The sequence below is a fragment of the Exiguobacterium sp. AB2 genome (assembly GCF_000696055.1).
GTDB classification, from domain to species: Bacteria; Bacillota; Bacilli; order Exiguobacteriales; family Exiguobacteriaceae; genus Exiguobacterium; species Exiguobacterium alkaliphilum.
The window spans coordinates 1-206,903 of sequence record NZ_JNAA01000109.1 but is presented as its reverse complement, the minus strand read 5'-3'; the positions used below and the strand labels follow the sequence as shown (position 1 = coordinate 206,903).

Here is a 206,903-nt window from a genome sequence, read left to right as displayed (position 1 = left end):
AAAATTGGGGACCGCTTTCGTTATGGCTTCAAGACGACTTTGACGCAATCGTCGAGATGATCGTTGAAAATCTTATACGCATCGGCCGCCTGATCGAGCGGCATCCGGTGGGTGATGATGTCGGTCGGGTCGAACTTGTTGTCGACAATCATCTGGAACAGCTCCGGCATATAGTGGATGACCGGCGCTTGACCTGTCTTAATGCTGACGTTCCGTGTGAAAAAGTCGCCGAGCGGGAATTGATTATAGTTCATTGCGTAAATTCCCGTCAGTTGGACTGTCCCGAATTTCCGGACCGCTTCTTTCGCGACTTTGATGGCGCTGAGCGTTCCGCCCTGGACCATCAGTTTCTGTTCGACTTTCTCGATTGGTGACATTTTGCCGTCGAATCCGACGCAGTCGATGACGACGTCGGCGCCGCCGTTTGTGATCTCGTAAATGTATTTACCTGTATCGATTGGGTTTTTCATGAGCACCGTCTCGACGTTGTTCGATAGTTTTGCCCGGTTTAACCGATAGAGCTCGGGGTCGACGGCGATGACGCGCTTCGCACCGCGGACCCAAGCGAGTTTTTGTGTCATGAGGCCGACCGGTCCGGAACCGAGGACGACGACGGTGTCGCCTGCTTTCATACCGGCGCTCTCGAGGCTCCACCAGGCGGTCGGGATGACGTCTGATAGGAAGAGGAGCGCCTCATCCTCGAGCTCACATGATTCTGGAATGACGAGCGGCATGAAGTTGCCGTACGGGACTTTCAAATACTCGGCCTGACCACCGGGATGGTTCCCGAACTGTTCAGTGAAGCCGAAGTAACCGCCCGCATCCGTGTGCGGCGCATGGTTCGAGTTGTCGCATTGGCTCTCCATCTCGTGCTCACAATAATAACAGTGTCCGCATGAGACGTTAAACGGCAAGACGACCCGGTCGCCTTTTTTCACTTTCGTCACGTCCGGCCCGACTTCTTCGACGATGCCCATCGGCTCGTGCCCGATGACGTAGCCGTGGCGGGTCGGCATGTTGCCTAAGTAGATGTGTAAGTCCGAGCCGCAAATCGCCGTCGAGGTGATTTTGACGATGATCTCTTCCCGGTTCTCGATCTCCGGGTCTTTCACGTCTTTCACTTCGATGTTCTTTGCACCTTGATACGTCACTGCGCGCATGCGTTCATTCCTCCTTTTTTCAAAAACAGGTAAGTCACAACAACTGTACTATACCCGTTTCGATCCGGGGCGAACCTGAAAATTGGAGGAATTAGGAAAAGGGACTCACTCGGGAGTCCCGGTCCCGGCCACGTTGATGACGACGATTTCCGGGGGGTTAAAGACGCGCGGCACACTGATGCTGTAGTTGAATCCACGCCCGATGACGTGATCGAACGTCTCGTGTTCATACAGGCCGCCGGCATATTTCGGGAAAAACCCTTGGTCGGGCGCGTACAGCCCGTTCATGAGGTAAGGGATCCGCACTTGTCCACCGTGGGCGTGACCTGACAAGACGAGGTCGAACGGGAGGGCGGCGTACGTCTCGACCCGCTCGGCCCGGTGCGACAACAAGACGCTGAACGCCTCGTCCGTTTCCGTGTCCTCGAGCGCGACGAGGGCGTCTTCTTCCCAAATCCCGTGCAAGTTTTCCACGTACGTCCGGAGCGGGTCTTCGAGTCCGCCGATGACGAGGTCGACCCCGTTGATTGTCAGCGCTTCGGCCTCGTTCTCAAGGACGATCACCCCGTGCGAGCGGAACACGTCTTTCACGTCGTGCCGGACATAATCGTCCGAGTCGTCAATCTCGTGGTTGCCGGTCACGAAGTACATCGGGGCAACCCCTTCGAGCCCTTTGATTAAGTCGAAGGCGGCGTTCGGTGAACGGTACCGGTCGAGCATGTCACCTGGCAAGGCGATGAGGTCAGGTTCCTGCTCTTTCACCTTTTCAACCAAGGCACTCTGTTCCTTCCCGTACGAGTAGCCATGCAAGTCGGACAAGAGGACGATACGGAGGGATTGGCCCGCCTCAAGTTTATCGGTCGACACGTCGTACGTTCGGACGACGAGCCCGTTATAGAGGGCGACGAGTAAAAACGTGACGATGGCGCCGAACGTGAGATAAGTCCGTATCTTCTTGAACATGCCGTCCCTCCTCGTGTCGTCGGTTCTTTCATTCTACTCGGACTGTCGTAAGGAAGCAAAGAATGTTGAGAAAACGAGTGATCATCGTTTCGTTACAAAAAAATCCCGCTCGGTGAGGAGCGGGAGAGGAATTATGCTGCTTTTGCAGTCAATTTGACGTCGACGTTGCCGCGTGTCGCTTTCGAATACGGACAAACCTCGTGTGCTGCTTCGACGAGACGCTCGGCCGTCGCTTGATCGACACCTTGAATCTCGACCTCGAGTTCGACGGAGATGAAGAAACCTTCGTCATCTTGGTTGAGCGTGACGTGGCCTGTGACGTTTGAGCCTTCCGTCTTGATACGCTCTTTACTAATGACGAGATTCAAGGCACTGCCGAAGCACGCCGCATACCCGGCTGCGAACAACTGCTCAGGGTTCGTCGCCTCGTCCGAATGTTTCGAACCCGGCATCGAGACGTTTAAGTCGATGATCCCGTCCGTTGACGTGACGCGTCCTTCGCGGCCGCCGATTGCTGTTGCAGAAGCTGTGAATAATGGTTTCATGATTCAATTCCTCCGTTTCATTTTTAACAATTGTATTGTGCACAATTTAATTATAAGGCAGTCAAATGAATGTGCAAATGATATGCTTGTCCTAAGACTACAGCCGGAGGACAACCAATGAAAAGTTCGCTAACATTAGAACATCAAATCTGTTTTCAGCTCTATACCGCCTCAAAAGAGCTGACACGTTTATATCGCCCAATTTTAGCACCGTTAAACCTAACGTACAGCCAGTACTTGGTCATGCTCGTCTTATGGGAAGAAGATGGAATCGATATGAAGCAGCTCGGAGAACGGCTCACGCTCGATTCGGGTACGCTGTCGCCGCTCGTCAAACGGTTGATGCAAATCGATTATGTCGAGAAGGTACGTGACCAAGACGACGAGCGCCGCGTCCTGTTGACGCTCACCGAGCCGGGTCGCGCACTGCGTGAGCAGGCCGAGGACGTTCCGCGTCAAGTGAGTGGTATGCTGAACATAGATGAAGCGACATATGTCGCCTATATGGAGATGCTCATCGACATCAAAGCGCGTTTGAACGCGTTCGGTGAGCAACAAGGGTAAGGGTATCGCGAAAGGAGTCGACATGATTCGCAAACTGATCATCATTTTGATAGCGATTGGCGGCTATGCCGCCTGGAAATATGAAGTACCGAACGTCTCGGCGCCGACGAGCGTCCAAGTAAAGTCGGACGTGGCCGAGGAAGTGAACGGGGCCGAAGAGGACACCGCGACGGTGACCGACGCCCCGCGCTTTGCGAGCCAATATGCCGGGAACGATTGGTACTTGCTCGAAAGAAACGGCGATCGGACGCTCGAATTGATCGATGCGGACGGCGCGAAGAAAGGGTTCTATCAATTCGAGACGGGGAGCACGTATGAAGGTCTGATTGTGGATGAGACGACGCGGCAAGACGTCGAGCAAATCGGTTTCGACGCCGTCCGTTCGTACGATAAAGGGATGCGCCGCTATTTGATTCCCGACGACCCGTCGTTTTCGGTGTATGCGATTAACGGCAATTACGTCACGTTCTTCTTCGATCAACACGACGACGATAAGCTGAAAGCCGTGCTTTCCGTCGACCGTCGCGTCGAAGAGGCGAGTGACGGGTATTACGGCGACATCTCAGCCGAAAGTACGGTCGGGAACGAGACGCTCATGCGGTTGCTCATGAATTGGGACCGCCAAAAGTTTAACCTGTCAGCGCTCGCCGACTTTGAGCCGCTCCTTCCCGTCGTTCGGGCACATAGCGAGAATATGGCGGAGAACAATTTCTTCAGCCATACGGACCCAGAAGGACGGGACCCGTTCGAGCGGATGAACGAGTACGGGCTCACATATTCGGTCGCCGGAGAGAACTTGGCGATGGGCCAGATGAGCGTCTTTCACGCCCACTGGGGGCTCATGAACTCGCTCGGTCACCGCGAGAATATCTTGAAGCCTGAGTTCACCCATGCGTCGGTCGGACTTGTGCATAACGACGACAATAGCCCGTTCTATACAATTAATTTCATCACGCCACGCTAAAAACAGGAAGGTCACCGTTCATTCGGCACACCTTCCTGTTTTTCTGGTTGAAGCGGTTTTAAAAACTTGTCCGTCAAGCCGAACGACATCATAATCCCGAATGAGACGAGAAACGTGAACGGCCAACGTGGCTCAACATAGACGGCCGTCAAGTAGGCGGACGTGGCGACGAGCGCGCCGAAGAACTGCAACGCGATGAAACGACGGACGTAGGTAGGCGAACTATGCTTTCGATAAACGATACTCGACACGACAAGGTCGATGAATAAAATCAATAGCACACCGAGATACAGGGTGAGCAGCGGGTTTGCCGTCCACGCCTCAGGCAACCAGCTCGGATTCGTCTCGGCATAGCCCACCGTCTGGTCCGCCTCTTGAAAGGTGAGTTCGAGGCCGAGAAACAAGACAGTAAGAAACGCAGTCGTGCGCACGACGTTCCGCTGCCGTGTATATGCATGAAACATGAATCCCATCCTCCTTTATGTATCGTACGAACGGAGGATGGGACAAGTTTCACTTAAATTAACTTTTTAATGGCGGATTCGATCTCGGCCGGCGTCGTCTGCGGGGAGAACCGTTCGATGACGTTTCCTTGGCGGTCGACGAGGAACTTCGTAAAGTTCCATTTGATTGCCTTCGAGCCGAGTAGTCCCGGTGCTTCCTTCGCTAAGTATTGGAAGAGTGGATGCGCGTCTTTCCCGTTGACGTCGACTTTGGCGAACATCGGGAACGACACACCATAGTTCAACTGACAAAACTCGTTAATCTCTTCGTTCGTCCCTGGGTCTTGATGGCCGAACTGATTGCACGGGAAGCCGAGCACGTGCAGCCCTTGGTCTTTATATTGCGCGTACAACGTCTCGAGGCCGTCGAGTTGCGGCGTGAAGCCGCACTTGCTCGCCGTGTTGACGATTAAGAGTACGTCTCCCTCATATTTCGATAATGGTTGGAGCTTACCGCTCATGTCTGTCGCTTCGTATTGATAGATCATTATGTTTCCCCCTTTGCCTCTAGTATAGCAAGCGCGTTTCCCATGTACGACTTTAAATCGGTTGTCCGCAATCAAATTGTCACGAAACGATGATGCCCTTGTTACAATGTAATGGGAGGAAACTCGTATAATGAAGCTCGCAGACAGAAAGGATCGATGTTATGTACATATTGAAAAATGAATTTATTTGGATCACTCTCATTCTCGTCGGCTTATTCTTCTCGAGCGCGACACCTTATTCGGAGCAGAGCATCGTTTCACCGCTCGAACGGTTCGAATGGGGATGGGCCGAGCCGATGCTCGGAAACGTGGATTTCGATTACGCGGGTGACCCGGTCTCACTCGAGTCGAAAGGAACGGTCGGCTTGATTGAATTTTTGATTCGAAAAGCCGCGCACTTCACGGTCTTCTTCGTCCTCGGCGCGCTTTTCGTCAAAGCCGTCTCGCGTACTCGTATTCATGCCGGGCTTACGCTCTTGTTCGCATGGGCGCTTGCGACCACGGTCGGCGTATATGACGAGTTCCATCAGAGCTTGACGCCGGAGCGGACGCCGCTCATCCAAGACGTCGTCTTAGACAGCTTCGGTGCGCTATGTGGGGTCGTGCTCCTCGGTGGCCTCTATTTAGTGAAACGGCGAAAGCGTAAGTCGCGATCAGGCTACATGATGACAAGGTAAAACAAAAATGTATAAGGTTGTTATGTGAAAAGCGCATCTAGAAGCGCTTTTCTTTTTTTATACGGAGAACTTGTGACAGAAAAATGAGCAAATCTGCCTATATACCCACGTTTTTTAAGCGATAAAACCTAAATCAGGTCAATGTAATGCGAATGAAATATAAGTGTAAAATAACTTCAGGTTTAGATTGCTATAATGAGTCTCAGAGCGAGAACGAAATCTCGTCAAAATTCGACAAATACACGAATCTATTATAGATAGAAATACACACGACTCAGCGGAGGGAAGCACATTGGTTAACTTGAAGAAACTTGCGGCAACCGTCACTCTAGGGACTCTTCTTATCAGCGGCACGACTCCTGGTTTTGCGGCGTCACTCACAGACAAGCAAAAGAAAGTCCAGCAGCAGCAACAACAGAATAGTTCTGAACAGTCAAAGGCGAACTCATCGATTCAATCGCGTGAGCGAGCGATCAGCAAAGAGCAGCAAGAGATCAACAAGTTAGACGCTCAACTCCAAGAGGTCATCAACGACGTGGCTCAAAAGAAAGCTGAGATTCGTGCGACACAAGAAAAGATTAAAGAGCTTGAGGCTCAAATCAAAAAGTACGAAGCGAAAATGAAAGCTCAAGAAGAACTCATGAAAGAGCGCATGGCGACGATGCAAATGAACGGCGGCACGTCGATCAACTGGGCGGAGTTCATCTTCGGTTCGAAAGACTTCGGCGACTTGATCACACGGATGATCACGGCCGGTACGATCCAAGAGAATGACCAGCAAATCTTCGAAGAGTATCAAGCGACGAAAGAGAAGCTCGCAGCAGCACAAGCCGAGCTCGAAACAGAGCGCGATACGCTCGTGAAACAAAAAGAACAACTTGAAGAGCGCAAAGCGGCACTCGATAAGAAAATGAAAGAGCGCGCAGCGAAAATCAAGAAGTTGAATGCAGAAAAAATCAAATTCGAGTCGAAATTGATGAGCTTGAAAGAGATGGAGTCGACATTCCAAGCGCAAGAAGCATCAATCAAGGCTGAAATCGAAGCGCAACGTCGTGCAGCTGAAGAAGCGAAGCGCAAAGCAGAAGCTGAAGCGGCAGCGGCGGCAGCAGCGAAGAAAAAACAAGCTTCGAACGCATCCTCTTCATCGAACGCGGCGGCAGCGACACCGGCAGCATCGGCACCGGCGAGCGGCGGCATGTTCCAACGTCCGTCTGGCGGCCGTCTCACACAAGGATGGGGACCAGCGAGCGGAGTGAACGGTTATACGTTCCATAACGGTATTGACTTGGCTGCACCAGTAGGCACGCCGATTCGTGCGGCACAAACGGGTACGGTCACGACTGCAGGATGGGGCGGAGCTTACGGGAACCACATCATCATCACACACGTCATTAACGGACAAGTGTGGACGACAGTATACGCTCACTTGAGCTCAGTGTCGGTCTCGGCCGGACAACGTGTCTCACAAGGCCAACATATCGGTGGCATGGGTAGCACAGGTAACTCGACAGGGTCACACCTTCACTTCGAGATCCACCGTGGCGGTTACTCGTACTCGTCTTCGAGCGCGGGCAACACGGTCAACCCAGCTTCATTCTTGTAATAACAGACAAAGTGATCGACGAACGCGTCGATCACTTTTTTGTTGCCCGGTAACTGATGAACGTCAACAAGGCGGCGCCGAGGACGCTCAACCAGAGCGTGTCCCAGTTCGGGTCGTCAAGGACGCTCATGCCGCCGACGATCATCATATAAGCGACGACCGAGCCGATGAGCATGGTCGCTACGACGAGACGGACCCGTTTCGGGATTTGATTCCACCAATGCCTCATAAAAAATCGCCTCCACCTATTAGTATAGGGGAGGCGGGGCGATTCATCTAGCGAGTCGGATCCAAGAAGATTCCATGATCGGTTCATAGCCGACTTCTTGATAGATCTTGTTCGATGTCGGATTCGTCAAATCGGTGTAGAGCGTACAAAAGCGTTTTGTCTTCAATAGCTCACGGCTGAGCTCGGCGACGATGGAGCGGGCGTAGCCGTTCCCACGCCGCTCGGGAACGGTGTAGACGAACGAGACGGTGACGCCATTCATTGTCGCACGCGACTTCTTCGCGCATGAGACAATCTTCCCATCCACTTCCCAGACGTAGGCGTCGCCATTGTCGACCATCGCCTGGACGACACGGCTCACCTTGTTCTTGCTAGAGCGGTCAAGCCCGTTCTCATGTGCAAAGGCGTTATACCATTGCTCAAGGAGCGGACGTTCGGCCGGGGTCGCTTGACGAATACGACCTTCTGCAAGCGCGACATCGTTCACGCGTTCAAGCCGATAGAAACCTTGCTCCATGAAAAACTCTGGCTCATTTCCAGTGAAGTGAGTCCATAGAGTATAAAAATTCATCGCCTGTGTTCTCTCTGATACGACATCTCTAAAGGTTAGCTCGCTCTCGAGTAAAGCCGGTATTAGAAAACTCATGACATCGTCGGCCGTCTGTTCATCAAACAATACATAATTGAGCGGATGGGGTGGGGTAACTTGCAATGCTGCAAGAAGACGGTCATTCGCTTCGATTGTAACTTGTGTGAAGTCATCATATTTGTCTTGCTTAATGTCGTCAAGTACACCGATCATCAGACTGTGCTCAGCTTCTCGCTTCATCAATTCCGGCAAGACGCGTTCTGAGAACGCACCGGGATCGTCACAAACCTTGAATTCCATTTCGTTTCCCCCTTTATATGTATGAAAAACGGGCAAACCGTGAGGCTTGCCCGTTGAGCACGTTATGCGATTTCTTCGCGTTCTTTTGCGTCATCCAAAATGTTGGTGTTGCGTTTGAAGTAATGAACGATTTTGGCGATGGCGCCGTCTCCCGTGACGTTTGTCGCCGTACCGAAGCTATCTTGTGCCAAGTAGAGGGCGATGACAAGACTGAGCATCGTTTCGCTGAATCCGAGCATCGAACCGAACAAACCGAGCGAGGCCATGACGGCTCCACCTGGTACGCCTGGTGCCGCGATCATCGTGACGCCGAGGGCGAGGATGAAAGGGAGCACGATGGCGAATGACAACGGCATGCCGTTCAAGTACATGAGGGCGACACCGACCGACGTGAGCGTGATTGTCGACCCTGACAAGTGGATGGTCGCACAGAGCGGCACCACGAAGTTGGCGACGCCTTCGTCCGTGTTGTTCGCTTTCGATTGACGAAGTGTGACCGGGATTGTCGCCGCTGACGACTGTGTCCCGATGGCTGTGAAGTAAGCCGGCATCATCGTCTTCAAGAGACGAAGCGGGTTCTCTTTGTTGAGAGCACCTGCGATCGAGTATTGAATCAAGAGAATCGTCAAGTGAAGAACGATAATCGTGACGAAGACGAGCGAGAACACCGAGAGAATCTCAGCGACTTGTCCGGCATACGTCATGTTCATGAAAATTCCGGCGATGTGAATCGGTAGTAGTGGAATGATGACTTTGCTGATGAGTAGCTCAATGATATCGCGGAAGTCCATGGCAAGGTCGAGTGAGCGCTTGCTTTCAATCGCGGCAATCCCGATTCCGATCACGAAAGCGAGGACGAGCGCGGTCATGACACCAAATACAGGTGGAATCTCGAACTCCATGAAGCTTTTCAAAAGAGCTTCTTCCGGGTTTTCTGCAGAGGCCGTGCTGCGTGACAAGATTTGCGGGAACAAGTTGCTCGTCGCAAAGTAAGCGAGCGTACCGGCGACGATTGTCGACAAGTAAGCGATGACGGCCGTCAAGCCGACAAGTTTGCCAGCACCTTTTCCGAGCTCCCCGATGCCCGGAATGATGAAGGCGAGAATGATTAGTGGGATGGCGAAGCCTAAGAACTGCCCGAAGACGGCGTTGAACGTGACGAACGTCCGGACAATCCAATTCTGGCTTTCTGGTACGAGGCTACCGATTAAAATACCAAACGCGATGGCGATGATGATGCGACCTAGAAGGCCAATTCGTAATTTCAAATAAATCATCCTTTCTAAATGTTTGAATTGTTGCTATTTTCGCACATTTCCCGCGCGGTTGCCACCCTAACTTTCATAATTGAGAGAAGATTGACGTTTAACAACTTTCGAATAGGGTAACATAAATTGTTGTCGTACAAAAGGGAGGGGCTTCTTCTTTTCCTAATATACAATCGATGTTATGATTAATTTTGAATAGACGAAAAGGAGGGGTGACACGTGCAGGTACAACGAACAACGATCCACATCGCGGGTCAAGACTATACGATTGTGAGCGAAGAGCCAGCTGATCATGTGAGGGAAGTGGGCTTTCTCGTCGATAGTAAAATCCGTGAGATTCGTGAACAGTCCCCTCATCTAGACGCTCGTCAGGCGGCCGTTCTCGCCGCCATTCAAATCGCGAGCGATCACGTCAAATCTAAACGAAATATGGGAGAATAAATCACTTTATGGTTACTCTACTTATACTGTTTTTCTTGTTTATCGGGATTGTCAACGGTTTCCGCCGTGGGGCGATTCTGCAGCTCGGTCATTGGGTCGCGCTCATCATCAGTTTCTTCGTCGCCAACGCCTATTACCGGGACTTGGCTGAAGCGTTCAAGCTATGGATTCCTTATCCGTCGCAACTTGACGGGACGCTCCCGGGCGGTGTGCTCGACTTGAACTCGCTCTCAGGGATCGAGATGACGTTCTACAACGTCTTCTGGTTCGTCGTCTTGTTCGTTATCACGAAGCTTGTCTTGCATCTGATCTTGTCGATGCTCGACTTTTTGACGGACTTGCCGATTTTGCGTCAATTGAAAGGGATTATCGGCGCGGTGCTCGGATTCCTCGAGTCGTACGTCATCACGTTCTTCATCCTTTGGGTGATCGCGTTCGTCCCGATGGCCGGTGTCCAAAACGCCGTCGACAACTCGTCGCTTGCGACGTTCATCATTCAAGATACACCGTATCTTTCGGAATGGTTCTCGAATAAGATGCTGTGACACGACAGGCCGGAATGCAAGCAAGCGCTTGTGTCTCGGCCTTTTCTGTATGGAGAAGGGGGAAAACTCATGAATAAAGTAGAAGCGATGATGCTGCTCGAAAAGATTGCGCAATACATGGAAATCAAGGGTGAGAATCCGTTCAAAATCAACGCCTTCCGAAAAGCCGCAACGGCATTAGAAAACTCAGAACTTGAACTCGACGAGATCGAGGATTTGACGACGATCCCAGGGATCGGCAAAGGCACGGCGGCCGTGCTCGAAGAATGGCGGGACACGGGCCGGAGCGAAGTACTCGAGTCGCTCCAAGCAGAGATTCCGTTCGGCTTGATGAAGCTGCTCAAGATTCAAGGGCTCGGCGGCAAGAAACTCGCGCAGCTCCGCGAGATCGGCGTCGTCGACTTGGAGTCGCTCATCCGCGTCTTAGAAGACGGGACGGCGTCCGAGCTGCCGCGCTTTGGTGCGAAGAGCGTCGAGAAGTTGCTCGCCGCGGCGAAGAACCTCGAGTCGCGCCCGGAGCGTCTGTCGTACGCGATGATGCGCCCAGTCGTCGAAGAAATCGAGACCGTGCTTGAAGCTGAGGCGCTCGTGCTCCGCCATTCGGTCGGCGGCAGCTTCCGCCGCGCCGAGGAGACGTGTAAGGACTTGGACTTCATCATCGCGACCGAGGAACCGGTCGCACTCCGGGACAAACTGCTCGAGCTCCCGTTCATCAATGAAGTCATCGCGGCCGGGGAGACGAAAGTGTCACTCGTCCTCGAACGTGAAGAGATGGTGTCGGTCGACTTCCGGATGGTCGAGCCGGGCGCATTCGCCGCGACGCTCCACCACTTCACTGGCTCGAAAGACCATAACGTCCGCATGCGCCAGCTCGCCAAAGCAAAAGGCGAGTCGATCTCCGAGTACGGCGTCGAGACGGCGGACGGCCTCTGGCAACCGGAGACGGAAGCGGAGCTGTTCGAGCGCTACGGTCTGCCGTTCATCCCGCCTGAGTTACGAGAAGGACATCCTGAATTTGAGCATGACCTCTCGAAACTCGTGACCCTCGACGACATCAAAGCCGACGCCCACATGCATACGGTCTGGTCGGACGGGAAGCTCACGGTCGACGAGCTCGTCGCGGCGATGAAGGCCCGCGGCTATGAATGGATCGCCATCACCGACCACGGTAAGTATATGACGTTCGTCAACGGCTTGACTGAGGAACGGCTCGAGGCGCAAGGGGAAGAGATTCTCGAAGCCGCGAAGAAGCACGACATGCACGTGCTGCGCGGCGTCGAGATGGATATCCGGCCAGACGGCACGCTCGACTACGAGCCGGAATTCTTAGCGACACTCGACTACGTCGTCGCCTCGATTCACTCGAAGATGGACCAATCGGTCGACGAGATTATGGCCCGGCTCGAGAACGCCTGTCGTTCGCCGTACGTCAACGTCATCGCCCATCCGACGGGTCGACTCATCGGACGTCGTGACGGGTATCCGATTGACGAGGAGCGCTTAATCGCCCTCGCGAAAGAGACGGGCACGGCGCTCGAATTGAACGCCAACCCGAACCGACTCGACTTGACGGCCTCAACGCTCAAGAAAGCGAAAGCGGCCGGCGTCAAGCTGATGATCAACACCGACACACACCACCCGGACATGATGGAAGATATGGCGCTCGGCGTCTTGCACGCCCGTAAAGCCTATCTCGAACCGTCCGATATTATCAACTGCCTCTCGTTTAAGGACGCCAAAGCGTTCTTCGACGCGAAGCGACAGAAAGGAACATGCTAGATGGATCACGCGTTACGCGTTTTAGAATATGAAAAACTGCGCCAACAGCTCGCCGCCCACGCCGCGAGCTCGCTCGGGAAAGACCGGGCGCTCTCGATGCAACCGGATTATTCGTACGACCGGGTGCTCGCGAATTTGAACGTCACGAAAGAGGCGACCGAGGTCGTCCGTCTTCGGGACCGACTTCCGCTCGGTGGACTGACCGATGTCCGCGCCGAAGTGAAACGGGCCGCCATCGGCTCGGTGCTCTCGACGAGTGAACTGCTCGCCGTCGCCGCCGTCATGTACAGCGGCCGCCAAGTGAAGAACTTCTTTGAAAAGCTCCACGAAGACAACGAAGACCTCCGTATCCCGCGTCTTGACGAGTATGCGGAGCGCTTGACGAAGCTGATTGAAGTCGAGCAGTCGATTCGCCACGCCATCGACGACCAAGGCACGGTCCAAGACTCGGCGAGCTCACAACTGCGCGGTCTCCGGACGCAGCTCCGTAGCTATGAAGGTAGCGTCCGTTCCCGCATCGACAACATTCTCCGCAACAACGCCAAGATGTTGTCGGACGCCATCGTCACGATTCGGAACGACCGTTACGTCGTCCCGGTCAAACAAGAGTACCGCCAAGCGTTCGGCGGGATCGTCCACGACCAGTCGGCTTCTGGTCAGACGCTCTTCATCGAGCCGCAGGCGATCGTCTCGATCAACAACGAGATTCAAGAAGTGCGCTTGAAAGAGCGCGCCGAGATCGACCGTATCTTGAGCGAGCTGTCGAACCTCGTCGGCGGTGTCGCCGATTCGGTCGTGACGAATCTCGACGTGCTCGCCACGCTCGACTTCGTGTTCGCGAAAGTCGCGTACGGCCATGAGTTGAAGGCGACCGAGCCGAAGCTGAACGACGCCCGGGAAATCAAGTTGAAACAGGCGCGTCATCCGTTCATCCCTCGCGACGAGGTCGTCCCGATCACGGTCGAGCTCGGTGAGGATTACACGTCGCTCGTCATCACCGGCCCGAACACCGGCGGGAAGACGGTCACGCTCAAGACGATCGGTCTGCTTCAGCTCATGGTACAGTCCGGTCTTTACGTGCCGGCCGAGTTCGGGACGGAGCTATCTGTCTTTGACGCCATCTATGCCGATATCGGGGACGAGCAGTCAATCGAACAGAGTCTCTCGACGTTCAGCTCACATATGACGAATATCGTCAGTATGCTCGACAAGATCGACTTCATGTCGCTCGTCTTGTTTGATGAGCTCGGTGCCGGGACCGACCCACAAGAAGGGGCCGCACTCGCCATCGCCATCCTCGACGAAGTGAAGCGGCGCGGGGCTCGCGTAGCTGCGACGACACACTACTCGGAACTGAAGGCGTACGCCTATAACCGGGAGGGCGTCATGAACGCCTCGATGGAGTTTGATATCGAGTCACTCAGCCCGACGTACCGTCTGTTGATCGGTGTACCGGGACGCTCGAACGCGTTCGAGATTAGCCGTCGCCTCGGGTTGTCAGAGGATGTCATCGACAAAGCACGGAGTCACGTCGGCACTGACGCCGAGTCAGTCGAATCGATGATCAACGAGCTCGAGTCGGCGAAACAACGCGCCGAGCAACTCGAACAAGAGTTGATCGTCAAGCGCCACGACCTTGCAGAAGAGCAGGCGGCGTTCGAGGCGAAGATGACGGAGTTCGAGAAAGAACGCGACACGATGTATAGCGAAGCCGAGGCGAAAGCCGACAAAGCGGTCGAGCAGGCGAAACGTCAAGCGAACGAAGTCATCGACCGCCTGAAGAAGCTGCGCGAGCAGGGCATCGTCAAAGAGCACGAGATTATCGCCGCGAAGAAAGAACTCGAATCGGCGAAACCGACGCTCCAAGAGAAAAAGATCCAAAAAGTGAAACAAAAAGCGCAACAGAAACGTACGTTCAGTAAAGGCGAAGAAGTGAAAGTGACGACGTTCAACCAAAAAGGCTATATCGTGAACCAGATCAACGACAACGAGTACAACGTCCAGGTCGGGATCATGAAAGTGAACGTCAAAGCGGACGACCTTCAGAAGATCGGACCGTCGAAAGAGCAGCCGCTCAAAGCGAAAGGCAGCTCGTTGAAGCGTCAGAGCACGACGAAGTCGGAGCTCGACTTGCGCGGGGTCCGCGTCGAGGAAGGACTCTCGCGCCTAGACAAATATATCGACGAGGCGCTCGTGTCGGGTTACGACAACGTCCGCATCATCCATGGGCTCGGTACGGGCGCGATGCGACAAGCGACGCAAGAGTTCTTGAAAGGACATCGCCACGTGAAGAGTCAGCGCCCGGGCGGCATGGGCGAAGGTGGACTCGGGGTCACGGTCGTCGAGTTGAAGTGAGGACGAGATGCTATTGGGTAACGTAACGTTTAACGTCATGCTCGAGTCGTTCGGTCTATATACGATCGCTGGGCTCATGATCGTCGTCGGGCTCGCCATCTTCGAGGTGACGACGCCGTACAGCAATTGGCGCGAGATTCAAAAAGGCAATATCGCCGTCGCACTCGCGACCGGCGGGAAAATCGTCGGGCTCGCCAACATCTTCCGCGTCGTCGAGAGCCATCACGACCAGACGATGGACGTGTTGGTCGGCGGGAGCTTCGGTTTCGTGCTCTTGTTGGTGACGTATTGGCTATTCGATTTTTTGACGCCGTCGCTCAAAGTGAACGAGGAGATCGGGAAAGGGAACATCGCCGTCGGTCTGATGGCGTTCCTGCTCTCGATTGGGGTCTCGCTCGTTGTCGGCGCGGCGTTGGTGAGGTGAAGACATGGTATACGAGAGATTGGCAAAGATTCTCTTTATCGGGGCCGGACTTTTTTTAGTGGCAGCGGTACTGTGGTTTATCTTTTATTGAGGGAAGGCGACGTTTTCAAACGTCGCTTTTTTTGAAAGGGGGAAACGGTTTGGCCATCGATTTGAAATTTTTGATGACGACCGAAGACTATGTACTTGAGACGGAAACATTTCAGATGAAAGGCGTCAACTATTATCCACTCGAGTGGACGTTCTTCGGGGCAAGTAACCCGACGATGCTCTTGACGTGGGACGCAGGACGGGACCGGATCCTCATCCGTTTCGAGCAATATGCGGTGTTTCTCGGGACAATCGAGGACCATAGCATGCACGAGGAAGGGCTACGCAATGCCTACCCGATTGTGAAGCTGAAGACGTCCCGATTCACACGGTTCGCAGCAGAGCATATGGGGACAGAACGTGTCAACACGGAGCGGGGGACGCTTGCGCATTACGTCATCCGCACGTTCGAGCAAGAATTTCATGTCTTGGCATACGAAGACCCGATCGTTGAAGACTTGGGGAAAGTCGGCGATACAGGTGTCGTTGTCGAAATCGTTGACGAGGCATGAGTTTATAGTGTGAAGCTTCGTACACTGAATCCATCCTCTCTGATAAATTTCACTTTTGCTATGTTAAAATTAGTAAAAGATAAAGAAAACAGAAGCTTTCAAAGCTACATTGAAAGTTGAAATGGATTGGGTGGGGGCGCTGTATGAGAACGCAATTTGAAGAATTAAAGATGTACGAGAGCTTTGACGAGTTGGCCAACGATGTTCTTGATCTTGCGCATGAAATTTTGCCCGAGCAAATGTTCTATCTGACGGCGTTTACGGATTCGCAACAGGTCATCTTGAAACTGTCTAATCAAAAATCATCGATTCAAATCACAGAAAATATGGTCGTGGATTTGAGCAATTCTGTCTGTGGTCGCATCGATTTCGAGAACAATCAACCGTTACGATATGAAGACGTCAAGCGAGACTGTGATGTGGAGGAAGTGGAGCGTCTACTCGACGATGTGAACATCCGCTCTTATTTAGGCATCCCGATTTCGCTGACGAACGGTGAAAAGTTCGGTACGCTGTGTGCCGTCAATGACGAGGCGAGTCTGTTAGACCCTAGGAGTATCACGTTGTTGCAACGAATCGTGAAACTGTTCTCGTACTATTTAGAATTAGAACGATTCGTATGGCGGGACATGCTGACGGAGCTTTACAATCGGCGCTATTTGACGAAGTACTTCGAAGACCGCTCGAACGAGCACGGGGCGCTGTTCTTCCTCGACTTGGACGGATTTAAAAACGTGAACGATACATACGGCCATGACGTAGGAGACGTTGTCTTACAGGAAGTTGCGTGTAGACTCGAAACGATTGTAAACGAACAAAAAGAGGCGTTCGCCGTACGGCTAGGTGGCGATGAGTTCGTGCTTCACTTTTCGCGTTCCGCGAGTCTTGATGAATGGGGACGCATCGCCAACCAAATCATCGAAACGCTAAGCACGTGGGAGACAGCGTATCACGTCTCGGCGAGCATCGGCATCGTCACGTATACACGAGACGAACAGACGAGATTAGACACGCTGTTGAAACAAGCAGACGATGCCTTGTACCGAGCGAAATCTTCAGGGAAACGAACGTTCAAATTATAGGGGAAATGAGTGGAATCGGGTAAAGGTGTTAAGAGGGCGTATGGAGCAAGGGGAAAGGGAGTGAAGATGATGAAATCGTACGAGATTGAGTTTCATTTGATCAACGAAGAGATTTTGACGTATACGGTCGAGGCGGAGAGCCGCTATGCGGCGCTCGAATCGATTTATCAATCGTTCCGACACGCGTCGGACGGGTTCGTCCAGTTCGATGAGGAAATGATTTTGTTCCTCGATCACGTGGCGTATGTGAAGGCGTTTGAGATTGTGGAGTGAGGAGGGGCTATCGTGAAGCATAATAAGCTAGTCCGTGACCGGGTGCCCGAAATCATACAAGCTTCAGGGAAGCAGGTCATCGTCAAACAGTTGAATCAAGCCGAGCACTTTGAGCAGGCACGTTTAAAGCTGTATGAAAAATTGAAAGAGTATGAGGACACGAACATCGATGAGGAGTGTCTCGAGGAGTTAGCGGATATTTTGGAGCTGGCCTATGAACTTGGCAGAATGCACGGGGCTTCATTTGATGAGATGAATGCGATTCGGGAAGAAAAGCGGGAGCGGAAAGGCGGATTTGAGAAAGGGTTGTTTTTGGAAGAGGTTTTGGAGTGAAAAGAGACAGCCTGCAAACTTTTGATGAGTTTGCAGGCTGTCTTTTAGTTAAATGGCAATTCTTTAATTAAATCTTCAGTGTGAAACTCTCGATTCTCATATTCATTCATCAAATCTAGATATGCATTTTGAGCAGTTTCAGGATCGGTCAAGAATACCTCCAGCTTTTTGTAAAGTATGTCCAGTCCACCAGCCGCATATTCTTCAATGATTTCAAAGTTATCAAGAGGAGTGTCTTCTGTGTCATCACTTGCATCATGTTCCACCGAGAAGCTTTCAAATGCGTCTTCTAAGTGCATAATTAATTTCATGAATTGTAAATCTTGTTCTGAAAATATTCCGAGCAAAATTTCTGGACCAGCTTTTATTTTCTTCCTACGCTCGTTACTGTAGCCAAACAATAATGCTGCCATAAATGTGTCTTTGTATGTCTCAAACAATTGAGCGTCTTCTCTTAACGCCGTATACATATGATCTTGTGTGCTATCACGACGAACTGATCGCTTTGCCATTACATTACCTCCGCAATTTCAGTATATTCTCCTGAAACTTCATTCGTGTGATTAAGAAGTTTGTAAGATCTACCTACCCGGTGATTAATCGCTTCGTCTACTTCGCCACGCCATTGCGATGTAGATACGATTACAACTACTTGATCCGATAATTTAGGAAGATTCGTAGCTACCCGAGAGCGATGATCTGCATCAAGTGCTCCAAACGGAGAATCCATGACTAGAGGAAAAATGTTTCCAAGATTTAAATCTTCATCTAAAGCATGACCCTTTTCCTTATCTTTATATTCCCGGGTTAAATCTACAATAGCTCCGATAAAAGCCAAACTTGTGATTTGGGATTCACCTTGAGACAACCCGATATTTCCTCCATTCACATCAGAAACAAGTAACTCGTAATTATCTGTCAACGAAATCGAGTAATCTTTTCTTAATAACTGCGAATAGGTTAACTTAATTTTCTCTTCTAATTCAGATTTAACTTGAGATTCTCTTAATTTTAATAGACCGACTAAAGTATCTTTTACTTTAGTCGCAGACTCTAGAGCAAGTTGAAGTCTAAGTTGTCGCTCTTCTGCCTTGGTCAATTTACTTACTTCTTTATTCAAGAGCTCTTCTTCTCTTGAAAGTTCATCAATGGAACGAAGTAAGTCTTCGATATTAGCCTCTGCTTTTACAATGGCGGTACGAACTGAAGATTCTTTCTCAATTAAATTTGTAGAGTTTTCGATATTGCGTGAGCTCGCCTTCATTCGCTCTTCAATTTCTCGTAAGTCTTCTTCAAGTAATTGAAGTGTGGCTCGCAATTCTTCGCGCTCGCTAATCAATCGTTTTATTTGTGAGTAAAAATGTGCTCTAGCAACTTCCCAACCACTTAACTGGAAATAAAGATGATCCATGTCGTTTTTCGATGTTGATAAATCCAACACTTCATTTTGTACTTTTTCTAACGTTGAAATAGAGGTTGATTCGAGTTCATGTCCACAAAGACATGTTCCGTTTGAGAGTAAAGATGGAATCAGCTCGGGATGAATCAACTTCTCAATCGTATCTCGCTGATCTGTGCGGGCGATTCGTTGGAATCTCTTGATTGGTAACTTCGAGAAAGCAAGATACCCGGAATTGGACAACTGATTTCTTAGTTCTTTTAGCTTTTCATCAAATGCATTCTTCGTTTCCGTAATGGATTCAACCAGATGGTCCCGAGTCGTTTGAAAAGCTCTAGTCTCCTCTCCGTTTCGAAGGGCATTTTCGATGCTTTTTAATTCGTTTTGAGCTGCTGACAGTTCTTGTTTTGTTTCAGCTAACTGATGTTTCTTTTTTACTTTGTCTTCTTCAAGTTGATTGATTCGCAAGTATTTATCGCTCAATTCACTTTTTACGTTTTTTGAAACTTCATCACGTAACTTCACGATAGTTTTACTTAGGTGGTCAATTGAATTATCAAAAAGTTCTAATCCCATCATTCGTTTAATTGAGTCTCGAATTTCAGAATAAGCTTCTTTCTTTCCTAAGTGGTCCATCCGCTCTCCATCGAAGAAAAAGAACGTATGGAGTTTGTATGGCAAAATTCGATTGATTTCATACGCGATGTCTCTAATTTTTGTTGATTGATTCGTAGCAATATTACGCTTAGAAAGCTCAACTTTTTGATTTACAGTCTTATTTTTTGGGAGATTGAGTATGTTTGTCTCGTCATCATATTTTGCATGTAGAAGACGACGAAGGTCATATTCGTAATCGTTGTGTTCGAATCTAATTCGAACTGATGTACTCAAATCTTCTTGCTGATTTGTGCTTTCATGAATAGCTTTGTTATTAAAAATAGACTCAGAGTTCGGTAATTTGAGTTCTCGGCCGTAAAACCCCCAAATTAATGCGGTCAATAGCGCCGTTTTCCCGCTACCGTTTTCTCCATGGATGACAGTAACATTTCTTCCTGATCCATGAGCAAATTCAATTTCATTTTGGCCATAATACTGACGAAAGTTTTCAATGACGATTTGCTTAAGAATCATGTCAAATGTACTCCTTTTTTATGAGTTTTGAGAATTCATCGGGCAGTTGGGCAGCAGTAAACGAACCCTCTTTATCTAAATAGTCTTTTTCTAATCGAATTATATTTTGAAGAATCTGTTGTTCAGTTTTTGATAACTCGCTCAATAATGCATATACGTCTTTTTCATTGGTTGATTGTTCCGGATTCATTATATTCACCTCACAATTTATTATAAGTCGACGAGATTAAATGCTTCTTTTATTGGGTTCAAAATACGAAGTGCTTGATAGTGGTTTTCAGAGATTGATGCAAATTCATTCACTCGTTTAAGTTCATTCATTAATAGTCGTCTTTCAATATTAAATTCTTTATCCGTGAGCAAGTCAATTTCTGACAAGGGGCGTGGAATAACGATATAGTCGTGGATGTAAGCATACTCTTTTCCCGGGTGTTTCCTTAATATTCTTCCGCGGCGTTGGATAAACTCTTTAGGATTAGTCGTACTCGCTAAAATGTAAGCGGTCTCAGCGGAGGGGACGTCTACCCCTTCATCTAAACAACGAATTGCGACGAGTGCCTGAATGTTATTATCTGAGAAATCCTTTAACAGTGTCTGCCGAAGTTCTTTCGTCTCAGTCGAAGTGAATGTTTTGGCTGTGATATTCAAATCATCATTTAAGAATTGAGCAATGTGATCGACATGTCGTTGGTCTTCCTTAGAGTGATCACCACAATACACGATGGTATGACTTAAATCATCTTGAGTGCTTAGTTGTTGCTTTAACAATACATCTTTCTCTTGCGCTGCATTGATTAGCCGTGCTCGTTTAATCAAAAGCATTTCCAACATTCCTGTATCATTCCCTGATGATTCAATTGATTTATCATCAGACAGGTTAATCAATTTTGAGATTTTATTTGTAAGCTCATGATAAATTTCAAGCTCTTCTTCAGTAAGTGACACTAGATGCGGGTAGTAATAGTACTTCGTCAAAAAGCCTTTTTTAATGGCCTCTTCCAAAGTAAACTTATATATTGAGCCCCCGAAATAATTTAATAACTGTTCCGTTCCGATTTCATCATGATGCCGGATTGGTGTAGCGCTAAGCGCTAAGCGATTTTTAAATTGTACGGGAAGCGCCTGCAAGGATTGCTTTGTTCCTAGATTGTGCGCCTCATCGGCGACAAGCATGCCTGCATCTGTAATTCGATTAAGTTGAGCCTGGAACTGAGCATTCTTGAATGTACTGTTGGTAGTGATGACGCACATGAAGTTTTTGATTTTAAAATTATATTGCGTAATTTTTCCCGAAAGAACGGCGCTCCACTGAGATTTTGAACCGTAACACAGAATCGGATCCATCCCAAATGCTTTAGCATCTTTAGCCCATTGGTCGACGAGATGCTGATAAGGACATAAAATAATAACAGCCAGACGACCGCTGTTCTCGAATCGTTTTGTGATAGCAGTGAGAGCCGTAAGGGTTTTTCCAGTGCCAGTGGCCATCTCCAATAAACCATGATAATTATTGGCTTGCCATTCTGAAATTGCTTCAAGTTGATAGTCCCGAGGTTTAAACCAGTCAGGTAAAGAAGGGAATTGAATGGTTGAATCCATATTACAGCTCCTTTATCATATATAGAAGTAGGTAAAACCTACCATATACCCTTATTATAGATATAATAAAGAATATAGTTAATAAAAAAGTTATTAAGGTTAATCGAAAGGAATGAAAGACATGGATTATTATTTCTCATTTCTAAAAACCATAAATCCAAAGGCGGAAGAATTGGGTCAGATTGTTCAAGATAAATACTATAGCGACCCTGAAAGTGCATTATTAAACTCTCGGAAAATGATTGAGGCTATTGTAGGTGAGTGGTTAGAAGTTTGCGGACTTCAGAATACATATAACTTAAATGACAACATAAAAGTGCTTTTGACCGAGGACATTATTGATCGGACGATTGCAACAGATCTTCATTACGTTCGAAAAAACGGAAATAATGCAGCACACGAATTATTTACAAAAGAAGCCCATGAAATCTTACCTAAAATTTGGTCAAGTCTTTATAACATTGTGGATTCTTATGTGCTGAGTTACGAAAACCCACCTGTAGTCCCTAAGTATGCCCCGCCAAAACCTCCTACTCCAAAGAATGATGGGGTGAGTCATGACGATATTCTTAAAATCGTAGAAGAACAGCTTAAGGCTAAGCTTCAGGCGCTAGAGGTCAATAATAAAGTAGAAGAACCTCCTGCAGTGACAATCGAAGAACAAAAAACAAATAGATTATACAATTTTGTTCCTCATATTGAGAATCGCAACGAGAGTTATCTTTACAGCCTCTTATCTAGATTAAACGAGTCATCGAAAGAGGCAGTTGAAAGTGCCGAACTTCCATTAAGCTCTCTAAAGCAATATCTACACGTTGAACGACCAATCGAGAAAAAATTAATTCAGCTTTTACAGCAACCTGAGCAAAAAAGATTAACGCTCTTAATTGGTAGTGTAGGCGATGGAAAGTCACATATCCTATCACACCTCCAGTCTGCTGAGCCTGAATTGATGAGCCGATATAAAAATAAAATTTGGAATGATGCGACGGAAAGTCTTTCCCCTCGTAAAACGGCGATGGAAACTTTATTTGAGAAGCTCATTCCATTTTCCGACCAACGTTTGACGGAAGGCTCGGATGAGTTTGTTTTGGCTATAAACCTAGGTGTATTACATAAGTTCTTATACGATTACGTGAATTCATTGAACAGTGACTATACATTTAACGAGTTAATCGCATACGTTGAACAATCAGGAATCTTTGAAAATGAAATTTCTCAAGCCCTAGAGCATGAGTGTTTTTCAATGGTTAGTTTCTCGGACTATCCAATGTATGAACTCACGAAGGGTGGAGTGGAGTCGAGCTTCTTAATGCAAATTTTATCGAAGATGTTCGATCAGAACGATGACAATCCATTTTATTTGGCATATGAGGAGGATATTAGGCAAGGAATTGACTCTATCGTCCATCGTAACTTTTTATTCATGAACAACTCGAATGCACGGCGCAACCTTGTCAATCTAATCGCCCGTTCTCTCTTAAAGGAAAAAGCGGTTTTATCGATGCGTCAATTTTTCAATTTGATCTATGAAGTGATGGTTCCAGGAAATTGGTCAAACATTAGTAAACAGAAAGTTGTGCTTGAAACGTTGCTTATCCATGGACTGCATCAAAAGATATTTACGAGTCAAAATGATTCCCCGATTTCCGTCATGTTAAGAAACGAGGATCCAATTGCTTATCGTTCTGAAGAAATAGATCAAATCATTCTTCAAATTAATCTTGAAGCTGACGTAAGTGGGTTCGTTTCTAGGTTCGATGAGTCGACTAGACAAACGTATCAACTTGATTTATTAGATCGAGAGCTCATCACCGAGCATACACAATCGTTGTTGCGATTACTTTATCTATCTAACCCTCGAGAGATGAACATTTCTCAAACAGCGATTGAGACGTTCTCAAAATATCTATATGCCTATTACACGGGACAAAGATATGAGCTCAAATCACTTTATGAGAAATTCGAAAATGCGCTCATGCTATGGTTCGGTTTCAAAAAAGACCAAAAAAAATATCTGTTTGACACAAGTGCAAAAGTTTCAAAACGTTATCGGATTGCAAAACCGGTCAGCTTCACGTTAGATCCAATCAGCATGGTGGCAAAAAATGAAGAACAAGTTGTTCAGTTCCGCAACTCATTATTCATTCAGTTTGCAGTAGGTGAAAACAAACAAAGAATCAAACTTGAAGTCGATTATAAAATGTTCGATTTGATTACGAGAATTGATCAAGGCTACCAACCATCCAAGATTGATTTTGACGATGCGATTCGATTCAGCGAATTTGCAAATGCCATCCGCACGTATAATTCAAACAATGAAGAAGTGTTGATTTATATCATTCAAACGGGAGAAACGTTTGTCTTAAAACAAGAAGCAGACCCGTTCAGTAGTGAAGAAAAAATTGTGTTCAGTAAATTGTAAGTTCTGAAAGTGGGTGTAAAATGATGAGATTATTACCAGAAAAAATATTTGATGAGAAACAAGTGATTGTTCTAGATAAAGATCGAAAAAAGATAGCAAAACGCCAAACCTCAAATTTTTATCAAGTTCTTCCTTTTACTACAGGGAAGAGTGATTCGATCAAAAATGCCCTCTCAGATTGGGAAAAGGAAGTCGGGGCTTTCTCTAGAAGACTTCTCAATCGAGATCTATCAGCCAAATCATTCAATACAGATCACCTTTTAGAAGGGGTATTGGATCGAGTCGAGAGTTTACCTGAACACGAAGATGAAATTCATACTTTTTTCAGTGATTTGCTTCTTCAAAGAGATGGCGGATTGAATGTTACTCATCCGAGCATGTTTATGTACATTCAAGGAAACCCTGCTACTAAGAAAAAGTTAGGTACTTTTTTAGCAGACTTGACGCACCATGCTTTGGAGGAAGTACAAATCGAAGAGATTAGACGAATTTTTATGTCTGAGCAAAATGAGACGTTGTTAGACAAAATGATTGTGAACTTACTGCCTAATCTTACTGAAAAGAAGTATAGCGTGGAGCATGCTCTTTATTCTTCGTTACCAATAAAATTATTGGGCGAAGATTTGATTTATTTAGCACAGCATCCTCAATACTTTTTGAAAGAAATCAACCATTTACTTAAGTACTACTTACACTATGTTGTTTCCCAGACAACAATTAAGATTAATAATTTTGAATCGTCTAATTGGCATCAACCATCAAAATTGTTTTATACCATTCATCACGAAACGACTGTTACCTCAAGACGTAAGACGATGAACTCAGGTATGGGACTTTTAAATAGTGCTAGTGAGAATATATTTGTACATGAGTTGACGATGGCACAATTGAGTTGTAATTCTCATAATCAATCATTAAAGCAAGATAAGTCTAAAATCATGACTTACGATGAAGTTTATAAGTATTTTGAATCCCTAGAAGAGGCGGACCAAATTCAATTTTTAAATGATATTGATTTGCAAAGTGAACGGATTCTCACATACGCTGGCTTTGAAAATCAAGTGAAACGTAGTGTGACATTTAACGAAGCGGTTAAACAATTGTTCAACACGATGAAAATTACGACTCCTAAAGAGGCACAGTCACGTTATGGCGATCACGTCAAGAACATCGCAAAGTCTCACTTTACGAAACGTCGAGGACGTCTAGGATACGTATTATCGTTGAACCAAGAAATGTTGATTCTGATGTGTGCCGTTAGTTGTAAAGAGGATCGAATCACATTTGTAGAGCTGCTGGAGCGTTTGAGTCAAAGAGGCATCAATTTTGATAACGAATCATCAACAGCACTCTTACAATTATTAGAAAAAATAAACGTCATCGATAAGAAGAGCGATAGTGGGGAGGCGCAATATGTCAAACCAATTTTATGAGTACGTCACTAAAAAATAAACGGTCATTTTTTAGTAAACACTCCGCAACCTGGAGACAAATATTACTTGCAGCTAGAAGAAGAAAGTCATGTTAAATATTTGAAAGACTATCTTGAACAAGAAGCAAGCGAACGAGTTAAAACGTTTGAGTATGAGCTCAATGGTGTTACTGAATACCGCACAATTGCAATTGATTACGGTACAAGTGAGTTGATTATTGCGACTCAAATCGAAGGCGTTCAACCCGATTTCTTCGTTAAGCTTCGCAACTTGGTCAGTGAACAAGAAGGGGAAGGCGTCAACCGCTCACTCCTTGTGATTTATCATGGACAGCTTGATAGTATTGATGGTGGTGGCGCCAACCTTCAAAAAGAAGGAATGCCCTTGAACCCACAAAAAATTCTAGAAGAACTGAAGAGTGAATTAAAACAGATGGCCGAACGTAAGGGCGCGTTAGTTGAAGTAATTGATTTTCATTTGAAAGAAATTGAAGAAGAATTCAGCTCGTTCAAAGGTGTCTCGTTCTTTGATTTTGAAGAAATCTTATCCCTCATGCAAAAATCAGAACTTTCAAAGTCTGATTTTCTAACTTTACGATTTTTCCATGATCAAGAGCTAGAATCGTTTGTGCAGACATCTTCCAAAAAAGAAATCCGAGAGAGACTGCGTGAAAACCGAGATTTATTTGAGTTTGTTCAAGATAGTCATTTCAACGAAACGACGGAGACGCAATTACCTAAAAAGTTCAATGAACAAGGTGTCAATAAACTCAAGCATGACCATTGGAATGAACTCACGTTGCAAGATGTCATCAAGCTGAAAGCTGAAAAAAACAATAAAGTGTTTGAAATTGATGAAATTACAATCGTCAATGAACATTCGTCCGTAGTTGTTTGGGACCGACCACACAAAACGACTAAGACTGGAAAACGTACGCGCTATGTGGCGATTTTCAATCCGTCTCAAGAGCAAGAAATCAAATTGCGAGCTAAGTATGTAATTGAAGGAAAAGGTGTACGCAAGAGTTTGGAAGAATCACAAGTCAAAATCGAGTATTGTAATCCTTTACTCGAAGTGACGCCAAGTGTGAAAACAAACAATCTATATGTGACGCTCACTTCTACGCAAACTCAGAGCGCTACACAGTGTACCGTGAAATATAAAGTCAAAAATGAAAATACACTGTATTCAGAGTTAAATATCATGGTGTTTCCATTCTCGAGCGAGGTCTTTAAAGACTACGCTGGAACTTATGAAGTAAAACGGGTTAAAGGGAACGATGCCGAATATTTGATTTTAGGGAACAAAGAAGGCGAGCTACGATTAGGCGACGGTTCACAAACGCCTGTGTATCAAGAGCGAGCACTGGTAAAAGTAGATGATGAACCGAACATCACGTATCATTTTGATCAAGATTTGTTTGAAGAAGATCAATTTTTGCAATTAAGCGTTGGAGAATCAACTCCAATTAATATCAAGCTGAGTGTTGATGCCTCTAAACCGCATCCAATCGCAAATATTAGATTGTATAAAGAGAAACGTGAGAAGCGTTCTTCGATTGTCCATGGCACGGATGGAAAACTAATTTTAAAGAACCAAATTTACTATCCACAAAATGAATATAAAGATTTTTTAGAGTATGAAATGGAATGGCTTGAGCAAAGTATGCAAACAGCTATATTGTCTTCAGGTGTAATCAGTCCTGTCAATTTGGAGTTTGGTGTTTTCTATGAGTTGAGAGAAGCGTACAATCTCTTCCTAAATCACTTTAAAATCAAAAAGACTGTCCCGATGTTAGCATTTTGGGATGATGAATATAAACGAGTTGCTTTGAATTATGTGGAAGCCTATGTAAAAGCGATTGAATCGATTCAAGAGGCTGATCGGTTATTTGAAGTCGGTCACTCGATTTTAAAATTAGGTGTGTTGTTTAACAAAAAAGAGGAAATCGTCTACTTCACTCCATTCCATCCGGTTAACGTTGCGTTTCAATTAGAGTTGAACACTCAACTTGGGGATGAAGAAGTGTCGGAAAGTGTGCTTAAACGTTTACGTGCTGATGCACTGGCCCCATACCTTTGGTTTGAAGGTAAAGCATATAAAGCAGAAGCTCAGTCGAATTTACCGGAATGGATGATTTATCGAGTAAAGGAAGAAGTTGTTGTAGCTGAGGCTGACCGCTTCCTGTCAGAAGTGGTCAAAGAAAAGTTAAATCAGTTTGTAGACCATTTCACCTCACTCTTTTATCAGACAAATCAAGTCGTTAGAGCTCCTTTATATTTAAATGTGATTGAGATAAAAAATGATGAGATGGTATTAAAAGGTGTTGTTGAATGGATTTTCCGTCAACTGAAAGATAGTTATGAAAAGAATAAAGATGAAGTGATTCCGGTTGAAGTAAAACTTTATTGTGATTCCGGTCGATACAGAAGTGCATTCGATCAATTTGCAGCTAAAGATTTCATGGAAGACGATTGGGAGCAGTTTGAGTATTTATACACGCTCATTCCCAAAAACTTTATTCTTTCTCCACAAGAAGTGGCAGAGAAGATTCAATCGTTCATCAATCACTATCATATTCAAAATGAGCAATTTAATGATTTTGATTATGCTCACATCAGTTTCTATAAGATGAGTGGTGAGGAGCAAGTCATTACCGATAAAATGGAGTACATTAAGAGCGGAAATGCAATGAGTGGTTTGTATTCGACGCTCGCACCGACAATTAAAGATGGACAATTTAGTATGGGGTTTGGACTTCGCGGTTATGAAATTGAAGACAACGATTTACTCTTGCGCTGTGCTAAGTCGTTTAATGAATTGAACGTTCATATGAAAGACAATGGTAGCAGTTCATTCGCACACGGTGTCACGGCATTGGCTAGTATTACTGATGCGAGAGATGGCTACAAGCTGCAGAACATCTATGAAAGTTCTCACTGGGTCACGCTAATTGAACCAACTGTTGACCTTGGATATTTTTCGTCTAAGCAAGGAAATCCAGATAATGAATTGATCATCATTCACTACAACGATCAATCATCTTCTTACCGGTACGATGCGATTACTGTTACGAAAAAAACAGCGCAATATCAAGCGGTCATTAAAGATTATTTGAACCATGAAAAACCTGATTTGAATACGGATGAGAGCATCAAAGAAATCATTCAAACATTCAACGTCATCAACGGTGAATGGCTGCTCTCGATGATTCAACAAGGACTCAGCAATGAAACGGCTCGAAATATTCATAAGAGTCGAGAAAAATTCAGTTTGTTGGCCGCTGTGAAATATTCGTTGGCTATGTTCACAACCGACGACATCACCTGGGTTCCAATCTCTCTAGAGGAAATTTTACGTGTGGCAAAAGCAATCGGGTTGAACCACGCGAGTTCACCGTTCACCGTTAAAGCGCTAGGGAAGTCAGGAAGCTACTCAGACGACTTACTCTTGATTGGTATTCAAGAGACGGAAGGCAAATTGAAAATGCATTTCTATCCGATTGAAGTGAAAATCGGTAGAAATTTGAGCAATGTACTAGATAAAGCACGAGAACAAGTTATAAAGACGAAAAAACTTTTCGATACTGAGTTGGGTGCAGGGGAGAGAGAGACTACATTCTCGCAGCAGTACTATCGGATGTTCTTTGCCCACTTATTCTTGGCGAATGCCAAGAAGTTGTTTGAAGGAAATCTATGGAGTGAAAAGAAAGATTATTATGATTTCGAGAGCAAACGTCTTCCGGTGATTGAAAAGCTGATGAAAGGCGATTATGAAATCTCTAACGAATTAGCTGATTACTTCAATAAAGGTGTAGTCGTGTCATTTAAAACGGAAGAGACCATTTCGTCAGTAGAGCGAGTTGAGGATGACATCCTGTTGCTCAATTTACCAGAACAATATGGAATCAGTGGTGGTTCATATTCGATTGAAGAGATTCGACAATCAATTATTCACGGGAAAAAGGACATCCCTAGAGAAGAAATGCTCGAAACATTTAAAATTAACAAAGTTTAAATTAGTAAGACCGGCTCATTTTAAATTGAGCCGGTCTTACTGCATATTTTCAAAGTTGTTTAATAATATCTAAGTCTTTTGATGAGATGCTTGAAGATAGGGAGAACCGAATCGACGATCGCACTTCGTCCAATGTTAATCCAATGGCTTGTAATACATGGCTAGGTTTACTTGAACTGCATGCCGATCCTGTGGAGACGGCCATTACAGGAGCCAGCTGTTTTACAAGTACTTCATTATTGATTCCTACGAATTGAACATTCACAATGCCCGGGATTTTATTGGTCTGGTCACTGTTGAAGCGAATGTTCGACCCAAATTTTTGGGATAATAGTTGAACCAAGTGCTGTTCGAGTTTATGCAATTTCTGAACATTTTTAGACAAGGATGCTTGATGCATTTCAGCCGCTTTCCCCATCCCTACGATTAAAGGCACCGCTAACGTTCCACCACGCACGCCTTGTTCTTGGCCACCACCGTGAATCAATGGCGTTAATTTTCTTGGGATACCATCCTCATCCATTTGCACATAAGCGACGCCGACACCTTTTGGACCATTGAACTTATGCGCAGAAGCAGATAGGAAATGAACGTTTGTCAGTTCTGCCAGGTTGATTTTCATTTTCCCGACGACATGGGTCGCATCTGTATGGAACAACGCACCATATCGCGCCGAGAGTTCAGAAGCTTTTTGAATGTCATTCAAAGAACCTAACTCATTATTACCCCAGATGATTGAAACGAGTGAGGTAGGGCGACTCTTTAAGAGCGATTCTAATTCAGAAAAATCAATTCTCCCGAACTGATCAACTGACAGGTACTCTACATGGATGTTCAGCTGTTCATTCAAATATTTAGCGATTTCTAAATTAGAAGAATGTTCGGCTACCGTAGTAATGACCTGATGATCCGGTAGGGAAGAACTCACACTTTTTAAAATCCAATTGTTACTTTCTGTAGCTCCCGATGTGAAATAGAGCTCTGAAGAAGAACAGTTAAAAAACTTACTTAACTGTTCTCGAGCCTGTTCAACAGCATTCTTGGAGTTCTCTGCCAGTGAATAATACTTACTAGAAGGATTCCCGAATTCCTCAAGAAAGTAGGGAAGCATCGCTTCAAGTACTTCAGGATAAACAGGTGTCGTCGAGCTGTTGTCTAGGTATAGCATGTTACGCCTCCTGTAGAGCTAATAACTCTCTTAAGAATTGATTCGTACTTCTTGAAAACTGAAATATTTGATAAAGCTCTTCAGCGCCTCTAGTAATGTGCGCGTTAAAGTAGTCGGGAAAATATTGATCTTCTTCAATGTGCTTATTGGCATGTTGGAGAATCATCATTTTGAACATTTCATCGTGCTCTCCAGTTAATGTCGCCCGATTGATTTCAAAATTTGAAATCGTTAGGCCTTTGATGCTTGATGGAGCTTGTTTGTTCTTTAGAGAAATTCCAATAGCGAATCGGGCCAATATATTGGGTGTGATATGAGTCGAGTTTGAAATCTCTTTTAAATAGAGATGAGTCTGTTCGGTTAATTTAAGACGGTAATTCATTCATTTTCACCTGCGCGTTTTCAAATTCAAAGTACGATGGAATGACTTGTGTCTCTAAAAGATCATTATCAAATTGGAGACTATACTCTCTAGAAATGAACGGTTTCAATACTTCGTAGTAGTCCTTACTAATCTCTGAGTCTGTAGATAGAACCAAGACTTGTTCACCAAAGTTAGGAAGCAAATTTTGAAGGATATTGTATCGGTGATCTCTGTCTAGTCGTCCTAGTAACGTGTCGAAGATAAATGGCATTTGATTCTCTGAAACTTTAAAGATTGCCCAAATCAATGAAAGCAATAAGATTTGTTTCTCGCCGGACGATAGGGTGGATACCGAGATCCGAGATTGATCTTTGGACAACAAATTCAGTGAGAAATCTTCAGGCATAATCGACAGCTTCTCAATGTAGTCTTCTTTGCGCATCAGTGTTTTCAACATACGTAAGGCATTTTCTTCAACATTACGAATAACTTTATGGCGTTGTTGAAGTTTAAAGTCTTCAAGCAGAGCCAATGTTAGGTTTGCGTTTTGAGAGAGGAGACTCGATTTTGAAGTGATTTTCTCGATTTCTTGTTTAAGCTGAGCGTTTTCTTCTACCAGACTTGAATAGTGATCGTGGAGTTCGTTCTCAGCTTGAACGATTTGTTCAAAACGTTCCTTTAGGTGAAGATGCTTTACTTTTAATCGATTTAATTCTTCAAATTGTTTTTCGAAGTCGACATGATTTTCTTCTCGAATGATTAATTTTCTCCGTAGTATCTTCAGTTCATCGATGATTTCATCATCTCGAGTAATGTCTGCTAATAAGGATGAAGAAGACTGCGCGTTCACAACAGAGAGCATATTCTCCACTTTTGCTTTTGAGCTAAATGAAGCATCGTGAATGATTTCAGCTTCTGGAACCGCAGTTTTTAATGCGGCGTTAAATTCATTTTTCAACAAATCGTGTTGAACGGTAGCCCCTAAGTTACGGGATACGTTTTTATAAAATTCATCGGTGAAGACTTTCTCTAAATCCTCCACACTTCGAACCAACAACTCAGATTCTACTTGCTCCGCAGCTTTTTTAAGTAAGTCATGATTAATCGCGAATGCATAATACTCACTAAAGAAGTCTGAAGTTGATTGCTTCAACCTTTGGCGTTCTTGTTCAAGCGTTCTAATTTCATCTTTTAACTTTGCTTCTTCTTCTTTACTAATCACATCATGGGCCTGTAGCGATTCAGAAAATGAAGTAACTTCAGCTTCACTAATCTCGATTTTCTGAAGAGCTTGCGATTTTTCTGTTTGGATGTGTAAAAGTTCTTTCTCAGCTTCAATCAAATCACTTTGGATTTCATCCAAACGTTTTGATTTATCTTTACTTAGTTTGGTTTTAGCTTCATCGCGAACTAACGTTTCGATTGTTTCGGTCAATAAATCAGGAATTTCCAATTTAAAGGCGCTTTTCATTAAGTCATCAAGATATTCCGAGAGCTTTCCTTCATTGATAATTTGGTTAATTGTTTCTCCGTCAAATAAAGAGACGTTGAACAGATATAACGGAGTTCGTTCCAAAAATAATGAGTAGACTTGACTCTGATCTTTTTCTGCTAATGGGAGGCTACTCGTGTCACGATAAATATTAAAATACTCTTTAATATTTTTTGCATCAATGCCCCATGAACGTTCAAAAAGGTAGCGTGACGTAATTTGGTTCGTAGTTGTAGTAAACGTGATTTGAATTTTTGAAATCACTTTTTTCACGTTATACCATTCACGCTGGTCTCGGATTTCACTATTGATTAACTTTTCAATCTCACGGAAATAAGAGGGAGTTGGCGCTTTGATTCCAAACGCCTGACTCCCATATAAACCTGTGCGAAGCGCATTTAAAAATGTCGTTTTACCGGCACCATTTTTCCCTCCGATGAGTACAACATTTTTATTGGAGTTTTGATTCGTGAAATCAAACGTTTGGTTTTTGTAAGCTCCAATGTTTTTTAGGACAATCGATTCAATCTTCATCTCTCTTTAAATCTCCTTGCTCTTTGTAAAGATTTAAATAATCTTGGCTCAATAAGGCGGCAACATCTTTATTGAATCCGCGTTTAACTTTGACTCCAAGAAAATCATTTGCTGTCGTAAACAATTTTTGAACCATATTATAATCAAGACCATGTTTTTGTGAAAGCAACTCTAAGTCATTTGCTTGATCACTCGTCAAAATTTGACGGTCGTCTTGTTCCCAATCCAAATCCGTACCGAATACTTCCCGATATAGCTCAGGTAGCGTATCTTTCCAATCCCCTTCACGGAGCCATAAGCGACGGATTGCGCGTAGTTCATCATCTTGGATTAATTTGTACTCAACCGAGTTCGGAACTTTTAAATCACGTTGCAAGACTAATAAATCACGCATCAATTCACTTCTAGTAGCTAATGTGAATGGTCCAAGACCGAGATGTGAATAGACAGCTTGTCCGTCTTCATTTTTCTCAGAAACAACGAATTGAATGTTGAATTCTTCTGGTTTACTCAAATCAATATTGTGCGCTGCGATGAACTGACTCAATTGATGTTTAGGTACTGCGAGAACACTCTCATCCGTTAACTCTTCAAGGCGGTCTACAACTTTGTGAGAGCTAGCTGCACGTCCACCTTTTTTCTTTTGAGCAATATAAATACCGTCTTCATTAATTTCGTGAGGAACTTCTAATAGATAGAAGGCGCCATTCATTCGTTTATGCATTCGCTTCGAGCGGTCGTCTCGAATAAGAACCATCTTATTTCGGAACTTCAATAAAGGTTTTAGCCAATCATGTTCACCTGTTTGAATGAATCCGGTTAAAGATTTATCCTGATTGACGACAGTACATGTCCAACAGCCAAAGCGACTGTTTCCACATGAACCAGCGCTTTCCTTAATGTTTTGGTCCACGACCAATGGACATTCGCTACTTGAGTCCATATACATCTTTTGAAGTTTATGATGATCTTCGCCCCAAGGAGCGGGATTTTGGAGAAGGTAACTCCATACATCATCCAAAACAAATTCTTTAATCGGAGCAAACACATAAGCATTGGCCAAGGAGGTATGTCGCATCAGCTCGCTACCAGAAATTTCATGGTCTTTAATTGATTGACCACGGCTTGTACTTTCCGATGAACGGACACCAAGCACCATGATGATTTCTCCATACTTTGAAACTTTATCTTTTATAAAACGGTTGGCTGGATCGATTTTCAGGCGGTCCGTACACCATCTAAACGTTTGGTTAGGGGTAGGGTAGCCACGGCCGATAATATTCGTCCAGAAAGTCTTTTCCGTGAGCGGTTTGACCTTCTGTGTTTCAATCGGAAGATTGTACTTTAGCGCCGCTTCTTGCATCCGATGGAGTGACCCGTTAATCATCGAGACGACGAGTGGGTTTTCTACCAACGTATCCGATGAAATGATAAATACTTTCTTATGAAGTTGTTCTGGCGAAAGTTCAAGCAATGCCTCAAAAATGAGTTGGGTCGTCAATGTCGAATCTTTTCCGCCGCTAAATCCAACTACCCATGGACGTGAATCATTTAAATAAACGCGCTTAATTAAATCGATGGAACGTCGGGAAACCGTGTCCCCTTCATGTTGAGTAAATAAATTACTAATAATGCCTTGTGTCATAAATCATCATCCTCTCGTGCCAAAAACAATTACATAGCAGAAATGCTAGATTTTTGTTGGTCGAAATCTTTTTCTTCTTTGCTGAGTTCAATGCCAAGTAAAGACTTGATGCGAATGGCGGTTAAACGGATTGTATAGTTATTCTTCAGGATTCTTCCGTTCTCATTAAAGGCCCGGCCCTTCCAATCTTTTTCATTCGATCGGCTCCAATCGATGTCCTTAAATTTCGAAAGGTATGCAGTCCACGTGTCAGGTTTTTGCTCTATCAAAGCACGAGCCACCTCTGCGGCCGCTTCTATAAATAGACCTTGGCCGGCAATTGAAATCATACGTAAATCACGTGGGGAGATTTCTTTATTAAATACTTGCTCCCATTCATGAATACTATTGCATAGCGTGATCCAAAACGTTTTAATGTTCAATGCATCTTCTTCAGTTAAAAGTGCACCTTTTTTCTTATTAATCAATCGCTTATTCGCGTTGTAAATATGATTCAATGCCAATAGTTTTGGCGAGTTTTTAGATAGGGACGTTTTCTCCATTTCCGTATAACGTTTTAATAGGGGAATCTCTTCAACAATTTCTTTTGTTAGTAAAGACAGTTGATCCCGATGGTCATATAAAATCCCGATTGAAGATGTAGTGTTGACGGCGTGACGGTTTAAATCAGAGAATATTTGTTGCGAACGTTCTAATCCCTCATCATGGAAAAAGACAACCGAAATCGTTTCATTTCCTAACTCAGGCATGATTTTTAGTGCCTCTTCAATGGCAGCCCGCCGGTGTTGCCCGTCATTGATTAAAAACCGCGAGTCTAATGCAATAGAAAGTTTTCCTAAATCTTTAAAATTGGGTTCTTCTGAAAATGGCGTAAATTGAATTTCTCCATCAATCGATGCAGTCAAAGAAGAAAAGACATAATCCTTTGATTGGTCTACAATGTAATTTGTGATTTCGGGAACACGAGATTTATTCAAAATACGTTGCGATCGGTATTGGGGAGGAACTTCTTCCTCGTCAAATAGAAAGATTTTTGGAATCAATTTAAGCGGGCACATCACAACGAAATATTCTTTCTCGGCTTGATGGCCTCGCAGAGCCGGAAAATTATAACTGAAATTAGGATCCATAATCAGTCTCCTTAAATAAATTACGTACGTAATTTATCAATTTTAATAAGTAAAGTTTATCATATGCTTCTTTTCAAAAATAGCGAACAGCTCAATTAAATTAGAAATTTTCGTCAGAAAAATCCCAACGATTATTCGCTGGGATTATGCAGTCAGTAGTTTGATTAAGAACTCTTCTTCAAAAATGGCATCGTCTGATTCAAGGAGTGAGGCGATATGCGCGACTCCTAGTTCAATGAATCGTTTCATATAATCACGGATCGTTTTTTCGTCTTCTACTTCTTCTTTTAACTCATTGATGATGAGATGTTTGGCAAGTAAGTAATCATTTCCATTGATAATCGAGCCCATGTCCCAAGCGCCAGAACTTAACTCAGTAGGGAGCTCAGATGTGATCGAATAGTTTTCGATTCCGTGCATTAAACTGAGCTTTACTACAAAGGGTCGTGGGTCCTTCGGCACGTAATGCTCTAAATGACTAATGATTAAATCAATTCTTTCTTTACTTACTTGTGATAGCTTAATTCCTTTAGAGTCCATGATCTTATCCTTTCACGAGTTCGAAGTAACCTTCACGAATCAAGGTATACTTCTCTTTTTGGTTATAATCCAACATGATTTGCTTCGATGTGTATTCTTTCATTAATTCTACATACTCAGACGTAATCTCCGTATCTGTAGAGAGAATAACAACCTGTTTACTAAGGTGTTTATAAAAATGCTCTACTAGATTTTTACGATGATAGCTATCTAAGCGTCCGAGCGGTGTGTCGATAATCATTGGTAAGTCCAAGTCGGCAGCTTTAATCATTCCCCAAATAAATGCAGATGATATAATTTGCATCTCGCCGGCCGAACGTTCTTCAACTGAAATTTCAGCTCCGCGCTCATTCTCAATTCGAATCATCATTTTATGACGGTCGACGAAAGCTCGTCCGAATTCATCTTGTTTTCGCATGAGCGTATTCAACATGCGATCAAATTCGCGACTAATCAGATCGATTTTCCAAGAGAGAACTTTTTCCGAGTACTCATCGATGGCTTCTTTGATTTTACCGTAAATTTGAACATCGTCTGCCAAGTCGACTGCATTTGAAGCTGTGGATTTCGTTCCTTTTAATTTCGCTTCCAGTGAGCGGATTTCTTGGACACAATCCTGTTCTTTTTTCTTAATGTTACTATAGATGCTTTTCGTTCTCCCAAGCACTTCTGTGATTTCTTGAATTTTTTTATCTTCTTCATCAACACTAATTGCCGAAGGGGCTAAGTCAATTTTTTGTTGTAAGGATTCGATAGAATGTTTAATATTATTCGCTTTTTTGATGAGGTCCACAATTTGCTCTTTAACTGAAGATGCATCGACATTCATGATAAATCTGCGGTCGTTAGGCGAAAGATCGTGCCAAGTATTTTGACTTTCTGTTGCGGTCGGTGCATTATAGTTTTCGTTTGATAACCAAATCGTTTTCCCGATTTCTTCAACTTGATGTAATTGCTCTTCAGTCAGAGGAGGATCGATTGGCTCTGAAAGCAACTTAGACATAAACTGATGATATGGTGTCAAGATTTCTTCCACTCTTCGTTGATCGGAAACGTATCGTTGTTCTACATTCAATCGTTTTTTCAAAGCTTCAATTTTCTTTGATGCAAACGATGGAATTCCTTTTTCTGAGAATAGCTTAGAGATTTGTTCCATCGTCTGAGTATATTGGGTTTCTAATGAACTTAAGTTCGAGACAAACTTTTCTCGTGATTCATTATTTTGCATAAGTTTTTCATTACGAAGCTTTTTGAACTGATCAAGTTGCTTGTTGTATGTCGAGACACGTTGTTCAGCTTTAGTTCTTTTTTCTATTAGCTCACTTAAGTGGTCTTTTAGCTCTGAGATTTTCTTGTTGTACTTTAATAGTTCGGTACTTTTTTGAGCAGTAGCTAGTTCATTTACTTTTCGTGAATAGATTTTATCTAAATCGTTCTTAAGCTCGTTAAAATAAGACATCCCGTTCATTCGTCTGATTGTCGCCTTAAAGTCAGCGGAATTTCGAGACGAAATAATTCGGCGGATTTCTTCACCGTCAAAAATCAAAAATTGAGAAGCTTCAAAAGGAATCAATTTGTCGATTGTGCGGTTGAAGTCATCTACATTGTGCGACCCGATTTGTTCATTCCGTTTAGGTCGAGCTGCGCCAATGGTGCGTTTGCTGAACGTCTTGCTTTCCGAGACAACTTGTTTTTTACTATTGTATTGCCATACGACTTTAATTTCGTAGTGATGGCCATCCCCAGGCTCAAATACAAGCGAGGCACTGGCTTCCCGTCCACCTTGTTCGAAGAACGAGTTATTAATGGTGTTCGTGAACTGTTGTTGAAATTCAGCATCAGTCATGCCTCGTCTACCGTATAATAAGTATCGAACGGCTTTCAAAATAGTTGTTTTTCCAGCCCCGTTGAGTCCGCCGATTAAAATGATGTTTTTATCATCAGAATGTGTATCAAAATTAATTGTTTGTGAATTTAAATATGTTTTGTAATTATTTAGTTGAATACGTACTAACTTCAACCCAGATTTCTTTCCCGATGAAGTAGAATGAGTTAACGAGTTACCTTTTTTAATCAAATATTTTAGTTCTTCTTCTAATTCTTTTTGGCGTTTAGTCGGCGTTGTTGCTTCTCCATAATAATTAGCCTTGGAAGTAGTAAGAACGTTTTGAAGTAGGTTAGGAGACAATGCATGACTCGCAGAAACTTCTTTTAAAATTTCTTGCTCATTTTCGTAAAACTTATGATTCATAGTAAGGTCCTTTCTGAAAAATAATATATGGTGACTATATTGTTAGTATAAAGGAAATTAACCTAAAAACCTGTAACTTTTTTAGAAAGGGTTTGGGTAATTTAGCCACTAAATAAACTTTTACATAATAAGGAGAGATTGTGATGAAAAGAATGTTACTTCGCAAAATCCAATTCGCCCTCCAGCATCACGGCGGGAAGGCATCATTGAAAGAAATCTATGACTACATCGAGAAGTCGTACTATCAACTCGAGCTCGATCGCTACAAAGATTGGAAGGCGCACGTCAACAAACAGATTCGTGCCCACTCGAGCGATTCCGCGAGCTTCAGCGGCAACGAAGACTTGTTTTATGCCACAGGAAATAAAGGCGTTTGGGGCCTTCGCCAATCAAATCACTAACCGAAAGCGCGACCAATTCAATTGGTTCCGCTTTCAATCGTTACAATACGTCACACGCACTTGCCACAAAATCGACAATGCGTTACACTTCGAGACAGTGTGAAAAAAATGTATAAGGGGTTTATCCATGGAAATTGTACAGCAGTTATCTCAAGTTCAATTACTCAACCAGTTTTGGTTGTTAATGGCCTTCGTTATCCCGATGGTCATCTTGTCACGGATGGTCGTGGCCGGTTCACGGTTCTCGCCAATCCTTGTCATCGTCATCTTCGGCCTCGGTCTTGGCTTCGTCATGGTCGAGATGGGCATCGCGACGCCGGGTCTCCCGGAGTTCCCGCTCGTCGACTTTATGTCACGAACGACGATTATCGCGCTCGTCGTGTCGTTCTTCGTCGGGGGGCAAGAGCTTCGTAAAATCTTAAGCAAGCAAGCGCTCGACGTAAAAGACATCGTCGTGCCGTCAAAAGAAGAGATGTTCCTCGGAACGGGACGGACGCAGTTCATCTTCATCCTCCGTTCGTTCTTCTTGCTCGTCGGACTCGAAGGGTTCTTCCGTATGATGATTCAACCGGGTACGGCGGAAGGGATCATGCTCTACTACCCGATTCTCGCGTTAATCGGTCTCGCGGCGTCGTTCCTCTTGATCGACCACAAGGCGCAAATCGACGACAAGCAGGTGTATATGCGTAAAGGTTTGATTGAGACGGTGATTCTTCTCGCCATCTTGTTCATCTCGTACGCGATTGCCATGCTCGTCCAACCCGTCATCGCGCTCCCGCAGATTTTCTTCGCGATGATCGTCTCGTCAGCACTCGGTGCCATCTTCCAAAACTGGACGTATGGCCCGACGGTTCGTGCGCTCCTCTTCGCCGGGATCCCGGTCGTCTTGGCAGCGAACTTCATGGTCGGGGGGTCACGCATCAGTGACGCGTTCGCCATCGAAGGTATGAACTCGGTCCTCTTCTACGGATTCTTCGGTCAATTGTTCTGGATGTTCGGTGGGATTGCGCTTCTCATGTGGTTCGCCCGCACGGCGCATATCCGTAACCTCGCACCAGGTATGGCCGGATCACTGTCGCACAGTGGTCTCACAGGCGCATGTACGGCTGGTGACTTCGGGAAAGTCGCAGCGAAACGTGCCCCGATCATGATCAACATCCCGTTCTTCGGTCACATCTTCGTCTTCTCGATTTTGGCAGTCAGTGCCGATAACGGGGCGCTCTGGATTTGGCCGACGGCGATCATCGTCTTGGTCGGTCTCACGCTCACGTTCCTCGCGCTCAAAAACTTGCGCGCTGCGAACGGCGAAGACTTCAAAGAAGTCAAGGCGCTCATGCAGTTCTCGTTCGGCTGGCAGATGATGGCCGTCTTCGGCGGACTCGTGCTCCTCAGCTTCAGCACGATCGCATTCGACTATTCGGCAATGGCCCAGTCGTCGGCGATCTCGCACTTCGGTCTCTTCGCGGCGATTCAAGGCGGCATGTTCGGGACAGAAGCGTCGCTTCTTATCCCGCTCATCTTCTCGATGCCGTTCCTCGTCCACCCGATCGTGTTCTACATGTTCGGGAAGGCGCTCGATAACAACGGTGAAATGCCGCGCGTACCAGTTTACGCGATGGCGCTCATCGGTGTACTCGGTGTATCGTTCGCGATTCTCGGCGTATAACAAAACAGCCGCTTCTACCAATGCGTAGAAGCGGTTTTTTTTGTGCTTATTTTTCTGCGAACGGCCGCCACTTTGGGTCTTTGACGTCGTGCCCGTTCGGAGTCCGGACAAATTTGAGCGAACCTCGATCGCATGCGCCAAAATGAATGTAGTTCTGTTGCGCTTGTCGGAGCGACACAGTATTGGCACCACCCTCATAATCTGGATCGCTGAACTGAACGCCGTCGTCTTCCCAGAAACAGATGCCGCAAATGTCATACGTGCCGGGTCGTTCTTCGTTAAGTGTTTGATAGCCGCAACAAGGGCATGTGTATGTCATCGAACATCACCTCACTTTTCAGTATAGCGCAGGCCGCCTACAAAAAAACGGCCGACACGAAGTCGACCGCTTCAGGCTCACCACAACATGGACAATAGCGTCAAAATCGCCAATCCGCCTTGCGTGAGGATGATTTTTTTATTGCTCGTGATACTGCCGTACAACGCGACGAGCACGATATAGATGAGGAGCATCGTGACAATCTCGATTGACTGGCTGACGAACAACCCGTACAGCAAGCCGACGCCGATCAATCCGTTATAGACACCTTGATTCTTGAACAGCACCAATACGGAATCACGCGCGAGCTCTTGTTCCGTCATGTTGAAGACACGGGCCGTCGTTTTTGAACGAGTGGCGAACGTCTCTAAATACAGGATGTAGAAGAACTCGAGTGCGACGAGCGTTCCGAGGACGAGGGTGAGTCCGGACACGTTAGTTGGCCGTCGCGACTTCCGTCACATGGAGCACCGGTTTCGCCGTCACGTAGTTGCCTACGTTTTGAGCGAACGCGATGAGGTCCGGGTTTTGGTTGTGTTGCTCGACGGCCGCTTGGTCGGCCCAGTTCTCGATCATGACGAACCGGTTCTCTGACGTCGTCGATTGGAACAGTTCATAGCTCAAGCAACCGGCTTCTTGTTTCGACGAATCGATGAGCTTGTTGATGTCCGCTAAGAAGCTGTCAAACGCGTCTTCTTTCACGTCGAAGATGGCATTGATTAGGATCATGTGGGGTTCCTCCGATTATTTGAAGTTCGTGATTGTTTCAGCGTCGAGGCGGACCGATTGGTAGCCTTCTTCTGCCGCTTTCCCGACTGAGAGAATCATGACCGGCACGTAGCGGTCTTTGTCTAAACCGAACGCTTCCGCAAGTTGGTCTTTCTCGAAACCGCCGATCGGGTTCGTGTCGTAACCGTGCGCACGGGCGACGAGCATGAACTGCATCGCGGCGAGGCTCGAGTCGATTTTGACGATGTCGTTCATCTCTTGCTTCGACAAGTTTTTGTAGTACGGGAGAATGGCAGCGAGCTGTTGGTCGCGCACGTCTTCTGGCATTTTGCCTTCCGCGACGGCTTGGTCGTAAATCTGTTCGCCGAGCTCGTAGCATTCCATGTCGCCGAAGATGAGGAGCATCGCAGCCGACGTGTCGTTTTGACGCACGTTGAACTTGATGAGCGGCTTGAGCGTCTCTTTCGCCTCCGGGCTCTCGACGACGACGAAGCGCCACGGTTGCATGTTGACCGATGACGGAGCCATCGTCGCTTCTTGAATCATCTCGAGCATCTCTTCTTTTGAGATTTTCACGTTCTCATCGTACACGCGGATTGATTTACGACCGAGGACGACGTCTTGGAATGTATCGTTTTTAAATGTAGTTGCCATGGGGATTACCTCTTTCTCTCTTGTTATAGTTGGTTTAACTTTTGTAGCAGACTCGACAGCTGGTTGATCTCGGACTCGGACAAAACGTTTGTGATTAAATGTTTGCCGCTTTCGTGATCTTGTTCACAGCTCGTCAAGTCATGTTTGGCTTCGTCGGTCAAATGGACGAACACTTCGCGATGGTTCGCCGTGTTCCGTTCCCGTCGGACGTAGCCTTTTTCTTCAAGGATCTTCAAATGGCGGGTGATGGCCGCATTGTCGATTTTCATCGCCTGCTGAATCTCGCTTTGCGAACAGACGCCCTTGTCATGCACGATCATGAGCATCTCATAACGGGTCAGGCTGAACCCCGTCTCTTTCTCGAACGAGGTCGCGACGCGTTGGTCCGCCAGTTTGATTTGGTAGAGCAGTCGGCTGATGTCTCGTAACTCCATCTGTGGTGTCTCACCCCTCTCATTTGATAAGTCAATTGTTGACTCGTCAAATGTAAAACATTCACGATGTCCTGTAAAGAAGAATGCTCAAAAAAACCATCCGCTTTTGCGAATGGTGATCACTCCTCATATGCCGTCCCGTCAAAGCGGTATTCCGTGATGAACGTCGTCTCGTCGAACCCATATAGCCGGTCGTGGTCGTTCAAGTCATCGATCGTCTGGAGCGAGGCGAACGAGGGCTCGCCGTCGCGCCCGTTCTGCGTCACGTTCAAATAACGTTCCGTGAAGTCGTCATCCTCGTCCGGCGTCCCGTCGAACGAGAAGTGGATTGATCTCACATCGTCCTCGAGCAGACGGATGATGTCGAGGACGCGTTGCTTTTGCTCGTCCGTATTGTCCCACGCCCCGTGCAACATGATCGCGACACCTAAAAATCGTTCAGGGTTCAGTTCGAAGATGGACGTCGCCGGCATCGTCTCGATCGTCTGTCCTCGTCCGGCGCCATCGAACACGGTCGCGCGCACGGTCTCTGCTTCCGTCAAGGCATTCGCGTCGACGAGCCGGGTGTGTAACGTCGACTCTGCTTCGTTCACCCAGTACGTCGGCATCACGTCGTCATGGATCGTCCCGTCACCGTACGTCCGGGCGTGATACGTGCCTCGGAGTGGGGGACGTTCGAGTTCAAACGTCGCTTTGAAGTTCGCCATTTTCCAATCACGTGACACGTCCACCTCGACGTTTTCCCCATATGTGTCATAAATGTATGTCTCGTAACGTTCCGTCGCTTCGCCGCGTCCGTACATCGTGCCTGCCACGAAGAGGGCGGCTGCGCCAATCAATAATCTCTTTTTCATGTCTGCTGTCACCTCTCCTCCAATGTACCCGAAAAGTCCCACCCACGTCTCGGTCTAAAGGCGTATACAAATTATTTCCAATTAACTGTAAACTAAAGATGCCCTCGAAGAACTATTGCATTTACGTGTACTAGTACATATAATACACTTATAACGGATTTAAGGAGAGGGTGTGAGCCATTGCTTTACAACATCGATATGAAAAGTTCGGAACCATTATACGAACAGATCGTCAACCAGACGAAAGCGCTCGTCATCCGTGGCATTTTACGGCCCGGGGACAAGGTCATGTCGGTACGCGAACTCGCGACCGACCTCGTCATCAACCCGAATACGGTCAGTAAGGCCTACCAAGAGCTCGAGCGTCTCGGACTGCTCGAGATGCATCGTGGCCGTGGCACGTTCGTGTCAAAAGATTGGGTCGACCAGGACGCTTCACGCGGACCGGTGATTGAAGCCATTCAAAAACTCGCCATCGATTGCCATTACGCGAACGTCTCGTTCGACGAAGCGGTGACGTTGTTCGAGACCGAATATAAGAAAGTAGGGGAGAGTCATGCTGACAGTCCAGCAACTAACGAAGAAAATTGATCGACAGACCGTGCTCGACGGGATCGACTTCACGGTCCATCGCGGCGAGATCGTCGCGCTCGTCGGACGGAACGGGGCCGGCAAGACGACGCTCCTCCGGACGATGGTCGGCATCATCCGACCGGACGCAGGCGATGTCTTATATGGGAAGACGAGTATCTTCAACACGCCGGAATTGAAACGGGACGTCATCTTCGTGCCCGACTCGGCCGACGCGCTCAAACATTACACGGTGAACGAGGCAGCTGCCTTATACGAGTCGATCTATCCGTCGTTCAACCGCTCGACGTTCCGTGAGACGCTCACGCGCTACAACATCGACAACAAGAAGATTCGCCAGCTCTCGAAAGGACAGAAGGCGATGGTGACGCTGTCGCTCGCGTTCGCTGTCCAGGCGAAGTACTATCTTCTCGATGAACCGACCGACGGACTCGATGTTGTCGCCAAAGCGGACGTCTTGAAGCTCATGATCGCGCAAATCGAGCAGCGTGATTGCTCGATCATCGTCTCGAGCCATCAGTTGCACGAGCTCGAGCGAATCGCGGACCGCGTCGTCATGATTGAGAAGGGACGAGTCAAGGCCGTCATGACGCTTGAAGAAGCGCGTGCCTTGAGCGTCAAATGGCAAGTCGTTTTCCAAGATGAGGTACCGGTCGCCCTGCTTGAACGAAAAGATATCGAAATTTTGAGCGTGACCGGCCGCGTCGTTCTGTTCATGGCGCGTGAGCGGTCGGATGAACTCGAGGCGTTTGTTGACAGCTACAAGCCGATGCTCATCGAGGAGATTCCGATGTCGCTAGAAGACGTGTTCCGCGTCCAATTAGGAGGTGAGGCGAATGTTGTCTAAAGTTCTATTAAATAAAGATTGGAAACAAGTATCGCTTTTATGGCTTTTACTCATCGGGCTCGGGATTCTTGCTTATACGGTTCCGGTATTCAATGAAATGCAATTTTATGATGAACAGATTCGGGATATTCAAGAGAATCCTTCCCAGTACGAAGACGGGGTGATTCCTAGTGATGTCGCTTCACTTGAGACGGAAGACTTCTTCGCGACGATTCCAGGCGTCGGTTATGCGATCGGTGAGTTAGGAACACTCTTGCCGATTGAGACGGTCGTCTTTCTCTATGTCGTGTTCGGATTCTTGATGGCATCTGTCTTGATTGGCAGTGAGCGCAACAGCCAAATGTCCGACTTTTCGATGTCACTCCCATTCAGCCGCAACCAGCTGTACATATCAAAATGGTTGATCGGCGTCAGTGGCATCATCCTCTCATCACTGATTGGCGGGGCAATCATGCTCGTCGTGATTCACACGTCACGCTATGCGTTCTTGATTGAAGGGGAAACGTTGAAAGTGTTTGCGGTCATTGGTTTAGTCATCTTGATTGGCATCTCCGTCTTCACGTTGTCGCTTTGGATGGGCTCGTTCGGAGGCGAAGCAATTTCTCAAGTGCTCTGGTCGATTGTTGCTTTCTTGTTCCCGGTTGGAATTTTGTCATTGGTGTACGGGTCGATTCAAGCGACTGCAGGATATGTCTCGTACGACTGGTACTCAGCAGCAATGGAAAGCCTTCCGATGCGCATCGTGTCACCGCTTGTGAACATCACAAATGTCGACACGTATAACTTGTTTACCGACAACTCGGTGTGGCGTGACTTTTCGACAGTCGGGATATTCAGTTCACTTCTCTTCATTGGGTTGACGTTCGCGCTCGGTCTTCTCATGTTCAACCGGGCCCCGCAAGAAAACAACGGCCGCTTCTTCATGTTCACGGGCTGGCTCTGGCTCGTCCATGTCATCATGGTCATTTGTTTCGCCATGCTCGGGGGCATCATTTTATCGGCCTTCTCGTACCCGACGAGTGTCACACTGTACATCATCGGCTTCATCATTGGCGGTTTCCTCGCCCACTTACTCGCGAGACGCCTGCTTTATCGCTTCAACTTGCAACTCAAATCCTAAGGAGGCATTCCCATGAAACGGTTCAGTCTATTGCTCGTCCTGCTACTCGTCTTGACGGGTTGTGCGGATTCGTCGACAAATCGCGCGAATCCGTTCCAGTTTAAAGGCGCCAAAGTCGGCGACAATAGCGCCGTTGTGGGGATTGCTCAAAATTTGCCGATGCATGATTGTTACAAGTCGATTGAACTGCAGACGAAGAAACGTCCATACGGTCTGACGGTGCGCTATGACGATCCAGAGCTCGAACGTCTCGAGCAAGAGCGGCTCGCCATCCGGAACGCCGCGACGTACTTCACGCTCGTCAAGAACGCCGAAATTGTCCGCTTCGCCTTCCCAAATCGTACGTACGCGTTCTCACGACCGGAGATGGAAGCATGGCTCGACATCGACTTTTCAACGATCAAATGGGAAAAAGACTTGGTGCATCGACTCGATGAAAAGATTGGCAATGAAACGCAGACAGAAGATTATTTCAAACGCATTTAACGTGATTGGATTTCATCATCCAATCACGTTTTTTCGATATTTTCTGAAAATTATCGGGTAAAGGGTAGATGAAAGCGTTTTCTTAGTCTTATAATGGAGGTAACTGAATCACTATTCATTCTAAGGAGGAAAAGCGATGAACAAACCTTGGTTACAAGATTACCCAGCCGACATGCCCGAGATGATTGACTATGAGGTGAAGCCGCTCTATGAAGCGCTCAGCCGAGCTGCGAAAGATTTCCCTGATCGAAAGGCCGTCTCGTTCATTGGAAAAGAGTTGACCTACGCCCAAGTCGATGACGCAGCCTACCGCCTCGCCACAATGTTGCAGTCAAAGGGGTTACAAAAAGGGGACCGCGTCAGCTTGATGCTTCCCAACTGCCCGCAATACGTCATCTCGTTTTACGCCGTCTTGTACGCCGGAGGCACGGTCGTCCAGACGAACCCGCTCTACACTGAGCATGAACTCGAGAACTTGATCACCGACTCGGGCGCTAAGATCGTTATCACGCTTGACCTCCTCTATCCGAAATCACTTCGTGTCAAAGAGAAGACGGATATCCAAACGATTATTACGACGAGCATCGCCGATTACCTCCCTTTCCCGAAAAACAAGCTCTACCCGATTAAAGTGAAACGTGAAAACAACATCGTCATCGACACGACGGGTTCGGTCGCATTCAAAGACTTTAAAAACTTCGGTCCGGTGAAACCGATCGAGGTCGACCCGAAAGAAGACGTCGCTGTCCTCCAGTACACAGGCGGCACGACCGGGCTACCAAAAGGCGTTATGCTGACCCACTTCAACTTGACGGCGAACGTCGATCAGATCTCGAACTTTTTCTATAAATATAACCGTGGCGATGAGAAACGTGTCTTGAGCGTCGTCCCGTTCTTCCACGTGTATGGCATGACGTGCTGTCTGAACTTTGGTGTCGCGAACGGCTATGAGCTCGTCCTTGTCCCGCGCTTCGACGTGACCGACGTCTTGAAGACGATCAACAAGAAAAAGCCGCATTTCTTCCCAGGCGCACCGACAATGTATGTCGGGATCCTGAACGACCCGAAACTGTCGAAGTATGACTTGTCGTCCATCGAGGCATGTATCTCAGGGTCGGCCCCGCTCCCGATCGAGGTGCAAGAACAGTTCGAGCAGATCACGGGCGGACGGATCGTCGAAGGGTATGGCCTCTCCGAGACGTCTCCGGTGACGCATGCGAACTTCTTATGGGATAAACGGATCGTCGGCTCGATTGGCGTGCCGCTGTCGGATACTTCTGCTAAAATTGTAAAGGCAGACGGAGAGACGCCGGCCGATGTCGGGGAAATCGGGGAAGTGCTCCTGCACGGTCCGCAAGTGATGAAAGGATACTGGCAGAAGCCCGAAGAGACGGCGGCCGTCTTAAAAGACGGATGGCTCGCGACGGGTGACCTCGGGTACATGGGCGAGGACGGATTCTTCTATATCGTCGACCGGAAGAAGGATATGATTATCGCCGGTGGCTTTAACGTCTATCCGCGTGAAATCGAAGAAGTGCTCTATGAACATCTTGCCGTGAAAGAAGCGGTCTGTATCGGCGTACCGGACCCGTATCGCGGGGAAACGGTGAAGGCGTTCATCGTCAAGCGCGATGGCGTCGACGTGACGGAAGACGAGCTCGACAAACATTGCCGCGAGAAGCTCGCCGCGTATAAAGTACCGAAACTGTACGAGTTCCGGGAAGAGTTGCCGAAGACGTTCGTCGGGAAGATTTTGCGACGTGTCCTCGTCGACGAAGAGAAGGCGAAACAAGTGAAACAAAGCAGTTGACACCGCCTTCACACATGATAGAATAATAAATGAATGAACCATCATTCATTTTTCAGTAGCGGTAAGGAGCTTGGGGTTTATGACAAAGAATGGATCAAAGAGTGACCGCATTATCGATGCGGCTGTGAAAGTGATTGCGGACCACGGGTATCACGGTGCAAAAGTGACGGCCATCGCCAAAGAGGCGGGCGTCGCCGATGGGACGATTTATCTGTACTTCAAAAACAAAGAACATCTCTTAATCGAGTTGTTCGAGACGAAGATGGGGCTGTTCATCGACTATTCGAAGCAACAGATTGAACGAGAGGCGACAGCCGCCGACAAGCTTTACCGCTTGATTGAGTCACATCTGAAACAGCTGTCGGCCGATTACGACCTCGCCGTCGTCACGCAAATCGAGCTCCGGCAGTCGAACTTGGCATTGCGTCAAAAGATTAGCGATGTGTTGAAACCATATTTGAACTTGATCGATGCGGTCGTCGCACACGGAATCGAGACGGGCGAGTTCGACAAACAGCTCGACTATCGGCTCGCGCGGCAGATGATTTTCGGTACGATCGATGAAGTGGTCACGAGTTGGATGGCGAGCGGCTTCAAGTACGACTTGATGTCGACGCTGCCGAAAGTACACCATATGTTGAAAAAAGGGCTTGCTTAACCGTAAGCCCTCTCATTGGCCCAAAAAAATGAATGCTGATTCATGAGTGATGGTGCGAACAACTTAAAGGGGGAACTACGATGAATATTTTTGTATTGCTGAAACGGACGTTCGATACGGAGGAAGCGATTCAGCTCGAGAACGGGGAAATTCAAGAAGACGGTGCCGAGTTCATCATCAACCCATACGATGAATATGCGGTCGAAGAAGCCATTCGCAAACGTGACGATCTCGGGGGAGAAGTCACGGTCGTGACGGTCGGTCCGGACGATGCGGATAAAGAGTTACGCACGGCCCTCGCGATGGGAGCGGACAAGGCGGTCCGCATCTCAATCGAGGACGACGTCGAGGACGCGGACCATGTGACGATCTCGAAGGTGCTCGCGACCTATTTGAAAGAACAAGCGCCGGACCTCATCTTCGCCGGTAACGTCGCCATCGACGGTGGTAGCGGTCAAGTCGCCCCACGTGTGGCGGAACTGCTCGACATGAACTATGTGACGACAATCACCGAGCTTCAAATTGACGGGACGACAGCGACGGTCACGCGTGACGTCGAAGGGGACACGGAAGTGATTGAAGTGGCGCTCCCGCTTCTCGTCACAGCGCAGCAAGGATTGAACGAGCCACGCTACCCGAGCCTTCCAGGAATCATGAAGGCGAAGAAGAAGCCGCTCGAAGAGCTCGACCTCTCGGACATCGACCTCGATGAAGATGAGATTGAAGCGAAAATCGAGACGATTGAACGGTTCTTGCCGGAAGAGAAGAAAGCCGGACGCATCCTTGAAGGGGACACGGCGTCACAAGTGAGCGAGCTCGTCCAATTACTTCGCACGGAAGCAAAAGTCATTTAAGGGGGACACACATATGAAAGCTTTAGTACTCGCAGAGGCGCGTGAAGGCGCGTTACGGAACGTATCATTTGAAGCCATCGCTGCGGCGAAACAATTGACGGATGACGTGACGGCTGTCGTCATCGGGGAAGACGTCAAAACACTTGCGAACGAACTCGGGGAATATGGCGCCGGACGTGTCCTCGTCGTCGAAGACGCGCGTCTCAAACATTACACGCCGGACGGTTACGGGCAAGTGCTCCGACAGCTCATCGATCAAGAGTCACCGGATTTAATCGTCCTCGGCCATACCGCGCTCGGCAAAGACATCGCACCGAAACTCGCGGCCCGTCTTGACGCCGGTCTCATCAGTGACGTCGTCTCGATTGAAGGATCTGGTAAAGACGCTGAGTTCGTCCGCCCAATCTATTCAGGGAAAGCGTTCGAGAAAGTGAAGTTCAAAGACTCGGTCATGTTCTTCACGATTCGACCGAACAACATCGATGCGTTACCACGTACGGCTGGTGCGAGCGCATCGGTCGAGACGCCGAGCGTCGAACTGAAAGACCTCGCGATGATCGTCAAAGAAGTCGTCCGCAAAGCGACCGGCAAAGTCGACCTCGCCGAGGCGAAAGTCATCGTCGCCGGTGGCCGTGGCGTCAAGAGCGAGGACGGCTTCAAGCCGCTCGAAGAACTCGCGGAACTGCTCGGTGGGGCGGTCGGTGCTTCACGTGGAGCATGTGACGCTGACTATTGTGATTACGCTCTCCAAATCGGTCAGACCGGGAAAGTCGTCACGCCAGACCTGTACATCGCGTGCGGTATTTCCGGGGCAATCCAGCACTTGGCCGGCATGAGCAACGCCAAAGTGATCGTCGCCATCAACAAAGACCCGGAGGCGAACATCTTCACGGTGGCGGATTATGGCATCGTCGGCGACTTGTTCGACGTCGTCCCGTTGTTGACAGAAGAGTTCCGCAAGCACCTCGTCAGTAGCTAAAGTGCAGAACGTTTGGGGAAACTTACCCTCCGTGGTATACTCTGAACATGAAATGCATGAGGGTTCCTGAGTGGATTCTCACATCTTATTGGGGAGGTATTTACCAAATGGCTATTAAACACGCAACGACTCAATCGTTTGAACAAGATGTACAAGAGGGCGTCGTCCTCGTTGATTTTTGGGCAGCATGGTGTGGACCGTGCCGCATGATCGCACCGGTACTCGAAGAGCTCGACCAAGAGATGGGCGACCAAGTCCAAATCATCAAACTCGACGTGGATGAGAACCCAGAAGTCGCGGGCGCTTTCCAAATCCAAAGCATCCCGACGCTCATGATGTTCAAAGACGGTCAACCTGTCTCGAAGACAATGGGCTTCCAACCAAAAGAAGCGTTGAAAGAGTTCATCGCGACAGCACAATAATGTCCAAAACAGCCGATCGGGTCTCCGGTCGGTTGTTTTTTGTATGTCACCCGACAGACGAACTATGAGATTTTTTTTACATTTTCCGACGCGTTCCTTCATATTTAAAAGTTTAGAAATAGTTTGAATTTGTGAAGAAACAGGGAAGTTTTAATCATGGCTAAGAACGGAAAAATTGCGCTATACTCATGTAGAGACGTGATGTAGTCAGATGACCCTACTTTTAGTTTGGGCACGCTATATCGCTTGTACGACTCTGTTCGAAGGAGGAATTTTCTTGTCGGTGTTACATCTCGCTATTTTATTGCCGCTCCTGGCGGCACCGTTTATCCCGTTTCTGTTTCGGGCAGTGAAGCGAATACATACGGGGTGGTTCGTATTAATCGTCCCTACGCTTCTATTCGTGTACTTCTTCCGATACATCGGTATCACGAGTGATGGGGGTGTCGTCACGGAGACGGTCCGCTGGATGCCGTCGCTCGGCATCAACTTCACGGCGTATGTCGATGGGCTCGGCCTCTTGTTCGCGCTCCTGATCACGGGGATCGGTGCGCTTGTTGTCTTGTATTCGATTTATTACTTGAATAAAGACAAAGAATCACTCGGCCACTTTTACGTGTACTTGCTGCTCTTCATGGGCGCGATGCTCGGGGTCGTCTTATCCGATAACATGATCGTCATGTACATGTTCTGGGAGTTGACGTCGATTTCGTCGTTCCTCTTGATCGGGTATTGGTACGAGAAAGAGCGTTCACGCTACGGCGCACAAAAATCGATGCTCATCACCGTGTTCGGGGGTCTGTCGATGCTTGGGGGAATCGTCCTTCTCGAGTCGATGGTCGGCTCGTTCAGCATTCGGGAGATGGTCGCGAACCAAGCGGTCATCGTCGATAGTCCGTTCTTCATCCCGGCGATGATTCTCATCTTACTCGGGGCGTTCACGAAGTCGGCGCAGTTCCCGTTCCACATTTGGTTACCAGATGCGATGGAGGCACCGACTCCAGTCAGTGCGTATCTCCACTCGGCGACGATGGTAAAGGCGGGACTTTACTTGGTCGCCCGGATGAGCCCGGTGTTCCAGGAGTCTTCGCTTTGGCTTTGGATTATTGTTTCGTTCGGAACGTTCACACTCTTCTGGGGGTCGTTCAATGCGGTCAAACAGACCGATTTGAAAGGGATTCTTGCCTATTCGACGGTCAGTCAGCTCGGCCTCATCATGTCGCTCCTCGGCCTCGGCGCTTCGGCGTTACATTATGACGGCGTTGATGACAATATTTTTATGGTCGCAACGATTGCCGCGATCTTCCACTTGATTAACCACGCGACGTTCAAAGGGTCGCTCTTCATGATGGTCGGAATCGTCGACCACGAGACCGGGACGCGTGACATTCGTAAGCTCGGCGGCTTGATGACCGTCATGCCGATCACGTTCACGATCGCCGTCATCGGTTCGTTGTCGATGGCCGGTCTACCGCCGTTCAACGGCTTCCTCAGTAAAGAGATGTTCTTGAAGGCGACGACGAAAGTGTTCTCGGCCGACTTCTTCGCGCTCGACACGATCGGCCTGCTCATCCCGGTCTTCGCGTTCATCGCGAGCGTGTTCACGTTCGTCTATAGCTTGATCATCTTCACGCGGACGTTCATGGGCAAAGCCCAGTTCGACAAGTTGCCGAAACAGCCGCACGAGGCGCCAATCGGGATGCTCATCCCGCCAGCGATTCTCGCCGTGCTCGTCGTCGTGCTCGGCTTCATCCCGAACGTGTTATCGAACACGCTCATCCGTCCGGCTGTCGAATCGATTTACCCGTCGCTCGTCGAAGGCGGACAGGCAGTCGAAGTCGATTTGTATTTCTGGCACGGGATCACGCCTGAGTTGCTCATGACAATCGGGATTGTCGCGCTCGGGACGGTGCTCTTCTTCACGCTCAACAAATGGATGGGCATCTACAACCGTGTGCCGTACCGCTTGACGCTCAACGGCATGTACGACGGTTCGCTCGTCTGGTCGAACAAGGCGGCGTACCGCTTCAAAGACAACTACATGACGGGCTTCATTCGCTCGTATTTGATTTACATCTTCGTCTTCATGTCGGGGATGCTCTTGTTCTCGATGTGGTGGCATGAGATGTTCAACTTCTCGTTCGGCGAGATGGCCGAGATTGCGCCATATGAGTATGTGCTCGGTGCGGTCGTCGTCTTGAGCGCGTTCGCGATTCTGTTCATGCGTTCGCGTCTCCCGGCAATCATCTTGCTCGGTGTCGTCGGCTATGGTGTCGCGCTCTTCTTCGTCTTCTTCGAAGCGCCGGACCTCGCGCTCACACAGCTCGTCATCGAGACGGTTTCGGTCGCGCTCTTCCTGCTCGTGTTCTACCATATGCCGGAAATCAGCAAGAAAGAAGTGCGGATGCGCTTTAAAGTCGGCAATGCGATCGTGTCGGTCCTTGTCGGTGTGACGGTCATGATGCTCAGCTTCATGACGCTGTCGAACAAGTCGCTCAGCTCGATCTCGGAATACTATAAAGAAAACGTCTATGAATTGGCTGCCGGGAAGAACATGGTCAACGTCGTCCTCGTCGACTTCCGTGGCTTTGATACATTGTTCGAGATTATCGTCCTCGCGGTCGCCGGTCTCGGGATTTACACGATGATCAAGTTCAGAACGACAGCACAACGTACGAAAGGAGAAGGTGAACATGGACATGAAGCCAAAAAGTGATAAACGCGTCAATGACGTCATTTTGCAGACGGCCGCGGTGATCATCTTCTTCATCATCATCGTCTTCTCGATTCACTTGTTCTTTTCGGGTCACTACTCGCCGGGCGGTGGATTCATCGGGGGATTGATGACAGCAGCGGCACTCGTGCTGCTCCTCCTCGCGTTCGACTCGAAGACGCTCGCGACGGTGCTTCCGTTCGACTATCGCCGTCTGACGGCGCTCGGGGCACTCATCGCGGTGTTGACGGCGATGCATTCGATTTTCTTCGACTTGCCGTTCTTCACGCACGCCTATGACAAGTTCTACTTGCCGCTTCTTGGTGAAGAGACGCTCCATACGGCGATCGCCTTCGACCTCGGCGTCTACTTCGTCGTCATCGGCGTCACGATGACGATCATTCAAACGATTGGAGAGAGTGAATAATGGAAATCTTCGTTAGCATCATTATCGGTGTCTTGACGATGTGTGCAGTCTATATGATTCTCTCAAAGAGTTTGTTACGCATCATCATCGGCACGTCACTGTTAAGTCACGCCGCCCACTTGCTCGTCTTGACGATGTCAGGACTGAAGACAGGGGCCGCACCTGTCCTCGTCGACGGTGTGACCGACTATACCGACCCGTTACCGCAGGCGCTCGTCTTGACGGCGATCGTCATCAGTTTCGGGGTGACCGCGTTCTTCTTGGTGCTCGCGTACCGCGCCTATCAAGAGCTGAACACGGATAATATGGAGGAAATGAAAGGAACGGAATCGAATGATTAACTTACCTGTGTTTCCGATTGTCATCCCGGCGCTCGCGGCGATCATCATGATGTTCCTGCCAAAGAACGTGCGTCTGCAGCGCGGACTGGCTCTTGGATCGATTTTTATCACGTTGCTTGTCTCTTTGTTTTTGGTGCATACCGTCTCGAACGAGGGCATCATGACCCTCAACCTCGGGAACTGGCCGGCGCCGTTCTCGATCACGCTCGTCTCGGACATGTTGTCTGCGCTCCTCGTCACGACGTCGACGCTCCTCACGTTCTTCATCATCTGGTTCGCTGTCCATTACTTTTCGACGGCGTATGAAGAGAACTACTTATACGTGGCGATGCTGTTCTTGCTCGTCGGGGTAAACGGCGCCTTCACGACTGGCGATATTTTTAATTTGTTCGTCTTCTTTGAAGTGTTCTTGATCTCGTCTTACGTCTTGATCGTCCTCGGCGGCAAGGGCGTGCAGTTGCGCGAGTCGATTAAATACTTGCTCGTCAACGTCCTCGCCTCGGCCCTGTTCGTCATGGCGGTCGCGTATTTATACGGTGCCGTCGGGACGCTCAGTTTGGCCGACCTTGCCCAAAAGATTCCGCTCGTCGACAATCCGAACGTCATCTCGGTCATCGGGGTGTTGTTCATCATCGTCTTTGGGTTGAAAGGGGCGCTCGTGCCACTTCACTACTGGTTACCGGGATCGTACGTCGTCGCACCGACGCCGATTCTCGCGTTGTTCGGAGCACTTTTGACGAAAGTCGGGGTCTACTCGATTCTTCGGACGTATACGCTCCTGTTTGACGTGAACGGGACGTTCTTACAGACGTTCCTCATCGTCCTCGCCGTGCTCACAATCGTGACTGGGATGGTCGGGGCGATCGCCTATAACGACGTCAAGCTCATTATCATCTATAACATCATGATCGCCGTCGGGGTCATCTTGTACGGAATCGCGGTCAACACGCAGACGTCGCTCGAAGGGGCGCTCTACTATTTGATTCACGACATGATGATTAAAGCCGTCTTATTCATGCTCGTCGGGATGATGATCGGTATCACGAGGTCCGGGCAGCTCCGAGGCATGGGCGGGCTCATCACCCGCTTCCCGCTGTTCGGTTGGACGTTCTTCATCGCGGCGCTCTCGCTCGCCGGAATCCCACCGCTCAGTGGCTTCTTCGGGAAGCTTCTCATCATCCAAGGTGGGGTCGGAGAAGGGGACTTGTTCGGTCCGATTCTCGTCCTCGTCTCGAGCTTGTTCGTCCTCTTCTCGGTCATCAAGATTTTCTTGAACGGATTTTGGGGCGAAGAGCGCGGCACGTATGACGGCCCACTCGTCCCTTACGCAAGTCGTCTGCTCGTCCCGGTCTGCCTCTTGCTCGCTGTGGCGGTCGCCTATGGGTTCGGTGCTGAGTTGATGCATCCGTATATTACCCAGGCAATCGAACCGCTCACGCAACCAGAACTTTATATCGATGCCGTGTTAAAGGAGTGACTATAAGATGGCCTATCAAATATTGATTAACTTTTTCTTGGCGTTCATCTGGATGTTCCTCACGGGATCGTTCACGACGTATGGGTTCCTGATTGGATATATTCTCGGATTGCTCGTCATCTTCATGATGCGCCGCTTCTTCCGTGAAACAGGGACAAACTTTTATTTCATGCGAGTGATTAAGCTGTTTAAGCTACTCCTCATCTTCTCACGTGAGCTCGTCATGGCGAACTTCGAGGTGTTGCGCCTCGTCCTCAGTCCGAAGCTCGAGATTCAACCCGGGATTTTCCGGTACGAGACGTCGCTCAAATCGGGCTGGAAGATCAGCCTGTTGTCGATGCTCATCTCATTGACGCCAGGGACGCTCGTCGTCCAAGTGTCGCAAGATAGTAAGATTCTCTATATCCATGCGCTCCATATGCCGGATAAAGAGGCACTCAAACGAGACATCTATGAAAACTTTGAATCTAGCATTAAGGAGGCGACGGAATGATGCATTGGTTAGACATCTTAATCTACATCTCACTCGCCATCCTTGTCATCGCGATGTTGTTCATGCTGTATCGGGTCGTGAAAGGGCCGACGACGCCGGATCGCGTCATCGCCCTCGACTCGATTGGGATCGCGCTCATCTCGGTCGTCGCGTTATTGTCGATTCTGCTCGACACGACGATGTTCTTCGAGGTTATCCTTTTGCTGAGTATCCTCGCTTTCATCGGGACGGTGGCGTTCTCGAAATACCTAGAGAGAGGAGCGATCATCCATCATGACCGCGACAATGATCTTTGATATTTTGACCGGCGTCTTCACGGTCATTGGGGTGTTCTTCACGGTCGTCGCAGCGATCGGCCTTCTCCGTCTGCCTGACATCTACTCGCGTACACACGCGGCGTCGAAGTCAGCGACGCTCGGGGTCATGTTCGTCCTCTTCGCAGCCGTGCTCCATGTCTGGGTCGATGAGCGCGTGTTCGATGCGCGTCTCTTGCTCGGGTTGTTCTTCGTCTTGTTGACGGCCCCCGTCGGCGGACATTTGATTGCCCGGGCGGCGCATACGAAAGGCGTGCCGCTCTGGAAGGACTCACTCCAAGACGCATTGAAGGAAGACAAGGACAAAGGATTGGAATAACGAAAAGACTCGCCGCGGCGAGTCTTTTGCTTGTTGGCGAACATCGATCGAAGCGCTCGTCCTTCCGGCGCCCATGCTTTCCGCAGGCAATCCCGGAGCCGCATCGCGACTAACGTCACTGCTGGGTCTCCGTTGGATTGCTCTCCTGCAGGGGACAGGACGCTTTGATGTGTTTACAAAAAAAGACGAATCAGGTCGCGATGTGCGAATGGATTCGTCAACCGATTTAAGACTCGCCGCGGCGAGTCTTTTTTACGTGGTCTCATAGTAAGAAGCTCAAGTCGGACGCTGACGTCGGATAGGCGAACTGCAAGTGTTTGACGTGTTGATGGGTCATGTTGTTCTGTATAATGAAAGAGAACAGGTTAATCAGTTCCGGCGCGTGCTGGCCAATTAAGTGGGCGCCGAGTACATGGCCGTCACGGCTGAGCAGGACGCGCGAGAACGCCGTCTCGTCATGGATGCGTTCATACGTCAAAAAGTGGGACAAGTCGATGTCTTTGCATTCGAAATCGATTCCGTTCGCTTTCGCCTCTTCGACCGTCAGACCGACCTTGGCGATCGGCGGCGATGTGAACACGACCGTCGGCGCCGGCCGCTCCGGAAACGGGCGGGTGTTTCCTCGCAAGAGGTTCAAGGCGGCGATCCGTCCTTCTTGCCCGGCGAACGGTGTGAGCGGCGGGTTGTCGCTCGCGCTGACGTCCCCGGCGGCGTAGATGTTCGGGTTCGATGTCTGCAAATAGGCGTTGACGCGAATCCCGTCGTGGTCGGCTCTGACGCCGGCCGCCTCGAGATGGAGCCGCTCGATGCTCGGGATGCGGCCCGACGCGTTAAGGACGAGCCCGTGAAGGGTAGAGTCATCAGACAACGTCAATACGTCCCCGTCGAGCGCGCTCGGCTCGACACCATAACGGACGTCAATCCCGATGCGCTCGGTCTCATCGATGAGCCGCTTCACGACGTTCCGGTCGAACGCCTTTAAGGCGCGTGAGCGGACGAGTAGCGTGACGTCGCAACCGAACCTCCGCAGAATATGGGCGAACTCTAACGCGATATAACCGGCCCCGACGATACTCACGTGCGCAGGCAACGACGCGAGGTCGAAAACATCGTCGCTCGTGATGGCGTGCTCCCCGCCCGGGATGTCGAGCGGGCGGGGAATGAGACCGGTCGCGATGATAAAATGATGAGCCGAAATCTCATGTCCGTTGATGACAATCGAGTCCTCATCGATGAAGTGGGGTTCGCCTTCGAATAAATCGATGCCGTGCTCTCTCCAGTTGTGCGTCTTCGTCGTCGGGACCGCGAAACGATATTCATCGACGCGACGCTTGAACGTCGCCCAGTCGAGTGTGATCTCACCGTTGACGCCGAGCGTCTTCATCTGGTCGACCCGGGCTACGAGTTCCGTGCCTTCCGCGAGCATCTTTTTCGGGTCGCAGCCGCGTTGCGGGCACGTCCCGCCGAACGTCCAATTCTCGACGATGGCAATCTCTTTACCGGCGTCACGTAAAATATTTGCCGCTTGGCTCGCGGCCGAGCCGCTCCCAATAATGATGACGTCATACCGTTTCATAACATTCCCTCCCTCGAAGACTTCACCATATTTTTCCCGTCCTCGAGGAAGCTAAACTGAGGTGACCGAACTTGAGTCAATCTGACCATATTAAACATAAATTAGCGCTCCTCCCAGACGAGCCTGGCTGTTACTTGCATAAGAACGAGTACGGCGAGGTCATCTACGTCGGGAAAGCGAAGAACTTGAAGAACCGGGTCCGTTCCTACTTCACGGGGGCGCACGACATCAAGACGATGCGTCTCGTCGCTGAGATTCGCGACTTTGAATACATCGTCACGGCGAGCGAACTCGAGGCGCTCCTGCTCGAGATGACGCTCATCAAAAAGCACGACCCGAAATACAACATCCGGTTGAAAGACGACAAGACGTATCCGTACATCAAAATCACGAACGAGCCGTATCCGCGTCTGTTGACGACACGGAAGCTGAAGAAGGACGGCGGATATTACTTCGGACCGTATCCGAACGCCTACGCCGCGAACGAGACGAAGCGGCTCCTCGACAAGCTGTATCCGCTACGGAAGTGTCAGCCGATGCCACGCAAGCTCTGCCTGTATTATCATATCGGGCAATGCCTCGGGCCGTGTGAGCTCGCCGTCGATACGGACGACCAAAAAGCGATCGTCCAAGAGATTCGTCAGTTCTTGAACGGGGAGACGGCCGAGACGCTCGCCAAGCTCGAGGTCGATATGGGTAAGGCTGCCGAGGAGATGCAGTTCGAACGGGCCGCTGAGCTCCGAGACCAAATCCGGGCCGTCGAATCGATTATGAATAAACAAAACATGATCACGGCCGACCCGACCGCACGCGACGTATTCGGTTACACCCTCGACCGCGGTTGGATGTGTGTCCAAGTGTTCTATATGCGAGGCGGTAAGATGATTGAGCGCGACGTCTCGCTCTTCCCACTTCACGGGGAACCGTCCGAGGAACTTGAAAGTTTCATCGTTCAATTCTATGAGCAGAACGTCGTGCCAAAAGAAGTGCTCGTTCCGGAGATCGTTCGCATCGATTTAGTAAACGAGGCGATCGGCACGAAAGTGATGCAACCGAAGCGAGGGGCAAAACGGCAACTGCTCGCCTTGGCGACGAAAAACGCGGAAATCGCCTTGAACGAGAAGTTCGAACTGCTCGCGCGTGACGAGGAACGGACACTCCTCGCGATGCGTGAGCTCGGTGAGGCGATCGGCATCCCGCACTTGTCGCGTGTCGACATCATCGATAACGCCAACATCCAAGGAAGCGACGCCGTCTCGGCGCTCGTCGTCTTCGAGGATGGCAAGCCGCTCAAGAAAGAGTACAGGAAGTACAAGATTCGCACCGTCCAAGGGCCGGATGACTACGAGACGATGCGTGAAGTCGTTCGCCGCCGGTTCCGTCGGCTGTTGACCGAAGAAAAACGTCTGCCGGACTTGTTGTTGATTGACGGGGGGATTGGTCAATTGAACGCCGCCCTCGATGTGCTCCAGAACGAGTTCGGACTCGACTTGCCGGTCGGATCGCTTAAAAAAGATGACCGTCACCGGACGAGTCAGCTGTTGTTCGGGGAAGGCGGTGGCATCGTCGAATTGAACTCGCGCTCGAGCGCGTTCTATCTGTTGCAGCGGATGCAAGACGAGGTTCACCGTTTCGCCATCACGTTCCACCGCAGCCTGCGGACGAAAAAGATGACGAAATCGGTGCTCGACGATATTCCGGGGGTCGGGCCGAAACGGCGCCAACAGCTCATTCGCCATTTCGGGTCGATGAAACAGATTCGCCTCGCCTCGCTTGAACAGTTGAAAGAAGCGGGACTGCCGGAGAAGTTGGCCGAAACCGTAATCCAATACGTCCATGAGGAGACCGATGAATGAATCGAGACGCGTTAGCTGATTTTCCAGATAAGACAGCACCCTTTATCGAACAGTTTGTTCGTGGACTTAGTGACGTGACGGACGTGATTCGACATGCATACGTGCACGGGTCTCTGACGATGGGAGGGTTTCATCCGAGACAGAGTGATGTCGATTTACTGTTCGTGAGCGACCGAGACCTGTCGGAAGCGGAACGGCTCGGTTTGATGCGACTGTGTCTGGCGACCTCGACGCAGCCGTATCCGCTCGAACTGACCGTGATGACGGAACGAGCGTTACGAGAATGGGTCCATCCGAGTCCGTTCGAGTTCCATTATAGTGAGGCGTGGCGCGCAAAGATGGAGAAGACAACTATCGACGAGCTGCTTCGAAAGCAACGTGGAATGACCGATCCGGATTTGGCCGCCCACCTCAAAGTCATCATGGAGCGGGGGCGTGTCTTGTTCGGGGCTCCGATGCATGAGCTGGTGGTCGGGTTTGAGGGTGAGCATTATCGAGAAGCAATCAAGGACGACGCGTTGGATTGCTTGAGCTCGCTCGAGAATCAACCCGTGTATAGTGTATTGAATCTCGTGCGGGTGATGGCCTATGAGACAGATGGACGTGTGCTCGCCAAACGAGAAGTGCTCGATTGGGCAAAGCGACAACCGATTCCGCCCGATCTCCTATATGTCATTAAAAAAGCGGTAGCGGCGTATGCGGGCGAAGACATGACGTTCTCAAGGTCGGAGCTCGAAGATTTTAATATCTTTGCCCATGAGCGCCTCTTCCCGTATGAAGACATGCATGAGTTGGAATGCTAGAGTAGACAGAAAGAGCCGATGCGGTCAAAAATCGCATCGGCTCTTTCTTATTCGTACGTATCTTTTCGGTCTAATTGGACGGTGATGTGGACGGTTTGGCGTGCCGGCTCGGCGAAGCCTTCAGCGACACATTGGAGACGCCCGGCGATCTGTTCGGCTAAAAAGCCCGCCTCGAGCTGATAATAACCGGTCGCTTTTTGCTGTGTCGAAGGAGGCGGAACGAGTTCGAACGAGAACTTACTTCCTTTTTCTTTCACAAGCGTCAATTGCCCCCATCCGGCTTCCTCGAAAAATGCGACGAGTTCATCGTCTGGCATAACTGGGAACTTTCGGGCGACCCGTTTACCGGCCCAATAGATGACTTGGCCGTAGTCTTCACCAAGCAAGTCTGTCAACACATAATCGCGCAACAATTCAATCGCGAAAGTGGGTTGGCTCATAGTTTCCATCTTCTTCCATCACTCCAATCTCTCTATACCATTATAACGACGAATTGGGATTTGGTCACCGGGATTTTTCGAAAAGAATGTGCCGGAAATCCGTCCGGTTGTCTTGTCATACAATTTTCACAAGAGTAGAATAGGAGTCAGAAAGCTATATTTAGATTTGAAAACGCTTTTATTTACAAAACGAGCCAAGTGCTCGGACAAAGGGGGAACTAGAATGGCAACGCGTCGTGACTATTTCAGTCGTAAAGTCCATTCGCTACTTGGGGTCATCCCAATCGGCTTGTTTTTGATCGTTCACTTGTCGGTCAACTACTATATCGTCGATGGGGTGGAGTCGTTCAACAAGGCAGCAAAATTCATGGGGAGCTTACCGTATTTATACTTCCTTGAAGTGACGATCATCGCCTTGCCGATGATTTTCCACGGTGTGTACGGCGTCTATTATGCGTTCCTCGGGTCGATCAATTCGAACCGATACTCATACGCCCGCAACTGGATGTATATTCTACAACGCTTCACAGGCGTCTTCCTCGTCATCTTCATCGCGTGGCACGTTTGGGAAACGCGCTTGGCGAAGATGCGCGGCGTCGAGGTCAACGCGGAGATGATGCAAAACATCGTCGACAACCCGCTCATGCTCATCTTCTACATAGTCGGGATTCTCTCGGCTACGTTCCACTTCGCGAACGGACTTTGGTCGTTTGCAATTACGTGGGGCATCACACAGTCACCGCGCTCGCAACGTTTCATGAGCTACGTGTCAGGTGCCGTGTTCTTGGCACTATCTTTTGTCGGACTTCGTTCAATCTTGACGTTCGCCGGCATCTTGTAATAGGGGGAATTTTACATGGCAAATCAAAGTTTGATCGTCATCGGTGGCGGTCTGGCTGGACTCATGGCGACGATCAAGTCGGCTGAGATGGGTGTTCCGGTTAAATTATTCTCGCTTGTACCGGTCAAGCGTTCACATTCGGTTTGTGCACAGGGCGGCATCAACGGGGCCGTCAACACGAAAGGGGAAGGGGATTCTCCTTGGCAACACTTCGATGACACGGTTTATGGGGGCGACTTCCTCGCCAACCAACCGCCTGTCCAAAAGATGGCAGAAGCGGCACCGAAAATCATCCACATGTTCGACCGGATGGGCGTCATGTTCAACCGGACGCCGGAAGGTCTTCTTGACTTCCGTCGCTTCGGCGGCACGCTCCACCACCGTACGGCGTATGCCGGTGCGACGACGGGGCAACAGCTCCTCTATGCACTAGACGAGCAGGTTCGTCGCTATGAGGCGCAAGGGCTCGTCGAGAAGTATGAAGGCTGGGAGTTCCTCCGGGCCATCATCGACGAGGCGGGCGTCTGCCGCGGTGCAGTCTGTCAAGATCTTCGTTCGATGGAGATTAAAGCGTTCCCATCGGATGCGGTCATCCTCGCGACAGGCGGCCCGGGTGTCATCTTCGGCAAATCGACGAACTCGGTCATCAACACCGGGCAAGCGGCCGGGGCGGTCTATCGGCAAGGTGCCGTCTACGCGAACGGGGAGTTCATTCAGATCCACCCGACGGCGATTCCGGGGGACGATAAGCTTCGTCTCATGAGTGAGTCGGCGCGCGGGGAAGGCGGACGCGTCTGGACATACAAAGACGGGAAGCCTTGGTACTTCCTCGAAGAGAAATATCCGGCTTACGGAAACCTCGTGCCGCGTGACATCGCGACGCGTGAAATCTTCGACGTCTGTGTCAACCAAAAGCTCGGCGTCAACGGCGAGAACATGGTGTATCTCGACTTATCGCACAAAGACTCAAAAGAGCTTGATATTAAACTCGGCGGAATCCTCGAGATTTATGAGAAGTTCGTCGGGGACGACCCACGAAAAGTGCCGATGAAGATTTTCCCGGCTGTCCACTATTCGATGGGCGGACTATGGGTCGACTACGATCAGATGACGAACATCCCTGGGCTGTTTGCTGCGGGTGAGTGCGATTACTCGATGCACGGTGCGAACCGTCTCGGCGCGAACTCACTGCTCTCGGCTGTATACGGTGGGATGGAAGCCGGACCGGCTGCAGTTAATTACATGCGCGGTCTCGATCAAGCGACTGAAAGCGTACCGGAAGCCCTCTTCAACTTCAACGAGCGCGAAGAGATTGAACGCTTCAACAACATCCTCGCGATGGACGGTACGGAAAACGCGTATCAGATTCACCGTGAACTCGGTGAGCTCATGACGGACAACGTCACGGTCGTCCGCTATAACGACAAGCTCATCGCGACGGACCAAAAGATTCAAGAACTCCGTGCACGCTTCAATAACATCTCCGCGACCGATACGGCCCGCTGGAGCAACCAAGGTGCCTCGTTCATCCGACAGCTCGACCACATGCTCGATCTCGCGCGCGTCATCACACTCGGCGCTTTGAAGCGGGACGAGAGCCGTGGGGCCCATTACAAGCCGGACTTCCCGGAACGGAATGACGAGCAGTTCATGAAGACGACGATGGCACGCTATGACAATGGGGAAGTCGATATCTCGTATGAAGAGATCGACGTTTCGTTAATCCCGCCGCGTAAACGGGATTACTCGAAGAAAGGGGCGAAGACGAAATGACGACGCCAATGCAATCAGACCAAAAAGACATCCGCTTCATCATCGAACGCCAAGATGGACCGGATCAACCGACATATACGGAAGAATTCACAGTCCCTTACCGTCCGAACATGAACGTCATCTCGGCGCTCATGGAGATTCGCCGAAACCCGGTGAACGCCGAAGGCCAAAAGACGACGCCAATCAACTGGGACATGAACTGTCTCGAGGAAGTATGTGGCGCCTGCTCGATGATCATCAACGGGAAACCGCGCCAATCATGTACGGCACTCGTCGATAAGCTCGAGCAACCGATCCGTTTGTCACCGATGAAGACGTTCCCGGTCGTCCGTGACCTTCAAGTCGACCGTCAGCGCATGTTTGACGCGTTGAAAAAAGTGAAGGCATGGGTCCCAATCGATGGCACGTACGACCTCGGTCCAGGACCGCGGATGCCAGAGAACAAGCGTCAATGGGCGTATGAGTTGTCGAAATGTATGACGTGCGGTGTCTGCCTCGAGGCGTGCCCGAACGTCAACGATAAGACGAACTTCATCGGTCCGGCCGCCATCTCGCAAGTCCGCCTCTTCAACTCGCACCCGACCGGCGCCTTCCACGCGGAAGAACGTCTCGAGGCGCTCATGGAAGACGGCGGCATCATGCAGTGCGGGAACGCACAAAACTGTGTCGAAGTTTGCCCGAAAGGCATCCCGCTCACGACGTCAATCGCCGCGATGAACCGCCAGACGACGCTTCACTCGTTCAAATCGTTCTTCGGTAGCGACAAGGGCCGCACCGGCTCTGCGGTCGAGGCGTAAGGGGAGCGGATGACGAAATACTTCCGCGAAGCCGATTGGGAAACACGTGTCAGAGCAGGGGTCGCACTAGACGTCAAAGTCCGATTCTCGGAGTGCGACCCGTACGGTCACATGAATAACACGATTCCGTTCATCTATTTCGAAGATGCGCGAATAGAGTTGCTTGAGGCGACAGGTTTTTCATTGAAAGATGGGTTCGTCGTCGTGGCGGACGCGCAGTGCGATTACGTCCGACAAGTGATGCCGCGCCAATCGATCAAGGTATATGCCAATGTCTTGACGGTTGGAAACACTTCATGTGATATTCATTACGGGGCATATGATGGAGAACAGCTCATGTTCGCGGGGCGCACGAGCCTCGTGCACTTGTCGAAATCCGGTCGTCCGGCCGAATGGACTCCAGAATATAAAAACCGCTTGCAGAATTTTTGCGAATCCGCTATCATTTGATAATGAGTTCACAAACAATTATTTTGCAGGTCCGCCTGTAGAATTGAAATTTGAAGGGAGACTATCACGTCATGGAAAAAACGTTCACAGTCGTTGCAGATTCAGGAATTCACGCTCGTCCAGCTACACAGTTGGTTAACACAGCTTCTAAGTTCCAATCAGATATCAACCTTGAGTACAACGGTAAAACGGTAAACCTCAAGTCGATCATGGGTGTACTTTCACTCGGAATCGCGAAAGATTCGACAATCAAAATCACTGCAGCTGGTGACGATGCAGAAGAAGCGGTTAACACGCTTTCTGACATGCTCACAAGCGAAGGTCTTGCTCAGTAATTCGGGCAACGGACGAGGCGGCCAATCGGCTACCTCGTCTTTTTTGTTTGTCACATGACCGTTTCTTTTGCCGGAACGGCTTTTTTGGTAAGATAGATGGGAATGGAAGTGATCACATGAAACGAGCGATTGGAGTACTCGATTCAGGTGTTGGCGGCTTGACCGTAGTCAAAGAATTGATGCGCCAACTACCGAAAGAAGAAATCATCTACATCGGCGACACGGAGCGGTGCCCGTACGGCCCGCGCCCGCACGACGAGATTGAAGCCTATACATGGGAACTGATTGAGTTCCTGCTCAGCAAGAACGTGAAGATGATCGTCATCGCCTGCAACACGGCGACGGCCGTCGTCTTGAAGGAAGCGCGTAAACGTCTCCATATCCCGGTCATCGGTGTCATCGACCCGGGTGCCCGGGCCGCCGTCAAAGGCACGCGCAATAAACATATCGGCGTCATCGGAACGAAGATGACGGTCGAAAGCAACTCGTACGAGACGGCCCTCCGTCACGTGGCGGGCGAGGTCGACGTCTATTCGCTCGCCTGTCCGCCGTTCGTTCCGCTCGTCGAAGCGGGCGAGCTCGAGGGGGAGCGCGTCCGAACGATCGTCGAAGAGACGCTTCGTCCGCTCCAGCCGTCCGAGATGGATACGCTCATCCTCGGTTGCACGCACTACCCGCTCCTCGCGCCCGTCATTCAAGACGTCGTCGGGCCGGACGTGCACCTCATCTCGTCTGGTGACGAGACGGCGCTCGAAGTGGCGGCCATCCTCGATTTCCAAGAACTCGAGAACGACCTCGATACGGTCCCGACGCATCAGTTTTATGCGACGGGGGACGTCGACATGTTCAACCGGCTCGCGACCGAATGGCTCGGTCTATCCGTCACGGCGGAGAAAGTAGAGGTGTCCCTCAATGCGTAGTGAACGAAAATATGATGAATTGCGTGACGTCGAAATCATTCCGCACGTCAATAAGCACGCCGAAGGCTCGGTCCTCATCTCAATTGGAGACACGAAAGTCATCTGTACGGCGACGGTCGAAGAGCGTGTCCCGAATTTCTTGCGCGGCAAGAAACAAGGGTGGATCAACGCCGAGTATGCGATGTTGCCTCGGGCGACGGGAGACCGGACCGTCCGGGAAGTCGTGCGCGGCAAACAGTCAGGGCGGACGATGGAAATCCAGCGGCTCATCGGCCGTAGCCTCCGTTCGGTCGTCGATTTGGAACGGCTCGGGGAACGCACGATTTGGATTGACTGCGACGTCATCCAAGCCGACGGCGGGACGCGGACCGCTTCCATCACGGGCGGATTTTGTGCGCTCGTCCTCGCGGTCGACGCGCTCATCCGCCAAGGGAAACTGACGGACACGCCGATCAAGGAAGGCGTCGCCGCCATCTCGGTCGGACGGACCGATGCGCTCGTGCTCGACTTGGACTATGAAGAGGATGCAGCGGCCGAGGTCGATATGAACGTCGTCATGACGGCGAGCGGACGCTTCGTCGAAGTGCAAGGCACCGGTGAAGAAGCGACGTTCACCCTACAAGAGATGAACGAGCTGCTTCAACTCGCACAAGGCGGGATTGAGCAGCTGTTCAAAACGGCAGAAGCCGCCCTCGGTGCCTCATGGTGGTACGTCGGCGAACAGATGGAGGAAACGACATGAAGTTGATTGTGGCAACACATAACCCAGGAAAAGTGAAAGAGTTGGAGGCGATGTTGACGCCGCTCGGGTTCGAGGTCGAGTCGCTCTTAGACTACCCCGACGCGCCGGAGACGGACGAGACCGGTACGACGTTCGAAGCGAACGCTGAACTGAAGGCGACGGAAGCGGCACGTTATTTCGGACAGGCGGTCCTCGCGGACGATTCAGGACTTGAAGTCGATGCGCTCGACGGGGCACCGGGGATTTACTCGGCCCGCTTCGCCGGACCGGAGAAATCCGATGCGGCCAACAACGCACTGTTGTTAGAGAAATTGAACGGGGCGACCGATCGTACGGCTCGCTTCGTCTGTGCCCTTTGCCTAGCGAAACCGTCGGGCGAGACGTTGACGGTACGCGGGACGCTCGAAGGGACGATCGGCTATGCACCGCATGGCGAGAACGGTTTCGGGTACGACCCGCTCTTCATCGTCCCGTCGCTCCATAAGACGGCGGCGGAACTCGAGCGGGACGAGAAGGCGGCGGTCAGTCACCGCGGTCAAGCGTTACGGAAGTTGGAGGCAGAAATCATTTCGTTCATGGAAGGGTGAGCCGTATGCGTTTTCTAATTGTCAGTGACAGTCACGGATTGACAGAAGAACTATTGAGCATCTTCAACCGGCACGAACAAGAGATTGATGACGCGTTCCATTGCGGGGACTCGCAGCTCGCACTCGTCGATGAGCACTTGCTCCCGTATCGGACCGTACGCGGCAACTGCGATTTCGGTGGCGACTTTCCGCTCGAACGCGTCGAGGCGACGCCGGCCGGGACGATTCTCATCGTCCACGGTCATCACCATGACGTGAAGTACGACTTGAACCGATTGCGCTACCGGGCCGAGGAGGTCGGGGCGAGCGTCGTCTTGTTCGGCCACTCCCACGTCGCCGGGGCGTTGATTGAGGACGGGATTGTATACATCAACCCGGGTTCGATTCGGATGCCGCGCGGTCGCAGTGAGAAGACGTATGCGCTCCTCGACCTTGAGAACGGAGCGGCCTCGGTCCGGTTCTATCAATCGGAAGACGGCTCGGCTGTACCGGACCTCGACGTGAGCGGAAAGCTGTGACGGAATGAAAAGAAGGAATTGACAGCAAACCATTTTTCTATTATAGTTTTCTTGTCAATGTCCCAATAGCTCAGCTGGATAGAGCAACGCCCTTCTAAGGCGTCGGTCGGGGGTTCGAATCCCTCTTGGGACACTTCCATTTAAAATAGAGATAGCCTCCACGGGGGCTGTCTCTTTTTTCGTTTTTCATGGGAATGATTTGACATTCCACTCGATCCTAAGGAAGATGGAGAAGAGTGGAAGAAAGGGTGTGGGGAGATGGATCAAAACCAGCAGTATCCGTTTCCGGGGAACTGGACACGACTTCAAAAGATGGTGAAAGAAGCCGACATGGCCGGGGAGCGGCAACGCATCGAACCGATTCTATGGGAATGGTATGAACAGTTAAGCGGTGACGTCTACTTGTTCATGGAAATCTTTCAATGTCTGATGGAACGTCCGGACGAGCCGGAGACGCTCGAACGACTCGAGGAGCTCGTCACGACGCAGATGGAGACGTCGGAGCGGCCGGAGACGTGCGGCCTTCAAATCGCCCAATATTACATAATGCGCGATCAACCGTTCGAGGCGGCCCATTGGATTGAAAAATATTTGAGTGTCCAAGACGGCGACAACGTCAACACGCAGGCGTATCAAGTGCTTCAAGTGTTGAAACTGACGGAGTTCCCGGCGGCGATCGCGAAGTTGAAGCGGACGCTCCATCAAGGGAGCACGGCCGAGCAGATCGAGATGCTCGCACACGTTCATTTCAATATCGACGACGTGCTTGATAACGTGTTGAAGGCGTACCTCCTCGAGGACCGGCCGAAAGTGATTAAAGTGATGGTGCTCGAGCGGGCAATCGCGGAACTTGAGACGATTGAATGGACCGACCGTGGGGAACGATACGTGTATGACCGTACCGAGGCGAGCACGTTCGCGCGCGAATGGGGCTTCACGTATGGTGATTTGCAAAAACGGTTTTATGGGGACGAGATCGCGACGCAGCTGTCGACGAACTATTGTTACGTCCATTACCCGTTCGTGCCCCATCTCGCCGATGAGCTCGAACCGGCCATCGTCGAGGCGAAACGGGCGATGTTGAACGCGATGGAAGCGAACGGTCTTGCCGGGGAAATACTTGAGGCGGACGCCTCGTTCACACGGTCACTCCTCGACTAAATCGTTGTGTGCTCGTGTCGGATTTATGCTATAATACGGATTGTTGTACATTCTTGTACGTATAAACGAATTGTTGGAGGGACTTAGCATGACAGCAAAATGGGAAAAAACATCAGGTAGCCAAGGCGTACTCACGTACGAAGCACCTGCAGAAGCTTTTGATAAAGCAGTCGACGCAGCATTCAAAGACGTCGTCAAATCATTGAACGTGCCTGGCTTCCGTAAAGGGAAATTGCCACGCCCAATGTTCAACAAAATGTACGGGGAAGAGGCGCTCTACCAAGACGCACTCGACATCCTCTACCGTGACACGGTTCAATCTGCAGTCGAAGAAGCTGGTTTCGAACCAATCGCACTCGAAAACATCGATGTAGACGGCACGCTCGAAAAAGGCAAGCCTGTAACGTTCAAAGTAACGTTCGTTGTTGAGCCTGAAGCTGAGCTTGGCGAATACAAAGGTCTCGAGTACGAAGCTGTTGAAACAACAGTCACTGACGAAGAAGTCACAGCAGAACTTGACGCGCTTCAACAGCAAGGCGCTGAGCTTGCTGTTAAAGAAGGCGCAATCGAAAACGGCGATACAGCTGTCTTTGATTTCGCAGGTTTCGCTGATGGCGAGCAGTTCGAAGGCGGCACAGCTGAGAACTACACGCTTGAAATCGGATCAGGCCAATTCATCCCTGGCTTCGAAGAGCAAATGGTCGGCATGACAGCTGGTGAAGAAAAAGACGTTGAAGTAACATTCCCTGAAGAGTACCACGCTGACAACTTGGCGGGTAAACCAGCGACATTCAAAGTCAAGCTTCACGAAGTGAAAGCGAAGCAAGTACCTGAGCTCGACGACGAGTTCGCAAAAGACATCGACGAGTCAGTATCTTCACTCGACGAGTTGAAAGCGAAAATCCGTGAGCGTTTAGAAGCTGGCAAGAAGCAAGAAGCAGACGGCACGATGCGCGACCAGCTCGTTGAACAAGCGACTGCAAACGCGACAATCGACGTACCTGCAGTTCTCGTCGAGCAAGAAGTAGACCGCATGGTTCAAGAGTTCGGTACGCGTGTATCTTCACAAGGCATCGACCTCAACATGTACTTCGAACTCACAGGAACTTCTGAAGACGCAATGCGCGAAGAGATGAAAGAGCAAGCAGAAGAGCGCGTAAAAGCTCGTCTCGTCTTGAAAGCCATCGCTGAGAAAGAAGCAATCGAAGTGTCTGACGAAGATGCTGAAAAAGAGCTCGAAGAAATGTCTAAGCTCTACAACATCGCACCAGACCAACTCCGCACGATGCTCGCGCCACAAGGCGGAATCGAGACACTTAAAGGTGACCTCAAGTTCCGTAAAGCAATCGACATCCTCGTTGAAAACGGGAAAGCGAAGTAATCGGATCGAAAGGACGGCTGCCGCGCAGTCGTCCTTTTTTCGTCACGACACTTTGCATGTGTTAATCTTTGATGAAGTGATTTGTTCATGCTACAATTATTGCAACGCAGAGATGTAAATGTCTTTTCACGGTGCAAGTCGCACCGGAAAATACAAATAGGCGATTTATCGCACTTACATCCATTTCCATTCAGAAGGGGTGTACCGAATGTTCAAATTTAACGAGGAAAAGGGGCAACTCAAGTGCTCGTTTTGCGGAAAATCGCAAGAACAAGTCCGTAAATTAGTCGCCGGTCCTGGCGTATACATTTGTGACGAATGTATCGAACTGTGCAATGAAATCGTCGAGGAAGAGCTCGGTGTGGAGGAAGAAGTCGAATTCAAAGACATCCCGAAACCACAAGAGATTCGCAACATCCTTGATGAGTATGTCATTGGTCAAGACCGCGCCAAACGTGCGCTTTCGGTAGCTGTCTACAACCACTATAAACGCATCAACGCCGGCGGCCGTTCGGACGATGTCGAACTTTCGAAGTCGAACATCGTGATGATCGGACCGACTGGTAGCGGTAAGACGCTTCTCGCTCAGACGATGGCACGCGTCTTGAACGTCCCGTTCGCAATCGCGGACGCGACGAGCTTGACAGAGGCAGGTTACGTTGGGGAAGACGTCGAGAATATCTTGCTCAAGTTGATTCAATCGGCCGACTACGACGTCGAAAAGGCTGAGAAGGGCATCATCTATATCGATGAAATCGATAAGATTGCCCGCAAGTCGGAAAACCCATCGATCACGCGTGACGTATCGGGTGAAGGCGTTCAGCAGGCACTTCTTAAAATCTTGGAAGGTACGGTCGCGAGTGTCCCGCCACAAGGTGGTCGCAAGCATCCGCATCAAGAGTTCATCCAAATCGATACGACGAACATCTTGTTCATCGTCGGCGGCGCGTTCGCCGGCATCGAAGCGGTCGTCAAACGCCGCATCGGGAAGAAAGTCATCGGTTTTGGGAACGACCAAGAGAACCGCGAGTTGACGCAAGAAGACTTGCTCGCCCGTGCGCTTCCGGAAGACCTTCAGAAGTTCGGGTTGATTCCTGAATTCATCGGTCGTTTACCGGTCATGGCGACGCTCACGACGCTTGACGAAGAAGCGCTCGTCGAGATTTTGACGAAGCCGAAGAACGCCCTCGTTCGTCAGTACGAGAAAATGCTCGAACTCGACGACGTCGAACTCACGTTCACAGACGAGGCGTTGATTGAAATTGCCAAACTTGCGATTAAACGTAAGACTGGCGCACGCGGTCTCCGCTCGATTATCGAAGAAATGATGCTCGATGTGATGTTCACCGTCCCATCGCGCGACGATATCGAGAAAGTCATCATCACGGATGAAACGATTACGGGTCTTGCCGGTCCGAAATACGTCCTCCGCGATGGCACTGTCGAACAGACGGGCGACAACAAAGAGACAGCATAACTTTTAACGTAAAAGGCTCAAACACTCGGCACATCCGAGTTTTGGGCCTTTTTGCACAGGAGGCGTTGTAATGGAACAATTACCAATCCTTCCTTTGCGTGGAGTCGTGGTCTATCCGCTGATCGGAGTGACGATCGATGTCGGACGTCCGCTCTCCTTACGGGCACTCCTTGCCGCAAAGGAACACGAGACAGATTTGATTGTCGTGACCCAAAAAGAGACAGGCAAAGAATCACCTGAGCAGGAAGATTTATATGCGATCGGGACGCGCGTCCACATCGCCAAGATGAGCGAGTTGTCGAACGAGACGGTACGGGTCCGCCTCGTCGGGAAAGAACGCGTCAAAATCAATGCGATTGATGAGACGAAGGAAGGCTGGTTCGCCGACGTCGAGCCGCTCGAACTCGTCGAAGGCGAAGAAGTCGAACGGACGGCACTCGTCCGGTTGTTGAAAGAACAGTTCGGCAAACTCGTCGGGTCGATTAAAGGGTTGTCGCCGGACGAACGGCGCCGTTTCGAGATGTATGAGCGGCTCGAGTCGCTCACCGACTACATCGCTTCGAAGCTCGACATCGATGTCGACCTCCGCCAAGCGATGCTCGAAGAGCCGGACGCCGTGAAGCGCGGGCTTGAGCTACTTGAGATCATGACGCATGAAGTCGAGATCATCGAGCTCGAGCAAGAGTTGCGTGAACGGACGAAGAAGACGATCGAGCAGGCGCAAAAAGAGTACTATTTACGTGAGCAGATGAAGACGATTCAACAAGAACTCGGTGACCAGTCGCAAGACTCAGAACCGAACCGTCTCCGTGAGAAGCTCGAGGCGATCGACTTGCCTGAGACGACACGGAAGAACGTCATGCGCGAAGCCGAGCGGTTGAACGTCGTACCGGCGACCTCGCCAGAGTATGCCGTCATTCGCAACTATCTCGACTGGGTCGTCTCGCTCCCGTGGGGCATCGAAACGGAAGACAAACTCGACGTCAAACACGCGGCCGACGTCTTAGACGACGACCATTACGGGCTCGAGTCGGTGAAAGACCGCATCCTCGAGTACTTGGCCGTCCGCCAATTGACGAACTCGCTCCGCGGCCCGATCCTCTGTTTATCTGGACCTCCCGGGGTCGGGAAGACGTCGCTCGCCCGCTCGATCGCTTCGGCGCTCGAACGGCATTTCGTCCGTGTCTCGCTCGGCGGGGTGCGGGATGAGGCCGAGATTCGCGGTCACCGCCGGACATATATCGGCGCGATGCCGGGTCGAATCATTCGTGGCTTGAAGCAAGCCGAAAGCAAGAACCCGGTGTTCTTGCTCGACGAGATTGACAAGATGGCGTCCGACTTCCGGGGTGACCCGGCGTCAGCGATGCTTGAAGTGCTCGACCCAGAACAGAACGTCTCGTTCTCGGACCACTATATCGAGGAGCCGTTCGACTTGTCGAACGTCCTCTTTATCGCGACGGCGAACGACGTGTCGCAAATCCCGGCACCGCTCCTTGACCGGATGGAACTCATTCAAATCGGCGGCTACACCGAGCTCGAGAAAGTCGAGATTGCGAAGCGCCACTTGATTCCGAAACAATATAAAGAGCACGGGTTGAAAAAAAGCCAGCTGACGATTAAAGAGGACGCGCTCTATGAGGTCGTCCGTCGCTACACGCGTGAGGCCGGTGTCCGGAACCTAGAACGCGTCATCGGTTCGCTCTGCCGGAAAGCAGCGAAACAGATTGCCATCGGCGAGAAAAAACGCGTCACGATCTCGTTGAAGAAACTGAGTGACTATCTCGGGAAACCGAAGTATCGCTACGGGAAAGGTGAGACGGAAGACTCGATTGGAGCCGTCACGGGCCTCGCGTACACGGCGTTCGGGGGCGATACGCTCACGATTGAAGTGGCGCTCGCACCAGGCAAGGGCAAGCTCCAGTTGACGGGTAAACTCGGCGACGTCATGCAAGAATCGGCACAGACGGCGTATAGTTACGTCCGTGCCAACGCCGAACGGTTCGGCATCGACCCGTCGTTCTATGAACGGCAAGACGTGCATATCCACGTCCCAGAAGGTGCCGTCCCGAAAGACGGTCCATCGGCCGGCATCACGATTGCGACCGCGCTCATCTCGGCATTGACAGGCAAGAAAGTCCGCCGCGACATCGGCATGACCGGAGAAATTACGCTCCGGGGCCGTGTGTTGCCAATCGGCGGATTGAAAGAAAAGGCGCTCGCCGCACATCGGGCCGGACTCACGACCATCGTGATTCCGCACGACAACGAGCGCGACATCGACGACATTCAAGACACGGTCCGTGAGAAACTGACGTTCGTGCCTGTGACGACGCTCGATCAAGTACTAGACGTAGCATTTGGAGGAAACTAATGAAAATCACTAAAGCAGAATTTATCACGAGCGCCGTCGCGCCTGACCATTACCCGGTACATGAATTGCCAGAAGTGGCGCTCGCCGGACGCTCGAACGTCGGGAAGTCGTCGTTCATCAACAAGATTTGTCAGCGTAAGGCGCTCGCGCGGACGTCATCAAAGCCTGGGAAGACGCAGACGCTCAACTTCTTCAACATCAACGACGAAATCATGTTCGTCGATGTCCCGGGCTATGGCTACGCGAAAGTGTCGAAGACCGAACGCGAGAAGTGGGGCGTCATGATGGAGCAATATTTGACGACGCAACAGGCACTCCGTGGTGTCGTGCTCTTAGTCGACATCCGTCATGAGCCGACCGGCGACGATGTGACGATGTACAACTTCTTGAAGCATTACGACATTCCGGTCATCGTCGTCGCGACGAAGCTCGATAAAATCAAGAAGAGCCAGCGTCAAAAACACGAGTCGGCCGTCAAACGCAAGCTTCAGTTCGACCCGTCCGACCGGTTCGTCGCCTTCTCGGCGGAGACGGCAGAAGGAAAAGACGAGGCGTGGAAAGCGATTTACGACTTGTTGACACGCGAAGACGACTGAACGAGGCGAGGGGATTCCCTCGTCTTTTTTGTTTTCATGGTTACCGGAGCGGGTATTTATCGTATAATTGTCTACATATATTGTTAGGACAAGAGAATATTGAACGAGGTGGAAGGATGCATATTATGTTTGGAAACAAATGGTACCGCGCATTATTTTGGACGTTGACGATTTTCTTGGTCATCTGGGTCGGGACACAGATCTCATTCGTGTTCGAACCGGTGAAAGTAATCCTGGCGCTCGTCACGGTACCGCTCATCATTGCTGGACTATTCTTTTATTTTCTCGTCGGCATCGTCGACTACTTGGAGAGACGTTCCGGGAAACGCGGTGTATCCGTCGCCATTACCTTGACGTCACTCCTGCTCATCATCACAATCGTCTTCAGCGTGCTCGGGCCGCTCCTCGTCGAGCAAGTGACGTCACTCGTGAACGCCTTGCCGAGCATCGCGAAAGAGTTGCAGGTGCAAATCTTCGCCGTTCGGGACTCGCTCATGGAAAACGAGTTCTTGTCACGATTCGTCAATGAGAACGATGACATGTTCACCGAGTTCACGAACAACGTCACGGCGTACCTAGGGGACATCTTCGGCAACGTCGCCTCATCGGTCGGTCGTCTCGTCGGCTTCATCACGTCGGCCGTCATCACCATCGTCGTCATTCCGTTCATGCTCATCTATATGCTCCTTGACGGGAAGCGTCTTCCGGACTCGATCGTCAAATGGTTGCCGAAGAGCTATGAGACCGAGACGCGCAAAATCTTGAACGACATGCACACGACGGTGAAGAACTATGTGCACGCACAACTGCTCGTCGCGTTCTTCGTCGGCATCACGTCGCTCATCGGGCTTTGGATCGTTGGGGTCGATTACGCGATTCTGCTCGCCCTCTTCATGATGGTCACGAACATTATCCCGTACGTCGGTCCGTTCCTCGGTGCCGCGCCGGCCGTCGTCGTCGCTTTCATCCAAGAGCCGATTATGGCCGTCTGGGTCATCATCGTCATCATCGTCGTACAGCAGATCGAGTCGAACGTCATCTCGCCGCTCATCCAAGGGAAATCCCTCAAAGTGCACCCGCTTACGATTATCATCGTGTTGCTCGTCGCGGGGAATCTCGCCGGCATCATCGGGATGCTCATCGCCGTGCCGACGTATGCGGTGGCGAAAGTCGTCGTCCAAAATATCGTCCGCATCTATAAGTTGCGGGAGCATAAGCAATACTTGGAGGCCGAAGAAGAAAAATCGGAAAGTGCGATTATCACCGATCCTTCCGGGTTGAAATGACGAAAAAAGTAGAAATGGCTTCGTTGTCCGTTTCTACTTTTTTTCGTCACAAAAAGTTCTTATTTTTTTCAGGAATATCAAACAGAAGATTATAGTTCCCAGATAAGAACTGTTATAATGTACGGTAGAGATTGAAATAGAAAAGACAACCGTCGATGGATTTTGGATGAGGGGAAGAGATACATGCATATTGTCGTCGTTGGACTGAATAACAAGACAGCCCCTGTCGCGATTCGGGAGCAGTTCTCGTTTGGGGAGCAAGAAATCGTGGATGCGATGATTGCACTTCGCGAAGAGAAGAGCATTTTCGAGTCGGTTATTTTGTCTACGTGTAACCGGACCGAGCTATACGTCGTCACCGACCAGCTCCATACGGGACGTTATTACACGAAACGTTTTTTGGCCAACTGGTTCGACCTTGAGATGGACCAGTTCACGCCATACTTGTCGATTCGTGAAGGTGAAGAGGCGATTCGCCACTTGTTCCGCGTCACGTCTGGGCTCGATTCGATGATCATTGGGGAAACACAGATTTTAGGGCAAGTGAAGTCGAGCTTCTTCCGTGCGCAAGAGAACGGCACGACAGGGACAGTATTTAACAAACTGTTCAAAGAAGCCGTCACGCTCGCCAAACGGGCTCATACCGAGACGCAAATTGGGGAAATGTCGGTATCGGTAAGCTCGGCAGCGGTCGCACTCGCGCAAGAGATGTATACGTCACTTGACGACAAGCAAGTCGTTGTCGTCGGTGCCGGCGAGACGGGCGAGTTGACGACGCTCAACTTATTCGAGGCTGGGGCGAAACAAATCGCCGTCTTCAACCGGACCGAGAGCAAGGCGAAAGCGGTCGCGGACAAGTTCAAAGGCCGGGCCCATTCGATTCGTGAGATTGCCTGCGGTCTGCTCGATGCGGACATTTTAATCAGCTCGACGGGCGCGAAGCAAGCCGTCATCGAATATGATGACGTGGCGGCAGCGCAACTGCTCCGCCGTGAACGTCCGCTCTTGTTGATTGACATTGCCGTACCGCGAGATATCGATCCAGCGGTACGTGCGCTTCCGGGTGTCCACTTGTTCGATGTCGACGACTTGAACGGCATTGTCAACAAGAACTTGGCGGCCCGCCTCGTCGAAGCCGAGAAAATTGAAGTGAAGATTGACGCTGCGATTCACGAGTTCCAGGCATGGCTCGTCACGCTCGGCGTCGTGCCGATCATGAACGAGTTGCGCGGCCGCGCGCTCACGATTCAAGAGGAGACGATGGAGAGCCTCGAGCGTAAGCTCGACCATTTGTCGGACCGTGACAAAAAGGTCATTGGCAAGCATATGAAGTCAATCATTAACCAGATGCTTCGCGAACCGATTGACTATATTAAAGACGCAGCCGCTCAGCCGGATGCGAACACACGCATCAACCAGTTCGTCGAGACGTTCGGTCTCGATGTCGACATCCCTGACGCCGAACCGGAAACGGAAGAAGCCGAAGCGATGTCAGCTAAAGCACCACTACGCGCTTTAATGCGCTAATACAAAATCAAACAGGCGGCGAATCTCGTCGCCTTTTTCTATGAAGGAGACCAATCATGCGTAAAATCATTGTCGGCTCACGCCGTTCCCAACTCGCGATGACACAGACGAAATGGGTCATCGAGCAATTGAAGAAAGCTGGCGCACAAAACGAGTTCGAGATTAAAGAAATCGTGACGAAAGGTGACCAAATCGTCGACGTCCAGTTATCCAAAGTCGGCGGAAAAGGGTTGTTCGTCAAAGAGATTCAACAACAGATGCTCGACGGTGACATCGATTTTGCGGTCCACAGCATGAAAGACGTCCCGGCCGAACTTCCGGAAGCGCTCTACATCAGCTGTATGCCAAAGCGCGTCGACGCGCGTGACGTCCTCATCTGTGAGAACGGCCATACGCTCGAGACGCTCCCGGAAGGTGCGATTATCGGGACGAGCTCGCTCCGTCGCGGCGCGCAAATGCTCGCGGCGCGCCCGGACTTCGAGATTCAATGGATTCGCGGCAACATCGACACACGACTAAAAAAACTCGAGACGGAAAACTTCAACGCCATCTTGCTCGCCAAAGCCGGGCTTGAGCGCATGGGGTGGACGGACCGTGTCGACTTCGAAGCGCTCGACCCAGACATGATGGTCCCGGCCGTCGGCCAAGGCGTGCTCGCCATCGAGAGCCGGAAAGACGACGCTGAAGTGACGGCGGTCTTACAACTGTTACACGATGACGTGACGGCGAAAGCGGCGACGGCCGAGCGGACGTTCTTAAAGGCGATCGAAGGGAGCTGCCACGTGCCGGTCGGTGGTTACGCGACGGTCGACGGGGACGATGTGACGCTCACCGGGCTCATCGCCTCGGTCGACGGGAAAGAAGTGCTCCGCGTGACGAAGACGTCGAAGGATGAAATCGCACTCGGTCAAGACGTGGCGAACGAACTCCTCGGACGTGGCGGACGTGAGATTCTCGCCTCGGTCGATGTGTGACGTCTGGTACACAGGGACAAAACGATTGACCGCTTCGCAACGGGCTACGCTCGAGGCGAGCGGTCTTTCCGTTCATCACGTCCCGCTCATCGAGACGAGATTGACCGATGCACCGTTACCGACGCATGCGTTCGACTGGCTCGTCGTCACGAGCCAGACAGCCGTACCGGCGCTGACGGACGTCCCGCGCGACGTCCGGGTCGCCGCCGTCGGCGAGAAGACGAAACAAGCGCTCGAACGAGTTGGCTTCACCGTCTCGCTCATGCCGGAGACGTATACGGGCGAGGCGCTGTTCCACGAGTTGGCCCACGTCGTCAAACCGGACGAGACCGTCGTGTTCGCCCGGGGCGACTTGGCGAACACGGACCATATGAAGCGACTCGACCACGTCGTCGACTGGGTCGTCTATGAGACGGTCGGTCGTGACTTGACCGAGGCGGAAGTCGAGGCGCTCGAACGCGTCAACGCACTTCTCGTCCTCAGCCCGTCCGCCGTGCGGGCAATTACGCCATACCTCGACCGTTTCCATGGGACGTGGTACGCCATCGGCGAAGTGACCGAGCGCGCCGTCCGGGAAGTGTCGTCATTACCGGTCCGCGTGCCTGAGTGTTATACTATGGATGCATTAATACAGTGTGTAGGGGAGGATTTTTCATGAACCAGTTCGACCGTCACCGTCGCCTTCGTTCATCGAAGTCGATGCGTGCACTCGTACGTGAAAACCATGTTCGGAAAGAAGATTTGATTTACCCGCTCTTCATCATCGAAGGGACAAATATTAAGCGTGAGGTCAGTTCGATGCCTGGCGTCTTCAACTTCTCGCTCGACCGTCTCGAGGACGAGATCAAAGAGATTGTCGACCTCGGCATTCAATCGGTGCTCTTGTTCGGCGTGCCTGAACATAAAGACCCGGAAGGTACGGAAGCGTATCACGACCACGGCATCGTCCAAGAAGCGATCCGCAAAGTGAAGCAGTGGGCGCCTGAACTCACGGTCGTCGCCGATACGTGCCTCTGTGAATATACGTCAACGGGCCACTGCGGCATCGTGAAGAACGGGGACGTCGATAACGACGCGTCACTGCCGCTTCACGTGCAGACGGCGATCACGCAAGCGCAAGCGGGTGCAGACATCATCGCGCCGAGCTCGATGATGGACGGCTTCGTCGCATCGATTCGGGAAGGGCTTGATCAAAACGGGTTCAGTCATATCCCGATCATGAGTTACGGCGTCAAGTACGCATCGGCGTATTATGGACCGTTCCGTGACGCGGCCCAGTCGGCACCAGGTGAAGGTGACCGGAAAGGCTATCAGATGGACCCGGCCAACCGCCGCGAGGCGTTCCGTGAATCACAATCGGACGTCGAGCAAGGCGCCGACTTCATGATCGTCAAACCGGCGCTCGCGTTCATGGACATCATCCGTGACATGCGCGACTCGCTCGATATGCCGATCGTGGCGTATAACGTGAGCGGAGAGTACGCCATGGTCAAAGCAGCGGCCTTGAACGACTGGGTCGACGAACAACGCATCGTCATGGAGACGATGGTCGGCTTCAAACGGGCCGGCGCGGACCTCATCGTCACGTATTTCGCAAAAGACGTCTGTCGCTATTTGGAAGGAGATTACGCATGACCTACAAACAAACACGCTCAGAAGCGGCGTTCGAACAAGCACGTCCGCTCATGCCGGGCGGGGTGAACAGCCCGGTCCGTGCCTATAAATCAGTCGGCATGACGCCAATCTTCGCCGAACGCGGTGAAGGATCACGCGTCTACGACATCGATGGCAACGAATATATCGACTACGTCCTCTCATGGGGACCACTCATCCTCGGCCACCGTGACCCGGTCGTCACGAAGGCGATTCAAGAGCAAGCCGAGAAAGGCTGGACGTTCGGGACACCGACCGAGCTCGAGACGAAGATGGCGGAACTCGTCATCGACCGCGTCCCGTCCATCGAGATGGTGCGTATGGTCAACTCGGGTACGGAAGCGACGATGGCGGCGCTCCGCCTCGCACGCGGTTACACGGGCAAGACGAAGATCTTAAAGTTCGAAGGTTGCTACCACGGTCACGGCGACTCGCTCCTCATCAAGGCGGGATCGGGTGTCGCGACGCTCGGCCTCCCGGACTCGCCGGGCGTGCCGAAAGAGCTCGCGAGCCACACGCTCACGGTGCCGTATAACGACTTAGAAGCGGTCCGCGTCGCGTTTGAGAAGTACGGCGACGACCTCGCGGGTGTCATCGTCGAGCCGGCTGCGGGCAATATGGGTTTCGTGCCACCGCAGCCTGGTTTCCTCGAAGGACTCCGTGAGATCACGGAACGAAACGGCGCGCTCCTCATCTTTGACGAGGTCATGACCGGCTTCCGTGTCGGCTACAACTGTGCCCAAGGCTACTTCGGTGTGACGCCGGACTTGACGTGCCTCGGGAAAGTCATCGGCGGCGGTCTTCCGGTCGGCGCGTACGGCGGGAAACGCGAGATCATGGAACAAATTGCGCCGCAAGGACCGATTTACCAGGCGGGCACGCTCTCAGGAAACCCGCTCGCGATGATCGCCGGCTACACGACGCTATCGCAACTCAAGCCTGAGCACTACGCCGAGTTCGAACGCAAAGCGGACCGTCTCGCCGAAGGCTATACGAAAGCAGCCGAGAAGTATAATATCCCGCACGACACGAACCGAGCCGGATCGATGTTCGGCTTCTTCTTCACGAACGAGAAAGTGACGAACTTCGAGAAGGCGAAATCGGCCAACCTCGAGATGTTCCGCTCGTATTATCAGAAGATGGCGGCGCGCGGCGTGTTCTTGCCACCGTCACAGTTCGAAGGATTGTTCCTCTCGACCGTTCACACGGACGAAGATATCGACTTGACGCTCGCAGCGGTCGACGCGACGTTCAAAGAGCTGCAACAAGAGTTTTCATTGTAATCTTGACGGAACCATCTTCTGTCGCTACAATTGTTTAACAGATACGATTAAAAGCTACGATGAGGAATAGTACGCAATCAACATCCATTTTCAGAGACGCGGCCGCTTGGTGCGAGGCCGCGAAGGATGGTGCGGAAGTCGCCTCGGAGCTGACCTTTTGAACGAAGTAGGAAGGTCCGGTCCATCGACCGTTATTCGATTTTGAGGGCGCCACAAGTGGCGAACTAAGGTGGTACCGCGGAAGATACGGCTTCTTTCGTCCTTAGCGTTAAGGACGAGAGTAGCCGTTTTTTTGTCCACATTATTAGAGGAGGTTGGGCATATGACCAACGAGACAAACGAAATCACCATGCCGACGAAGTACGATCCAAGTGCGACGGAAGCGAAATGGTATGACTACTGGTTAGAGAACGACGTATTCAAAGCAGACGAGGACGATTCAAAACAGCCGTATACGATCGTCATCCCGCCACCGAACGTAACGGGGAAACTTCACCTCGGACACGCGTGGGACACGACGCTCCAAGATTTATTGACGCGCCTCAAGCGCATGCAAGGCTATGACGTCCTTTGGCTCCCGGGGATGGACCATGCCGGCATCGCGACGCAGGCGAAAGTCGAACAGAAGCTCCGTGAGGACGGCATCATGCGCTACGACCTCGGACGTGAGAAGTTCCTCGAGAAGACGTGGGAATGGAAAGACGAGTACGCCGATACGATCCGTGCCCAGTGGTCAAAACTTGGTCTCGGTCTCGATTACTCACGTGAGCGCTTCACGCTCGACGAAGGACTCTCGAAAGCGGTCCAGGAAGTGTTCGTCCGCCTCTATGAGAAAGGCTTGATTTACCGTGGCGAGTATATCGTCAACTGGGACCCGGCGCAAAAGACGGCCGTCTCGGATATCGAAGTCATCTATCAAGAAGTCGAAGGCGCGTTCTACCACATGAAGTATCCGCTCGCTGATGGCTCAGGCCACATCGAGATCGCGACGACGCGTCCGGAAACGATGCTCGGCGATACGGCCGTTGCCGTTAACCCGAAAGATGAGCGTTACGCGCACCTCGTCGGCAAGACGATCATGCTTCCGGTCATGAACCGCGAGATTCCGATCGTCGCTGACGACTACGTCGACATGGAGTTCGGTACAGGTTGCGTCAAGATCACACCGGCGCACGACCCGAACGACTTCGAGATCGGGAACCGCCACGAGCTCCCGCGCATCCTCGTCATGGACGAAGGCGGCAAGATGAACGAGAATGCTGGCAAGTACGAAGGGCTCGACCGTTTCGAATGCCGCAAGCAACTCGTCAAAGACCTAGAAGCAGACGGCACGCTCGTCAAGATCGAGCCACACACGCACTCGGTCGGTCACTCGGAACGTTCAGGCGCAGTCATCGAGCCTTATCTTTCGAAACAGTGGTTCGTCGACATGGAGCCGCTCGCGAAAGCAGCGCTCGAAGCGCAAGGACATGACGATACGAAAGTCAACTTCGTCCCAGAGCGGTTCGAAGGCACATACCTCCGTTGGATGGAGAACATCCGTGATTGGTGTATCAGCCGCCAACTCTGGTGGGGTCACCGCATCCCGGCTTGGTACCACAATGAGACAGGTGAGATTTATGTAGGTAAAGAAGCACCGGCGGACAGTGAGAACTGGCATCAAGATGAAGACGTGCTCGACACATGGTTCTCGTCAGCGCTTTGGCCGTTCTCGACGATGGGCTGGCCGGATACGGACTCGGCAGACTTCAAACGTTACTTCCCGACGAGCGCGCTCGTCACGGGTTACGACATCATCTTCTTCTGGGTATCTCGCATGATTTTCCAATCGCTCGAGTTCACTGGGAAGCAGCCGTTCAACGACGTGCTCATCCACGGTCTCATCCGCGACTCGGAAGGCCGCAAGATGTCGAAGTCGCTCGGTAACGGCGTCGACCCGATGGAAGTCATCGACCAATACGGCGCGGACTCGCTCCGCTGGTTCCTCCTTACGGGATCGACACCAGGGAACGACCTTCGTTTCTATTGGGAGAAAATCGAATCGACATGGAACTTCGCGAACAAGATTTGGAACGCGAGCCGTTTCGCCCTTATGAACATGGACGGCATGAAGTATGAGGAGATCGATTTGTCAGGTGAGAAGACGCTCGCTGACAAGTGGATTCTCACTCGCTTGAACGACACAATCGACCAAGTGACACGTCTCGTCGACAAGTATGAGTTCGGCGAAGCCGGCCGTTACTTGTACAACTTCATCTGGGAAGAGTTCTGTAACTGGTACATCGAGATGGCGAAACTCACGCTCTACGGTGAGGACGAGGCTGCGAAAGCGACGACGCGTTCAGTGCTCGCGTACACGCTCGACTCAATCATGCGTCTCATGCATCCGTTCATGCCGTTCCTCACAGAGGAAATCTGGCAGCACTTGCCGCACGAAGGCGACTCGATTGTCCGTGCGAGCTACCCGACACGCCGCGACGAGCTCCACTTCGCGGACTCGGTACCAGCGTTCGAAGCGGTCATGAACGTCATCCGTTCGGTCCGTAACATCCGTTCGGAAGTGAACGCCCCAATGTCGAAACCGATTCAGCTCTTCATCTCGACGTCGGATGAGGCGACACAAGATTACTTGAGTGCGAACGAAACGACAATCGGCAAGTTCACGAACGCGACCGAGCTCGAAATCGGACGTGGCTTGACGGCTCCTGATAAGTCGATGTCAGCCATCATGACGGGTGCGGAACTGTTCATCCCACTCGCTGACCTCATCAACTTTGAGGAAGAAATCGCCCGTCTTGAAAAAGAAGTGGCGAAGTACGAGAAGGAAGTCGAGCGCGTTCAGAAGAAACTCGGCAACCCAGGCTTCACTGGCAAGGCACCGGCTCACGTCATCGACGAAGAGAAGGCGAAAGAGAAAGACTACCTCGACAAACGTGACGCAGTCCGCGCCCGTTTGGAAGAGTTGCGTAAATAATGAATCAACCTTCTTTGGAGACTTGTTCTCCGAAGAAGGTTTTTTTGTCGTTTGGTGGAATTTAGGAGAGGAGACGATATAAAGGTGGTGTGACATGAGACGAATCGGAATGATGTTAAGTTTGGCAGTTATGGGACTGAGTGGGTGTGTGGCGGAACGAGCTGAACCGATCGAACCGACGGAATCAGGAGTGACAATTAATGAAAGTGCAGAAGAGACGTCTTCCAAGGATATTCCCGTAACGACGGACAAAGAAGTGTTCGGCTCGATGATTGAGGACGTGCCAAAAGGGACCGTTCGACTAGTTGATGCGGTCACGGCCCAATACACACTTCAATATACAGATGGCACGTCCGAGCGACCAGCGAGAGACGGTGTAATCTATGAAACCGTCATCGATGATCTCGGGCTCATTGCCATTAAGTTACCAAACCGCGACGATTCGTTCGGCGTATTCAACTATTCACGGGACGAGGAGTGGGGGTTGCACGGGATTCAAAACTTTACGATTCCCGAGGCGGCCGAAAAAGTCCGACACGGGTTGGACTTGCCTGAAGAAGAGCTGTTTGTCGCCAACTTCGAGATGAGTCAGCTCGAGCGGCCGGTGGAGATGTGGACGTTGTATGATGAGACGCAATGCATCACGATTTTAGTGACCGATGCGTCCAGTGTGGCCGACGGAGAATTGATTGACCGGCGAGACGATTCAAATGAGCGGTATCGCTTGAATCAACCGGAAGGGAACGGCTTGTTTTACGTAGACCAGGGCAAGCTCATCGTCGTGACGGGCAATGTGTCGGAAGAGGTGTTGCTCGACCTTTCGGACTCGCTACCGGAGGCGTGGTCGGTGGATTTTCCAATTAAAGAATAAATTGAAGCAGGCGAAAGGATGAGTTCTAATTTGCCAGTGCACGAATTTGATTTATGGGAACGAACATTGAAAGCACCTACACGTAATCCAGATTATAATGGCTACACTGAGGTTGATGATGATTTTATCCAAGAGCTTATGGAAGCGTGCTCGATTATGCGGACCTATTTTCATTCGTATCATCGTCCTGATCTCGGGCTGGATTATTACGGAATTACCCTCATCCCAAACGAATCGTTATCGATGTTTTATGACATCGTCACGCAGTCACGTGTATTCCATCGTTCAGAAGAGTTGAGCGATTTGGCGAGTCTCATCATTCAAGCCGAACGCGAAGGCAAAGACTTGGTTCATTTTGGGATTTAACGGACTAAGAAAATAATTATACATTGCCATTCGTTACATAGACTCTCATTGAGAATGCGTGTTAGGAACGTAGGTCGAAACTTGGTTAAGTCGATGAAGGTATTTAAAGTGTACATATTTTTACAGGGAGGGATGGCCATGCCATACACGCACGAATTCGGTGTATTGGATTCAACAAATCGTCAATCATCATATGATACGTATACACCTGAACACTTCGATTGTGTCTCGGTGGATGGGGAGTGGGTGGATGAGTTTATCGAGGAGCTGAACGAGATGCGCACGTATTTCCACTCCTATGACCGTCCTGGATTCGGATTAGACGAATGCGGGATCACGCTCATTCCATATGAGTCACTGGCGCTGTTCTATCAAGTCGTCAAAGCGATGATGTACACGCATGAGTCGGAACAACTGAATCGACTTATTTCCAAAATCACACAAGCCCAAGTAGACAAGAAGGACATGATTCATTTCGGACTATGAGTCTATAGAAAAGAACAACCCCGAGCATCGTCATCGATGTTCGGGGTTTCGTTTGCGTTCGATGTAGATTATGCCAAATACAGTGGCGGCAAACAAAACATGCAAGAGGAGCGGTTGAGGATAACCAATGCGGAATAGGTGCATGGCATAGACGACATAAAGGATGCTTCCGAATCCTAGCAAGACGGAATAAAGAACCTTCATACGTCTTCTTCCTCCGGTTCTGTCCAAAACGGAAGACGACCGGTTGTCACGAAATACGAGAACGTGAGCAGGACGCCGATTGCGAGTCCAGTTACTTGCGGCTGAATCGGCTGACCCGTAAATGACAGATAAAACTGTAGACGAGATAGGACGTGGATAAGCCGATGATTGCCATGAGCAAGATAGTCATCTTCATTTCGATTCATTCCATTCAAGGTTATTCAAATGTCTCATCAAGGTGGAAAAGGAAACAGCAAAGAAAAAGGCAGGCATTAGCCAGGCCCAGTCATCTATGAATGGTCCTTGCAATAGCTCGATTGACATCAAGCAGGCAAACCCTAACGAAATGAGTGAAGTGAGTAGAAGCATGTTGAACCTCCTAAAAGTGATGTTATCCACTTTACGTTCGAACATAAAAAAGGTTCCAAAAAAACCATCCTGCCGAAGCAGAATGGTTCATGTGCCACAGAATGTCTGATACGGATACGTCCGTGGCGGTCCTGGTGAGACGTAGCGTCCATAGTCGGCTTCGTAATCGTACGGCTTTCGCAATACGTCGAGCAGTGCATGGGTCGGACCGAAGTCACCGCGTTCGGCTGCCATGAGGGCGGCCTCGACATGATGATTGCGTGGAATGACGGCCGGGTTATGCTGACGCATGAGCCGGATAACGTCCTCATCAGGAAGACCTTGCTCCCCGAGGCGTTTCTGCCAAGCGGACAGCCACGCCTTGCCGTCGTCCTGTTTAGCAAAAACGAGCGCGTCCGTGTCGCCGAGTGTGAGCGCGCGGAACGTGTTTGTGAAGTCAGCCTCAGACTCCATCATGAGTCGGAGCAGTTCGTCCGTCAGTGCATCGTCGCCATCTTTTCGGACGTAGAGCCCGATTTTATGGGCGAGGCCAGTAAAGTATGCTTCTTTATACGTTTCCGTGTAGTCGTTCAACAGTTTATTGGCGATATCGACGGCGGTTTCTTGCGTGTCAGCGAGGAGCGGCAACAGCGTCTCGGCGAGGCGGGCCAAGTTCCACGACCCGATATACGGCTGATTCGCATAGGCGTAGCGTCCCTCGCGGTCGATGGAGCTGAAGACGGTGTTCGGGTGATACGTATCCATGAATGCACATGGTCCGTAATCAAGACCTTCACCGCTGATGAACGTGTTATCCGTGTTCATGACGCCGTGGATGAATCCGACGAGTTGCCAATCCGCGATGAGCTTCGCTTGGCGGGTGATGACGCGGCCGAGGAACTGTTCATAGCGGTCCGGTTGTCCTGCAAGGTCAGGGTCGTGGCGCTGAATCGCATAATCGGCGAGCGCAACGACGTCATCGATTGATCCGGCCGCGGCGGCGTATTGGAACGTACCGACACGTAAATGGCTTGCCGCGACGCGCGTCAGAACGGCGCCGTGCTTCGGTCCTTGGCGCATGATCGGCTCACCGGTCGTGACGACGGCGAGCGCCCGGTTCGTCGGGATGCCGAGCGAGTGCATCGCCTCACTGATGAGGAATTCACGCACCATCGGACCGACGGCGGCCCGTCCATCACCGCCACGCGAGTACTCGGTCGGGCCCGAGCCTTTCAATTGAACGTCGACACGCTTTCCGTTCGGTGCGACGTGTTCTCCGAGCACGAGCGCCCGTCCGTCACCGAGCATCGTGAAATGGCCGAACTGATGACCAGCATACGCTTGAGAGAACGATGTGTCGGTCTGACGATTCCCGGCGAAGAGTGCGACGTCTTGAGACGTTTCGGCGTCGAGACCGAGCGTCTTGGCGAGTGCTTCGTTCCACAGGACGAGTTCGGGCTTGTCGACCGGATGGACCGGTCCCCGGTCGTAAAAAATGTCACGGAGATCGAGGTAGGTCGCCTCGAAGTTCCAACTGTTGGTCATAGTAATTCCCCCTTCTTCGCCTCGAGTATAGCACAGCCGATTCCTTGCATAGCGCTTCGCGAATTTTGGTAAGATGAGAGGGAAGTGTGAAAACAGGAGTGATGGAAGATGGAGACGAGACAAGACGTATTGGAATGGCTGAACGGGCAGCTACGGTTCGGGATTAAGCCCGGGCTCGAACGCATCGAGTGGATGCTGAACGCACTACGAATCAAGGAGTTACCGTCGATTCACGTGGCGGGGACGAACGGGAAAGGGTCGACGGTCGCCTTCTTGCGGGCCATGGCGATGAAACAGGGCTTGAACGTCGGGACGTTCATCTCGCCATACATCATCCAGTTCGAGGAGCGAATCATGTTGAACGGGGAACCGATTCGAGAAGAGGACCTCGTCCAAATCGCCAACCGGGTCCGTGACTGTGCGAGCTCGTCACCGGAGACGTTGACGGAGTTCGAGCTGCTGACCGTCATGGCGTGGCTCTATTTCCACGAGCAACAGCCCGACCTCGTCATTTGGGAAGTCGGGCTCGGAGGACGCCTCGACTCGACGAACGTGTTGACGCGACCGCTCGCGACGGTCATGACGTCGATTGGACATGATCATCAAGGGATTCTCGGCGACACGCTCGAAGAGATTGCCCTCGAGAAGTTCGGTATCATGAAGTCGAGTGTGCCGATGTTCCATAGCTTGACGGAGAAGCGGTTGATTGAGTTGCTCGAACAACAAGGGGAGACGATGGATGCGCCGATTCACGACGTCACGCCGCTCGTCTCATCCGTAGAGGATGGGGCCGACACGGTCGTCACGTATGATGGGATGCCTCCGGTGACAATCGGATTGACCGGACACCATCAAGCGTATAACGGAGCGTGTGCTGTCGCCGTCGCGCGCCATCTCGGCTGGAGAACAGAGGCGATTCAAGCAGGACTCGAATCGGCGCAACATCCGGGGCGTTACGAGCTGATTTCGAGACAGCCTCGTATCGTGCTCGACGGGGCGCATAACGCGGAAGGCGTCGCCGCACTCGTCGAACAGCTGAAACTTGAGCGTGACGTGACCGTCCTCGCAGCCATTCTCGCTGACAAGGACCGCGAAGCGATGGTCGCGTCGCTCCAGATGGTGGCAGATGTCTATGAGACGACGTTCGATTTCCCACGTACCCGGACGAAAGAAAGTCTAATTGCCGACGGGGCCCGTTACGTGGACTGGGAAGAATGGTTGGCTGCGTGGCTGGAGACACCCAAATCCGAGACGCTCGTCGTGACCGGGTCGCTCTACTTCATCAGTGAAGTCAGAACCTATTTCCAAAGTTTGAAAAAAACCACTTGTGAACAGGAAGAAAAAGGGGTATGAATTAACTGAAGAAGTGTGATGACAAACCGACTGGAGGCACAACGATGAAGAGGCAGCTAAGATCCAAGTACGGGTTCCTCATAGTGGTAGGGATGATTCTATTGTTGTTCGCATATACGTCAACGTTTGCGAATAACGGGAACGGAAGAGGAAATGGGAACAATAACAATAACGGCAATAATGGTAACGGGAATGGAAACAAACAGGGCATTGTTTTTCAAACGGATATTAAAGATGAGACAATTCGAACAGTTACACCAGAAGCTGTGCTTGTAGGGGACAGTTTTGATTTGACATATGACTTGTCATTGAATAACATTCTTGATTTTACAAACGGTCCGAATATCAATTCTTACAAGTATGTAGAATGGGCTGTGACAATTGAAGAGACAATTCCAGAAGGATTATCTGCAGTCGTAACTCCTTCAACAGCTCATAATTTAAATTTCGATCCTAAAACACGTCTCTTAACGGGGACAATCAATGTACTCTGTGGAAAGAAAAACTCCGGACTTGAATCTTGTAACGAATATAAGAATGCAGCGTTCTCAGACCTTATCACCATCAAATTGATTGCAGAAAAACCAGGTAGTTATACGTTCGAGAATGGGCGATACGCTTATTCGCTGGAAGCTGATCATTCTGGAAACGGGAGCGGTGCACAGAAACACGATCGCTCGTTCACAGATGCGGGAAGCGACTTTACTAAAACGACGGTAACAGTAGAAGAACTGAAAATCAATGTTCCAAGTGAAACGACGATTTATTTGGGAAATTCAAAAACGGTAGAAGCTAGCTTATCGACTGTGAAAGCGGCGATTCCACCAAACGCGAAACTCACATGGGAAATTGATAAGTCCAGTTTCGTAAATCAATCGAATTCAACGAATCAAAGTGTTACGTTAAAAGCGTTGGATGCGGGTGAAGCGAATGTGAAGGCCGTCTATGAATACGCGAACGGACAAAAAGTTAAATCAAACAACATGAAAGTAGTCGTCAAACTACCTGATTTATCATTAACTACCAATGATCAAGAACTTTGGGTCTACAAAAACGAATCAGGAACGTTGGTAAAGCAACAAGCTTTATTGACATTGGAACAATTGGTAGAAGATAAACGAGCACTTACCAATCCGCTTGCCGTGACGTGGGACGTTGATTCGACCGCCTTGAAAATTCTTTCTAGTCAGAACACGTCCGCGACCGTACAAGCCGAACATGGTAGTACGAGCAACGTTTCTGTCATCGCAAAATTGAAGGATTATATCGGACAGACGATGCCTGTCTTGATCAACGTGAAAGAGTACCCACAAAAAGTCTCGACACCGAACGTCATTCTATACATGACAGACAGCCCATACAGCTATCCGGTCAAATTCTGGCCTGAGACGGCAAACGTGACAGGTTACGGCCTGACTGTACTTGAAGGAACGGATGTTATGACCGCAAAAGATGGCGTATTGACACTCTTGAAGCCAGGTATCGCGAAAGTCGGACTGGTCACGGAGGACGTCAGTGCATCATTTAAAGCAGGAGAAGGACCGAAAATCATCAGCCAAACGTTCTACGTCCGGGTCAAAGCCGGCACGGATCCGAACCCAGGAACCGAAGATCCGTCTGGCGATTTCTATTAATCTCAATCATAGAAAAGAGGCTGCTCTCACGAGTGCCTCTTTTTTATTTCTTCAGTTGTTGACCGACGAACAGTTGGAGTTGGTTTGTAACCGGGAGTGTATCGATTTGACGGAACACTCCTTCGTTATATTCCATGACGAGACGCGAATCGTCGACGTCTGGAGAAGCGATCACATTCTCCGGAGCGAAATAAGCTTGTTTATTCGCCTGCTGCGGTAGCGATTTGAACGACCCGCGGAACGTGTTCACTTCGAGCGGTCCTTTACTATACAGGCCGCCTTTGATGTTTACAATCGAGCCGACGGCATAGACCCGCGTGGGTTGTTCAGAGTCACTATATAGAAACGCCTGAAGAGGGGACGACGAGTTACGGAATTCGTCGATTCGATTGAGGAGTATTTTTCCTTTTGCGAGCAAGACGAGTGAACTGTCTTGTTCTGAGGAAACACCGCGAATTTCAGCCCGGTCAATAAACACATCCTTCAGAGAATAGACGGTCGTGTTGAAAGCGACTTTACCGCGAATCGTCAAGTTACCGTTCACGATGAGTGGGCGACTGATTGTGATATCGCGCGTCCCTTCGATTACAACGTCCCCGTCAAGTAGAAGCGGTACAGTTGAATCGGCGATTGAATCGCTAATAATCATTGGTGTATCTCTTCCAAGAGGTGACTCAAGGATTTTAAGTTCTTGAATTTGGTCAACTCTTTGTGTGTCGATGTAGTTAGTGAAAAACACGTCTGGTTCGCTGGCGTTTTCTTTCACGAATGTCTGTCTTAAAAACGGAATAAAGTCTGCTTCTTTAGGACGTCCGTAGTCATACGCTGAGAAACGAAGACTGTTTTTTAAAAAGATTGATACATGTGGTGGTTTGTCATAAGAAAAATCTACAGTAGAGGTTCCCTTGTGACGGTTTACAAATTGGACAATTGAGTAGTCGAAGTTGAACTTAGAAAACGAGCTTTCGACCGGACCGATATTAGGTTGTTCGGAGGCGCCTGGAGTGGTACTAGTTGCGAAATAGTTGGGGAAGTCGCAACCATTGCACTTTGCGGTATCTCCTAAGTCTATCTTACCGTCTGTGTAGAACCGGCTGGTCGGGTTGTTGTTGAGCGTCTTTTTGCTATTTTCTAGTTGGTAACTCGCATCTCGCTTCAAATCAAGTTGCTTACCAGCGTACATATTACCACTAATGGACGGTGGCCCGTTTATTGTCAGTACATCGTCCGACCCGAGCACGTAATAGAGGAATGACGGCAGCGCCGTCACATACACTTCTTGGCTATACGAGCTCGTTTGCATCGGCTGTTCCGGCTTCGCTTTCGTCGTCCCGGTCGCCGTCAACGTGAGCACGGTCGTGAACGGGGCGTTCGCCTGATCAGCCGTCGAGCGGGTGATCGAGTAACGGATGTCGTTGTCGCCCGATTGCAAATCACCCGTATAGAGCGTGTTCGCCTGGAGCACCGTCGCGACTTTCGCTTGAAATGCTGCTTGGTTCTCCATATACGGTTGAACAACATTTGCATCGTGGAGAGGGAACGTCGTCCGCAAATCGGCGACGAGCACATCGAGCACGCCTTTGACGTCGGTATCGAGTTGCGTCTCGTCGACGCGGATATTCGTCTGCTTGTTCGTCGCCAAGTTGACTTGAATCGCAGCGAGCGAGAGGACGGCGAGCGCCGCCATCGTCACGAGGACGAGGATGAGGACGTAGCCTCGTTCATCTTGTTTCATCTGGCTCCCTCTTTTCATAACGGGATGGTACTCGTAAACGTCTTGGTGAGCGTGGCATCGTCACGCGAGGCGAGCGTCACTTGAATCTCCATCAGTCCGGACACGATGTAAGCCTCGCGCCCGCTCCTCGCGTCTGTCACTTCGTCCTGAATGTCGATGGTGACGGCTTGGACGATGACGTCAGGGTTGTTCGTCACAAAGCTCGACGGGTCGAGCTCGAGAACGGCGTCCTCCATATAATCGCCTTGACGGTACAAAATGCCTTCCGTCGAGATGCGCGGGGAATGGAGACGATGGAACGAATATGTATCCCCGTTGACGGTCAAGGCGTCGAACTCGGTTTGGTTGATGTCCTGGAGGACGCTTGTGATCAAGTAGTCGGCCTCATTCCGGAGCGAGCTCGTGTCGTTCGTCAGACGGAAACCGAGCGAGCCGGTCAAGAAGACGGTGATCACGATTCCGGCAAAGATGGCGGAGATGACGAGCGCGAGCAACAATTCGACGAGCGTGACGCCGTCCTCACGGTCACGGAAGCTCTGGAACGTCCGTCTCAGGGAATTTATCTTGAAGCGTCGCATTCGTCACCACTCCTTTCAACGTAATCGGTTTGAGCAACGTCTCCGAGGCGACGGTAATCTCGACGTTGACGAGGTCGGCGGGTAATTCGTTGCCGGGAGAGAGGATGGTCACATCGAAGGCGCGCCCGTTGATGGTGACGTCACACAAATCGCAGACGTTGGCCGGCGTCTTCTGGAGGATCGAGATGTCAATCGGGTCTCGCGTTTCGGCCGCCCGACGCTTCAACGTGTTGAGCGTATTTTGGGCGACTTGGTTTGCCACGGTCCGGTCAAGATCCGAGGAGGTGATTCGTAAGCTTTGGGAGAAGATATTCATGAGCGATAATGCCAAGATCGAGACGACGACAATCGAGACGAGCACTTCGACGAGCGTGAAACCTTGTTCGGAACGGTCCACCGCATTGACCTCCTTTTCAAAATTCATTTAATGATAGGAAAAAAGAGACTTTTAACCTGAAATAATTGTTATTTTCTGTACAATGCATATTATACTAAAGTTACAGTGGGAACGGATAGTAATTCAAAAGTCTCATTTGACTTGAAATAGAGGGGGAAATGGAATGAAGCGATATGGGATGCACCTGTTCATCCTAGCGGGGCTAGTCCTGCTCGTGTCGTTGCCGACGATCGGGCTCGTGAACTATCTTGATGCCTCGGCGAAGACGACTGCTACATATAAAGAGACGACCGTGGCCGGCATCGACGTGTCGGGGATGACGAAAGAAGAAGCGATCGTCCGAATCGATAACGCCATCAAAGACTTCAACAACACGCCGTTCACGGTGACGCTCGTCGATGGGACGGTGATCGAGGTCGGCAAAGATGTCGTCTCGTTCAACGTCGACGCGACACTCAAGGCGGTCACTGAATCGGGTACATATCCGCTCGTCACGACGGTCGACGAAGAGCGATTGACACCGTACTTAGAGAACCAACCGGTGACGCTCTCGATGGTGACACCGCCGCTCGTCGAAGCCGCCTCGAATTTGAACTCAGACGTCGTCCTCGAGATGACGGCGACGGAGAGTGAAGTCGTCGCTTCGATCACGGTCAGTCCGACGCCAGCGATGCGCTCGGCACTCGAGCGGATGAACGGCTTCGAGATGAAAGCAGGGGACATCTTCAGCTTGAAAGCGTTCGGAGAAGATTTTGAGGCGCTCAGCACGCTCGGTTCCTCGATGTATCAATTGTTCGCGGCGACACCGTTCCAAATCCTAGAACGGGTCCAACATGAGACGCTCCCGACCGGCATCGAGCTCGGCTATGATGTCAAAGTCGACGAGCGCTCGAACTTCGCCGTACAGAACACGGAACAGACACCGTACGCGCTCATCGTGATCGAAGAAGGGAACGCGATGACGGTCCAATTGCTCGGCAAGGTATTCGTTGGAGCGTACGAGTCGCGCGTCGAAGACGTGACGAGCGTCCCATATCAAAACATCGTCCGTTTCTCGCCGTCACTCACGGCCGGCAGTTCGTCTGTGACCCAGTCCGGTCAGACCGGGGAGTCGGGCAAACTGTATCGTGTCCGCATCACGGATACGGGCGAGTCGCTCGAACTGCTCGGGTTTGATTTTTACGAGCCGATCCCGGAGATCGTGACGAAAAGTTCCGTCCCGCTCCCGCCTCCTGAACCGGTCGAACCGGTGATTCCAACTTTCCCGGACGAATCACTGGAAGATGACCCGTTCGATGACGATGTAGAGGATGACGGATTGAATGAGTTTGAAGAACAGCCACCGGTGTATGACCAGGACCCGGTGCCAAGTGAGGGGGCAGTCGGATGATCGGTTATTTGATTTTGATTGCCTTTTGGGTACTTGCCACATTGACCGTGTTCGCCTTATCGATTCCATACGTTCGAAAGCGGGAGACGAAAGGAGTCATCTCGTTACTCGTCGCCGTGCTCTCGCTCGGCGTGTATAGCCTGTATGTCGAAGGGCTCGAGCGGACGTGGTGGGCGTGGGTCCTCCTCGCCCTCGGTTTGGCAGGCGGTGCGGCACTCAGTGCGTTCATCGAACAGCGAGACGTCGCACAGGAGGTACCACAGAGGATGGTGAAGTAAGTTGAGACGAATAAAGAAACGGCTCGGCGGGATGCTCGTCGAGGCGGGGATGATCACGCAAGCACAGCTAGACGAAGCACTTACTCAAAAGCGGACCGGGGAGAAACTCGGGGACGCGCTCATGCGATTGAACTATTTGACCGAGACGCAACTGATTCAAGTGTTGCACGAGCAGTTGAACGTGCCGGTCATTTCATTATATTCAGAAGACATCAATGTCACCGTGACGAAACTTGTCCCGAAAGTCATCGCCCAAAAACATGACATCATGCCGATTTCGTTACAAGGCAATACGCTGTTCATCGCGACAGCGGACCCGCTCGATTTGATCGCCATCGATGACGTGCGTCTGCAGACGGGGATGAACATCGAGGTCGGGATCGCCACGCGAGAACAGATTCGCAAGACGATTGGACGCTATTACGAGATGGATGCGTCACTCATCGAGATTTTAAAAGAAGAAGCTCCGGAACTCGATCGCGAGGAGACGGCGTCGCGAGATGACGCGCCGGTCATCCGGCTCGTCAATCAGCTCTTCTTGAGCGCCATCGACCAACGAGCCTCAGATATCCACTTCGACCCGCACGAGAAACAGTTGCACGTCCGTTTTCGGGTCGATGGTGACCTCCGGACCGAGGCGATTTATCCGAAAAAGATTCAAAGTGTCATGCTGACGCGCCTCAAGGTCATGAGTAACCTAGACATCACCGAGAGCCGCTTGCCACAAGACGGACGTATCAAATATACGCTCCGGGGCCGCCCGTACGATTTCCGCGTCTCGACGCTCCCGACGATGTATGGCGAGAAAATCGTCATCCGGGTGCTCGACTCGTCGGAAGGGTTGACCGATTTGACGAAACTCGACTTCGGCGACAAAAACGAGGCAGTGTATCGCGACATGCTGAAACGGCCGAACGGGATTATCCTCATCACCGGGCCGACCGGGTCAGGGAAATCGTCGACGCTCTATGCGTCGCTGCGCGAACTGAACGATGAATCCAAAAACATCATCACGGTCGAGGACCCGGTCGAGTATCAACTCGACGGCATCAACCAAGTGCAAGTCAATTCGAAAGTCGGCTTGACGTTCGCGTCGGGTCTGCGTTCGATTTTGCGTCAAGACCCGAACATCGTCATGGTCGGAGAGATTCGGGACACCGAGACGGCCGAGATTGCCATCCGGGCATCGTTGACCGGTCACTTGGTATTGTCGACGTTACATACGAATTCGGCCATCAGCTCGATCACCCGCTTGATTGACATGGGGGTCGAACCGTTCCTCGTCGCCGCATCGACGTCCGGGCTTGTCGCTCAGCGGCTCGTCCGTCGCGTCTGTCGGGACTGCGGTCACGAACAGCCGGTCTCGAAACGGGAACAGGAACTGTTCGCCGCTGAAAGCGTCCCGGTCGACCGGATCATGCGCGGTAACGGCTGTGCGTCATGTAACTTCACAGGTTACCGCGGACGGCTCGCCATCCATGAGGTCGTGCCAATCGATGAAGGATTGCGCCGTCTCATCATGAACCAGGCGACGGAGGCCGAGATGGTCGCCTATGCGAAAGACCAAGGCGTCCGCTTCCTCCTCGCCGATGGGCTTGAGAAAGTCGCGCTCGGGCTGACGAATACCGAGGAAATATTGAGAACAGTGATAACGGAGTGAGCCTATGATCCATCAGTCGATTGAAGTGATTTTAACAAAGGCGGTCGAACAACGCGCCTCGGACATCCATTTGACCGCAGGCTCGCCGCCGATCATCCGGGTCGACGGGAGCCTCATCACGATGGGTGACGAGAAAGTGTTGCCGCTCCATATCGAAAGCTATTTGAAAAACATCATGACCGAAGAGATGCGGGGCCGTCTCGAGATGCAGCGCGACCTCGACTTCTCGTTCGGGGTGCCGCGCGTGTCGCGGTTCCGCGTCAACGCCTATTACCAACGGGGCACGGTCGCGATTGCGTTCCGTTCCATTTCCGGGGAAATCCCGACGATGAACGAGCTCGATTTGCCGCAAGTGCTGAAGCGACTGATCGAGAAGCCGTACGGGCTCATCCTCGTCACCGGACCGACGGGATCAGGGAAATCGACGACGCTCGCCGCGATGATCCATGAGATCAACCGGACGCAGCGGAAACGAATCATCACGCTCGAGGATCCGATTGAATATTTGCATTCGCACGACCAGAGCATCGTCGACCAACGCGAGATTGGCTCCGACGTCATGAAGTTCGTCGACGGTCTGCGGGCCGCGCTCCGGCAAGACCCGGACGTCATCTTGCTCGGTGAGATGCGCGACCTCGAGACGATTTCGACCGCGATGACGGCCGCCGAGACGGGCCACCTCGTCATGGCGACACTCCACACGTCGAGTGCGATGTCGACCGTCAGCCGCATCATCGACGCGTTCCCGGCCGAGCAACAGGACCAAATCCGGACCCAGCTCGCCAACGTCCTGCTCGGTGTCGTCAGTCAGCGTCTCTTCCCGCGTGTCGACGTGCCGAAAGGTCGTGTCGCCGCGATGGAGATCATGATCGGCCATCCGGCCGTCGCCAACTTGATTCGGAACGAGAAGGAGTTCCAACTCCCGACCGTCATCCAGACGAACCGGCAGAACGGGATGCAGACGATGGACATGGCGATCGAACAGCTCGTCCGTCAAGGCGTCATCAACCCGAACGCCGTACCAAATGAAGAGAGGTGACTGAATGGCCATCTTCCAATACGAAGGTAAACTGCTGAACGGGAAGCGTAAGAAAGGGCGGGTCACTGCCGTCTCGCTCCGCGAAGCGAAAGAAAAGCTGCGCCAAGAATCGATTCTCGTCACCGAGCTCGCTGAACTCGAGTCGACAGGGTTGAATAAAGAAATCAACTTGCTCCCTGAGCGGGTCAAGATTGAACATTTGATTATGTACGTGCGCCAGTTCGCGACGCTTATCCGGGCCGGTGTGCCGATTGTCCGGGCCACGTCTATCTTGCGCGTCCAGACTGAATCGAAAGTGTTGAAGAAGACGCTCAGCCAAGTCGAGGACGATTTGCGCGAAGGGATTGCGTTCTCGGAGGCGATCAAGAAACATCCGCGCGTATTCTCGAACTTCTTCAGCTCGATGGCGCTCGCAGGTGAGGCGAGCGGGAACTTGGAGGAGGCGCTCGACCAAATCGGGCTTCAGCTCCAAAAACAATATGACGTGAAACGGAAAGTCATCTCGGCGCTCACGTATCCGCTCGTCGTCTCCATCGTCGCCATCGGCGTCGTCACCTTCCTCATGGTGAGCGTCGTCCCGACGTTCGCGAGCATCTTCGGCCAGCTCGGCGGGGAACTCCCGCTCATCACCCGGCTCGTCGTCGCCGTCTCCGACTTCGTCGCCGCCTATTGGTGGCTCATCTTCGGAATCGCGATACTCGGTGTCCTCGTGTTTACGTGGATGTTGAAGCGAGATAAGGAGCGGTTCATCATCGACGGGTTGTTGCTGAAGATGCCGATTTTTGGGCCAATCGTCCTAAAGTCGCAGATCGCGTTACTGACGCGCAGTCTCGCCGTCTTGCTGCAAGCCGCCGTGCCGATTTTGTCGGCAATCGAAATCACCGAGAAGATCGTCTCGAACCGCGTCATCCGTAAAGGGCTCGGGGAGGCGCGCAACAGTATGGCGCAAGGCATCCCGCTCCACGAGCCGCTCATGCGCAACAACAACTTTCCGCCGCTCATGACGCAAATGATCGCGGTCGGCGAGGAGAGTGGGGATTTGGACTCGATGTTGAACGAAGTCGCTGAGTTTTATGAGACAGAGGTCGAGACGACGACGGACCGCTTGAAGTCGATCATCGAGCCGCTCCTGATTGTCGTCTTGGCGAGCATCGTCGGCGTCATCGTTATCGCCATCGTCGTGCCGATGTTCCAAATTTACGGGGATATCCAAAATCAGTAGAAAATTCTTAGTTTATGCACATAAACTACTTTTCAACACCAAATTTTGAATGTATAGTAAAATTGTTCTACTTACTCTAGGTCTTATGTAACACATGCAGCATACAACACAGCAAAACACACAAAAGGGGAGAATCAGTCATGTTAGAGAAAATGAAAATGATTTGGCAAGATGCGAAACAATTGAAAGATGAGCGCGGCCTCACACTCGTCGAGTTGCTCGTCGTCGTCGTAATTTTAGGAATTATCGCTGCCATCGCCGTCGTCGCGATTGGTGGGATTATCGAGAACTCGAAGAAGGATGCGATGGTTGCCGATGCGAAGCAGATGGTGAGTGCGGCGAAATTGCATACAGCATCTAATCCTAAAGCTGGTGAATTAGCATTTATTACACCGGGGGCTACTGCTGCAGACGATCCAACTAAAGGAAATGGATTTAACTATATCTCAAGTTTGAAAGATCCATTTTCTGATAAAGAATATACTGATGCTAAAGTTACAATTACAGAATCAGCAGGGAAGTTTAATTATGCAGTTACTTTAAAAGGGGCCGCTACAGCAGATAAAAAGCTTTACTTTGAAGGAACTCCCGAAAACATGCTGAACAAAGAAACTTTAGAATCAACGACCAAAAAGTAATTAAAACTCCGGCTGGCGCTGGGCACTCGCTCAGCCTAGCCGGTTTTCTATTTTTGGCATATACTTACAGAAGGAGTGACCAGATTGGTTGACCTAATTGGACTCATTTACAGCATCGTGCTCGGAGCGGTCATCACTTCGTTCACGAACGTCGTCGGGCTCCGCGTGCCACAGAAGCAGTCGATCGTGACGCCACGGTCGCACTGCCCGTCTTGCGGCCACGTCTTGTCGGCATGGGAACTCGTTCCCGTGTTCGGCTACTTGTTCCTCCGTGGCAAATGCCGCGGCTGTGGCGGACGGATCGCGCCGACGTATCCGCTGTTCGAACTGCTCGGGGCAATCGGCTACGGCTACAGCTTTTGGCTGTACGGCTTCTCAGGGACAACGCTGCTCGCGTTCGTCTTCTTGTCGACGCTGCTCGCTTTGGCGATGTCCGATTTGTCGACGATGCTCGTGCCGAACGTCATTTTGCTCTATACGGCGCCGGTCCTGCTCGCTCTCGCTTACGTATCAGGGGCGACGTGGTGGGGCCCGCTCGCCGGGGCGTTGTTAGGATTTTCGGTCCTCGCCACCGTTTTTTTCGTCTCAAAAGGGGGACTTGGGGCCGGCGATGTCAAACTATTTACAGTGATCGGACTCGTGCTCGGACCGCGTGACGTGCTCGTCGCGTTGTTCCTCGCGAGCTTGATCGGTGCCGTCGTCGGTCTCGCGCTGATCGGGTTGAAACGGATCGGTCGCAAACAGCCGATCCCGTTCGTCCCGTCGATTGCGCTCGGGACGATGCTGACGTTTTGGTTCAGTGAGTCATTTTTTGATTGGTATTTTGATTTAATGTAGGGGGAAACTAGCATGAGCCGGGCTATAGAGAAAGGGACGGTCGCGTACTTCTCGTTCGATGCGCTCAGCATCCACGGGGCCGTCATCAAACAAGGCATCTTCAAACGGAGCGCTTCCGTCCAATTGGCAAAAGGCGCATATGCGGGGGGACGGATTCAAGACGAGAACGCGTTCGGTCTCGCCTTTGACGAGCTGTGCCGCAAATTAAAGGTACGAAAAGGCATGGTCTGTGCCGTCGATATGGCGGAGACGGAAGTGCTGTCGCGGAAAGTCGACATCCCGTCGACGATTCCGAAAGACGAGATTCGCGGCTATCTGTTCATGGAGATTGGCAACTCGATCATCTTGCCGTTCGACGACGTCGCCTTCGACTACGAGGTGCTCGGCGAGGCAGAGACGAAGACCGAGGTCATGCTTCACGCCGTCTCGGTCGACTTGACGAAAGCGATTCGCGCTTACATGAAAAAACGCGGCTTCGTCTTGAAAAAGATCGTACCGCGCCCGGTCGCCGTCGCGAATGGGGTGGCCCGTCTCGAGACGCTCGACCCGCTCAAGTCGACGCTCCTTTGGCACGTGACACCGTTCGCGCACCAACTGCTCGTCTTAGAGGAAGGGCAAGTCCGCTTCATCCGCGCCATCGAGACGGATATCCCGTACCGTGCCGAGACGACGGATGGGGTCGTCACGTATACATACAGTGGCTCGCGGGAGGCGTTCCTGACGCAGACGGACGAATGGTTGAACGAGCTCGCCCGTTTCCTCGACTTCTATCGCTACTCGCTCCGGACGGACGGTCGTCCGATTGACGAGCTGATCGTGACGGGGACGATTCCAGAGCTCGACAGGCTCGTCGAGACGATCGAGGCCGAGGCGATGGTGCCGGTCAAACGGATTGACGACCCGCTCCCGCTCTCGCACGCGACTCCGCTGTCGCACCAAATGTTGCCGCTTCTCGGCATGGCGACGCTCGACCGTGACCGCGACGCGAACTTCATCAACTCGACCGACGTCACGCTCCGCTGGCCGGTCGTCGCGAGTCTCGCTTCGCTCCTGATTGGAGGTGGGCTCGCTGGGTTCTTATATTATGAGGTGCAAGGACTTGAACGGCAGGAGACCCAACTGAACGAACAACTCCAGCTCGTCCGCATCTATCAGACGGAACAGGTGAACTCGAAAGGGCAACAAGTGCTCTCGCTCGACCAGACGGTGACGTCGCTCACGAATGAGGAAAAACAGGCCGTCCCGGCGCTCCGGGCGTTGACGGAACAGTTGCCGCCGACCGGATACGTGTTGACGTATAACTACGCGGACGGTTCGCTCATGAGTGTCCGAGCCCAGTTCGAGACGTTGCCGGAATTGAACGCCTTCCAACGGGCGCTTTTAAACGACCCGCGCTTCGAGAACGTCAAACTGCTCGGCGTCACGACCGAGACGAAAGCGGACACGGTAAGCACGGAGACGGACGAGACGACCCGATTGACCGAGGAACCGTTGCCGCGCTATATCGGTGAGTTCACGTTCACGTTCGTCGACGCCGAAGTGACGGAGACCGATACCGAAGGGACGACCGATGAGGAGGTGGTGAGCCAATGAAACGTTCGACGATTTATTTGATTTTCACCCTCTGCCTGTTCACGGCCATCGCCGTTCCGGCATATTTCGGCTATACGTATTTCACGAAACAAGGAGACGTCAAGGCGCTCGAACGCGAACTGTCGCTCGAACAGACGAAGCTCGAACTGATGCGCCAAGAAGGACGGGCCGTCAACGTCGCCGACTCACAGCGTCTCCAGACGCGCGTCCCGACCGAGCCAGCCTTGGACACGGTCGTCGAGACGTTGTCGCAGGCAAGCCAGCTCGCGAGCGTCAACGTGACGAGCATCGCCTTCGCGGACGGTGTCCTCGCCGAGTCGGAAGTGCCAGAGACGATCGAGACGCCGGAACCGGAAGACGTGAGCGCGACGGCCGAACCGGCGACACCGGTCGACATCACGCCGGTGAACGCCTCGTCGGTGCGGGCGACCGTCTCGCTTAAAGCCGAGACGTATGACGCGCTCGTCCTCTTCCTCGAGTCCGTCGAATCGATGAACCGGATTCACATCCTCCGGACCGTCCAATTCACCGGACCGGCCGAGACGGGACCGAACACGACCGAGACGATTGCGCCGCTCGACTTCACGGTCGAACTCGACGCCTTCTATCGACCGGACTTGACGCAATTGATTGAGGACCGGTACGTGCCGACGCAGACGTTCCCACGTAAAGACATCCCGGTGTATGACTATACGACGCCGTGACGCGACGCCCTTCGAAATCGAGGGGCGTTTTTCTGTCGGCTACGATTGTATTCGGCTGTCGGTTTGCCTACAATCAACAGTGAAGTGTGATACGGGAAGGAAGCCCGTTATGTTACAAGCGAAGGAGTCGATACAATGAAACCAACACAGAAGCGTGTCATTCTCGCCTCGATGTCGCCGCGGCGCACCGAGCTATTGACGAAGGCGGGGATTCACCATGAGGTCATCCCGTCCACCGTCGTCGAAGGTGTGAACGGCGTCGAAGCGCCTGCCGATTACGTCGGGCGTCTCGCCCGGGAGAAGGCGATGGACGTCGCCCGCTTGCACCGTGACGCCGTCGTCATCGGGTCGGACACGGTCGTCGTATTAGACGGGAAGATCCTAGAGAAGCCGGCCGACCGGGAGGAGGCGAGCCAGATGCTCCGTCGTCTTTCCGGTGCGACGCATGACGTCCTGACCGGGGTCAGCATCATCGGACCCGAGAGCCAAGACTTGTTCGTCACGACGACGCGCGTCACGTTCATCGACATCCCGGAGGCGTGGCTCGACGGCTATCTCGATTCCGCTGAGCCGTATGACAAGGCCGGCGCCTACGGCATCCAAGGGTCGGGCGGATTGTTCGTCGAACGGTTAGAAGGCGACTACTATAACGTCGTCGGCCTGCCGCTCATGCCGCTCGTCCGGACGCTCGAAGGTCACGGGGTGACGCCACGCTTTCTGTGATTGCTGCGAAAGTAGGTGAAGGAATGACCATGGTGCTCGACCGAAGTGCTGAAACCGCCATCGCCAGTCTGCTTCAAATCGGGGGACGGGGCGGGGACCCGCACGCGACCGCCCGGCGATTATCCGATGTCTATCCGACGCTTCGGGCGCTGTCGCAGGCGTCCGTGAGCGACTTGTGCCAAATCGAAGGGATGACGAAGAAGAAGGCCGAACAGTTGCTCGCGGCGTTCACAATCGGCATCCGTTACGTCGAGGAGCCGAAGTCCGAGATGCCGACGATCCGTTCGCCGCAGGACGCGTACGAATTGCTACGAGATGAGTTGCGGCTCCTCAATCAGGAGCATTTCGTCTGTCTGTATTTGAATACGAAAAACCAGCTGATCGCCCGGAAGACGCTCTTCGTCGGTGGGCTCAACTCATCGATTGTTCACCCACGCGATGTGTTCCGCGAAGCGCTCAAACTGTCAGCAGCGTGCTTCATCGCCGTCCACAACCATCCGAGTGGGGACGCGACACCGAGTCGTGAAGACATCGAGGTGTCGGAGCGCTTGGTTGAAGCGGGCAATATCATCGGCATCGCTTGTCTCGACCACGTCATCATCGGGGAAGACCATTACGTCAGCATGAAACAGCGGGGGTATATGAACGGCTGATTTTTGGAAGGATATTTCCAAATGAGAACCAAGTTTGCTATACTGGCAGACGAGGTGTTCACATGAAAAAAATTACTTGGCTTTTAATTGTTGGAATGGCGCTGTTAGCGAGTTTTGTCCCACTTCAACCGCTCGCTTTGACGCTCGTCGTCTTTATGCTGTTCGTCTTGGTTAGCATCGCACTGTTCCAACAGCTTCCACAAAATGAATGGTTCGACCGCTTGTCACCGCTCCTGGTCATTGGAATCGGACTTGTCGCCTTCATTGCCTATTTGGGGCTGTTTCTCGCGTGGGGGAACGCGACGATCGATTCACAAGTTTGGCAGATGATTGGCCAACTCCTCTTTATGTACGTCGGAGTGTATGTCTTTGTTGTGACGGTATCGGGCTTCTTGGCCGGCGCAACGCGTCAAAAACCGTCTCGCTTCTTTCAACCGGTGCTTGTGGTCTCGGTCATTTGTTACGAGGCGATGCTCTTCTTGTCGCTCTCGTCCCGAACGTAAAGCAGTAAAACGATGAAGCAGACGTAATCCACGTCTGCTTTTCGTATGTAGAGGAGTCGGTCCACATGGTGTCGAAAACGGTATTATAAGGCGGATGAAAAGGGAACGTGATGCGACATGTTTGAAGACATGATTTATCAAGAAGAAGATTTAAAGCGGATTTTAACGGACGTCAAGAGCGGGACCGTTCGCTTGCACCAAATCGATGAGGCACGGGTCATCCAGTCGATGCTCCATCATATCGGTTCGACGGACGCCGAACTTCGAGATCAATTGATTTATACGCTCTTTTTCCGGTTCATCATCGAAGACGAATTAATGACAACCGAACAATTGACGAACCTGTTTCAGACGACGCTCAAGTTTCACTTGTTCCATGGTATCGGGGAGACGGGAACGGATACCGTCTTCACCCGGTCGTTCTCGACGCTGTTGCTCGCCTTGATTTTGTATCAGGACCGGCAACAGCGCTTCTTGTCGGAAGCGGACCTCGAGCGATTGAAGGCGAAGCTGTTGGCGTATCTTGAATGCGAAATCGATACGAGAGGATACGTGACCGGTAAAGGCTGGGCCCATTCGATCGCACACGTGGCCGATACGTTCGACGAACTCGTCTTACACCCGCAACTCGACGAGACCGAGTTTAGTGATGTGCTTGAAGCGTTATGGAGCAAGGTGAGGATTTCGACCATCTATGTGCACGACGAAGATGAGCGGCTCTTAAACCCGATTTTCGGACTACTTGACCGCGGGATGGACGAGCAAGAACTGATCGTGTTGCTAGAAGACCTGCCCGCTAGACTGAGCGTCCACAAACAAGAGCTCGAAGCCGAACCGTATTGGCACGTCGTCCATAACGTGAAAACGTTCTTAAAAAGCTTTCTCGTCAAGTTGAACGAGACGGACCGTCACGCGCTTCAAACGGCGGTGCTTCTCACACTAAAGAATGTTTGAGAAATGAGTCGAAATCGAAGCAGGCGCTTTCATGCGCTTGCTTTTTTTGATTTGCGTTTTTCAGCAAAAGAAGGCAAACTAATAGACGGTGAGACAGGACTTGGATACAGGGATTGTAAATAACCTGTAATCGAATGAACGTTTTCAAACATGATTTTTCCGTTATAATAAAAATAGTGTAAATAAGAGAGGGGCAACACGTATGTTTCGTAGTTTCAACCGAGAAATCGGAATCGACCTTGGGACGGCTAACACGCTCGTTTATGTAAAAGGTCAAGGCATCGTCGTTCGTGAACCGTCTGTTGTGGCGTTCCGTACCGATACAGGCAGAATTGAGGCCGTGGGTAACCAGGCGAAAGATATGATTGGACGTACACCGGGCAACGTGACGGCACGTCGTCCGATGAAAGACGGGGTCATCGCGGACTTTGAAACGACTGCGACGATGATCAAATACTTCATGGAGCAAGCACAGAAGTCGAAGAGCGGCTTGTTCTCTTCGAAGACGAACGTCATGATTTGCGTCCCGAGCGGCATCACGTCGGTCGAGAAGCGTGCCGTTGAAGATGCGGCCAAACAAGCGGGCGCACGCGAGGCGTACACGATTGAAGAGCCGTTCGCGGCAGCAATCGGCGCCGGTCTCCCGGTTTGGGAACCGACGGGCTCGATGGTCGTCGATATCGGTGGCGGTACGACCGAAGTCGCAGTGATCTCACTCGGCGGCATCGTGACGAGCCAATCGATTCGCGTCGGCGGTGACGAAATGGATGACGCCATTATTCGTTACATCAAAAACAAATACAACCTCATGATCGGGGAACGCACGGCCGAGACACTCAAGATGGAAGTCGGCTCAGCACGCATCGATTCGTCGAACGAAGGCGAGAAGATGGAAATCCGCGGTCGTGACCTCGTGACAGGTCTTCCGAAACAAATCGAAGTGTCAGCGGCTGAAGTATGCGAAGCACTTTCGGATACGGTCGAGGCGATTCTCGCAGGCGTCAAGCAGACGCTCGAGCAGACACCACCAGAACTCGCAGCAGACGTCATGGACCGTGGCATCGTCCTCACGGGCGGCGGCGCGCTCCTTAAAAACTTGGATGACGTCATCTCAGACGAGACACACATCCCGACGCTCGTCGCGGATGAGCCACTCGACTGTGTCGCCATCGGGACTGGGAAATCTCTTGAAATGATGGACGTCCTCCGTTCAAAATCAGGCATTTCGTCACGTCGATGAGAGGTGATCAGTGATGAGCCGGTTCGTACGCAATAAAAAGCTCATCATCACGCTAATCGGTATCATTTTATTCGTCGTGATTTTAGGGGTTTCGATTCGAGGACGGTCGGAATCTGCATGGTACCAAGACGTCACGCGTGATGTGGTCGGGACGTTCCAACGGGTGTTCACCGTGCCGATCGGCTGGATGGACAGCACGGTGTCCTCGATTACGGACGTCCGCGACATCTATGAAGAGAATCGTCAATTGAAGCAACATTTGACGAAGTACGCTGAAGTGTCGGTCGAAGCCGACGATTTGCGCCGGGAGAACGAGGAGCTGCGTCGAATGATTGACGCGAGCGAGACGTCACTTCGGGACTTCGACCTCATCCCGGCCGAAGTGATTGGACGGACGCCGAACGATTGGCAACGTTACGTCACGATTAACGTCGGGGAAGAGCGCGGCGTCGAGCGAGGGATGGCCGTCACGGCAGCCGGCGGCATGGTCGGACGTGTCATCCAGACGAGCGCGTATACGTCGCAAGTCCAACTGCTTAGCGACAACAACCGGACGAACAACGTCTCGGCCGTCGTCAACGATGCGGACGGGAAGGCGACGTACGGTACGATTGACGGCTTCGACAGTGAGACGAACGAGCTCTTCTTCACGAAGATCTCGAACAGCGTCGAATTGAAAGAAGGCGAAATCGTCTCGACGTCAGGTCTTGGCGGCCGTTATCCGGCCGGACTCGTCATCGGGACGGTCGAGTCGATTGAGACCGATGAGTACGGTGTGTCGCAAGTGGCCCGCATCAAGCCAGAGGCGGACTTCAACGAGTTCTCGCAAATGTACGTCATCGATCGGACGCTCGTCGAACCGTTCTTGACGGCACCTGAGGAAGGAGGAGCAGCCGGTGAGTAACATGAGAGTGTTCATCGCCCTGTTCCTCCTCTTTCTTATTGAAGGGACATGGGCGGCCATCTTTTCGTGGCACTACATGACCCCGTTCCTCGCCTTGACGTTGATCGGACTCATGTATATCAGTTTGTATGGCCGCTTTGAGTCGGCGTTCGGTTTCGGGCTCGTTTTCGGATTACTGTATGACATCGTCTACACCGACTTGCTCGGAATTTACTTATTTACTTTTTCACTCATTCCTCTCTTAGTCAGCTTCGTGTTAAAATATATAGGTGAGAACTTCTTCTCGGTCGTCATCACGTTCACGTTTATGATTCTTGTCTATTCGTTCACGATTTATAGTGTGATGGCAGCAATCGGCGGGACGACCATGACCATGCAGACACTTTTAGTTGAACAGATTCCAGGGACGTTGTTCGTCAATGCGATCGCCATCGCGGTACTGTATTACCCGATGACGCGGTACGTGGCGACGCGACCTGTAGCGAAGAGAGGGTAGCCATGATGGAGCGTAAACGACACATTACGATTAAAGGACATCGCAACGGGATTGCCATCCACTTCAATCCACGGAGTGGCATCGACGACGTGCTCCTAGAGCTTGAGGCCACGTTAGAAGAAATGGAGCCGCCCTCTGGGAAGATTGCACTCAAGTTGCACGCGGGAACTCGTTATTTAGACGAGGAGCTGTCACGTCAAATTCGTGAAGTCGTTGCTCGTCATGGCGTTTTTTATATCGAGGAGCTTTCGAGCGAGGTCATGCTGACCGAAGAGGCGAAGGCGACTTACGGCAAAAAGACTTTCCACTACCATAGCGGGACGATCCGCAGCGGACAAGTGCTCTCGTTTGACGGGTCCGTCCTCATCATCGGGGACGTCAACCCGGGGTCCGAGGTTCGGGCGACAGGTAGCATCTATTGTTTAGGTACGATACGAGGAAATGTACGGGCCGGTGTCGAAGGATGGAGTGACGCGGTCATCACGGCAAGTCTCTTGCATCCGAAGTTCTTGGCGATCGGCGAGCACGTCCTCGCGTCGGACGACGGCGAAGAGCTTCCGGAAATCGAGATGGGTTGCGCGTATCAGACGAATCAAGGGATTGAAATGACACGTCTCCGTCAAGTCATGACGGGATTGAAAGATGCATATGCAATGGAATTACAGAGAGGGTGAGTTTGATGGAGCAAGTAGTAGAGCCTGTACATACAGCGAAAGAAGTGAAGAAAGGCCGGGCCATCGTCGTGACGTCGGGGAAAGGTGGCGTCGGGAAGACGACGACGACCGCGAACCTCGGGACGGGTCTCGCATTGTCTGGACATTCGGTCTGTCTCGTCGACACGGACATCGGTCTTCGGAACTTGGATATCGTGCTTGGACTCGACAACCGGAGCATCTATAACCTCGTCGACGTCATTAGCGGTCAATGCAAGCTGCATCAAGCGCTCGTCCGCGACAAGCGGTTCGAAGAGATGTACTTGCTCCCGGCCGCCCAGTCGAAAGATAAGACGTCGGTCCAACCGGAACAAGTGAAAGAGATCATCGACCAGTTGAAGACGCAATATGACTTCGTGTTGATCGATTGCCCGGCCGGTATCGAGCAAGGCTTCATGAACGCCATCGCCGGAGCGGACGAGGCCGTCGTCGTGACGACACCGGAGAAAGCGGCCGTCCAAGATGCGGACCGCATCATCGGGATGCTCGAGCAAGCCGAGCACGTCGCCGCACCGAAATTGATTGTCAACCGCGTCAAGAACCATCTCGTCGAATCGGGCGACATGCTCGACATCGATGACATCATGCGCATCTTGTCGATCGACCTGCTCGGCGTCGTCGTCGATGACGAAGAAGTCATCGCCGCCGCGAACCGCGGGGTACCGGTGACGATGAACCCGGACAATAACGCCGGACAAGCGTACCGCAACATCACGCGTCGCATCCTCGGTGAATCGGTGCCACTCATGTCGATTCAGACGGAGAAAAAACCGGTCGGCTTCTGGACAAAGCTCATGATGAAATTTGGAATGAAAAAAGCGTAAAGGCAACGAAAGTTGCCTTTTTGTGTCGAAAGGAGAGCGAACTATGAAACTCATCTATGAACGGACCCCATCCATCGAGCGGGCGATGCTCGTCGACGGGGAGCGGTTGCTCGAAGTCGAAGAGCGCTTCCTCGACCAACTCGCCGTCGGCACAATCGTCGAGGCTGCGGTCGAACGGATTCATCCATCGCTCGGGGCCGCGTTTTTGACCGACGGCGCGACGACGTTCTTCCTCCCGATCGCCGAGACGCTGAAGGCGCTCGCGTCGTACCCGGACGTCCCGACGATCGGTCAGGCGGCTGTCGTCGGCGAGAAACGGCTCGTCCAAGTGACGAAGGAAGGCATCAACGGCAAACATCATAAAGTGACGGAGAACATCCGCTTCGGCGGACGCTATCTCGTCTATTTCCCGTATGGACGGCGTACACTTTATAGCCGGAAGCTCGACCTCGTCACACAAGACCGGTTGTCGAAAGTGTTCGATCTCGAGGAAGCGGAAGGGGTGCTCTTCCGGACCGAGTCGGGCCAGGCGAACCCTGAAGCGTTACGAGATGAGCTTGCGCGTCTGCGCGCCCGGGCCCAAGACGTCGCGTCCGCACGTTTCGGACAAGACGAGCTGCTCTGTGAACAGTTCGCCCGGAAACATACGGTCGAGTCGGTCACGACGAACGACGCCGAGGCGAAACGTCGTCTCGACCTACTTGAAATCCCGGTCGAGCGGTTCGTCGGCAAAGGCCGGATGAACGAGGCACGTCGGCTTGATGACGCGATTGCGAAGCTGACGAGCCGGGTCGTCTGGCTCGAAGGCGGGGCGTACGTCTTGATTGAACAAGTCGAGACGATGACCGTCATCGACGTCAACAGCGGCAAGAACGTCGCCGTCAAAGACAAAGGCCGGGCCGCCGACACGATTAACGAGGCGGCGCTCTATACGATTATGGAGCAACTCCGGCTACGCAACATCGGCGGCATGGTCGTCATCGATTTTTTGCGCGGTTCAAAGGACGGACAAGCCCGGATTTTGAAAAAGATGAAGGAAGTCGGCGTCCGCGACCCGCGTCGCGTCGAAGTGTACGGTTTCACGAAGATGGGGTTGTTCGAACTGTCCCGAGAACGGACCGGCCGCTCGATTCAAGACCGGATGGTGCGGGACGGGCGTCCGTCGAAGCTCGCCGTCTTCTCAAAGCTTGAGCGTGACCTTCTCGATTTGACGGCGCATGAGGCCGTCGTCTTGGCGCTCCCGCCGAAATGGCAGGATGGGAAGTGGGATGCGTTCGGGCTCCAAATTTATTTCGTTGACGGGGAAGCGGAGATCGCCTTTTTCGGGACGGACGAGGAATGTCAAAATTTCGTACAACGTCGTTGACAACGTTTGAACGAGAGTGGTATCATCTATAACGTTAGTTCGTTTGGAAGCACCCAAATGGCTACAACCGCACAGAACGGGTTGAAACGGTTTTGCCCTGCCCTGGATGGCGAGTCTGAGTTAAACAAGGAGGTGCACGTATATGTACGCAATCATCAAAACTGGTGGTAAGCAAATCAAAGTTGAAGCAGGTCAAGAGATCTACATCGAAAAACTCGATGCTGATGTCGAGGGTACTGTAGAATTCGGTGAAGTTCTTTTCGTTGGTGGTGACGATGTTAAAGTCGGAGCTCCACTCGTAGAGGGCGCTAAAGTCGTCGCAACTGTCGTTAAACACGGTCGCGCGAAGAAGATCACTGTCTTCAAAATGAAAGCTAAGAAAAACTACCGTCGTAAGCAAGGTCACCGTCAGCCTTACACGAAAGTTCGCATCGAGAAAATCGAAGCGTAAGCTATGATTCGAGTAATGGTCAGACGAGACGAGACGAAGTCGATTCGTTCCGTTGAAGTGACAGGTCACGCCAACTTTGCTGAACCCGGTTCTGACTTAGTGTGTGCCGGCGTTTCCGCCATCATCTTTGGGGCGTATAACGCGGTCGAGGTACTCGCTGGTCAGTCGCTTCTCGTAGAAATGGCAGACAAAACAGAGGGTGGTTACTTTTATGTTGAGACGTATCCTGATTTATCGCCGGAGGATATGACTCGCACCCAGCTGTTACTAGAAGGGATGCTCGTGCAACTAGACACGGTCGCCCAAAGTTACGGTGATTATATCCAAATTGAACAATAGGAGGTGGACCTCATGTTACAATTGAACCTTCAGTTCTTCGCATCGAAAAAGGGAGTAGGATCGACTAAAAACGGTCGTGACTCGATTTCGAAACGCCTCGGCGCTAAACGCGCTGACGGACAGACTGTTTCAGCTGGATCAATCCTCTACCGTCAACGCGGTACGAAGATTCACCCAGGTGAAAACGTCGGCCGTGGTGGCGACGACACATTGTTTGCTAAAGTTGACGGCGTAGTACGCTTCGAGCGTCTTGGTCGCGACAAGAAACAAGTGAGCGTTTACCCAGTTGCGTAAGTAGAACCACGCAGAAGACTCTAGCCACTTATTTGGTTAGAGTCTTTTTTTCTAGGAGAGGATCAAATGGACTCACAAGAAGCACTGAAACTCGTATCGACCGTCCGTCACGAATGGATGAATCGGCTTCAGATGATCTCTTTGTATGCGGCGCTCGAACCTGATAAACTCGAGGGGCTGTACGAGCGATATCGTCAGCACGCCGACGAAGAGAGTGCGCTCATTCGGTTGAACGTACCGGCGACGAGTCTCGTCGTCATTCAAGCGAATTGGGAAGGGCGGTTGACCTATTCGGTATCGACCGACCGCGTATCGTTAGACGATGCGTGCGTGGCGGACAAGCTCGTCCGTCTTCTGTCAGGAACGGATGGACCGATTCATGTGACGTTCACGGACGGACTGACGGTGCGCGTCTTCGGCAACGTGCCGGAAGGCGTGTTCACGCCAGAGGAAGTGTACGAACAGACCGTAGAATGTTCTACGTTTCGTTTAAAGGAGGGGAATTAAATGTTTGTCGATCAGGTTAATATTTTTGTAAAAGCTGGAGACGGCGGTAAAGGGATGGTCGCATTCCGCCGCGAGAAGTATGTCCCGGACGGAGGCCCTGCCGGCGGTGACGGTGGTCACGGTGGTGACGTCATTTTTGAAGTGGAAGAAGGGTTGCGTACGCTCGTCGACTTCCGTTTCTCGAAGAAATTCATCGCCTCAAACGGTGAAAAAGGCATGTCGAAAGGGATGCACGGACGTCGCGCGAAGCCGCTCGTCGTCAAAGTCCCCCCAGGCACAATCGTCTTTGACGCGGCGACGGATACCGTCATCGCCGATTTGACGGAGCACGGCCAACGCGCCACGATTGCCAAAGGCGGTCGCGGTGGACGCGGGAACTGTCGCTTTGCGACGCCGGCCAACCCGGCACCAGAGATTGCCGAGAACGGGGAACCAGGACAAGAGCGCGAACTTCGCCTCGAGTTGAAACTCCTTGCGGACGTCGGCCTCGTCGGCTTCCCATCAGTCGGGAAATCGACACTGTTGTCGGTCGTCTCGTCGGCACGCCCGAAAATCGGCGCGTACCACTTCACGACGATCACACCGAACCTCGGTGTCGTCAAGACGGCAGATGACCGTGACTTCGTCATGGCCGATCTTCCTGGACTCATCGAAGGGGCGAGCCAAGGCGTCGGCCTCGGTCACCAGTTCCTCCGTCACATCGAACGGACGAAAGTCATCGTCCACATGATCGATATGAGCGGCATGGAAGGGCGCGACCCGTTCGAAGACTATACGACGATCAACCGGGAGCTCGAGTCGTACAACTTACGCCTCCTCGAGCGTCCACAAATCGTCGTCGCCAACAAGATGGACATGCCGGATGCAGAAGAGCATCTCGCCGAGTTCCAACAAAAAGTCGGTGATGACGTCAAAGTATTCCCGATTTCAGCGCTCGCGAAAGAAGGACTTCGCAATCTGCTTATCGAAGTAGCTAACCTTGTAGATGCTACGCCTGAGTTCCCACTCGAAGAGCTCGAAGAGAAGACTGCGACACCGCGCGTCGTCTATCGTTATGAGAAGGAAGAGAAAGGGTATCAAATCAACATCGATGAGTACGATCGCTTCGTCATCACGGGGCCACGCATCGAGAAGCTCTTCAAGATGACGAACTTCGACCATGACGAGTCAATCAAACGATTCGCCCGTCAGATGCGTCAGATGGGAATCGACGACGATCTCCGCAAACTCGGTGCCGAAGATGGCAGCGTCGTAGCGATTCTCGACTTCGAGTTCGAGTTCGTCGAATAATCTTTTCAATTAGGAACGGAGTGTGAAGTACACGTGGACCCTGTGCCCTCGTCTAGTTTAATTCTTTATGCAGTATTGATTCTATTGTCAGCCTTCTTCTCGTCAGCGGAAACCGCGCTCTCGAGTGTGAACCGCGTCCGCACGATCCGCATGGCGGAAGATGGGGACAAGGCCGCCAAGCGCGTCTTGCATCTCGTCGACCGGTTCGACGACACGCTCTCGACGATTCTCGTTGGGAACAAAGTCGTCAACATCGGTTCGGCGACGGTCGCGACGGCGATCGCGACATCCATCTTCAGCGGCGGGACGGGCCTGCTCATCTCGACGTTCGCGACGACGGTGCTCATCTTGATTTTCGGTGAGACTCTCCCGAAATCGCTCGCCAAGGAGTTTGCCGAGAAATACTCGCTTCTGATTAGCGGGATTCTCATCTTCTTGGTGAAGGTGTTGAAGCCGATCACCATCCTCTTCACGGGACTGAAGCGTCTGACGCTTCGTGTCATCGGGATACAGGACAAAGAGCCGTCCGTGACGGAAGAAGAGCTGAAAGTGCTCGTCGATATGGGGGAAGAGGAAGGGGTGCTCGGGGAGACCGAGGCCGAGCTCGTGCACAGCGCCTTCGCGTTCAACGACATCACAGTCGATGACGTGTTGACGCCGCGTATCGATATCCTCGCTGTCGATATCGATGATTCGCTTGAAGAAATCAAACAAACCATTTTCAGTGGCGGGCATTCGCGCCTGCCGGTCTATAAAGATTCAATCGATAACGTCATCGGCGTATTGTCCGAGCGGGATTTCCTCCGCTCGATGGTACGCGAGGAAGTGACGGACGTCCGGGCGCTCATCCGACCGCTCACGTACGTCTCGCCTCAGACGAAATTGATTGAGCTGCTCCCGATCTTGCAGCAAAAGCAGTCGCATATGGCGATTGTGCTCGATGAGTTCGGGGGGACGGCCGGTCTCATCACGCTCGAGGACATGCTCGAGGAGCTCGTCGGCGACATTTGGGACGAGCACGACGAATCGGTCGTCTACTTGCGACGCCTCCGTGAAGGCGTGTACGAATGTATGGCCGACATGGACGTCGATGAGTTCGCCGAAGAGATGGGCATTAAAGAACCTGAAATAGACTCGAATACGATGGGAGGATGGTTCGTCGAATTGCTCGGCGACATCCCGGAGAAAGAGGCGCGTGTCACGTATGAGGACATGACGTTCACTGTTCTCCACGTCGAAAAACGCCGTGTGCGCAAGCTGTTGGTCGAAACGAACCAATCCGAGCCCGATCCGGCAGAAGAAGCATAAACGAAAGGGACCTCCAGCCGGGGGTCCCTTTTGTCGTCAGACGGTATGATGGCTCTCGACACGTTCGAGCAGCTCATATGGGCGAACTTTATAGATGGCGTGCGGCAAATACGTCGGGTCCATCGCATCAAGGACGCGCATTTGGAAGTGCTCGCGCTTGATATAATCCGAGATGTTCGAGGTATCAATCTTGTAAAATCCGACTTCTTGCGTCTCACCCGGCTGCGGGGCGAGCTCGCCGGAGACGTAACGGGCTCGGAACGTGACGCAGAGCACGCGCGATGACACGTTCTGATAGATGCCGGTGATTCCCTCGACTTCAATCTCGGCACCGGTCTCTTCCTTCACTTCACGATAAACGGCGTCGATGATTGATTCGTGTTCTTCGACTTGACCACCCGGCATCTCATACGTGTCGTTCCGGTGCATGTTTTGGACGAGGAGCACTTCGCCTGCGTCGTTCGTGACGTATGCGGTCACTGAGACAATCGTACGTGGCGGCGTGTAATGTCCCGTCGGCATCATGAATTCCTCACTCGATTTGATATAGAGGTCTTTCCCGAGCCGAGCCCGTTTTTTCATCGCCTCGCGGCGGAGCGAGCTCGCGCGGTAGTCCCGTTCGACTTGCTCGTAATGCTCGCGGTCGCGGTACTCCCAAAGCGCCATGACCTCGGTCTGGTCTTCGGTCACCCAACGGCCGACGAGCCGTGCGCCGTGCGATACCTGAATCGGATACAGGTATGTATGGAAAAATGACGTGAATTCTTCAAGACGTTCTGGGCGAATCGTATACGTTTTTCGACGATGGAACATGGTGATTCCTCCTTTGACGGTTGCCGTCTATTCGCGTGATGACTGCACGTTGACCTATTCGCCGCAGATGGGTGATTTCCCTCTATTCAAAAAGTCAGCTCGAGCGATGGCTCAAGCTGACTTTTTTAAGATGCTCGGATGGGACATGACGTAACGGACGCCGAAGAACAACAAAATCGCGAGGAGGACGTACGGGCCGAACCCGTGCATGAACTCCCCGATTTGCCGCCAGTTGCTGCCGAGCATCAGCCCGACTTTGATGAAGACGAACGACCAGGCCGCGAAGACGATCGTCGTCACGACGAAGAACTTTCGGAACGACAAACGCATGACGCCGGCACTGATGGCGAACAGTTGCCGCCAAATCAAGCTCAGGCAGACGATCCAGGCGCCATATTTCTCGAACCACGCCTCCGCCTGCAGCTGCTTCTCCGGCTTGATGCGGAACGAGCGATACAGTTTCAACGCGACCGGGCGCCCGCCGTAGCGGCCAATCCAATATAAGCCGACCTGGCTCGTCACGAAGGCGGACCAGGCAAGCAGGAAGATGAAGAGGAACGACGCGTCAAGGGACCCGACGAGATAACCGCCGTAAGCGAGCACGAGCTCGTTCGGGATCAGTTGGATGAAGATGCCGAGCGGGATGCTGAACACACCGCAACCGACCAACAGTTGTTCGAGGAAATGCCACATGCCGCGTCACTCCTTTCTCAAATAAGTAAATAGGAAATCATACCCATCCATCAGTATACCGGACGGGACGAAAAAGCAAAAGAAAAGATGTCACAAAAACGTGACATCTTTTTAGTCGAGTGCCGACACGAGAATGCCGAGCCGATCGAGCTCCTCGACGGCGGCGTGAATCGCGTCCTCGCTGTCCGCCTCGAGCGTATGGATGTGGAGCCCGTCCGTCAAATGCGACAGCGGAGCGGCTTGATTGGCGGCGACCCGTTCTAAGAAGGCCCGGACGTCGCGACGACTCTTCACCATGAGCTGTCCGGTGATGGAGCCGTAGACGGGATGATCGATGATGACGTCGCGAATCGTGACCCCTTCATCGACGATGGCGTTCATCTCGACTTCCATCTCTTCGGGTGTGTGACGGCAGACAATCTTTCGGGTGTAGGCCGATGGTGCCCCTTCACCGGGAAGATAGACATACCCGCGCGCCGTCGCGACGATTTGATGGCCTTTCGCCTTCAAGAGCGACAAGTCCTGGACGACGACTTGTCGGCTGACCGCGACGTGGCGGGCGAGCTCGGCCCCGGTGATGGGTTCTGTGCTCGATTCAATCAGTTCTAATAGCGTACGCCGGCGTTCTTCACCGGCTAAGCGTTTGTTCATACGATTCAACTCTCCTTGCTAAAGTGACGATGGCGTCGGCGAGCGCCGACGTTGCCTCGATGGTCGTACCTTCCCCGAACGAGATGCGGACGAGCCCGTGACAGGCGCTCGTCTCGAAACCGAGCGACTCGAGCATGCGGTTCGGCCCGTTCTGACCGGCCCGGCAGGCCGACCCGGCCGAGACTTGGAACCCGAGCGCGTCGAGTTCGGTCATCCACCATTGCCCGTCGCGCCGGCTCGAGACGAACGAAAAGATGGCCGGGCTCTGCTGCTCGAACTCGAGCCATGTTACGTAAGACGATGTCTTCTCTTTCAAGATAGCACGAAACGCCACGTAATTTCTTTCATGACGTGTCCGTGCCTCGTGCCGTTCGGTGAACGCCTTGACGAAGGCGCAGATTCCGGGCACGTCGATCGTCCCCGGTCGAATCCCGTATTGGTGATGGCCCGGATAATAGGGCGGGGGAAGCAGGCGTTCCATATATAGCCCGCCGACGCCTTTTGGACCCCCGACTTTATGGGCGCTGAACGAGTAGGCGTCAATCCCGTCGACGGAAACGGGAATCTTCCCGAGCGCCTGGACACCGTCGACGTGAAGGAGCACTTTTTTATATTTCAATTGGCAGAGGATGTGATGAAGCGGCAAGACCCAACCCGTGTCCGAGTTGACGTGCTGAAACGTCACGAGGCCGATGTCCCGGTCAAGGAGCCGGGTGAACGTCTCATGGTCGAAACGGCCGTCCTTCAATTTCAAGCGGTGGACGGTCACGCCCTCGGCCTCCCATTCGTCAAGGAGGAGCGACACCGAGTCGTGCTCTTGCCACGACGTGATCACTTCTTTGCCTTTCATGCGTTTCCGCAGACTCGTCAGCGCGATGTAATTGCTCTCGGAGCCGCTCCCGGTGAAGAGCAGTTTGCCGCGGAGCATGTCGAGGCCGAGCGCTTGTTTGATGAGTCGTCTCGCCTCGGTCAAATAATCTTCCGCCATGAATCCGGCGCTATGGAGGGAGGACGGGTTGCCGTAGACGCCCCGGGCCATCGCCACGTAATGGTCGAGCGCAGCCTTCGTCATCGGATGGGTGGCAGCATAATCAAAGTATCGATTCATCAGATGTCCCTCTTTTCTCATGTTGTCTTCTTCACAAAATTATGCGAAACTAGTTTACAAGTCAACATTACATATGAAAAACAGGTGATATACAGATGTCTTTACAGTTTGAAAAAGTCGATGTGTTGATTATCGGCACCGGCTTGGCGGCCGTGACGGTCGCCCTCCATCTGCCCCCGACGTTGAGCGTCCTGCTCGTCTCCAAGCATGAACGAACGAGTACGAATTCGGACTTGGCCCAAGGGGGGATTGCGAGCTCGTACTTGGAGCCGTCGAGCGTCGATCATGAGCGGGATACGCTCGTCGCCTCGAAACACGCGGCCGAACCCGACCGTGTCCATACGCTCGTCGAGGAGGGACGGACGGCGATTCAAGAGCTGGAACGTTTCGGTATCCTTTTCGACCGCGATGAGACCGGGTACGCCGTCGGGCGAGAAGGGGCACATGGCCAAAATCGCATCTTTCACGTCGGTGGCGATGAGACGGGGCGGCATATGATGGCGACGCTTCGCCGCAAGCTCCCGGATCACGTGACCGTCATGGAGCACGTCCTCATCGATACGTTGACGAAGGCGGACGACCGTGTGAGCGGAGCGACCGGTTTCAACGGCGAGACGCGTCTCCACGTGCAGGCCGGGGCCGTCGTCCTCGCGACAGGCGGCATCGGGGGACTCGTCGACTGGACGTCGAACTGTCGATCGGTCACAGGGGACGGGCTCGTCTTGGCGGCAGCGGTCGGGGCACGACTCTCGAACTTGTCCCGGATCCAGTTTCATCCGACGCTGCTCGCGGTCGATTCACCTCATCTCGTGACGGAAGCGCTACGCGGGGCGGGCGCCAAACTCGTCGACGCGTCCGGACGACATGTGATGGAACAGCACCCCCTCGGCAGCCTCGCCCCGAGGGATGAGGTCGCCCGTGTGCTTACAGACCATACAGGCCCGGTGTACTTGGATACGAGTCGTGTCGAACGGATCGGGGAGCGGTTCCCGAAACTGATGGCGACGTGTGTCGCACACGGGATTGACGTTCGACGCATCCCGGTCCGACCGGGATTACATTTCCATATGGGCGGTGTCGGCGTTGACGCCTATGGACGAACGACGGTCGCAGGACTATACGCGGTCGGTGAAGTCGCCGATACGGGCGTTCATGGACAGAATCGGCTCGCGTCAAACTCATTACTCGAATGCTGGGTGTTCGGAAAACGGGTGGCGGCGGCGATGGTAGTGGAGGAGAAGCCGTTCACGGTGAACGAGACGACCGGATTTGAGGTGTCGGATGATCTGTTCGGCCGCTATCGGCAACAGATTGGGGAATGGTTGACAATCTCGCCGCATGTAGGCAAAATCGTAAGTTTCTTAGAAAATACCCAACAACTGGCACGGACGAAACACGTGACAAGACAATTAAGTGAACAGACATTGAGTTTAGAGGCGGCGCGGCTTTTGGCCCGAGCCATGATGAGGACGGAGGATGGTTATGAACAAGATCGCTTTGCGCGAACAGCTGACGGCATTTCTACATGAGGACATCGGCTTCGGCGATATTTCGAGCGGACTGATTGACCAGCGCGAGACGTCATTTGCCACGGTCACCGCCAAAATGGACGGGGTGTTCTGTGGTATGGACGTCGTCTTGGAGCTGGCCCACATGCAACGGCTCGTCGTCGAGTCATGCCTCTCGGACGGCACGAACGTCTCAATCGGGGATGAGCTCTTCACGTTGCGGGGCAAGACACGGACGCTTCTCGAGACGGAACGGGTGCTGCTTAACCTCGTCCAACACTTGAGTGGCATCGCCACGATGACCCGGCGCTGCATCGAGGCGCTCGATGACCCGACGATTGCCGTCACGGACACGCGGAAGACGACACCGGGACTGCGCATGCTCGAGAAGCACGCCGTCCGTTCGGGAGGCGGGAAGAACCACCGGCTCCGACTCGACGACGCCGTCATGATTAAAGACAACCACATCACGGCGCTCGGCGGCATCACGAACGCGGTCGCCCGGGCGCGGACGCTCGTCGGACATACGACACCGATCGAAGTCGAGGTCGAGACGCTCGAGCAGTTACATGAGGCGATCAAGGCGAACGCCGACATCATCCTATTCGACAACCGGGCGCCAGAAGAACTGAAGGTGTGGCGAACGTTCGTCCCAAGTCACATCAAGACGGAGGCGTCGGGCGGCATCAACGTCGAGACGATTGCTGCCTATCGCGGCACAGGCGTCGACGTCATCTCGGTCGGGCAGTTGACCCATTCGGTGACGGCGCTCGATTGTAGCTTGAATTTATTAGGAGGAATCAAACATGCAGTTACTCGGAACGATGCCAGCGCGATACGCTGATTTGACGGTTGAACAGATGGAACAACGAATCGAAGCCATCAAGGCACGGCTCGGCAGCCGCCTGTTCTTACCAGCCCACCATTACCAAAAGGACGAGGTCGTCCAGTTCGCGGACGCGACCGGGGATTCGCTCCAGCTCGCACGGCTCGCCGAACAGATGAGCGAGGCGGAGTTCATCGTCTTCTGTGGGGTCCATTTCATGGCCGAGACGGCTGACATGCTGACGCGAGACGACCAGCTCGTCATCTTGCCGGATATGCGGGCAGGGTGTTCGATGGCCGACATGGCCGATATCGATCAGACGGAAGTCGCGTGGGAAGAGCTGACGGATTTGCTCGGTGACAGCATCATCCCCATCACATACGTCAACTCGACTGCGGCGATCAAGGCGTTCGTCGGGAAACATGGCGGGGCGACCGTCACGTCGTCGAACGCGCATGACATCGTGCGCTGGGCGCTCGAGGCGGGCGAACGGATCTTGTTCTTACCGGACCAACATCTCGGACGGAACACGGCATATGACTTGGGCGTGCCGCTCGAGGCGATGGCCGTCTGGGACCCGCTCCGGGAACGTCTCGTCCATGAGGGAGACATCAAGGACGTCCGCGTCATTCTATGGAAAGGGCACTGCTCGGTCCATGAGAAGTTCAACGTTGCCCAAATCGAAGCGCTACGGAAGCATGACCCGGAGCGACGCATCATCGTTCATCCGGAATGTACGTTTGACGTCGTTCAGGCGGCGGACGAGGCCGGGTCGACGTCCTATATCATCGACCAAATCGAAGCGAGCACACCGGGTATGAAATGGGCCGTCGGGACCGAGATGAACTTGGTCAATCGACTTGCCGCGACGCATCCTGAGCTCGATATCGTGTCGCTTAACCCATACATGTGCCCGTGTCTGACGATGAACCGCATCGACCTACCGCATCTTCTCTGGGCACTCGAGTCACTCGAGACAGATCCGGTCAATATCATCCGCGTCGATCAAGAGACGACGAAATGGGCGACGCTCGCCCTCGAGCGGATGCTCGCACGCTAAGGACAGGCAATCGCCTGTCCTTTTTTCGTGACGATGGTTATGGTACAATGAATGCAGTTTTCCTATGAAGAGGAGATATGACCGTGATTGAATTCGTAAAAGGCTCCGTCGCCTATGTGTGTGCGGAATATATAACGTTGGATGTTTCGGGCGTCGGCTACAAAGTACATGTGCCTAACCCGTTTTTTATCGTGAACAAGACGAACATGTAATCGTATTTACGCACCATTACGTACGCGAAGACCAACAGACGCTATACGGCTTCCGGTCACGCCGGGAGCGCGAGCTGTTCAATAAATTGCTCGGCGTCAACGGCATCGGACCGAAAGGGGCGCTCGCCATCGTCGCATCGGGCGACATGGATGCGCTCATCGATGCGATTGAGACGGAGAATGAGAAGTATTTGACGAAGTTCCCGGGCGTGGGCAAGAAGACGGCCAAACAGATGGCGCTCGACTTGAAAGGGAAGCTCTCCGAACTCGCACCGGACTATGTGCCGCAGACAGGCTTGTTCGCCCAAGGCGCATCGGAACTCGACGAGGCATGCGAAGCGCTCGTCGCCCTCGGCTACTCGGAGCGAGAGATTGCCCGTGTCCGTAAAGAACTGAATTCAGAAATCCTGACGACAGACGCTTACATAAAGCGCGCCTTGCAGTTGTTGTTGAAATAAGGAGGAAGCTATGGACGAACGGTTGTTGTCACAATCCCATCAACAATATGAAGACTCAGAAGAGTGGAGCCTGCGCCCGCAAAAGTTCGAGCAGTATATCGGACAAGAGAAGGCAAAAGGCAACTTGTCGATCTTCATTCAGGCGGCGAAGTTGCGCCGTGAAACGCTCGACCACGTCCTCCTCTACGGTCCTCCGGGGCTCGGGAAGACGACGCTTGCCCAAATCATCGCCAACGAGATGGGCGTCGGCATCAAGACGACAGCGGGTCCTGCGATCGAGCGGCCAGGTGACCTAGCGGCGATTTTATCGACGCTCGAACCGGGTGACGTCTTGTTCATCGACGAGATTCATCGACTCAGCCGGACGATTGAAGAAATTCTTTATCCGGCGATGGAAGACTACTGTCTCGATATCGTCTACGGGCAAGGCGAGATGGCACGAAGCGTCCGCATCGACTTGCCGCCGTTCACGCTCGTCGGCGCGACGACACGGGCCGGCATGTTATCGGCCCCGCTCCGTGACCGCTTCGGTGTGACGTTAAAGCTCGAATATTACGAGACGCACGAGCTCGCTGCCATCGTCAGCCGGACGGCCCAACTGTTCCGACTGTCGATCTCACCAGAGGCGAGCGGGGCGATTGCGAAACGCTCGCGCGGCACGCCGCGAATCGCCAACCGGCTATTGCGCCGCGTCCGTGACTTCGCCCAAGTGGCGGGGACGAAAGAGATCAATCCAGAGCTCGCTTCAAGTGCGCTCGACCGATTGCACGTCGATGCCCTCGGGCTCGATGAAGTCGACCACCGGCTGTTACGGGCGATGGTCGAACGGTTCGGAGGCGGACCGGTCGGACTCGAGACGCTCGCTGCGACGATCGGGGAAGACGCCCAGACGATCGAGGACGTGTATGAGCCGTACTTGTTGCAGCAAGGTTTCCTGCAACGGACGCCGCGCGGCCGTATGATCACCCAGTACGCAAAGACGCATTTTGGCTATGAAAAGGAGTAAACGATATGCAAGACATTCAATTGAACGTAAACGATTATGATTTTGAGTTACCGGAAGAACTGATCGCCCAAGTACCGCTCCTCGATCGGACGAGCTCACGCCTCTTGGTCCTCGACCGCGACACGGGCGACATCGAGCACCGTCATTTCCGTGACGTGCTTGACTATTTACAGACAGGCGACGCCCTCGTCGTCAACGACTCGCGCGTGCTCCCGGCCCGATTGTTCGGGACGAAACAAGAGACGGGTGGGAAAGTCGAGCTGCTGCTCTTGAAACAGACAGAGGACGACGTCTGGGAAGCGCTCGTCAAACCAGCGAAGAAAGTGCGCGTTGGCGCCATCGTCGAGTTCGGTGATGGACTGCTCCGTGCCGAGTGTGTCGAGGAGCTCCCGGAAGGCGGACGTCGCTTCAAGTTCGACTATGACGGCATCTTCTATGAGATCTTAGATGAGCTCGGTACGATGCCGCTCCCGCCGTACATTCGCGAACAGCTCGATGATCAGGACCGCTATCAGACGGTATATGCGAAAGAGCGCGGGAGTGCGGCCGCACCGACGGCGGGACTGCACTTCACGGAAGAACTGCTCGAGGCGGCACAGGCGAAAGGCGTCAAGCTAATCCCGCTTACGCTCCACGTCGGGCTCGGCACGTTCCGTCCGGTGACGGCCGATTCGATAGAAGAGCATACGATGCACAGTGAATATTTCGAGTTGTCTGATGCGTCGGCAAACGCACTTCGCGACGTCCGTGCAAACGGCGGCCGCGTCTTCGCCGTCGGGACGACATCGACCCGGACGCTCGAGACGATCGTGCGCGACCATGGGGACTTCGTCGAGTCATCGGGCTGGACGGACATCTTTATCTACCCAGGGGTCGACCTACAGGCGATTGACGGGCTCATCACGAACTTCCACTTGCCGAAGTCGACGCTCGTCATGCTCGTCTCGGCGTTCGCGTCACGCGACATCATCTTGAACGCCTACCGTACCGCGGTACAAGAACGTTACCGCTTCTTCAGTTTTGGAGATGCGATGCTCATCACGAGGAAGGAAGAGAACAAATGACCAAACACGCAGTCACATACGAACACATCCACACATGTAAACAGACAGGGGCGCGGCATGGAATCGTCCATACGCCGCACGGCTCGTTCGAGACACCTGTCTTCATGCCGGTCGGGACGCAAGCGAGCGTCAAGACGATGGCGCCGGAACAAGTCAAGGCGATGGGTGCGAACATCATCCTGTCGAACACGTACCACTTATGGATTCGTCCGGGACACGAAGTCGTCAAACAAGCGGGCGGCCTTCATAAGTTCATGAACTGGGACGGCGCCATCTTGACGGACTCGGGCGGGTTCCAAGTGTTTTCGCTCGCCGACCTTCGTAACATCCAGGAAGAAGGCGTCCACTTCCGCAACCATTTGAACGGGGACAAGCTGTTCCTCTCACCAGAGAAGGCGATGGAGATTCAAAACGCGCTCGGGTCGGACATCATGATGGCGTTCGACGAGTGCCCGCCATTCCCGGCGACCCATGAATACATGAAGAAATCGGTCGAACGGACGAGCCGCTGGGCGGAGCGCTGCCTCGAAGCGCACGAACGTCCGCAGGATCAGGCGTTGTTCGGGATCATTCAAGGCGGTGAGTACGAAGATCTCCGTCGTCAAAGTGCGGCCGACCTCGTGTCGCTCGATTTCCCGGGTTATGCGGTCGGGGGCTTGTCAGTCGGTGAACCGAAAGACGTCATGTACCGCGCGCTCGAGTTCACGACGCCGTTCATGCCCGAAGATAAGCCACGCTATTTGATGGGCGTCGGCTCGCCGGACGCATTGATCGAAGGCTCGATTCGCGGGATCGACATGTTCGACTGCGTCTTGCCGACGCGAATCGCCCGTAACGGGACGCTCATGACGTCGGAAGGGCGCGTCACGATCAAGCACGCGAAACATAAGACCGACTTCGGTCCAATCGATGAGAAGTGTGACTGCTACACGTGTAAAAACTACTCGCGCGCATACGTCCACCACTTGATTCGTGCCGACGAGATGTTCGGCCTCCACCTCTGCTCGACGCACAACCTCCATTTCCTCGTCAAGTTGATGGAGCAAGTGCGCCAGGCGATTCGTGAAGACCGTCTCCTTGATTTCAAGGAAGAGTTTTTCGAAGAATATGGGTATAACAAACCGAACGCCAAGAATTTCTAATTCTTCCACAGTCATTGTGTGACAACGATTCAGTTTCACGGTATAATGAACCTGATATTGAAGGAAAGGGTGAATTTACGCATGGAAACTCTCGTAGCACTATTACCGATGATCCTTATCTTCGTCGTATTCTACTTCTTGTTGATCCGTCCGCAGACGAAACGTCAGAAAGAAGTTCAATCGATGCAAAACGCGCTTGAGCGTGGGGATCACGTCGTAACAATCGGCGGCCTTCACGGCGTCGTCCACCAAATCGAAGACACGCAAGTCGTCTTGAAGTGCGACCAGTCGCTTCTCCGTTTCAACCGGAGCGCAATCGCTGAAGTCGTCAAAAAAAGCAAACGCTTCGTTCGCGGAGTAAGTAAAAAAGTCTGACCGGATTCGGTCAGACTTTTTGTTTTGCCTTCAAGAGTTGCGGGACGATGCGTCGTGCCGCTTCTTGGCCGCCATAAATGGCCCGGGCGAACGGTCCGAGCACGAGGTCCGCGTAGGGTCCGGTCATATAGAGACCGTCAGTCCAAGCGAGCGTGTCGTCGAGGACCGGCGTACCGCACGGGGTGAGCGGTAACGACAACTGCTCTAAGAGCGGACGTAAGAACGATTGGCTCGGCTCGAGCGGACGGATGCCGGTACAACAGACGACCTCTTCAGACGGGACGGCCTGTCCATCGACATAGAGTGTCTCGCCGTCACGGACCGTTTCGCCGATTAGGTGGCGGACTCGGCCCGTCAAGATGAGCCGTTTGATCTTTAAGACGAGATCGTTCGGTGACGAGCCAGGTTTTCGTTCTCGCTTCACGAATTCGCGCTTGTCACGCCAATTGTCTTCAAGACGATGGAAGGCCCGTAGCCCTTTTGGTCCCATGAAACTGCGGTCGGCGTCGAATTGACTCACTTCGAGCGGACGTTTCGTGACGAGCGTTACGTGATGCCCTTTGTTCACCCGGGCAATCGCATAGTGGAGTGCCGTAATCCCGCCGCCGACGACCGTCACGTTCTCCTGTTCCTCACTTTCTGATTTTGAGAAGACGTGGCGACATGTCGACAGAGTCGCCCATTCTGGCACGTGCATCGTGTTCGACTGCCCGGTCGAAACGATGACCGTATCGGCCGTGATGCGTCGATTCGTCGTTTGAATGACGAACGTCTCGTGTCGCTCGATTGATTCGACTGCCTCGTTTCCGATAAACCGGGCAGGAAGCCCTAACGCTTCAATCGTCTGTTCACAGTGGTCGTTGAACATGGCGAGCGAGGGGCGTCCGAAGCGATCTTTGAAGTGATGCGAGCCGTAGTCGTGTCGGCTTGCGAACTGTTTCAAGGCGTGGGGATTCGACGAGACGTGATGCACACGCGTCGACCGCAAATGCGTCATCTCGATTGTGGACGTCTGCCGTTTCCAGTTATCGAGCAGTCGTTCGTTCGCATCAATGATCAAGACGTCGTCGAGAGCGCCGCCTTGTTCGAGATAGGAGACGGCAAGCGTCGTTCCGTGGATCCCGCCGCCGATAATCAATAAACGTGTATGGGAAGAAATCATCATGCACCTCTTAAATAGTAATCGTTACGATTAAAAGGATAACGGAAGTGACTGATTTTTGTCAAACTTCGTCAATACGTCGAAACATCGACCTCATTTCCAAAAATCAAATTGAATCATGAAAACGTTTGCATTAATGTCATATTGAGAAGAATTTGGAAACGAAGGAGAATGGATATGGACGTGAAACGATTGCTTCGCCCGTTGACGAACTGGAGACGGCGGGTGCGACCGAAGAAACAGAGAGGACGGGCGTCGATGCGCCGGAAGATGGCGGTCGCCCTCGTACCGACAATCATCGCGCTCCTCCTCGTCGGGGGACTTGGATCGTACCAGCTACAGCGGGCGACGTCTGACTATGACCGGGTCTTAAATGAAGGGGTCAAGCAGATGTTAATTGCCGAAGACTTGGCGCTCACCGTGACCGATGCGGAGCGGTATTTAAATTACTATTTGCTCGTCTCAAACCCGAAGACACTCATCAGCTTGGAAGCGACGCAAGCCAAGCGGGACGAGTTGATGAGTTCGTTAAAAGCAGCTTCGGCCGACGAGACAGTACTCGGTAAGATTGCCGACTTAGAAAAATTCAATCAACACCTCGACACAGAGATGGCTCGCGCGATCGACCTGCGGCAACAACAAGACGAGATCGGCTTCAAAACGGTGCTCAATACAAGCGTGACGCCGACGACCGATCGCGTCCGGATGACCGTGACCGACCTTGTCGCTCACCAAACTGAACTTCTGGCAGAGGAGACGGATGCGGTGCAGGCTGGGGCAGGACAATCGATTGTTTGGATGATCGTCATTAGTGTCATCGGTGTCGGAGTGGGCGTCTTTTCTCTCATCGCCCTACAAAAGCTGTTCCTTCGACCGATCAATCGTCTTGTGAAAGAAGCGCGCGTCGTCGCAGAAGGTGATTTGACAGGAGGGGATATCGACGTTGAGTCAAACGACGAACTCGGTGACCTCGTGTCAGCGTTCAATGATATGAAACGAAATCTTGTCGGCTTGATTCGTCAAGTCGGGGCAGCGTCTGAGAAAGTGACCGCCTATTCGGAGAACCTATATTCGAGCACCGATCACGTCGCCACGACGACGCAAGGTGTCGCCGGATTATTTGAAGAGATGAACCTCGCCGCCCAAGTATCGGCGAGACGGGCCGAGGAAGGGACGTCAGGCGTCAACCAAGCCGTCCTCGGTCTGAATCAAATCGCAGCGGCCTCCCAAGGCGTCAACGAGCAAACCATCCATACGCTCGAAGCGGCGAGCGGGGGACTCGAGACGATTCAACTCGCCGAGACGAGAATGCAAGAGATTCAACGGGCGAACGATTTGACCGAGCAGATGGTGAAACGTCTCTCGAATCAGTCGCTCGAAATTGAGAAGATCACACGCTCGATTACGGCCATCACCGAGCAGACGAACTTGCTCGCGTTGAACGCCGCGATTGAAGCCGCCCGAGCCGGTGAACACGGGAAAGGGTTCGCCGTCGTCGCGGCCGAAGTCCGAAAGCTCGCTGAGGAATCGAAACAGTCGGCCAAACAAATTCAGGCGGTCGTCGGTGACATCCAGCGCGACACGAAACAAGTCGAGTCGGCGTTCGACGTGACGAGCGGACACGTCACGAACGGGGTGGCGCAAATGGGCGAGGTCGCGGAAGCGTTCAAAGAGATCGTCTCCGTCATTCAAGAGACGTCCCGTCAGATGGGCGAGATCGCGGCCGCGACCGAAGAAGTGAGCGCGAACACGACGGAAGTCGCCGTCTCGGTCGAGGATATGTCAACGAACGCCATGTCGACACAACAACGTGTCGAAGAAGCAGGCGCAAACGTCGAGCAGCAACTTGCGGCGATTCAAGAGATTAACGGCATCGCCGAAACGATGAGCCACATGTCTGTTGAATTAAAAGACCTCGTGCATTTATTCAAAACGTCAGATCAGCAGTGAGACACACATAAAAGAGGTCGAAGAAACGAACGTTTCTCCGACCTCTTTTTTCATGCGCGTGTGAATCAAACAGTTACATCAACAGGACGAGGCTCGTCGCCATGACCATCATCCCTGCGACCATGCCATAGACCGCATGATGGGCGCGACCGTACTCTCGTGCGGCTGGCAACAACTCATCGAGCGAGATGAACACCATGATGCCTCCGACCGCGGCGAACAACAGACCGAAGATCGTGTCGTTCAAGAACGGCATGAGGATGAGGAACCCGACGATGGCGCCTGCCGGTTCGGCAAGCCCCGATAAGAACGAGTATTTGAGTGCTTTTTTCCGCGAACCGGTCGCGTAATAAATCGGCACCGACACGGCGATCCCTTCCGGAATGTTGTGAAGCGCGATGGCGATGGCGATGGCGAGACCGACGGCTGGGTCGTTCAACGCCGAGATGAACGTCGCGAGTCCTTCTGGGAAGTTGTGGATTGAGATCGCGAGCGCCATAAAGAGGCCCATCTTATGAAGACGTTTCTTCGACGCCTCATTCAAAGGCGCTTGTGCCGTCGCTGTCGTCGCCAACTCATGTGTGGACGGGTCGTGTTGCATCGTCTCGACGAACTTGACCTCGTGCGGATTCTCAGGGGACGGGATGATTTTGTCGATTAAAGCGATGAGGAGCATCCCGCCGAAGAAGGCGAGCACGGTGTAAATCGTTCCAGCCTGTTCCCCGTGTGCCCCAATCAGTTCTTCGAGCGCTTTCGGGAAAATCTCGACGAACGAGACGTAAATCATGACCCCGCCGGAGAAGCCGAGGGATACGGACAAAAAGGCCGTATTCGTCCGTTTGGCGAAAAACGCGATCATACTCCCGATTCCGGTCGCGAGTCCGGCGAACAAGGTGAGTAAGAAGGCGTATAGAATTGTGCTATCCATAAGTTAAAGCTCCTTTTTTGTAAGTTTTGTGTTTTTGATAAATTCAGCATACAATAAGTTTTTCCCTCGCGCAACATTTAGTCGCTTGCGCAAATTGAAACATGGGAAATGGTCGCTTAGGTGTTACAATTTTAGGAAAACGATTGATAAATGTTTAGAATATTTGTAATGTTAACGAGAGAAGATTTTCAAACAGAACCTGTGGTGTAGAAAGGAAATTGTCGTATGTACAAAAAAGGGAATATCGCGATCTTTGCGGTCATCATGATTGCAACGATTCTACTTGCCGTCTTCACGGCGCCGTGGGTCGTGAAGAACACGAACCTCGGTCTCGACCTAAAGGGCGGGTTCGAAGTGCTGTATGAAGTACAGCCACTCGAAGACGGGGACGTCATCGACCAGTCGGCGATGAATGCAACCGTTCGCGCCATCAATAACCGGGTCAACGTCCTCGGGGTATCGGAACCAGACATCCGCATCGAGGACAGCAACCGAATCCGCGTCCAGCTCGCGGGCGTATCGAACCAAAACGATGCGCGGGAAGTGCTGTCGTCGACAGCGCAGCTCACGTTCCGTGACATCGATGACAACGTCCTCCTCGACGGGAAAGATTTGGCGCCGCGTGGTGCCGCCCTCAGCTATAACCAACAAGGCCAGCCGGTCGTCGAGTTGACGCTCCGGTCTGCCGACAAGTTCGGTGAAGTGACGTCGCAAATCGCGCAACGTCAACCGCCGGAAAACCGTCTCGTCATTTGGTTAGACTTCGAAGAAGGCGATACGTATGAGGAAGAAATTCAAAAAGAGAACTCGAAGATTGTGTCGGACGCGTCCGTCACGTCTCCGATTTTGTCAGACAAGGCCATCATCTCAGGTGGCGGGATTGACGCCGAGAGCGGTCAACGTCTTGCTGACATTTTGAACGCCGGTGCGTTGCCGGTCAAACTTGAAGAGATTTACTCGACATCGGTGTCGGCCCAGTTTGGTCAAGACGCACTCGACAAGACGGTCTTCGCCTCGGCGATTGGAATCATCGCCGTCTTCTTGTTCATGCTGTTCTTCTATCGCTTACCCGGTATCGTCTCAATCATCACGCTCATTTTGTATATCAATTTGATTATGTTGTTCTTCAATGGCATTAACGCCGTCTTGACGCTCCCAGGGATTGCCGGTCTCGTTCTCGGTGTCGGTATGGCGGTCGATGCGAACATCATCACGGCGGAACGAATCAAGGATGAACTCCGCTCTGGGAAGTCGGTGTTGTCGGCATTCCGTGCCGGTAACCGCCGCTCGCTCAGCACGATTATCGACGCCAACTTGACGACGCTCATCTCGGCTGCGGTCTTGTTCTACTTCGGAACAAGTTCTGTTAAAGGGTTTGCGCTCATGCTCATGATCTCGATTGCGATGACGTTCATCTCGAACGTCTTCATCTCGCGTTATTTGATGCACCTCCTCGTCGCAAGTCGTCTCTTCGACAAGCGCAAAGGCTGGTTTGGTGTGAAGGAGAGTGATATCCGTGAACTTTAAGCTCACTGAATTAAACTATATTAAACCGATGCGCACGCTGTTCCTCATCTCATGTGCCTTCGTCATCATCGGGCTCGGCATCTTGTTCTTCCGCGGGTTAAACCTCGGAATCGACTTCGCGTCTGGGACGCGTGTCGAAGTCCAAACCGAGTCGCAAGTGTCACAAGACGAGTTGGCGGCTGCCTTCACGGAAGCGGGCGTAGACGAAGACATCTCATCCGTGCAATACGCTCAAGGGGGAACACTGGCCAACGTGACGTTCGTCGGACAGCTCACGCAAGAAGAAGTCGCTTCGGTCAAGACCGTGTTCACGGAAACGTTCGGCAACGACCCGAACATCAGCACCGTCTCGGCCGAGGTCGGCCGCGATATCGCCCGTAACGCGATTTATGCCGTCGCGCTCGCATCGCTCGGGATTATCTTGTATATCACGTTCCGCTTCGAGTTTTCGTACGGTGTCGCGACCGTCGTCGCCATGCTCCACGATGCGTTCTTCATGCTCGTGGCGTTCTCGATTTTCGGTATCGAGGTCAACTTGTACTTCGTCGCCGCCATCTTGACGATTATCGGATATTCGGTCAACGATACGATCGTGACGTTCGACCGGGTGCGCGAGAACATTCAAGCGTATGAGAAAGAACGGAAAATCAAGACGATGGACGAGTATCGTACGCTCGTGAACAAAGCGATTCAAGAGACGATCGTCCGGTCCATCAATACCGTCATCACAGTTATTTTTACAGTCGTGGCGCTCTATGTATTTGGGGCCGAATCGATTCAAAGCTTTGCGCTCGCTCTCTTGATTGGTCTCGTCATGGGGATGTACTCGTCGATCTTCATCGCCTCATACCTTTGGTTGCTCATCAAAGGCATGTCGCTCAACAAAAAGAAAGCAGAGCCCGCACCAGAGGCGTAATCCAACGGTCTCCCGACTTCAGTCGGGGGACCTTTTTGAATGTCAAGACGGCACTTCACTCGCTCGTTCTGATATAATCTACAATTGATTGGAGTGAGGCATTATGTATCATGCGAAGAAACGTTGGGTGTATCCGGAGACGGATGCAGCGGCGGTTGAACAGTTACAGACAGAATTGAATATATCGGAGCAACTCGCGACGCTCCTCACGCAACGGGGGCACCGCGACGTCGAGACGGCGCGCACATTTCTTCACGTCGAAGACGAGCTCACTTTCCACGACCCGTATTTGTTCGAACAGATGCCAAAAGTCGTCGAGCGCATCAAACGGGCTGCTGACGACGGTGAGATGGTCCTCATCTACGGGGATTACGACGTCGATGGCGTCAGCGCCTCGGCTGTCATGTGGCACGCCTTGACCGAGATTGGCGTCATGGCCGAATGCTACATCCCGAACCGGTTCACGGAAGGGTATGGTCCGAACAAAGAGGCATTCAGCTGGGCCGCAAACGAAGGGTTCACGCTCATCATCACGGTCGACTGCGGCATCTCTGGGATTGAAGAGGCGGCACTCTTAAAAGAGCTCGGCGTCGATTTGATTCTCACGGACCACCACGAGCCGAAAGAGACGCTCCCGGATGCGTTCGCCATCATCCACCCGCACATCGATGCCACGTACCCGTATGGGAAGTTGGCCGGTGCCGGCGTCGCCTTGAAGGTCGCTCATGCGGTGCTCGGACGGATGCCAGAAGAGCTTCTTGACTTAGCTGTCCTCGGCACGATCGCCGACCTCGTCCCGCTCGATGGGGAGAACCGTCTCCTCGCGAAGCTCGGTTTGAAGGCGCTCGATGAGTCCAAACGGCCTGGCATCCTCGCCTTGAGAGAAGTGTGCGCCTTGACGGACGCCCCACTCACCGAGGAATCGGTCGGTTTCGCGTTCGGGCCTCGCATCAATGCAGCCGGACGCCTCGACTCTGCGATGCCGGCTTTGCAGATGCTTCTCGCCGAGACGGAAGCCGAAGCGCTCGAGCTCGCGCAGCAACTCGATAAACAAAATAAAGAGCGCCAAGATATCGTCAAGACGATTGCGAAAGAGGCGACCGAGCTCGTCGAGGCCTCGATGACGGACGACCGCGTCCTCGTCGTCGCAAGCGAGCGCTGGAATCCTGGCGTCGTCGGAATCGTCGCGTCACGACTCGTCGAGGCGTATTACCGCCCGGTCATCTTGCTCTGTCACGACCCGAAGACAGGGAAAGCGAAGGGGTCTGGCCGCTCGATTGACGGCTTCGACTTGTTCAAGGAGCTGTCGAAAAATGAAGACATCCTCCCGCACTTCGGTGGACACCCGGCCGCGGCCGGGATGACGCTCTTGTCTGAGAACGTCGCCGAGCTCCGGAAACGATTGAACGAACAGGCAGAAACAATCCCGGACGAGACGTTCGTCGCCCGGGTCAACGTCGACCTGAAACTCGACGTGAACGATGTGACGCTCGATCTAATCGCCGAGATTAACAAGCTCGCCCCGTTCGGGATGGGCAACCCGTCACCGCGCGTCGTCGTCGCGGACGCGCGGCTCCGTGATATCCGCCAAATCGGGCGGGACAACTCACACTTGAAAGTGCAGCTCGCCGGGGACAAGCGTGAACTCGACGGCATCGGGTTCGGCTTTGGGCACGTCATCTCGGAAATCTCGAAGATGGCCCACGTCTCGCTCATGGGCAGCCTCCAGGTGAACGAATGGAACGGGATGCGCAAACCACAACTCATGATTCAAGATATGCGCGTCGACGATTTCCAAGTGTTCGACTATCGCGGCAAGAAGAAGTCGCTCCAAGAGCTCGACGAGTTGCCGAAAGATGCGACGTCATTCGTCTCGTTCCAAGGGACGTCTAAACCGTTCCCGCTCCACGAAGGTGACGAGCCGCTCAACCGCTTCGTCGTCTTGCTCGACTTGCCGGACGATGAATCTGAACTCGCGGACCGACTCCATGACGGAGTCGAGCGTGTGTACTGTGCGTTCGGGCAAGGCGACTCGCTGTTCGAGAAGTTGCCGACACGGGAGGATTTCCGAACATATTACGTCCACATGGCGACGTGCGAACGGAAAAACTTGCGTGAAAACTTGATTCGCCTGTCAATCGAGCGAAAATGGTCAAAAAATACGATTCAATTTATGCATCAAGTATTCTCTGAACTCGAATTTCTTGTTACAATGGAAGACGGACTGCCTGGAGTAAATCCGGAAGCGCCGAAGCGTGATTTGACGGAAGCGCCATGCTACAAACGTCGAGTCGGGAAACAACAACTCGAAGAGCGTTACGTCTATGCGTCGTTGGCGGAACTGAAAGAGCGGTTACAAACGTTGCGATCGAACAAGATGCAGGAGGCTTACTCATAAAATGGATTTCAAACAACATATTAAAGAAGTAGCGGATTACCCGAAAGAAGGGATCAGCTTTAAAGACATCACGTCACTCATGCAAGACGGTGTCGCGTATAAGAAAGCGGTCGACGAACTCGTCACATACGCACAGGAGCGCGGCGCAGAACTCATCGCCGGTCCCGAAGCGCGTGGATTCGTCGTCGGTTGCCCGGCTGCATACGCACTCGAACTCGGTTTCGTACCGGTCCGTAAAGAGGGCAAATTGCCGCGCGAGACGGTGCGTGTCGCTTACGGTCTCGAGTACGGGACGGACATCTTGACGATGCACAAAGATTCAATCAAACCGGGTCAACAAGTCGTCATCTTGGACGATTTGCTCGCGACAGGTGGCACGATTGAAGCGACAATCAAAATGATTGAACAACTCGGCGGTGTCGTCGCAGGAATCGGGTTCTTGATTGAGCTTGACGGCCTCGGCGGACGTGAGCGTCTTGAAGGATACGACGTCTTCTCGCTCATCCGTTACGAAGATTGATGGAAAGGGAAGCGAACGCTTCCCTTTTTTGAATAGTTTTTGAGTAAAATAACCCGCAACCTTTGACAGGTCGTCAGATTTTTTTGATAATAGTAAGTAAAATTAGAATGTACATGTACGTTCACTACTATGATGCTGCGTCGAATCCGAGACGATTGGGGCGGTAAGAAAAAGGGTGTCGAATGTTATGACCAAAAAACAAATCGTAAGTATTGAGGACCTTCTCGACGCGCTCGGGGAGTATATGGGTGAAGACGACATTGCCGAAGTGAAGCGCGCTTACGAATACGCAAAACTGCATCATACCGGTCAGTTCAGACGTTCCGGCGAACCTTACATCCTCCACCCGGTCCAAGTGTCCGGGATTCTCGTCGATATCGGACTCGACGCGACGACGATTATCGGGGCGCTCCTTCACGACGTCGTCGAAGACACGGACGTGACGCTCAAGGAGTTAGCGGATGAATTTGGTGCGGACGTGGCGATGCTCGTCGATGGCGTCACGAAGCTCGGGAAAATCAAGTACAAGTCGAAGAAAGAAGAGCTCGCCGAAAACCATCGCAAGATGATTATCGCGATGGCAGAAGACGTACGCGTCATCTTGATCAAACTCGCCGACCGTCTGCACAACATGCGGACGCTTCAACATATGCCGAAAGAGAAGCAAGTTCAAAAAGCGGAAGAAACGCTTGAAATCTTTGCCCCACTCGCACACCGGATGGGGATCTCGACGATCAAGTGGGAACTCGAAGATATTTCGTTACGTTATATCAACCCGCAGCAATACTACAAGATCGTCTCGATGATGAAGCAGAAACGGACCGAGCGAGAAGCACTCGTCACGTCGGTCATCACGGAAGTGAACGCAGTCCTCGAAGAAGTGTCGATCGAGGCGGACGTGAACGGACGTCCGAAACACATCTATTCCATCTATAATAAAATGGTGAAGCATAAAAAAGAATTCAACGAGATTTATGACTTGATGGCCGTTCGGATTATCGTCGATTCGATTCGCGACTGCTACGCCGTCCTCGGGATTATCCATACGCAATACAAGCCGATGCCAGGGCGCTTCAAGGACTACATCGCCATGCCGAAGCCAAACATGTATCAATCGCTTCACACGACGGTGATCGGACCGAAAGGTGAACCGCTCGAAGTGCAGATTCGTACGAAAGACATGCACTTCATCGCCGAGTTCGGGATTGCCGCGCACTGGGCGTATAAAGAAGGAAAAAACGTCGCGACGAACGGGTTCGATGAAAAAATCGCCCACCTTCGCGAGATTCTCGAGTTACAAAAAGATACGACCGATGCCGAAGAGTTCATGGAGTCGCTCAAAGTCGACTTCTTTAGCGACATGCTGTACGTCTTCACACCGAAAGGCGACGTCTTCGAGTTGCCGAAAGGCTCTGTCCCGATCGACTACGCGTATCGGATTCACACCGAGATCGGTCACCGGATGACCGGTGCGAAAGTGAACGGACGGATGGTGCCGCTCGACCATAAACTCGAGACCGGCGACATCATCGAAATCATCACGTCGAAACACAGTTATGGGCCGAGCAAGGACTGGCTCAAACTCGCCGTCTCGAGCCAAGCGAAAAATAAGATTCGTCAATGGTTCAAACGCCAACAGCGCGAAGAGAACGTCGAGAAAGGGAAAGAGCTCGTCGAGGTCGAGATTAAGAAACTCGGCTTTGAACCGAAAGAAGTCATCGACGATCAAGCGCTCGCCGTCGTCGTCGAGAAGTTCAACTTCGGGAACGAGGAAGAGATGTATGCGGCTGTCGGCTATCACGGCATCACCGCGGCCCAAGTCGCACATAAATTGACGGAGAAGCAACGGAAAGAGCCGAAGCTCGAACTGTCTGATGCGATCAACGAGCTGAAAGTGAGCCAGTCGCCGAAGAAGAAGACGGCCGAGGCCGGCGTGACCGTGAAAGGGATCGACAATATGCTCATCCGGATGAGCCGGTGTTGTAACCCCGTGCCGGGCGATGAGATTGTCGGCTATATCACGCGCGGACGTGGCGTCTCGATTCACCGGAAAGACTGCTTGAACATCATCAACGAGCAACACCCGGAACGCCTTCTCACCGTCGAGTGGGAAGCCGGACAAGCGAAAGAGAAGAACTATAACGTCGACATCGAGATCACGGGATACGACCGGTCTGGTCTCTTGAACGATGTGCTTCAAGCCGTCTCAGCGACGAACACGAACATCGTGGCGGTCAGCGGTCGCGGGGATACGAACAAACAGGCCCGCATCTCAATGACGATCTCGATTCCGAACGTGAACCATCTGCAAAAAGTCGTCGACCGGATCAAACAGATTTCGGACGTGTACTCGGTCAGCCGAGTCATGATGACGTGACGAAAGGAAGATTTCAGTGCGTGTATTGTTGCAACGAGTGAAACAAGCATCGGTCACAGTCGATGATAGAATCGTCGGTGCGATTGATGCCGGGTACCTTCTCCTCGTCGGGGTGACCCACGAAGACACCGAGGCGGAAGTGAATTGGCTCGCCGACAAGGTGGCCGGCCTCCGCGTCTTCGAGGATGCCGACGAGAAAATGAACTTGTCGATTCAAGACGTCGCCGGCAAGGTGTTGTCCGTGTCGCAGTTCACGCTCTATGGCGATACGCAAAAAGGACGCCGTCCCGCGTTCACGCAAGCGGCGAAGCCAGATATCGCAGAGACGCTTTACGAGAAGTTCAATGACCGGCTGCGGACGCATGGGCTCGTCGTCGAGACCGGGAAGTTCGGGGCGATGATGGATGTCGCCCTCGTCAATGACGGGCCGGTCACGCTCATGCTCGAAAAAAACGCTTGACAGAACGAGTCGTGATTCGGCATCATGAAGCATATAACCTAACACCTGTGATAAAGAAGAGTACGGTCACCCCACCAGCAAAGAGAGCGATGCCACGGCTGAGAGCATCGACTGGATGATGACCCGAACGACACTTTGGAGGTGCTTCCTTGAATGTAGAGTAGGGGAAGCCGTTTCATCGGGCGTTAACCGATTTCGAGTGGCAGAGTTTCAAGCATTGGCTCTGCAACTAGGGTGGTACCACGGGAAACTTTAACAGGCTCTCGTCCCTTTGTGGACGAGGGCCTTTTTGTATTCTAAGGAGGGAATTTTGATGAAAGCACCACGCGGCACACAAGACCTGCTCCCGGGCACGGTCGAGACGTGGCAATATGTCGAAGCGAAATTACGCGACATCAGCGCCCGTTACAACTATAAAGAGATTCGTACCCCAATCTTCGAGACGACCGACCTATTTAAACGAAGCGTCGGTGAGACGACGGACATCGTCCAAAAAGAGATGTTCACGCTCGTGAAAAAAGGTAAGGACGAGTACACGCTCCGTCCGGAAGGGACGGCTTCGGTCGTTCGCGCCTTCGTCACGAACAAGCTGTTCGGTAGCCCTGATCAGCCGACGAAACTGTATTACATGGGACCGATGTTCCGCTACGAGCGTCCGCAAAAAGGTCGCTTCCGTCAGTTGCACCAATACGGTGTCGAGGCGATCGGCAGCAGTGACCCGGCCGTCGATGCCGAGGTCATCAGCCTCGCCTACTCGATTTACAAGTCGTTCGGCTTGAAGAAAATCAAAGTCGTCGTCAACTCGCTCGGGGATGCCGAGAGTCGGAACGCGCACCGCGAAGCGCTCATCCGCCACTTTGAGCCGGTCGCGCATGAACTGTGCCAAGACTGTCAGACGCGGCTTCACCAAAACCCGCTCCGCGTGCTCGACTGTAAAGTCGACCGCGACCACCCGTCGATGAAGACGGCACCGTCGATCCTCGACTTCTTGAACGCGGAGTCGAAGGCGTACTTTGAGACGGTGCTCGAGCAACTCGACGCGCTCGGCGTCGCGTACGAGGTCGACCCGACGCTCGTCCGTGGTCTCGACTACTATACGCACACGGCGTTCGAGATTATGTCCGAGGCAGAAGGGTTCGGCGCCATCACGACGCTTTGTGGCGGTGGACGTTATAACGGCCTCGTCCAAGACATCGGTGGACCGGACATGCCGGGGATCGGCTTCGGGATTGGCCTTGAACGGCTCATCCTCGCCCTCGAGAACGAAGGCGTGCTCCCGACGCTCGAGACTGGCCTCGACGTCTTCGTCGTCGCCCAGGGCGGAAAAGAAGTTGAAGTGACGGCGACGCGCCTGTTGCAACTGCTTCGCATCGAAGGTTTCAAGGCGGACCGCGACTATCTCGGCCGCAAGTTCAAAGGCCAATTCAAGCAAGCCGACCGCTTACAGGCAAAATTCACCGTCATCCTCGGAGACGACGAAGTCGAGCGTGGCTCGGCGTCGCTCAAAGTGATGGCGACAGGGGAACAAGTCGACGTGCCACTCTCGGCCGTCGCAGACAAAATTCGTGAACTATCGGAAGGAGCAGCACAATGATTGGACGCACACATATGAACGGCCGCGTGACCGAGTCACTGATCGGCCAAGACGTACAGCTTAAAGGATGGGTACAAAAACGTCGTGACCTCGGAGGACTTATCTTCATCGACCTTCGTGACCGCACAGGCATCGTCCAAGTCGTCGTCCGCCCGGAAAACGAGGCGGTGCACAAGCTCGCCGAGTCGATCCGCAGCGAGTACGTCCTAGACATTAAAGGGACGGTCCTCGAGCGCGAGAACAAGAACCCGAACATGCCGACAGGAAACGTCGAAGTCATCGCTTCAGAAATCAACATCTTGAACGCGGCGAAGATGACACCGATTCCGATTGGCGACGAGGCGGAGAACGTATCGGAAGACCTCCGTCTCAAATATCGTTACCTCGACCTCCGTCGTCCGGCGCTCCAAGAAACGTTCCGTCTCCGTTCAAAGGCGTCGAACACGATTCGTAACTTCTTGACAGAAGAGGAGTTCCTCGAAGTCGAGACACCGATCTTGACGAAGTCGACACCGGAAGGCGCGCGTGACTATCTCGTCCCGAGCCGGGTCCACGGTGGTGAGTTTTACGCGCTCCCGCAGTCACCTCAGTTGTTCAAACAGCTCCTCATGGTGGCTGGATTCGACCGTTACTTCCAAATCGCACGCTGCTTCCGTGACGAAGACCTTCGGGCAGACCGTCAACCGGAATTCACGCAAGTCGATATCGAGACGAGCTTCATGGACGTCGAAGACTTGATGGCGATGATGGAATCGATGATGGCGCAAGTCATGGAAGCGACGCTCGGTCGCACCGACACGCCGGCCAAGTTCGAGCGCATGACGCACGAAGAGGCGATGCGCCGTTTCGGTTCAGATAAACCGGACACACGTTTCTGTCTTGAACTCATCGATGTCGCGGACGCCGTCACAGGTGCCGGCTTCAAAGTGTTCGACATGGCGCTCGAGTCTAACGGACAAGTGAAAGCGATCAACGTCAAAGGCGAGGCGGACAAGTTCTCACGTAAAGACATCGACAAGCTTCAAGAGTTCACGGCCGTCTACGGAGCGAAAGGCCTCGCTTGGCTCAAAGTGACGCCAGAAGGCTTGAACGGACCGATCGCCAAGTTCTTCGACGAGACGTACGCCCAGAAGTTGATGGAAGCGACGAACGCGGAAGCGGGCGACCTTCTCCTCTTCGTGGCCTCAACTCCGACGATTGTCGCCGACAGCCTCGGCGCCCTTCGCGTCAAGCTCGGTCATGAGCTCGGTCTCATCGATGAGTCGAAGTTCAACTTCCTTTGGGTGACGGACTTCCCGCTCGTCACGTTCGAAGAAGAAGACGGCCGTTTCTACGCCAACCACCACCCGTTCACGATGCCAAACCGTGAAGACCTCCATCTTCTCGAGACGGATCCGGCGAGCGTGCGTGCCCTCGCGTATGACCTCGTCTTAAACGGCTATGAGCTCGGTGGCGGATCGCAACGGATTTATGAGCGTGACATTCAAGAGCGCATGTTCAAATTGCTCGGCTTCACCGAACAAGAAGCGGTCGACCAGTTCGGCTTCTTGCTCGAAGCGTTCGAATACGGCACACCGCCACACGCGGGTATCGCGCTCGGTCTCGACCGTCTCGTCATGATCCTCGCGGGTCGTTCGAACCTTCGTGACACGATCGCCTTCCCGAAAACGGCGTCGGCGAGCGACTTGCTCACACAAGCACCGAGCCCGGTCGCGGACGCACAACTCGAGGAGTTGTCGATTCGTACGGCAGTGAAAGAGAAGAAATAAGCAGTCAAAAGGAGGTTCGCCGCGGCGAACCTCCTTTACTTTTGATCTTCTTGGTCACTCATCTTCTTCGCCGTCTGCTGAAGCGCGAATCCGAACGCGAACAGCGAGGCGATCACGGCCGTCATCGAATAGACGGAATCCGTGAAGGCAAGGTAAATTCCGAACAAGCTGAGTCCGAAGCTGAGGAGGAACCAAAGCCAGAGGCTCGGATAGTTTCGTAACGCTTGTTTCATCGGCTTGGCACGTTTAACTGGCAACCGGTCCCGTCGGTCACGAGCAAGTTCGAGTTGAACACTTGGCCGTTGCTCTTCAAGACGAGCGTCCGCTTATCGTCACGATAGTCGATGATCATATCCTCGTCCAAAAAGATTTTCGTCCAGTTTTTGATGAGGATCGGTCCGACGTTCGAGTCGATCTCGACGTCCTCCGATGTCGTCTCGGTCACGTAGCGAATCTCGAAGATGCCGCTATTGCCGCAACCACAACCTTCCGTCTCATAAAACAAGTGCATCTGTCCGTCACGTTCACCTTTCAAGGCGTCGATGCGTGCCTTGGCGCTGTCTGTAATCTGTACGTTCATGTGTATCACTCCTTACTTGTATTATACCGCGACTGAAAAAAGATTGAAAAAGACGTGCTTCCCATTTTCCACTTCCTGCAAAAAGGCGTAAACTATTTGTTTAGAAGGGGGAAACGACATGATTTCACGTTTCTTTAGTTATTACCGTCCACATAAGAAGTTATTCATCCTTGATTTCTCATTCGCCATCCTCGTCGGTCTGCTCGAACTTGGGTTCCCGCTCGCCGTCCAGTGGTTCATCGATGATCTATTGCCAGGTGGGGAATGGAACTGGATTATCATCGTCAGCATCGGCCTACTCATCCTTTACATACTCGCCATGATGATGCAATACGTCGTCAACTATTGGGGACACAAACTCGGTATCAACATCGAGACCGATATGCGGGAAGAGCTGTTCACCCATATCCATAAACAATCGTTCCGATTCTTCGATAATCATAAGACCGGCCATCTGATGAGCCGGGTGACGAACGACTTGTTCGATATCGGCGAAGTGGCGCACCACGGGCCAGAAGATTTCTTCATCGCCATCATGACGCTCCTCGGCGCGTTCGGGATCATGTTCACAATCGATCCGCAGCTCGCACTCGTCACGGTCGTCGCCGTTCCGTTCTTGGTCGCGATGATCACATACGCCAACAAGAACATGAATAAGGCGTGGCAAAAGATGTATACGAACATCGGCGAAGTGAACGCGCGGGTCGAAGACAGCGTCTCCGGGGCACGTGTCGTCCAATCGTTCACGAACGAGACGTTCGAGATCAACCGGTTCCAAAAAGACAACAACTTCTATCGCGGCTCGAAGATCGAGGCGTACCGTGTCATGAGTAAGTCGCTCGCGGGCATTTATATCACGACGCGACTCATGACGTTACTCGTCCTCGTCTACGGGGCGTACTTGACGTATCAAGGTCAACTGTCTTATGGACAGCTCGTCGGGTTCATCCTCTACATGAACCTGCTCATCAAACCGATCGAGAAGATCACGGCGCTCCTCGAGATGTATCCGAAAGGGATGGCCGGCTTCAAACGGTTCACGCAACTGTTGGATGAGGCGCCGGACATCGAGAACCGTCCGGACGCGGTCGACGTGAAGACACTGAAAGGCGATATCGCTTTCCAAAACGTCTCGTTCGGCTATTCAGACTACCGCCAAGTGTTGACTGACATCGACCTCGACATCAAGTCGGGTACGACGGTCGCCCTCGTCGGGACGAGCGGGGCCGGGAAGACGACGATCTGTTCGCTCATCCCGCGCTTCTATGACGTGACGGACGGGGCGATCACGATCGACGGCATGGACATCCGTGACATGACGAAAGAGAGCCTCCGCCGTCAAATTGGGATCGTGCAACAAGACGTCTTCTTGTTCGCCGGGACGCTCCGTGAGAATATCGCCTACGGCAAGCTCGACGCGACGGACGAGGAGATCATGCATGCGGTCGAGAAGGCGCACTTGAATTCGCTCGTTGACGAGTTGCAATACGGGCTCGACACACAAATCGGGGAACGCGGCTTGAAACTGTCAGGTGGACAGAAACAGCGCATCGCCATCGCCCGGATGTTCCTCAAAAACCCACCGATCCTCATTCTAGATGAAGCGACGTCGGCGCTCGACACCGAGACGGAAGCAATCATTCAAGACTCGCTCAATGAACTCGCGGCCGACCGGACGACGCTCATCATCGCCCACCGTCTCGCGACGGTGAAAAATGCGGACCGCATCCTCGTCGTCACGGCGGACGGGATCGTCGAGGACGGGACGCATGACGAACTGAGCGAAAAAGGCGGCGTCTTCGCCGGCCTGCTTCGCCGCCAGCAATTGTAATAGCGAGCAGCCACCAAAATTTTGGTGGCTGTCGCGCGTTAGATGGGTATAGACAATCAAATGAAGACGAGGAGGAAAGGGATGATGAAAGCAGTGCAAGTCATCGGTTATGGCGACGTCGACCAACTACAAGTCGTCGATATCCCGGTCCCGGAACCGAAACAAGGAGAAGTGCTCGTGCGCGTCAAAGCATGTGGCATCAACAATACCGAGATTTGGATGCGGGAAGGGGCGTACGGGACGAACAAAGAATCGGGTTGGCGTCCGGAAGGGGTCCAGTTCCCCCGAATCCCGGGTTCTGATATTACGGGCGAGATCGTGGACGTCGGCGGTGGTGTCGATGACACGATGGTCGGTCGCCGTGTCATCCTGTTCCCGTTCACGTCGAGCGGACCAGACGGCGGCGAACATATCGCAGACGATATGTCGTTCATCGGCTCTGAGTATGACGGCGGTTATGCCGAATACGTCACCTGGCCGGCAGAACTCTGCTACGACATGCCGCTCGACAGTTTCGTCGAAAGCGCCGCGTTCACGGTGAACGGGTTGACGGCGTGGCATATGAACGAACAGATCGAGATTCAGCCGGGGCAGACGATCGTCGTCACGGGGGCGAGCGGTGGGGTCGGGTCGTTCAACGTCCAAATCGCGGCGAACGTCCACGGTGCGAACGTATTCGCCATCGTCGGGGATTTGAAAGATGAGGCGAAACTGAAAGAACTCGGCGCGAGCCGCGTCTTCTCGTATCGATCCGAGACGCTCGCTGATGACATTGTCGAGGCGAACGGGGGACCGGTCGATGCGGTGCTCGACGTCGTCGGGGACGCCTTGTTCAAGACGGCGCTCGACGTGTTGAAGAACGGCGGGAAGTTCTGCATCTCAGGCTCGGCCGGCGGTCAGACGACGCATCTCGATTTCCGGACGCTCTATTTGAAGCACATCACCATGTACGGTTCAGTACTCGGTACGCGCTCGGAGTTTAACGCGATGCTTCAAGCGATTCAGGCGGGGGAAAATCCGTCCCATCGTCGATCGCACGTTCCCGCTTGATGAAGCGCGTGACGCCCAGACGTATTTCAAGCAACGGGGCAAGTTCGGGAAAATCGTGCTCGTCCCATAACGTAAAAGCGAGGAGACCGGACGGTGACGTCCAATCTCCTCGCTTTTTCATACTGGATCGACTTTCGCCCGGTCGATGACCGAGACGAGCCGACGGAACTGTTCGAGCCAAAACTGAAAGAACGGACCGATCAAGAAAATCGACAGCACCGTCCCGAAGAAGACCGGTCCGCCGAGCACCCAGCCGATCAGGCAGGCCGTCAGTTCCATCCACGTTCGCATCATGCGGACCGACGTATGGAAGCGGTCTGCCAAGGCGAGCGTCAACCCGTCACGCGGGCCGGCTCCGTAACCGATGGCGACGTATAGTCCCGCTCCCATGCCAATCACGAAGATGCCGAGGACGAGCCACCCGACGTTCAAGGCGATGCCGTCAAGTCGCGGCAACCAATGGTGGTCGAGGATGAGGTTCATGAACACCCCGACGAAGATGGCGTTGACGAGGGTGCCGAACTGCGGACGGATGCGGTCGAGCAGATATTTGACGAAGACGAGCAGTAGCCCGACGAGAAGAATGATCGTCCCGACCGAGATGGGGGTATGACGGGCGAGGCCGAGATGGAGCACGTCCCATGTCGACACGCCGAGATCGGCCGTGATCATCATCGATGACCCGAGGGCGAGCAGGAACAAGCCGCCCATGAATAATGTCCACTTCAATGTGATGCGTAAAGATTGAACCCATACCGCCTGCATGTGTGTCGCCTCGATTCCCTAAAATGTTCAATCATCATATCACACTCGAACGGCGGGCAAGAAAAAAACGCCTCAGACGAAGTCTGAAGCGTTCGTGATTATTTTTTAGGTGTCGGCGATTTTTTCGCCTTGTTCTTTTTATAATAATCGTAGACGAACGGTGCGACCGCCGTCGCGACTTTAATCAATGTACCGATTTTCCCTTTTCTAGCCATGTTGTAGCACCCCTTTCTCTTCTAAAGACATATATTCCACGAGTTGCAGAATTGAAAACATATCCTTTGCAGGTTTGACCGTTTCGTCGTCTGACGATGGCGTCATAATGAGAGTGGAGGTGTAAAGATGAAGACGATTATTTGGTATGGCAACGACCTTCGCGTCGATGATCATTTGCCGCTTGAAGAAGCGCTCCGACATGACGACCCGATTGAAGGCCATTACGTGATTCGGCCCGATGAGTTGAAGGAAAACCGGTACGGTGTCATCCCGCTCGGACGACGGCGCCTGCAGTTTTTAAAGGAGACGCTCGAAGATTTAGCCGGTTCACTAAAAGCGCTCGATATCCCGCTCTACGTCCATGTCGGTCATCCGCTGGACGTCCTTGACCCCAATGATCGACTGGTGTTCCAATCCTCGATTGGCTTTAATGAGCGCCGCATCGAGCGAGACGTCAAGAGCGCTTGGCGAGGCGAGTGGCAGGTGTTCGACGGATTCACCCTCTATCCGCGTGACGAGATTCCGTTTGAGCGGATGCCGTTTTTGTTCACCGAGTTTCGAAAGAAGATCGAGTCGGACGCCGCGCCGAATCGGTTGATTGAACGTGCGTACACGGAGGCCACTTCGCCGGTTGACTTTCCAATCGATCACGGACCGGTCGAGACGGACAAACGATCGGCGTTCCCGTTTCAAGGCGGGGAGCGGGCCGGGCGGGAACGACTGGCCCACTATTTGAACGGGCCGGTCCGGACGTACAAAGAGACGCGCAACGGGTTTGGGGTCGACGATTCTTCGAAACTATCCGCTTACCTTGCGAACGGGTCGCTGTCGCCACGTCGCGTCCTGCATGAGCTCGAGCGACACGAGGCGTCGCACGGGGCGAATGAGTCGACGTATTGGCTTTATTTTGAGTTGCTTTGGCGCGAGTTCTTCCAATGGTTGGCCCTCGAACAGGGTAAGCGGCTTTTCCGGGCCCAAGGCATCCGCTCGAAGGAAAAGTCGTGGCGCGTCGAGGAAGACGTGATCACCCGCTGGCAACGAGGAGAGACAGGCGTCGACTTCGTCGATAGTTTCATGCGCGAGCTGAACGCGACCGGATGGATGTCAAACCGAGGGCGTCAAATCGTCGCGAGCTACTTTGCGAAAGAGCTCGGACAAGATTGGCGTTACGGGGCGGCGTATTTCGAATCGCGGCTCATTGACTACGACGTGGCGAGCAATTATGGGAACTGGGCGTATCAGGCGGGCGTCGGTAACGACTCGCGCGACCGCCGCTTCAATATCGCGCGCCAACAAGAAACGTACGACCCGGACGGTGCGTTTCGTAACACGTGGTTATGACGAAACTGTCACGAGAAGTCATGGTTTCTGATTGACTTCTTTTTACAGACAAGCTATAGTTAAATCAACAGATGGGATACCTGAGGTGTACGAGAGCCGCCTTCGTTATTTTGAGCCAACACTTTGAATACGGGAGACCGAACTGCCATCCGGATCAACTGCCTCATCACGTGCAGGAGGACTTGTGAAGGGGACGCTAGGTCACCCACCTGCTTAAGCAGGTTCAAAAGCAGGGCATCGTCACGGCACTCCGGGCCCCATCGATTTTTTTATTAAAACGTCGCTAGACGTCTTTTTTTGTTTGTAATTCCGAGTAAAATAGTGTGAGAAAATAGAATTAATTTGGAGGAAGAGTATGTTACACCAGTTTTCACGAAATGAATTGGCCATCGGGCAAGAAGGTTTAGACACATTAAAAGGAAAGACGGTCGCCATCCTCGGCGTCGGCGGTGTCGGCTCGTTCGCAGCCGAAGCACTCGCCCGGAGCGGCGTCGGTCGTATCGTGCTCGTCGATAAGGACGACATCGACATCACGAACGTCAACCGTCAAATCCACGCGCTCCTTTCGACGGTCGGACAACCGAAAGTCGAAGCGATGGGGACACGACTCCTCGACATCAATCCCGAGCTTGAGCTCGTCAAACTAAAGATGTTCTATACTGAAGAGACGTTCGAAGAGTTCTTCGCACAAGACCTCGATTTCGTCATCGATGCATCGGACACGATCATCTATAAGATTCACTTGATCGTCGAATGCAAACGCCGCGGCATCCCGGTCATCTCAAGTATGGGCATGGCCAACAAGATGGACCCGACGCGAATCAAGGTCGTCGACATTAAAGACACGACGTACGACCCGATCGCGAAGATGGTCCGGACCCGTCTCCGGAAAGAACGAATCCATAAAGGCGTGCCGGTCGTCTTTTCGGACGAGTCGCCGATTGTCACGCGGGAAGACGTGAACGAAGTCGTCGGGAAGAAGGACGCGCCGATTCGTAAGGCGAAGATGCCACCGAGCTCGAACGCGTTCGTGCCATCGGTCGCAGGGCTCGTCGCAGCCGGTTATGTTATCAATGAAATGCTCGAGACAGCGGGTGTCGAGATCAACCGCATCCAGAAATAAAAAAACGGCGCCGGCTCAGATGAGTCAGCGTCGTTTTTCCCAATAGTCGAGCCGCTTTTGCACTTGCTGTTCGAAGCCGCGGGGTGTCGGCGTATAATATTTCGGACGTTTCCGGGCCAAGTTTTCGGGCCAGTAGTTTTGTGGCACGTAGCCGTCCTTCTCGTCATGCGGATATTTATAGCCGGCACCGTTCCCGAGTTCACGGGCCCCGGGGCTGTGCGCGTCCCGTAAGTGAACGGGGACTGGCCCGCCTTCAATCGTCCGCACGTGATGGAGCGCCTTGTCGATCGCGGTGATGACGGCGTTCGACTTCGGTGCCGTCGCCAAGTAGAGGACGGCCTCGGCGATTGGGATCCGTGCTTCCGGGAAGCCGACATACTCGCTCGCCCGGGCGGCCGCATCGACGATCAACAACGCGTTCGGGTCGCTCATGCCAATGTCTTCGGCCGCATGGACGTAGAGGCGCCGTAAAATGAAGCGCGGTGACTCACCGGCCTCGATCATGACGGCGAGCCAATAGAGGGCGGCGTCCGGGTCGGAGCCGCGAATCGATTTGATGAACGCCGAGATGACGTCATAATGGCGGTCGCCCGTCTTATCGTATTTGATCGCTTTTTGTTGCACCGACTCTTCGGCGACGTCGAGCGTGATGTGAATCACCCCATCGACCTCGGGTGTCGTCAAGACGGCGAGTTCGAGCCCGTTCAAGAGGACACGGTAGTCACCGTCCGCCATTTTGATATAATGGTCAACAGCCGCATCGTCCATCTTGACCGTATAGTTGCCAAACCCTCGCTTGTCGACGAGCGCACGTTCGAGGACGACGCGCAGTTCGTCTGGTCCGGGCGGTTCGAGCCGAAACACCGTCGCGCGGGAAAGTAACGCCGCGTTCACTTCAAAACTCGGGTTTTCGGTCGTCGCTCCGATCAAGACGAGCTTCCCGGCCTCAAGTGCCGGGAGCAGGGCGTCTTGTTGCAACTTGTTGAATCGATGAATCTCGTCGAGGAAGAGGATCGTCCGTTCATTCTCAAAGTCAAAGCGCGATTCGGCTTCACGGATGACACTTCTCAGTTCATCGAGTTTCGCCGTGACGGCGTTCAATTGGACGAACGTCGCTTTCGTATAGTTCGAGATGACACGGGCGAGCGTCGTCTTGCCGGTGCCCGGTGGTCCATAGAGGATAATCGTGCCGAGCCGGTCGGCCTCGATGGCGCGGCGTAGCAACTTGCCTTCGCCGATGATATGCCGCTGACCGATGACTTCGTCTAACGTCTCGGGGCGCATCCGATTGGCGAGCGGGCCGCTATTGGATTGCTGGAATAAATCACTCATACGCACACTTTCCTTTCGACAAACGTTTGTTCGAACAGTATAACAGAAGGAGACATGAAGATGAAAATATCTACAAAAGGTCGCTACGGGTTGACGATTATGATTGCGCTCGCCCGTGAGACTGACAATAAACCGCTCAGTTTGAAGAAGATCGCAGCCCGCCACGAGCTGCCGGAGCATTACTTGGAGCAACTGATTGGACCGCTCCGGAACGGTGGGCTCGTCAAGAGCGTACGTGGCGCTTACGGTGGGTATCAGCTCGTCAAGCCGGCAAAAGAGATCACGGCCGGCGAGATTATCCGTCTGCTCGAAGGACCGCTCACCATCGTCGAAGATTCAGAAGCAGATGATGCGGTCAAACGAAAACTGTGGGATAAAATTAAAGTGGCGATTGAGACCGTCCTCGATGAGACGACGCTCGCCGACTTGGCCGAAGAAGACACGAACGGCTACATGTTTTACATTTAAGGACGAGGTGAAAACAATGAACTATTTTGACCACGCCGCCACGACCCCGATGCGTTCCGAAGTGCTCGAGGCGATGACGCCATACTTTTTAGCACAATACGGTAACCCGTCGAGTATTCACGGAATCGGTCGGACGGCTCGAGCCGCGCTCGACGACTCTCGTCGCACGCTCGCCCGATTCGTCGGGGCGACACCGAACGAAATCGTGTTCACGTCAGGCGGAACCGAATCGGATAACTATGCGTTATTCGGTGCGGCCGAGGCGAATGCGCATAAAGGAAAGCACATCATCACGACGAAAGTCGAGCATCACGCCGTCCTCCACGCCATGGAACAGCTTGAGCGCGATGGGTTTGAAGTGACGTATCTCGATGTCGATTCGACGGGTGCGGTCTCAGTCGAGGCGGTTCGGGCGGCGCTACGGGAAGACACGATTCTCGTCTCTATCATGTATGGGAACAACGAGGTCGGGACGATCCAACCGATTGCCGACATCGGTGAAATTCTGATTGATCACCAAGCGCTCTTCCACACGGATGCTGTCCAAGCACTCGGGACGGAAGCGATTGATGTCAAAGCGCTCGGAATCGATTTATTGTCGGCCTCGGCTCACAAAATCAATGGGCCGAAAGGTATCGGTTTTCTTTTTATGAAAACAGGTGTAAAATTAGCGACGCGTTCTTTTGGAGGCCAACAAGAACGGAAACGTCGAGCCGGCACGGAAAACGTTCCGGGTGCCGTCGGGTTTAAAACAGCGGCAGAACTCATCATGGTCGAGCGTTCAGAGCGGGTCGAACAGTATCACGGATTGGCCGAGGCGTTGCTTCAACGCCTTGACGCCCTTGAGGTCGAGTATGAGGTGAACGGGTCGAACCGTCTGCCGCATATCGTTAACTTGTACCTTCCGGGTATTGACCTCGAACCGTTCCTGATCATGATGGACATGCGCGGTGTCGCCATCTCGAGCGGCAGTGCTTGCACGGCCGGATCGATTGAACCTTCGCACGTCTTGACGGCCATGTTCGGCGCGTCGGAGCGGACGAAACAATCGGTCCGGATCAGTTTCGGACAAGGCAATACGAGGTACGACGTGGAGCAACTCGCGGAACGGCTTGCTGAGGTCGTCTCGACATTCACGAACGGAGTGAGGAAATGAATTTACGAACGAAAGCCCCTGAGGAGACGACGGTCGTCGTCGGGATGTCAGGCGGCGTCGATTCATCGGTGACAGCCCATCTGTTAAAAGAACAAGGGTACAACGTCATCGGGATCTTTATGAAAAACTGGGACGACACGGACGAGAACGGTGTATGTACCGCGACCGAAGACTATGAAGACGTCATCGCCGTGGCGAACCAAATTGGAATTCCGTACTATGCGGTCAATTTCGAGAAAGAGTATTGGGACCGGGTGTTTGAGTATTTCTTGGCCGAGTATCGGTTGGGTCGGACACCGAACCCGGACGTCATGTGTAACAAAGAAATCAAGTTCAAGGCGTTCCTTGACCACGCGCTCCGTCTCGGTGCCGATTTCGTCGCGACGGGCCATTATGCGCGTGTCGACTTCATCGATGGGGAACACCGACTTCTCCGTGGAAAAGACGACAACAAGGATCAGACCTACTTCTTGAACCAATTGTCGCAAGACCAACTTGCACGGACGATGTTCCCAATCGGACATATGGATAAGAAGGACGTGCGCGTCATCGCCGAAGAGGCGGGGCTCGCAACGGCGAAGAAGAAAGATTCGACGGGCATATGCTTCATCGGCGAACGAAACTTTAAAGAGTTTCTCTCGGAGTACTTGCCTTCACAACCAGGCGAAATGCAGACGCTCGACGGTGTCGTCAAAGGGCGCCACGACGGGCTGATGTATTACACGCTCGGTCAACGTCACGGTCTTGGCATCGGTGGCGACGGGGACCCATGGTTCGTCGTCGGCAAGAATGTTGAAGAGAATATTCTGTATGTCGGCCAAGGCTTCCATCATGACGCACTTTATTCAGACGCACTCCTCGCCTCGAAACTTTCGTGGACGGGTACCGTTCCAGCAGCGGAGTTCCGGGCGACGGCGAAGTTCCGCTACCGTCAACAAGACGTACCGGTGACGATCGCGCCGCTCGAGAACGGCGAAGTGCTCGTCAAGTTCGACGAGCCACAACGCGCCATCACGCCAGGCCAGGCCGTCGTCTTCTATGACGGCGATATCTGCCTCGGCGGTGCGACGATTGATGAAGCGTATCGATCTGGAAAACGACTCGACTATATCGGATGAGGTGATGACGATGAACGCAAACGAATTAGGCATCCAAGCGATGCAGCAAGGTGAGTTCGAACAAGCGGCGAAGCAATTTAACGCCGCGATTGAGACCGACCCGTCGGACCCGACCGGTTACGTCAACATGGGGACGCTTCTCCAGGCGATCGGGGACCACGAGCGGGCCGTCGTCTTTTACGACAAGGCGCTCGAACTCGACAACGCGTTCGGCGCGGCCCACTACGCGAAAGGCACACTCGCCTATGAGCTCGAACAGCTCGACTTGGCCGAGTCGTCACTTCGCCAGGCGCTCCTTGCCGGGATGAACGACGCGGACCTGCACTTCATGCTCGGTTTGACGTACAAGGCGATGGGCGACTTCGTCCGCGCCTTGCCACGTCTGAAGGAAGCGCAAGCACAGTCGCCAGAAGACGTCGAGATTTCGTTCCAGTACGGACTCGCGCTCGCACAGAACGAACAGCTCGATTTGGCCGTCGAGGCGCTCGAGCACACGCTCGACCTCGACGCGAGCCACACGGACGCGCGCTACAACTTGGCGATTGCCTATGCGTTCCTCGGTGAACAAGACAAGACGTACGCCGAGCTCGAACGCGTGCTCGAACTGCAACCGGACCACGCGCTCGCGTATGACGCGAAAGCGAAAATGGACGAGTTGCTCGGGAATTGAATTAAGAAAGCGCCCCTGCGAAAAAATCGCGGGGGCGCTTTCTGTTCGTCTCCATGTCAGGTCACAAGTTCTAGCGTGAACCAGACGAATAAGTTCAGTATCGTCAATAACAGCGTACAGGCGAGCGCGAGATAGCTCCATAAGACACGTTTACCTGATTTAGCCCGGCGTACGCCGTCCATCAAAATGAGAAGAATCGCACCGAGTGAGACGAACGACAAGGCAGCGAACGAAGTCGGACGATCGAGTGTGGGAAACGCATCGATCTCAAAATATAGTCCGAGCGTGAGCATGCTTAACCCAGCCATGATAAGGAGCGGGAAGAAGCGCATAAAACACAACCTTTTCCATTTTCTCTCATCTTATCATGTGCCCCATTCGACATCTATCGATTTCATAATTGCTTCGTCGTGATTTTCACCGGCTCGCCACCGAACTTCTCATACGCCTCGTCCATGTTTTTCGTATACAGCTCGATGACGTTTTTGCTCGGATCTTTGAAGTAGGCGGAGCGTTCTTTCCCGTTGACGGTCTCGTCTTCGTCCCACGTCCGTAGTTTCGTCGGGATACCGGAATCGTTTAACACGTCGAGCGCTTGATCAAACGAGTCCATCGGCACGTAAAACGCGCAGTGGACGTGGGAGCCCCCTTCGTCATACAGCGTCTCCCATTCGGTCACGTCTTGGCGTCGGTTCGCATCTTCCTCTTCCGTGAAGTCGCGCTTTAACCATAGCCCGAGACGCGTGTTACCGCCGACGTATAACCACGTCGCCCAAGGCTCGTCCGCGTGTTCTTGCGCCTCGCTCGGCTCCGCGTCGTCGCCGACCCACTGCTCGACGACCGGAAGACCGAGCTTGCCGTGCCAAAAGTCGACCGCCTCCGCCATATCTGTCACTTCTAATACGAGTTCACATAGCCCGGTAATTGGAATCCGTTTTGTCATGCGTCATTCCTCCTTCGTAGGTTCACTCGAACAGTTCCCTGTTTGATTCAAGGAAAAACGTGCGTAGTCACCTGCACGTTCGGGAAATGGACAAGGAACGAAAGGAAGGAGAGACATTATGCGAATCATTAGTCTACTAAGCGTTATCTTATTTTTTGTCGTCGAATGGTTCATGCTTGGACGCATGTTCACCGCGATTGACAACCGATTGGCGGCCGGAGAATGGACGAATAACGTGTTCTATCGCGTCATCATCGAATCAGAACGGGCGACGGCGACACTTCTCATTTTGTTTGCGACGTTTTTCGTCATCGGACTTCTTATGCATTGGGTGCTCTCGACGAATCGGTCGTTTCGACAATCACTCGGTGTCGTCGGCATCGGCTGGACGGTCCCGCTCGCGCTCGCCATCATCGCGTGGATTGTCCCGAACGCATATCTCCAACTCGGGCTACTCGTATTGCAAATTTCGTTTATTCCACTCATCCCGTTCATCGATCAAACGTTGCGGCTCGGTCACGTTCTATTGAACTGGGGAGTTCACATCGCAGCAAGTGGGCTTGTCCTGCTCATTCAACGCCTTTCGCTTGAAAAGCTGTTCCGGGTCGAGCGGACCGAGCTGCTCGAACGTTTACAAGGTTACGTCAATACAGGCGAACTGGAACGGTTCGAACGGTTGCTCGAACGAGTCGATGTGGCCCAACTCGAACGGTTATTCAATACGGTCGACATCGATCAGCTTGAGCGGCTGTTGAATCGGGTCGACATCGACCAATTGATTCGTCTCCTCGAACGTGTCAATCTCAATCAGCTTGAGCAAATCCTGAACTTGTTCAGTTAGGCGATTTGTTCTCCTCTTCCGAATCGGGCTATAATGGGGGATGGAAAACTAGCTGGGGGTGGCTCACATGATGGCAGCACCTTACGAGTTGACAGGAAAAGTCATCCGCGTCCTGTTTCAATCGGAAGAAGAAGCGCACACGATCGCGCTTGTACGTATAAAAGAAAAAAACTTTGAGACCGACGAGACCGAGATGGTCATCGCCGGAGTCGGTGTCGGCATCGAGAAAGGCGAGACGTATAAGGCGCACGGCCGTCTGGTCGATCATCCACGGTTCGGCAAACAGATGAAGGCGGATTGGATTCGCCGCGTCGTCCCGATGACGAAACGAGCGGCCGTCCGCTTTTTGACGAACGGTTCGTTTCCGGGCATCGGGCAAAAGACGGCGCAAAAGATTGCCGATACGCTCGGTGACGACTGCATCGACCAAATCGTCAAACATCCGAGCGTTCTCTCGAACGTTGACGGGTTGAAAGAGAAACAAGCCCGTGTCATCACGGAACGGTTGAACGTCTTGTATGGCGTCGACCAATTGCTGTTGTTCTTGGCCCCGTTCGACGTGACGCCACGGCTCGCCTCGAAGATTCATAAAGAATATGAAGGACGGGCGATGGAGACAATCGAGAAGAACCCTTATGCGCTCATGTACGATGTGCCAGGGATCGGCTTCAAGACGGCCGACGCCATCGCGGCACATTTTGGAATTCAAGGCATCCATCCGGAGCGGATCGCCGCCGCCGTCTTGTACGTGCTCGAACTCGAGCAAGGGAACGGGCACTTGTTCGTCACGTCGGACCAGCTCCACCGCGAGATGCCACGTATCATCGGCGGTGACCCGGGCGATGCGCTCGTGGCCGCGCTCGAGACGCTCGCCCAAGACGAACGCATCATCGTTGAAGATGGGGTCGTCTACCATCCGCGCGTGTATCGGGCTGAACGAAAGGCGGCCGAAGAACTTGCCCGCATCATGTCGACCTCGACGACGGAAGACGTCGATATGGCGACAATTTTCGATGCCGTCGGTCGCGTCGAGGAGATGTTCTCCATCGAGTACGCGAAACAACAGCGCGAGGCAATCGAGCTCGCGTTGAAATCGCCGCTCATGGTGCTTACCGGCGGACCTGGAACGGGGAAGACGACGGTCGTGCGCGGGATTATTCACGCGCTGAGCGACGTCTTCGACTGGAAACTTGAACCGGTACCGAACCAGCCGTTCCCGTTCGTCCTCGCCGCACCGACCGGACGGGCCGCGAAACGGCTCAGTGAATCGACCGGGCTCCCGGCTTCGACGATTCACCGGTTGTTAAAGTTCGATGGCAGTTCGTTCCAAGTCGATGACACGAACCCGCTCGTCGGGAAAGTGCTCATCGTCGACGAGGCGTCGATGATTGACATCTTCTTGTTCCGGAGCCTGCTCCGGGCCGTGCCGAACGGGATGAAGATTCTTTTCGTCGGTGACCGCGACCAACTCCCTTCGGTCGGGCCTGGTCAAGTGCTCGCCGATTTGATGTCGACCGACGGCATCCCGGTCGTCCGTCTCGATGTCGTCCATCGGCAGGCGTCCGAGTCGAGCATCCTCCGTTTGGCGCATGCGCTCAACGCGAAACAGATGCCGGACGACTTACTGGCGGCGCTTCCGGACCGGCGCTTCTATACGGCGAACCAAGAGACGGCGCTCCAAGCGATCTGTCAGATGGCCGGGGCTGCACTCCGAAAAGGCTATTCACCGTTTGATATCCAGATTCTCGCGCCGACGTATCGTGGCGTCTGCGGCATCGATGGACTGAACGAGGCGCTTCAAAACGTGTTCAATCCGAAGTCGACGGCGAGGGAAGTGAAGCACGGTAACCGGACGTATCGGAACGGGGACAAAGTGCTCCAGCTCGTCAATAACGCCGAGGAGAACGTCTATAATGGGGACATCGGGGAGATCACGAACATCTTTTACGCGAAAGAGAACGTCGACAAGGTCGATAAGATTTATATCCGCTTCGACCAAATCGAGGTCGAGTACAATCGGAGCGAATGGGACCAGTTCACCCACGCCTACGCCATCACGATTCATAAGTCACAAGGATCCGAGTTCCCGATCGTCCTTATGCCCGTCTTCTTCAACGGTGGGTTCCGCTCGTCGCGCAACTTGATTTATACGGCCGTCACGCGCGCGAAGAAGAGTTTACTCCTCTTTGGCGACGTCCGCGCACTCGAGGCGGCGACACGGGAAGAAGAGCCGGTGCGCCGGACGAAGCTCGTCGAACGGCTCGGCGGCAAGTCTTGACGAACGCATGAACACGTGTGATAATGACCAATAGAAAACTGAAACGATTAAAGACGATGAAAGAACCGAGTACGTCGTCACCGCCTCATCAGAGACATCTTCCTAGGCTGCGAGAAGATGGGGGTCGGCCGACCGAAGCTAGTCTGGAGTCCCCACTCATCCTGGGCGCCTCATCCACGTTATCGGATGTTCGAGGCACGGCTTTGCCGTGCGAACGAGGGTGGTACCACGAAGCGATGCTTTCGTCCCTTTCCATAGGGATGGACATCGCTTTTTTTTCGTTTCGTTCAGAATAAGGAGGAATTGTTGATGAAACCGCTCAAACCATTAACTGGCGCACAGATTCGCCAAATGTATTTAGATTTCTTCAAATCAAAAGGACATTCGGTCGAACCGAGCGCTTCGCTCGTACCGGTCGAGGATCCGACACTGCTTTGGATCAACTCGGGCGTCGCGACGCTTAAAAAATATTTCGATGGTCGCGTTATTCCAGCCAACCCGCGAATCGTCAACGCACAGAAGTCGATTCGGACGAACGACATCGAGAACGTCGGAAAGACGGCTCGTCACCATACGTTCTTCGAGATGCTCGGAAACTTCTCGGTCGGGGAGTACTTCCGTGAAGATGCGATCAAGTGGGGCTGGGAACTTCTCACGAGCGATGAGTGGTACGGACTCGACCCGGACCGCCTCTCCGTGACGATTCACCCGGAAGACGAAGAAGCGAAACGTATCTGGATCGAGCTCGGCGTACCGGCTGACCGGATCATCCCGCTCGAAGAAAACTTCTGGGAAATCGGGGAAGGCCCGTCTGGCCCGAACACGGAAATCTTCTTCGACCGCGGCCCGTCGTTCGGTGACGACCCGACCGACCCGGAACTCTACCCGGGCGGCGAGAACGAGCGCTACCTCGAGATTTGGAACATCGTCTTCAGTCAGTTCAACCATGACGGGCACGGCAACTATACCGAGCTCCCACGGAAAAACATTGATACGGGGATGGGTCTTGAGCGAATGGCGAGCGTCATGCAAGACGTGCCGACGAACTTCGACACAGACCTGTTCATGCCGATTATCCGCGAGACAGAGAAAATCAGCGGCGAGACGTATCGTGCCGACAGCAGTAAAGACGTGGCGTTCAAAGTCATCGCCGACCATATCCGGACCGTATCGTTCGCGATCGGGGATGGGGCACTCCCATCGAACGAAGGCCGTGGCTACGTGCTCCGTCGTCTCCTCCGTCGTGCCGTTCGTTACGCGAAGATGCTCGGAATCGAGCGTCCGTTCATGTATGAGCTCGTCGACGTCGTCGGCGACATCATGGTCGACTTCTACCCTGAGGTCCGTGAGAAGAAAGACTTCATCAAGAAAGTCGTCAAAAACGAGGAGGAACGGTTCCACGAGACGCTTCATGACGGCCTTGCCATCTTGAACGAAGTCGCGAAAGCGCAAAAAGCGACTGGGTCGAACGTCATCAGTGGGGAAGACGCGTTCCGTCTTTACGACACGTACGGTTTCCCGCTCGAGTTGACGATCGAGTACGCGGAAGACCATAACCTCTCGGTTGACGAGGACGGCTTCAAACAAGCGATGAACGCACAGCGTGAGCGGGCCCGCATGGCGCGCGCCGACGTTGAGTCGATGCAAATCCAATCGGGTGTACTCGCAGACATCACGCTCGAATCGTCGTTCATCGGCTATAAGAATCTCGGCACAGAGGCGAAAATCGTCAGCTTGATTCATGACGGTGAGCTCGTCGACGTCGTCGCAGCCGGAGAGGAAGCCCAAGTCATCCTCGACCAGACGCCATTTTACGCGGAGAGCGGCGGTCAAATCGGGGACAAAGGTCAAATCGTCGGGTCGGACTTCGTCCTTCACGTCAAAGACGTCTCGAAAGCGCCGAACGGTCAAAACTTGCATACGGTCACGGTCACGTCGGGCATCGCTAAGGCGGAAGTCGCAGTGACGGCAACGGTCGATCAAGACGCACGTCAAGCGATCATCAAGAACCACACGGCGACACACTTGTTGCATCGTGCCTTGAAAGACACGCTCGGCGAGCACGTCAACCAAGCCGGTTCCCTTGTGACGGCGGATCGTCTCCGCTTCGACTTCTCGCACTTCGGTCAAGTGACGGCAGAAGAGCTTCAGGCGATTGAACGTCAAGTGAACGAACGCATCTGGGCATCGATTGGTGTCGACATCGAAGAGATGAACATCGCCGACGCGAAAGCGAAAGGTGCGATGGCGCTCTTCGGTGAGAAGTATGGGGACGTCGTCCGCGTCGTCGCGGCCGGAGACTCGGTCGAGCTTTGCGGTGGTTGCCACGTCGGCAACACGGCTGAAATCGGACTCTTCAAAATCTTGTCGGAGTCAGGGATCGGTGCCGGTACACGACGCATCGAGGCCGTCACAGGAGCGGGCGCATACGAAGTCATGAACCAGCAAATCGAGACGCTCGAATCGGCAGCAAAACTGCTCAAGACAAAACCGCTTGAAGTGCCGACACGTGTCCAGGCGCTCCAAGCCGAGTTGAAAGACGTGGAACGTGCGAACGAGTCGCTCAAAGCGAAGCTCGCGAACATCGAAGCGGCGTCACTCACGGATGCGCTTGAAACGATTCAAGGGGTCCAGTTGATTGCCAAACGCGTCGACGGCCAAGACATGGACGCGCTCCGCGGCATGGTCGATGAGTTGAAAGGCAAGCTCGGCTCAGCCGTGATCATCCTCGGCTCGGCGAACGGCGACAAAGTCAATCTCGTCGCCGGTGTGACGAAAGACTTGAACGACCGTGGCTTCCACGCCGGAAAACTGATTAAAGAAGTCGCGACACGTTGCGGTGGCGGCGGTGGCGGTCGCCCTGATATGGCGCAAGCCGGAGGCCGTGATGCGACAAAACTCGATGAAGCATTGAAGTTTGCTTCACATTACGTCGAATCACTGGCATAATAGAATGTGAAGTGCAAACGGAAAGAGGTGGATTCTTGTGAGCCAAATGGATCGCACGATGCAATTCAATTTTCCAGAAGATGATAATCGAGCCAACACTCGGGAGACACTGATCACGGTGTATAAAGCGCTCGAGGAAAAAGGCTACCAACCGATCAATCAAATCGTCGGATATTTGTTGTCAGGTGACCCTGCCTACATCCCGCGTCATAACGATGCGCGAAACTTGATTCGCAAAATCGAACGAGACGAACTGCTCGAAGAGCTGGTCAAATCGTATTTGAACGATCGTAGAGAGGATTAATATGAAGCGAGTCATGGGGCTTGATGTCGGGTCGAAGACGATTGGGGTCGCCGTGAGCGACCTCATGGGCTGGACGGCACAAGGTGTGGAGACGGTCTACTGGACCGAGCCGGACTTTGACGAGGCCGTCCGTCTGCTCCGACCAATCATCGAGCAGTACGAAGTGAAAGAAGTCGTTGTCGGTCTCCCGAAGAACATGAACGGGACGATCGGGCCGCGAGGCGAGGCGTCAGAGGCGTTTGCCGCTACCCTCACCGAGGCCACGGGCTTACCGACGATTTTAGTCGATGAGCGCCTGACGACGATGCAAGCGGAGCGGATGCTCATCTCGGCAGACGTCAGCCGCAAAAAGAGAAAAGCGGTCATCGATAAGATGGCGGCGGTCATGATTTTACAAAACTACCTGGATCGTTCAGGGAAATAAGGAGGAATTACTCATGGCAGAAATCCGTCGTGAAGAAGAAATGTACCGTATTCCAGATGAAAATGGAGACGAGCATTTATTTGCAGAAATTTTCCGGATGACGAGCGACCGCTCGAAGAAGACGTTTGTCGTTCTCGAGCCGGTTGGCAACCCGGAGACAGAAGATGAAGATACAATCGAAGTATACGCGTTCGAAATCGAAGAACTTGAAGATGGCGAATTCATCTTGAAGCTCGTCGAAGACGATGACGACTTCGAAGAAGTCATGGAAGCATTCGACATCGTCAACGACGAAGTCGGTTTAGACTAATACGTGGACGGGCGGCTAGGGGAAACCCTCGTCGCCCATCTTCATAAAAGAAGAACAGGGGAGAACATGCATGAACTATCCATCGATGTCAGATGAGAAGCGTGCACGAAGCCGGATCGTTCGTCGTATCACGGTGATTATCCTTGCTGTCTTTCTTCTTGTCATCGCCACCGGTGCTGCCGTCTCGTACGCATTCGTAAAACGGTCACTTGAGCCCGTGGACCCGACATCGACTGAAACGGTCGAAGTCGAGGTGCCACTCGGTGCAGGCTCAGGGTACATTGGCGAACTACTCGAAGAGAATGGACTCGTGAGGAATAGCGCGATTTTCCGTCTTTACACACGGTTTAAAAATGAATCATCGTTCCAAGCGGGGACGTACACGTTATCCCCGTCACAGTCGCTTGACGAGATGATCGCAACGCTGAAGACCGGCAAAGTGATCGTCGTTCCAGATATCCGATTGACAATTCCAGAAGGGTTCACGATTGACCAAGTCATCAAACGGCTTGCGAACGTCGCTGAGATTCCGGAAGAAGAAATTTCGGCTCAATTGAGTGACAAGGAGTATATCGCTTCTCTTGTCGCGGAACACGAGATGTTGACAGACGAAGTGTTAGCGGAAGGCATTTACCATCCGTTAGAAGGTTACTTGTTCCCGGCAACGTACGAGTTCGATAAAGGGGTCACGCTCACGCAGATCATCGATGAGATGTTAAAGCCGACCGAACAGCTCTACAACGAGAACAAGGCGGCGCTCGAAGCAGCGGGACGGACGTTCCATGAGACGCTCGCGCTCGCGTCAGTCGTCGAAAAAGAAGCGGTCTCGACGGAAGACCGTCAAGAGATCGCCGGTGTGTTCGAAAACCGTCTAGCGGACGGCATGCGGCTCCAGTCGGACCCGACCGTTTGGTACGGGACGGGAGAGACATCGATCTTCACATCGTTCAACGACTTACAAAACGATTCGCTTTATAACACGTACAAGTATGCCGGCATCCCGATCGGTCCAATCGCATCGGTCAGCCGGGACGCGTTCGCCGCGACGCTCAACCCGAACGACACAGCAAACTTCTATTTCTATGCACGGCCGCCTCGTGAGGGGTTCCCGAACGGCGAAGTATTGTTTGAAGTGACGTACGAGGAACACCAGCAGAACGTGAACCAGTACCGTCCGGAATGGGAAGCGTTCGAAGCAGCAAACAACAATTGACGGCATCGACCGGAAGCACTCGCTTCCGGTCGTTTGAATGAATAGAGAGGTAGAGGTGTCAGAAAGTGGAACATGCATCCTATGAAGGCTATGTGGAACAGTTGGTCACGCCTCGGTCGCCGCTCTTAGCGGAGATGGAGGAGTTCGCCCGCATCCATCACGTGCCAATCATGGACTTGACCGGGTCGGAAGTGCTGTTGTCGCTCCTCGCGATGCAGCGTCCGGTCCGGATTCTTGAGGTCGGGACGGCCATCGGCTATTCGGCCATCCGGATGGCGGAGCTGTTGCCGTCCGCTGAAATCGTCACGATCGAACGGAACGCGCGTCGCCATGAAGAGGCGTTATCGTTCATCGGTCGCTCTGACATGAAGGACCGAATCACGGTCATCCATGGCGATGCCGTCGAGTTGATCGGTTCGATTGAAGGGCCGTTCGACGCCGTCTTCATCGATGCGGCGAAAGGACAGTATCAAAAGTTTTTCGATGGGTATGGCGCTTTAGTACCGATTGGTGGTACGATTTACAGCGATAATTTATTTTTACGAGGCGACGTCTTGCTTGAAGACGTGTCGGTGCTTGACCGCCGCCGCCGCAGGCTCGTCCGTCTCGTGAAAGAGTTTACTGAGCAATTGATGGCACGGACCGATTATCATACCGCAATTTTGCCCCTTGGTGATGGCCTAGCAATCAGTCGTAAATTACGATGAGGAGGATTCAACTTTGATGCAACATAAACCCGTCATTATCGGCGTGGCCGGGGGACCGGGTCAGGAAAGACGACCGTTGCCCGCGCGCTCGTGGATGCGTTCAAAGGACAATCGGTCGTCATGATCGAGCAAGACGCGTACTATAAAGATCAATCGGAGATGACGATGGAGGAACGGTATAAGACGAACTATGACCACCCGTTCGCCTTCGACAACGATCTATTAATTGAGCATATTCAACAGCTACAAGAGCACAGAGCGATCGAGAAGCCGGTATATGATTATGCGGCCCACACGCGCTCAGACAAGACGATTTTGATCGAACCGGTCGACGTCGTCATCGTCGAAGGGATTTTGGCGCTCGAGGACGACCGTCTCCGTGACTTGATGGACATTAAAGTGTTCGTCGATACCGATGCCGACGTCCGCATCTTACGCCGGATGCAACGCGACTTGAATGAGCGGGGCCGCTCGATCGACTCGGTCGTCGCCCAGTACACGAACGTCGTCCGTCCGATGCACTTGCAGTTTTGCGAGCCGACGAAGCGTTACGCGGATATCATCGTCCCAGAAGGCGGCGAGAACTTCGTCGCCATCGATTTGCTCGTGACGAAGATTCGTTGGGTGCTCACGGAGCGCAATCGCGCCTAATAAATAAATCGTTTTCAATTTATGCCTAGCTGTAATATACTAGGAGACAATGAAGGAGTGACAGAAATGGCTGAAAAACAACATTACATGACGTTAGACGGAAAAGCGAAAATCGAGAATGAATTGAACGAACTGAAGACGGTACGCCGTAAAGAAGTCGTTGAAAATATTAAAATCGCACGTGACTTCGGCGATTTGTCGGAGAACGCTGAGTACGACGCTGCAAAAGAAGAACAAGCGATGGTCGAAGGCCGAATCGCGCAACTTGAAGAGATGCTCCGGAACGCGGTCATCATTCAAGACGATGTGGCGGACAACTCGATGGTCGCGATCGGCAAGACGGTGACGTTCTTCATCCAAGAAGACAACGAAGATGAGACGTACACAATCGTCGGTGGCGCAGAGGCCGATCCGTTCACAGGCAAAATCTCGAACGAATCGCCAATCGCGAAGGCGCTTCTTGGCCGTACGGTCGGGGATGTCGTCAACGTACAGACACCTGGCGGCGACATGGTCGTCGAAATCAAAGAAATCAAGTAACGCAAACGAGCGACATCCATTTGGACGTCGCTCTCTTTCTGAGGAGGAATGGACATGAAAATCGGGATTATCGGAGCAATGGAAGAAGAAGTGAACTTGCTTCGTAACGAATTGACAGAGCGTACGGACACGGAGATCGCGAGCTATCACTTCTATGAAGGCTACCTCGGCAACGTCGAGGTCGTCATTTTGAAGTCGGGCATCGGGAAAGTGAACGCGGCCATCGGCACGACGCTTCTCATCGACAAGTTCAAGCCGGACGTCGTCATCAACACCGGCTCAGCGGGCGGTTTCAAAAAAGGAATGAAAGTCGGCGACGTCGTCGTCTCGACAGAAGTAAGACATCACGACGTCGACGTGACGGCGTTCGGTTACGAGTACGGACAAGTACCAGGCATGCCAGCGGCGTATCCGGCTGATGCGCGACTCATGGACGTCTGTAAAGAAGTGATTGAGAACTTGCCTGACGTGAACGTGCATACCGGACTCATCGTCACAGGAGATTCGTTTATCAACGACTCGAAACGTGTCGCCGAGATTCTCGGACATTTTGACGGTGTCGCCGCCGTCGATATGGAAGCCGCGCCGATCGCCCAGACGTGCTATCAGTTCGGTGTCCCGTTCGTCGTCACGCGCTCCATCTCGGATAGTGCTGACGAGGAAGCGAATTTGTCGTTTGATGAATTTTTAGAAACGGCTTCGATTAACTCTGCGAAAATGGTCATGGCCGTGACGAAACGACTCGGTCAAGGTGAATAATTGAGAGGGATGCGTTGACATCCCTTTTTTATTCCCTTATATTAGTACCAGATACTAAGAATAGGGGTCATCATTATGAACATTGGAATCATCGGCATCGGTTCGTTCCTTCCGACAAACCGTGTCACGAACGTCGATTTGGAAAAACGAATGGATACGAGCGACGAATGGATTCGGACCCGGACGGGGATTGAAGCGAGACACTTGGCCGATTCGGATTTGACGGTAGCCGACATGGCCACCCACGCAGCGGAACGTGCACTTAAGAGCGCGGGCGTCTCCATCGAAGATATCGACGCCATCGTCTGTGCGACCGCGACAGCACCGTCATTCCCAGCGACCGCGTGTCTCGTCCAAGCGAACCTTGGCGCCAAGCGTGCCGTCGCCTTCGACGTCAGCGCGGCTTGTAGCGGCTTCATCTTCGCGATGGATACGGCGAAAGGCTTGATGGCGTCGAAAGGCTTTAAAAAGACGCTCGTCATTGGCGCCGAGAAGATGGGCAATCTCATCGATTGGGACGATCGATCGACGGCCGTCTTGTTCGGAGACGGTGCCGGTGCCGTCGTCTTAGGCGAGGACGAGGTCGCCTCGGTCGACTCCATCATTCTCGGCAGCGACGGGACGGGTGGGAAGTATTTATATGAGAACGACGAAGGCAAAATTGTTATGAACGGTCGCGAAGTGTTCAAGTTCGCCGTCCGTAAAATGCCAGACATCGTCGTCGAGGCGCTCGAACAGGCCGGCAAGACGATTCAAGATATGGACGTGCTCGTCCCGCACCAAGCGAACCGCCGTATCATCGAGGCGGCGATCGAGCGGTTAGGGCTAGCTGAAGAGAAAGTCGTCGTCACAATTCAAGACCATGCGAACACGTCGGCCGCCTCAATCCCGCTCGCACTTGCCGAAGCGGTAAAGAGTGGAAAGGTTCAGGCCGGTCAGACGGTCGTCATCGCCGGCTTCGGTGCCGGGCTCACTTGGGGAGCGAGCTGTTTAACTTGGAATAACGCTAACATCACGGAGGAGATTAGGACATGAAACGAGTAGTCATTACAGGGTTAGGTGTTGTATCACCGCTAGGCAACGACGTCAACGAGATGTGGGGACGGTTATTGAACGGGGACAACGCCGTCGACACGTTGACAAAGATCGATATCGACCAATATCCGGCAAAAGTCGGGGCCGAGGTCAAGTCGTGGGACATCAGCCATTTGGTGGAGCCAAAAGAGATCCGCAAGATGGACTCGTTCATCCAATACTCGATTTTAGCAGCAGACGCCGCCCATAAAGACAGCGGCCTCGACGTAGCGGCCATCCCGAATCAAGTCGGGACGTGGATTGGGAGCGGCATTGGCGGGGTCGAGACGATTGACAAACAGTCGACGGTCCTTCACGAACGTGGACCGCGCCGCATCAGCCCGTTCTTCATCCCGATGATGATTCCGAACATGGCGAGCGGCCAAGTGTCGATTTATCTCGGGGCGAAAGGGCCGAGCAACTGTTCGGTCACAGCATGTGCGTCGGGGACGAACTCGATTGGGGAAGCGTTCCGCGTCATTCAGCGCGGCGACGCGCTCGCGATGTTCGCCGGCGGTGCGGAAGCACCGATCACGCCACTCTCGTTCGCGGGATTCTGTGCGAACAAGGCGCTGTCGACGAACCCGGACCCTGAGACGGCATGTCGTCCGTTCGATGAGAACCGAGACGGCTTCATCATGGGCGAGGGTGCCGGCGTGCTCGTTCTCGAGGAATACGAGCATGCGAAAGCGCGTGGCGCGAAGATTTATGCGGAAGTCGTCGGTTACGGCATGAGCTCGGACGCGTACCACATCACGGCACCGTCACCAGAAGCCGAAGGCGGTTCGAAAGCGATGAGTGAGGCGCTTCGTGACGCGGGCATTCGCCCGGAGGACGTTCAATATATCAACGCCCACGGAACGAGCACACCGCTCAACGATATGCTCGAGACGAAAGCGATTCGGAACGTGTTCGGGGAACACGCCGACAACCTCGCGGTCAACTCGTCGAAATCGATGATCGGGCATTTGCTCGGGGCAGCAGGCGGGGTCGAGGCTGTCATCACGGCGCTGTCGATTCATGAAGGCAAGATTCATCCGACGATCAACTGTGCGTCACCTGCACCAGACTGTGACCTCGACTACGTTCGAGACGGAAATCGGGAACTTGACATCCAGTATGCACTTAGCAACTCACTTGGCTTCGGGGGCCATAACGCGACGCTCGCGTTCGCGAAAGTGACAGACTAATAGTAGAAATTCGTTACAGAAACGGGTAGGGTATAAGGGTTGGACTAACAGAGAGGAGAATGCGTGATGAAACGATTTTTCATCGGTGCCGCCTTGTTAGTTTCAGTCCTTATCCTTTTTTTCTTTCTTTGGAACGGACAACGAGACGCGGCGAAAGAACTAGCACCACCTGAAGAGCAAGTCGTGACGATTCACGGGGAGACGCTCCCGGAGCAACCGAACGTATTGCTCGCCATCGACCCGAGTTCGCAGACGATTTTATCGCATTTATATGAAGGCTTATATCGTTTCGGGAAAGACGGGACGATCGAGCCGGGGCTCGTGGAGACGATGACGCGCACGGACGACGGGACGACGTATACGTTCACGTTAAAAGACAGTCAGACGTCAAGCGGAGAAGCCGTCACGGCGGAAACGTTCGTCAATCATTTCCGGACGCTCGCTGACGATGACACGAATTCGCCGTTCAGTTTCTTCTTAGAAGATGTCGTGAACGGGAAAGCGGTCAGCCTCGGCACGGCAGAGCCGGAGACGCTCGGCGTGACGGCGATCGATGATTCGACACTTGAAGTGACCCTCGAGCGACCGATGGAAGGGTTCGAGGAAATACTCGCCATGCCGGCCTTCTTGCCACAGCCGGCGATTGGTGAATGGACTGCGCTTGACGGCAATGGCCCGTTCCATATCGAGGCGATGGACGCGGCACAAGTGACGCTCGTGAAAAATGAGAACTATCACGCGGCAGAGGACGTCACGATCGAACGCGTCGTCGTCCGAACGGAAACGGCGCTCGCGACTGAAACGAACGGGATGCATCCTGTCCCGTATGGAACCGATGAGGCCGATCTCGAGTCATGGGAAGGGAAACTCGTCGACATCCCGCGTAGCGGCATCTTCTATTTGAAGCCAAACGTCGAAGAGTATCCGTTCGACGATGTGGAATTTAGACGGAGCCTTGCTCTCGCCGTCGATCGGGAGGCGATTTCACCGAAACTCGCCCGGGCCGAACGAACGACTGAACGCTTGCTCGTCATCGATGAGACGGAAGCGAACACGACCGTTGATGGAGAAGCGGCCGAGACGTTCGAGTCCGTGAAGGAACGGTTGCAGCAAGAAACGATTGAGATTGAGCTTCTCAGTTTCGTCGATGATGAAGCAAGACAAATTGCCCAGTCCATCAAACAAAATCTTGAGCAACTCGATGAGCTCACCGTCAACATCGTCGAACTTCCGCTCGGCGAGAAAGTTAGTAAAGAAGTCGCAGGGGACTATGCGCTGTCGCTCTCTGGGTGGCAGCCGGATTATCCCGCTCTCAGCGCTTACTTGACTCAGTTCGAGACGGACAACGTGTTAAATTCGAGCGGCTATGCAGACGACACGTTCGACCGACTGATGACAGAAGCGCAGGCGACCGAGTCGAAACAAGCACGCGACGAAGCGTATCGTCAAGCCGAACGACACTTGCTTGAACAAGCCGTCGTTATTCCAATCTATCAAGCTGGAAGAACGTATGCCGTCGATGACCAATATGAGGAAATCGGTTTTCCAGTCATCGGTCCTTCGTACGTCCTACATTTTTCGAAAGTATATAAAAAATGAGCCGAAAGCCCGCTATTCTAGGCGGGCTTTTCGACTATGGTAAAAATTTTTTAGAAAAATCAAAATAAACACTTTGCAAAATTATCAGAATATTGTATTATTGCTTCAACGGGATTTTGGTAGCAAATTTTGTAAAGTGAAAAATGACTGAATTTTCTACCATCGTTCATTCTGTTAAACCGATAAAAATCAGGGGGTCATCGCAATGAATAAGAAAAAAGGTTTTGCTTTAGCAACGTCAGTAACGCTCATCTCGAGTGCGTTTCTAGCAGCTTGCTCGGGTGGGGACGACACAACAACGGACACAGGTTCAAACGGATCTGGTTCAGAAGGTACGCCGGATGAAGCGCAAGTCCTCAACTTGCTCGAAGGTTCAGATATTCCTTCACTTAACCCGACGCTCGCTACTGACTCAGTATCGTTTAACGTATTGAACAACGTTATGGAAGGTCTTTACCGCATGGACGAAGAAGACAACCCAACACCAGGTATGGCTGAGTCGCACGAAGTATCAGAAGACGGCTTGACGTACACGTTCAAAATCCGTGAAGGCGCGACTTGGTCAAACGGAGAGCCTGTAACGGCGAACGACTTCGAATACGGTTGGAAAGAAGTACTCAACCCAGACAACGGGTCACAATATGCTTACGTAATGTCAGTCATCGAAGGCGCTGAAGCGTATAACACAGGCGAAGGCGAGCGTGACGCTGTCGGTGTCACAGCTGTCGACGAGCAAACACTTGAAGTTAAATTGACAACTCCGGCTGACTACTTCCTCGGCCTCACAAGCTTCGGCGTATTCATGCCTAAACTTGAGTCGTTCGACCAAGAGCAAGGCGAGAACCTCGGTACGTCTGTCGAGACAACACTCTACAACGGACCGTTCAAACTCGAAAACTGGGAGCGCGAGCAAGGCTGGAAAATGGTTAAAAACGAAGAGTACTGGGATGCAGAATCAGTCAAACTTGACGAGATCAACTTCCGCGTCGTTAAAGAAGTCCAAACGGGCGTTAACTTGTTCGAAAACGGTGACGTTGACCGCACTGGCTTGACTTCTGAGCTCGTTGCCCAGTTCCAAGACAGCGAATACTTCTCAACTGTCCTTGAACCTACACTCTTCTACCTCCAATTCAACTCGGCTGTAGAAGCGCTTGACAACCAAAACATCCGTAACGCGATCGATCGCGCATACGATAAAGCAGCAATCTCAGAGACGCTCCTCGCGAACGGATCGATTCCTGCGAACTTCCTCGTACCGAAAGACTTCGTAACAGGTCCTGACGGTAACGACTTCCGTGACATCAACGGAGACATCGGTGGTTACAACGTGGAAGAAGCACAACAACTTTGGGAAGCTGGTCTTGAAGAACTCGGTACAGACACAGTTGAGCTTGAGCTCTTGAACTTCGACTCAGAGACTGCGAAACAAATCGGTGAGTTCATTAAAGGTGAACTCGAGAAGAACCTCGAAGGTATGACTGTCACAATCAAGCAACAGCCGTTCAACAACAAACTTGAACTTGAAAGCGCTGGCGATTTCGAAATGTCATTCGCTGGTTGGGGACCTGACTACCAGGATCCAATGACGTTCGTTGACCTATTCGTCACTGACGGACCATACAACCGTGGTAAGTGGTCGAACGAAGAGTTCGATGCACTCATCGAATCTGCGAAATCAAGCACAGATGCTGAACAGCGTTGGGCTGACCTCGCGGCAGCAGAGAAAATCGTTCTTGAAGAGAGCGCAATCTCACCAGTTTACCAACGTGGATCGGCTCGCCTCACGAAGCCATACGTGAAAAACCTCGTTGAACACGCGTTCGGCGCTGACTACTCGTACAAGTGGGCTTACATCGAAGGCAAAGAATAATCAAATATTTTCAAAAGAGAGACAGGGACGCCTGCCTCTCTTTTTTTGCATGAAAAAAACCGTCACCATGATGTTGGTGACGGTTTTGGTTACTTCACTTTGGCGCGTTTACGGCTGAGACCCATCGCCTTCTCGATTTTCGCGAGGTTCTTGTTGGCGACCGCTTCTGCCTTCTCACGGCCGGCATCGAGAATCGCATCGAGCTCGGCTGAATCGACGAGCTCGTGATAGCGGGCTTGAATCGGTTCGAGCAACGAGACGACCGCCTCGGAGACGTCTTGTTTGAACGTCCCATAATTCGAGTCTTTGTAGCGTTCGACGAGTTCGTCGATCGGTGTGTTCGTCGAGAGCGAATAGATTTCGAGCAAGTTCGAGATGCCCGGCTTGTTATCGCGGTCGAAACTAATGACACCGCTCGAATCGGTCACGGCACTCTTGATTTTTTTACGGATGACGTTCGGCTCATCGAGCATCGAGATATAGCCTTTTGCGTTCGCATCGGACTTCGACATCTTCTTCACCGGATTCGTCAAGCTCATGATGCGGGCGCCTTCTTTTTGAATGAGCGGCTCCGGAATCGTGAACGTCTCATAGTAGCGTTTATTGAACCGCTCCGCCAAATCGCGCGTCAGCTCGACATGTTGCTTTTGATCATCGCCGACCGGGACGAGCTCGGTCCCGTACAGGAGGATGTCCGCTGCCATGAGTGTCGGATAGATGAACAGACCAGCCCCGACGTTATCGCCGCCTTGCGATTTGTCTTTATATTGCGTCATCCGTCCGAGTTCGCCCATGCCAGAAATACACGTCAACATCCAGCCGAGCTGGGCGTGCGCTTTCACTTCCGATTGAACGAAAATCGTCGCTTTCTCCGGGTCGAGCCCGCACGCGAGATAGAGCGCTGCGAGTTTTCGTGTGTTGTCCATCAGTTCGAGACGGTCAAGCGGGACGGTGATGGAGTGAAGATCGACGACGCAGTAAAATGCATCGTGCTCGTCTTGAAGATCGACGAACTGTTTCATTGCCCCTAAGTAGTTCCCGAGCGTCACGACGCCGGTCGGTTTAATGCCTGAAAAGATTTTTGCCATGATTGCACCTCCAAAGAATATAAAAAACCGCGGTCTCCCGCCCGAATAATCGGGACGAATAACCGCGGTGCCACCCAAATTTGCATGCTTCCATGCCACTTGAACGCGTTAACGGGCGTGAGCCGTCTCGCCATACTCAAATTTCAGGCGAACCATTCCAAAGTCCATTCAACCGAATCGCTTCCATCTACTCGCAGCAACGTAGACTCTCTGGGGGAAGGGGGCTCGATTTACTTGTCTTCTTCATCATGTTTTTCTAGTTGCTGTCTTCAGTTTAGCATAAGGTTGAAAAGACGGGAAGGTCAAACGAACGATAGGACATACGACAAGATGACGGCGGCGATCCCGACCAAGATCCAACGTCGGGCGCTCTGTTTCCGCTCGGTCCGTTCTTCTGGTGTCACTTCCTCGTCTTCCTCATAGTCAGGGTCGATTTCTTTCAGTTTGGCCCGACGATTTCGTTTGAACCCGTACATGAACCCGTCGAATAAACCGGATGCCCCCATCTCAGAGAACATGCCAATCGCGAAGACGATCATCCCACCGACGAACAGCCCGCCACTGATGTGGAACAAAAACGTCTCCGGTCGATAATACGATGCGTACGACCAAATCGTATAGCCAATTGTGACAATTCCCAAAACGATTAATATCGCTCTAAACTTTTTCAATGTGTCAAACTCCTTTCAACGTGAAGCGTCGAACACGACTTCACCCTACATGGCTCTATGATACCTGTTGATGTGACGTTATGGCGAGAGTGAAGTTCAGAAAAATATTATGGTTCATCAATTAGTTGACAGTTAGATTAATTTTTTTTACAATAGCCCTAACGTTCTTTCGTCGGATACTTTATGAAATATTCAGAAAATTAAAGAAAAAGTAAGATGTTGCATCCGGCGATACGCTAACTACATAGATTCTGAAAGGGGACAATTACGATGAAGAAAAAATCGATTTTGCTCATGATGACGCTCATCTTGGCACTCGGTTCAGTACTCGCCGCCTGCTCGACTGGCGGAGACTCTGACGGCGGTTCGTCTTCGAACGGAGAAAAAGTACTTCGTTTGACGGATACGTCTGACATCACGACGGCCGACCCGGCCTTGGCAACGGATGCGGTCGCATTCAACTTGATCGCCAACACGATGGAGGGCCTCTACCGCTTAGACAAAGACGGTCAAGCCGTACCAGCGATGGCAGCAGGCGAGCCGGAATTGAATGAAGACGAGACAGTTTACACGTTCACGCTCCGCGATGCGGAGTGGTCAAACGGTGAGCCGGTCACAGCGAACGACTTCGTTTACGCATGGCAGCGCGCCGTCGACCCGGAGACAGGGTCACAGTACGCCTACATCATGAACACGATTAAAAATGCAGAGGCGATTAACGCGGGCGACCTTCCAAAAGAAGATCTCGGTGTGCAAGCAATCGATGAGAAGACGCTTGAAGTCACACTTGAGCGTCCAGACCCATCGTTCATCTCGCTCACGTCGTTCGGTACGTTCACGCCGATCAACGAAGCGTTCGCGACTGAACAAGGTGAAAACTTCGCGACGAACGTCGACAACCTCCTTTACAACGGTCCGTTCACATGGTCTGAATGGAACCGTGAACAAGGTTACGTTTTAACGAAAAACGATACGTATTGGGATAACGCCAACGTCGCGCTCGACAAGGTCGACGTCCGTGTCGTCAAAGAGACATCGACGGTCGTCAACTTGTACGAAGCAGGGGAAGTCGATTACGCTGGCCTCGCTTCTGAACAAGTCGCGGCTTTCCAAGACAGTGAAGACTTCAACACGGGACTCCGTTCGGCAGTCGGCTACTTCAAGTTCAACCACGAGGACGAAGTATTCGCTGATGTGAACGCCCGTAAAGCGGTCGCGCGTGCTGTTGATCCGGCCGGTATCATCGACCAGCTCTTGAACAACGGTTCGATTGCCACGACGTCGTTCATCCCGAAAGACTTCATCAAATATGAAGACGGCACGGATTACACGGAAGGACTTCAATACTTCGAAACGAATACAGACGAAGCGGCATCACTTTGGGAAGAAGCGACTGGCGGCGAAGAGATGACGATTGAACTGCTTTCATTCGACTCAGAAGTTTCAAAACAGATCTCGGAGTACATGAAAGACCAAATCGAGACGAACTTGCCAGGCGTGACGGTCACGATCGCGCAACAGCCTTTCAACAACAAGTTGGAGCGCGAAGCGAGCGGGGACTACCAGATGTCATTCGCCCTTTGGGGACCTGACTACCAAGATCCGCTTACAAACCTCGGCATCTTCACGTCGAACAACGGTCAAAACGACATCAACTACAGTTCAGCCGATTACGACCGTCTCATCGACGAAGCATCAGCTGAAACGTCAATCGATGCACGTTACGACAAGTTCAAAGAAGCAGAACAACTCTTGATCGAGCAAGACCAAGCGATTATGCCGATTTATCAAGCCGGCGTCGCGTACTTGATTCGTCCAAACGTTGAAAACTTCAACCGTCAACTATTCGGTGCTGATTACCAGTACAAATACGTCGACATCAATTAAAGAACGTGGGGGCATGCAAACGCATGTCCCCCGTTTTCTAAAAAAATCGGAATTGAGAGAAAACACTATTCAAATGTTTTGTTGGTAAAGTATAATGTAGTAACAGTGAAAATTCAGAATACTTCACAAAGTTTGATATTTTGGGTTTTCATATGCTGTACTAAGAGCCTTGAGATGACGTTTGACCTATTCTTTCAGAAAATTCCTTTCATTTTGTGAATTCAAGAATAGGGAAATATGTCATAGTGATGCTGTTGGTGCAAGCATAGACATATATTTAGAAAAACAGGGGGTTTTTATTTATGGGACGTTATCTTTTGCAGCGGCTGACTTACGGCCTCATCACGTTCTTCTTGATTGCGACGTTCACATTTTTCCTGATGGACCTGTTACCAGGGTCACCGTATCAAAACCAGGAAAAGCTGACGGAAACGCAAATCCAAATCTTAAACGAGCGTTACGGACTTAACGATCCGCTTCCAGTTCGTTATGCGACGTACATGGGGAACCTTGTACAAGGTGACCTCGGCGTGTCGTTCCGTACGGCCAACCGGCCAGTGACGGAATTAATTTTGGAGCGAATCGGTCCATCGGCCCAGTTAGGTGCTCAAGCATTGATACTCGGTACGTTCGTAGGACTATTGCTCGGGATCGTGGCGGCCATTCGTCACAACACGGTCATTGACTATGGTTCAATGTTCGTATCTGTTATCGGGATTTCCGTCCCGTCGTTCGTCTTTGCAGCCCTCCTTCAGTACTATGTGGGCGTAAAGTGGGGCATCTTGCCAGTCGCCTTCTGGGACTCACCGGCCCATACCATCTTACCGACCATTTCGTTGTCACTCGGTGTGACGGCATCGATTGCCCGTTTCGTCCGGACCGAGATGTTAGAAGTCACCGGACAAGACTATGTCACCCTCGCTAAAGCGAAAGGGCTGACAGGGAATGCGATCGTATGGAAACACATGGTTCGAAACGCGATCATCCCGGCCATCACAATTCTTGGACCGATGACAGCTGCCTTGTTGACAGGGACGTTCGTTATCGAGAAAATTTTTGCCGTGCCAGGGCTTGGTGAATTGTTCGTTACGTCGATTACGTTGAATGACTATTCGGTCATCATGGGAACGACTTTGTTCTTCTCGGCGCTGTTCATCTTGATCATTCTACTCGTCGATTTGCTCTACGGAGTCGTTGACCCACGTATTCGTCTTGGGGGGGATAACTGATGATTGAAAATAAAAAGAATTACGAGCAGTTCGACCAAGACATGTTCCAACCTGTCGAGATGAACGAACAGCTCGCTGAACGTATTGCAGGAAAAAGTTTAAACTTTTGGCAAGATGCATGGATGCGCTTAAAGAAAAACAAGGCGGCCATCATCTCGCTATCGGTTATTTTAATTCTCGTCGCTCTCGCGCTCTTTGGACCGATGCTTTCAGGACGCGACGCGTATACGCAAAACATCTCGCAAGCGAAACTTCCGCCAAAAGTCACAGGACTTGAATGGGCCGGATTTGACGGGATGGCCAACCTCGGTGGCCGTGACATCGACTTTTACGAACAAAAGAACGTCGAAGAGAACTACTGGTTCGGTACCGACTACCTCGGCCGTGATCTTTGGTCACGGATTTGGGAAGGGACACGGATCTCGCTCTTCATCGGTCTCGTCGCCGCCATCATCGATACAGTGATTGGTGTGGCGTACGGTGGTATTTCGGCTTACTTCGGTGGCCGCGTCGATAACATCATGCAACGGTTCGTTGAGATTTTGACAGGTGTACCAAACTTGATTTTGATTATCTTGTTCATCTTGATCTTTGACCCAGGGGTCTTCACCATCATCTTGGCGATGACGATCACCGGTTGGATTGGGATGAGTCGACTCGTCCGCGGTCAAATTTTGAAACTGAAAAACCAAGAGTTCGTATTGGCAGCCCGTACGCTCGGCGCTTCAAGCAACCGTTTGATCTTCAAACACTTGATCCCGAACACACTCGGTGCCATCATCATCACACTCATGTTCACGATTCCATCTGCCATCTTCTTCGAGGCATTCCTCAGCTTCATCGGGATCGGACTTCAACCGCCACAAGCGTCACTCGGTACGTTGATCAATGACGGATACAAAGAGTTGCGGACGTTCCCGTACCTCCTCGTCATCCCATCGACGATCATCGTCTTGCTCATGGTCAGCTTCAACTTGCTCGCCGACGGCTTGCGTGATGCGTTCGACCCGAAAATGCGTAAATAATTTAGAAAGAGGGGGACTCGTGCATGGAAACGATTTTATCTGTCCGAGACTTAGCGGTCTCGTTCCATACGTATGCTGGAACGGTTCAAGCCGTTCGCAATGTATCGTTTGATTTGAAAAAAGGCGAGACGCTCGCAATCGTTGGAGAGTCGGGTTCTGGTAAATCCGTCACATCAAAAGCGATCATGCGTCTCATCCCGAACCCGCCAGGTGAAATCACAAACGGAGAGATTTTGTTTGATGGAAAAGACTTGGCGAAACTTTCGGAAAAAGAAATGCTTAAAATTCGTGGTCGCGACATCGCGATGATCTTCCAAGATCCGATGACGTCGCTCAACCCAACGATGACAATTTATAAACAAATCGCTGAAGGTTTGAAGCAACACCAAGGACTCAGAGGAGAAGATGCGAAGAAGCGTGCGCTCGAATTGCTCACACTCGTCGGCATCCCGAACCCTGAAGCTCGTCTCAAACAGTATCCGCACCAATTATCTGGTGGGATGCGTCAGCGGATCGTCATCGCGATCGCGCTAGCCTGTAACCCGAAGGTGTTGATCGCCGATGAGCCGACGACGGCACTTGACGTGACGATTCAAGCACAAATCCTTGAGTTGTTGAAAGATATTCAACAAAAGACCGGCACAGCCATTATCTTCATCACGCACGACCTCGGTGTCGTCGCGAACATGGCTGACCGTGTTGCCGTCATGTACGCTGGGAAAATCGTGGAAAAAGGGACGGTCGATGAGATTTTCTACGAGCCACGCCACCCGTATGCATGGGGACTGCTCGGCTCGATGCCGCGTCCGACGGATGACCCGAACCAGGCGCTCCCGGCTATCCCGGGTACACCGCCGAACTTGTTGAACCCGCCGAAAGGCGATGCGTTCGCGCCGCGTAACCCTTACGCGATGAAGATTGATTTTGAGAAAGAGCCACCGATGTTCCAAATTAGCGACACGCACTACGCAGCAACCTGGTTGTTGCACCCGCAAGCGCCGCAAGTCACGCCGCCATCGGCAATCATCGATCTCGCGCTCAAATATCGTCCGGATAGCGCGTTCGCGAAATCGATTGGGAAAGGTGGTGCTGAATGATGGAACGTGAAAAATTATTAGAAGTACGGGACTTAAAGCAGCACTTTAAAATCGGACGAGGCCGCGTCGTCAAAGCGGTCGACGGCATCTCGTTTGATATTTATAAAGGTGAGGTACTCGGTCTCGTAGGTGAGTCTGGTTGTGGGAAGTCGACGACTGGACGTACGATTATCGGTCTTTACGATGCGACAGACGGAGACGTCATCTTCAAAGGCGAGAACGTCCACGACAAGAAATCAAAAGCGGAAAAGTTGAAATTCAACCGAGCGATGCAGATGATCTTCCAAGATCCATACGCCTCGCTCAACCCGCGGATGACGGTCGCGGACATCATCGCCGAAGGGATTGACATCCACGGCCTCGCGAAGACGAAAGAAGACCGGATGAACCGCGTCTACGACCTTCTCGAGACGGTCGGTCTCACAAAAGAACACGCGAGCCGTTACCCGCACGAATTCTCTGGCGGACAACGCCAGCGGATTGGGATTGCCCGCGCGCTCGCCGTTGAGCCAGACTTCATCATCGCCGATGAGCCGATCTCGGCACTCGACGTATCGATTCAAGCTCAGGTCGTCAACTTGATGAAAGAATTGCAACGTGACCGCGATCTCACGTACTTGTTCATCGCTCACGACTTGTCGATGGTCAAGTACATCTCGGACCGCATCGGCGTTATGTATCAAGGTCATATCGTCGAGCTCGCGCCGGCAGATCGACTTTATGAAAACCCGATTCACGCGTATACGAAGTCACTCCTCTCTGCGATCCCGCTTCCGGACCCAGAGCACGAGCGGACACGTAAGCGGATCATTTACGAGTCGAAGTCACTCGGTGCCGTCGGACGTTCGGATGAAGATTCAAGCATCCCACCGCTCCGCGAAGTCGAGCCTGGACATTTCGTCTCGTTGACGGATGCAGAATACGAAGCGTATAAAGCGCAACTCGTATAATCGATTCACCCTGAACTTTACGGTTCAGGGTGTTTTTTGCGCAAAAAAAACACCGCCGGAACGTTCCGGGGTGTCAGGCGTTTGAGATGCGCGGTAAGTTCGAGAGCCGGTCGACGACTGAATCGATGGCGCGGACGCGGCTGAGCGCATCTTCGATTTCCATCGTCTCATAGTGATGCAATCCGCCTGGCTGTTCGACGAACGTATCGGCGTCATGCACGAGCTGCTGAAGCGGCGTACGCTGAATGCGGCTCGGTGGTAAATACGAATCGGTGTGAAGTAAAATCATGACCGAGATTTCTTTGGCTCGGGCAGGGTTCTCGCCGAGTCGAATCAACAGCTTATGGGCGCGTTCCGCCCCTTTAATGGCATGGATGTCGTTTTGACGATACAAATCATAATTCCACTTGCCTTCTGTATACCACTCGTAGTGACCGATATCGTGAAGTAGGGCGGCCTTCGTCGCCAAATCCGTGTCAAGCCCTCGTCGCGTCGCCAATTCGAGAGCGCGCTCACAGACGTCGACCGCGTGTTTTAAGCCTGATCGCGTCAAATATTTTTGGGTTACGGGGTGTTGCATAATCGTTTCTAACGTGATTCTCATGATCGCTCTCCTCCTTGGTGATTTCAAAGGTTATTTCTATTAACTATACGGGAATTGAAAAGGAAAAGCAAATTTGTAACGTGTGAAATATAAATTTAATTGGAGAATGTGCAACATTATTCATATAGATATGCTATAATTTAAGTGTAGATTTAGTGCGATTTCAAGATTTTTAGATTCGGTGATGGTCGGTTTTTCCTTATGGCGATGGGGGTGAGAGACCATGAAAGAGCGTGACAAAGTGTTGCAACAAAAGAAAAAGTTATTGAAAGAAGTATTGAAGAAAAAATTGAAAGACTTGCAAGTGAAGCCTGGCAAAGAAACGGTGTCACAACCGGTTTCTCGGATACCGGCTTCCTAGAACGTCGATCAAGGTCGCATCTTTCTCACAGATGCGTCCTCTTTTCTTACCTCAATGAGAAAGAATATCATTGATGTTTGAATAAATAAGAATTATTATAATTAAGTGAACGCATTTTTGGGTATACAGATAGAGTCACTTGAAAAAGATGAACGAACATTTGATCAGGGAGGAACGAACATGGTCACACTTTATACGTCTCCGAGCTGCACATCGTGCCGTAAAGCGCGAGCTTGGCTCGAAGAACATGATATCCCCTTCACGGAACGGAATATATTTTCAGAGCCGCTCTCACTTAACGAGATTAAACAAATTTTACGTATGACAGAAGACGGGACCGATGAAATCATTTCGACCCGCTCAAAAGTTTTCTCTAAAATTGACGTATCGGTCGACGCGCTCTCACTCCAACAACTTTACGATTTGATTCAAGAGTATCCAGGGCTGTTACGCCGTCCGATTTTGATTGATGAAAAACGTTTACAAGTCGGGTACAACGAAGATGAGATTCGTCGCTTCTTGCCGCGCAAGGTCCGGACGTTCCAACTTCAAGAAGCCCAACGGCTTGTCAACGAATGAGGAAGCATACTGTCTAAGCAGTGTGCTTTTTATTATCCCGTTTTTCCGATAAAATAGTGGTAACAACCCCATCATCATAAGATTGACACATTGAAAAGAGGGTACTATTATTACAAGACAATTTCCCCTCTCCTCCTTGACGTACGAAGTAGGAGTGAGGTGAGAAGGGAGTGGACAATCGTGAAAATTGAGCGCATCAATGACAACACCGTCAAATTTTTCATCACCTATGTCGATATCGAGAAACGCGGTTTCGCCCGGGATGAAATCTGGTACAACCGTGAACGTGGTGAGCAGCTGTTCTGGCAAATGATGGACGAGGCGCACGAACGGGAAGATATCTCGTTTGATGGTCCACTATGGATACAAGTACAAGCTTTTGAGAAAGGTCTCGAAGTGACCGTCACGATTGCGAAGAATGTGATTGATGCCGAAGATGATTCGGAACTCGGTTCGCTCCTTCGCTCGGCCATTGACGAAGCCCGGGATCAACAATCTGTCCTCGACCAATTGAGTGAACTCGATGAACTTGACGCTGAGACGGAGGCGTGGGCTCCACTCGCGATGGAAACGAATGATTTCGAATCGATGATTGCCCTCAGTAAACGAGTCGGCGATACGCTTCATAACGTAACGTTGAAACTTTTCCATTACGATAACCGCTATTACTTGTGGATCGATTTCCCGGATGAAATGGAACCAGAAGAAGAAGAGAATGCCTTGAGTCTACTCGCGGAGTACTTGTCGTTCAGTACGCAAACACTCGCGATGCTAGAAGAGTACGGCAAACTTATCCTCGATGGCGACGTCTTCGGAAAAATACGCCACTACTTTTAAACTGAAATCGCCTGTTCTTGCGGACAGGCGATTTTTTTAGCATACATATTAGATGAGGTGACGAGATGCTCAAACGAATACAGTTGATGTTAGCAGACAGCGCTTGGTTCATCCCGTTCTTGTACGGGGTCGGCGGCGTCGTGTTGACGTTTTTGACGCAATATTTTGGAGGGTTCTTCCGTGAGATTTTGCCGGAAGTGCTATATTTGGAGAAAGATTCAGCGGCGACCGTATTGTCCTCATCCTTCACGAGCCTGATGACGATGATGACGTTCAGTTTCTCGACGATTCTCGTCGTCCTCACGACGTATTCGTCACAGTTCTCGCCACGGACGGTGAACAACTTCTTAACGAACGCTGCGGCGAAACATACGCTAGGCTTATTCATCCTGACGACCGTGTACGGCATCACGAACTTGTTTTTGATTCGGACGGCAGATGATGACGCTGTGCTCGCCTCAGGTGTGAGCGTCCTCCTCGTCGTCGGGTCGATTTGGGCGTTCGTCAAATTTATTCAAACGATTAGCGTCTCCATTCAAGCCGAACGCCTCTTGTCGGCGCTACACCGGGAAGCGCTCTCCGTCATCAAAAGTCAACAAGACGCGCTCGAAAAAGACGAAGTCCAAATCGTGCCGAAGCGCCCGGTCCATCCGTTCGAAGGGCATGCGGTGTATGCACCGCGTACCGGCTATGTCCAACTGTTCGCAAGCGAGAAACAAGAGTCGGATTCCTGTCATTTTGAATCGGTCGTGGCCGTCGGAGACTTCGTCGCCAAAGGGGACTTACTCGGTTATTGGAGTGAGGAGGTCGACGCGGACATCGAACCGTTTCAAATCGGGGAAGTGCGGTCGTCGATTCAAGACCCGGCCTTCGCGATCGAGAAGCTGAGCGAGATTGCGCTAAAAGGAATTTCCCCGGGAATCAACGACCCGAACACGGCCATCCATTACATCGGCGACATCTTACGGGAACTGAGTCGGATGCCTGGAGGCGACTTTCTGTTCTCGAAGCGCTCATCGGATTGGCACGTCAAACGGAAAAGCCTTGAGACGACAATGTTCGAGGCGTTCGCCCCGATTAAAACGTATGCAAGCCATGATATATTCGTCATCGGCTCGGTATTTGAAGCAATCCGGATCGCCCGGCTCGAGGCGCATCCGTCCTCGTTCGAGGCATACGAGGGCATCCTAGGCTACTTTGAGGACGTCATTGGTTGGGACGACTTGCAAGAACGAGAACGCGCCTTTTTAGAGAACAAATTGATGCAGGCGAAAAAGGTAAAGACAGCATAAAAGCGACCCGTGTGGTCGCTTTTCCAATTAAGATAGGCTATAGCCGCCGTCAATCGTGATCGCTTGGCCGTTCACGTAGCTCGACAAGTCAGACAATAAGAACGTGACGACCGGCGCGACTTCCTCGGGCTTGGCTGCGTTCCCCCGGAAATGATGCGACATCGCCTCGTGGAACTTCGCCTCGCCGCCATATAGCTTATGGCTGAGCGGTGTGTCGACGGGGCCGAAGCAGACGGCATTGAAGCGGACTTTTCCTTTCATGCGATGGGCGAACGTCTTCGTCAAGGCGATGAGTGCCGCTTTCGATGCGGCGTATGGCCCGAGCATCGGCGGAAATTTGACGTGCCCGACGATTGCCGCGTTATTGACGACGCTCGCCCCGTTCGTTAGCAACGGAACAGCCAGTTGGATGAGCCGGTTCGCCGCGAGCAGATTCAACTCGAACACGTCGTCGAACGCTGACGAGGGCAGACGTTCCGGTGTCCCCGGCCGTCCGAACGTGGCGGCATTATTGAATAGTCCGTCTAACGTGACGTCCATCGCTTTCAGTCGGTCCATCACCGCCTCGAGCTCGTCGTCTTTTGAAAGGTCGCACTTTATGAACGTGATGCGCGGCGAGGCGGCCTCGATGTCCGCACCGCGTCCCTCGTCTCGTCCGATGCCGTAAACGTCGTGCCCTTCCTCAGCTAACCGTAGCGTGACGGCCCGACCGATGCCGCTCGTTGCCCCTGTGATGAGAAATGTACCCATAATTGATTCGCTCCCCTCTAAAAGATGTCGTTACGTTGTATAATTAATGATAATACATGACAGAAACGGGGTCAGGTTATAATATGTTGCGACGCTTACAAGTTCTTTTATCCCTCATTTTGCTCGCAGGGCTCATTGCCGTATTATCGTATTACTGGAGCTCACAAGTCATCGGCCTATTCTCGATTCTCGTCTTCTTGACGACGTTCAGCATCTTGCTCGTCATTTTGCTCGAAAACCGAAATCCGCAACGGACGCTCATCTGGGCAATCGTGATGATCGGGTTTCCCGTCGTCGGCTTGTTCGCTTATTTCGTCTTCGGCCAAAACTATCGCCGCAAGCGCATGTTCAAAGAGAAGGCGATGCTCGATGAAGAGACGTACCTCGCTTACCGGCAAAAGGCGATGACGCACTCGCCATCGCTCATGTTCCCGCATGACGACTATGAGAAGCTCATGCATTTGACGTCATCTTTAAACCAATTGCCGGTTTCGTCGAATACGTATACGCAAATCTTGACGAACGGGCAAGAGAAGTTCTCGAAGCTGTTGCCGGCGTTGCGTGGGGCGACACGGCATATCCATCTGGAGTATTATATTTTCCGGGAAGATCGTATTTCTCGGGAAATCCAACGCATCTTGATGGATAAGGCGCGCGCCGGGGTCGAGGTGCGGTTCTTATATGACGCCGTCGGCTCGATTCATACGAGCGGGGCCTTCTTTGATGAGTTGCGTCAGGCCGGCGTTCAGGTCAAAGCGTTCTTCCCCGTCGTCTTGCCGCTCGTCTCGAGCAAGACGAATTACCGGAACCACCGAAAGATTGTCGTCATCGATGGCACAGAAGCGTTCACAGGCGGTCTGAACGTCGGCGACGAATATCTGGGGGAGCATACGAAGTTCGGCTTTTGGCGGGACACCCACCTATACGTCAGGGGGGAAGGGGTGTCGGAGCTTCAGCTCATCTTTCTCCAAGACTGGTATTACATGACGGGTGAGCGACTGTTCACACCGTTTTATCTCGAGCCGCTCGAGACGGTCCGGAGCGCGAGCGGGGGGGTTCAAATCGTGGCGAGCGGACCGGATGAGCCATATGAGACGATGAAGTCGATCTACTTCGCGTTGATTAACGCGGCGAAGAAGTCGGTTTATATCTCATCCCCGTACCTCATCCCGGACGAGGATATCATGAGCGCGCTCAAGACGGCCTCGCTATCAGGGGTCGATGTCCGAATCGTCTTGCCGAGTTATCCTGACCATAAGATCGTCTTTTACGCGAGCCGCTCCTATTACGAGGAGTTGCTCAGCGCCGGCGTCAAAATTTATTTATACGAGGAAGGGTTCATGCATTCGAAAGTCATCGTCGTCGATGACGGGCTCGCGACGATTGGGACGGCGAACATGGACTTCCGCAGCTTCCATTTGAACTTCGAAGTGAACGCGCTCCTCTACAACACGAACTCGGTGCATCAACTGAAACAAGACTTATACAAAGACTTTGAAGGCTCACACGAATTGGATTTGGCCGTGTTCTCGGAACGTCCATTTCTCATCAAGTTAGTCGAGTCGTCGGCTCGAATGTTCTCACCACTATTATGAGGGGGAAACGTCATGCGATTTGCGATCGGTCGGACAGGGGACTATGTCGATACCCGTTCATTGAACCGGAAGCAACTTGAGACGTTTGCCCCTTTTTCGTGCCCGGATTGCCAAGGCCCGGTCCTGTTGAAGCAAGGAACAAAGCGACGGTTGCACTTCGCTCACCGGCATGCGTGCGGGCGAGGGGAGTCGACGGGGCATCAACGGGACAAATGGGACGTCCGGCAATGGTTGCAACGGCGCGGCTATCACGTCGACCAAGAAGTTTTGCTCGACGGACGTCGGGCCGACCTCGTCGCGTCAAAGGGTGGGTCGTCGATCGTCATCGAGATTCAAGCCTCACCGCTCGATGTGGAGACTTACCACGAACGGACCGCCCACTATGAGGCGCTAGGCCATCCGGTCGTCTGGTTGTCGAGCGGAGTCCGTCCTGACCCAATCCCTCGATTTACCCCGTGGATGCGTGCCGAGCTGGCGAGATGTCACGCCTTGTTCATTCCTGTCGATGGTTCGCTTTATCGCTTTGTCGGTTTTCCGACTTCACTCCGATATGGACAAGGCCGTTGGGTGAAAGTCGACGATTTGACAGTGTCACCGTTTGAACCGTTCTTTCGCTTCGACGCCCACGCGTGGGGCCAGCTCGTGCGCCGTCGTCGCATGACCCCGCCTTATCCGACGAAAGACTATCGCCGTCTCATATTGAATCGCTTGTACCCGCTCGGCGTGTTGCCGTCGCTGTTGCCGACGATGTGCTATTTGCCGATGCCAGTGTTTTGGGGCGTACACATCCATCCGCTCGACTTTCAAGTCGTGCTTTACTTGAATCGCCGGATGCATCCGGCAGATTCAATCTCGTGGAGTGTCGTGAAGACGTGTCGCCAGTTCGGGGTGACCCCGACGAGCGACTTTGTCCAAGCTTTTGAAGTACAATGGAAACAGCTCTTGAACGTATTTGACGTGCCATGCGAGGTGCGGCTCTGGACGGTCCCAAAGACGCTCGAGGACGCCCTTCAGTATGACCGTCGAATGTTTCAAGGGTTTCAGCGATTCATGGCGAAATCGTATATAACCTAAGAAAAGGAAGTGGACATATGTCAGACGTACTTACACGACAACAAGTTCCGGTCGAGGAGACATGGAGCCTAGAGTCAATCTACGCCGATGACCAAGCCTGGGAAGCCGATTTCGAGGCGCTCAAAGGAAACGTGCCGAACTTGATGGCATACAAAGGAAAGCTTGGTGAGGACGCGGAGACGCTATTCGCCGCGCTCAGCTTACGTGACGACTTATCACGCCAGCTTCATAAGCTCTATACATACGCGCACATGCGCTACGATGAGGACACGGCGAACAGCCATTATCAGGCGTTGAACGACCGCGCCGGATCACTCGCTGCCCAAGTGTCGGCCCAACTCGCTTTCATGACACCGGAGTTGCTCGCGATCGACGAGAGCCGTATCGAATCGTTCATGGCGCAACACGAAAAGCTGACGGTTTATCGTCATGCCTTCGACGAGTTGGCGAAAGAGCGGCCGCACGTGTTAACGGAAGCTGAAGAGTCGCTCCTCGCCCAGGCAGGCGACGTGCTCGGGCAATCGAGTTCTACGTTTGGGATGTTGAACAACGCCGATCTCAAGTTCCCGAAAGTGAAGAACGAAAAAGGGGAAGACGTCGAACTGACGCACGGCCGCTATATCACGTTCCTCGAGTCGAGCAACCGCGACGTCCGGGAGACGGCGTTCAAAGCGATGTACGGGACGTACAAACAATATTTGAACACGTTCGCCTCGACGCTTTCAGGCAGCGTGAAAAAAGATAACTTCTATGCGACGGTCCGCAAGTTTGAAAGTGCCCGTCAGGCGGCCTTGCATCACAATGCGATCCCGGAGACGGTGTATGACGGGCTCGTCGAGGCCGTGAACGAGCGGCTTGACTTGCTCCATCGCTACGTCGCACTGCGAAAACGTGCCCTCGGCGTAGATGAACTTCATATGTATGACTTGTATACACCGCTCGTTCAAGACGTCGAGATGACCATCTCGTATGAAGAAGCGAAGCAATTGATGGTCGACGGGTTGGCCCCACTCGGCGACGAGTACGTCCAAATCGTCAAAGACGGTCTTGATTCGCGTTGGGTCGATGTCCGTGAGACGCGTGGGAAGCGAAGTGGTGCCTACTCTTCTGGAGCGTACGACACACAGCCGTTCATCTTGATGAACTGGCAAGACAACGTCAACAACTTGTTCACGCTCGCCCATGAGTTCGGCCACTCGGTCCATAGCCACTATACGCGGGCGTCACAACCGTATCCGTATGGCGACTATTCGATTTTCGTCGCGGAAGTCGCGTCGACGACGAACGAGGCGCTGTTGAACGATCATTTGTTGAAGACACGGACGGATAAGGCGGAGCGGCTCTATCTTCTGAACAACCAGCTCGAGACGTTCCGCGGGACGTTGTTCCGGCAGACGATGTTCGCCGAGTTCGAACATTTGATTCACCGTGCGGCCCAAGACGGCGTCTCGCTCACACCGGAATACTTGAATGAGACGTATTTAGAGCTGAACAAGCGGTACTTCGGAGAAGACATCGTCATCGATGAAGAAATCGCTTACGAATGGGCCCGTATCCCGCACTTCTATTACAACTATTACGTCTATCAGTATGCGACGGGCATCTCGGCTTCGGCTGCTTTGTCACAACAGATCATGGAAGAAGGGGAGCCGGCCGTCCGCCGTTACATCGATCGCTTCTTGAAAGCAGGGTCGAGTGACTATCCGATTGAAGTATTGAAAGCTGCAGGCGTTGACATGACGACGAAAGCTCCGGTTCTCGCCGCGCTCGACCAGTTCGAAGCCGTCCTCGATGAGATGGAGTCGCTCCTGTTCGCATAATCGTCACGACGCGTGAACATTATGTGACATCATGCACAAACAGCTTGTCAACCGAAAGGATGCTCGGTATATTATAAGTGTGAAATCAATCACAAACCCCTTTATTGACCGTAAACTTTCTCCCATCTCGATGCCTTCCCCAGGTGTCGAGTCCGATGTCTCTTGTCCCCGCTTGAGACGTCAAAAGCCCACGGCTCCCCGGCCGTGGGCTTTTTGTTATCCTTGTTTTTTTGTCGCCCATGCTTCGCCGCTACACCCTGGTACGGGGCGGCAACGCTGTTGGAGCGAAAGTTTTTTCAGTTCTCGTTCGATGATTGGCTTGTCTAGATCCAGAATGAACGCGAGCTCGGTGATCGTTGACGCGTCGTAGTGGCTGAGCACTTTCTCGACCGTCCAGTCCGTCTCTCGGTTCGGCACGTAGCCGAGCAACTCGGCCATGACTGCCTGATAGACGTCGTACGGATAGACGCCTTCAATTTTGAGCGCTTCGTCGCGTGTAACGAACGTCAAGGCCGGTAACGACTCGATCTCCCAATCCTTCAAAATTTGATGATCGACGGCGAGTGCGCTGAGCAATTGGTTGGACTGGATATCCGCTGCCAACTCGTCGAGGTCGAGCCCGTACCCGGTGAACGACCGTGCAATCTCCCAAAGTTCCGTCTCATTCGCTTCGTTATTCAAAAAGATATCGTTAATATGCAGATGACGTAAAAACCGCATCGCATGACGCTTCCCTTGCAATTCCATAGCCTTAATCATCGTGAGAAGGCGAACCTCTTCTTGACATCCGCCAACACAACTTGGAACTGTCGAGACCATCCGAAAACGAATCATATGTCCGTATTCGAGCTCGAGCTTTTTAATGAGTGTCATCACATGAAGACCGTCCGGGTCCGATATGTCCACGAAATAGAATAACTCTAATGGTTTATATGTGACTTGAATAGGAGTTTCTTCCAGTGAACAGGATGACTCATTACATTGTTCTAGTTCCATTGTGTCGCCTCCTCTCGTAAACAAAAATCAAATATATCGTATGCTCATTGTAGCAACGAAAAAAAAGGTTGGCAACGTATCTGCTCAACCTTCACTCCGGTTCATTTTTTCTTCCATGAATCGGACGATTTTATTTTTTGCTGGACGAAGCGGGATGTCGTGTCCGGCCAACAGCCGTTCAAAGGCGATGCGGCCCGCTGTCTCGTCGGTCACTTCAAATTCTATTTCATAATCCCGTTTCTCCAAATAATGACTTTCGTCAAGGACGAGCAGGCCATCTGGCGTCTCTTTTTCAGCCCGGCGCGTCTCGAGGCGACCGAGATGTTCGAGCGGTCCGGTCAAGTCAAACGAGGCGAGCGCGGCAAGCATTTGCTCATCGCGGATGATACCGTATTTGAACAAGTTCTCGGCTTCCTCTTCGGTGATGACCGCATGTGTCTCGAGCAGGCCGACATTGTGTGGTTGCTTCAACGTCAACACTTGTCCTTTTTTCGTTTCGCGGATCCGTAGCGCCGCGCCGTGTTTCTTAAGCTCAAACGTTGCCGTGTCAAAGTAGTCGTTCGCTTGCCACTTGATGTGATCGGCGAGACGGTACTCGCTGAGAAGCGTCTCATATTCTTCTTTCGTCAGCATCGATTTAAATTCAATTTCCACTTCTTGGGTCATAAGTTGTCGCTCCATTCTATGAACAATTGTTGGTTTATGATACCATACTATCGGATACATACGGAAAAAAGCATGATTTTCCGAAACGAACGAAAGTGGTGACAGCCTATGCAACCGATGGATTGGGATCAATTTTTAGTGCCTTACCAAATCGCAGTCGAAGAGCTGAAAGTGAAGTTTAAAGCGATTCGGAAGCAGTTCAACGCCCAAAATGACCATTCCCCGATTGAGTTCGTGACGGGACGGGTCAAACCGATGGGAAGTATCCTCGAGAAGGCGAAGCGAAAGCAAATTTCTTACGAAAACTTGGCGACCGAGATGCAAGATATCGCGGGTCTACGGATTATGTGCCAATTCGTCGATGACATCGTTCATGTCCTCGAGTTGCTCCATCATCGGACAGATTTCAAAATCGTCGAGGAACGAAACTACATCACACATCAAAAAGAGTCGGGCTACCGGTCTTACCATATCATCATCGAGTACCCGGTCCAGACGATTCACGGTGAATTCCCGACGCTCGTCGAAGTCCAAGTGCGGACGCTCGCGATGAACTTCTGGGCGACGATTGAACATTCACTTAACTATAAGTATGACGGGGACATGCCTAAAGAAGTGCAAGAACGGCTGCGCCGAGCGGCCGAGGCGGCCTTCTTGCTCGATGCCGAGATGAGTCAGCTCCGCGTCGAGATTCAAGACGCGCAGCAAGTGTTCCGCGACAAAGAAATGAACGTCCAGACGGACCAAGACTAGGGGGCATAGACCATGCAGTTTGCGATTGTATCAAGGGGAGACGCGCGATCCGCAGAAATCGCACGTGAGTTGACGGATAAATTGACGACAGCCGGCCATACGGAATCAATCGCGCCGCGTATCGTCGTCTCCGTCGGGGGTGACGGGACGATGCTCCAAGCGTTCCATGAATACAGCGACCGGCTCGATGACGTGCTCCTTGTCGGGATTCATACGGGACATCTCGGTTTTTATGCGGACTGGCAACCGGATGAACTTGACGAGTTGACGGATATGATTACGAGCGAAGCGTTCGAACCGGTATCGTATCCGCTCGTCGAGGTGCTCATTGATTATGAGGACGGAACGACAGAGCGCCATCTTGCCATGAACGAATGTACGATTAAAAACTATAAGCGGACGCTCGTCTGTGACTTGTCGATTCGCGACGATTATTTCGAGACGTTCCGCGGGGATGGGCTCTGTATCTCGACGCCTTCCGGCTCGACGGCCTATAACAAGGCGCTCGGCGGGGCGATCGTTCACCCGTCAATCGAGGCGATTCAAGTGACCGAGATGGCGTCGATCAACAATCTCGTCTATCGCACGATCGGCTCGCCGCTGTTGTTGCCGAAACACCACCAAGTGAAGATCGCGCCGCATACGAAGACGGAATTCGAGCTCGCGTTTGACCATCAAGAGGCAGGGTCATGGTCAAACGTGCGCTCGCTCCGTTGTGCGGTCGCGAAAGAAAAAGTGACGTTCGCGCGCTTCCGGCCGTTCCCGTTTTGGCGGCGGGTGCGTGAATCGTTTATCGAGGAAGGAAAGTAACCGATGTATGGATTGACGTTGCGTCGCGTCGTAGGGACAAGTGCCTTGCTTCGCGATTTTTTAATGATAGATTGCGGCATCTCGCGGAAGATGCTGGCCCAAGTGAAGCAAGCGGGGCTCATCCTCGTGAACGGAGAGCCCAAGACCGTCCGCTACACGGTATCGGTCGGTGACGAAGTGACGGTTCATTTCCCTTCCGAACAGCCGTCCGAGACGATGGTGCGTTCAAGCCGTCCGCTTACAGTCTTATATGAGGATGAATGGATGCTAGCCGTCGATAAACCGGCAGGAATCGCGACGATCCCTTCACGGCTTCATCCAATCGATACGCTCGCGAACGCCGTGCTCGGCTATTATCAAGCGATTCAGCTCGATTCGGCGATTCACGTCATCAATCGACTCGACCGGGACACGAGCGGTGTCGTCTTGTTCGCGAAGTACGCGTACGTTCACCACCGTTTTAGCGAGTTGCAAAAACAAGGCGGTTTGACCCGGACGTACACGGCGCTCATCGAAGGGGAAATCGAGCCGCAGACGATTGACGCTCCGATCGGTCGAGCCGAACATTCCATCATGGAACGGGTCGTCACACCGGACGGGCAGCGTGCGGTGACCCACGTTCGACAGACCGTCTCGCACGGGGACGTATCCGCCTTGACGATTCAGCTTGAGACCGGACGAACACATCAAATCCGAGTGCATCTGCGGCACCTCGGGTATCCGTTAATCGGGGACACGATGTACGGGGGCAACACGCGACTTCCGCGGCATGCGCTCCACAGCCTCGATGCCACGTTCCATCATCCGCTGACGGACGAACTGCTGACCGTGACAGCTCCGATACCAGAGGACTTTCGACAGCTCCTCATATAAAAACAGCCCCGGCGCAATGAGCGTCCGGGGCTGTTGGTCAATCGTCGTCAAACATATACGTTTTTGATTTCGAGGCAACGTTCATGACGAGGCCGACGGCAATCATGTTCATGAGTAACGACGTCCCGCCGTAACTGACGAACGGGAGTGGCAAACCGGTGATTGGAAGTACCCCAATCGTCATGCCGATGTTTTGGAACACTTGGAACGTGAACATGGCGACGATGCCGGTAACGATGTAGCTACCGAACGGGCTGCTCGACTCGAGGGCGATATGGATCATGCGATACAAGAACAAGAAGAAGACGATGATGACGATCGCGGCACCGATAAAGCCGTAGTGCTCGGCGATGACGGCAAAGATAAAATCGGTTTGGGATTCGGGCAAATAGACGAGCCCTTGGCCGTAACCGGCCCCAAACATTTGTCCCGAGCCGATCGCTTGGAGCGATTTGATGAGCTGGAACGCCAAATCGTCCGAATACTCGTACGGATAAATCCAGGCCTGAAAACGGTTGAGCGCGTGACCAGGGAAAATCTTCGAGAGCGTCTCGAAATGGAAGAAGAACAGATACATGAATCCGCCGATGGCGATTCCGGCCGCTGTGAACAGGCCGAGGAGCCACTTCCAACCGATCCCGGAGACGATGATGACCGCACCGAGCATCGTAATCAAGACGAGTCCAATCCCGAGGTCAGGCTGTGTCACGATGAGCCCGAGCGGCGGCAATGTCACGAGCACGAGTTTCGTCAACAGCCACGTGTCGAGCTGCGATGTGCCGAATCGTTTGTTATGGTCATAGATGATGGTCGACATCGTGATCAACAAGAACAATTTCATGAACTCTGCCGGTTGGAAGCTGAATCCCGGCAAGTTATACCAGCCGTACGCCCCGTTGATGTTCGGGACGAGCGTCGTGTCGCGGAGCGGGATGAGCCCACCGAGTAAAATCAGACCGAACGCATATAAAAACCAATGAATCTTTCGAAGCTGTTCATATTCGATCGTCATGACGACAAGCATCGCCACGAACCCGATGACATACCAAGTGGCTTGTTGGACGGCAAAGTTGATGCCTTGCAGGCGGACAGGGAGCATCGGCTGGGCCGTGTAGATGGCTCCGAGGCTAATCACCATCAAAAAGAAGACGATGGTCAACAGCGTCGTGTCCAAACTTTTAAAATAAGATTGAATGCGGTTCATGTGGAGTCGTGTCACCCTTTCTATACGTATTTTATCTTACATTAACTAAAAAAATCGCAATACGTTCTGAGTCGGTTGACAAAACAGACACCGTTCTGTAATCTTATAACAGATGTTATTACCAGGTACTAAAAAAGGGGAGTTTACAATGTCAATCTATCCAACGTTAACGAACAAGACATACGTCGTCATGGGGATCGCCAATAAACGTTCAATCGCCTGGGCGATTGCCAAAACGCTAGACGAAGCCGGAGCGAAGCTCGTGCTCACGTATGCCGCGGAACGGTTCAAGTCGGGACTCGAGTCACTCGCAGCTGAACTTAAAGGAGACGCGCTCCTGCTCGAGTGTGATGTGACGAATGACGAAGCGATTGACACGACGTTCAAAACGATCCATGAACAAGCGGGCGAGATTCAAGGAATCGCGCACTCGATCGCGTTCGCGGACAAAGAGGCGCTCCGGGGTGAATTCTCTGAGATGACGCGCGGGCAGTTCGCCCAAGCGCTCGATATCTCGGCTTACAGCTTGACGGCTGTCGTCAAAGCAGCGAAACCATATTTCGCCGCTGACGCCGCGGTCATCACGCTTACGTATCTCGGTGGAGAACGCGTCGTGCCGAACTACAACTTGATGGGCGTCGCGAAAGCCGCGCTCGACTCGAGCGTCACATACTTGGCGAACGAATACGGCCCTCAAGGCGTCCGCGTCAATGCCATTTCAGCTGGTCCGATTCGCACGCTTTCGGCAAAAGGCGTCGGTGACTTCAACAGCATCTTGTCTGAACTTGAGCAGAAGGCACCACTTCGTCGCAACGTCTCGGCAGAAGAAGTGGCATCGACCGCATTGTTCCTCTTGTCTAGCATGGGCAGCGGCGTGACGGGAGAAGTCATCCACGTCGATAGCGGCTACCATATTTTATAAGTTTGGGAAAGGGTGCGGCAATGCGCCCTTTTTTGTATTATCGTGGAACGGTTTCGGGTAAGGACCTGTGAGGGAGGGGAAGTCATGGGTCCTTATCAGATTGATTTCACAGTCGTCCAATACGGGAATCGCCAAGTCCAACCAACTGAACGGGCAAGCATCGAACCGGTGACGCGCATCAAGCGGGTACAGCGGATTCGGCCTCGGCAAGAAGAATGGTTAGAAGCCGAACAACAGAAAAGCCCCGGTCGTCTCATCGACCGGAGCGTCTAATATTATCCGCGGAACCGGAACGTCTCATAGACGTTCCACGTTTCGTTTTCAAGCTCATACATGACGGCCATCCGTGTGATCGTCTCTTCGAAATGGACTTGTTCCATCCGCATACGCTCGAGCACATCAAACAGCTCGGCATCGGCCAAGTCTTGACCGATTGTGATATGCGGCAGGAACTCGTATTTCGGCGGCTGATTGAGGACGCCTTCATGTAATTTTTGTTGGAGTGTGGCCAATTCGCGTGTCGGTAACACTTTTAAGTAGAGGACGTTATTCGTCGGTGCGAACGAGCGGACACCATCAATCTTCAATTGGATCGGCTTCGTCTCGTCGGCGACTTGCTGCAAATATTCGAGCACTCTCGGCAAGTCGGCTTCGTCTATTTCCGTACGCTCTTTAACTGTCACGTGTGGTGAGATGAGCGCGTACTTTGTATCGTAACGCTTCCGATACGAGTTGGCGAAATCTTGAACTTGTTTTGATGGAAATAAGACTACCCCAATCTTCATTCCAGTTCCCCCTTTAATAGTGGTCTTCCCATTTATGATGAACGATTTATGGAGGGAAGTCAAAGCGGGCTTAGTCTTTTTTTCGATTTTTCAGTATAATGGAATGGAAGTACGATGAGGACGTATCATGTCCTCGAGAGGAAAGGATGTGGAGCGGGACGAGCGCCCGCCTAATTATGAAAAATGTACCGCACTCACGAGACGTCCGCGAGGCCGCACGGGCCCGTTTGATTGAACGAGGCGTATCGATTGAATCAATCGGTGAAATCGTCTATCAGATGCAGGCGCCTTATTCGCCGCACTTGACGTTAAAAGATTGCATGGACTCGGTCGAGGCCGTGCTCGATAAACGCGAACTGCAGCACGCCATCCTCGTCGGATCTGAACTCGACATCTTGGCCGAGCGCGGTCAGTTGTCGGAGCCGCTCTTGTCCATCGTCGCATCGGACGAAGGTTTGTTCGGGGTCGACGAGACAATCGCGATCGGGGCCGTCAACACGTACGGTTCGATTGCGGTCACGACGTTCGGTTACTTAGATAAAGCGAAAATCGGAATCATCAAGCAGCTCGACACGAAGATGGAGGATGGTCAAGTCCATACGTTCATGGACGACCTCGTCGGCGCGATTGCCGCGAACGCCTCTGGTCGACTCGCGCACCGCTTGCGTGACATGACCGATTTCGGAGAAGGCGAGATGCGCGAACGAAAAGGATTATATTGATGGATCGTCGAGCTAAACTGCTCCTCTTCGCCGGGACGCTGGGCTATGCCCTCGTCTCGGTGATTGTCGTTCTAGGGGCGGCCGCACCAATCGATACGTTCGTCTATGAACGGCTTGCGCCGCTCGCCGGGCCGACGTTCGCCTATATTACGGAGCTCGGAAGCGTGCGCGTCTTGATCGGGCTCTCGTTCGTCGGGATGTTGTTCTGGCTATGGCGCGGCAATCGAGGCGAGGCATTCCGCTTGCCGATCGTCGTCATCGGCACGCTCCTATTGACGCAATTGCTAAAGCTCGTCTATGGCATCGAACGTCCGCTCATCGACGCTGCTCTCGATGCGACGACGTATAGCTTCCCAAGCGGACACGCTTCAGGGTCGCTCGCCCTCTACGGGTTGATTGCCTATTCGCTCTATCGGGCAAATCGTTCGTCCGTACTCGTCTTGTTGGCGATGACGCTCGTCGTCTTCGTCTCATTCAGCCGAGTCGTATTAAACGTTCATTACTTTAGTGACGTCCTCGGGGGCTGGTTCGTGGCAATCGTCGTCATCGTCGTCTCCGAGTGGTGGTTGAGGAGGAAACAGAATTGATACTTGTGACAGAAGTCGAGAGTTGGTTGTTCATGGATCAACTGACAGCCGATCAGGCAGCCGTCCCGACGATTTTAGTGGAGAAAGACCAGACCAGGGCCCGTTCGTTCACCCCGATGCGGACGTTGTTCCAGTTGAAAAAATGGACGGCGGCTAACGCGTTCATCCCGCTGTTGTCATGCGACGAGACCGCGTATAAGGCGTATGAAGTGTTCCATGTCGACGCATTGCCGCCTTTCGCTTTGCTTCAAGGGGGACGTGTGCTGTTGAGAGCGAACGAGTCGGATGCGGCATACGAAAAAGCGCTCGCGATGAGTCGGAAGACGACGGACGAAGACGTTCTAGGGTTTGCGCTTCAATACTTGAAAGAAATGCTTGATGACGAGATCGTCTTGGCAAGCCGGTTGGATTTGACTGCTGTGTCTCGCGTGCCGGAAGACGTATATGTACCCGGGGACGTCGTCACGACCGGGCAACGATTATTCGCTTGGGCCAATGCCGAAGTGGAAAGGGGAGCGTGAGATGAACGAGTGGGAAACGCAGATGCAACGTCTGCTTGACGGTGAAATCGGGGAAGTGAGCGTCCCGAAAGAGGACTTTTTGACGGTGCGTTCCTTATTGGTCGAGAAAGGGTGGTTGTTTCACGTCGTTGGGGAAGCGAAACATGGTGGTGTGACGATTTACCGACGAAACGAACAAGCACCGGCGGCGGAATGAATCGATGAGGCGAGGGGAATCCCTCGCCTTTTTCTGTCCGCTAGCGGTCAGACAGAATTTTTGAAGGGGCGGCCCGGAAATCCTGTCGTAAACGCTTACATAAAGGGCTGATTTCTCTCGTATACTGAAGGTGTAGGAGGCCTCTACTATGTTACTAAATGAAAAAAGCAAACGGATTATCCAAGTTCTCATGCATGAGAACGACGTGACGTTACCATTGCTCACGTTGATGTTGCCGTATTCAAAACGGACGATTGAATATGAATTGGAACGGATTCAGCAGTGGCTGAGCGATCGCGATTTGCCACGTCTAGAGATGGAAGGGACGTCGATTCGACTGCTCGACGACCCACGCATTCAGGAGCAGGTCGAACGGGCCGAGCTACTCTTCTCTGAAGATGAACGCGAACTGTTAATCATCTTTTACACGTTGACGACAGACGAGTTTTTGTCGGGCGTCCATTATCAACAGCTGCTCGACGTCTCGAAGTTCACGGTGCAAGAGAGTTTGAACGCCGTCAAGGCGAGTGCCGCCCAGTTCGGGCTCGACTTCGCCTATACGCGGCGTACTGGTTATCACGTCAACGGACATCCGCAGACGATTGCCCTCTACTTGTATCGGGCGGTCGAACGTTTGGTCGAGCTGTCGACGAAAGAGCGGTTGATCAGTGCCGTCATCGACACGTGGCAGACCGACCGCGACCGTTTAATCAAACAGATTGAGTCGTATGAACAGCTACACCAGTTTCGTTTTGTCGAAAGTCATCGCGAGAAGCTCGCTTACTTTTTGTTGCTCGGTAGCCGACTCGCCCGGACGGAAGCGCATGACGAGGAAGACGTGATATTGTTCGAGAACACGGATGAATCGCTACGAGAACATTTTAACCAAGTGCCTCATTTATGGGTCACGCTCGACATGCTCGTCAAGAGCGGGCCAAAAATGGAAGAGGAGATGGACGCGAACGTCCAGCAAGATTTGTCGCTCGTCATGATGGAAGTCATCGAACGGTTCGAGGCGTTGAGCTGTACGTTCATCATCGAACGTGAGGCGTTATGTGAGAAGCTCGTCCTTCATTCGAAGGCCACGCTCCAGCGTGTGTACACCGGCCTCGAGGCGCCTCGGGAGCTTGAGCGCTATGTGATGAAAGAACATCAAGTCTTGAACGTGCTCGTCGACAAGTCGCTCGAGCCGTTTCGGAAACGAATCGACAAGGTGATTCCGAAACACGAAGTGATGTACTATACGCTTCACTTCGCGGCGCATCTCCATCGTCAAGGACAGCACTTAGATGACAAGATGAAGGCCATTGTCGTCTGTCCGAGCGGGGTGAGCGTCTCGCATATGCTCGATCATATCCTGAAAAACCAGTTCCCGGAGTTCGTGTTCTTGCCACCGATTTCACAGCGTGACGTGGAGCGGTTCGCGCCACTTGTCGACATCGTCTTCACGACGGTGCCGCTCCCGCGTGACGTGCAACGGGTCGCACACGTCATGCTCGTCCCGACGTTGCCGACACGGCTCGAACAAGTCGCCTTGAAGCGAGAAATCGGAAAGCGCTTCTTTCACAACGTACAAGAGGTTCCGCTCCAACTCGATGACGTGATGCACGTGATTGAGAAGCACGCGACGGTTACGAATGAACGGCAACTGAGACGAGAGCTTCGGGCGTTGCTCAATCCGAATCAAAACCCGATGAGGTCAGAGGGGGAACAACCAGTGTTAAATGAATTGATTACGCACGACAACGTGCAGTTGATGGAACGTGCAAGTGATTGGCAAGAGGCGATCCGCCTCGCGGCCCGGCCGCTTGAAGTAACCGGCGCGATTGAGACGCGTTATGTTGAGACGATGATTGACAACGTGGAACAGCATGGCCCGTATATCGTGTTGATGCCGGACGTGGCCATTCCGCACGCTCGTCCTGAAGACGGGGTCCGCGAGCTCGGCATGAGCGTCTTAAAACTGACAGAACCGGTCGTCTTTCCGACCGACAAGCCCGTCCGTCTCTTCTTCGTCCTCGCGGCGATCGATCAGACGACACATTTAAAAGCGCTAGCACAACTGACAGAGCTGCTCGGTAACGGTACCGATTTGTCAGAAGTATTACACGCCGAATCGATTGAACAAATGTTACAAGTCATCACTAAATATTCGGAGGAGGAATAAATCATGAAAAAGATTTTAGTAGTATGCGGGAACGGGTTAGGATCAAGTTTCATCATGGAGTTGAACGTGAAAAAAGCGCTCGAACAGATGGGGAAAGAAGCGGAAGTGTCGCACACGGACATCGCCACGGCTCGGACGGAACCGGCGGATATTTACCTCGGCGCAAAAGACATCATCACGACGTTAGATGACGGGACGCGGACAATCGTCGCACTCGAGAACGTGATGGATATCGAACAGATCAAAGCTCACTTGAGCGACAAGCTGTAAGTGATTATTTCGGGACGGTAAGGGGGAACAACGTATGCTTGATTTGATAATGCGAGATATATTGGGAACACCAGCGATTCTGGTCGGGTTGTTTGCGCTGATCGGCCTCATGCTTCAAAAGAAAGACGTCGCTTCCGTCGTTTCAGGGACGTTGAAGACGATCATGGGATTCGTCATCATCGGGGCCGGGGCCGGTGTCATTATCGCCGCGCTCGACATCTTTGGACGGATGTTCGATGAGGCGTTCAGTATTCGCGGGGTCATCCCGAACAACGAGGCGATCGTCGCCGTCGCTCAAGACGCGTTCGGTGTCGAGACGGCGATGATCATGGTGTTCGGGATGATTATGAACATCGTCTTGGCTCGTTTCACCCCGTTCAAGTATATTTTCTTGACGGGTCACCACACGCTCTTCATGGCGAGCTTGCTCGCTGCGATTCTTTCGGTATCGGGACTTGAAGGCGTCATGCTCGTCGCCGTCGGCTCGGTGCTACTCGGATTGTGTATGGTGCTCTTCCCGGCGCTCTTGCAACCGTTCGTCCGTCAAATCACGGGATCGGACGACTTTGCGGTCGGACACTTCGGTTCCCTTGGGTATTTCGTCTCTGGGACGATCGGGAAATATGCCGGGAACAAAGAGCATTCAACGGAACAGATTAAAGTACCGAAACAGCTTGGTTTCCTTCGCGATACGTCAGTCGCCGTCTCCTTGACGATGACGCTCTTGTTCATCGTCGTCGCCTTGTTCGCCGGTCCGGCGTTCATTGAAAGTGAACTTTCAGGCGGATCGAACTATATCGTCTTCTCGGTCATTCAAGCAATCACGTTTGCGGCGGGTGTCTATATCGTCCTCGCGGGTGTCCGGATGTTGATCGCGGAAATCGTGCCTGCGTTCAAAGGGATTGCCGACAAGATGGTACCAAACGCCAAACCGGCGCTCGACTGTCCGACGGTCTTCCCGTTCGCACCGAACGCCGTCATCATCGGCTTCTTGGCGAGCTTCACGGCCGGATTGATTGCGATGTTCTTCTTGCCGCTCTTCGGGCTCGCGGTCATCGTCCCAGGTCTAGTGCCACACTTCTTCACTGGGGCAACGGCCGGGGTGTTCGGGAACGCGACCGGCGGACGGCGTGGTGCCTTGCTCGGTGCGTTTGCGAACGGGTTATTGATTTCCTTCTTGCCAGCACTATTGTTGCCGCTCCTCGGAAATCTCGGGTTCGAGAGTACGACGTTCGGCGACTCCGACTTCGCGCTCGTCGGGATTCTAATCAGCTGGTTCGTCTCGCTCTTCACGTGAGGCGCATGAGAAAAGCCGTCCCTTTCAAAGGGGACGGCTTTTCGTCAGGCGTTCGAGGCCAATTTGATTTTTTGTCGTTTCAGCTTGTGCAGTAACCAGGCATGGAGCACGTCACAAGAGTGGTGAGGCAAGGTCAGTTCCACGAGCGGGTTCGTCTGACCGAATATAGTGAAGCGCGAATGGTCCTCGTCGAGCATCGAGACTTGAATATCGGTCGCTTCTTGGAGCGAAATTCGTTGCTCGCCGGCAATGGCATCTTTTAATTTCAGCATTTTTCCATTCGTCGCAAACTTGGTGAACGAAGAGATTCCCTGTACTTTCAGTTGTTCCATTTCGTGTATCTATCCATCTGCGTGATGAATAGATTTTCACCTCGCTTTCTCTATATTGCCTTCGCTTCCTCGAGAAGGTTATTCCTAGTATAACGCCCTGTCCCAAAAAGAAAAGAGTCAATTTAACGAAAAATTTAGACAATTTGTTATCAAAATTTAAAAATAGTATTTATGCGCCGGCCCGATGCGGTTTCAAGTAGATTTTGCCTGCCCGCAATAACAAAAAAGAACCTAAAACATGAAGGCTCTTGTCTGTTCGGTACATCGATGAACTTAAAACCGCTCGATTTCCCATGTGCGGCGTCGATACGTCAATTGGCCTTTGAGCGCAATCGATTCTTTCTTCGCGTCGAAGTCTTCTTCTAACACCGACATGTCCTCGTAACGGCCCGCCACGTAGAAGGAAATGGTGATATAGCGATTGAACAAGCTCCGTTTCGTATGGTCGAAGTCGATAATCAACCCTTGCGGGGCAAGGGTGAGCAATTCATCGATGACTTGGAGCGGAATCGGGACGAAGCTGATGTTTCGGATGTCACGGTCGAGTTTGCTCTGAAGCACGCTTTGAAGAAAACGATTGATCGAGGCCCAATCTCTTATGTATAGGCTACTATGTCGATCGTTCGCTTCGTTGAAGAAAGCAATCTCGTTTTGAATCGAGTGAAGAAACGGCGTTTTCAACCCTCGTTCCATATGGCTTAAAAACAGAATCTCGGCAATCTCGTGGTCCGATAACGATTCGAGCACATGATAGTCCGGAAAGTCGATGGCGGTGAACGTCGTCTGATTGTTTAAATATCGTGATGAAAACGTGGCGAGTTCATGCGCCTCGATATAACGGAAACGGGTCCGCGTCGATTGGCGCATCCCTTTGACGTCCGTTCGGCAGATAATCATCGGGCGAGCGAGCGAGAGCGCCTCGGCGACATCGCTCAACGTTACGCCGTGCAGTGTGAAACGTTGTAATTCCCGGTCTTGTTTCATGTAGAATAACTGTTTTGACATGTTTATCCCCTCAGTTCGAAGTCGCTTTCCTTAATTTTAGCAAATCCATTTCCGGTACGCCATGTTCGAGAGGGTTGAACTGACGATTTTGGAGGAAAACAAGCTATAATTGAAAAAAGTATAAAGAAAGGCGGGTTCATTATGTGGGGGTTAAAGAAAAGTTTTCCGGAGCTCGCTACGAATCGCTTCACGCTGAGAGAGCTTGAACCTCGTGATGCCCGGGCGCTCTATACGATTTTGTCGACCGAGGACGTCATGCGATACTACGGGTCCGACCCGCTCCTTGCCGTCTATGAAGCAAAGAACGTCATCGCCTATTTCAAAGACCAGTTCCAGCAAGGCAAAGCGATCCGTTGGGCCATTTGCGACCGTGTGACCGACGAGCTGGTCGGGACGATTGGCTTCCATAATTGGACCCCGCAATATTACCGGGCCGAGATTGGCTTTGAGGTCGCGAAGAGTCATTGGCGCCAGGGTGTGGCGCACGAGGCGGCGACGGCCGTCATCAACCACGGGTTCAACGAGTTCAAGTTTCATCGCATCTCGGCACTCGTCGCCCCGGAGAATGACGGGTCGAATCGATTGGTTCAAAAACTTGGCTTCACCGAAGAAGGGTTGCTCCATGACTATGCGTATAGTCATGGACGATTCATGGATTTGACGATGTACCGGTTGTTACGAGACGAGTGGGTGATGAGGGGGGAACGAGGATGAACGTCGTATTGTTGCACGGGTTATGTGGATCGCCGGATTATTTCGATGCGCTCGAGCCGCTCCTTGAGGCGGAGGTGTATGCGTTGACGTTACCTGGCCATAACGGACAAGTTGCCGGACCGGAGACGATGGATGCGTTTGCGGATTGGGTGATCGAAGAAATTCGATTGCGAGACATCGTGCGCCCCGTCATGATCGGCCACTCGTTCGGTGGCTATATTACGACGAACATGCTGCGCCGGTATCCGGACGAATTGTCGGGCTTCGGTTTGATTCATTCGACCGCCGCAGCGGATACGGACGAGGCAAGGGAAAAGCGCAATCAAGCAATCGAGCGCGTCGTTGAAGAAGGGGTCGTTCCGTTTATCGACACGATGATTCCGAGCGTGTTCGCAAAGGATTCCGCTGGAGCGCTTATCGAACGAGCGAAACAGATCGGCTACAAGATGTCAAAGGAAGGCATCATCTCGGCCCAACTCGCCATCCGAGACCGAGCCGATGAGACCGATACGGTGCGCCATACGGGCTTGCCGGGTCTCTTCGTATATGGAGAGAAAGACCCGAACATGGATGAGGCGCGGGCGTTCCTCGGTGCCGAACGTCATACTTGCCGCAAACTTCCCTTCAGTCATATGGGGATGATGGAAGCACCAGAAGAAGAGGCACGACTCATTAACGCTTGGCTTAAGGAGGAATTCCATGGAACCGTTTAAACTCGTCGCAGTATCGGGCAGCCTACGTAAAGCATCATACAACACGGCGCTCTTGCACTCGATTATCGAACTTGCACGCGGTCGATTCGACATTTCGATTCACTCGATCGAACTGCCGCTATATAACGATGACTTGATCGATCCGGATGAACCGGAAGCGGTCATCGCATTCAAACGAGCAGTGCGTGAAGCGGACGGGTTTCTCGTCGTCACGCCCGAATATAACCATAGCATCCCTGGCGTGCTGAAAAATGCGATCGACTGGCTCTCGCTCGAACCGGGTTCACCGCTCGGCGGTAAACCGGTTATGATTGCCGGCGCCTCGCCGGGCATCCTCGGGACGGCCCGTTGCCAAATCCACCTCCGTCAAATATTTGCCACAAATAAGGCAAACGTTTTACCAGGAAACGAAATTTTCATTACGCATTGTAAAGAAAAGATTGGTACTGATGGATTGCATGATGAGAAGTCGATTGTTCAAATTCAAAAAGTGTTATCTGAGTATTACAATTGGATTGATTTTTGGAAGCGTCACGCAAAATCTTAACTTGAACTCCCTTCATTTGTTTGATAGAAATGAATTGTGAAAACAAACACAAAGGGAGCGACTACAACATGGAAACGTATATTGAACTGTACAACGGCGGCGAGTTAGAGGACCGGGCAGTCATCAATGACGGGATGACGTTCGGACGAGTGACGATTGTGGAGATGTTCTATCAGACGGGTCACATCTTTGGCTATGTGAAAGCTGATGGCGAGAAAACGTTCTTCCTCGAGCCAATCGCCGAAGACGATACGTTCACTGCCGAAGGCGAAACGTATTCACTCCAACAGTTCATCGCCCTATTCTAACGTTCACAAACGCAAGCGACTCGCTTGCGTTTCAGGCTGTTGACGAACCAATTCGCTTCTCGCGGATTGGTTCGTCTTTTTTAGGTTCGATGAGCTTGAGGCGCTCTGCCCGGCACAAGATTGAAAAAATGGTATGTATACGGTCTCTCCAGGCCAACAGGTTGGCCAGCTTCTTCATGTTTTGTGCGGTGGCTGCCACCAGGTTGGCGCGCTGGACCGCCTCACGCCCACGGTAGAACGTGAAACGGAGCCCATGAAGCTCCTTCGCGTCAGCGAACGAGCGCTCCACGGTCTGTGGCCGGAGACGGTATAGGTATTGACCGGATGCGGTCAATCGATTCCTGTTCACC

At 52.2% G+C, this 206,903-nt stretch carries 205 protein-coding genes, 1 tRNA gene, 1 other RNA gene, 4 pseudogenes and 4 other annotated features; of the genes and pseudogenes, 157 read left to right on the top strand and 54 right to left on the bottom strand.

Features of this window, described 5'->3' with window-relative positions:
- Positions 1–20: 20 nt before the first annotated feature.
- The 3 genes from DI14_RS14690 to DI14_RS14680 form a co-directional block, all read right to left on the bottom strand.
- Positions 21–1,160, bottom strand: a complete 1,140-nt coding sequence (locus tag DI14_RS14690) for a zinc-dependent alcohol dehydrogenase (RefSeq protein ID WP_034809867.1) — start codon at positions 1,158–1,160, stop codon at positions 21–23.
- A 105-nt stretch (positions 1,161–1,265) separates the two neighbouring features.
- Positions 1,266–2,123 (bottom strand): metallophosphoesterase, encoded by an 858-nt coding sequence (locus DI14_RS14685; RefSeq protein WP_034809865.1) that lies wholly within the window; start codon positions 2,121–2,123, stop codon positions 1,266–1,268.
- 131 nt (positions 2,124–2,254) lie between these two features.
- Positions 2,255–2,668 (bottom strand): organic hydroperoxide resistance protein, encoded by a 414-nt coding sequence (locus DI14_RS14680; RefSeq protein ID WP_081825917.1) that lies wholly within the window; start codon positions 2,666–2,668, stop codon positions 2,255–2,257.
- Positions 2,669–2,785: 117 nt separating this feature from the next.
- Between DI14_RS14680 and DI14_RS14675 the strand changes: the two genes are divergently transcribed.
- Together DI14_RS14675 and DI14_RS14670 are read left to right on the top strand one after the other, a co-directional pair.
- A complete protein-coding gene (locus DI14_RS14675; protein ID WP_034809861.1) occupies positions 2,786–3,232 on the top strand; it encodes a MarR family winged helix-turn-helix transcriptional regulator in 447 nt (148 codons plus the stop codon).
- 22 nt (positions 3,233–3,254) lie between these two features.
- Positions 3,255–4,196, top strand: coding sequence for a CAP domain-containing protein (locus tag DI14_RS14670; protein WP_034809859.1), 942 nt, complete (start codon positions 3,255–3,257; stop codon positions 4,194–4,196).
- Between the two features lie 11 nt (positions 4,197–4,207).
- On the opposite strand, the gene DI14_RS14665 is transcribed toward DI14_RS14670, so the two are convergent.
- Both DI14_RS14665 and DI14_RS14660 read right to left on the bottom strand, forming a co-directional pair.
- Entirely contained in the window at positions 4,208–4,660 is a 453-nt protein-coding gene (locus tag DI14_RS14665; protein WP_034809858.1) for a hypothetical protein, read from the bottom strand.
- Positions 4,661–4,713: 53 nt separating this feature from the next.
- Entirely contained in the window at positions 4,714–5,190 is a 477-nt protein-coding gene (locus DI14_RS14660; RefSeq protein WP_034809889.1) for a glutathione peroxidase, read from the bottom strand.
- A 158-nt stretch (positions 5,191–5,348) separates the two neighbouring features.
- On the opposite strand from DI14_RS14660, the gene DI14_RS14655 reads away from it, so the two are divergent.
- Together DI14_RS14655 and DI14_RS14650 are read left to right on the top strand one after the other, a co-directional pair.
- Positions 5,349–5,864: a VanZ family protein gene (locus DI14_RS14655; RefSeq protein WP_034809856.1), complete on the top strand. Its 516-nt coding sequence runs from the start codon at positions 5,349–5,351 to the stop codon at positions 5,862–5,864.
- A gap of 292 nt (positions 5,865–6,156) precedes the next feature.
- On the top strand, positions 6,157–7,467 hold the full coding sequence (locus DI14_RS14650) for a murein hydrolase activator EnvC (protein ID WP_034809854.1): 1,311 nt from the start codon (positions 6,157–6,159) through the stop codon (positions 7,465–7,467).
- Between the two features lie 31 nt (positions 7,468–7,498).
- On the opposite strand, the gene DI14_RS14645 is transcribed toward DI14_RS14650, so the two are convergent.
- From DI14_RS14645 to DI14_RS14635, 3 genes are all read right to left on the bottom strand, one after another.
- A complete protein-coding gene (locus DI14_RS14645) occupies positions 7,499–7,696 on the bottom strand; it encodes a hypothetical protein (protein ID WP_024369776.1) in 198 nt (65 codons plus the stop codon).
- A gap of 43 nt (positions 7,697–7,739) precedes the next feature.
- The gene (locus tag DI14_RS14640; protein ID WP_034809851.1) at positions 7,740–8,585 is read right to left on the bottom strand and encodes a GNAT family N-acetyltransferase; all 846 of its coding nucleotides are present in this window, start codon (positions 8,583–8,585) and stop codon (positions 7,740–7,742) included.
- Positions 8,586–8,647: 62 nt separating this feature from the next.
- Entirely contained in the window at positions 8,648–9,862 is a 1,215-nt protein-coding gene (locus DI14_RS14635; RefSeq protein WP_034809850.1) for a dicarboxylate/amino acid:cation symporter, read from the bottom strand.
- Positions 9,863–10,072: 210 nt separating this feature from the next.
- Here DI14_RS14635 and zapA point away from each other — a divergent pair, with 210 nt between their 5' ends.
- From zapA to DI14_RS14590, 9 genes are all read left to right on the top strand, one after another.
- On the top strand, positions 10,073–10,294 hold the full coding sequence (zapA, locus tag DI14_RS14630; RefSeq protein ID WP_034809849.1) for a cell division protein ZapA: 222 nt from the start codon (positions 10,073–10,075) through the stop codon (positions 10,292–10,294).
- Between the two features lie 8 nt (positions 10,295–10,302).
- Entirely contained in the window at positions 10,303–10,839 is a 537-nt protein-coding gene (locus DI14_RS14625; protein WP_034809848.1) for a CvpA family protein, read from the top strand.
- Between the two features lie 69 nt (positions 10,840–10,908).
- Positions 10,909–12,618: a DNA polymerase/3'-5' exonuclease PolX gene (gene polX, locus DI14_RS14620; protein ID WP_034809847.1), complete on the top strand. Its 1,710-nt coding sequence runs from the start codon at positions 10,909–10,911 to the stop codon at positions 12,616–12,618.
- On the top strand, positions 12,619–14,973 hold the full coding sequence (locus tag DI14_RS14615) for an endonuclease MutS2 (RefSeq protein WP_034809846.1): 2,355 nt from the start codon (positions 12,619–12,621) through the stop codon (positions 14,971–14,973).
- 7 nt (positions 14,974–14,980) lie between these two features.
- The gene (locus DI14_RS14610) at positions 14,981–15,397 is read left to right on the top strand and encodes a DUF350 domain-containing protein (RefSeq protein ID WP_034809845.1); all 417 of its coding nucleotides are present in this window, start codon (positions 14,981–14,983) and stop codon (positions 15,395–15,397) included.
- A 140-nt stretch (positions 15,398–15,537) separates the two neighbouring features.
- Entirely contained in the window at positions 15,538–15,999 is a 462-nt protein-coding gene (locus tag DI14_RS15140; protein WP_051622746.1) for a hypothetical protein, read from the top strand.
- A 143-nt stretch (positions 16,000–16,142) separates the two neighbouring features.
- Entirely contained in the window at positions 16,143–17,081 is a 939-nt protein-coding gene (locus DI14_RS14600) for a sensor domain-containing diguanylate cyclase (RefSeq protein WP_034809844.1), read from the top strand.
- A gap of 66 nt (positions 17,082–17,147) precedes the next feature.
- The gene (locus tag DI14_RS14595) at positions 17,148–17,354 is read left to right on the top strand and encodes a hypothetical protein (protein ID WP_235193485.1); all 207 of its coding nucleotides are present in this window, start codon (positions 17,148–17,150) and stop codon (positions 17,352–17,354) included.
- Between the two features lie 12 nt (positions 17,355–17,366).
- Positions 17,367–17,687, top strand: coding sequence for a nucleoside triphosphate pyrophosphohydrolase (locus DI14_RS14590; RefSeq protein ID WP_235193484.1), 321 nt, complete (start codon positions 17,367–17,369; stop codon positions 17,685–17,687).
- A gap of 44 nt (positions 17,688–17,731) precedes the next feature.
- On the opposite strand, the gene DI14_RS14585 is transcribed toward DI14_RS14590, so the two are convergent.
- The 4 genes from DI14_RS14585 to DI14_RS14570 are packed head-to-tail and all read right to left on the bottom strand — an operon-like array spanning position 17,732 to position 21,816.
- The gene (locus DI14_RS14585) at positions 17,732–18,199 is read right to left on the bottom strand and encodes a hypothetical protein (RefSeq protein WP_034809842.1); all 468 of its coding nucleotides are present in this window, start codon (positions 18,197–18,199) and stop codon (positions 17,732–17,734) included.
- Positions 18,199–20,217, bottom strand: a complete 2,019-nt coding sequence (locus tag DI14_RS14580) for an AAA family ATPase (protein WP_034809841.1) — start codon at positions 20,215–20,217, stop codon at positions 18,199–18,201. Before DI14_RS14580 ends, DI14_RS14585 begins: the two co-directional genes overlap by 1 nt.
- Before the next feature lies 1 nt (position 20,218).
- Positions 20,219–20,407, bottom strand: a complete 189-nt coding sequence (locus DI14_RS14575) for a hypothetical protein (protein ID WP_034809840.1) — start codon at positions 20,405–20,407, stop codon at positions 20,219–20,221.
- Positions 20,408–20,427: 20 nt separating this feature from the next.
- Positions 20,428–21,816, bottom strand: coding sequence for a DNA phosphorothioation system restriction enzyme (locus DI14_RS14570; RefSeq protein WP_034809839.1), 1,389 nt, complete (start codon positions 21,814–21,816; stop codon positions 20,428–20,430).
- 121 nt (positions 21,817–21,937) lie between these two features.
- Here DI14_RS14570 and dptF point away from each other — a divergent pair, with 121 nt between their 5' ends.
- The 3 genes from dptF to dptH all read left to right on the top strand — a co-directional run bounded on the left by dptF (position 21,938) and on the right by dptH (position 29,691).
- Positions 21,938–24,241 (top strand): DNA phosphorothioation-dependent restriction protein DptF, encoded by a 2,304-nt coding sequence (dptF, locus tag DI14_RS14565; RefSeq protein WP_034809838.1) that lies wholly within the window; start codon positions 21,938–21,940, stop codon positions 24,239–24,241.
- A 23-nt stretch (positions 24,242–24,264) separates the two neighbouring features.
- Complete coding sequence (gene dptG, locus DI14_RS14560) at positions 24,265–25,674, top strand: DNA phosphorothioation-dependent restriction protein DptG (RefSeq protein ID WP_034809887.1); 1,410 nt, start codon at positions 24,265–24,267, stop codon at positions 25,672–25,674.
- Between the two features lie 66 nt (positions 25,675–25,740).
- A complete protein-coding gene (dptH, locus tag DI14_RS14555; protein ID WP_235193483.1) occupies positions 25,741–29,691 on the top strand; it encodes a DNA phosphorothioation-dependent restriction protein DptH in 3,951 nt (1,316 codons plus the stop codon).
- Positions 29,692–29,740: 49 nt separating this feature from the next.
- Here dptH and DI14_RS14550 read toward each other — a convergent pair whose 3' ends face one another.
- The 7 genes from DI14_RS14550 to dndD (DI14_RS14520) form a co-directional block, all read right to left on the bottom strand.
- Positions 29,741–30,859, bottom strand: coding sequence for a cysteine desulfurase family protein (locus tag DI14_RS14550; RefSeq protein WP_034809837.1), 1,119 nt, complete (start codon positions 30,857–30,859; stop codon positions 29,741–29,743).
- Between the two features lies 1 nt (position 30,860).
- Positions 30,861–31,241 (bottom strand): DndE family protein, encoded by a 381-nt coding sequence (locus DI14_RS14545; RefSeq protein WP_034809836.1) that lies wholly within the window; start codon positions 31,239–31,241, stop codon positions 30,861–30,863.
- Positions 31,225–33,249, bottom strand: a complete 2,025-nt coding sequence (gene dndD, locus DI14_RS14540; RefSeq protein ID WP_034809834.1) for a DNA sulfur modification protein DndD — start codon at positions 33,247–33,249, stop codon at positions 31,225–31,227. Before dndD (DI14_RS14540) ends, DI14_RS14545 begins: the two co-directional genes overlap by 17 nt.
- Entirely contained in the window at positions 33,239–34,894 is a 1,656-nt protein-coding gene (gene dndC / locus DI14_RS14535; protein WP_034809831.1) for a DNA phosphorothioation system sulfurtransferase DndC, read from the bottom strand. Before dndC ends, dndD (DI14_RS14540) begins: the two co-directional genes overlap by 11 nt.
- Before the next feature lie 29 nt (positions 34,895–34,923).
- The gene (gene dndB / locus DI14_RS14530; protein ID WP_034809828.1) at positions 34,924–36,024 is read right to left on the bottom strand and encodes a DNA sulfur modification protein DndB; all 1,101 of its coding nucleotides are present in this window, start codon (positions 36,022–36,024) and stop codon (positions 34,924–34,926) included.
- A gap of 144 nt (positions 36,025–36,168) precedes the next feature.
- Positions 36,169–36,564 (bottom strand): hypothetical protein, encoded by a 396-nt coding sequence (locus DI14_RS14525; protein ID WP_034809826.1) that lies wholly within the window; start codon positions 36,562–36,564, stop codon positions 36,169–36,171.
- 4 nt (positions 36,565–36,568) lie between these two features.
- Complete coding sequence (dndD, locus tag DI14_RS14520; RefSeq protein WP_034809824.1) at positions 36,569–38,815, bottom strand: DNA sulfur modification protein DndD; 2,247 nt, start codon at positions 38,813–38,815, stop codon at positions 36,569–36,571.
- A gap of 143 nt (positions 38,816–38,958) precedes the next feature.
- Here dndD (DI14_RS14520) and DI14_RS14515 point away from each other — a divergent pair, with 143 nt between their 5' ends.
- Together DI14_RS14515 and DI14_RS14510 are read left to right on the top strand one after the other, a co-directional pair.
- The gene (locus DI14_RS14515; RefSeq protein WP_034809822.1) at positions 38,959–39,216 is read left to right on the top strand and encodes a hypothetical protein; all 258 of its coding nucleotides are present in this window, start codon (positions 38,959–38,961) and stop codon (positions 39,214–39,216) included.
- Between the two features lie 127 nt (positions 39,217–39,343).
- Positions 39,344–40,882, top strand: a complete 1,539-nt coding sequence (locus DI14_RS14510; protein ID WP_034809820.1) for a hypothetical protein — start codon at positions 39,344–39,346, stop codon at positions 40,880–40,882.
- A gap of 46 nt (positions 40,883–40,928) precedes the next feature.
- On the opposite strand, the gene DI14_RS14505 is transcribed toward DI14_RS14510, so the two are convergent.
- The 6 genes from DI14_RS14505 to DI14_RS14480 form a co-directional block, all read right to left on the bottom strand.
- Positions 40,929–41,201, bottom strand: a complete 273-nt coding sequence (locus tag DI14_RS14505; RefSeq protein ID WP_034809818.1) for a CPCC family cysteine-rich protein — start codon at positions 41,199–41,201, stop codon at positions 40,929–40,931.
- 77 nt (positions 41,202–41,278) lie between these two features.
- Positions 41,279–41,635, bottom strand: a complete 357-nt coding sequence (locus DI14_RS14500) for a DUF1304 domain-containing protein (protein WP_034809816.1) — start codon at positions 41,633–41,635, stop codon at positions 41,279–41,281.
- Between the two features lies 1 nt (position 41,636).
- Positions 41,637–41,930: a putative quinol monooxygenase gene (locus DI14_RS14495; RefSeq protein ID WP_034809815.1), complete on the bottom strand. Its 294-nt coding sequence runs from the start codon at positions 41,928–41,930 to the stop codon at positions 41,637–41,639.
- 15 nt (positions 41,931–41,945) lie between these two features.
- Entirely contained in the window at positions 41,946–42,584 is a 639-nt protein-coding gene (locus DI14_RS14490; RefSeq protein ID WP_034809813.1) for a nitroreductase family protein, read from the bottom strand.
- A 23-nt stretch (positions 42,585–42,607) separates the two neighbouring features.
- Positions 42,608–43,018 (bottom strand): MarR family winged helix-turn-helix transcriptional regulator, encoded by a 411-nt coding sequence (locus tag DI14_RS14485; RefSeq protein WP_034809811.1) that lies wholly within the window; start codon positions 43,016–43,018, stop codon positions 42,608–42,610.
- A 119-nt stretch (positions 43,019–43,137) separates the two neighbouring features.
- Positions 43,138–43,872 carry a hypothetical protein gene (locus tag DI14_RS14480; RefSeq protein WP_034809809.1) on the bottom strand — a complete coding sequence of 245 codons (735 nt, stop codon included), beginning with the start codon at positions 43,870–43,872 and terminating at the stop codon, positions 43,138–43,140.
- 180 nt (positions 43,873–44,052) lie between these two features.
- Here DI14_RS14480 and DI14_RS14475 point away from each other — a divergent pair, with 180 nt between their 5' ends.
- The 16 genes from DI14_RS14475 to mnhG all read left to right on the top strand — a co-directional run bounded on the left by DI14_RS14475 (position 44,053) and on the right by mnhG (position 57,723).
- Entirely contained in the window at positions 44,053–44,463 is a 411-nt protein-coding gene (locus DI14_RS14475; protein WP_034809807.1) for a GntR family transcriptional regulator, read from the top strand.
- Entirely contained in the window at positions 44,429–45,310 is an 882-nt protein-coding gene (locus DI14_RS14470) for an ABC transporter ATP-binding protein (protein WP_034809805.1), read from the top strand. The genes DI14_RS14475 and DI14_RS14470 overlap by 35 nt, the downstream gene beginning before the upstream one ends.
- Entirely contained in the window at positions 45,300–46,430 is a 1,131-nt protein-coding gene (locus DI14_RS14465) for an ABC transporter permease subunit (protein WP_034809803.1), read from the top strand. Before DI14_RS14470 ends, DI14_RS14465 begins: the two co-directional genes overlap by 11 nt.
- Before the next feature lie 12 nt (positions 46,431–46,442).
- Entirely contained in the window at positions 46,443–46,916 is a 474-nt protein-coding gene (locus tag DI14_RS14460; RefSeq protein WP_034809801.1) for a DUF4825 domain-containing protein, read from the top strand.
- Between the two features lie 136 nt (positions 46,917–47,052).
- On the top strand, positions 47,053–48,726 hold the full coding sequence (locus DI14_RS14455) for an AMP-binding protein (protein WP_034809799.1): 1,674 nt from the start codon (positions 47,053–47,055) through the stop codon (positions 48,724–48,726).
- A gap of 79 nt (positions 48,727–48,805) precedes the next feature.
- Positions 48,806–49,384 (top strand): TetR/AcrR family transcriptional regulator, encoded by a 579-nt coding sequence (locus DI14_RS14450; RefSeq protein ID WP_034809798.1) that lies wholly within the window; start codon positions 48,806–48,808, stop codon positions 49,382–49,384.
- Positions 49,385–49,464: 80 nt separating this feature from the next.
- Positions 49,465–50,238: an electron transfer flavoprotein subunit beta/FixA family protein gene (locus tag DI14_RS14445; protein ID WP_034809796.1), complete on the top strand. Its 774-nt coding sequence runs from the start codon at positions 49,465–49,467 to the stop codon at positions 50,236–50,238.
- A gap of 13 nt (positions 50,239–50,251) precedes the next feature.
- Positions 50,252–51,217, top strand: coding sequence for an electron transfer flavoprotein subunit alpha/FixB family protein (locus DI14_RS14440; RefSeq protein WP_034809795.1), 966 nt, complete (start codon positions 50,252–50,254; stop codon positions 51,215–51,217).
- Positions 51,218–51,324: 107 nt separating this feature from the next.
- Positions 51,325–51,639, top strand: a complete 315-nt coding sequence (trxA, locus tag DI14_RS14435; protein ID WP_034809792.1) for a thioredoxin — start codon at positions 51,325–51,327, stop codon at positions 51,637–51,639.
- A gap of 277 nt (positions 51,640–51,916) precedes the next feature.
- Entirely contained in the window at positions 51,917–54,355 is a 2,439-nt protein-coding gene (locus tag DI14_RS14430) for a Na+/H+ antiporter subunit A (protein ID WP_034809790.1), read from the top strand.
- Entirely contained in the window at positions 54,339–54,779 is a 441-nt protein-coding gene (locus DI14_RS14425) for a Na(+)/H(+) antiporter subunit B (RefSeq protein ID WP_034809885.1), read from the top strand. The genes DI14_RS14430 and DI14_RS14425 overlap by 17 nt, the downstream gene beginning before the upstream one ends.
- Positions 54,779–55,120 (top strand): Na(+)/H(+) antiporter subunit C, encoded by a 342-nt coding sequence (locus DI14_RS14420; RefSeq protein ID WP_034809788.1) that lies wholly within the window; start codon positions 54,779–54,781, stop codon positions 55,118–55,120. The genes DI14_RS14425 and DI14_RS14420 overlap by 1 nt, the downstream gene beginning before the upstream one ends.
- Positions 55,113–56,597 carry a Na+/H+ antiporter subunit D gene (locus DI14_RS14415; RefSeq protein ID WP_034809786.1) on the top strand — a complete coding sequence of 495 codons (1,485 nt, stop codon included), beginning with the start codon at positions 55,113–55,115 and terminating at the stop codon, positions 56,595–56,597. The genes DI14_RS14420 and DI14_RS14415 overlap by 8 nt, the downstream gene beginning before the upstream one ends.
- A 7-nt stretch (positions 56,598–56,604) precedes the next feature.
- Complete coding sequence (locus DI14_RS14410; protein WP_034809784.1) at positions 56,605–57,090, top strand: Na+/H+ antiporter subunit E; 486 nt, start codon at positions 56,605–56,607, stop codon at positions 57,088–57,090.
- Positions 57,087–57,386 (top strand): Na(+)/H(+) antiporter subunit F1, encoded by a 300-nt coding sequence (locus tag DI14_RS14405; RefSeq protein WP_081825915.1) that lies wholly within the window; start codon positions 57,087–57,089, stop codon positions 57,384–57,386. The genes DI14_RS14410 and DI14_RS14405 overlap by 4 nt, the downstream gene beginning before the upstream one ends.
- Entirely contained in the window at positions 57,364–57,723 is a 360-nt protein-coding gene (mnhG, locus tag DI14_RS14400; protein ID WP_034809783.1) for a monovalent cation/H(+) antiporter subunit G, read from the top strand. Before DI14_RS14405 ends, mnhG begins: the two co-directional genes overlap by 23 nt.
- Positions 57,724–57,985: 262 nt before the next feature.
- On the opposite strand, the gene DI14_RS14395 is transcribed toward mnhG, so the two are convergent.
- The gene (locus DI14_RS14395; RefSeq protein WP_034809781.1) at positions 57,986–59,299 is read right to left on the bottom strand and encodes an NAD(P)/FAD-dependent oxidoreductase; all 1,314 of its coding nucleotides are present in this window, start codon (positions 59,297–59,299) and stop codon (positions 57,986–57,988) included.
- Positions 59,300–59,370: 71 nt separating this feature from the next.
- Between DI14_RS14395 and uvrC the strand changes: the two genes are divergently transcribed.
- Both uvrC and DI14_RS14385 read left to right on the top strand, forming a co-directional pair.
- Positions 59,371–61,155, top strand: a complete 1,785-nt coding sequence (gene uvrC, locus DI14_RS14390; RefSeq protein WP_034809780.1) for an excinuclease ABC subunit UvrC — start codon at positions 59,371–59,373, stop codon at positions 61,153–61,155.
- The gene (locus DI14_RS14385) at positions 61,152–61,958 is read left to right on the top strand and encodes an aminoglycoside adenylyltransferase domain-containing protein (protein ID WP_051622745.1); all 807 of its coding nucleotides are present in this window, start codon (positions 61,152–61,154) and stop codon (positions 61,956–61,958) included. Before uvrC ends, DI14_RS14385 begins: the two co-directional genes overlap by 4 nt.
- 47 nt (positions 61,959–62,005) lie before the next feature.
- On the opposite strand, the gene DI14_RS14380 is transcribed toward DI14_RS14385, so the two are convergent.
- Complete coding sequence (locus tag DI14_RS14380) at positions 62,006–62,398, bottom strand: YslB family protein (RefSeq protein ID WP_235193482.1); 393 nt, start codon at positions 62,396–62,398, stop codon at positions 62,006–62,008.
- Between the two features lie 223 nt (positions 62,399–62,621).
- On the opposite strand from DI14_RS14380, the gene DI14_RS14375 reads away from it, so the two are divergent.
- The 25 genes from DI14_RS14375 (at position 62,622) to DI14_RS14255 (ending at position 87,767) form a co-directional block, all read left to right on the top strand.
- On the top strand, positions 62,622–63,239 hold the full coding sequence (locus DI14_RS14375; RefSeq protein WP_034809778.1) for a succinate dehydrogenase cytochrome b558 subunit: 618 nt from the start codon (positions 62,622–62,624) through the stop codon (positions 63,237–63,239).
- Between the two features lie 15 nt (positions 63,240–63,254).
- The gene (gene sdhA, locus DI14_RS14370; RefSeq protein WP_034809777.1) at positions 63,255–65,012 is read left to right on the top strand and encodes a succinate dehydrogenase flavoprotein subunit; all 1,758 of its coding nucleotides are present in this window, start codon (positions 63,255–63,257) and stop codon (positions 65,010–65,012) included.
- 8 nt (positions 65,013–65,020) lie between these two features.
- Positions 65,021–65,809: a succinate dehydrogenase iron-sulfur subunit gene (gene sdhB, locus DI14_RS14365; protein WP_200871127.1), complete on the top strand. Its 789-nt coding sequence runs from the start codon at positions 65,021–65,023 to the stop codon at positions 65,807–65,809.
- A gap of 9 nt (positions 65,810–65,818) precedes the next feature.
- Complete coding sequence (locus tag DI14_RS14360; RefSeq protein ID WP_034809775.1) at positions 65,819–66,259, top strand: thioesterase family protein; 441 nt, start codon at positions 65,819–65,821, stop codon at positions 66,257–66,259.
- A gap of 71 nt (positions 66,260–66,330) precedes the next feature.
- Positions 66,331–66,594, top strand: a complete 264-nt coding sequence (locus DI14_RS14355; protein WP_021066838.1) for a phosphocarrier protein HPr — start codon at positions 66,331–66,333, stop codon at positions 66,592–66,594.
- A 116-nt stretch (positions 66,595–66,710) separates the two neighbouring features.
- Positions 66,711–67,514 carry a glutamate racemase gene (gene racE / locus DI14_RS14350; protein ID WP_034809774.1) on the top strand — a complete coding sequence of 268 codons (804 nt, stop codon included), beginning with the start codon at positions 66,711–66,713 and terminating at the stop codon, positions 67,512–67,514.
- Positions 67,507–68,256, top strand: a complete 750-nt coding sequence (rph, locus tag DI14_RS14345; RefSeq protein WP_034809772.1) for a ribonuclease PH — start codon at positions 67,507–67,509, stop codon at positions 68,254–68,256. Before racE ends, rph begins: the two co-directional genes overlap by 8 nt.
- Entirely contained in the window at positions 68,253–68,843 is a 591-nt protein-coding gene (locus DI14_RS14340; protein ID WP_034809770.1) for an XTP/dITP diphosphatase, read from the top strand. Before rph ends, DI14_RS14340 begins: the two co-directional genes overlap by 4 nt.
- A 5-nt stretch (positions 68,844–68,848) precedes the next feature.
- Positions 68,849–69,361 (top strand): metallophosphoesterase family protein, encoded by a 513-nt coding sequence (locus DI14_RS14335; protein ID WP_034809769.1) that lies wholly within the window; start codon positions 68,849–68,851, stop codon positions 69,359–69,361.
- Positions 69,362–69,420: 59 nt separating this feature from the next.
- Positions 69,421–69,494: transfer RNA gene (locus tag DI14_RS14330), tRNA-Arg, on the top strand.
- 125 nt (positions 69,495–69,619) lie between these two features.
- On the top strand, positions 69,620–70,522 hold the full coding sequence (locus DI14_RS14325) for a hypothetical protein (protein WP_034809767.1): 903 nt from the start codon (positions 69,620–69,622) through the stop codon (positions 70,520–70,522).
- 88 nt (positions 70,523–70,610) lie between these two features.
- Positions 70,611–71,903 (top strand): trigger factor, encoded by a 1,293-nt coding sequence (gene tig / locus DI14_RS14320; protein ID WP_034809766.1) that lies wholly within the window; start codon positions 70,611–70,613, stop codon positions 71,901–71,903.
- A gap of 208 nt (positions 71,904–72,111) precedes the next feature.
- Positions 72,112–73,380 carry an ATP-dependent protease ATP-binding subunit ClpX gene (clpX, locus tag DI14_RS14315; protein ID WP_034809764.1) on the top strand — a complete coding sequence of 423 codons (1,269 nt, stop codon included), beginning with the start codon at positions 72,112–72,114 and terminating at the stop codon, positions 73,378–73,380.
- Between the two features lie 70 nt (positions 73,381–73,450).
- Complete coding sequence (gene lon, locus DI14_RS14310) at positions 73,451–75,751, top strand: endopeptidase La (protein ID WP_034809762.1); 2,301 nt, start codon at positions 73,451–73,453, stop codon at positions 75,749–75,751.
- Positions 75,751–76,347, top strand: a complete 597-nt coding sequence (yihA, locus tag DI14_RS14305) for a ribosome biogenesis GTP-binding protein YihA/YsxC (protein ID WP_034809760.1) — start codon at positions 75,751–75,753, stop codon at positions 76,345–76,347. Before lon ends, yihA begins: the two co-directional genes overlap by 1 nt.
- Positions 76,348–76,463: 116 nt before the next feature.
- On the top strand, positions 76,464–77,633 hold the full coding sequence (locus DI14_RS14300; protein ID WP_034809757.1) for an AI-2E family transporter: 1,170 nt from the start codon (positions 76,464–76,466) through the stop codon (positions 77,631–77,633).
- Between the two features lie 183 nt (positions 77,634–77,816).
- Positions 77,817–79,160 (top strand): glutamyl-tRNA reductase, encoded by a 1,344-nt coding sequence (hemA, locus tag DI14_RS14295; protein WP_034809755.1) that lies wholly within the window; start codon positions 77,817–77,819, stop codon positions 79,158–79,160.
- A gap of 56 nt (positions 79,161–79,216) precedes the next feature.
- Complete coding sequence (gene hemC / locus DI14_RS14290; RefSeq protein WP_034809752.1) at positions 79,217–80,134, top strand: hydroxymethylbilane synthase; 918 nt, start codon at positions 79,217–79,219, stop codon at positions 80,132–80,134.
- A complete protein-coding gene (locus DI14_RS14285) occupies positions 80,106–80,792 on the top strand; it encodes a uroporphyrinogen-III synthase (protein WP_235193481.1) in 687 nt (228 codons plus the stop codon). Before hemC ends, DI14_RS14285 begins: the two co-directional genes overlap by 29 nt.
- A complete protein-coding gene (gene hemB, locus DI14_RS14280; RefSeq protein WP_034809748.1) occupies positions 80,789–81,769 on the top strand; it encodes a porphobilinogen synthase in 981 nt (326 codons plus the stop codon). Before DI14_RS14285 ends, hemB begins: the two co-directional genes overlap by 4 nt.
- Positions 81,766–83,070, top strand: a complete 1,305-nt coding sequence (gene hemL, locus DI14_RS14275) for a glutamate-1-semialdehyde 2,1-aminomutase (protein ID WP_034809746.1) — start codon at positions 81,766–81,768, stop codon at positions 83,068–83,070. The genes hemB and hemL overlap by 4 nt, the downstream gene beginning before the upstream one ends.
- A 47-nt stretch (positions 83,071–83,117) precedes the next feature.
- Positions 83,118–83,337 (top strand) — a binding site (T-box leader).
- Positions 83,338–83,392: 55 nt separating this feature from the next.
- Complete coding sequence (locus tag DI14_RS14270) at positions 83,393–86,044, top strand: valine--tRNA ligase (RefSeq protein ID WP_034809745.1); 2,652 nt, start codon at positions 83,393–83,395, stop codon at positions 86,042–86,044.
- Positions 86,045–86,138: 94 nt separating this feature from the next.
- Positions 86,139–86,915 carry a hypothetical protein gene (locus tag DI14_RS14265; protein ID WP_152545918.1) on the top strand — a complete coding sequence of 259 codons (777 nt, stop codon included), beginning with the start codon at positions 86,139–86,141 and terminating at the stop codon, positions 86,913–86,915.
- Between the two features lie 18 nt (positions 86,916–86,933).
- On the top strand, positions 86,934–87,281 hold the full coding sequence (locus tag DI14_RS15400; RefSeq protein WP_029595849.1) for a hypothetical protein: 348 nt from the start codon (positions 86,934–86,936) through the stop codon (positions 87,279–87,281).
- Positions 87,282–87,419: 138 nt separating this feature from the next.
- Entirely contained in the window at positions 87,420–87,767 is a 348-nt protein-coding gene (locus DI14_RS14255) for a hypothetical protein (protein ID WP_029595848.1), read from the top strand.
- A 660-nt stretch (positions 87,768–88,427) separates the two neighbouring features.
- Here the strand turns inward: DI14_RS14255 and DI14_RS14250 are convergent.
- Positions 88,428–89,864, bottom strand: coding sequence for a YdiU family protein (locus tag DI14_RS14250; RefSeq protein ID WP_034809743.1), 1,437 nt, complete (start codon positions 89,862–89,864; stop codon positions 88,428–88,430).
- Positions 89,865–89,972: 108 nt separating this feature from the next.
- Here DI14_RS14250 and DI14_RS14245 point away from each other — a divergent pair, with 108 nt between their 5' ends.
- Together DI14_RS14245 and DI14_RS14240 are read left to right on the top strand one after the other, a co-directional pair.
- Complete coding sequence (locus tag DI14_RS14245; RefSeq protein ID WP_034809741.1) at positions 89,973–91,217, top strand: folylpolyglutamate synthase/dihydrofolate synthase family protein; 1,245 nt, start codon at positions 89,973–89,975, stop codon at positions 91,215–91,217.
- Positions 91,218–91,261: 44 nt separating this feature from the next.
- On the top strand, positions 91,262–92,851 hold the full coding sequence (locus DI14_RS14240) for a hypothetical protein (RefSeq protein ID WP_034809739.1): 1,590 nt from the start codon (positions 91,262–91,264) through the stop codon (positions 92,849–92,851).
- Positions 92,852–92,894: 43 nt separating this feature from the next.
- Here DI14_RS14240 and DI14_RS14235 read toward each other — a convergent pair whose 3' ends face one another.
- Genes DI14_RS14235 through DI14_RS14225 form a run of 3 tightly spaced genes read right to left on the bottom strand, consistent with a single transcriptional unit; the run spans position 92,895 to position 95,561 of the window.
- On the bottom strand, positions 92,895–94,586 hold the full coding sequence (locus DI14_RS14235) for a hypothetical protein (protein WP_034809736.1): 1,692 nt from the start codon (positions 94,584–94,586) through the stop codon (positions 92,895–92,897).
- 14 nt (positions 94,587–94,600) lie between these two features.
- On the bottom strand, positions 94,601–95,164 hold the full coding sequence (locus DI14_RS14230; RefSeq protein ID WP_051622743.1) for a PilW family protein: 564 nt from the start codon (positions 95,162–95,164) through the stop codon (positions 94,601–94,603).
- Positions 95,112–95,561 carry a prepilin-type N-terminal cleavage/methylation domain-containing protein gene (locus DI14_RS14225; RefSeq protein WP_034809733.1) on the bottom strand — a complete coding sequence of 150 codons (450 nt, stop codon included), beginning with the start codon at positions 95,559–95,561 and terminating at the stop codon, positions 95,112–95,114. The genes DI14_RS14230 and DI14_RS14225 overlap by 53 nt, the downstream gene beginning before the upstream one ends.
- Before the next feature lie 163 nt (positions 95,562–95,724).
- Between DI14_RS14225 and DI14_RS14220 the strand changes: the two genes are divergently transcribed.
- The 25 genes from DI14_RS14220 (at position 95,725) to DI14_RS14100 (ending at position 117,487) form a co-directional block, all read left to right on the top strand.
- Entirely contained in the window at positions 95,725–96,951 is a 1,227-nt protein-coding gene (locus DI14_RS14220) for a G5 domain-containing protein (RefSeq protein WP_034809730.1), read from the top strand.
- Positions 96,948–97,229 (top strand): hypothetical protein, encoded by a 282-nt coding sequence (locus tag DI14_RS14215; protein WP_034809727.1) that lies wholly within the window; start codon positions 96,948–96,950, stop codon positions 97,227–97,229. Before DI14_RS14220 ends, DI14_RS14215 begins: the two co-directional genes overlap by 4 nt.
- A gap of 31 nt (positions 97,230–97,260) precedes the next feature.
- Positions 97,261–98,889 (top strand): ATPase, T2SS/T4P/T4SS family, encoded by a 1,629-nt coding sequence (locus tag DI14_RS14210; RefSeq protein ID WP_051622751.1) that lies wholly within the window; start codon positions 97,261–97,263, stop codon positions 98,887–98,889.
- Positions 98,890–98,893: 4 nt separating this feature from the next.
- The gene (locus DI14_RS14205) at positions 98,894–99,928 is read left to right on the top strand and encodes a type IV pilus twitching motility protein PilT (RefSeq protein ID WP_034809723.1); all 1,035 of its coding nucleotides are present in this window, start codon (positions 98,894–98,896) and stop codon (positions 99,926–99,928) included.
- Between the two features lie 4 nt (positions 99,929–99,932).
- On the top strand, positions 99,933–101,150 hold the full coding sequence (locus DI14_RS14200) for a type II secretion system F family protein (RefSeq protein WP_034809720.1): 1,218 nt from the start codon (positions 99,933–99,935) through the stop codon (positions 101,148–101,150).
- Positions 101,151–101,290: 140 nt separating this feature from the next.
- Entirely contained in the window at positions 101,291–101,788 is a 498-nt protein-coding gene (locus DI14_RS14195; protein ID WP_034809717.1) for a prepilin-type N-terminal cleavage/methylation domain-containing protein, read from the top strand.
- Between the two features lie 84 nt (positions 101,789–101,872).
- The gene (locus DI14_RS14190) at positions 101,873–102,625 is read left to right on the top strand and encodes an A24 family peptidase (RefSeq protein ID WP_034809715.1); all 753 of its coding nucleotides are present in this window, start codon (positions 101,873–101,875) and stop codon (positions 102,623–102,625) included.
- Between the two features lie 12 nt (positions 102,626–102,637).
- Positions 102,638–104,218 carry a pilus assembly protein PilM gene (pilM, locus tag DI14_RS14185; protein ID WP_034809713.1) on the top strand — a complete coding sequence of 527 codons (1,581 nt, stop codon included), beginning with the start codon at positions 102,638–102,640 and terminating at the stop codon, positions 104,216–104,218.
- Positions 104,215–104,922 carry a hypothetical protein gene (locus tag DI14_RS14180; protein WP_034809711.1) on the top strand — a complete coding sequence of 236 codons (708 nt, stop codon included), beginning with the start codon at positions 104,215–104,217 and terminating at the stop codon, positions 104,920–104,922. The genes pilM and DI14_RS14180 overlap by 4 nt, the downstream gene beginning before the upstream one ends.
- A gap of 135 nt (positions 104,923–105,057) precedes the next feature.
- Positions 105,058–105,645 (top strand): nucleoside triphosphate pyrophosphatase, encoded by a 588-nt coding sequence (locus tag DI14_RS14175; RefSeq protein ID WP_034809710.1) that lies wholly within the window; start codon positions 105,058–105,060, stop codon positions 105,643–105,645.
- 23 nt (positions 105,646–105,668) lie between these two features.
- On the top strand, positions 105,669–106,298 hold the full coding sequence (gene radC / locus DI14_RS14170; RefSeq protein WP_034809709.1) for a DNA repair protein RadC: 630 nt from the start codon (positions 105,669–105,671) through the stop codon (positions 106,296–106,298).
- 62 nt (positions 106,299–106,360) lie between these two features.
- Positions 106,361–106,801, top strand: a complete 441-nt coding sequence (locus tag DI14_RS14165) for a hypothetical protein (RefSeq protein ID WP_034809707.1) — start codon at positions 106,361–106,363, stop codon at positions 106,799–106,801.
- A gap of 117 nt (positions 106,802–106,918) precedes the next feature.
- The gene (locus tag DI14_RS14160; protein WP_034809706.1) at positions 106,919–107,755 is read left to right on the top strand and encodes a DUF2785 domain-containing protein; all 837 of its coding nucleotides are present in this window, start codon (positions 106,919–106,921) and stop codon (positions 107,753–107,755) included.
- Between the two features lie 202 nt (positions 107,756–107,957).
- Positions 107,958–108,995 carry a rod shape-determining protein gene (locus DI14_RS14155; protein WP_034809705.1) on the top strand — a complete coding sequence of 346 codons (1,038 nt, stop codon included), beginning with the start codon at positions 107,958–107,960 and terminating at the stop codon, positions 108,993–108,995.
- A gap of 13 nt (positions 108,996–109,008) precedes the next feature.
- Positions 109,009–109,899 (top strand): rod shape-determining protein MreC, encoded by an 891-nt coding sequence (mreC, locus tag DI14_RS14150; protein WP_034809704.1) that lies wholly within the window; start codon positions 109,009–109,011, stop codon positions 109,897–109,899.
- Position 109,900: 1 nt separating this feature from the next.
- Positions 109,901–110,395: a rod shape-determining protein MreD gene (mreD, locus tag DI14_RS14145; protein ID WP_051622742.1), complete on the top strand. Its 495-nt coding sequence runs from the start codon at positions 109,901–109,903 to the stop codon at positions 110,393–110,395.
- A 2-nt stretch (positions 110,396–110,397) separates the two neighbouring features.
- Entirely contained in the window at positions 110,398–111,069 is a 672-nt protein-coding gene (locus DI14_RS14140) for a septum site-determining protein MinC (protein WP_034809700.1), read from the top strand.
- 5 nt (positions 111,070–111,074) lie between these two features.
- The gene (gene minD / locus DI14_RS14135; RefSeq protein WP_051622741.1) at positions 111,075–111,932 is read left to right on the top strand and encodes a septum site-determining protein MinD; all 858 of its coding nucleotides are present in this window, start codon (positions 111,075–111,077) and stop codon (positions 111,930–111,932) included.
- A 43-nt stretch (positions 111,933–111,975) separates the two neighbouring features.
- Positions 111,976–113,298 carry a ribonuclease E/G gene (locus DI14_RS14130; protein WP_034809699.1) on the top strand — a complete coding sequence of 441 codons (1,323 nt, stop codon included), beginning with the start codon at positions 111,976–111,978 and terminating at the stop codon, positions 113,296–113,298.
- Positions 113,299–113,353: 55 nt separating this feature from the next.
- Positions 113,354–113,425: a sequence feature (ribosomal protein L21 leader region), on the top strand.
- A gap of 15 nt (positions 113,426–113,440) precedes the next feature.
- Complete coding sequence (gene rplU / locus DI14_RS14125) at positions 113,441–113,749, top strand: 50S ribosomal protein L21 (RefSeq protein ID WP_016508528.1); 309 nt, start codon at positions 113,441–113,443, stop codon at positions 113,747–113,749.
- Between the two features lie 3 nt (positions 113,750–113,752).
- Positions 113,753–114,088 (top strand): ribosomal-processing cysteine protease Prp, encoded by a 336-nt coding sequence (locus DI14_RS14120; RefSeq protein WP_034809697.1) that lies wholly within the window; start codon positions 113,753–113,755, stop codon positions 114,086–114,088.
- A gap of 12 nt (positions 114,089–114,100) precedes the next feature.
- The gene (rpmA, locus tag DI14_RS14115; protein ID WP_016508537.1) at positions 114,101–114,382 is read left to right on the top strand and encodes a 50S ribosomal protein L27; all 282 of its coding nucleotides are present in this window, start codon (positions 114,101–114,103) and stop codon (positions 114,380–114,382) included.
- A gap of 66 nt (positions 114,383–114,448) precedes the next feature.
- Positions 114,449–114,889, top strand: coding sequence for a Spo0B domain-containing protein (locus DI14_RS14110; RefSeq protein WP_034809695.1), 441 nt, complete (start codon positions 114,449–114,451; stop codon positions 114,887–114,889).
- The gene (gene obgE / locus DI14_RS14105) at positions 114,890–116,179 is read left to right on the top strand and encodes a GTPase ObgE (protein ID WP_034809692.1); all 1,290 of its coding nucleotides are present in this window, start codon (positions 114,890–114,892) and stop codon (positions 116,177–116,179) included.
- 42 nt (positions 116,180–116,221) lie between these two features.
- Positions 116,222–117,487 (top strand): hemolysin family protein, encoded by a 1,266-nt coding sequence (locus DI14_RS14100; protein WP_034809689.1) that lies wholly within the window; start codon positions 116,222–116,224, stop codon positions 117,485–117,487.
- A gap of 36 nt (positions 117,488–117,523) precedes the next feature.
- Here DI14_RS14100 and DI14_RS14095 read toward each other — a convergent pair whose 3' ends face one another.
- The 4 genes from DI14_RS14095 to DI14_RS14080 all read right to left on the bottom strand — a co-directional run bounded on the left by DI14_RS14095 (position 117,524) and on the right by DI14_RS14080 (position 120,752).
- Complete coding sequence (locus DI14_RS14095) at positions 117,524–118,300, bottom strand: NUDIX domain-containing protein (RefSeq protein WP_034809688.1); 777 nt, start codon at positions 118,298–118,300, stop codon at positions 117,524–117,526.
- Between the two features lie 111 nt (positions 118,301–118,411).
- A complete protein-coding gene (locus DI14_RS14090) occupies positions 118,412–118,993 on the bottom strand; it encodes a DedA family protein (protein WP_034809686.1) in 582 nt (193 codons plus the stop codon).
- Positions 118,994–119,104: 111 nt separating this feature from the next.
- Positions 119,105–119,644, bottom strand: coding sequence for a transcription repressor NadR (locus DI14_RS14085; RefSeq protein WP_034809685.1), 540 nt, complete (start codon positions 119,642–119,644; stop codon positions 119,105–119,107).
- The gene (locus tag DI14_RS14080; protein ID WP_152545917.1) at positions 119,622–120,752 is read right to left on the bottom strand and encodes a cysteine desulfurase family protein; all 1,131 of its coding nucleotides are present in this window, start codon (positions 120,750–120,752) and stop codon (positions 119,622–119,624) included. Before DI14_RS14080 ends, DI14_RS14085 begins: the two co-directional genes overlap by 23 nt.
- 95 nt (positions 120,753–120,847) lie before the next feature.
- On the opposite strand from DI14_RS14080, the gene DI14_RS14075 reads away from it, so the two are divergent.
- The 8 genes and pseudogenes from DI14_RS14075 to yajC all read left to right on the top strand — a co-directional run bounded on the left by DI14_RS14075 (position 120,848) and on the right by yajC (position 128,403).
- Positions 120,848–122,281 carry an L-aspartate oxidase gene (locus DI14_RS14075; RefSeq protein ID WP_034809681.1) on the top strand — a complete coding sequence of 478 codons (1,434 nt, stop codon included), beginning with the start codon at positions 120,848–120,850 and terminating at the stop codon, positions 122,279–122,281.
- Positions 122,235–123,104 carry a carboxylating nicotinate-nucleotide diphosphorylase gene (gene nadC / locus DI14_RS14070; protein ID WP_034809879.1) on the top strand — a complete coding sequence of 290 codons (870 nt, stop codon included), beginning with the start codon at positions 122,235–122,237 and terminating at the stop codon, positions 123,102–123,104. The genes DI14_RS14075 and nadC overlap by 47 nt, the downstream gene beginning before the upstream one ends.
- Complete coding sequence (nadA, locus tag DI14_RS14065) at positions 123,067–124,146, top strand: quinolinate synthase NadA (RefSeq protein WP_034809679.1); 1,080 nt, start codon at positions 123,067–123,069, stop codon at positions 124,144–124,146. Before nadC ends, nadA begins: the two co-directional genes overlap by 38 nt.
- An 83-nt stretch (positions 124,147–124,229) precedes the next feature.
- Positions 124,230–124,816, top strand: a pseudogene (gene ruvA / locus DI14_RS14060) (Holliday junction branch migration protein RuvA).
- Positions 124,817–124,826: 10 nt separating this feature from the next.
- On the top strand, positions 124,827–125,822 hold the full coding sequence (gene ruvB, locus DI14_RS14055) for a Holliday junction branch migration DNA helicase RuvB (RefSeq protein ID WP_034809677.1): 996 nt from the start codon (positions 124,827–124,829) through the stop codon (positions 125,820–125,822).
- A 20-nt stretch (positions 125,823–125,842) separates the two neighbouring features.
- Positions 125,843–126,886, top strand: coding sequence for a tRNA preQ1(34) S-adenosylmethionine ribosyltransferase-isomerase QueA (gene queA, locus DI14_RS14050; protein ID WP_152545919.1), 1,044 nt, complete (start codon positions 125,843–125,845; stop codon positions 126,884–126,886).
- Positions 126,883–128,028: a tRNA guanosine(34) transglycosylase Tgt gene (tgt, locus tag DI14_RS14045; protein ID WP_034809672.1), complete on the top strand. Its 1,146-nt coding sequence runs from the start codon at positions 126,883–126,885 to the stop codon at positions 128,026–128,028. The genes queA and tgt overlap by 4 nt, the downstream gene beginning before the upstream one ends.
- 81 nt (positions 128,029–128,109) lie before the next feature.
- Positions 128,110–128,403 (top strand): preprotein translocase subunit YajC, encoded by a 294-nt coding sequence (gene yajC / locus DI14_RS14040; RefSeq protein ID WP_051622739.1) that lies wholly within the window; start codon positions 128,110–128,112, stop codon positions 128,401–128,403.
- Between the two features lie 10 nt (positions 128,404–128,413).
- Here the strand turns inward: yajC and DI14_RS14035 are convergent, their stop codons facing one another.
- Complete coding sequence (locus DI14_RS14035; RefSeq protein WP_034809670.1) at positions 128,414–129,565, bottom strand: FAD-dependent oxidoreductase; 1,152 nt, start codon at positions 129,563–129,565, stop codon at positions 128,414–128,416.
- 177 nt (positions 129,566–129,742) lie between these two features.
- Here DI14_RS14035 and DI14_RS14030 point away from each other — a divergent pair, with 177 nt between their 5' ends.
- Positions 129,743–131,515: a methyl-accepting chemotaxis protein gene (locus DI14_RS14030; RefSeq protein WP_034809669.1), complete on the top strand. Its 1,773-nt coding sequence runs from the start codon at positions 129,743–129,745 to the stop codon at positions 131,513–131,515.
- Positions 131,516–131,588: 73 nt separating this feature from the next.
- Here the strand turns inward: DI14_RS14030 and zupT are convergent, their stop codons facing one another.
- On the bottom strand, positions 131,589–132,443 hold the full coding sequence (gene zupT, locus DI14_RS14025) for a zinc transporter ZupT (protein ID WP_034809667.1): 855 nt from the start codon (positions 132,441–132,443) through the stop codon (positions 131,589–131,591).
- Positions 132,444–132,668: 225 nt separating this feature from the next.
- Between zupT and secD the strand changes: the two genes are divergently transcribed.
- From secD to aspS, 8 genes are all read left to right on the top strand, one after another.
- Positions 132,669–133,970, top strand: a complete 1,302-nt coding sequence (gene secD / locus DI14_RS15395) for a protein translocase subunit SecD (protein ID WP_152545916.1) — start codon at positions 132,669–132,671, stop codon at positions 133,968–133,970.
- Positions 133,960–134,886, top strand: coding sequence for a protein translocase subunit SecF (secF, locus tag DI14_RS15390; RefSeq protein ID WP_152545915.1), 927 nt, complete (start codon positions 133,960–133,962; stop codon positions 134,884–134,886). The genes secD and secF overlap by 11 nt, the downstream gene beginning before the upstream one ends.
- A 103-nt stretch (positions 134,887–134,989) precedes the next feature.
- Positions 134,990–137,284 (top strand): single-stranded-DNA-specific exonuclease RecJ, encoded by a 2,295-nt coding sequence (recJ, locus tag DI14_RS14015; protein ID WP_034809664.1) that lies wholly within the window; start codon positions 134,990–134,992, stop codon positions 137,282–137,284.
- Position 137,285: 1 nt separating this feature from the next.
- Complete coding sequence (locus DI14_RS14010; protein ID WP_034809662.1) at positions 137,286–137,804, top strand: adenine phosphoribosyltransferase; 519 nt, start codon at positions 137,286–137,288, stop codon at positions 137,802–137,804.
- Between the two features lie 187 nt (positions 137,805–137,991).
- Positions 137,992–140,181, top strand: a complete 2,190-nt coding sequence (locus DI14_RS14005) for a bifunctional (p)ppGpp synthetase/guanosine-3',5'-bis(diphosphate) 3'-pyrophosphohydrolase (protein ID WP_034809660.1) — start codon at positions 137,992–137,994, stop codon at positions 140,179–140,181.
- A gap of 16 nt (positions 140,182–140,197) precedes the next feature.
- Positions 140,198–140,641: a D-aminoacyl-tRNA deacylase gene (gene dtd, locus DI14_RS14000; RefSeq protein ID WP_034809659.1), complete on the top strand. Its 444-nt coding sequence runs from the start codon at positions 140,198–140,200 to the stop codon at positions 140,639–140,641.
- Between the two features lie 38 nt (positions 140,642–140,679).
- Positions 140,680–140,915: a binding site (T-box leader), on the top strand.
- 39 nt (positions 140,916–140,954) lie between these two features.
- Positions 140,955–142,235, top strand: coding sequence for a histidine--tRNA ligase (gene hisS, locus DI14_RS13995; protein WP_034809658.1), 1,281 nt, complete (start codon positions 140,955–140,957; stop codon positions 142,233–142,235).
- Positions 142,232–144,004 carry an aspartate--tRNA ligase gene (gene aspS, locus DI14_RS13990; RefSeq protein WP_034809657.1) on the top strand — a complete coding sequence of 591 codons (1,773 nt, stop codon included), beginning with the start codon at positions 142,232–142,234 and terminating at the stop codon, positions 144,002–144,004. Before hisS ends, aspS begins: the two co-directional genes overlap by 4 nt.
- A gap of 35 nt (positions 144,005–144,039) precedes the next feature.
- Here aspS and DI14_RS13985 read toward each other — a convergent pair whose 3' ends face one another.
- The gene (locus tag DI14_RS13985; RefSeq protein WP_034809655.1) at positions 144,040–144,237 is read right to left on the bottom strand and encodes a hypothetical protein; all 198 of its coding nucleotides are present in this window, start codon (positions 144,235–144,237) and stop codon (positions 144,040–144,042) included.
- Positions 144,234–144,584: an iron-sulfur cluster biosynthesis family protein gene (locus DI14_RS13980; protein ID WP_034809652.1), complete on the bottom strand. Its 351-nt coding sequence runs from the start codon at positions 144,582–144,584 to the stop codon at positions 144,234–144,236. Before DI14_RS13980 ends, DI14_RS13985 begins: the two co-directional genes overlap by 4 nt.
- A gap of 118 nt (positions 144,585–144,702) precedes the next feature.
- Here DI14_RS13980 and DI14_RS13975 point away from each other — a divergent pair, with 118 nt between their 5' ends.
- Positions 144,703–146,415 (top strand): ABC transporter ATP-binding protein, encoded by a 1,713-nt coding sequence (locus DI14_RS13975; protein WP_034809649.1) that lies wholly within the window; start codon positions 144,703–144,705, stop codon positions 146,413–146,415.
- Positions 146,416–146,499: 84 nt separating this feature from the next.
- Positions 146,500–147,535: pseudogene (locus DI14_RS13970) on the top strand (zinc-binding dehydrogenase).
- Positions 147,536–147,582: 47 nt separating this feature from the next.
- Here the strand turns inward: DI14_RS13970 and DI14_RS13965 are convergent.
- Positions 147,583–148,230: a YitT family protein gene (locus DI14_RS13965; protein WP_034809646.1), complete on the bottom strand. Its 648-nt coding sequence runs from the start codon at positions 148,228–148,230 to the stop codon at positions 147,583–147,585.
- 342 nt (positions 148,231–148,572) lie between these two features.
- On the opposite strand from DI14_RS13965, the gene DI14_RS13960 reads away from it, so the two are divergent.
- The 3 genes from DI14_RS13960 to DI14_RS13955 all read left to right on the top strand — a co-directional run bounded on the left by DI14_RS13960 (position 148,573) and on the right by DI14_RS13955 (position 150,910).
- Positions 148,573–149,787, top strand: coding sequence for a DASH family cryptochrome (locus DI14_RS13960; protein WP_034809643.1), 1,215 nt, complete (start codon positions 148,573–148,575; stop codon positions 149,785–149,787).
- Positions 149,788–149,861: 74 nt separating this feature from the next.
- Positions 149,862–150,048: non-coding RNA, 6S RNA (gene ssrS / locus DI14_RS15305), on the top strand.
- Between the two features lie 94 nt (positions 150,049–150,142).
- Positions 150,143–150,910 (top strand): ThiF family adenylyltransferase, encoded by a 768-nt coding sequence (locus tag DI14_RS13955; RefSeq protein ID WP_034809640.1) that lies wholly within the window; start codon positions 150,143–150,145, stop codon positions 150,908–150,910.
- Between the two features lie 24 nt (positions 150,911–150,934).
- On the opposite strand, the gene DI14_RS13950 is transcribed toward DI14_RS13955, so the two are convergent.
- Entirely contained in the window at positions 150,935–152,242 is a 1,308-nt protein-coding gene (locus DI14_RS13950; RefSeq protein ID WP_034809637.1) for a replication-associated recombination protein A, read from the bottom strand.
- A gap of 60 nt (positions 152,243–152,302) precedes the next feature.
- Here DI14_RS13950 and cymR point away from each other — a divergent pair, with 60 nt between their 5' ends.
- The 4 genes from cymR to DI14_RS13930 are packed head-to-tail and all read left to right on the top strand — an operon-like array spanning position 152,303 to position 155,654.
- On the top strand, positions 152,303–152,710 hold the full coding sequence (gene cymR, locus DI14_RS13945) for a cysteine metabolism transcriptional regulator CymR (RefSeq protein ID WP_034809634.1): 408 nt from the start codon (positions 152,303–152,305) through the stop codon (positions 152,708–152,710).
- A 16-nt stretch (positions 152,711–152,726) separates the two neighbouring features.
- On the top strand, positions 152,727–153,866 hold the full coding sequence (locus DI14_RS13940) for a cysteine desulfurase family protein (RefSeq protein WP_034809632.1): 1,140 nt from the start codon (positions 152,727–152,729) through the stop codon (positions 153,864–153,866).
- Positions 153,863–154,984: a tRNA 2-thiouridine(34) synthase MnmA gene (gene mnmA / locus DI14_RS13935; RefSeq protein ID WP_034809629.1), complete on the top strand. Its 1,122-nt coding sequence runs from the start codon at positions 153,863–153,865 to the stop codon at positions 154,982–154,984. The genes DI14_RS13940 and mnmA overlap by 4 nt, the downstream gene beginning before the upstream one ends.
- 10 nt (positions 154,985–154,994) lie before the next feature.
- Positions 154,995–155,654 carry a lipopolysaccharide assembly protein LapB gene (locus tag DI14_RS13930; RefSeq protein WP_034809626.1) on the top strand — a complete coding sequence of 220 codons (660 nt, stop codon included), beginning with the start codon at positions 154,995–154,997 and terminating at the stop codon, positions 155,652–155,654.
- A 56-nt stretch (positions 155,655–155,710) separates the two neighbouring features.
- Here DI14_RS13930 and DI14_RS13925 read toward each other — a convergent pair whose 3' ends face one another.
- Both DI14_RS13925 and DI14_RS13920 read right to left on the bottom strand, forming a co-directional pair.
- A complete protein-coding gene (locus tag DI14_RS13925) occupies positions 155,711–155,986 on the bottom strand; it encodes a hypothetical protein (RefSeq protein WP_034809624.1) in 276 nt (91 codons plus the stop codon).
- Between the two features lie 62 nt (positions 155,987–156,048).
- A complete protein-coding gene (locus DI14_RS13920) occupies positions 156,049–156,597 on the bottom strand; it encodes a VOC family protein (RefSeq protein ID WP_034809622.1) in 549 nt (182 codons plus the stop codon).
- A gap of 118 nt (positions 156,598–156,715) precedes the next feature.
- Between DI14_RS13920 and DI14_RS13915 the strand changes: the two genes are divergently transcribed.
- From DI14_RS13915 to DI14_RS13845, 15 genes and pseudogenes are all read left to right on the top strand, one after another.
- Complete coding sequence (locus tag DI14_RS13915) at positions 156,716–157,438, top strand: hypothetical protein (RefSeq protein ID WP_034809620.1); 723 nt, start codon at positions 156,716–156,718, stop codon at positions 157,436–157,438.
- A gap of 67 nt (positions 157,439–157,505) precedes the next feature.
- On the top strand, positions 157,506–159,716 hold the full coding sequence (locus DI14_RS13910; protein ID WP_200871124.1) for an ATP-dependent RecD-like DNA helicase: 2,211 nt from the start codon (positions 157,506–157,508) through the stop codon (positions 159,714–159,716).
- Positions 159,717–160,025: 309 nt separating this feature from the next.
- Positions 160,026–162,665, top strand: a complete 2,640-nt coding sequence (gene alaS / locus DI14_RS13905) for an alanine--tRNA ligase (RefSeq protein ID WP_034809619.1) — start codon at positions 160,026–160,028, stop codon at positions 162,663–162,665.
- 37 nt (positions 162,666–162,702) lie between these two features.
- On the top strand, positions 162,703–162,969 hold the full coding sequence (locus DI14_RS13900) for an IreB family regulatory phosphoprotein (protein ID WP_024369914.1): 267 nt from the start codon (positions 162,703–162,705) through the stop codon (positions 162,967–162,969).
- Between the two features lies 1 nt (position 162,970).
- Positions 162,971–163,393 (top strand): Holliday junction resolvase RuvX, encoded by a 423-nt coding sequence (gene ruvX / locus DI14_RS13895; protein WP_034809618.1) that lies wholly within the window; start codon positions 162,971–162,973, stop codon positions 163,391–163,393.
- 13 nt (positions 163,394–163,406) lie between these two features.
- Positions 163,407–163,703, top strand: coding sequence for a DUF1292 domain-containing protein (locus DI14_RS13890; protein WP_024369916.1), 297 nt, complete (start codon positions 163,407–163,409; stop codon positions 163,701–163,703).
- Positions 163,704–163,773: 70 nt separating this feature from the next.
- Positions 163,774–164,916: an endolytic transglycosylase MltG gene (gene mltG, locus DI14_RS13885; RefSeq protein WP_081825914.1), complete on the top strand. Its 1,143-nt coding sequence runs from the start codon at positions 163,774–163,776 to the stop codon at positions 164,914–164,916.
- A gap of 65 nt (positions 164,917–164,981) precedes the next feature.
- Positions 164,982–165,623, top strand: coding sequence for an O-methyltransferase (locus tag DI14_RS13880; protein WP_051622738.1), 642 nt, complete (start codon positions 164,982–164,984; stop codon positions 165,621–165,623).
- Positions 165,624–165,639: 16 nt separating this feature from the next.
- Positions 165,640–166,274, top strand: a pseudogene (udk, locus tag DI14_RS13875) (uridine kinase).
- Between the two features lie 66 nt (positions 166,275–166,340).
- Positions 166,341–166,814: a transcription elongation factor GreA gene (gene greA, locus DI14_RS13870; RefSeq protein ID WP_029595793.1), complete on the top strand. Its 474-nt coding sequence runs from the start codon at positions 166,341–166,343 to the stop codon at positions 166,812–166,814.
- 54 nt (positions 166,815–166,868) lie between these two features.
- Positions 166,869–167,573, top strand: coding sequence for a 5'-methylthioadenosine/S-adenosylhomocysteine nucleosidase (gene mtnN / locus DI14_RS13865; RefSeq protein ID WP_034809617.1), 705 nt, complete (start codon positions 166,869–166,871; stop codon positions 167,571–167,573).
- Between the two features lie 75 nt (positions 167,574–167,648).
- On the top strand, positions 167,649–168,608 hold the full coding sequence (locus DI14_RS13860) for a beta-ketoacyl-ACP synthase III (protein WP_034809616.1): 960 nt from the start codon (positions 167,649–167,651) through the stop codon (positions 168,606–168,608).
- Entirely contained in the window at positions 168,605–169,837 is a 1,233-nt protein-coding gene (gene fabF / locus DI14_RS13855) for a beta-ketoacyl-ACP synthase II (RefSeq protein WP_034809614.1), read from the top strand. Before DI14_RS13860 ends, fabF begins: the two co-directional genes overlap by 4 nt.
- Before the next feature lie 66 nt (positions 169,838–169,903).
- On the top strand, positions 169,904–171,436 hold the full coding sequence (locus DI14_RS13850) for a peptide ABC transporter substrate-binding protein (RefSeq protein ID WP_034809612.1): 1,533 nt from the start codon (positions 169,904–169,906) through the stop codon (positions 171,434–171,436).
- Positions 171,437–171,641: 205 nt separating this feature from the next.
- Positions 171,642–173,306, top strand: coding sequence for a peptide ABC transporter substrate-binding protein (locus tag DI14_RS13845; RefSeq protein ID WP_034809611.1), 1,665 nt, complete (start codon positions 171,642–171,644; stop codon positions 173,304–173,306).
- Positions 173,307–173,395: 89 nt separating this feature from the next.
- Here DI14_RS13845 and trpS read toward each other — a convergent pair whose 3' ends face one another.
- Together trpS and DI14_RS13835 are read right to left on the bottom strand one after the other, a co-directional pair.
- A complete protein-coding gene (trpS, locus tag DI14_RS13840; RefSeq protein ID WP_034809610.1) occupies positions 173,396–174,394 on the bottom strand; it encodes a tryptophan--tRNA ligase in 999 nt (332 codons plus the stop codon).
- Between the two features lie 47 nt (positions 174,395–174,441).
- Positions 174,442–174,650, bottom strand: a binding site (T-box leader).
- A gap of 46 nt (positions 174,651–174,696) precedes the next feature.
- Entirely contained in the window at positions 174,697–175,065 is a 369-nt protein-coding gene (locus DI14_RS13835) for a DUF3899 domain-containing protein (RefSeq protein ID WP_034809609.1), read from the bottom strand.
- A gap of 270 nt (positions 175,066–175,335) precedes the next feature.
- Here DI14_RS13835 and DI14_RS13830 point away from each other — a divergent pair, with 270 nt between their 5' ends.
- From DI14_RS13830 to DI14_RS13810, 5 genes are all read left to right on the top strand, one after another.
- Positions 175,336–176,952 carry a peptide ABC transporter substrate-binding protein gene (locus DI14_RS13830; RefSeq protein WP_034809608.1) on the top strand — a complete coding sequence of 539 codons (1,617 nt, stop codon included), beginning with the start codon at positions 175,336–175,338 and terminating at the stop codon, positions 176,950–176,952.
- Positions 176,953–177,254: 302 nt separating this feature from the next.
- Entirely contained in the window at positions 177,255–178,181 is a 927-nt protein-coding gene (opp3b, locus tag DI14_RS13825; RefSeq protein ID WP_034809607.1) for an oligopeptide ABC transporter permease, read from the top strand.
- Entirely contained in the window at positions 178,181–179,206 is a 1,026-nt protein-coding gene (opp3C, locus tag DI14_RS13820; protein ID WP_029335551.1) for an oligopeptide ABC transporter permease, read from the top strand. Before opp3b ends, opp3C begins: the two co-directional genes overlap by 1 nt.
- Before the next feature lie 23 nt (positions 179,207–179,229).
- Complete coding sequence (locus DI14_RS13815) at positions 179,230–180,303, top strand: ABC transporter ATP-binding protein (protein ID WP_034809605.1); 1,074 nt, start codon at positions 179,230–179,232, stop codon at positions 180,301–180,303.
- On the top strand, positions 180,303–181,253 hold the full coding sequence (locus DI14_RS13810; RefSeq protein WP_034809604.1) for an ABC transporter ATP-binding protein: 951 nt from the start codon (positions 180,303–180,305) through the stop codon (positions 181,251–181,253). The genes DI14_RS13815 and DI14_RS13810 overlap by 1 nt, the downstream gene beginning before the upstream one ends.
- 73 nt (positions 181,254–181,326) lie before the next feature.
- On the opposite strand, the gene DI14_RS13805 is transcribed toward DI14_RS13810, so the two are convergent.
- A complete protein-coding gene (locus DI14_RS13805) occupies positions 181,327–181,860 on the bottom strand; it encodes an HD domain-containing protein (RefSeq protein WP_200871125.1) in 534 nt (177 codons plus the stop codon).
- Positions 181,861–182,080: 220 nt separating this feature from the next.
- Here DI14_RS13805 and DI14_RS15565 point away from each other — a divergent pair, with 220 nt between their 5' ends.
- The 4 genes from DI14_RS15565 to DI14_RS13790 all read left to right on the top strand — a co-directional run bounded on the left by DI14_RS15565 (position 182,081) and on the right by DI14_RS13790 (position 184,926).
- Entirely contained in the window at positions 182,081–182,218 is a 138-nt protein-coding gene (locus DI14_RS15565; protein ID WP_167331259.1) for a hypothetical protein, read from the top strand.
- A 180-nt stretch (positions 182,219–182,398) separates the two neighbouring features.
- The gene (gene spxA / locus DI14_RS13800) at positions 182,399–182,797 is read left to right on the top strand and encodes a transcriptional regulator SpxA (protein ID WP_015881217.1); all 399 of its coding nucleotides are present in this window, start codon (positions 182,399–182,401) and stop codon (positions 182,795–182,797) included.
- A gap of 180 nt (positions 182,798–182,977) precedes the next feature.
- Positions 182,978–183,634 carry an adaptor protein MecA gene (gene mecA / locus DI14_RS13795; RefSeq protein ID WP_034809600.1) on the top strand — a complete coding sequence of 219 codons (657 nt, stop codon included), beginning with the start codon at positions 182,978–182,980 and terminating at the stop codon, positions 183,632–183,634.
- A 65-nt stretch (positions 183,635–183,699) separates the two neighbouring features.
- Complete coding sequence (locus DI14_RS13790; protein WP_034809597.1) at positions 183,700–184,926, top strand: DUF2254 domain-containing protein; 1,227 nt, start codon at positions 183,700–183,702, stop codon at positions 184,924–184,926.
- 27 nt (positions 184,927–184,953) lie between these two features.
- Here DI14_RS13790 and DI14_RS13785 read toward each other — a convergent pair whose 3' ends face one another.
- Positions 184,954–185,676 carry an SDR family NAD(P)-dependent oxidoreductase gene (locus DI14_RS13785; protein ID WP_034809596.1) on the bottom strand — a complete coding sequence of 241 codons (723 nt, stop codon included), beginning with the start codon at positions 185,674–185,676 and terminating at the stop codon, positions 184,954–184,956.
- Positions 185,677–185,759: 83 nt separating this feature from the next.
- Here DI14_RS13785 and cls point away from each other — a divergent pair, with 83 nt between their 5' ends.
- The 3 genes from cls to pepF are packed head-to-tail and all read left to right on the top strand — an operon-like array spanning position 185,760 to position 190,165.
- On the top strand, positions 185,760–187,271 hold the full coding sequence (gene cls / locus DI14_RS13780; RefSeq protein WP_034809595.1) for a cardiolipin synthase: 1,512 nt from the start codon (positions 185,760–185,762) through the stop codon (positions 187,269–187,271).
- A 12-nt stretch (positions 187,272–187,283) separates the two neighbouring features.
- Positions 187,284–188,345 (top strand): competence protein CoiA, encoded by a 1,062-nt coding sequence (locus DI14_RS13775; protein WP_034809593.1) that lies wholly within the window; start codon positions 187,284–187,286, stop codon positions 188,343–188,345.
- Positions 188,346–188,362: 17 nt separating this feature from the next.
- On the top strand, positions 188,363–190,165 hold the full coding sequence (pepF, locus tag DI14_RS13770; protein WP_034809590.1) for an oligoendopeptidase F: 1,803 nt from the start codon (positions 188,363–188,365) through the stop codon (positions 190,163–190,165).
- 216 nt (positions 190,166–190,381) lie between these two features.
- On the opposite strand, the gene DI14_RS13765 is transcribed toward pepF, so the two are convergent.
- Entirely contained in the window at positions 190,382–190,924 is a 543-nt protein-coding gene (locus tag DI14_RS13765) for a DsbA family protein (RefSeq protein WP_235193479.1), read from the bottom strand.
- Positions 190,925–191,245: 321 nt separating this feature from the next.
- Positions 191,246–191,827 carry a CYTH domain-containing protein gene (locus tag DI14_RS13760; RefSeq protein WP_034809585.1) on the bottom strand — a complete coding sequence of 194 codons (582 nt, stop codon included), beginning with the start codon at positions 191,825–191,827 and terminating at the stop codon, positions 191,246–191,248.
- 108 nt (positions 191,828–191,935) lie between these two features.
- On the opposite strand from DI14_RS13760, the gene DI14_RS13755 reads away from it, so the two are divergent.
- From DI14_RS13755 to DI14_RS13745, 3 genes are read left to right on the top strand one after another with little or no spacing between them, the layout of a single operon-like run.
- Positions 191,936–192,580 carry a GTP pyrophosphokinase family protein gene (locus tag DI14_RS13755; RefSeq protein WP_034809583.1) on the top strand — a complete coding sequence of 215 codons (645 nt, stop codon included), beginning with the start codon at positions 191,936–191,938 and terminating at the stop codon, positions 192,578–192,580.
- 12 nt (positions 192,581–192,592) lie between these two features.
- On the top strand, positions 192,593–193,390 hold the full coding sequence (locus DI14_RS13750) for an NAD kinase (RefSeq protein WP_034809580.1): 798 nt from the start codon (positions 192,593–192,595) through the stop codon (positions 193,388–193,390).
- Positions 193,391–193,393: 3 nt separating this feature from the next.
- Complete coding sequence (locus DI14_RS13745) at positions 193,394–194,263, top strand: RluA family pseudouridine synthase (RefSeq protein WP_051622737.1); 870 nt, start codon at positions 193,394–193,396, stop codon at positions 194,261–194,263.
- Positions 194,264–194,300: 37 nt separating this feature from the next.
- Here DI14_RS13745 and DI14_RS13740 read toward each other — a convergent pair whose 3' ends face one another.
- Positions 194,301–195,467: an FtsW/RodA/SpoVE family cell cycle protein gene (locus DI14_RS13740; RefSeq protein WP_034809577.1), complete on the bottom strand. Its 1,167-nt coding sequence runs from the start codon at positions 195,465–195,467 to the stop codon at positions 194,301–194,303.
- A 148-nt stretch (positions 195,468–195,615) separates the two neighbouring features.
- On the opposite strand from DI14_RS13740, the gene fabI reads away from it, so the two are divergent.
- Positions 195,616–196,389, top strand: a complete 774-nt coding sequence (fabI, locus tag DI14_RS13735; protein WP_034809575.1) for an enoyl-ACP reductase FabI — start codon at positions 195,616–195,618, stop codon at positions 196,387–196,389.
- A gap of 84 nt (positions 196,390–196,473) precedes the next feature.
- Positions 196,474–196,662 carry a hypothetical protein gene (locus tag DI14_RS13730; protein WP_034809572.1) on the top strand — a complete coding sequence of 63 codons (189 nt, stop codon included), beginning with the start codon at positions 196,474–196,476 and terminating at the stop codon, positions 196,660–196,662.
- Between the two features lie 2 nt (positions 196,663–196,664).
- Here DI14_RS13730 and DI14_RS13725 read toward each other — a convergent pair whose 3' ends face one another.
- Positions 196,665–197,174: a YjcG family protein gene (locus DI14_RS13725; RefSeq protein ID WP_034809570.1), complete on the bottom strand. Its 510-nt coding sequence runs from the start codon at positions 197,172–197,174 to the stop codon at positions 196,665–196,667.
- A 176-nt stretch (positions 197,175–197,350) separates the two neighbouring features.
- Between DI14_RS13725 and DI14_RS13720 the strand changes: the two genes are divergently transcribed.
- The 7 genes from DI14_RS13720 to DI14_RS13690 all read left to right on the top strand — a co-directional run bounded on the left by DI14_RS13720 (position 197,351) and on the right by DI14_RS13690 (position 202,934).
- Positions 197,351–197,896, top strand: coding sequence for a phosphatidylglycerophosphatase A (locus DI14_RS13720; protein WP_034809871.1), 546 nt, complete (start codon positions 197,351–197,353; stop codon positions 197,894–197,896).
- Complete coding sequence (locus DI14_RS13715; protein ID WP_034809568.1) at positions 197,896–198,483, top strand: phosphatase PAP2 family protein; 588 nt, start codon at positions 197,896–197,898, stop codon at positions 198,481–198,483. The genes DI14_RS13720 and DI14_RS13715 overlap by 1 nt, the downstream gene beginning before the upstream one ends.
- Entirely contained in the window at positions 198,480–199,004 is a 525-nt protein-coding gene (locus tag DI14_RS13710) for a hypothetical protein (RefSeq protein WP_034809567.1), read from the top strand. Before DI14_RS13715 ends, DI14_RS13710 begins: the two co-directional genes overlap by 4 nt.
- 1 nt (position 199,005) lies before the next feature.
- Positions 199,006–199,200, top strand: a complete 195-nt coding sequence (locus DI14_RS13705) for a hypothetical protein (protein WP_034809566.1) — start codon at positions 199,006–199,008, stop codon at positions 199,198–199,200.
- A 148-nt stretch (positions 199,201–199,348) separates the two neighbouring features.
- Positions 199,349–201,367 carry a PTS sugar transporter subunit IIA gene (locus DI14_RS13700; RefSeq protein ID WP_034809564.1) on the top strand — a complete coding sequence of 673 codons (2,019 nt, stop codon included), beginning with the start codon at positions 199,349–199,351 and terminating at the stop codon, positions 201,365–201,367.
- A 3-nt stretch (positions 201,368–201,370) separates the two neighbouring features.
- Positions 201,371–201,637, top strand: a complete 267-nt coding sequence (locus tag DI14_RS13695) for a PTS sugar transporter subunit IIB (RefSeq protein ID WP_034809562.1) — start codon at positions 201,371–201,373, stop codon at positions 201,635–201,637.
- Between the two features lie 34 nt (positions 201,638–201,671).
- A complete protein-coding gene (locus DI14_RS13690; protein WP_034809560.1) occupies positions 201,672–202,934 on the top strand; it encodes a PTS ascorbate transporter subunit IIC in 1,263 nt (420 codons plus the stop codon).
- 44 nt (positions 202,935–202,978) lie between these two features.
- Here DI14_RS13690 and DI14_RS13685 read toward each other — a convergent pair whose 3' ends face one another.
- Both DI14_RS13685 and DI14_RS13680 read right to left on the bottom strand, forming a co-directional pair.
- Positions 202,979–203,266, bottom strand: coding sequence for a hypothetical protein (locus DI14_RS13685; protein WP_034809559.1), 288 nt, complete (start codon positions 203,264–203,266; stop codon positions 202,979–202,981).
- A gap of 273 nt (positions 203,267–203,539) precedes the next feature.
- A complete protein-coding gene (locus tag DI14_RS13680; protein ID WP_034809531.1) occupies positions 203,540–204,271 on the bottom strand; it encodes a hypothetical protein in 732 nt (243 codons plus the stop codon).
- Between the two features lie 141 nt (positions 204,272–204,412).
- Between DI14_RS13680 and DI14_RS13675 the strand changes: the two genes are divergently transcribed.
- From DI14_RS13675 to DI14_RS13660, 4 genes are all read left to right on the top strand, one after another.
- A complete protein-coding gene (locus DI14_RS13675) occupies positions 204,413–204,985 on the top strand; it encodes a GNAT family N-acetyltransferase (RefSeq protein WP_034809529.1) in 573 nt (190 codons plus the stop codon).
- Positions 204,982–205,698 carry an alpha/beta fold hydrolase gene (locus tag DI14_RS13670; RefSeq protein WP_051622736.1) on the top strand — a complete coding sequence of 239 codons (717 nt, stop codon included), beginning with the start codon at positions 204,982–204,984 and terminating at the stop codon, positions 205,696–205,698. Before DI14_RS13675 ends, DI14_RS13670 begins: the two co-directional genes overlap by 4 nt.
- The gene (locus DI14_RS13665; RefSeq protein ID WP_034809528.1) at positions 205,685–206,245 is read left to right on the top strand and encodes an NADPH-dependent FMN reductase; all 561 of its coding nucleotides are present in this window, start codon (positions 205,685–205,687) and stop codon (positions 206,243–206,245) included. Before DI14_RS13670 ends, DI14_RS13665 begins: the two co-directional genes overlap by 14 nt.
- A 68-nt stretch (positions 206,246–206,313) precedes the next feature.
- Positions 206,314–206,553 (top strand): hypothetical protein, encoded by a 240-nt coding sequence (locus DI14_RS13660; protein WP_034809525.1) that lies wholly within the window; start codon positions 206,314–206,316, stop codon positions 206,551–206,553.
- Between the two features lie 151 nt (positions 206,554–206,704).
- Here the strand turns inward: DI14_RS13660 and DI14_RS15645 are convergent.
- Positions 206,705–206,903: pseudogene (locus DI14_RS15645) on the bottom strand (transposase); the annotation flags it as partial.

Bases quoted from the DNA above. Each gene is read 5' to 3' on its own strand.
- DI14_RS14690 (WP_034809867.1), bottom strand. From the start codon at position 1,160: ATGCGCGCAGTGACGTATCAAGGTGCAAAGAACATCGAAGTGAAAGAC.
- DI14_RS14685 (WP_034809865.1), bottom strand. From the start codon at position 2,123: ATGTTCAAGAAGATACGGACTTATCTCACGTTCGGCGCCATCGTCACG.
- DI14_RS14680 (WP_081825917.1), bottom strand. From the start codon at position 2,668: ATGAAACCATTATTCACAGCTTCTGCAACAGCAATCGGCGGCCGCGAA.
- DI14_RS14675 (WP_034809861.1), top strand. From the start codon at position 2,786: ATGAAAAGTTCGCTAACATTAGAACATCAAATCTGTTTTCAGCTCTAT.
- DI14_RS14670 (WP_034809859.1), top strand. From the start codon at position 3,255: ATGATTCGCAAACTGATCATCATTTTGATAGCGATTGGCGGCTATGCC.
- DI14_RS14665 (WP_034809858.1), bottom strand. From the start codon at position 4,660: ATGTTTCATGCATATACACGGCAGCGGAACGTCGTGCGCACGACTGCG.
- DI14_RS14655 (WP_034809856.1), top strand. From the start codon at position 5,349: ATGTACATATTGAAAAATGAATTTATTTGGATCACTCTCATTCTCGTC.
- DI14_RS14645 (WP_024369776.1), bottom strand. From the start codon at position 7,696: ATGAGGCATTGGTGGAATCAAATCCCGAAACGGGTCCGTCTCGTCGTA.
- DI14_RS14640 (WP_034809851.1), bottom strand. From the start codon at position 8,585: ATGGAATTCAAGGTTTGTGACGATCCCGGTGCGTTCTCAGAACGCGTC.
- DI14_RS14635 (WP_034809850.1), bottom strand. From the start codon at position 9,862: ATGATTTATTTGAAATTACGAATTGGCCTTCTAGGTCGCATCATCATC.
- DI14_RS14625 (WP_034809848.1), top strand. From the start codon at position 10,303: ATGGTTACTCTACTTATACTGTTTTTCTTGTTTATCGGGATTGTCAAC.
- polX (WP_034809847.1), top strand. From the start codon at position 10,909: ATGAATAAAGTAGAAGCGATGATGCTGCTCGAAAAGATTGCGCAATAC.
- DI14_RS14615 (WP_034809846.1), top strand. From the start codon at position 12,619: ATGGATCACGCGTTACGCGTTTTAGAATATGAAAAACTGCGCCAACAG.
- DI14_RS14610 (WP_034809845.1), top strand. From the start codon at position 14,981: ATGCTATTGGGTAACGTAACGTTTAACGTCATGCTCGAGTCGTTCGGT.
- DI14_RS14600 (WP_034809844.1), top strand. From the start codon at position 16,143: ATGAGAACGCAATTTGAAGAATTAAAGATGTACGAGAGCTTTGACGAG.
- DI14_RS14595 (WP_235193485.1), top strand. From the start codon at position 17,148: ATGATGAAATCGTACGAGATTGAGTTTCATTTGATCAACGAAGAGATT.
- DI14_RS14585 (WP_034809842.1), bottom strand. From the start codon at position 18,199: ATGGCAAAGCGATCAGTTCGTCGTGATAGCACACAAGATCATATGTAT.
- DI14_RS14580 (WP_034809841.1), bottom strand. From the start codon at position 20,217: ATGATTCTTAAGCAAATCGTCATTGAAAACTTTCGTCAGTATTATGGC.
- DI14_RS14575 (WP_034809840.1), bottom strand. From the start codon at position 20,407: ATGAATCCGGAACAATCAACCAATGAAAAAGACGTATATGCATTATTG.
- DI14_RS14570 (WP_034809839.1), bottom strand. From the start codon at position 21,816: ATGGATTCAACCATTCAATTCCCTTCTTTACCTGACTGGTTTAAACCT.
- dptF (WP_034809838.1), top strand. From the start codon at position 21,938: ATGGATTATTATTTCTCATTTCTAAAAACCATAAATCCAAAGGCGGAA.
- dptG (WP_034809887.1), top strand. From the start codon at position 24,265: ATGAGATTATTACCAGAAAAAATATTTGATGAGAAACAAGTGATTGTT.
- DI14_RS14550 (WP_034809837.1), bottom strand. From the start codon at position 30,859: ATGCTATACCTAGACAACAGCTCGACGACACCTGTTTATCCTGAAGTA.
- DI14_RS14545 (WP_034809836.1), bottom strand. From the start codon at position 31,241: ATGAATTACCGTCTTAAATTAACCGAACAGACTCATCTCTATTTAAAA.
- dndD (WP_034809834.1), bottom strand. From the start codon at position 33,249: ATGAAGATTGAATCGATTGTCCTAAAAAACATTGGAGCTTACAAAAAC.
- dndC (WP_034809831.1), bottom strand. From the start codon at position 34,894: ATGACACAAGGCATTATTAGTAATTTATTTACTCAACATGAAGGGGAC.
- dndB (WP_034809828.1), bottom strand. From the start codon at position 36,024: ATGGATCCTAATTTCAGTTATAATTTTCCGGCTCTGCGAGGCCATCAA.
- DI14_RS14525 (WP_034809826.1), bottom strand. From the start codon at position 36,564: ATGGACTCTAAAGGAATTAAGCTATCACAAGTAAGTAAAGAAAGAATT.
- dndD (WP_034809824.1), bottom strand. From the start codon at position 38,815: ATGAATCATAAGTTTTACGAAAATGAGCAAGAAATTTTAAAAGAAGTT.
- DI14_RS14515 (WP_034809822.1), top strand. From the start codon at position 38,959: ATGAAAAGAATGTTACTTCGCAAAATCCAATTCGCCCTCCAGCATCAC.
- DI14_RS14510 (WP_034809820.1), top strand. From the start codon at position 39,344: ATGGAAATTGTACAGCAGTTATCTCAAGTTCAATTACTCAACCAGTTT.
- DI14_RS14505 (WP_034809818.1), bottom strand. From the start codon at position 41,201: ATGACATACACATGCCCTTGTTGCGGCTATCAAACACTTAACGAAGAA.
- DI14_RS14495 (WP_034809815.1), bottom strand. From the start codon at position 41,930: ATGATCCTAATCAATGCCATCTTCGACGTGAAAGAAGACGCGTTTGAC.
- DI14_RS14490 (WP_034809813.1), bottom strand. From the start codon at position 42,584: ATGGCAACTACATTTAAAAACGATACATTCCAAGACGTCGTCCTCGGT.
- DI14_RS14485 (WP_034809811.1), bottom strand. From the start codon at position 43,018: ATGGAGTTACGAGACATCAGCCGACTGCTCTACCAAATCAAACTGGCG.
- DI14_RS14480 (WP_034809809.1), bottom strand. From the start codon at position 43,872: ATGAAAAAGAGATTATTGATTGGCGCAGCCGCCCTCTTCGTGGCAGGC.
- DI14_RS14470 (WP_034809805.1), top strand. From the start codon at position 44,429: ATGCTGACAGTCCAGCAACTAACGAAGAAAATTGATCGACAGACCGTG.
- DI14_RS14465 (WP_034809803.1), top strand. From the start codon at position 45,300: ATGTTGTCTAAAGTTCTATTAAATAAAGATTGGAAACAAGTATCGCTT.
- DI14_RS14460 (WP_034809801.1), top strand. From the start codon at position 46,443: ATGAAACGGTTCAGTCTATTGCTCGTCCTGCTACTCGTCTTGACGGGT.
- DI14_RS14455 (WP_034809799.1), top strand. From the start codon at position 47,053: ATGAACAAACCTTGGTTACAAGATTACCCAGCCGACATGCCCGAGATG.
- DI14_RS14450 (WP_034809798.1), top strand. From the start codon at position 48,806: ATGACAAAGAATGGATCAAAGAGTGACCGCATTATCGATGCGGCTGTG.
- DI14_RS14445 (WP_034809796.1), top strand. From the start codon at position 49,465: ATGAATATTTTTGTATTGCTGAAACGGACGTTCGATACGGAGGAAGCG.
- DI14_RS14440 (WP_034809795.1), top strand. From the start codon at position 50,252: ATGAAAGCTTTAGTACTCGCAGAGGCGCGTGAAGGCGCGTTACGGAAC.
- trxA (WP_034809792.1), top strand. From the start codon at position 51,325: ATGGCTATTAAACACGCAACGACTCAATCGTTTGAACAAGATGTACAA.
- DI14_RS14425 (WP_034809885.1), top strand. From the start codon at position 54,339: ATGAAGCCAAAAAGTGATAAACGCGTCAATGACGTCATTTTGCAGACG.
- DI14_RS14420 (WP_034809788.1), top strand. From the start codon at position 54,779: ATGGAAATCTTCGTTAGCATCATTATCGGTGTCTTGACGATGTGTGCA.
- DI14_RS14415 (WP_034809786.1), top strand. From the start codon at position 55,113: ATGATTAACTTACCTGTGTTTCCGATTGTCATCCCGGCGCTCGCGGCG.
- DI14_RS14410 (WP_034809784.1), top strand. From the start codon at position 56,605: ATGGCCTATCAAATATTGATTAACTTTTTCTTGGCGTTCATCTGGATG.
- DI14_RS14405 (WP_081825915.1), top strand. From the start codon at position 57,087: ATGATGCATTGGTTAGACATCTTAATCTACATCTCACTCGCCATCCTT.
- mnhG (WP_034809783.1), top strand. From the start codon at position 57,364: ATGACCGCGACAATGATCTTTGATATTTTGACCGGCGTCTTCACGGTC.
- DI14_RS14395 (WP_034809781.1), bottom strand. From the start codon at position 59,299: ATGAAACGGTATGACGTCATCATTATTGGGAGCGGCTCGGCCGCGAGC.
- DI14_RS14385 (WP_051622745.1), top strand. From the start codon at position 61,152: ATGAATCGAGACGCGTTAGCTGATTTTCCAGATAAGACAGCACCCTTT.
- DI14_RS14380 (WP_235193482.1), bottom strand. From the start codon at position 62,398: ATGAGCCAACCCACTTTCGCGATTGAATTGTTGCGCGATTATGTGTTG.
- DI14_RS14375 (WP_034809778.1), top strand. From the start codon at position 62,622: ATGGCAACGCGTCGTGACTATTTCAGTCGTAAAGTCCATTCGCTACTT.
- sdhA (WP_034809777.1), top strand. From the start codon at position 63,255: ATGGCAAATCAAAGTTTGATCGTCATCGGTGGCGGTCTGGCTGGACTC.
- sdhB (WP_200871127.1), top strand. From the start codon at position 65,021: ATGCAATCAGACCAAAAAGACATCCGCTTCATCATCGAACGCCAAGAT.
- DI14_RS14360 (WP_034809775.1), top strand. From the start codon at position 65,819: ATGACGAAATACTTCCGCGAAGCCGATTGGGAAACACGTGTCAGAGCA.
- DI14_RS14355 (WP_021066838.1), top strand. From the start codon at position 66,331: ATGGAAAAAACGTTCACAGTCGTTGCAGATTCAGGAATTCACGCTCGT.
- racE (WP_034809774.1), top strand. From the start codon at position 66,711: ATGAAACGAGCGATTGGAGTACTCGATTCAGGTGTTGGCGGCTTGACC.
- rph (WP_034809772.1), top strand. From the start codon at position 67,507: ATGCGTAGTGAACGAAAATATGATGAATTGCGTGACGTCGAAATCATT.
- DI14_RS14340 (WP_034809770.1), top strand. From the start codon at position 68,253: ATGAAGTTGATTGTGGCAACACATAACCCAGGAAAAGTGAAAGAGTTG.
- DI14_RS14335 (WP_034809769.1), top strand. From the start codon at position 68,849: ATGCGTTTTCTAATTGTCAGTGACAGTCACGGATTGACAGAAGAACTA.
- DI14_RS14325 (WP_034809767.1), top strand. From the start codon at position 69,620: ATGGATCAAAACCAGCAGTATCCGTTTCCGGGGAACTGGACACGACTT.
- tig (WP_034809766.1), top strand. From the start codon at position 70,611: ATGACAGCAAAATGGGAAAAAACATCAGGTAGCCAAGGCGTACTCACG.
- clpX (WP_034809764.1), top strand. From the start codon at position 72,112: ATGTTCAAATTTAACGAGGAAAAGGGGCAACTCAAGTGCTCGTTTTGC.
- lon (WP_034809762.1), top strand. From the start codon at position 73,451: ATGGAACAATTACCAATCCTTCCTTTGCGTGGAGTCGTGGTCTATCCG.
- yihA (WP_034809760.1), top strand. From the start codon at position 75,751: ATGAAAATCACTAAAGCAGAATTTATCACGAGCGCCGTCGCGCCTGAC.
- DI14_RS14300 (WP_034809757.1), top strand. From the start codon at position 76,464: ATGCATATTATGTTTGGAAACAAATGGTACCGCGCATTATTTTGGACG.
- hemA (WP_034809755.1), top strand. From the start codon at position 77,817: ATGCATATTGTCGTCGTTGGACTGAATAACAAGACAGCCCCTGTCGCG.
- hemC (WP_034809752.1), top strand. From the start codon at position 79,217: ATGCGTAAAATCATTGTCGGCTCACGCCGTTCCCAACTCGCGATGACA.
- hemB (WP_034809748.1), top strand. From the start codon at position 80,789: ATGAACCAGTTCGACCGTCACCGTCGCCTTCGTTCATCGAAGTCGATG.
- hemL (WP_034809746.1), top strand. From the start codon at position 81,766: ATGACCTACAAACAAACACGCTCAGAAGCGGCGTTCGAACAAGCACGT.
- DI14_RS14270 (WP_034809745.1), top strand. From the start codon at position 83,393: ATGACCAACGAGACAAACGAAATCACCATGCCGACGAAGTACGATCCA.
- DI14_RS14265 (WP_152545918.1), top strand. From the start codon at position 86,139: ATGAGACGAATCGGAATGATGTTAAGTTTGGCAGTTATGGGACTGAGT.
- DI14_RS15400 (WP_029595849.1), top strand. From the start codon at position 86,934: ATGAGTTCTAATTTGCCAGTGCACGAATTTGATTTATGGGAACGAACA.
- DI14_RS14255 (WP_029595848.1), top strand. From the start codon at position 87,420: ATGCCATACACGCACGAATTCGGTGTATTGGATTCAACAAATCGTCAA.
- DI14_RS14250 (WP_034809743.1), bottom strand. From the start codon at position 89,864: ATGACCAACAGTTGGAACTTCGAGGCGACCTACCTCGATCTCCGTGAC.
- DI14_RS14245 (WP_034809741.1), top strand. From the start codon at position 89,973: ATGGAGACGAGACAAGACGTATTGGAATGGCTGAACGGGCAGCTACGG.
- DI14_RS14240 (WP_034809739.1), top strand. From the start codon at position 91,262: ATGAAGAGGCAGCTAAGATCCAAGTACGGGTTCCTCATAGTGGTAGGG.
- DI14_RS14235 (WP_034809736.1), bottom strand. From the start codon at position 94,586: ATGAAACAAGATGAACGAGGCTACGTCCTCATCCTCGTCCTCGTGACG.
- DI14_RS14230 (WP_051622743.1), bottom strand. From the start codon at position 95,164: ATGCGACGCTTCAAGATAAATTCCCTGAGACGGACGTTCCAGAGCTTC.
- DI14_RS14220 (WP_034809730.1), top strand. From the start codon at position 95,725: ATGAAGCGATATGGGATGCACCTGTTCATCCTAGCGGGGCTAGTCCTG.
- DI14_RS14215 (WP_034809727.1), top strand. From the start codon at position 96,948: ATGATCGGTTATTTGATTTTGATTGCCTTTTGGGTACTTGCCACATTG.
- DI14_RS14210 (WP_051622751.1), top strand. From the start codon at position 97,261: ATGCTCGTCGAGGCGGGGATGATCACGCAAGCACAGCTAGACGAAGCA.
- DI14_RS14205 (WP_034809723.1), top strand. From the start codon at position 98,894: ATGATCCATCAGTCGATTGAAGTGATTTTAACAAAGGCGGTCGAACAA.
- DI14_RS14200 (WP_034809720.1), top strand. From the start codon at position 99,933: ATGGCCATCTTCCAATACGAAGGTAAACTGCTGAACGGGAAGCGTAAG.
- DI14_RS14195 (WP_034809717.1), top strand. From the start codon at position 101,291: ATGTTAGAGAAAATGAAAATGATTTGGCAAGATGCGAAACAATTGAAA.
- pilM (WP_034809713.1), top strand. From the start codon at position 102,638: ATGAGCCGGGCTATAGAGAAAGGGACGGTCGCGTACTTCTCGTTCGAT.
- DI14_RS14180 (WP_034809711.1), top strand. From the start codon at position 104,215: ATGAAACGTTCGACGATTTATTTGATTTTCACCCTCTGCCTGTTCACG.
- DI14_RS14175 (WP_034809710.1), top strand. From the start codon at position 105,058: ATGAAACCAACACAGAAGCGTGTCATTCTCGCCTCGATGTCGCCGCGG.
- radC (WP_034809709.1), top strand. From the start codon at position 105,669: ATGACCATGGTGCTCGACCGAAGTGCTGAAACCGCCATCGCCAGTCTG.
- DI14_RS14165 (WP_034809707.1), top strand. From the start codon at position 106,361: ATGAAAAAAATTACTTGGCTTTTAATTGTTGGAATGGCGCTGTTAGCG.
- DI14_RS14160 (WP_034809706.1), top strand. From the start codon at position 106,919: ATGTTTGAAGACATGATTTATCAAGAAGAAGATTTAAAGCGGATTTTA.
- DI14_RS14155 (WP_034809705.1), top strand. From the start codon at position 107,958: ATGTTTCGTAGTTTCAACCGAGAAATCGGAATCGACCTTGGGACGGCT.
- mreC (WP_034809704.1), top strand. From the start codon at position 109,009: ATGAGCCGGTTCGTACGCAATAAAAAGCTCATCATCACGCTAATCGGT.
- mreD (WP_051622742.1), top strand. From the start codon at position 109,901: ATGAGAGTGTTCATCGCCCTGTTCCTCCTCTTTCTTATTGAAGGGACA.
- DI14_RS14140 (WP_034809700.1), top strand. From the start codon at position 110,398: ATGATGGAGCGTAAACGACACATTACGATTAAAGGACATCGCAACGGG.
- minD (WP_051622741.1), top strand. From the start codon at position 111,075: ATGGAGCAAGTAGTAGAGCCTGTACATACAGCGAAAGAAGTGAAGAAA.
- DI14_RS14130 (WP_034809699.1), top strand. From the start codon at position 111,976: ATGAAACTCATCTATGAACGGACCCCATCCATCGAGCGGGCGATGCTC.
- rplU (WP_016508528.1), top strand. From the start codon at position 113,441: ATGTACGCAATCATCAAAACTGGTGGTAAGCAAATCAAAGTTGAAGCA.
- DI14_RS14120 (WP_034809697.1), top strand. From the start codon at position 113,753: ATGATTCGAGTAATGGTCAGACGAGACGAGACGAAGTCGATTCGTTCC.
- rpmA (WP_016508537.1), top strand. From the start codon at position 114,101: ATGTTACAATTGAACCTTCAGTTCTTCGCATCGAAAAAGGGAGTAGGA.
- DI14_RS14110 (WP_034809695.1), top strand. From the start codon at position 114,449: ATGGACTCACAAGAAGCACTGAAACTCGTATCGACCGTCCGTCACGAA.
- obgE (WP_034809692.1), top strand. From the start codon at position 114,890: ATGTTTGTCGATCAGGTTAATATTTTTGTAAAAGCTGGAGACGGCGGT.
- DI14_RS14095 (WP_034809688.1), bottom strand. From the start codon at position 118,300: ATGTTCCATCGTCGAAAAACGTATACGATTCGCCCAGAACGTCTTGAA.
- DI14_RS14090 (WP_034809686.1), bottom strand. From the start codon at position 118,993: ATGTGGCATTTCCTCGAACAACTGTTGGTCGGTTGCGGTGTGTTCAGC.
- DI14_RS14085 (WP_034809685.1), bottom strand. From the start codon at position 119,644: ATGAACAAACGCTTAGCCGGTGAAGAACGCCGGCGTACGCTATTAGAA.
- DI14_RS14080 (WP_152545917.1), bottom strand. From the start codon at position 120,752: ATGAATCGATACTTTGATTATGCTGCCACCCATCCGATGACGAAGGCT.
- DI14_RS14075 (WP_034809681.1), top strand. From the start codon at position 120,848: ATGTCTTTACAGTTTGAAAAAGTCGATGTGTTGATTATCGGCACCGGC.
- nadC (WP_034809879.1), top strand. From the start codon at position 122,235: ATGAACAAGATCGCTTTGCGCGAACAGCTGACGGCATTTCTACATGAG.
- nadA (WP_034809679.1), top strand. From the start codon at position 123,067: ATGCAGTTACTCGGAACGATGCCAGCGCGATACGCTGATTTGACGGTT.
- ruvB (WP_034809677.1), top strand. From the start codon at position 124,827: ATGGACGAACGGTTGTTGTCACAATCCCATCAACAATATGAAGACTCA.
- tgt (WP_034809672.1), top strand. From the start codon at position 126,883: ATGACCAAACACGCAGTCACATACGAACACATCCACACATGTAAACAG.
- yajC (WP_051622739.1), top strand. From the start codon at position 128,110: ATGGAAACTCTCGTAGCACTATTACCGATGATCCTTATCTTCGTCGTA.
- DI14_RS14035 (WP_034809670.1), bottom strand. From the start codon at position 129,565: ATGATTTCTTCCCATACACGTTTATTGATTATCGGCGGCGGGATCCAC.
- DI14_RS14030 (WP_034809669.1), top strand. From the start codon at position 129,743: ATGGACGTGAAACGATTGCTTCGCCCGTTGACGAACTGGAGACGGCGG.
- zupT (WP_034809667.1), bottom strand. From the start codon at position 132,443: ATGGATAGCACAATTCTATACGCCTTCTTACTCACCTTGTTCGCCGGA.
- secD (WP_152545916.1), top strand. From the start codon at position 132,669: ATGTACAAAAAAGGGAATATCGCGATCTTTGCGGTCATCATGATTGCA.
- recJ (WP_034809664.1), top strand. From the start codon at position 134,990: ATGTATCATGCGAAGAAACGTTGGGTGTATCCGGAGACGGATGCAGCG.
- DI14_RS14010 (WP_034809662.1), top strand. From the start codon at position 137,286: ATGGATTTCAAACAACATATTAAAGAAGTAGCGGATTACCCGAAAGAA.
- DI14_RS14005 (WP_034809660.1), top strand. From the start codon at position 137,992: ATGACCAAAAAACAAATCGTAAGTATTGAGGACCTTCTCGACGCGCTC.
- hisS (WP_034809658.1), top strand. From the start codon at position 140,955: ATGAAAGCACCACGCGGCACACAAGACCTGCTCCCGGGCACGGTCGAG.
- aspS (WP_034809657.1), top strand. From the start codon at position 142,232: ATGATTGGACGCACACATATGAACGGCCGCGTGACCGAGTCACTGATC.
- DI14_RS13985 (WP_034809655.1), bottom strand. From the start codon at position 144,237: ATGAAACAAGCGTTACGAAACTATCCGAGCCTCTGGCTTTGGTTCCTC.
- DI14_RS13980 (WP_034809652.1), bottom strand. From the start codon at position 144,584: ATGAACGTACAGATTACAGACAGCGCCAAGGCACGCATCGACGCCTTG.
- DI14_RS13975 (WP_034809649.1), top strand. From the start codon at position 144,703: ATGATTTCACGTTTCTTTAGTTATTACCGTCCACATAAGAAGTTATTC.
- DI14_RS13965 (WP_034809646.1), bottom strand. From the start codon at position 148,230: ATGCAGGCGGTATGGGTTCAATCTTTACGCATCACATTGAAGTGGACA.
- DI14_RS13960 (WP_034809643.1), top strand. From the start codon at position 148,573: ATGAAGACGATTATTTGGTATGGCAACGACCTTCGCGTCGATGATCAT.
- DI14_RS13955 (WP_034809640.1), top strand. From the start codon at position 150,143: ATGTTACACCAGTTTTCACGAAATGAATTGGCCATCGGGCAAGAAGGT.
- DI14_RS13950 (WP_034809637.1), bottom strand. From the start codon at position 152,242: ATGAGTGATTTATTCCAGCAATCCAATAGCGGCCCGCTCGCCAATCGG.
- cymR (WP_034809634.1), top strand. From the start codon at position 152,303: ATGAAAATATCTACAAAAGGTCGCTACGGGTTGACGATTATGATTGCG.
- DI14_RS13940 (WP_034809632.1), top strand. From the start codon at position 152,727: ATGAACTATTTTGACCACGCCGCCACGACCCCGATGCGTTCCGAAGTG.
- mnmA (WP_034809629.1), top strand. From the start codon at position 153,863: ATGAATTTACGAACGAAAGCCCCTGAGGAGACGACGGTCGTCGTCGGG.
- DI14_RS13930 (WP_034809626.1), top strand. From the start codon at position 154,995: ATGAACGCAAACGAATTAGGCATCCAAGCGATGCAGCAAGGTGAGTTC.
- DI14_RS13925 (WP_034809624.1), bottom strand. From the start codon at position 155,986: ATGCGCTTCTTCCCGCTCCTTATCATGGCTGGGTTAAGCATGCTCACG.
- DI14_RS13920 (WP_034809622.1), bottom strand. From the start codon at position 156,597: ATGACAAAACGGATTCCAATTACCGGGCTATGTGAACTCGTATTAGAA.
- DI14_RS13915 (WP_034809620.1), top strand. From the start codon at position 156,716: ATGCGAATCATTAGTCTACTAAGCGTTATCTTATTTTTTGTCGTCGAA.
- DI14_RS13910 (WP_200871124.1), top strand. From the start codon at position 157,506: ATGATGGCAGCACCTTACGAGTTGACAGGAAAAGTCATCCGCGTCCTG.
- alaS (WP_034809619.1), top strand. From the start codon at position 160,026: ATGAAACCGCTCAAACCATTAACTGGCGCACAGATTCGCCAAATGTAT.
- ruvX (WP_034809618.1), top strand. From the start codon at position 162,971: ATGAAGCGAGTCATGGGGCTTGATGTCGGGTCGAAGACGATTGGGGTC.
- DI14_RS13890 (WP_024369916.1), top strand. From the start codon at position 163,407: ATGGCAGAAATCCGTCGTGAAGAAGAAATGTACCGTATTCCAGATGAA.
- mltG (WP_081825914.1), top strand. From the start codon at position 163,774: ATGAACTATCCATCGATGTCAGATGAGAAGCGTGCACGAAGCCGGATC.
- greA (WP_029595793.1), top strand. From the start codon at position 166,341: ATGGCTGAAAAACAACATTACATGACGTTAGACGGAAAAGCGAAAATC.
- mtnN (WP_034809617.1), top strand. From the start codon at position 166,869: ATGAAAATCGGGATTATCGGAGCAATGGAAGAAGAAGTGAACTTGCTT.
- DI14_RS13860 (WP_034809616.1), top strand. From the start codon at position 167,649: ATGAACATTGGAATCATCGGCATCGGTTCGTTCCTTCCGACAAACCGT.
- fabF (WP_034809614.1), top strand. From the start codon at position 168,605: ATGAAACGAGTAGTCATTACAGGGTTAGGTGTTGTATCACCGCTAGGC.
- DI14_RS13850 (WP_034809612.1), top strand. From the start codon at position 169,904: ATGAAACGATTTTTCATCGGTGCCGCCTTGTTAGTTTCAGTCCTTATC.
- DI14_RS13845 (WP_034809611.1), top strand. From the start codon at position 171,642: ATGAATAAGAAAAAAGGTTTTGCTTTAGCAACGTCAGTAACGCTCATC.
- trpS (WP_034809610.1), bottom strand. From the start codon at position 174,394: ATGGCAAAAATCTTTTCAGGCATTAAACCGACCGGCGTCGTGACGCTC.
- DI14_RS13830 (WP_034809608.1), top strand. From the start codon at position 175,336: ATGAAGAAAAAATCGATTTTGCTCATGATGACGCTCATCTTGGCACTC.
- opp3b (WP_034809607.1), top strand. From the start codon at position 177,255: ATGGGACGTTATCTTTTGCAGCGGCTGACTTACGGCCTCATCACGTTC.
- opp3C (WP_029335551.1), top strand. From the start codon at position 178,181: ATGATTGAAAATAAAAAGAATTACGAGCAGTTCGACCAAGACATGTTC.
- DI14_RS13815 (WP_034809605.1), top strand. From the start codon at position 179,230: ATGGAAACGATTTTATCTGTCCGAGACTTAGCGGTCTCGTTCCATACG.
- DI14_RS13810 (WP_034809604.1), top strand. From the start codon at position 180,303: ATGGAACGTGAAAAATTATTAGAAGTACGGGACTTAAAGCAGCACTTT.
- DI14_RS15565 (WP_167331259.1), top strand. From the start codon at position 182,081: ATGAAAGAGCGTGACAAAGTGTTGCAACAAAAGAAAAAGTTATTGAAA.
- spxA (WP_015881217.1), top strand. From the start codon at position 182,399: ATGGTCACACTTTATACGTCTCCGAGCTGCACATCGTGCCGTAAAGCG.
- DI14_RS13790 (WP_034809597.1), top strand. From the start codon at position 183,700: ATGCTCAAACGAATACAGTTGATGTTAGCAGACAGCGCTTGGTTCATC.
- DI14_RS13785 (WP_034809596.1), bottom strand. From the start codon at position 185,676: ATGGGTACATTTCTCATCACAGGGGCAACGAGCGGCATCGGTCGGGCC.
- cls (WP_034809595.1), top strand. From the start codon at position 185,760: ATGTTGCGACGCTTACAAGTTCTTTTATCCCTCATTTTGCTCGCAGGG.
- DI14_RS13775 (WP_034809593.1), top strand. From the start codon at position 187,284: ATGCGATTTGCGATCGGTCGGACAGGGGACTATGTCGATACCCGTTCA.
- pepF (WP_034809590.1), top strand. From the start codon at position 188,363: ATGTCAGACGTACTTACACGACAACAAGTTCCGGTCGAGGAGACATGG.
- DI14_RS13765 (WP_235193479.1), bottom strand. From the start codon at position 190,924: ATGATTAAGGCTATGGAATTGCAAGGGAAGCGTCATGCGATGCGGTTT.
- DI14_RS13760 (WP_034809585.1), bottom strand. From the start codon at position 191,827: ATGACCCAAGAAGTGGAAATTGAATTTAAATCGATGCTGACGAAAGAA.
- DI14_RS13755 (WP_034809583.1), top strand. From the start codon at position 191,936: ATGCAACCGATGGATTGGGATCAATTTTTAGTGCCTTACCAAATCGCA.
- DI14_RS13750 (WP_034809580.1), top strand. From the start codon at position 192,593: ATGCAGTTTGCGATTGTATCAAGGGGAGACGCGCGATCCGCAGAAATC.
- DI14_RS13745 (WP_051622737.1), top strand. From the start codon at position 193,394: ATGTATGGATTGACGTTGCGTCGCGTCGTAGGGACAAGTGCCTTGCTT.
- DI14_RS13740 (WP_034809577.1), bottom strand. From the start codon at position 195,467: ATGAACCGCATTCAATCTTATTTTAAAAGTTTGGACACGACGCTGTTG.
- fabI (WP_034809575.1), top strand. From the start codon at position 195,616: ATGTCAATCTATCCAACGTTAACGAACAAGACATACGTCGTCATGGGG.
- DI14_RS13730 (WP_034809572.1), top strand. From the start codon at position 196,474: ATGGGTCCTTATCAGATTGATTTCACAGTCGTCCAATACGGGAATCGC.
- DI14_RS13725 (WP_034809570.1), bottom strand. From the start codon at position 197,174: ATGAAGATTGGGGTAGTCTTATTTCCATCAAAACAAGTTCAAGATTTC.
- DI14_RS13720 (WP_034809871.1), top strand. From the start codon at position 197,351: ATGAAAAATGTACCGCACTCACGAGACGTCCGCGAGGCCGCACGGGCC.
- DI14_RS13715 (WP_034809568.1), top strand. From the start codon at position 197,896: ATGGATCGTCGAGCTAAACTGCTCCTCTTCGCCGGGACGCTGGGCTAT.
- DI14_RS13705 (WP_034809566.1), top strand. From the start codon at position 199,006: ATGAACGAGTGGGAAACGCAGATGCAACGTCTGCTTGACGGTGAAATC.
- DI14_RS13700 (WP_034809564.1), top strand. From the start codon at position 199,349: ATGTTACTAAATGAAAAAAGCAAACGGATTATCCAAGTTCTCATGCAT.
- DI14_RS13695 (WP_034809562.1), top strand. From the start codon at position 201,371: ATGAAAAAGATTTTAGTAGTATGCGGGAACGGGTTAGGATCAAGTTTC.
- DI14_RS13690 (WP_034809560.1), top strand. From the start codon at position 201,672: ATGCTTGATTTGATAATGCGAGATATATTGGGAACACCAGCGATTCTG.
- DI14_RS13685 (WP_034809559.1), bottom strand. From the start codon at position 203,266: ATGGAACAACTGAAAGTACAGGGAATCTCTTCGTTCACCAAGTTTGCG.
- DI14_RS13680 (WP_034809531.1), bottom strand. From the start codon at position 204,271: ATGTCAAAACAGTTATTCTACATGAAACAAGACCGGGAATTACAACGT.
- DI14_RS13675 (WP_034809529.1), top strand. From the start codon at position 204,413: ATGTGGGGGTTAAAGAAAAGTTTTCCGGAGCTCGCTACGAATCGCTTC.
- DI14_RS13670 (WP_051622736.1), top strand. From the start codon at position 204,982: ATGAACGTCGTATTGTTGCACGGGTTATGTGGATCGCCGGATTATTTC.
- DI14_RS13665 (WP_034809528.1), top strand. From the start codon at position 205,685: ATGGAACCGTTTAAACTCGTCGCAGTATCGGGCAGCCTACGTAAAGCA.
- DI14_RS13660 (WP_034809525.1), top strand. From the start codon at position 206,314: ATGGAAACGTATATTGAACTGTACAACGGCGGCGAGTTAGAGGACCGG.